Source organism: Delftia sp. WY8 (assembly GCF_018437695.1).
GTDB lineage: Bacteria > Pseudomonadota > Gammaproteobacteria > Burkholderiales > Burkholderiaceae_C > Comamonas > Comamonas tsuruhatensis.
Window position 1 is genome coordinate 397,368 of record NZ_CP049795.1, and the last position, 230,686, is coordinate 628,053.

General features: G+C 66.1%; 195 protein-coding genes, 2 tRNA genes and 1 pseudogene (2 of these 198 only partly in view). 107 read left to right on the forward strand and 91 right to left on the reverse strand.

Annotation, left to right across the window (positions count from 1 at the left end; translation table 11 throughout):
* The 5 genes from G4D77_RS01710 to G4D77_RS01730 all read left to right on the forward strand — a co-directional run.
* Nucleotides 1-123, forward strand: the end of a protein-coding gene (locus G4D77_RS01710; protein WP_213757881.1) for an H-NS histone family protein. It extends 168 nt beyond the left edge of the window; the window shows 123 of its 291 coding nt (coding positions 169-291); its start codon lies beyond the left edge, outside the window; the stop codon is at nt 121-123.
* Between the two features lie 512 nt (nt 124-635).
* Nucleotides 636-932: an H-NS histone family protein gene (locus tag G4D77_RS01715; protein WP_213757882.1), complete on the forward strand. Its 297-nt coding sequence runs from the start codon at nt 636-638 to the stop codon at nt 930-932.
* A gap of 241 nt (nt 933-1,173) precedes the next feature.
* Complete coding sequence (locus G4D77_RS01720) at nt 1,174-1,569, forward strand: BLUF domain-containing protein (RefSeq protein ID WP_213757883.1); 396 nt, start codon at nt 1,174-1,176, stop codon at nt 1,567-1,569.
* A gap of 201 nt (nt 1,570-1,770) precedes the next feature.
* A complete protein-coding gene (locus G4D77_RS01725; protein ID WP_049444918.1) occupies nt 1,771-2,970 on the forward strand; it encodes a tyrosine-type recombinase/integrase in 1,200 nt (399 codons plus the stop codon).
* Nucleotides 2,967-4,133: a PDDEXK nuclease domain-containing protein gene (locus G4D77_RS01730; RefSeq protein ID WP_060784662.1), complete on the forward strand. Its 1,167-nt coding sequence runs from the start codon at nt 2,967-2,969 to the stop codon at nt 4,131-4,133. Before G4D77_RS01725 ends, G4D77_RS01730 begins: the two co-directional genes overlap by 4 nt.
* Nucleotides 4,134-4,392: 259 nt before the next feature.
* On the opposite strand, the gene G4D77_RS01735 is transcribed toward G4D77_RS01730, so the two are convergent.
* The 4 genes from G4D77_RS01735 to G4D77_RS01750 are packed head-to-tail and all read right to left on the reverse strand — an operon-like array spanning nt 4,393 to nt 9,025.
* A complete protein-coding gene (locus tag G4D77_RS01735; protein WP_081092630.1) occupies nt 4,393-4,605 on the reverse strand; it encodes a KTSC domain-containing protein in 213 nt (70 codons plus the stop codon).
* Between the two features lie 8 nt (nt 4,606-4,613).
* Nucleotides 4,614-6,389 (reverse strand): ATP-binding protein, encoded by a 1,776-nt coding sequence (locus G4D77_RS01740; RefSeq protein ID WP_081092629.1) that lies wholly within the window; start codon nt 6,387-6,389, stop codon nt 4,614-4,616.
* Nucleotides 6,386-7,570 carry an SIR2 family protein gene (locus G4D77_RS01745; protein ID WP_081092628.1) on the reverse strand — a complete coding sequence of 395 codons (1,185 nt, stop codon included), beginning with the start codon at nt 7,568-7,570 and terminating at the stop codon, nt 6,386-6,388. Before G4D77_RS01745 ends, G4D77_RS01740 begins: the two co-directional genes overlap by 4 nt.
* A 45-nt stretch (nt 7,571-7,615) precedes the next feature.
* On the reverse strand, nt 7,616-9,025 hold the full coding sequence (locus G4D77_RS01750) for a DUF2130 domain-containing protein (RefSeq protein ID WP_060784661.1): 1,410 nt from the start codon (nt 9,023-9,025) through the stop codon (nt 7,616-7,618).
* 627 nt (nt 9,026-9,652) lie between these two features.
* Here G4D77_RS01750 and G4D77_RS01755 point away from each other — a divergent pair.
* The 3 genes from G4D77_RS01755 (at nt 9,653) to G4D77_RS01765 (ending at nt 13,740) form a co-directional block, all read left to right on the forward strand.
* Complete coding sequence (locus tag G4D77_RS01755) at nt 9,653-10,483, forward strand: DUF932 domain-containing protein (RefSeq protein WP_060784660.1); 831 nt, start codon at nt 9,653-9,655, stop codon at nt 10,481-10,483.
* 81 nt (nt 10,484-10,564) lie between these two features.
* Nucleotides 10,565-12,619 carry a ParB/RepB/Spo0J family partition protein gene (locus G4D77_RS01760; RefSeq protein WP_060784659.1) on the forward strand — a complete coding sequence of 685 codons (2,055 nt, stop codon included), beginning with the start codon at nt 10,565-10,567 and terminating at the stop codon, nt 12,617-12,619.
* 806 nt (nt 12,620-13,425) lie between these two features.
* Nucleotides 13,426-13,740, forward strand: coding sequence for a DUF736 domain-containing protein (locus G4D77_RS01765; RefSeq protein WP_060784658.1), 315 nt, complete (start codon nt 13,426-13,428; stop codon nt 13,738-13,740).
* Nucleotides 13,741-13,812: 72 nt separating this feature from the next.
* Here the strand turns inward: G4D77_RS01765 and G4D77_RS01770 are convergent, their stop codons facing one another.
* Nucleotides 13,813-14,703 carry a hypothetical protein gene (locus G4D77_RS01770; protein WP_126675561.1) on the reverse strand — a complete coding sequence of 297 codons (891 nt, stop codon included), beginning with the start codon at nt 14,701-14,703 and terminating at the stop codon, nt 13,813-13,815.
* On the reverse strand, nt 14,700-15,002 hold the full coding sequence (locus tag G4D77_RS01775; protein WP_081092636.1) for a helix-turn-helix domain-containing protein: 303 nt from the start codon (nt 15,000-15,002) through the stop codon (nt 14,700-14,702). Before G4D77_RS01775 ends, G4D77_RS01770 begins: the two co-directional genes overlap by 4 nt.
* 318 nt (nt 15,003-15,320) lie before the next feature.
* Between G4D77_RS01775 and G4D77_RS01780 the strand changes: the two genes are divergently transcribed.
* The 9 genes from G4D77_RS01780 (at nt 15,321) to G4D77_RS01820 (ending at nt 22,835) form a co-directional block, all read left to right on the forward strand.
* Nucleotides 15,321-15,671: a DUF2958 domain-containing protein gene (locus G4D77_RS01780; protein ID WP_060784729.1), complete on the forward strand. Its 351-nt coding sequence runs from the start codon at nt 15,321-15,323 to the stop codon at nt 15,669-15,671.
* A 339-nt stretch (nt 15,672-16,010) separates the two neighbouring features.
* A complete protein-coding gene (locus G4D77_RS01785; protein ID WP_060784656.1) occupies nt 16,011-16,790 on the forward strand; it encodes a DUF2285 domain-containing protein in 780 nt (259 codons plus the stop codon).
* 110 nt (nt 16,791-16,900) lie between these two features.
* Nucleotides 16,901-17,185, forward strand: coding sequence for a helix-turn-helix transcriptional regulator (locus tag G4D77_RS01790; RefSeq protein ID WP_060784655.1), 285 nt, complete (start codon nt 16,901-16,903; stop codon nt 17,183-17,185).
* A 26-nt stretch (nt 17,186-17,211) separates the two neighbouring features.
* On the forward strand, nt 17,212-18,069 hold the full coding sequence (locus G4D77_RS01795) for a replication initiator protein A (protein ID WP_060784728.1): 858 nt from the start codon (nt 17,212-17,214) through the stop codon (nt 18,067-18,069).
* A gap of 253 nt (nt 18,070-18,322) precedes the next feature.
* Nucleotides 18,323-18,961: a ParA family partition ATPase gene (parA, locus tag G4D77_RS01800; RefSeq protein ID WP_060784654.1), complete on the forward strand. Its 639-nt coding sequence runs from the start codon at nt 18,323-18,325 to the stop codon at nt 18,959-18,961.
* Entirely contained in the window at nt 18,958-19,242 is a 285-nt protein-coding gene (locus G4D77_RS01805) for a hypothetical protein (protein WP_060784727.1), read from the forward strand. Before parA ends, G4D77_RS01805 begins: the two co-directional genes overlap by 4 nt.
* The gene (locus G4D77_RS01810; RefSeq protein ID WP_060784653.1) at nt 19,239-19,784 is read left to right on the forward strand and encodes a DUF2840 domain-containing protein; all 546 of its coding nucleotides are present in this window, start codon (nt 19,239-19,241) and stop codon (nt 19,782-19,784) included. Before G4D77_RS01805 ends, G4D77_RS01810 begins: the two co-directional genes overlap by 4 nt.
* Complete coding sequence (locus G4D77_RS01815; protein WP_060784652.1) at nt 19,781-20,380, forward strand: S26 family signal peptidase; 600 nt, start codon at nt 19,781-19,783, stop codon at nt 20,378-20,380. The genes G4D77_RS01810 and G4D77_RS01815 overlap by 4 nt, the downstream gene beginning before the upstream one ends.
* A gap of 448 nt (nt 20,381-20,828) precedes the next feature.
* Entirely contained in the window at nt 20,829-22,835 is a 2,007-nt protein-coding gene (locus G4D77_RS01820) for a relaxase/mobilization nuclease and DUF3363 domain-containing protein (protein ID WP_034008079.1), read from the forward strand.
* A gap of 45 nt (nt 22,836-22,880) precedes the next feature.
* Here the strand turns inward: G4D77_RS01820 and G4D77_RS01825 are convergent, their stop codons facing one another.
* Nucleotides 22,881-23,606 (reverse strand): sulfite exporter TauE/SafE family protein, encoded by a 726-nt coding sequence (locus G4D77_RS01825; protein ID WP_034008081.1) that lies wholly within the window; start codon nt 23,604-23,606, stop codon nt 22,881-22,883.
* A gap of 11 nt (nt 23,607-23,617) precedes the next feature.
* A complete protein-coding gene (locus tag G4D77_RS01830) occupies nt 23,618-24,514 on the reverse strand; it encodes an oxidoreductase (protein ID WP_034008082.1) in 897 nt (298 codons plus the stop codon).
* Between the two features lie 75 nt (nt 24,515-24,589).
* Here G4D77_RS01830 and G4D77_RS01835 point away from each other — a divergent pair, with 75 nt between their 5' ends.
* Nucleotides 24,590-25,474, forward strand: coding sequence for a MurR/RpiR family transcriptional regulator (locus G4D77_RS01835; RefSeq protein WP_034008084.1), 885 nt, complete (start codon nt 24,590-24,592; stop codon nt 25,472-25,474).
* Nucleotides 25,474-26,334 (forward strand): EamA family transporter, encoded by an 861-nt coding sequence (locus tag G4D77_RS01840; RefSeq protein WP_034008085.1) that lies wholly within the window; start codon nt 25,474-25,476, stop codon nt 26,332-26,334. The genes G4D77_RS01835 and G4D77_RS01840 overlap by 1 nt, the downstream gene beginning before the upstream one ends.
* Before the next feature lie 168 nt (nt 26,335-26,502).
* Here G4D77_RS01840 and G4D77_RS01845 read toward each other — a convergent pair whose 3' ends face one another.
* Nucleotides 26,503-27,093, reverse strand: coding sequence for a TetR/AcrR family transcriptional regulator (locus tag G4D77_RS01845; protein WP_034008086.1), 591 nt, complete (start codon nt 27,091-27,093; stop codon nt 26,503-26,505).
* Nucleotides 27,094-27,207: 114 nt separating this feature from the next.
* Between G4D77_RS01845 and G4D77_RS01850 the strand changes: the two genes are divergently transcribed.
* From G4D77_RS01850 to G4D77_RS01960, 23 genes are all read left to right on the forward strand, one after another.
* The gene (locus G4D77_RS01850; RefSeq protein WP_034008088.1) at nt 27,208-28,137 is read left to right on the forward strand and encodes a ketopantoate reductase family protein; all 930 of its coding nucleotides are present in this window, start codon (nt 27,208-27,210) and stop codon (nt 28,135-28,137) included.
* Nucleotides 28,130-28,981 (forward strand): alpha/beta fold hydrolase, encoded by an 852-nt coding sequence (locus G4D77_RS01855; RefSeq protein WP_034008089.1) that lies wholly within the window; start codon nt 28,130-28,132, stop codon nt 28,979-28,981. Before G4D77_RS01850 ends, G4D77_RS01855 begins: the two co-directional genes overlap by 8 nt.
* Entirely contained in the window at nt 28,981-29,958 is a 978-nt protein-coding gene (locus G4D77_RS01860) for a DMT family transporter (protein ID WP_034008092.1), read from the forward strand. The genes G4D77_RS01855 and G4D77_RS01860 overlap by 1 nt, the downstream gene beginning before the upstream one ends.
* Nucleotides 29,959-30,007: 49 nt before the next feature.
* Nucleotides 30,008-30,952, forward strand: coding sequence for a LysR family transcriptional regulator (locus tag G4D77_RS01865; protein WP_034008094.1), 945 nt, complete (start codon nt 30,008-30,010; stop codon nt 30,950-30,952).
* Nucleotides 30,949-31,212: an EexN family lipoprotein gene (locus G4D77_RS01870; protein ID WP_034008095.1), complete on the forward strand. Its 264-nt coding sequence runs from the start codon at nt 30,949-30,951 to the stop codon at nt 31,210-31,212. Before G4D77_RS01865 ends, G4D77_RS01870 begins: the two co-directional genes overlap by 4 nt.
* A 234-nt stretch (nt 31,213-31,446) precedes the next feature.
* Nucleotides 31,447-33,465, forward strand: a complete 2,019-nt coding sequence (locus G4D77_RS01875) for a conjugal transfer protein TraG (RefSeq protein WP_034008096.1) — start codon at nt 31,447-31,449, stop codon at nt 33,463-33,465.
* Entirely contained in the window at nt 33,462-33,938 is a 477-nt protein-coding gene (locus G4D77_RS01880) for a ribbon-helix-helix protein, CopG family (protein WP_034008098.1), read from the forward strand. Before G4D77_RS01875 ends, G4D77_RS01880 begins: the two co-directional genes overlap by 4 nt.
* The gene (gene trbB / locus G4D77_RS01885; protein WP_034008101.1) at nt 33,935-35,005 is read left to right on the forward strand and encodes a P-type conjugative transfer ATPase TrbB; all 1,071 of its coding nucleotides are present in this window, start codon (nt 33,935-33,937) and stop codon (nt 35,003-35,005) included. The genes G4D77_RS01880 and trbB overlap by 4 nt, the downstream gene beginning before the upstream one ends.
* On the forward strand, nt 35,002-35,394 hold the full coding sequence (locus G4D77_RS01890) for a TrbC/VirB2 family type IV secretion system protein (protein ID WP_034008102.1): 393 nt from the start codon (nt 35,002-35,004) through the stop codon (nt 35,392-35,394). Before trbB ends, G4D77_RS01890 begins: the two co-directional genes overlap by 4 nt.
* A complete protein-coding gene (locus tag G4D77_RS01895) occupies nt 35,391-35,663 on the forward strand; it encodes a VirB3 family type IV secretion system protein (protein ID WP_034008104.1) in 273 nt (90 codons plus the stop codon). The genes G4D77_RS01890 and G4D77_RS01895 overlap by 4 nt, the downstream gene beginning before the upstream one ends.
* A gap of 10 nt (nt 35,664-35,673) precedes the next feature.
* Nucleotides 35,674-38,124, forward strand: a complete 2,451-nt coding sequence (gene trbE, locus G4D77_RS01900) for a conjugal transfer protein TrbE (protein ID WP_034008106.1) — start codon at nt 35,674-35,676, stop codon at nt 38,122-38,124.
* Nucleotides 38,121-38,858 (forward strand): P-type conjugative transfer protein TrbJ, encoded by a 738-nt coding sequence (gene trbJ, locus G4D77_RS01905; RefSeq protein WP_034008108.1) that lies wholly within the window; start codon nt 38,121-38,123, stop codon nt 38,856-38,858. The genes trbE and trbJ overlap by 4 nt, the downstream gene beginning before the upstream one ends.
* 12 nt (nt 38,859-38,870) lie before the next feature.
* Nucleotides 38,871-39,215: an NlpC/P60 family N-terminal domain-containing protein gene (locus tag G4D77_RS01910; RefSeq protein ID WP_034008110.1), complete on the forward strand. Its 345-nt coding sequence runs from the start codon at nt 38,871-38,873 to the stop codon at nt 39,213-39,215.
* Nucleotides 39,212-40,594, forward strand: a complete 1,383-nt coding sequence (gene trbL, locus G4D77_RS01915) for a P-type conjugative transfer protein TrbL (protein WP_034008112.1) — start codon at nt 39,212-39,214, stop codon at nt 40,592-40,594. Before G4D77_RS01910 ends, trbL begins: the two co-directional genes overlap by 4 nt.
* A 17-nt stretch (nt 40,595-40,611) precedes the next feature.
* Entirely contained in the window at nt 40,612-41,316 is a 705-nt protein-coding gene (gene trbF, locus G4D77_RS01920) for a conjugal transfer protein TrbF (protein ID WP_042858581.1), read from the forward strand.
* Nucleotides 41,313-42,317 (forward strand): P-type conjugative transfer protein TrbG, encoded by a 1,005-nt coding sequence (trbG, locus tag G4D77_RS01925; RefSeq protein WP_034008115.1) that lies wholly within the window; start codon nt 41,313-41,315, stop codon nt 42,315-42,317. The genes trbF and trbG overlap by 4 nt, the downstream gene beginning before the upstream one ends.
* A 2-nt stretch (nt 42,318-42,319) precedes the next feature.
* Nucleotides 42,320-43,600 carry a TraB/TrbI/VirB10 family type IV secretion system protein gene (locus tag G4D77_RS01930; protein ID WP_034008116.1) on the forward strand — a complete coding sequence of 427 codons (1,281 nt, stop codon included), beginning with the start codon at nt 42,320-42,322 and terminating at the stop codon, nt 43,598-43,600.
* The gene (locus G4D77_RS01935; RefSeq protein ID WP_023082476.1) at nt 43,597-43,842 is read left to right on the forward strand and encodes a DUF2274 domain-containing protein; all 246 of its coding nucleotides are present in this window, start codon (nt 43,597-43,599) and stop codon (nt 43,840-43,842) included. The genes G4D77_RS01930 and G4D77_RS01935 overlap by 4 nt, the downstream gene beginning before the upstream one ends.
* 390 nt (nt 43,843-44,232) lie before the next feature.
* Nucleotides 44,233-44,931: an HNH endonuclease signature motif containing protein gene (locus G4D77_RS01940; protein ID WP_074924403.1), complete on the forward strand. Its 699-nt coding sequence runs from the start codon at nt 44,233-44,235 to the stop codon at nt 44,929-44,931.
* A complete protein-coding gene (locus G4D77_RS01945) occupies nt 44,928-45,218 on the forward strand; it encodes a hypothetical protein (protein WP_034393229.1) in 291 nt (96 codons plus the stop codon). Before G4D77_RS01940 ends, G4D77_RS01945 begins: the two co-directional genes overlap by 4 nt.
* A 61-nt stretch (nt 45,219-45,279) precedes the next feature.
* The gene (locus G4D77_RS01950; RefSeq protein ID WP_213757884.1) at nt 45,280-45,462 is read left to right on the forward strand and encodes a hypothetical protein; all 183 of its coding nucleotides are present in this window, start codon (nt 45,280-45,282) and stop codon (nt 45,460-45,462) included.
* A gap of 14 nt (nt 45,463-45,476) precedes the next feature.
* On the forward strand, nt 45,477-45,686 hold the full coding sequence (locus G4D77_RS01955; RefSeq protein WP_016452857.1) for a hypothetical protein: 210 nt from the start codon (nt 45,477-45,479) through the stop codon (nt 45,684-45,686).
* 192 nt (nt 45,687-45,878) lie between these two features.
* Nucleotides 45,879-46,937, forward strand: a complete 1,059-nt coding sequence (locus G4D77_RS01960) for a tyrosine-type recombinase/integrase (RefSeq protein WP_213757885.1) — start codon at nt 45,879-45,881, stop codon at nt 46,935-46,937.
* A gap of 25 nt (nt 46,938-46,962) precedes the next feature.
* On the opposite strand, the gene G4D77_RS01965 is transcribed toward G4D77_RS01960, so the two are convergent.
* From G4D77_RS01965 to tolB, 5 genes are all read right to left on the reverse strand, one after another.
* Nucleotides 46,963-47,038 (reverse strand) — tRNA-Lys (locus G4D77_RS01965).
* Between the two features lie 68 nt (nt 47,039-47,106).
* Nucleotides 47,107-47,934 carry a tRNA threonylcarbamoyladenosine dehydratase gene (locus G4D77_RS01970; protein WP_154834475.1) on the reverse strand — a complete coding sequence of 276 codons (828 nt, stop codon included), beginning with the start codon at nt 47,932-47,934 and terminating at the stop codon, nt 47,107-47,109.
* Nucleotides 47,934-48,716 carry a tol-pal system protein YbgF gene (gene ybgF / locus G4D77_RS01975; protein WP_213757886.1) on the reverse strand — a complete coding sequence of 261 codons (783 nt, stop codon included), beginning with the start codon at nt 48,714-48,716 and terminating at the stop codon, nt 47,934-47,936. Before ybgF ends, G4D77_RS01970 begins: the two co-directional genes overlap by 1 nt.
* On the reverse strand, nt 48,716-49,258 hold the full coding sequence (gene pal / locus G4D77_RS01980; RefSeq protein ID WP_016446824.1) for a peptidoglycan-associated lipoprotein Pal: 543 nt from the start codon (nt 49,256-49,258) through the stop codon (nt 48,716-48,718). The genes ybgF and pal overlap by 1 nt, the downstream gene beginning before the upstream one ends.
* 78 nt (nt 49,259-49,336) lie before the next feature.
* Nucleotides 49,337-50,656 (reverse strand): Tol-Pal system beta propeller repeat protein TolB, encoded by a 1,320-nt coding sequence (gene tolB / locus G4D77_RS01985; protein WP_016446823.1) that lies wholly within the window; start codon nt 50,654-50,656, stop codon nt 49,337-49,339.
* A gap of 189 nt (nt 50,657-50,845) precedes the next feature.
* On the opposite strand from tolB, the gene msbA reads away from it, so the two are divergent.
* Entirely contained in the window at nt 50,846-52,663 is a 1,818-nt protein-coding gene (gene msbA, locus G4D77_RS01990) for a lipid A export permease/ATP-binding protein MsbA (RefSeq protein ID WP_154834477.1), read from the forward strand.
* 55 nt (nt 52,664-52,718) lie between these two features.
* On the opposite strand, the gene G4D77_RS01995 is transcribed toward msbA, so the two are convergent.
* The 6 genes from G4D77_RS01995 to mltG all read right to left on the reverse strand — a co-directional run bounded on the left by G4D77_RS01995 (nt 52,719) and on the right by mltG (nt 57,635).
* Complete coding sequence (locus G4D77_RS01995; RefSeq protein WP_016446821.1) at nt 52,719-53,444, reverse strand: ankyrin repeat domain-containing protein; 726 nt, start codon at nt 53,442-53,444, stop codon at nt 52,719-52,721.
* Complete coding sequence (locus G4D77_RS02000) at nt 53,441-54,247, reverse strand: TatD family hydrolase (protein ID WP_016446820.1); 807 nt, start codon at nt 54,245-54,247, stop codon at nt 53,441-53,443. Before G4D77_RS02000 ends, G4D77_RS01995 begins: the two co-directional genes overlap by 4 nt.
* Before the next feature lie 96 nt (nt 54,248-54,343).
* Nucleotides 54,344-54,703, reverse strand: coding sequence for a PilZ domain-containing protein (locus tag G4D77_RS02005; protein ID WP_016446819.1), 360 nt, complete (start codon nt 54,701-54,703; stop codon nt 54,344-54,346).
* A gap of 128 nt (nt 54,704-54,831) precedes the next feature.
* On the reverse strand, nt 54,832-55,881 hold the full coding sequence (locus G4D77_RS02010) for a DNA polymerase III delta subunit-related protein (RefSeq protein ID WP_046238573.1): 1,050 nt from the start codon (nt 55,879-55,881) through the stop codon (nt 54,832-54,834).
* Nucleotides 55,878-56,564 carry a dTMP kinase gene (tmk, locus tag G4D77_RS02015; RefSeq protein WP_016446817.1) on the reverse strand — a complete coding sequence of 229 codons (687 nt, stop codon included), beginning with the start codon at nt 56,562-56,564 and terminating at the stop codon, nt 55,878-55,880. Before tmk ends, G4D77_RS02010 begins: the two co-directional genes overlap by 4 nt.
* A 69-nt stretch (nt 56,565-56,633) precedes the next feature.
* Nucleotides 56,634-57,635, reverse strand: a complete 1,002-nt coding sequence (gene mltG / locus G4D77_RS02020; RefSeq protein WP_016446816.1) for an endolytic transglycosylase MltG — start codon at nt 57,633-57,635, stop codon at nt 56,634-56,636.
* 46 nt (nt 57,636-57,681) lie between these two features.
* Between mltG and ygfZ the strand changes: the two genes are divergently transcribed.
* Nucleotides 57,682-58,629, forward strand: a complete 948-nt coding sequence (gene ygfZ, locus G4D77_RS02025; protein WP_047474069.1) for a CAF17-like 4Fe-4S cluster assembly/insertion protein YgfZ — start codon at nt 57,682-57,684, stop codon at nt 58,627-58,629.
* Between the two features lie 35 nt (nt 58,630-58,664).
* Here the strand turns inward: ygfZ and G4D77_RS02030 are convergent, their stop codons facing one another.
* Nucleotides 58,665-59,528, reverse strand: coding sequence for a YbgC/FadM family acyl-CoA thioesterase (locus G4D77_RS02030; protein WP_013802704.1), 864 nt, complete (start codon nt 59,526-59,528; stop codon nt 58,665-58,667).
* A gap of 46 nt (nt 59,529-59,574) precedes the next feature.
* A complete protein-coding gene (locus G4D77_RS02035) occupies nt 59,575-60,579 on the reverse strand; it encodes an alpha/beta hydrolase (RefSeq protein WP_250134255.1) in 1,005 nt (334 codons plus the stop codon).
* Between the two features lie 250 nt (nt 60,580-60,829).
* On the opposite strand from G4D77_RS02035, the gene gbd reads away from it, so the two are divergent.
* A complete protein-coding gene (gene gbd, locus G4D77_RS02040) occupies nt 60,830-61,966 on the forward strand; it encodes a 4-hydroxybutyrate dehydrogenase (protein WP_016446813.1) in 1,137 nt (378 codons plus the stop codon).
* 25 nt (nt 61,967-61,991) lie between these two features.
* On the opposite strand, the gene G4D77_RS02045 is transcribed toward gbd, so the two are convergent.
* The 3 genes from G4D77_RS02045 to G4D77_RS02055 form a co-directional block, all read right to left on the reverse strand.
* Nucleotides 61,992-64,559, reverse strand: a complete 2,568-nt coding sequence (locus G4D77_RS02045; RefSeq protein ID WP_154834479.1) for an AI-2E family transporter — start codon at nt 64,557-64,559, stop codon at nt 61,992-61,994.
* 158 nt (nt 64,560-64,717) lie between these two features.
* Nucleotides 64,718-65,587, reverse strand: a complete 870-nt coding sequence (locus G4D77_RS02050; protein WP_227740768.1) for a sensor histidine kinase — start codon at nt 65,585-65,587, stop codon at nt 64,718-64,720.
* A gap of 60 nt (nt 65,588-65,647) precedes the next feature.
* A complete protein-coding gene (locus tag G4D77_RS02055) occupies nt 65,648-66,427 on the reverse strand; it encodes a LuxR C-terminal-related transcriptional regulator (protein ID WP_016446810.1) in 780 nt (259 codons plus the stop codon).
* 672 nt (nt 66,428-67,099) lie between these two features.
* Here G4D77_RS02055 and G4D77_RS02060 point away from each other — a divergent pair.
* From G4D77_RS02060 to G4D77_RS02075, 4 genes are all read left to right on the forward strand, one after another.
* A complete protein-coding gene (locus G4D77_RS02060; RefSeq protein WP_016446809.1) occupies nt 67,100-67,561 on the forward strand; it encodes a hypothetical protein in 462 nt (153 codons plus the stop codon).
* Nucleotides 67,562-67,659: 98 nt separating this feature from the next.
* Nucleotides 67,660-68,085 (forward strand): hypothetical protein, encoded by a 426-nt coding sequence (locus G4D77_RS02065; RefSeq protein WP_016446808.1) that lies wholly within the window; start codon nt 67,660-67,662, stop codon nt 68,083-68,085.
* Nucleotides 68,086-68,327: 242 nt separating this feature from the next.
* Nucleotides 68,328-69,965: a DUF4384 domain-containing protein gene (locus tag G4D77_RS02070; RefSeq protein ID WP_016446807.1), complete on the forward strand. Its 1,638-nt coding sequence runs from the start codon at nt 68,328-68,330 to the stop codon at nt 69,963-69,965.
* Between the two features lie 47 nt (nt 69,966-70,012).
* On the forward strand, nt 70,013-71,257 hold the full coding sequence (locus G4D77_RS02075; RefSeq protein WP_154834480.1) for an SEL1-like repeat protein: 1,245 nt from the start codon (nt 70,013-70,015) through the stop codon (nt 71,255-71,257).
* 15 nt (nt 71,258-71,272) lie between these two features.
* Here G4D77_RS02075 and G4D77_RS02080 read toward each other — a convergent pair whose 3' ends face one another.
* Nucleotides 71,273-72,112 carry an HDOD domain-containing protein gene (locus G4D77_RS02080; RefSeq protein ID WP_016446805.1) on the reverse strand — a complete coding sequence of 280 codons (840 nt, stop codon included), beginning with the start codon at nt 72,110-72,112 and terminating at the stop codon, nt 71,273-71,275.
* A 28-nt stretch (nt 72,113-72,140) separates the two neighbouring features.
* Nucleotides 72,141-74,492 (reverse strand): Tex family protein, encoded by a 2,352-nt coding sequence (locus tag G4D77_RS02085; RefSeq protein ID WP_133073648.1) that lies wholly within the window; start codon nt 74,490-74,492, stop codon nt 72,141-72,143.
* Nucleotides 74,493-74,697: 205 nt separating this feature from the next.
* Between G4D77_RS02085 and G4D77_RS02090 the strand changes: the two genes are divergently transcribed.
* The gene (locus G4D77_RS02090; RefSeq protein ID WP_016452869.1) at nt 74,698-75,780 is read left to right on the forward strand and encodes a DUF72 domain-containing protein; all 1,083 of its coding nucleotides are present in this window, start codon (nt 74,698-74,700) and stop codon (nt 75,778-75,780) included.
* Here the strand turns inward: G4D77_RS02090 and G4D77_RS02095 are convergent.
* The 6 genes from G4D77_RS02095 to G4D77_RS02120 form a co-directional block, all read right to left on the reverse strand.
* Nucleotides 75,765-76,094, reverse strand: coding sequence for an antibiotic biosynthesis monooxygenase family protein (locus tag G4D77_RS02095; protein WP_016446802.1), 330 nt, complete (start codon nt 76,092-76,094; stop codon nt 75,765-75,767). The genes G4D77_RS02090 and G4D77_RS02095 overlap by 16 nt on opposite strands.
* A gap of 49 nt (nt 76,095-76,143) precedes the next feature.
* Nucleotides 76,144-77,601: an efflux transporter outer membrane subunit gene (locus G4D77_RS02100; protein ID WP_017407319.1), complete on the reverse strand. Its 1,458-nt coding sequence runs from the start codon at nt 77,599-77,601 to the stop codon at nt 76,144-76,146.
* A gap of 8 nt (nt 77,602-77,609) precedes the next feature.
* Complete coding sequence (locus G4D77_RS02105; protein WP_017407320.1) at nt 77,610-80,798, reverse strand: efflux RND transporter permease subunit; 3,189 nt, start codon at nt 80,796-80,798, stop codon at nt 77,610-77,612.
* Between the two features lie 18 nt (nt 80,799-80,816).
* The gene (locus tag G4D77_RS02110) at nt 80,817-82,196 is read right to left on the reverse strand and encodes an efflux RND transporter periplasmic adaptor subunit (protein ID WP_047327662.1); all 1,380 of its coding nucleotides are present in this window, start codon (nt 82,194-82,196) and stop codon (nt 80,817-80,819) included.
* Between the two features lie 166 nt (nt 82,197-82,362).
* Nucleotides 82,363-83,790 carry an MFS transporter gene (locus G4D77_RS02115; RefSeq protein ID WP_154834481.1) on the reverse strand — a complete coding sequence of 476 codons (1,428 nt, stop codon included), beginning with the start codon at nt 83,788-83,790 and terminating at the stop codon, nt 82,363-82,365.
* Complete coding sequence (locus G4D77_RS02120) at nt 83,787-85,028, reverse strand: multidrug effflux MFS transporter (protein WP_016446797.1); 1,242 nt, start codon at nt 85,026-85,028, stop codon at nt 83,787-83,789. Before G4D77_RS02120 ends, G4D77_RS02115 begins: the two co-directional genes overlap by 4 nt.
* Nucleotides 85,029-85,211: 183 nt before the next feature.
* Between G4D77_RS02120 and G4D77_RS02125 the strand changes: the two genes are divergently transcribed.
* Entirely contained in the window at nt 85,212-85,910 is a 699-nt protein-coding gene (locus G4D77_RS02125; protein WP_154834482.1) for an Lcl C-terminal domain-containing protein, read from the forward strand.
* 3 nt (nt 85,911-85,913) lie between these two features.
* On the opposite strand, the gene G4D77_RS02130 is transcribed toward G4D77_RS02125, so the two are convergent.
* The 5 genes from G4D77_RS02130 to G4D77_RS02150 form a co-directional block, all read right to left on the reverse strand.
* Nucleotides 85,914-86,819, reverse strand: a complete 906-nt coding sequence (locus G4D77_RS02130) for an SDR family oxidoreductase (protein ID WP_016446795.1) — start codon at nt 86,817-86,819, stop codon at nt 85,914-85,916.
* Nucleotides 86,820-86,848: 29 nt separating this feature from the next.
* Nucleotides 86,849-87,865, reverse strand: coding sequence for an NADP-dependent oxidoreductase (locus tag G4D77_RS02135; protein ID WP_047327659.1), 1,017 nt, complete (start codon nt 87,863-87,865; stop codon nt 86,849-86,851).
* Nucleotides 87,866-87,963: 98 nt separating this feature from the next.
* Nucleotides 87,964-88,386 carry a PaaI family thioesterase gene (locus G4D77_RS02140; RefSeq protein ID WP_016446794.1) on the reverse strand — a complete coding sequence of 141 codons (423 nt, stop codon included), beginning with the start codon at nt 88,384-88,386 and terminating at the stop codon, nt 87,964-87,966.
* A 117-nt stretch (nt 88,387-88,503) separates the two neighbouring features.
* A complete protein-coding gene (locus G4D77_RS02145; protein ID WP_047327658.1) occupies nt 88,504-89,295 on the reverse strand; it encodes an SDR family oxidoreductase in 792 nt (263 codons plus the stop codon).
* 137 nt (nt 89,296-89,432) lie between these two features.
* On the reverse strand, nt 89,433-90,152 hold the full coding sequence (locus G4D77_RS02150) for a methylated-DNA--[protein]-cysteine S-methyltransferase (RefSeq protein WP_154834483.1): 720 nt from the start codon (nt 90,150-90,152) through the stop codon (nt 89,433-89,435).
* On the opposite strand from G4D77_RS02150, the gene G4D77_RS02155 reads away from it, so the two are divergent.
* The 3 genes from G4D77_RS02155 to G4D77_RS02165 all read left to right on the forward strand — a co-directional run bounded on the left by G4D77_RS02155 (nt 90,151) and on the right by G4D77_RS02165 (nt 91,755).
* Nucleotides 90,151-90,312 carry a hypothetical protein gene (locus tag G4D77_RS02155; protein ID WP_213757887.1) on the forward strand — a complete coding sequence of 54 codons (162 nt, stop codon included), beginning with the start codon at nt 90,151-90,153 and terminating at the stop codon, nt 90,310-90,312. The genes G4D77_RS02150 and G4D77_RS02155 overlap by 2 nt on opposite strands.
* A gap of 3 nt (nt 90,313-90,315) precedes the next feature.
* Nucleotides 90,316-90,630 carry a hypothetical protein gene (locus tag G4D77_RS02160; protein WP_016446792.1) on the forward strand — a complete coding sequence of 105 codons (315 nt, stop codon included), beginning with the start codon at nt 90,316-90,318 and terminating at the stop codon, nt 90,628-90,630.
* Nucleotides 90,631-90,786: 156 nt separating this feature from the next.
* Entirely contained in the window at nt 90,787-91,755 is a 969-nt protein-coding gene (locus tag G4D77_RS02165) for a class I SAM-dependent methyltransferase (RefSeq protein WP_016446791.1), read from the forward strand.
* Here G4D77_RS02165 and eno read toward each other — a convergent pair.
* Nucleotides 91,701-93,035 carry a phosphopyruvate hydratase gene (eno, locus tag G4D77_RS02170; RefSeq protein WP_154834485.1) on the reverse strand — a complete coding sequence of 445 codons (1,335 nt, stop codon included), beginning with the start codon at nt 93,033-93,035 and terminating at the stop codon, nt 91,701-91,703. The two genes, G4D77_RS02165 and eno, sit on opposite strands and share 55 nt — an antisense overlap.
* A gap of 105 nt (nt 93,036-93,140) precedes the next feature.
* On the opposite strand from eno, the gene G4D77_RS02175 reads away from it, so the two are divergent.
* Entirely contained in the window at nt 93,141-94,058 is a 918-nt protein-coding gene (locus G4D77_RS02175) for a LysR substrate-binding domain-containing protein (RefSeq protein WP_154834486.1), read from the forward strand.
* A 10-nt stretch (nt 94,059-94,068) separates the two neighbouring features.
* Here the strand turns inward: G4D77_RS02175 and G4D77_RS02180 are convergent, their stop codons facing one another.
* On the reverse strand, nt 94,069-95,244 hold the full coding sequence (locus tag G4D77_RS02180) for a helix-turn-helix domain-containing protein (protein ID WP_154834487.1): 1,176 nt from the start codon (nt 95,242-95,244) through the stop codon (nt 94,069-94,071).
* Nucleotides 95,245-95,360: 116 nt separating this feature from the next.
* On the opposite strand from G4D77_RS02180, the gene G4D77_RS02185 reads away from it, so the two are divergent.
* The 4 genes from G4D77_RS02185 to G4D77_RS02200 all read left to right on the forward strand — a co-directional run bounded on the left by G4D77_RS02185 (nt 95,361) and on the right by G4D77_RS02200 (nt 102,401).
* Nucleotides 95,361-97,571, forward strand: a complete 2,211-nt coding sequence (locus tag G4D77_RS02185; RefSeq protein WP_154834488.1) for a TonB-dependent receptor domain-containing protein — start codon at nt 95,361-95,363, stop codon at nt 97,569-97,571.
* Between the two features lie 142 nt (nt 97,572-97,713).
* Nucleotides 97,714-99,837 (forward strand): PQQ-dependent dehydrogenase, methanol/ethanol family, encoded by a 2,124-nt coding sequence (locus tag G4D77_RS02190; protein WP_154834489.1) that lies wholly within the window; start codon nt 97,714-97,716, stop codon nt 99,835-99,837.
* Between the two features lie 132 nt (nt 99,838-99,969).
* Complete coding sequence (locus G4D77_RS02195; protein ID WP_154834490.1) at nt 99,970-100,851, forward strand: transporter; 882 nt, start codon at nt 99,970-99,972, stop codon at nt 100,849-100,851.
* 41 nt (nt 100,852-100,892) lie between these two features.
* The gene (locus G4D77_RS02200) at nt 100,893-102,401 is read left to right on the forward strand and encodes an aldehyde dehydrogenase family protein (protein WP_154834491.1); all 1,509 of its coding nucleotides are present in this window, start codon (nt 100,893-100,895) and stop codon (nt 102,399-102,401) included.
* Nucleotides 102,402-102,442: 41 nt separating this feature from the next.
* On the opposite strand, the gene dld is transcribed toward G4D77_RS02200, so the two are convergent.
* The 4 genes from dld to lldP form a co-directional block, all read right to left on the reverse strand.
* On the reverse strand, nt 102,443-104,212 hold the full coding sequence (dld, locus tag G4D77_RS02205) for a D-lactate dehydrogenase (RefSeq protein ID WP_213757888.1): 1,770 nt from the start codon (nt 104,210-104,212) through the stop codon (nt 102,443-102,445).
* Nucleotides 104,209-105,348: an FMN-dependent L-lactate dehydrogenase LldD gene (gene lldD / locus G4D77_RS02210; protein ID WP_016446782.1), complete on the reverse strand. Its 1,140-nt coding sequence runs from the start codon at nt 105,346-105,348 to the stop codon at nt 104,209-104,211. Before lldD ends, dld begins: the two co-directional genes overlap by 4 nt.
* A gap of 10 nt (nt 105,349-105,358) precedes the next feature.
* On the reverse strand, nt 105,359-106,165 hold the full coding sequence (lldR, locus tag G4D77_RS02215) for a transcriptional regulator LldR (RefSeq protein ID WP_126312187.1): 807 nt from the start codon (nt 106,163-106,165) through the stop codon (nt 105,359-105,361).
* Nucleotides 106,166-106,350: 185 nt separating this feature from the next.
* Complete coding sequence (lldP, locus tag G4D77_RS02220; RefSeq protein WP_154834492.1) at nt 106,351-108,054, reverse strand: L-lactate permease; 1,704 nt, start codon at nt 108,052-108,054, stop codon at nt 106,351-106,353.
* 585 nt (nt 108,055-108,639) lie between these two features.
* Between lldP and G4D77_RS02225 the strand changes: the two genes are divergently transcribed.
* The 3 genes from G4D77_RS02225 to G4D77_RS02235 are packed head-to-tail and all read left to right on the forward strand — an operon-like array spanning nt 108,640 to nt 111,924.
* Nucleotides 108,640-109,524: a putative selenate ABC transporter substrate-binding protein gene (locus G4D77_RS02225; RefSeq protein ID WP_016452887.1), complete on the forward strand. Its 885-nt coding sequence runs from the start codon at nt 108,640-108,642 to the stop codon at nt 109,522-109,524.
* A gap of 19 nt (nt 109,525-109,543) precedes the next feature.
* On the forward strand, nt 109,544-110,368 hold the full coding sequence (locus tag G4D77_RS02230; protein WP_154834493.1) for a phosphonate ABC transporter ATP-binding protein: 825 nt from the start codon (nt 109,544-109,546) through the stop codon (nt 110,366-110,368).
* The gene (locus tag G4D77_RS02235; protein WP_154834494.1) at nt 110,359-111,924 is read left to right on the forward strand and encodes a PhnE/PtxC family ABC transporter permease; all 1,566 of its coding nucleotides are present in this window, start codon (nt 110,359-110,361) and stop codon (nt 111,922-111,924) included. The genes G4D77_RS02230 and G4D77_RS02235 overlap by 10 nt, the downstream gene beginning before the upstream one ends.
* Here the strand turns inward: G4D77_RS02235 and G4D77_RS02240 are convergent.
* Nucleotides 111,921-112,862: a LysR family transcriptional regulator gene (locus G4D77_RS02240; RefSeq protein ID WP_154836377.1), complete on the reverse strand. Its 942-nt coding sequence runs from the start codon at nt 112,860-112,862 to the stop codon at nt 111,921-111,923. The genes G4D77_RS02235 and G4D77_RS02240 overlap by 4 nt on opposite strands.
* A 145-nt stretch (nt 112,863-113,007) precedes the next feature.
* Between G4D77_RS02240 and G4D77_RS02245 the strand changes: the two genes are divergently transcribed.
* From G4D77_RS02245 to G4D77_RS02265, 5 genes are all read left to right on the forward strand, one after another.
* On the forward strand, nt 113,008-113,946 hold the full coding sequence (locus G4D77_RS02245) for a DMT family transporter (RefSeq protein ID WP_154834495.1): 939 nt from the start codon (nt 113,008-113,010) through the stop codon (nt 113,944-113,946).
* 96 nt (nt 113,947-114,042) lie between these two features.
* The gene (locus G4D77_RS02250; RefSeq protein WP_154834496.1) at nt 114,043-114,510 is read left to right on the forward strand and encodes a hypothetical protein; all 468 of its coding nucleotides are present in this window, start codon (nt 114,043-114,045) and stop codon (nt 114,508-114,510) included.
* A gap of 245 nt (nt 114,511-114,755) precedes the next feature.
* On the forward strand, nt 114,756-115,364 hold the full coding sequence (locus G4D77_RS02255; protein WP_154834497.1) for a peptidoglycan recognition protein family protein: 609 nt from the start codon (nt 114,756-114,758) through the stop codon (nt 115,362-115,364).
* 3 nt (nt 115,365-115,367) lie between these two features.
* Nucleotides 115,368-115,835 (forward strand): hypothetical protein, encoded by a 468-nt coding sequence (locus tag G4D77_RS02260; protein WP_154834498.1) that lies wholly within the window; start codon nt 115,368-115,370, stop codon nt 115,833-115,835.
* A 116-nt stretch (nt 115,836-115,951) separates the two neighbouring features.
* Nucleotides 115,952-117,184 carry a tetratricopeptide repeat protein gene (locus G4D77_RS02265; protein ID WP_046984847.1) on the forward strand — a complete coding sequence of 411 codons (1,233 nt, stop codon included), beginning with the start codon at nt 115,952-115,954 and terminating at the stop codon, nt 117,182-117,184.
* Between the two features lie 58 nt (nt 117,185-117,242).
* Here the strand turns inward: G4D77_RS02265 and G4D77_RS02270 are convergent, their stop codons facing one another.
* The 5 genes from G4D77_RS02270 to G4D77_RS02290 all read right to left on the reverse strand — a co-directional run bounded on the left by G4D77_RS02270 (nt 117,243) and on the right by G4D77_RS02290 (nt 123,696).
* Complete coding sequence (locus G4D77_RS02270) at nt 117,243-117,746, reverse strand: flavodoxin family protein (protein ID WP_047327637.1); 504 nt, start codon at nt 117,744-117,746, stop codon at nt 117,243-117,245.
* Nucleotides 117,747-117,789: 43 nt separating this feature from the next.
* Nucleotides 117,790-120,123: a TonB-dependent receptor gene (locus G4D77_RS02275; RefSeq protein ID WP_227740770.1), complete on the reverse strand. Its 2,334-nt coding sequence runs from the start codon at nt 120,121-120,123 to the stop codon at nt 117,790-117,792.
* 192 nt (nt 120,124-120,315) lie between these two features.
* Complete coding sequence (locus G4D77_RS02280; RefSeq protein ID WP_213757889.1) at nt 120,316-121,647, reverse strand: sigma-70 family RNA polymerase sigma factor; 1,332 nt, start codon at nt 121,645-121,647, stop codon at nt 120,316-120,318.
* A 44-nt stretch (nt 121,648-121,691) separates the two neighbouring features.
* A complete protein-coding gene (locus G4D77_RS02285; RefSeq protein WP_047327635.1) occupies nt 121,692-123,050 on the reverse strand; it encodes a sensor histidine kinase in 1,359 nt (452 codons plus the stop codon).
* Entirely contained in the window at nt 123,031-123,696 is a 666-nt protein-coding gene (locus tag G4D77_RS02290) for a response regulator transcription factor (RefSeq protein WP_236884593.1), read from the reverse strand. Before G4D77_RS02290 ends, G4D77_RS02285 begins: the two co-directional genes overlap by 20 nt.
* 313 nt (nt 123,697-124,009) lie before the next feature.
* Between G4D77_RS02290 and G4D77_RS02295 the strand changes: the two genes are divergently transcribed.
* The gene (locus G4D77_RS02295; RefSeq protein ID WP_154834501.1) at nt 124,010-126,022 is read left to right on the forward strand and encodes a TonB-dependent receptor domain-containing protein; all 2,013 of its coding nucleotides are present in this window, start codon (nt 124,010-124,012) and stop codon (nt 126,020-126,022) included.
* 69 nt (nt 126,023-126,091) lie between these two features.
* Here the strand turns inward: G4D77_RS02295 and G4D77_RS02300 are convergent, their stop codons facing one another.
* A complete protein-coding gene (locus G4D77_RS02300; protein WP_154834502.1) occupies nt 126,092-126,481 on the reverse strand; it encodes a hypothetical protein in 390 nt (129 codons plus the stop codon).
* A gap of 161 nt (nt 126,482-126,642) precedes the next feature.
* Complete coding sequence (locus G4D77_RS02305) at nt 126,643-127,542, reverse strand: LysR family transcriptional regulator (RefSeq protein ID WP_154834503.1); 900 nt, start codon at nt 127,540-127,542, stop codon at nt 126,643-126,645.
* Between the two features lie 201 nt (nt 127,543-127,743).
* Here G4D77_RS02305 and G4D77_RS02310 point away from each other — a divergent pair, with 201 nt between their 5' ends.
* The 5 genes from G4D77_RS02310 to G4D77_RS02330 all read left to right on the forward strand — a co-directional run bounded on the left by G4D77_RS02310 (nt 127,744) and on the right by G4D77_RS02330 (nt 133,139).
* Entirely contained in the window at nt 127,744-128,355 is a 612-nt protein-coding gene (locus G4D77_RS02310) for a glutathione S-transferase family protein (RefSeq protein ID WP_154834504.1), read from the forward strand.
* Between the two features lie 46 nt (nt 128,356-128,401).
* Nucleotides 128,402-130,477, forward strand: a complete 2,076-nt coding sequence (locus G4D77_RS02315; protein WP_154834505.1) for a 2Fe-2S iron-sulfur cluster-binding protein — start codon at nt 128,402-128,404, stop codon at nt 130,475-130,477.
* A 194-nt stretch (nt 130,478-130,671) separates the two neighbouring features.
* Nucleotides 130,672-131,136 (forward strand): GNAT family N-acetyltransferase, encoded by a 465-nt coding sequence (locus G4D77_RS02320; RefSeq protein WP_154834506.1) that lies wholly within the window; start codon nt 130,672-130,674, stop codon nt 131,134-131,136.
* Nucleotides 131,137-131,692: 556 nt separating this feature from the next.
* Nucleotides 131,693-132,520, forward strand: a complete 828-nt coding sequence (locus tag G4D77_RS02325; protein ID WP_034363979.1) for a hypothetical protein — start codon at nt 131,693-131,695, stop codon at nt 132,518-132,520.
* A gap of 223 nt (nt 132,521-132,743) precedes the next feature.
* Nucleotides 132,744-133,139: a hypothetical protein gene (locus G4D77_RS02330; RefSeq protein ID WP_223275197.1), complete on the forward strand. Its 396-nt coding sequence runs from the start codon at nt 132,744-132,746 to the stop codon at nt 133,137-133,139.
* Nucleotides 133,140-133,207: 68 nt separating this feature from the next.
* Here the strand turns inward: G4D77_RS02330 and G4D77_RS02335 are convergent, their stop codons facing one another.
* The 12 genes from G4D77_RS02335 to G4D77_RS02390 form a co-directional block, all read right to left on the reverse strand.
* On the reverse strand, nt 133,208-135,052 hold the full coding sequence (locus G4D77_RS02335; RefSeq protein ID WP_016452906.1) for an acyl-CoA dehydrogenase: 1,845 nt from the start codon (nt 135,050-135,052) through the stop codon (nt 133,208-133,210).
* A 108-nt stretch (nt 135,053-135,160) separates the two neighbouring features.
* Complete coding sequence (locus G4D77_RS02340; RefSeq protein WP_016446755.1) at nt 135,161-136,336, reverse strand: acetyl-CoA C-acyltransferase; 1,176 nt, start codon at nt 136,334-136,336, stop codon at nt 135,161-135,163.
* 59 nt (nt 136,337-136,395) lie between these two features.
* A complete protein-coding gene (locus G4D77_RS02345) occupies nt 136,396-138,507 on the reverse strand; it encodes a 3-hydroxyacyl-CoA dehydrogenase NAD-binding domain-containing protein (RefSeq protein WP_154834508.1) in 2,112 nt (703 codons plus the stop codon).
* Nucleotides 138,508-138,657: 150 nt separating this feature from the next.
* Entirely contained in the window at nt 138,658-139,353 is a 696-nt protein-coding gene (locus G4D77_RS02350; protein ID WP_016446753.1) for an ABC transporter ATP-binding protein, read from the reverse strand.
* A gap of 10 nt (nt 139,354-139,363) precedes the next feature.
* Complete coding sequence (locus tag G4D77_RS02355) at nt 139,364-140,191, reverse strand: ABC transporter ATP-binding protein (protein ID WP_013802770.1); 828 nt, start codon at nt 140,189-140,191, stop codon at nt 139,364-139,366.
* Between the two features lie 3 nt (nt 140,192-140,194).
* The gene (locus G4D77_RS02360; protein WP_017405243.1) at nt 140,195-141,559 is read right to left on the reverse strand and encodes a branched-chain amino acid ABC transporter permease; all 1,365 of its coding nucleotides are present in this window, start codon (nt 141,557-141,559) and stop codon (nt 140,195-140,197) included.
* Nucleotides 141,560-141,563: 4 nt separating this feature from the next.
* Nucleotides 141,564-142,517 carry a branched-chain amino acid ABC transporter permease gene (locus G4D77_RS02365; protein ID WP_016452908.1) on the reverse strand — a complete coding sequence of 318 codons (954 nt, stop codon included), beginning with the start codon at nt 142,515-142,517 and terminating at the stop codon, nt 141,564-141,566.
* A 52-nt stretch (nt 142,518-142,569) separates the two neighbouring features.
* Nucleotides 142,570-143,805: a branched-chain amino acid ABC transporter substrate-binding protein gene (locus G4D77_RS02370; protein ID WP_154834509.1), complete on the reverse strand. Its 1,236-nt coding sequence runs from the start codon at nt 143,803-143,805 to the stop codon at nt 142,570-142,572.
* Nucleotides 143,806-144,046: 241 nt separating this feature from the next.
* Nucleotides 144,047-145,282: a branched-chain amino acid ABC transporter substrate-binding protein gene (locus G4D77_RS02375; protein WP_016452910.1), complete on the reverse strand. Its 1,236-nt coding sequence runs from the start codon at nt 145,280-145,282 to the stop codon at nt 144,047-144,049.
* 170 nt (nt 145,283-145,452) lie between these two features.
* Nucleotides 145,453-147,090, reverse strand: a complete 1,638-nt coding sequence (locus G4D77_RS02380; RefSeq protein WP_154834510.1) for a 3-(methylthio)propionyl-CoA ligase — start codon at nt 147,088-147,090, stop codon at nt 145,453-145,455.
* Between the two features lie 111 nt (nt 147,091-147,201).
* Nucleotides 147,202-149,037, reverse strand: coding sequence for a CocE/NonD family hydrolase (locus G4D77_RS02385; RefSeq protein WP_154834511.1), 1,836 nt, complete (start codon nt 149,035-149,037; stop codon nt 147,202-147,204).
* A 90-nt stretch (nt 149,038-149,127) separates the two neighbouring features.
* The gene (locus tag G4D77_RS02390; RefSeq protein WP_154834512.1) at nt 149,128-150,840 is read right to left on the reverse strand and encodes a carboxylesterase/lipase family protein; all 1,713 of its coding nucleotides are present in this window, start codon (nt 150,838-150,840) and stop codon (nt 149,128-149,130) included.
* Nucleotides 150,841-151,027: 187 nt separating this feature from the next.
* On the opposite strand from G4D77_RS02390, the gene G4D77_RS02395 reads away from it, so the two are divergent.
* From G4D77_RS02395 to G4D77_RS02420, 6 genes are all read left to right on the forward strand, one after another.
* Complete coding sequence (locus G4D77_RS02395; RefSeq protein ID WP_047327614.1) at nt 151,028-152,044, forward strand: AraC family transcriptional regulator; 1,017 nt, start codon at nt 151,028-151,030, stop codon at nt 152,042-152,044.
* A 69-nt stretch (nt 152,045-152,113) separates the two neighbouring features.
* On the forward strand, nt 152,114-153,646 hold the full coding sequence (locus G4D77_RS02400; RefSeq protein ID WP_154834513.1) for a protein adenylyltransferase SelO: 1,533 nt from the start codon (nt 152,114-152,116) through the stop codon (nt 153,644-153,646).
* Complete coding sequence (gene msrB / locus G4D77_RS02405; protein ID WP_016446744.1) at nt 153,643-154,056, forward strand: peptide-methionine (R)-S-oxide reductase MsrB; 414 nt, start codon at nt 153,643-153,645, stop codon at nt 154,054-154,056. The genes G4D77_RS02400 and msrB overlap by 4 nt, the downstream gene beginning before the upstream one ends.
* Nucleotides 154,057-154,184: 128 nt before the next feature.
* Nucleotides 154,185-154,784 carry a septation protein A gene (locus tag G4D77_RS02410; RefSeq protein WP_017406454.1) on the forward strand — a complete coding sequence of 200 codons (600 nt, stop codon included), beginning with the start codon at nt 154,185-154,187 and terminating at the stop codon, nt 154,782-154,784.
* Nucleotides 154,781-155,062, forward strand: a complete 282-nt coding sequence (locus tag G4D77_RS02415; RefSeq protein WP_013802780.1) for a BolA family protein — start codon at nt 154,781-154,783, stop codon at nt 155,060-155,062. The genes G4D77_RS02410 and G4D77_RS02415 overlap by 4 nt, the downstream gene beginning before the upstream one ends.
* Nucleotides 155,063-155,143: 81 nt before the next feature.
* Complete coding sequence (locus G4D77_RS02420; protein WP_154834514.1) at nt 155,144-155,929, forward strand: foldase protein PrsA; 786 nt, start codon at nt 155,144-155,146, stop codon at nt 155,927-155,929.
* 194 nt (nt 155,930-156,123) lie between these two features.
* Here the strand turns inward: G4D77_RS02420 and G4D77_RS02425 are convergent, their stop codons facing one another.
* Entirely contained in the window at nt 156,124-158,325 is a 2,202-nt protein-coding gene (locus tag G4D77_RS02425; RefSeq protein WP_213757890.1) for a TonB-dependent receptor, read from the reverse strand.
* Nucleotides 158,326-158,440: 115 nt separating this feature from the next.
* Nucleotides 158,441-159,220 (reverse strand): ankyrin repeat domain-containing protein, encoded by a 780-nt coding sequence (locus G4D77_RS02430; RefSeq protein ID WP_154834516.1) that lies wholly within the window; start codon nt 159,218-159,220, stop codon nt 158,441-158,443.
* 196 nt (nt 159,221-159,416) lie between these two features.
* On the opposite strand from G4D77_RS02430, the gene G4D77_RS02435 reads away from it, so the two are divergent.
* Nucleotides 159,417-159,893: an SH3 domain-containing protein gene (locus tag G4D77_RS02435; protein ID WP_154834517.1), complete on the forward strand. Its 477-nt coding sequence runs from the start codon at nt 159,417-159,419 to the stop codon at nt 159,891-159,893.
* Nucleotides 159,894-159,914: 21 nt separating this feature from the next.
* Here G4D77_RS02435 and thiD read toward each other — a convergent pair whose 3' ends face one another.
* Nucleotides 159,915-160,796, reverse strand: a complete 882-nt coding sequence (gene thiD, locus G4D77_RS02440) for a bifunctional hydroxymethylpyrimidine kinase/phosphomethylpyrimidine kinase (protein WP_126312205.1) — start codon at nt 160,794-160,796, stop codon at nt 159,915-159,917.
* A gap of 405 nt (nt 160,797-161,201) precedes the next feature.
* On the opposite strand from thiD, the gene G4D77_RS02445 reads away from it, so the two are divergent.
* The 4 genes from G4D77_RS02445 (at nt 161,202) to thiE (ending at nt 164,363) form a co-directional block, all read left to right on the forward strand.
* Entirely contained in the window at nt 161,202-162,269 is a 1,068-nt protein-coding gene (locus G4D77_RS02445; protein WP_250134275.1) for an FAD-dependent oxidoreductase, read from the forward strand.
* Between the two features lie 119 nt (nt 162,270-162,388).
* Nucleotides 162,389-162,586 carry a sulfur carrier protein ThiS gene (thiS, locus tag G4D77_RS02450; protein ID WP_012205130.1) on the forward strand — a complete coding sequence of 66 codons (198 nt, stop codon included), beginning with the start codon at nt 162,389-162,391 and terminating at the stop codon, nt 162,584-162,586.
* Nucleotides 162,587-162,618: 32 nt separating this feature from the next.
* On the forward strand, nt 162,619-163,428 hold the full coding sequence (locus G4D77_RS02455; RefSeq protein ID WP_016452920.1) for a thiazole synthase: 810 nt from the start codon (nt 162,619-162,621) through the stop codon (nt 163,426-163,428).
* 11 nt (nt 163,429-163,439) lie between these two features.
* Entirely contained in the window at nt 163,440-164,363 is a 924-nt protein-coding gene (thiE, locus tag G4D77_RS02460) for a thiamine phosphate synthase (RefSeq protein ID WP_154834519.1), read from the forward strand.
* A 64-nt stretch (nt 164,364-164,427) separates the two neighbouring features.
* Here the strand turns inward: thiE and G4D77_RS02465 are convergent, their stop codons facing one another.
* Nucleotides 164,428-167,100: a type IV pilus assembly protein FimV gene (locus tag G4D77_RS02465; RefSeq protein WP_227740771.1), complete on the reverse strand. Its 2,673-nt coding sequence runs from the start codon at nt 167,098-167,100 to the stop codon at nt 164,428-164,430.
* 121 nt (nt 167,101-167,221) lie between these two features.
* On the opposite strand from G4D77_RS02465, the gene G4D77_RS02470 reads away from it, so the two are divergent.
* The 4 genes from G4D77_RS02470 (at nt 167,222) to G4D77_RS02485 (ending at nt 172,240) form a co-directional block, all read left to right on the forward strand.
* A complete protein-coding gene (locus G4D77_RS02470; RefSeq protein WP_154834520.1) occupies nt 167,222-168,760 on the forward strand; it encodes a 3-hydroxyacyl-CoA dehydrogenase in 1,539 nt (512 codons plus the stop codon).
* 170 nt (nt 168,761-168,930) lie between these two features.
* Nucleotides 168,931-169,650: a Crp/Fnr family transcriptional regulator gene (locus G4D77_RS02475; protein WP_012205125.1), complete on the forward strand. Its 720-nt coding sequence runs from the start codon at nt 168,931-168,933 to the stop codon at nt 169,648-169,650.
* A gap of 151 nt (nt 169,651-169,801) precedes the next feature.
* Entirely contained in the window at nt 169,802-170,887 is a 1,086-nt protein-coding gene (locus tag G4D77_RS02480; protein WP_013802790.1) for a phosphotransferase, read from the forward strand.
* Between the two features lie 78 nt (nt 170,888-170,965).
* Nucleotides 170,966-172,240, forward strand: a complete 1,275-nt coding sequence (locus tag G4D77_RS02485) for an acyl-CoA dehydrogenase family protein (protein ID WP_154834522.1) — start codon at nt 170,966-170,968, stop codon at nt 172,238-172,240.
* Nucleotides 172,241-172,310: 70 nt separating this feature from the next.
* Here G4D77_RS02485 and G4D77_RS02490 read toward each other — a convergent pair whose 3' ends face one another.
* The 8 genes from G4D77_RS02490 to G4D77_RS02525 all read right to left on the reverse strand — a co-directional run bounded on the left by G4D77_RS02490 (nt 172,311) and on the right by G4D77_RS02525 (nt 183,652).
* Nucleotides 172,311-173,768, reverse strand: a complete 1,458-nt coding sequence (locus tag G4D77_RS02490; RefSeq protein WP_154834523.1) for an efflux transporter outer membrane subunit — start codon at nt 173,766-173,768, stop codon at nt 172,311-172,313.
* Between the two features lies 1 nt (nt 173,769).
* Nucleotides 173,770-175,794, reverse strand: coding sequence for an ABC transporter permease (locus tag G4D77_RS02495; RefSeq protein WP_154834524.1), 2,025 nt, complete (start codon nt 175,792-175,794; stop codon nt 173,770-173,772).
* Nucleotides 175,794-176,981, reverse strand: a complete 1,188-nt coding sequence (locus tag G4D77_RS02500) for an efflux RND transporter periplasmic adaptor subunit (protein ID WP_154834525.1) — start codon at nt 176,979-176,981, stop codon at nt 175,794-175,796. Before G4D77_RS02500 ends, G4D77_RS02495 begins: the two co-directional genes overlap by 1 nt.
* Nucleotides 176,982-177,030: 49 nt before the next feature.
* Nucleotides 177,031-177,408, reverse strand: a complete 378-nt coding sequence (locus G4D77_RS02505; protein ID WP_154834526.1) for a DUF3325 domain-containing protein — start codon at nt 177,406-177,408, stop codon at nt 177,031-177,033.
* On the reverse strand, nt 177,405-179,126 hold the full coding sequence (locus G4D77_RS02510) for a PepSY-associated TM helix domain-containing protein (RefSeq protein ID WP_154834527.1): 1,722 nt from the start codon (nt 179,124-179,126) through the stop codon (nt 177,405-177,407). The genes G4D77_RS02505 and G4D77_RS02510 overlap by 4 nt, the downstream gene beginning before the upstream one ends.
* 1 nt (nt 179,127) lies before the next feature.
* Nucleotides 179,128-179,463 carry a DUF3649 domain-containing protein gene (locus tag G4D77_RS02515; RefSeq protein ID WP_193726147.1) on the reverse strand — a complete coding sequence of 112 codons (336 nt, stop codon included), beginning with the start codon at nt 179,461-179,463 and terminating at the stop codon, nt 179,128-179,130.
* A 205-nt stretch (nt 179,464-179,668) separates the two neighbouring features.
* The gene (locus tag G4D77_RS02520) at nt 179,669-182,164 is read right to left on the reverse strand and encodes a TonB-dependent siderophore receptor (RefSeq protein ID WP_154834528.1); all 2,496 of its coding nucleotides are present in this window, start codon (nt 182,162-182,164) and stop codon (nt 179,669-179,671) included.
* 132 nt (nt 182,165-182,296) lie between these two features.
* Nucleotides 182,297-183,652: a sigma-70 family RNA polymerase sigma factor gene (locus G4D77_RS02525; protein WP_154834529.1), complete on the reverse strand. Its 1,356-nt coding sequence runs from the start codon at nt 183,650-183,652 to the stop codon at nt 182,297-182,299.
* 493 nt (nt 183,653-184,145) lie between these two features.
* On the opposite strand from G4D77_RS02525, the gene G4D77_RS02530 reads away from it, so the two are divergent.
* Together G4D77_RS02530 and G4D77_RS02535 are read left to right on the forward strand one after the other, a co-directional pair.
* Nucleotides 184,146-184,517, forward strand: a complete 372-nt coding sequence (locus G4D77_RS02530) for a hypothetical protein (RefSeq protein ID WP_154834530.1) — start codon at nt 184,146-184,148, stop codon at nt 184,515-184,517.
* A gap of 3 nt (nt 184,518-184,520) precedes the next feature.
* Nucleotides 184,521-184,790, forward strand: coding sequence for a hypothetical protein (locus G4D77_RS02535; protein WP_154834531.1), 270 nt, complete (start codon nt 184,521-184,523; stop codon nt 184,788-184,790).
* Between the two features lie 56 nt (nt 184,791-184,846).
* Here G4D77_RS02535 and G4D77_RS02540 read toward each other — a convergent pair whose 3' ends face one another.
* The 13 genes and pseudogenes from G4D77_RS02540 to G4D77_RS02600 all read right to left on the reverse strand — a co-directional run bounded on the left by G4D77_RS02540 (nt 184,847) and on the right by G4D77_RS02600 (nt 205,847).
* Nucleotides 184,847-187,393: a TonB-dependent siderophore receptor gene (locus G4D77_RS02540; RefSeq protein ID WP_154834532.1), complete on the reverse strand. Its 2,547-nt coding sequence runs from the start codon at nt 187,391-187,393 to the stop codon at nt 184,847-184,849.
* Nucleotides 187,394-187,555: 162 nt separating this feature from the next.
* Nucleotides 187,556-188,566, reverse strand: a complete 1,011-nt coding sequence (locus G4D77_RS02545) for a FecR domain-containing protein (protein WP_154834533.1) — start codon at nt 188,564-188,566, stop codon at nt 187,556-187,558.
* Nucleotides 188,563-189,072, reverse strand: coding sequence for a sigma-70 family RNA polymerase sigma factor (locus tag G4D77_RS02550; RefSeq protein WP_154834534.1), 510 nt, complete (start codon nt 189,070-189,072; stop codon nt 188,563-188,565). The genes G4D77_RS02545 and G4D77_RS02550 overlap by 4 nt, the downstream gene beginning before the upstream one ends.
* A 245-nt stretch (nt 189,073-189,317) precedes the next feature.
* Nucleotides 189,318-190,235 (reverse strand): annotated as a pseudogene (locus tag G4D77_RS30775) (hypothetical protein); the annotation flags it as partial.
* Nucleotides 190,220-191,047: a DUF3939 domain-containing protein gene (locus G4D77_RS02560; RefSeq protein WP_227740774.1), complete on the reverse strand. Its 828-nt coding sequence runs from the start codon at nt 191,045-191,047 to the stop codon at nt 190,220-190,222. The pseudogene G4D77_RS30775 and the gene G4D77_RS02560, both read right to left, overlap by 16 nt.
* A 165-nt stretch (nt 191,048-191,212) precedes the next feature.
* A complete protein-coding gene (locus tag G4D77_RS30780; RefSeq protein WP_227740775.1) occupies nt 191,213-192,259 on the reverse strand; it encodes a right-handed parallel beta-helix repeat-containing protein in 1,047 nt (348 codons plus the stop codon).
* Nucleotides 192,244-197,283: a DUF6765 family protein gene (locus tag G4D77_RS02570; protein ID WP_213757891.1), complete on the reverse strand. Its 5,040-nt coding sequence runs from the start codon at nt 197,281-197,283 to the stop codon at nt 192,244-192,246. Before G4D77_RS02570 ends, G4D77_RS30780 begins: the two co-directional genes overlap by 16 nt.
* A gap of 232 nt (nt 197,284-197,515) precedes the next feature.
* On the reverse strand, nt 197,516-200,059 hold the full coding sequence (gene fhuE, locus G4D77_RS02575; protein WP_154834535.1) for a ferric-rhodotorulic acid/ferric-coprogen receptor FhuE: 2,544 nt from the start codon (nt 200,057-200,059) through the stop codon (nt 197,516-197,518).
* Nucleotides 200,060-200,183: 124 nt separating this feature from the next.
* The gene (locus tag G4D77_RS02580; RefSeq protein ID WP_154834536.1) at nt 200,184-201,167 is read right to left on the reverse strand and encodes a FecR domain-containing protein; all 984 of its coding nucleotides are present in this window, start codon (nt 201,165-201,167) and stop codon (nt 200,184-200,186) included.
* A gap of 5 nt (nt 201,168-201,172) precedes the next feature.
* The gene (locus G4D77_RS02585) at nt 201,173-201,676 is read right to left on the reverse strand and encodes a sigma-70 family RNA polymerase sigma factor (RefSeq protein WP_502687279.1); all 504 of its coding nucleotides are present in this window, start codon (nt 201,674-201,676) and stop codon (nt 201,173-201,175) included.
* Between the two features lie 105 nt (nt 201,677-201,781).
* A complete protein-coding gene (locus tag G4D77_RS02590) occupies nt 201,782-204,262 on the reverse strand; it encodes a TonB-dependent siderophore receptor (protein ID WP_213757892.1) in 2,481 nt (826 codons plus the stop codon).
* A gap of 89 nt (nt 204,263-204,351) precedes the next feature.
* A complete protein-coding gene (locus G4D77_RS02595) occupies nt 204,352-205,356 on the reverse strand; it encodes a FecR domain-containing protein (protein WP_154834538.1) in 1,005 nt (334 codons plus the stop codon).
* On the reverse strand, nt 205,335-205,847 hold the full coding sequence (locus G4D77_RS02600) for a sigma-70 family RNA polymerase sigma factor (protein WP_154834539.1): 513 nt from the start codon (nt 205,845-205,847) through the stop codon (nt 205,335-205,337). The genes G4D77_RS02595 and G4D77_RS02600 overlap by 22 nt, the downstream gene beginning before the upstream one ends.
* A 227-nt stretch (nt 205,848-206,074) precedes the next feature.
* Here G4D77_RS02600 and G4D77_RS02605 point away from each other — a divergent pair, with 227 nt between their 5' ends.
* From G4D77_RS02605 to G4D77_RS02675, 15 genes are all read left to right on the forward strand, one after another.
* A complete protein-coding gene (locus tag G4D77_RS02605; protein ID WP_074923610.1) occupies nt 206,075-208,663 on the forward strand; it encodes a sensor domain-containing protein in 2,589 nt (862 codons plus the stop codon).
* A 269-nt stretch (nt 208,664-208,932) separates the two neighbouring features.
* Nucleotides 208,933-210,783 (forward strand): methyl-accepting chemotaxis protein, encoded by a 1,851-nt coding sequence (locus G4D77_RS02610; RefSeq protein ID WP_154834540.1) that lies wholly within the window; start codon nt 208,933-208,935, stop codon nt 210,781-210,783.
* 291 nt (nt 210,784-211,074) lie between these two features.
* Nucleotides 211,075-212,179 (forward strand): peptide chain release factor 2 gene (gene prfB, locus G4D77_RS02615; protein WP_126312227.1). Its coding sequence is split into 2 segments (ribosomal slippage): nt 211,075-211,155 and nt 211,157-212,179, totalling 1,104 coding nucleotides; the frame shifts between segments, so codons are not numbered across the junction.
* 78 nt (nt 212,180-212,257) lie between these two features.
* Nucleotides 212,258-214,984, forward strand: a complete 2,727-nt coding sequence (gene pepN / locus G4D77_RS02620; protein ID WP_016450620.1) for an aminopeptidase N — start codon at nt 212,258-212,260, stop codon at nt 214,982-214,984.
* A 198-nt stretch (nt 214,985-215,182) separates the two neighbouring features.
* Entirely contained in the window at nt 215,183-216,190 is a 1,008-nt protein-coding gene (locus tag G4D77_RS02625) for a class 1 fructose-bisphosphatase (protein WP_012205101.1), read from the forward strand.
* Between the two features lie 26 nt (nt 216,191-216,216).
* Nucleotides 216,217-216,292, forward strand: a tRNA-Thr gene (locus tag G4D77_RS02630).
* Between the two features lie 750 nt (nt 216,293-217,042).
* Nucleotides 217,043-217,729 (forward strand): adenylyl-sulfate kinase, encoded by a 687-nt coding sequence (gene cysC, locus G4D77_RS02635; protein ID WP_043791449.1) that lies wholly within the window; start codon nt 217,043-217,045, stop codon nt 217,727-217,729.
* A complete protein-coding gene (locus tag G4D77_RS02640; protein ID WP_154834541.1) occupies nt 217,726-218,361 on the forward strand; it encodes an aspartyl/asparaginyl beta-hydroxylase domain-containing protein in 636 nt (211 codons plus the stop codon). Before cysC ends, G4D77_RS02640 begins: the two co-directional genes overlap by 4 nt.
* The gene (locus G4D77_RS02645; protein WP_154834542.1) at nt 218,354-219,544 is read left to right on the forward strand and encodes a sulfotransferase family protein; all 1,191 of its coding nucleotides are present in this window, start codon (nt 218,354-218,356) and stop codon (nt 219,542-219,544) included. The genes G4D77_RS02640 and G4D77_RS02645 overlap by 8 nt, the downstream gene beginning before the upstream one ends.
* Nucleotides 219,534-220,031 carry a GNAT family N-acetyltransferase gene (locus G4D77_RS02650; RefSeq protein ID WP_052013988.1) on the forward strand — a complete coding sequence of 166 codons (498 nt, stop codon included), beginning with the start codon at nt 219,534-219,536 and terminating at the stop codon, nt 220,029-220,031. Before G4D77_RS02645 ends, G4D77_RS02650 begins: the two co-directional genes overlap by 11 nt.
* Nucleotides 220,032-220,115: 84 nt before the next feature.
* The gene (locus tag G4D77_RS02655) at nt 220,116-220,610 is read left to right on the forward strand and encodes a phage tail protein (protein ID WP_373791914.1); all 495 of its coding nucleotides are present in this window, start codon (nt 220,116-220,118) and stop codon (nt 220,608-220,610) included.
* A gap of 22 nt (nt 220,611-220,632) precedes the next feature.
* Nucleotides 220,633-221,160, forward strand: a complete 528-nt coding sequence (locus G4D77_RS02660; protein ID WP_047219765.1) for a phage tail protein — start codon at nt 220,633-220,635, stop codon at nt 221,158-221,160.
* A 9-nt stretch (nt 221,161-221,169) separates the two neighbouring features.
* Nucleotides 221,170-221,697 (forward strand): phage tail protein, encoded by a 528-nt coding sequence (locus tag G4D77_RS02665; RefSeq protein WP_034364007.1) that lies wholly within the window; start codon nt 221,170-221,172, stop codon nt 221,695-221,697.
* 13 nt (nt 221,698-221,710) lie between these two features.
* A complete protein-coding gene (locus tag G4D77_RS02670) occupies nt 221,711-222,568 on the forward strand; it encodes a sulfotransferase family protein (protein ID WP_034364027.1) in 858 nt (285 codons plus the stop codon).
* Complete coding sequence (locus G4D77_RS02675; protein WP_154834543.1) at nt 222,565-227,187, forward strand: DUF4347 domain-containing protein; 4,623 nt, start codon at nt 222,565-222,567, stop codon at nt 227,185-227,187. The genes G4D77_RS02670 and G4D77_RS02675 overlap by 4 nt, the downstream gene beginning before the upstream one ends.
* A gap of 187 nt (nt 227,188-227,374) precedes the next feature.
* Here the strand turns inward: G4D77_RS02675 and G4D77_RS02680 are convergent, their stop codons facing one another.
* Nucleotides 227,375-228,595, reverse strand: a complete 1,221-nt coding sequence (locus tag G4D77_RS02680) for an MFS transporter (protein WP_154834544.1) — start codon at nt 228,593-228,595, stop codon at nt 227,375-227,377.
* A gap of 301 nt (nt 228,596-228,896) precedes the next feature.
* Between G4D77_RS02680 and G4D77_RS02685 the strand changes: the two genes are divergently transcribed.
* Entirely contained in the window at nt 228,897-229,472 is a 576-nt protein-coding gene (locus G4D77_RS02685; protein ID WP_227740777.1) for a hypothetical protein, read from the forward strand.
* A 45-nt stretch (nt 229,473-229,517) separates the two neighbouring features.
* On the opposite strand, the gene G4D77_RS02690 is transcribed toward G4D77_RS02685, so the two are convergent.
* Nucleotides 229,518-230,087: a helix-turn-helix domain-containing protein gene (locus G4D77_RS02690; RefSeq protein ID WP_026062195.1), complete on the reverse strand. Its 570-nt coding sequence runs from the start codon at nt 230,085-230,087 to the stop codon at nt 229,518-229,520.
* Between the two features lie 14 nt (nt 230,088-230,101).
* Between G4D77_RS02690 and G4D77_RS02695 the strand changes: the two genes are divergently transcribed.
* On the forward strand, nt 230,102-230,686 hold the 5' portion of the coding sequence (locus G4D77_RS02695; protein WP_017404677.1) for a DMT family transporter. It continues 327 nt past the right edge of the window; only the first 585 of its 912 coding nucleotides appear in the window; it begins with the start codon at nt 230,102-230,104; its stop codon lies off the right edge, out of view.

The following is a 230,686-nucleotide window of genomic DNA, read 5'->3' on the forward strand; positions in this document are numbered from 1 at the left end:
GGCTCTGTGGGCGAGCCCAAGTACCGTGATCCTGCCACCGGCGCAACATGGACCGGCCGGGGCAAGCCGCCGAACTGGATTCTGGGGAAGGAACGTGAGCAGTTCCGTATTAGCTTAGGCTAGAAAAAACAAGTGGGCATTTGCATTAATGCTCTGCCCCATTTTGCTGAGCCGAATCTATCCGCTCACTCTGCAGAGGCGCTCCGGCAGCTGATGACACATGCCAAAGAGTAGCGCCGACCTGCAGCAAAACAGCGAGTCGAGCGTCATAGTTCCTACCTGCTGGACACATTTCACTTATCACCTGGGCAACCGCATGAACAGCCTCAGTTGGGGATATTTGCGCCCCAAGGTTAGCTAGTTCAATGATTGCATTGATGCTTTCTTTGCGATCCATCTTGGCTCCATTGGTAGCGAGCTAACTGCAACCTCAGGCGTTCATTTCATCAGCGCCAGGCAGCCAACAACCACGATTGCAGTCAGAAACATATAGGCAAACTATATCAAAACGACCACATGATATTTGAAAATTTGTTAGCTTGACACCTTTGACAATCTTAATGATTATTAATTGATAATTAAATATCAATAGATTACCCAGAACCTTCACATCCAGAAGAATTGAACAAAACAAGATGACCGACTACAAGACCCTTTTGCAGCAAAAAGCCGAGCTGGATGCACGCATCGCCGAAGTGATGAAAACGGAGAAGGCCGGAGCGGTGGCCGAGGTCCGAACCCTGGTTCAGCAGTACCAGCTCACTGAGCTGGATGTATTTCCTGCCAGTGGTTCCAAGGTGAAGGGCCCGGCGGGAGCGCCCAAGTTCCGAGACCCGGAGACTGGCGCCACTTGGACCGGCCGGGGCAAGCCCCCGAACTGGATCAACGGCAAGGAGCGCGAGCAGTTCATGATCGAAACAGCCAAAAGTTAGGCGAGGAGCTGCCGATACACCAAGCAAGGAGGTGCGCGCCAAGTCTAGGCGGTGCCTCAAGCCCCTGGGTGCGCGCGCCAGGGGCTTTTTCTTTGGAGACGGACGCCTCCGAACCGGCCAAGGGCAAAGACCGTGCCCAACCCGTGCCCAAAAAATTTAAATTTGCAATTCCACAAAACACCCACAAAGGGAGATAGTTTGCAACTACTATTTCTTTCCACTTTATGAAAGAAAGAGAAGCATGGGCAACAATCTGCTCGAATGCTTTCTGTACCAGAGCAAGCTCGCCCCTGGGGTCGATGCCACCTGTGTCGCGCAGATCGTCAAAACCGCCCGAGCCTTCAACGAAAAAGCTCAGATCACAGGCATCCTGGTGTTCGATGGCGAGGTCTTCTGCCAGTACATCGAAGGCCCGAGCTATCAGGTTCAGAACTTGATCACGTTGCTGACCCGGGATCCCCGACACGTCAACTTCACGCCTCTGTTGCACCTGCATCGGCAGCCCTACCGCAGGTTCAGCAAGTGGACCATGGCTTATCACTTGGTAGATGACGCCGAGGTGCTGGAGGGGATAGGCACCGGCGAGTTCGCGCTGGAGAAGCTTCAGCAGTTGATACCGCAACTCGACACTGACTAAGAACCGGCCCCGAGCCGGTTTTTTTGTTTCACGATGACTCCAGTACCGCAATTCGCTGGACTACGCCAAGGCTCGATACAGCAGGTTTATCAATCACTTAGGCGAGTTCAACATATGCCGGTGCTTTCCGAAACTTGACCCGGCTTCCCCTCGCGTGGCTCCCATGCGGCTCTTGGAAACCGGGCTTTCCGAGGAGTCATCATGGCGAAGATCAAGCTCACCAAGTCCGCAGTAGATGCGGCACAACCCCAAGACAAGGCCATCGAACTGCGGGACACCGTGGTGCCCGGCTTCCTGTGCAAGATCACCCCGGCAGGCCGCAAGGTGTTCATGCTCCAGTACCGCACGAACGCGGGCGAGCGCCGTAAGCCCGCCTTGGGCCAGTACGGGGAACTGACCGTCGATCAGGCACGCACGATGGCGCAGGAGTGGCTGGCCGAGGTGCGCAAGGGCGGCGACCCCAGTGCGGCCAAGAACGCCGCCCGCAAGGCACCAACTATGAAGGAGTTTTGCCACACCTTCATGGAGGACTACTCCAAGCAGCGTAACAAGCCCAGCACGCAGCGTGGCTATCAGGGCGTCATTGACCGCTGCATCATCCCGATCATGGGCCGGATGAAGGTGCAGGACGTGAAGCGCCCGGACGTGGCGGCGCTGATGAAGAAGCTGGCCTACAAGCAGGCCGAGGCGAACCGTACCTTTGGCGTGCTGCGCAAGATGTTCAACCTGGCCGAAGTGTGGGGGTTGCGCCCTGATGGGACGAATCCATGCCGCCATGTCCCGATGTACCCACCCGGCAAGGAAACCCGGCTTATCGTGGACGATGAACTGGTGCGGATCTTCCGCCAGTTGGAGACGCTGGAAGCCGAAGGACTGGAAAACTACGTCATCCCGCTGGCAATCCGACTGCAATTCGAGTTTGCCGCCCGCCGCTCCGAAATCTGCCCGCTGGAGTGGGGCTGGATTGATCTGGAAAAGCGCCGCGTCGTCTGGCCGGACAGCAAGACGGGCGGCATCTCCAAGCCCATGAGCGAGGAAGCCTATCGGCTGTTGTCCACAGCGCCGCGCCGGGAAGGCTGCCCCTATGTCCTGCCGTCGCCGAACGATCCGGCCCGGCACATGACCCACGGTGAGCACTACGGCGGCTGGACGCGCGTGCTCAAGGCCGCTGGCGTGCCGCACGTTGGTACGCACGGTATCCGTCACCGGGCGACGACCGATATTGCCAACTCGGGCGTGCCGACCAAGGTGGGCATGAAGCTCACAGGCCACAAGACCGTGGCGATGTTTATGCACTATGTTCATACCGAGGACAAGCCGGTGCGGGATGCGGCCGAACTGGTGGCGAATCGGCGACTGGCGATTACCGGGGCATCCCGTTCTATGGAGGTGACAGCATGACAAGGAAGACGCCCGTGGCAACACGGAAACCCGCTGCCTTACCGGCTGGATATGCCGGCATCCACGGCGGCATCGTGGAGCTGCTGGACGCGGCGCGTCAGGCGGCGGCGCGCAGTGTCAACGCGCTGATGACGGCCAGCTATTGGGAGATTGGCCGCCGGATCGTCGAAGCCGAGCAGAAAGGCAGACGGCGGGCCGGTTATGGCGAGCAGTTGATGGCGCGGTTGTCCGCCGATCTCACGGCACGCTTTGGGCGCGGGTTCAGCCCGGATAACCTGGAGAACATGCGGCGCTTCTTCGTCGCTTATCCCCTTGAGGCAATTTCCGAGACACTGTCTCGGAAATCTGGAGACGGACTGCCCATCGAGAATTCCGAGACAGTGTCTCGGAAATTCGACCTCTCCGAACTGGCCCAGGTCTTCACCCTGCCATGGTCGGCCTATGTCCGGCTGCTGTCGGTTAAGGACGACCATGCCCGTCGTTTCTACGAGGCGGAGGCGCTGCGCGGTGGCTGGAGTGTGCGCCAGCTCGACCGGCAGATCGGAAGCCAGTTCTACGAGCGCACGGCCTTGTCCAAGGACAAGGCGGCGATGCTGGTCAAGGGATCGGTGGCCAAGCCCGAGGATGCCGTCACGCCCAATGACGCGATCAAAGATCCGTATGTGCTGGAATTCCTCGACCTCAAGGACGAATATTCGGAATCCGATCTGGAAGCGGCCTTGATCCAGCGGCTAGAAGACTTCCTGCTGGAACTCGGGGAAGGCTTCACCTTCGTCGGGCGGCAACGTCGGTTGCGCATCGACCAGACTTGGTATCGGGTTGATCTGCTGTTCTTCCATCGCAAGCTGCGCTGCCTGGTCATCATCGACCTGAAGCTGGGCAGCCTGACCCATGCCGACGTGGGGCAGATGCATATGTACTGCAACTATGCCAAGGAGCATTGGGCCTACCCGGATGAGAACCCGCCGGTGGGCCTGATCCTGTGTGCCGACAAGGGCCATGCTTTGGCGCGGTATGCGCTGGATGGCTTGCCGACCAAGGTGATGGCGGCCAACTATCGCACCGTGCTGCCGGATGCAGAGTTGCTGCAAAAAGAGCTGGAGAACACGCGGCGTCTGCTTGAATCTCGCGCAACGCTGTCCCTCAAGGACGACAAGCCATAGTCGTTCGTCCCGGCGTACCGCCGTCGGGCTTGCGGGCTGCGCCCTGTGCTTCGTGCCGAATCACAGCCATGCGGCGCTGATCCCTGATGCCTCCGGCCTGGATCGTTGATCTGGGACTGCGCGTGCTGTGCATTTGCCAACGCTACATTTGTGGGATTACCGAACCACTCCTAAACGAGGGGCACCTTACGATGCCCCCTATGAGCAAAGAGTGCTCAATTCACCATCCAACTCAAAATTCCAACCCTCTGAAAATTTATTATCCAATACGGGAAAATCCATAAACATTCTTTACCCGTTGGGCGAAATACCCTCCCACTGAGGATGCAGATATCAACTCTTGGTAGACATGTTCAGGCACGTCGTAATACTCGTAGATAGATCCGTTTAAGAACTCCACTTCGAGCGTTTGTGATGACGTATCATGCCCTACAGAGGCAATATTTGACGAACTAACTGATACCCGTTCCATAATATCTCCTATTGTTGCGTGCTGTCTTGGTTTCTCCACGCTCTAACGAGTTTGGAGTAGTCTTCTTCACTTCGTGCTGCGCTCCATTTTTCTCCAATCTTGGGATCTCCGCTATTGGGATATTTGTCATCAGGCAAAACATTGAATCTGCAACGAGTAGGAAGCTGCGCCGCTTCACCGACTATGATGGCCTCCCCGGTTCTAAGTATAGGCAATGAGTCAACAATCCCGGCCAAGCCGTCTGACATTGCAGCTTTAACTATTCCGCGATCTGTAGAATTGTTAATGCGCAGCGATATGATAGTCCCGCACTGGGATAGAATCGTCTCGTCGATTTCAGAGGGGCGCTGACTAACAATCATGGCACCGACGCCAAATTTTCGACCTTCCTTGGCAATCCTCTGCACCATTTCCTTTGAATGCCCACTCTCCGATTTTCCAAGATAACGATGAGCTTCTTCTAGCACAATAAGTAGAGGACGTTCACGCATGCCCTCTGCGACGTTGCGCCCCCAAATGGCTGATTCAAAAATTATATCGAGAACAGCCCCCAGAAGGAGTGTCAATCGCGCTGATGGCATGCCAGATAAATCAAGTATTGTTATCGGTTTGTCATGGCCAAGCCATTCCTCTAACAGTCCATCTAGATCCTTCTTGATCTTTCCATCTTTATCGGGATTCCAGTCGCCTGGCTCTAACAAAAATGAATATTGGGTGTCGAGGAGCCTTGACTTCATCAGGTCGAGCTGCCTCTTCATCGCACCGGTTCCGCCTTTCTTAGGAGGCGCTGTTCCAGCACCAGGCGGCAAAAATTTAGGGGCAATCAAATCGTCAAAGGAGCCCTCACCATTAGGTGCATAGGCCGGGGTGGTCATGGTATTGTCAGTGTAGTTAATGCTATCTTCGTGGCATAGGTCATACCATAGCTTTTTTAATCTATAAGGGAGCGGTGTGTTGCTCGTGATCTTTTCCGGATCAATATTTTTAATGTTATTCCATGTGATACCAAGCCTCTTCTCATCAACAGTTTTGTCCATGAAAAGAGAGCGCTGAGAATCGTTTGGATTATTGCAAAGAAATTCAATTAGCTTGTCTGGAGATATGCACCAAAATGGTATGTAGAGTTGATTCTCTCCCGAGGGAAGAATCGAAAATGTTTTGGCAACATCACTAAGTGCCGGGCCATATTCACCGTGAATGTCTATCAATAGAACTCTAGCTGATGGCAATGGAGAACCATCTGGTTTAATAACCATTGAGCGTAGAATGCTTGCTGTGCTCGTTGATTTTCCTGAGCCGGTTGAGCCCAGGATCGCCGAATGCCGAGCAATAAGCTTATCCAAATCGAGACTTACCTCAATTCCTTCGGAGCTAGACAGACGACCAACCTGAAAGTGACTGCTTAAGTTGTTTTTAAAGATGGATTTAAGATCGCTATCAACGACAAAATGTACATGATCACCGATACTTGGGTACTCGCTTATTCCTCGATCAAAATTTCCGCCTATGGACTCTCCTACTAGCTCCACCTTTATCCACTTTCTGTCAGATGAAATCTTTGAATCTGCATCTAGAGTTGACGTTTCACTCGATTCAGAAATGACACCATACAAATGGTTGTAGCCCAATGGGATTTTAACGAAACTGCCCACTTGGCCGATTCTATAATTTCGTCCCTCCAAGACAACAATTCCCGACTCCACTGATGCTGCCAGGTCAACGGCCACCGAAGAGCTCGAGACGGAGCTGATAAGTCCCAAAAAAGTTGGTTGAATATTCGTCATAGCTCTTCCTCCTTTATATCTTGAGGAATGGGTGGGGCTGCGTCTTGGGATATATCGCTACCTGCGGTTGCTAAGAAACGAGCCAAGCGTAAGAAATCGCCTAACAGGAATTTGTTGTCCTTGTAATATTCAGAGCGAATCTCATGCCAGTTCTTCGTTGGAGGTGTGCCGATTTTCCATTTTGCCTCAACGCCATTGACTACTGCGCCGTCACTGCAAAAAGCACTAATCCCCGAGCACTTTAGAGCTAAATCTTTAGCGGCTTTTTCGTCGGCAAGACTGTTAAATTGAAAGGCGAATAATGCTGCTGTTGGGTTTGCCATTAGGCACTCAAGCAGCCGAGACGAGATATGAGCATCAGCAAAAGAAAATCCTGTACTCAGAATAAGCGAATCAGGTTCAAGGATAAAGTTCTTTAAGCGATCAAAGAGAGAGGAAAAAGGAGCCGCCTGGGTTTGGTCGTATTTAATATGTGATGGGTAGACCATGTTGGCATTTTTTGAATCCGGAACGCGAACAACTTCACCGTTTTCATTCGATTCCCAGCCAATAGAACCATGGAGTTTCCAGAGTCTCACCCATCTTGGAGGCAGATCATTTTTCGAAATGCTTGATGGATCAAAGAAGGCACTCTTTGAACCACTGAACCCATCAAAATAAGGGGTTTTGGCTCTTTCTAAAGCGTTTTCAATTAAAAGATCGTAGTTGGTTGTAAAAATCTCAACCGCATATTTTCTATTGATTCCGTTAATCCAAGAGACAAGCTCAGAGTATGGGTTCGCCCCTGATGGAAGATCTTGAGAAACTACATCTCGAATAGAATTGCATATCGCTTCTGATAAATCTTTAAATTCCTCTGCCGTGAAATCAAAAATCTTACCATCGCCTATGACTTCAGCCAGCATCCTGACTCTTGATAAAACTTTTTCAAGATTCGAGTCAGGAAATGAAGATTTTATCTGATTGTATACATTCTTTTGCTCGTCAGATAAGGTGTCCAAAACAATCTTTTCAAGACCAGCAATGTTCGGTATCAACGGCTTCCAACCATTCGGGCCTCCTATGTTGATACTGACAGGCGCTCCTGCACCAATCAGTATTCCTATCCGCTTTCGTCCGTTTGTCGCTAACTGACGAAACCCAAACATGTGTTGATCTGGGTTATGTGATGTATTTTCCATGATTCACCATCAATTGAAGAGTTAATATTGGATTTTCTCAAAAATCTATTCTTCTTTCTCTTCAGCGCTCTGCTCAAGGCGTGAAAACTTTTCAGCCATTGTCGGGTTGCCACGAGTAAGCTTCTTTATCGTGACATCCTGTGCCTTGTCATTCGCCAGGCGAAGATTGCGATCTGTTCCGAGCAATGCTTCTTTAGTTTTTTGAAGGTGATCAATCGACTTGTCTATTTCAGAGATTGCAGTTTGAAATCGTCTTGAAGCCAATTCATAGTTTTTTGAGAAAGCCGATTTAAATGACTCGAGCTCATTTTCAAAATTTGTAATGTCGATGTTTTGCGCCTTCATAAGCGCAAGCTCAGACTTGTATTTCAGAGAATTCATCGCTGCATTTCTTAGCAACGTTATGATTGGGATGAAGAACTGCGGCCGAACGACATACATCTTTGGGAATCTGTGAAAAACATCAACGATTCCAGTGTTGTATAACTCGCTCTCAGGCTCCAGAAGCGATATTAATACAGCATACTCGCATCCTTTCTCAATGCGATCCTTATCTAGCTCCTTAAGGAAATCTTCGTTTTTGTTTTTTGTCGCAGTACGATCATTTTCATTCTTCATTTCGAACATGATGGAAACTATCTCAGTTCCCGCGTCGTCCGAGTCGCGAAAAATATAGTCTCCTTTGCTCCCCGTTCGGGCATCATTGTCTTTCTCAAAGTATGCTCTCGGAAAGGCCGTAGCTCGAATGCGGTTAAATTCAGTTTCGCAGTGTTGTTCGAGTGTTTCGCCAACCATTTTTGTCGATAGACGTGCCTTCATATCTCTAAGACGCTCGATGGCATCATCGCGATCTTTGATTTGCGTCTCGTATTTATCCTTGAGCGACTTCTCCGCAAGAAGCTTTTCTAGCTTGGATTTTTCGAGACTGTTTCGCAGCTCATCTCTCTCTTTCTCTACAGAGTTAATGGCCTCTGTAATTGCAAGTCTTTTTGCTACTTCTATAGACTCAATTTTGGATTTCAAATCCTGAATTTCGGAATCTTTGGTGGCAGCAGTCTTCTGCAATTCGTTCAGAAGCTTTGCCTCAGCCAGCCTTGAGGTGGATTCTGTTTCACGGCGTGCTTGCTCAAGCGCGTTGGCAAGCGCATCACGCTCTTTTTCTATAGCAATGAGCGCCTCACTAACTGCAAGTTTCCGTGCCACCTCTTCAGCATCAAGTCGCGATCGTAGTTCTTGGATTTCTGCATCCTTGGCTGCGGCCGCCTTCTGTCGCTCGCTAGCCGCCTTGGCAATCGCCAGTTCAACGGCGTTTCGCTTTTCCTGATCAGCCAGTTCAAGTCGCTCATGCAACTGTTTATCGAAATCAGCGTCTCGAACTTGCTTCAGGATGTCTGCGTAACCAGCCTCGTCAATTTTGAATGCTTTCGCACAGTGTGGACAGATTATCTCGTGCATGTTTTTAGCCTCCGTGCAGCTTCTTGAGTTTATTTTCCATCTGAGAGCGTATCTTTAGTTATCGTAATCCGTATCTGCGGATTTGACAGATTGCTGCAGACGTAAAATTCATCTCGTGTAACCAAATAATAAGCGAAGAACATGCTTGCGTCTCCGCTTCGCGGATCACGCTGCTCCAGGTTCGCTATTCGCTCATCCCTGACGGGACTGGCATTCGCCAGCCTTCCACATCCCTGACGCCTACGGCCCGGCTTCCAGCTTCGGGCCTGCGCGCTTGCGCTTGCCGTGCGATTCAGCACATCACGGCGGCCGTTGCCATGTCCAACCGTCTCTCCTGACTCCATCACCTTGCTCGCGACTGTAGCCCGTGGCCGCGTGCCGTCAAGGCGCGCCAGGCCGTGTCCTCGGCTGCGCCTGCGGGCCGCACCTACCTGCCGCTTTTCTCCTTGACGGCCCACGTCCGTGGGCTCCTGACCGTCGCGGGCGATGAACTCAGGAAAGACGGTGGCAACAGGGCCAACCGGGTTCCTCGTGCCAACCGCACCGAACAGCCAAAAGGCTGGGCTCCGAATCTAGGAATCCGGTGTGCGGTTTGAACAGCAACCCCTTTTCGTCAGGAGAAAGATCATGCAACTCGCATCCCGTTTCGCATCACGTTCCCCGGTACTGCGCAGCGATACCCCGCTGTCGGACGGCCAGATTCACCGCGTGGCCCCGTCCATCTTTGCAGACGCCCCCCACGAGAGCCGTTCCCAGCGTTACGCCTATATCCCCACCGCCACGGTGCTGACAGAACTGCGCAAAGAAGGGTTTCAGCCCTTCATGGTGACGCAGACCCGCACCCGCCACGAAGATCGGCGCGACTACACCAAGCACATGATCCGGCTGCGCCATGCCAGCCAGATCAATGCCCGAGGCGAAGCCAACGAAATCATCCTGCTGAACTCGCACGATGGCACCAGCAGCTACCAGATGCTGGCCGGAATGTTCCGCTTCGTGTGCAGCAATGGGCTGGTGTGCGGCGACACCGTGGCCGATGTGCGCGTACCGCATAAGGGCGACGTAGCAGGGCAAGTGATCGAAGGTGCCTATCAGGTGCTGCACGGTTTTGATCGTGCGCTCGAATCCCGCGAATCCATGCAGGCCATCACGCTGGATGAAGGCGAGGCTGAAGTATTCGCCCGCGCCGCGCTGTCGCTCAAGTACGACGACCCCGACAAGCCCGCACCCATCACCGAATCGCAAATCCTGATGCCGCGCCGTTTCGACGACCGTCGCCCGGACTTGTGGAGCGTGTTCAACCGTACCCAAGAGAACTTGACCAAGGGCGGTTTGCATGGGCGCAGCGCCAACGGACGCCGCCAGCAGACCCGCCCGGTGCAAGGCATTGATTCTGATATTCGCCTCAATCGCGCCCTGTGGCTGCTGGCCGACGGCCTGCGCCAGTTGAAAGCCTGATTCTCCTGCGCGGCAGGGGCAGGCAGCAACCCTTGCCGCGTCATTCGCTGCTGCATTCCACCATCGCAAGGAGTTATCACCATGAACGCTATCACCCACACCGAAACGCAAGCCATCGCCACTGCACTGGAAAGCGCCGCCCAGGCGCAGAACCTGCTGCTGGTGCCGCTGTCGCAGCTTCGCCCCTCGCGCCGCAACGTGCGCAAGACCGCAGGCCAGTCCATCGACGCGCTGGCGGCCAGCATTGCCCGCGTGGGGCTGCTGCAAAACCTGACCGTCATTCTTGCCAGCGATGGCGAGCATTACGAAGTCGTGGCCGGTGGCCGCAGGCTGGCTGCTTTGAAGCTGCTGGCGAAGAAGCGCCATATTCCGAAGGACTGGGAGGTGCCTTGCCTGCTGGTGCAGGATGCCAGCGCCCGCACCGTCAGCCTGACCGAGAACGTGCAACGCGAAGCGATGCACCCGGCAGACCAGTTTGAAGCCTTCGCCGCACTGGTGGCCGAAGGCCGACCCATCGAAGACATTGCCGCTGATTTTGCGGTCACGCCGCTGGTAGTGCAGCGCCGTCTGAAACTCGCCAACGTATCGCCGCGCCTGATGGCCGACTATCGCGCCGATGCCGTGAGCCTTGACCAGTTGATGGCCCTCGCCATCACCGACGACCACGCCGCGCAGGAAGCCGCGTTTTACGACGCACCGGAATGGCAGCGTAGTCCGCATGCCTTGCGCGACCGCTTGACCGAACGTGAGATAGACGGCCAGCACCCGCTGGTGCGCTTCGTCGGGATGGACGCCTACCAAGCCGCAGGCGGTGGCATTCGCCGCGACCTGTTTGCCGAAGGCGATGCCGGGGTGTATCTGACCGATGCCACGCTGCTGGAAACGCTGGTGCGCAGCAAGCTGGATGAACATGCCGCCACCATCCGCGCCGAGGGTTGGGCATGGGTGGATGCCACGCCCAGCGTCACTTATGCCGACCTGCAAGCCTTCCATCGTGCGCAGCGAGAACGCCGCACCCTCAACAAGCGGGAAGCGCAGCGCATGGAGAAGCTGCAAGAAAAGATGCAGGCCATTGGCGAAGCGGTGGATGCCGCGATGGAAGCAGACGACGAGGAGAAGGCAGAAGCCTTGCAGGAGGAAGGCGACCGCCTGGGCGAACAGTTGCAGGCGCTGGAAGATACCTTGCTGGACTACAGCCCCAACGTCAAAGCCGCAGCCGGTGCCATCGTCACGCTCGACCGGCAAGGCCAGATCGTGGTGCATCGCGGCCTGCTGCGCGAAGCCGAAGCCAAGGCGCTGCGCACCTTGGAACGGTTGCGGCAGGGTTTCGGTAGCGACGGCGAAGCCGGGAACGATGACACAGGCGAGGACGGAGACAACGAAGGACAACCCAAAATCGCCGCCATATCCGACAAGCTGGCGCAGCGGTTGAGCGCCCACCGTACCGCCGCGCTGCAAATCGAGGTGGCACGGCATCCGCAGGTGGCGCTGGCCGCGCTGGTGCATGGCATGGTGCAGACCGTGTTGCAAGGAAGCTACTACAGTCACGACTTGCCGCTGGGCGTGAGCCTGAAAGTGCAAGACCGGCTGGAAGGCATTGCCCCGGACATACCGGATTTGCCCGCCGCCGTGGCGTTGCGCGAATTACAGCAGGTAGCAGGCGAAGGCTTGCCGGAGGACAGCGCCGAACTGTTCGCCGTGCTGCTGGCGAAGTCGCAGGATGAACTGGTGCGGCTGCTGGCGGTGTGCGTGGCGGCCACGGTGGATGTGGTGACGCCTCGCGCCACGGCGCAGCAACCGGGCGAAGAAATGGCGCAGGCCGTGGGGCTGGATATGGCGGCATGGTGGAAGCCCACCAGCGAAGGCTATTTCCAGCACATCCCGAAGGCTGTGATTCTGGATGCCGTGGAAGATTACGCGCCCGAGCATGTTTCCCGGTTGGCGAAGTTGAAGAAGGCCGACATTGTCAGCGAAGCCGAGCGGCTGGCGGACGGCACCGGGTGGATGCCTGCTATCTTCAAGGCCGAAGGCACCGACGACACTACGGCGCAGGATGCGCCGCAGGCCGTGACGGACGATGAGCCGGACGCCATCGACAACGCCGACGAGCAGCAGGGCCACACACTCGCTGCCTGACCTTCACCGCCACCGAGCGCCACGGCTTTGGCCGGGGCGCTTCGCTGTTCCATCAGCATCGGCCCCAGGCGGATCCGCCCTGGGGCTGGTGGTCAAAAATCCGGGCGCGGCGGTGGCCGCGCCCGGTTTCAATGCCCAAAGCCAGAACGCCCCTTCGCCGCCTTCGGGCAGGCGGCGAAGGGGCGGCGCACAAGTGGCCTTGTGCGCGGGAAACCCTCGAAGCCCATCAGTGCGTCGGCGCATGACGCCGACGACATTCCGAACGCAACCCGCCGCAATGGGCGGGACTTGTGGGCCTACGCCCCGGCTTGCTGCCGCAGGTTGCACGGAAGCGTGCCGTCCTCGACGCTGGCGGTTCGTCGCCTGTACGTCACGAAGGACGGTTCACCGACACGCCGCCCGGCTGCAATGGAGCTTCCACGCCACGCCTCAAGCACCAGGCCGCAAGCTACGGCAGGGGCGCTTTCACCTTGTCGCCGGGTGTTGTCCTTGCCCGTGTCAGGGCGCAGGCCGGTGAAGCCGTCATGCGGGGAGCCGAGTCGGCCATGTTCCTTTCGGAGCGGGCCGGACCAAGGCGTCCTATCTGTTTGTGAATCCTGGCGGTGGCCGGGCTTCTATGGCTGCAACCTTCCAGCGAAAACAATTTCCCCTGCGCTGCGCGCATTCCTCGCGGGACAAATTCTTTTCGCTTCCAGGCGCTCCACTGCGTTGCGCCCGCAAGCGGTGCAGCCAGCCCGTCCCCCGCCGGTTGGATCACAACAGGACGCGATGGGCGCGAACCCTGTTCAAGCGAAAGGAAATTCATCATGGCAAACATCGGCACCTTCACCGCAGAGAAAGACGGCTTCACCGGCACGCTTCGCACCCTGACCCTCAACGTCAAGGTCAAGCTGGTTCCCAACGACAAGGGCGACACCGAAAACGCCCCCGACTTCCACCTTCAGGCGGCCGGCCATGAGATCGGCGCGGCGTGGAAGAAGACCAGCGAGGCCGGGCGGGAGTACCTGTCCGTGTCCATCGACGACCCTTCGTTCCCGGCGACGGTCTATGCCCGCCTGATCGAAGGCGAAAACGGCACGCACGACCTGATCTGGTCGCGTAGCAAGTCCAAGGCGGCCTGACGGCCGCCCACCGCGCCCTGCCCATTGCGGCGGGGCGCATTAACCGTAGCAAGCGATATCGCTTTCCTGATATCAGGAAAGCTCAACGCCAAATGCCAGTTGCAATAGCCAATCCCGAAAGTTGTTCGGAGTCAGGTGGTAGCCTCTTAGCACGATGTCTCGTTTTCCAATGAACGATTCCGGGTTCTCCTCTAGCTCTTTCGCGCTCGGAGCACCTTCAAATGTAATTCCAACATACGCATAGAGATCTTCGTCGATATGCGCAACCAATACGGGGCCGCCACTGAGGCCGCTGAGCCCCCAACCATGTTCGACTGCCAAGGTCGAGCAGAGTGTATAAGTTGGTCTTTCCGATGATGGGGTCGAGGAAGCCAGTTCAACCGCCACACGTGGCATTGGCGCGGCAACCTTATCGCTTGTCCGATATTTGTGACCATCGGGAAAGCCATAGGCCAGCCACACCGGTTGAATGGATGACCAGTCCGCTTCTGTCCAGTCATCCAGATTGATCGCCTCTGCACCTCGACTATTTTGCATTACCGGCCAAACGCTTGTTATTTCAGCTATTGCAATATCGGGGCGCTCCATGTTCCGGCGCTCCATGTCTGAGAGTGCTTGTTGATCGTTAATGTTGGCATTAGATGGGAAATCACGGCAACTCAGGAATGACCATCGGTATTGTCCTTGTGGGCCGTACCAATGGAATTGATGAATAGATTGGCCCGAATGGATGGACGGCACGATTCGGCGTCCAGTTCTTAGTGCTTCGGTCAAAAACGCTGAAAGAACATGATGACAAGTCACTGCATATATACGGGACTCAAACTGTATGAAAGTCACTGTTGCGTTGATAGTGGTCTCGCTGTGACCGCCGTGCAAGAATTGCCCAGTAGCGAATAAAGGGGCGCAAACAGATTTGACTCGTTTATCAAGCGCATCGTCCGTTGAGTCGATATAGATCATTTGGACTTGGCATCCTCATTCTTGGGAAGTAGAGACGCTAGCTCTTGTTGCACGTTCGCCAACAGATGGGAAACCTTGCGCTCATCGCCATCAGTGTAAGCCAGTGTCAACAGTGTCAGCGGATGCACTTCCATGACCTCGCACAGCTCGATCAGCTTGTGGATGGTCGGGCTCTTCAAGTCGCGCTCCAGCGTACTCATATAGGTACGGCTGGACACGTCGGAGAACGCTTCCTGGCTCAAGCCTCGCGCCTTCCTGACTGTCCGTATTGCCGTTGCCAATGAGTGTTTCGCTGTCACCAACTTGGTTTCCCCACAAAAACCAAGATGACAGCCCATTGCGCCCTATAGAGCTACAACCTATAGTGTTCATTTATGGATAAAAGGCACGCTTTCGTGCTTTGCGGAAATCCGCATGTGCGGGTCCCGACGGAACCGGGGAATCGCATCCGTGTCTTTCCGGCTTCCTACAATTCCGCTTCCGCGCTTGCGTTCTTCTACGGATGCGATGGCTTGTGCATCCGTGCTTGGGCACGAAAGCACGGAGACGGTTTGGCGGTTCCGTGCTTCGACGCAGAAGCGCATCCGCGCATCCTCGGTTTCGTGGAGGTTCCGGCCATGACCCTGCCGCTTGTCACCACCGACGAACGCGCCCGGCTGCTGGCCCACGGCGCGGCGCTCGCCGCTGGCCAACACCTCGACCCGCTGCCTGTGGTGCGCCTGTTCACCCCCGACGCGCATGTGACCTGGCTGTTGGTGTCGCTCGATCCTGCGGATAGCGACACGGCCTACGGGCTGATCGACCTCGGTATCGGGATGCCCTCGCTGGGCACGGTCAAGCTCTCCGACCTGGCGGGCATCGTCGGGCCGCGCAAGCTGCCGGTGAGGCGGGATCGCTATTTCCAGGCGGTGCGCCCGCTGTCGGAGTACGTCCGCCTGGCGCAGAAGAACGGTGCGATCCCGGACTGATGAAAGTCAGCGCAGTCCGGCCGGCCGGGGCGCATTGTGACTATTTCAGTCTTACCCGAGACCTGTACAGTCTGAATCAGCACTCTTGCACCGAAGCGGTGCGACCCTGCTGCAAACAGTCATGATGGTTGGCGCGGGCTGCGGCACGGTATCCGATGCCGCGTACCATTTTCGGGTTGCGCGGTCGTCGCATTCGGACGAACCACGCAACGCTTCGGAGCCAATCGGTCTTGACACTGCCAGTTTACCCAGCCATCCATGACGGTTTGCCGATGACGCCGTAGTTTGCCTTCTTCACGCCCGTGGCGACGTTCCTGCTGTCCGACAGGAGGTTGCGTCATGGCAGACCCGAGCGCCGAACACCACGAGCACTGGTATCCGACCGCCGCGTATCTTTACACGCTGCATCTCGATGGCCCAGCCCTGGCTTGGGAGTACCTGCGCCGCAATCCTGATTACCGGCTCGACTGGCTGCGCCGTCGTCGCAGGCCAGATGCTGCCGAGCGCTGGGGGCTACGCCTGCTGGAAGACCCGGCTCTGGATGCGCGGGACGCGCATCCGGCCTGGTTCCCCGATCACGATGCCGTGGTGCAGCTCTACCCAGACGCCGACCCGCCACCCGATGCGGTGGTGTTCGAGTTCTGGCGCATTCCAGGCACCAAACACCTGATTCACGACGGCAAACGCCTAGTGCTGGTGGCGCGATGGCCTGGATGCTGCCTGCGCTTCGCGCTCGCACCCAGTCTGGCAGACGGTGTGGCTTACGCCTATGCCATCCGCGCCTGCGCACTGCCATGCGCCCGCTACCACGCACTGGTTGCTCAGTTGAACAAGCTGACTAGATTACCGGAGGCCCCGCCTGAGGTGACGACCCGAGAGCGTCCAACAACGGCTGCGCTATTGGAGCTGCACACCTTGCAAGCGCTCGACGCGACCCTGGCGGGCGCGTCCTTGCGCGAAGTGGCCGAAGGGCTGTTCGGTGCCGATGCCGTCGCCGCCGACTGGCACAAGGACAGCGCCTTGCGTGCCCGCGTGCGGCGGCTGGTGCGCCGTGGCGAGGCGCTGATGCGCGGCGGCTATCGCAGCCTGGCGCAGCTTCCGCCAGTTGCATCGCAGTAAGGGGGACGTTTTGCAGTCCTGCAATTCGTCCCTTAGCAAGAAGCCCCGCTTTCTTGAAAGTGCCTCTATCCGGCCGCGTGGTGTGGCCGGGCTTGATGGAGGTACTTCCCATGCGACCCGCTCCCTTGCGGCCTGCCGCCGCTGCTGTCGCTGCGCCCGCGCAGCCCCAACGCTATCTCACCAACGACGAAGCCGCCGACTACCTGCGCCTGTCGCCGCGCACGCTGGAGAAACAGCGCGTGACCGGCGGTGGCCCGAAATTCCGCAAGTTCGGCCGCCGCGTCATGTACGCCGTGAGCGACCTCGATGCCTGGGCCGATGCGCGCAGCTACGCGGCGACTTCCGACCCGGAATATGCCGAGCGGCATGCGGGCGACTACCGTGACGGCCGCTGATTTCTGGCTCGCCGGTGGCCATCGCCATGTCCAGCCCATCGCTGCCCCTGCGGCAGCGACCAGTGCAGCAGCGCGAACAGCTCGACCTGTTCCGCGCGCTGCCGGGCGACATGGCGCCGCGCGACAGCCAGGATTTGATGGCCTTTCCGTTCTTCTCGCTGGCGAAGTCGCGGCGTACCGCGCCGATCGACTTCCGAGCGGGCGGCATCACCATCCGCGTGGAGGGCACGCAGGAGCACGGCATCGCCACGATCTGGGATGCCGACATCCTGATCTGGGCCGCCAGCCAGATCGTGGAAGCCCGCGATGCGGGCATCCCGACCTCGCGGCTGATGCAGGTGCGCCCCTACGAGATCCTGCGCTTCATCGGGCGCGGCACGTCGCTGCGCGACTACCAGCGCCTCAAAGCGGCACTGGATCGCCTGCAATCGACCACGGTGGCCACGTCCATCCGCGAAACCACGGGAAGGCGGCTGCACCGCTTCTCGTGGATCAACGAGTGGAAGGAGCTGGCCGACGCCAGCGGCACGCCGCTGGGCATCGAATTGATCCTGCCGGACTGGTTCTATGCGGGCGTGGTGGACGCCGCCCTGGTGCTGACCATCGACCCGACGTACTTCCGGCTCACGGGCGGCATCGAGCGGTGGCTGTACCGGCTGGTGCGCAAGCATGGCGGCCGGCAGGAGCACGGCTGGCAATTCGATTTCCAGCACCTGTACCGCAAGTCGGGCAGCGTGGCGCGCTTCTACGACTTCGCCGCCGACCTGCGTGCGCTGGTGGCGCGGCAGTCGTTGCCCGGCTACTTCCTGGGCATCGAGCGGATGCCCGGCGAGAAAACCGAGCTGCTGACCTTCCGGCCCGTGCCGCCCACGGCACGGGGATAAGTCTGGGAAAACCTGTTAATTCACTCGTGCTATCAAGCAACAGGAGGCTCGTGCTATCAGGCAACAAATCCTCGTGCTATCAGGCAACAAAATCGGCCGCAAACCCGCGCCAGCATTGGGTTTTCGCGTCCCTTAACTTCCCTAACAGTAAATACATAACTTTTAGTAGAAGCGCTCCGTTTCGGTGGACAACCACCCAACGGCACCAAACGCAGGAGCGAAAGACCGGCTTTCCAGCAGGGAGGGCCGCGCCATGATCCTCGCTCTGCTCAACCAGAAAGGCGGTGTCGGTAAGACTACGCTCGCCACGCACATCGCGGGCGAACTGGCACTGCGCAGCCAGCATGTCGTCCTGCTCGATGCCGACCCGCAGGGTTCCTCACTGGACTGGACGCTGCGCCGCAGCCAGCAAGGCTTGCCACGGCTGTTCAGCGCCGTGGGCCTGGCCCGCGAAACGCTGCATCAGGAAGCGCCAGAACTCGCCAGGCGGGCCGATCACGTCGTCATTGATGGGTCACCCAGGATTGCCGCCTTGGCGCGCTCCGCGCTGCTGGCGGCCGAGCGTGTGCTGATCCCGGTGCAGCCCAGCCCCTATGACGTGTGGGCCAGCGCAGAGATGGTGGCGCTGATCCGCGAAGCGCAGGTGTTTCGTCCGCTGCTCCGCGCAGCCTTCGTCATCAACCGGCGCGTCAGTACCACCATCATCGGCCGTGAGGCGCGGCAATCCCTGGCAGAACAGCCGCTGCCCGCGCTGCACTCGGAAGTGCATCAGCGCATCGTGTTCGCCGACAGCGTGGCCGCTGGCCGGCTCGCACGCGAGACAGCGCCCGACAGCGCCGCCGCCCGCGAAATCACGGCCCTGGTGGACGAACTGCTGCGGTGGCCGACATGACAGCGCAGCAGCCACCCAGCAGCAAACGCACGGGCAAGCGCGTCGGCATCGGCGCACGTCCGCCCGCGAATCCACACGCCGAGGCGTGGATTCGCCAGGGCGACGCCGATGCGCTGAGCAAAGGCGACCTCTACACCGCGCGCCTGACCCTCGACATCACACCCGCCATGCGGGCGCGCATCAAGGTATCAGCCTTCACGCAAGGCGTGACCGTGGCCGATCTGCTGCGCGGCCTGCTGGAGCGGGAGTTTCCCGAGAACCACAGGGAGAACACACCATGACGGCATCCGCTTCGCCTGCCGCTAGCGCGGCCACGGCTGCGCTGCCGCCACATCCCGCAGCACTCGCCGGACAGGCCGACAACGTGCCGCTGACGCGCGTTTCGCTGGCCTACATCGAGGCCCGTTTCAAGCTCTACCTGCGCTTCGGAGAACCGGCGCGCACGCTCCAGCTCGACCGCTGGCGGCGCTGCGCGGTGTTCCTGCCGGGCGCGATGCTCTGCCGCATCCGCTGGCAGGCCAACGACTACGGCACGATCCGCTGGCAGCTCATGGTGATGCAGGCGTGCACGCCACTGGACGCCATGCAGCGCATTGCCGGCGTGCAGCCGGGGGCGCGCCTGCTGCTGCATGCCGAAGGCGATGCCAACGTGCGCGCCGTGCTGGAACGCATCGACGCCATCGAGGCGCTGGGCATCGCCGCCATCGACGTGTCGCCCGCGTACTGGCGCACGCTGGGCAACCGTCTGGCGGCGCGCCTTGCGCTGCCAGACTACACCGCTGAGCGGCACGCGGCCTGGCAGACCGGGAAGGTGTTGCCATGACCGTCCCAACCAGCACGGCCCGCACCGCAGGCACCGCGCCGCGTCCTCGCTCGCGCCTGCGCGCTCGCATCGTCGTGGCGACACTGGCCGCCATCGGCTTCGCTGCGCTGGCCTGGGCGGCTTTCGTGTCGCCGCTGCCGCGTCTGACCTACAACCCATCCGACAGCGTGGCGGTCGGCTGGTATCGCGTCGAACCGTTCAACCCGCGCACCGTCTCGCTGCCACGTCCGTTGTCCGTGGACAGCATCGTTCTGGTGCCGCTTCCGGCTACGGCCGCCGCGCTCGCCGAGCAGCGCGGCTACCTGCCGACGCGCGTTCCGCTGCTCAAACGTGTGGGCGCGGTCGCGCCGCAACACGTCTGCATTGTCGCCGGGCAGGTACGCATCGACGGCGTGCCTTCGGCCGCCGTGCTGCCCGTCGACCGGCTGGGCCGGGCGCTGCCGTCCTTGCAGCTTTGCCGCCGCCTTGAACCGGACGAACTGTTCCTGCTCAGTGTGACCAATCCGGCGTCCTTCGACAGTCGGTATTTCGGCCCGGTCAGCGCATCCGCCGTGATCGGCGTTGCGCACCCGATCTGGCTGGAGACACGCCAATGATGGCCGCCGATTCGCTGCGCTCCGGCGTGCCATCGGGCATGTCGTTCCGCTGGCTGCTGCCGTGTCGCCGCGCCTGCCGTGCCGGTGCATTCGCACCGCACGTCGCGCCGCATCCGGCGCAGCCGTCCAACGTGCAGGCGTCTTGCCTTGAACGCGCTCGGCCTGTGGCCTTCATCGCGTCGGTTCGCGTGTTCGTCGGCGCGCTGGCTGCTCACGCAGCAGCGTCGCCGGGCCTCCGGTGCCTGGAGCGACAGCGGAAGGCAAAGGCGGAAGGCAAGACAAAAGGACGCGGCACCGGGCCGCGTCGAAAGCCTGTCTGCACATGGGGGTGGCGCGGCACGGAGCGGATGGGCCCCCGTGCCGCGTGGGGCGCGAAGGTCGCGCCAATGCAGGCGTGTCCGCGTGCTTCGCACGACCGGATACAGCAGAGCTTGCAGGGAGCGCAGCCATGAGCGACCGCCGCGATGACGATTTCCGCGCGCGCCCCAGCGCCCCGAAGAACCGGGGCCAAGGCCAGGGCCAGAGCTTCTTTTCCAAGGTGCTCAAGCAGGCTAGCAAGGCCAGCGGCGGCAAGCCCTCGATGCGCCATTCCTCAGCCGGTGGCAACGCCGCACGCGCCGGCCAGCGTCCGGGCTCGCGCCTAGGGCGCGGCCACACGGCAGCGCGCTTCGCCGGGGGGAAGCTGACGCCCATGTCGCGGCGCGTGACGATCAAGACCCTGCTCGTCAATCAACGCAACGCCAGCCCGCAATCGCTCGCCAAGCATCTGCGCTACATCGAGCGCGACGGCGCCGGGCGCGATGGCGAACCGGGCCGGGCCTATGGGCCGCAGACCGACGAAGCCGACCTGGATGCCTTCAAGGAGCGAGCTGCCGACAACCGGCACCATTTCCGCTTCATCGTCTCCCCGGAGGACGGCGCCGAGCTGGACGATCTGCGCACCTATACCCGGCATCTGGTGAACCGGATGGAAGCCGACCTGGGCACGCGCCTGGATTGGGTGGCGGTCGATCACTGGAACACCGACAACCCGCACACCCACCTGATCGTGCGCGGGCGCGACGACGCCGGCAAAGACCTCATCATCGCCGGCGACTACATCGCCCACGGCTTCCGCCATCGGGCCGCCGAGTTGGCGACGGAATGGCTGGGGCCGCGCACCGAACTGGAGATCCAGCAGATCTTGGGGCGCGAGGTGGAACAGGAGCGGTGGACGAGCCTCGACCGCACGCTGCAACGTGAGGCCGGCGAGGATGGCCGGATGCAGATCGAACGCTTCAACGAGCCCCGACTGCAACGCCAGCGCCTGCTGCTGATCGGCCGTCTGCAACGCTTGCAGCGCCTGGGCCTTGCCGACGAGACCCAGCCCGGCACCTGGGCCGTCCATACGGACGCCGAGAAGACCTTGCGCGCCTTGGGCGAGCGCGGCGACATCATCCGCACCATGCAGCGCGCCATGCGCGGCGAGCCGCGCGAGCTGGCGGTGTTCGAGCCGGGCCAGAATGACGATGGAAGTGGCCGCAGCATCCTCGGCCGCGTGGCTGCGAAGGGCCTGGCCGACGAGTTGCGCGACCGGGGCTATCTGGTCATCGACGGCGTGGACGGCAAGGCCCACTATGTCGGGCTCAATGCCCGCGACGAGCTGGCGAACTACCCCACGGGTGCGGTGGTGGAAGTGAAGGGTTCAGCCGACGTGCGCGCCGCCGACAAGAACATTGCCGCGCTGGCGAGCGATGGCCTGTACCGCGCCGATCATCACCTGGCCATCGAACAGGGCCGGGCCAAGCCCGGACGCGACCCGCAGGAAGTCGTCGCAGCCCACGTCCGGCGGCTGGAAGCCCTGCGCCGGGCCGGCATCGTCGAGCGCGTGGCCGAAGGGCTATGGAAGGTGCCGGACGACCTGGCCGAGCGTGGCCGCCAGTACGACGCGCAGCGCCTGGGTGGCGTGGCGGTGGAGCTGAAATCGCACCTGCCCATCGAGCGGCAGGCCCGCGTCATCGGTGCGACCTGGCTTGACCAGCAATTGATCGGCGGCAGCCGAGGGCTGGGCGACCTGGGATTTGGTGGCGAGGTCAAGAACACCCTGCAACAGCGCGCAGACTTTCTGGCCGAACAGGGGCTGGCCGAGCGGCGCGGGCAGCGTGTGATCCTCGCCCGGAACCTGCTGGGCACGCTGCGCAATCGGGAACTGGCACAAGCCGCCAAGGACATTGCCACCGAAACCGGCCTGGAGCATCGCCCGTCGGCGGACGGGCAGCGCGTGGCTGGCATCTACCGGCGCTCGGTCATGCTGGCGAGCGGGCGCTATGCGATGCTCGATGAGGGCAAGAGTTTCAGCCTGGTGCCGTGGCGGCCGGTGATTGAGCAGCGGCTAGGGCAGCAGCTTGCCGCAACAGTACGCAGCGGTGGCGTGTCGTGGGAGATCGGGCGGCAACGTGGGCCAACTGTTGGTTGAAACGGCGTGAATTTAAGCGAGCGATTACACCTTTTCCGCTTCCGCTCATCCGTTGAGGGAGAGGATCATTCCTGCCGCCCCAGCGACGAGAACCGCATCGATGAGAAGCTCGAATGTATGCGTCTGGAGTCGCTGGACGAGACGTTTCGCAATCATTGAACCGACGAGCAATGCGATGCCGATGGCAAGTCCACGTGCGATGACGGGCCGCGTAAGTACGCCTGACGCACCAAACGTACCAAGCTTGCCGGCATAGAGCAGGATAGCGCTTGCCGCCTCCGATCCCAGAAATGCACCGCCACTCATTCCGTACCCGGTGAATACCGGCACGCTGAGCGGCCCGGTGGACAGCACGAATCCGGTCAGGAACCCGACAATTGCCCCGGCAAAACTCATGTGCCAGAGGTTCAGATGGAGGTTCGATCGTCTGATGAGGCGACGCAGCGGGATCATCGCAAGGAAGAAAGCTGCCAGAACCACGTCCACAGTGGCAGGAGAAATCGTCAGCAGCGTATGCGCCCCGAGCACAGCCGCAGGAACTCCCGCCAACGAATAGGCGAACACCGGCCGCCAACGGATCTCGTGCCACCAGGCAATCACCCGCCCGATGTTGCCGAACAAGGACGCAATCGCCATAACAGGTACAGCGATCCGTGGCCCGTACAGCGTGACGAGGACGGGCAGCATGATGAGCGACGAGCCGGTGCCGACGACGCCGCTGAGCACGCCAGCACCGAGGGCGAGAAAGAAGAGAAATAACAGCGCGATCATCGACTCTAGGGTCAACCTGGGCCGTCGCTCGCAGCCGCAAGAAGTGGCACCAGGATGTCGCTGATCGGGGTCGGAATGCCGTGAACCTGGCCGCGACGCGCAATGACGCCGTTGCGGATATCCCATTCGAGCGGTCGGCCAGCTTCTCGATCCGTGAGGATGGAGGTGCTCATGTCTGTGGGCGCCGCCCGGAACTTGCCGAGGATCTCTTGCGGCACTTCGTCGCCGAGTTCAGCGCCCTCGGCACGTGCCACGGTCAGGCATTCCTGCAAATAAGCCAGCGTAAGTCTGGCGATATCAGCGCGACCGAACATGCCTGAACGACGGTGCGTGAGTGCCATGAGGCCAGCCACCGCGTTTTGCATCAGCTTGCGCCAAGCCAGCGAGCTGAAGTTCGCGGCCAAATCTACGGCGCACCGTGTGCCTTGCAGCGCTGCGGCCACTACGCGGGAAGCTGACGTGTCTGGCAGGCTGAGGCGCGCTTCGCCACGCAAGCGGACCGAGCCGTCGGATTGCGCCTGCGCAGGGAACCACACGACGGCAGGAACGATTTGCCCGTGTGGCGAGTATGGGCGAACTCTATCCAACTGTTCGATCCCGTTCTGCAAAACGCACACCACTGTTTCCGGCCCGACCAACACCGCGAGCCATGCTGCTGCCGCCTCGATTTGTGTTGCCTTGACTGCCAAAAAGACAAGATCAGCCGTGCGAGCGATTTGTGTCGGATTCGTCCGAACCGGGCCAGGTACGGTGATAAAGCGGTCGCCATCTTGCAGGGTCAGGTGATCGCGGGGGCTACGTCCACACAGCAACGGCGTGCGGCCGACCTCGTGTAGCGCCGCTGCGATCGTGGTGCCAATGGCACCGGGACCGACGACAGCGACGCCAGGGTTGATTTCGGGATTCATGAAAGCGGACTCCTTTAACAGCATCTGCCCACGTGGTGGTTGTGCCCTCCACGTGGCGAATGTAATATATTACACATGAAAAATGAATTTGGTAATAGCGTTTCAGAGAGCGAGCACCGGTTGCGGCAATGGATCGGCAGCATTCAAGCCCGAAGCGGCGACCTAGCCGCAAGCGAGGCGAAAGTTGTCGATCTCCTGCTCACCGATCCTTTGTTTTTTGGAGCAAGCACGACCGCCGAGGTTGCCGCCCGTGCCGGCGTTTCTCCGCCGACAGTGATCCGCGCTGCGCGTGCGCTCGGGTTCAGCGGGTTTACCGAGCTGAAGATCGAGATCGCGCGTGCTCGCGGCACAGCCCGGTTCTTCGCGCCTCCTGAAGCACTCGCCGAGGATGCGACGTCAGCCTCAGTGCTCGAAACATCCATTCGTGCTGGTACCGATGCACTGACCGCGCTCAGTGGGGCCATCGAACTCTCTGCGCTTGATAAAGCCGTCGGCTTGATCCAGCGCGCGCGCCAGGTGTTTGCCTTCGGTGCTGGACCTTCCTCGACGGTTGCCGCCGATGCGGTCTTCCGTCTGCGTACGATCGGCGTGATGACCGTGGGCATCACGGATCATTTGTCGGCCATGATCGCGGCACGGCTCCTGGGCGCAGAAGACGTCGTCATCGCGGTCAGCTCGACCGGCCGCACGTCTTCAACGCTAGCCGTCGCCGATGCGGCATCCTCGGCTGGCGCCTCGCTGATCGCCGTCACCAATCAGTACGACACGCCCCTGGCGACCCTCGCCGACGTCGCGCTTGTCGTCGGCGGCGTACCACTACCGGCACAGATGGCCGCTGCGGGCAGTCGATTGGCTCAGCTCGTCGTTATCGATGCGTTGGTCGCATCCCTGGCGCTGCGCGATCAAGAGCGGACCCGCTTGGCGGAGCGGGCGGGCATCGATCTTCCCGACATTTCCTGATGCAGCCCGGCACCATCGCAATGGTTCTCGCCGCAGCGGTAGCCCATGCGGTGTGGAACCTGGCATCGAAGTACAAGCGGGGAGACACTTTACTGTTCGTCTGGGCTTATAGCTGTGCTTCGACGCTGCTGTGGGTCCCGGTCGGTCTCGTTCTTATGGTTCAGGACCAAGGGGCGATCGATTGGCGGCTCGGGGTGGGAGCGGCCGTTTCGGCGGCATTGCACATTGCGTATTCCCTGACCTTGCAGGCTGGCTACGATCGTGCCGAACTCGGGGTGGTTTACCCGATCGCCCGTGGCACAGGGCCGGTACTGACGATGCTGTTTGCGATTTTTCTTTTGGGGGAGCGGCTCTCCTTCGTCGCGCTTTTCGGCGCGCTCCTCGTCGTCTCAGGCATCCTCGTCGTTACCGGCAACCCTTTTGGAAGCGGAAGCCGCCGCCCGCTCCAGGGGATGTTTTGGGGAGGTGCTACGGGGGCCACCATCGCAAGCTATACCGTCTGGGACAGCTACGCGGTCACGTCGCTGCATTTGGCGCCCGTGAGCTACTACGCTGGCACACTGCTTCTGCAAACCCTGATCCTGACTCCAAGCGCACTGCGCCGGTGGCATCACATTCACACAGTTATCCGTGCTGATGCCGTGCCTATTTTTATAGTGGCCGTATTCTCTCCTCTGGCCTACATCCTCGTGCTAACCGCCATGCTGACGGCACCGCTCGCGCTGGTCGCCCCTCTGCGTGAGTCGTCCATCATCATCGGCTCTCTCTTCGCGTACAGGCTCTTTCGTGAGGGTCATCTCGCACGCCGCATAGTCGGAGCGGTGATCGTACTAACAGGGATCGCGGCGATTAGTTTTTGATGTTTTCGACGGCAGCATGAGCAAGGCGTTCTGGGGAGGATTGCGCGTGGGCTGGGATTCGGGTTCCCCGTCACCGCATTGAGCGCCCTACCGGGACATGCCTATCCCTCGATCTCGGTGTGCCGAACTCGCGGCAGCGCACCTACTGCGACTTGGGCCGATGGCTATTCAGGCCTTGAATCCAACCGCCGCGAACGCATGCCGCGTGATCGCCTCCAGCGTGCGCCGGTCGGGCCGGGTCTTGGCCAGGACATTGAGTCCTTGCGTCGTGCATACGAGAAATACGGCCGCTTCGGCCGCATCGACGTCCCGCGATAGTTCTCCCGCTTGCTTTGCCCGCTCGATCGCACCAGATAAGGCCGTTTCTAGCCTGGCCAGGTGGAGTTGGAAGGCTTCGCTGATCTGCGGATCGTTCATGGCGAACTCGACGATCGAGTTCGTCACAAGGCATCCCCAGCGCCGTTTGCCGCCCAGCATCGCCTCGATGAGCGCCGCGTAGTAGTCGGCAATCCCGGCCCGGCCGGACGGATTGCTGTTCAGGCGCGCGATCGTCTCTCGCGACATGGACGTCATGTAGCTCTTCAAAGCCTCGATGAAGAGGCCGTGCTTGTCACCGAAGGCGGCGTAGACGCTGCCCGGGTTGAGCCCGGTGACCCGGCAGATCTCCTGCATGCCTGCCCCGTCATAGCCCCGCTCCCAGAAGACATCCACCGCGCTCTCAAGCACCGCATCGCGGTCAAAGTTTCGTATTCGGCCCATGGCTTATTGATGATTCATCAATCAAGAATTCTCACAAGACTCAAGCATACATTGCCATGGATGGTTATTAAAGCTAGAATTTTCTTGAATTCATATTCAACAATGGAGCCGTGGATGAAGATCGCGATCATGGGCACCGGAGGCGTAGGTGGCTATTTCGGGGCCAAACTGGCCCTCGGAGGCAACGACGTCAGCTTCATTGCCAGAGGGGCTCACCTAGCTGCCTTCAAGTCCCAAGGCCTCACTGTGCATAGTCCGCTTGGGAACATGCATGTCCCCACGCCCAGAGCAACCGACACGCCGTCGGACGTCGGGCTAGTCGATGTCGTTCTGTTCGGTGTCAAGCTTTGGGATACCGAGACGGCCGCCAAAGCGATCAAGCCGCTGATCGGCCCCGAAACGATGGTGATCTCGTTCCAGAACGGGGTGATCAAGGACGAATTGCTGAGAGCCACGCTCGGAGAAAGGCCGGTAGCAGGTGGCGTCTGCTACATCGCGGCAACCATCGAGGCCCCGGGCGTCATCGGTCATGCCAACAACTTGCAGAAGCTGGTCTTTGGCGAGTACGGCGGCCATCGCAGCGCGCGTATCGAGCGCTTCCATCGGGCCTGCATCCAGTCGGGGATTGATGCCGAAATCAGCGACGACATCGCCAGAGTGATCTGGGAGAAGTTCGTCTTCCTGGTTGGGCTGTCGGCGACCACCGCGTCCACGCGGTGCCCGATAGGCGTGGTGCGCAGTAATTTGGCCTCCCGCAAGTTGCTCGAAGGCGTCATGCAGGAGGTGGTGGACGTCGGCCGGGCCGAAGGCGTCAACCTCGCCGCCGACTTTGCCCTGGACCGACTTCGCTTCTGCGACCAGCTACCCGCCGACATGACCGCTTCCATGCTGCGCGACCTGGAACGCGGAAACCGGCTGGAAGTGCAGTGGCTCAGCGGCGACGTCAGCAGCAGAGGCCGACGGCTCGGCGTGCCCACTCCGCGAAATTCAGTGGTTTGCGAAATCCTTGCGGTTCATGCGGATGGGGCGCAGCGCCATGAATAACGAAAATCTTGAAAATGGCTTTCTTGACGTGGCCGGTTACCGCATCGCCTACACGCGCCAGGGCCACGGGAGTGCCATCGCCCTTGTTCACGGCATTCCCACGAGCCGCCATCTTTGGCGCAACGTCATGCCGCTTCTCGCCGCATCAGGCCATGAAGTGCTTGCGATCGACCTTCTCGGCTATGGCGATTCCGACAAGCCTTCGGACGCGGACCTTGGAATCCAGGCGCAGTCCGAAATCATCTTTCAGGCGCTTTCGGCCCTGGGGTGGAAGCGCGCGACCATAGTGGGCCACGACATCGGAGGTGGGATTGCCCAGCTCGTGGCCATCAACCATCCCGAAATTCTGAATCGCCTCGTTTTGATCGACTCCATCCTCTATGACTCGTTTCCAGAGCCAGGGATTGCCCGCTTGAAGGAGCCGGCTTGGGACGAAATCCTTCGCGCAGCAGATTTCGATCTGAAGAAAGGCCTGGCGAAAGGCTTTTCACGAGGCATGTTCCATACCGATCGAGTTACCGCTGAACTGGTTGATGCCTATGAGCGTCCGTTCCATGGCATCGACGGGAGGCACGCATACCTGCGTGCAGCCCGGGCGTTGAGGACAGAAGAGCTTTCCTCGCGCATGGAAGACGTCGAGAAGTTGGCCGTGCCCACGCTCCTTGTCTGGGGCAGGCTCGACTCATTCCAGCCGTTGCACTTTGCAGAGCGATTGAGCGGAAAGATGCCCAATGCCCAAATCAAAGTATTCGATGAGGCTGGGCATTTCCTGCCAGAGGATGTGCCGGAAGCATTGGCTTCCCGTATCTCGGAATTTACAAGCTCCCAACAGGGGACACGCTGATGGCACGAAATTCACACGCTCCTGCATCCAGCCAGGCTGGCTTTCTTGTCACGCTTTTCGCATCGACCTTCTTGATGGGGTCCAGCTTCGTCGCAGGAAAAATTCTGCTACAGCAGGGCTTCACGCCGATGATCCTGGTCGGGTGGCGCTTCCTTGTCGCAGCCTTGGCGACCTTGCCGCTGGTGCTGGCGGGCGAGCGAAATATTGTGGCCGCGCTCCTGCCAGCCAAAGCAGGGCTGCGTGATGTTGCACTGGTGATCCTGATTGGCTTGCTTCAGACAGCCGCCGTCATGGGGCTGCTGTTCTGGGCCATGCAGTTCATCTCCGCATCGACCGCGGCCATCCTGCTTTTCACCAATCCCATCTGGGTTGCTGTCCTGGGTCGCATCTTTCTTGGCGAAAGCCTGCACCGAGCGAGGCTCGTCGGGTTGCTTCTTGGCGTTGTCGGTGTTGCGCTTGCCATTGGTGTCAGCCCATCCATGTTTTCTGGCGGGATGACGCTGGCTGGCGAGATCATCGGCATCGTCTCTGCGCTTTGCTGGGCAAGCGCGACGCTCATCAATAAGCGGGCAGCGTTGCCGCTCTCATCCTGGGCCTTGAGTTTCTGGCAAATGCTGGTGGGCGCGATCGCCATCTTGGCCATCGCCTATCTCGATGGCGAACAATGGCCGAGCGGTGTGACGCGAGAGCAATGGGCTTGGTTTCTCTGGCTTTCCATCCCCGCGTCAACAGGCTCATTTGGCCTCTGGTTCGTGGCTCTGAAAAGAGGTGGAGCAACGAGGACTAGCGGATTTCTGTTCCTGGCCCCGCTCTTCACGGTCATCCTTGCGTATTTCATCTTGGGCACGGCAATTTCCTGGATGCAGGCTGCGGGAGGAGTACTGATCGGCCTCGCGCTTTGGCTCGTCAACCGGGAACTTCCAGCAAGAAATGATCGCGAAAAAATCGATGAGGTGATCGCGGAAGGCGAACCGTGATGAACAGTTGATTCATCATCGAGTGCATGAATTATCAAGGCGGTCAGCTATGGAATTACGTCATTTGCGCTGTTTTCTGGCGGTGGCGGAAGAACTCCACTTCGCCCGCGCTGCCGAGCGACTGCACATTGAGCAATCTCCGCTATCGCGCACCATTAAGGAGTTGGAAGATGACCTCGGTGAAAAATTGTTCGTCCGCACCAGCCGAAGCACACGACTGACACCGGCGGGGAAGCTTTTTCTTGAGCATGTGCCTCGCGTTTTCACGGCCTTGCAGCAAGCCCGCGACAGCGTGAAAGCAGCGGCCAATGGCTTCCATGGGCAGTTGCGCATTGCATTGTCCGACGGCATCACGCCGTCGCGCCTGCCGGCCTTATTGGCAATGTGCCGGCAGGAGGAACCCGAGGTAGATATTCGGCTGTTCCAGGTGCCGCTATCGCAGCAGATAAAGGGGCTGCAAGACGATCTGTACGACGTAGGCTTCGCGCAGTCGGATGAAGTGGGTGAAGGCGTGGCTGCAGAAGCTGTATGGAGTGATCCGTTGATGGTGGCAGTTCCCGCCCGGCACCATCTGCTCAAGCACAAGCGCATCCCACTGGACGAAGTTCTGCAATTCCCATTGGTGTTATGCGATCCATTGACATGCGAAGGTCACGCGCGGCAGGTCGAACGTGTGCTACGTCGCTCTGACAGAGAACCACTGGTGGTTGAGCGCGTCGCTTCGTTCGAGCTGATGATGATCGTAGTGTCGGCCGGCTTCGCCTTGGGGCTGGCCGGCGGCCCGCACATCACGGCAAGTCGGGAGTCTGGCGTGGTAGCCCGTCCCTTGGTCGGACGTTCGCCTATGCTGACGACCTACCTGCTGCGGCGCGAAGGCGAAGTTTCGGAAGTGCTGTCCCGGTTCATCGAGCGGGTGCAGGCCATCGACTTGCCCGAAGGCACTAGGCCCGCTTTGCCGCCCGAACCTGATCCCCAGGAGGAAATCGAGCTATGAAGAAATCTTTCTGGCTCCTGCTGGTTCTGCTGTTGACTGCTTGCGGCCCGTCGGACACACCCAAGCAGGCCAGCGTGCCCACCGTGGATGAACTGGCTGCCGATCCGGTATGGTTGAAGGAACTGAGACAGCAATGCAAGACCGACCGCGTGACGCTTGGTGACGTGCTTTGCAATCGAGTCGCTGAAGCCACGCGCCGGCGGTTCTATGGCGATGGAAAGACGCCCTACACGCCATCGGAAACATCGCCGAAATTCTGATCGGTAGTCCTTCGGCAAAAAGTCCTGTCCTTCTTTGTCAACACGCCGCAGCCCGCTCGCGCCTGCGGCGTTTTTACTGGGTTCTTCGTAGCCCGAAACATTGCTTTTTTCATCACCTTGCTTCCGATAACAGGCTTTGACCGGCACTGACCCGGCACTGATCCTCGCGCTATGCGGCACGTCCTTGTGCCGTTTCTGAAAGAGGAATAGCGCAGGAACATCGGAGGCCAGTCAATGCAAGCTCAGGGCGTGCTGTTTGGGCAGATCACCGCCGTCTTCGGCATCGTGATCGCCGGCGTATGGAGTGCAACGCAATGGACAGCCGCCGCCCTGGGCTATCAAGTACGCCTTGGCTCGCCGTGGTTTGACCTCTTTGGAACGCCGGTCTATCACCCCTGGCGGCTGTTCGAGTGGTGGTTCTTCTTCGATGCCTATGCGCCGCATGTCTTCGACATCGGTGGGGCCATCGCTGGCGGCAGTGGTTTGGTGGCCGTGGCCGTCGCCATCGCCATGTCGGTGTGGCGCTCGCGGCAATCGCGCCTGGTCACGACCTACGGTTCGGCACGCTGGGCGACTGACGAGGAAATCAAGCACGCCGGTTTGACGCAGACCGCAGGCGTCTTCCTGGGCCGGATGCTGGGCAGGCTTCGCTACTACCTGCGGCACCTCGGCCCCGAACACATCATCGCGTTTGCCCCTACGCGCACCGGCAAGGGGGTCAGCATGGTGATCCCGACGCTGCTGTCCTGGCTTTCGTCGGTAGTCATTCACGACATCAAGGGCGAGAACTGGAAGCTGACCGCCGGCTGGCGCTCGCTGTTCTCCCATTGCCTGCTGTTCAACCCCACTGACCCGGCATCCGCCGCCTACAACCCGCTGCTGGAAGTGCGACGCGGCGTGCATGAAGTCCGCGACGTGCAAAACATTGCGGATATCTTGGTCGATCCCGAAGGTGCGTTGGAGAAACGCAACCATTGGGAGAAGACCAGCCATGCACTGCTGGTCGGCGCGATCCTGCATGTGCTCTATGCAGGCGAAGACAAGACGCTGCGCGGTGTCGCCAACTTCCTGTCCGACCCGGCTTGCCCATTCGAGCTGACGTTGCACCGGATGATGACGACGAAACACCAAGGGGATGCGCCGCATCCCGTCGTCGCCTCAGCCGCGCGCGAAGTGCTCAACAAGTCGGACAACGAGCGGTCGGGCGTGTTGTCCACCGCCATGTCGTTCTTGGGCCTCTACCGCGACCCCACGGTAGCCGCGGTCACGTCGCGCTGCGACTGGCGCATCGCCGATCTGATTTCCGCTGAACGGCCGGTGTCGTTGTACCTGGTGGTGCCGCCTTCGGACATAAGCCGGACCAAGCCACTCGTGCGCCTGATCCTCAACCAGATCGGCCGCCGGCTCACCGAGTCCCTTGATGGTTCCGATGGCATCGAGCGCAAGCGCGAATTGCTGCTGATGCTCGATGAGTTCCCTGCACTCGGCCGGCTGGATTTCTTTGAGACGGCGCTCGCCTTTATGGCTGGCTACGGCATCCGCAGCTTCCTCATCGCGCAATCGCTCAACCAGATCGAGAAGGCTTACGGCCCGAACAATTCCATTTTGGACAACTGCCATGTGCGGGTGGCGTATGCCACCAATGATGAGCGCACGGCCAAGCGCATTTCCGAAATGCTCGGCACCGCCACCGAGTTGCGCGCGCAGCGCAACTATGCCGGGCACAGATTGGCCCCTTGGCTCGGGCATCTCATGGTGTCGCGTCAAGAGATGGCTCGACCACTGTTGACACCGGGCGAAGTCATGCAGCTTCCACCCGACGAGGCGGTGGTAATGATCTCCGGCCATCCGCCGATCAAGGCGCGGAAGCTGCGCTACTACGAGGACGAGAACTTCACCCGGCGCGTACTGCCGCCGCCTGCGCTTTCGGCCGGACGCTATGCCGATGTGCCGCCGGCCCGCCCCGACGATTGGAGCGACCTGGCGATTCCCGCTGTACTCGCAGCACCGGCCCCGGCATCCGCCGACGACCTGGGCGGTTCCGATGACGGCGGCCCACGCCGCCAGCCCGAGCTATCCGAAATCACCGAGTACAGCCCCGAACCGCTGTCCGCAGGCAACGACCTGGGGCTGCTCGATGACGACGACCTGCCGCTGCCTTATGCGGCCGCTCTCCCCGGTCTGTTCGATCAGGCCATGCAGCGCACGGCCCGGCTGGCTTCCCTCGACCCCAACGACGGAATCGACTTATGAGCCAATACCGCCTCAATCTGTTCATCCAGCACGAGCACGCCAAGCGTCTCGACGAGCTGGCCGCCAAGAAAGGCGTGTCCAAGTCGTCCATCGTCGCAGCGGCTCTCGCATCGTGGCTGTCGCCCGATGCCGGCGACCAGCGCGAGGCTGCTATCGCCAAGCGGCTGGATCGCCTGTCGCGGCAGGCCGAGCGCCTGGAGCGCGACCAGAACATCCAGATCGAAACGCTGGCGCTGTTCATCCGCTACTTCCTGACCGTCAGTACGCCGGTTCCAGAGGCCCATCAGGAGGCGGCCCGCGCCCAGGGCAAGGCACGCTTCGAGCAGTTCGTTGAACAGTTGGGCCGCCACCTGCTACGCGGTCGGAGCCTGGTGCGCGACGTGGTGGAGGAACTGCACGCAGACCCGATGCGGATGGATGACGCGGCGGCGCTGGGCGAAGCGCATGAACGTGCTGCGGAGCGTGCCTCATGAGCGCCGTTCCACAGATCCCGCCCGAACCGCGTTCGTCGGCCGCGGCTTCGCTGGATCGCCGGATCCAGATGCTGCGCACGGCTATGGGGCCAGTCATCGCTGCCGCGCTGGCCGACCCGGACGTGGTGGAAATCATGCTCAACCCCGACCGCACCCTATGGGTGGATCGGTTGTCGTCGGGCCGCACGCCGTTGGGCGTGGAGCTGCCCGAAGCCGATGGCGAACGCATCATCCGGCTGGTCGCGGCCCACGTCGGCGCGGAAGTGCATCGCGGCCGACCATTGCTGACCGCCGAGCTGCCCGAAACCGGCGAGCGGTTCGAGGGCATCCTGCCCCCGGCCGCACCCGGCCCGGCCTTCGCGCTGCGCAAGCGCGCCGTGAGCATCATCGGCCTGGATCGCTACGTCGCCGACGGCATCATGACCACAGGCCAGGCGGACTTCCTGCGCCGCGCGGTGCGCGAGCGCCAGAACATCCTGATCGCCGGAGCGACGAGCAGCGGCAAGACCACACTCGCCAATGCCTTGCTTGCGGAAATCGCCGCCACCGGCGACCGCGTGCTGGTGCTCGAAGACACCATCGAGCTGCAATGCGCAGCCCGCGACCATGTGCCGCTGCGCACCCGCGCCGGCGTGGTGTCGATGCAGGAACTGGTACGCGCCACGATGCGCCTTCGACCCGACCGCGTGATCGTGGGCGAAGTGCGCGGCGGCGAAGCCCTCGACCTCATCAAAGTGTGGGGCACGGGACACCCCGGCGGCATCGCCACCATCCATGCCGGTTCCGCGCTGGGCGCGCTGCTGCGCCTGGAGCAACTGATTCTCGAAGTGGCGGTGAACCCGCCGCGTGCGCTGATCGCCGAGGCGGTCAACGTCGTCATCTACATCGCCGGACGAGGCCGCAAGCGCCGCGTCGAAAGCATCGCCCGTGTCGTCGGCTTCGACGGCACCGGCTATCGCCTGGCGGACGCAATGGAAACGCCGTTTCCCGAGCTGCCGCCGGTTCCTCTCGCAGCCGATGCCGCTGCGCCTTTCCCGTCCCCTGACCAACCTGGAGAACTGCCATGACGCAGATGCACGTTCCTGCTTTCCGCTTTTCCGTAAATCCGCTTCCCCGCCTGTCCAGCCTTGCGCGGCTGCGCAGCCTGGCCCGCCCGGCGGGGCGTGGTCTGCTGCTGGCCGCGCTGCTGCTGTTCATCGCCGGAACTGCGCAGGCCGCCGGTTCCTCGATGCCGTGGGAAGGCCCGCTGCAATCCATCCTGGAGTCGATCCAGGGGCCGGTGGCGCGCATCGTCGCGGTCATCATCATCATCGCCACGGGCCTCGCGCTGGCCTTCGGCGACACGTCGGGCGGCTTTCGCAAGCTGATCCAGATCGTCTTCGGCCTGTCCATCGCGTTTGCGGCTTCGAGCTTCTTCCTGTCGTTCTTCAGCTTCTCCGGCGGGGCCGTCGTATGAGCGGGTGGGACAGCTTCGCGGCCGGCTTCGAGGTGCCGCTGCATCGTTCGCTGACCGAACCGCTCTTGATGGGCGGCGCACCGCGCACCGTGGCGATCGCCAACGGCACGCTGGCAGCCGCCGTCGGGCTGGGCCTGCAACTCTGGATTCCCGGTGTCGTGCTCTGGATCGTCGGTCACTCGCTGGCGGTGTGGGGCGCGCGCGTCGATCCGCAGTTCATGCAGGTCTTTGCCCGGCACATCAAGCACAAGCCGCTGCTGGACGTGTGAGAGGGATGCCATGCTGAACCTTGCCGAATACCGCCAGCGGCCCGCACTGCTGGCCGACTGGTTGCCTTGGGCCGGGCTGATCGCGCCAGGCGTGGTGCTGAACAAGGATGGTTCGTTTCAGCGCACGGCGCGCTTTCGTGGGCCGGATCTGGACAGTGCCACGCAGGGCGAGCTGATCGCCACCACGGCGCGGCTGAACAACGCGCTGCGCCGGCTGGGATCGGGCTGGGCGCTGTTCATCGAGGCCGAGCGCCGGCCGGCCGCAGACTATCCGCACTCGGAGTTTCCCGAACCACTGTCCTGGCTGGTGGACGAGGAACGCCGCGCCGCCTTCGAGGAATCGGGCAACCACTTCGAGAGCGCCTATCACCTGACGCTGGCCTACCTGCCGCCGGAGGAATCCCGCGCTCGTGCGGCCAAGCTGCTCTACGAGCACGCGCCCGGCGACGGTGTGGACTGGCGCGGTCGGCTGGATGCCTTCGTCGCGGAAACGGATCGGGTGTTCGACCTGCTCGATGGCGTGATGCCGGAAATCGCCTGGCTCGATGACGCGCAGACGCTGACCTACCTGCACGCCACGGTTTCGACGCGGCGCTACCGTGTGGGCGTGCCCGAGGTGCCTTTCCACCTCGACGCGCTGCTGGCCGATTCCGCCTTGGTAGGCGGCCTCGCGCCGATGCTGGGCGACCAGCATCTGCGCGTGGTGTCGGTGCGGGGCTTCCCGACTTCGACCTGGCCGGGCCTGCTGGATGACCTCAACCGCCTCGGCTTTGCCTATCGCTGGTCAACCCGGTTCCTCTGCCTCGACAAAGCCGAGGCGGAAAAGGAGCTGGGCCGCCTGCGCCGCCAGTGGTTCGCCAAGCGCAAGAACGTCATCGCGCTGCTGCGCGAAACGATCTTCCAGCAGGAATCGCCCTTGGTGGACACGGATGCCAGCAACAAGGCGGCCGACGCGGACGCAGCCTTGCAGGAGCTTGGCAGCGATCAAGTCGCCTTCGGCTACCTCACCGCCACGGTGACGGTGCTCGATGCCGACCCGGCCGTGGCCGACGAAAAGCTGCGCATGGTGGAGCGGGTCATCCAAGGGCGAGGCTTCGTCACCATCCCCGAAACGCTCAACGCCGTAGATGCGTGGCTGTCGTCCATTCCGGGCAATGCCTATGCGAATGTGCGCCAGCCCATCATCTCCACGCTGAACCTGGCGCACATGATGCCGGTATCTGCCGTGTGGGCCGGCCCCGAGCGCAACAAGCATCTGGATGGCCCGCCGCTGATCGTCACGCGCACCGATGGCGCGACGCCGTTCCGGCTGGTGACGCACATCGGCGACGTGGGGCACACGATGATCGTCGGCCCGACCGGCATGGGCAAGTCGGTCTTGGTCGCCATGATGGCCATGCAGTTCCGCCGCTATCGCGGTTCGCGCGTCTTTGTCTTTGACGTGGGGCGATCCATACGCGCCGCTACTTTGGGCCTGGGTGGCGAGCACTACGACCTCAGTGCGGATGGCGAGATTGCCTTTCAGCCGCTCGCCCGCATCGACCGCGAGGGCTACCGCACCTGGGCCGCCGAATGGATCGAAGGGCGCTTGCTGCACGAAGGCGTGACCGTCGGCCCCGACGAGAAGGCTGCCATCTGGTCGGCGCTCGGCAGCCTGGCCGGTGCGCCCGTGGAGCAGCGCACGCTGACCGGCCTGTCCGTCCTGCTGCAATCGAACGTGCTGCGCCAGGCGCTCGCGCCCTATGTCCTCGGTGGCGCGCACGGCAAGTTGCTGGATGCAGACCACGACCGGCTGGGTAGCGCGGATGTGCAGTGCTTCGAGATGGAAGAACTCATGCACAGCAAGGCCGCCGTGCTGGCCGTTCTGAACTACCTCTTTGCCCGCCTGGAAGAACGATTCGATGGCTCGCCAACGATGCTTTTTCTTGGGGAGGCATGGGTCTTTCTGGACGATCCCATATTCGCAGCCCGGCTTCGGCAGTGGCTCAAGACCTTGCGAAAAAAGCAGGTTTCCGTCGTCTTCGATACGCAGTCGCTCGCCGACGTCAAAGAGTCATCCATCGCACCGGCAGTCATCGAAAGCTGCGCGAGCAGGATCTTTCTCCCTAACCCGCAGGCCACCGAGCCACAGATTCGCACGATTTACGAGGGCTTCGGCCTCAACAGTCGGCAAATCGAGATCGTCGCCACCGCGCAGCCCAAGCGCGACTACTACTACCAATCGCGCCTGGGCAATCGCCTGTTCGACCTCGACCTGGGGCCGGCCGCGCTCGCGTTCGCGGGCGCATCCACACCGCAAGACCAACGCGACATCGACCGCGTGCTGACGCAAGCCGGCGCACCCGGCTTCGCCGGTGCGTGGCTGCGCCATCGCGGCCTCGATTGGGCCGCCGACCTGCTGCCGTCCTCGCCGGCGGCGGCTTCTTTCCTTTCCCAACCACGACAGGAGAACCTGCCATGAAGACCCGTGTGCTTTCCGTTTCGCTCGCCGTCGCGCTGGCCGGCTCGCTGATGCTCGCCCAGCCGGCGGCGGCACTCACCTTCGTTGATCCCGTCAACTTGGTGCAGAACACGCTGACCGCCATCCGCACATTGGAGCAGATCAACAACCAGATCAACCAGCTCCAGAACGAAGCCCAGATGCTGATGAACCAGGCGCGCAACCTGGCGAATCTGGACTTCAACATCGTCAACCGGCTGCGCTCGACGCTCGCCACCACCGAGCGCCTGATCGCCGAAGCGCAGGGGCTGGCCTACGACGTGACGAACATGGATCGGGAGTTCGCACGCCTGTACCCCGAGCAATACGCCGCAACCGTCAGTGGCGATCAGATGTTCCGCGATGCGCAGGAGCGTTGGAAAAACACGCTTAACGGCCTGCACACCGCGATGCGGATGCAGGCGCAGGTGTCGCAGAACCTGACCCAAGACGAAAGCGCGCTGGCCGATCTGGTCAGCCAGAGCCAGTCCGCCACCGGCGCGCTGCAAGCGATGCAGGCGACGAACCAGCTTCTCGCCTTGCAGGCCAAGCAGTCCATCCAGGCGCAGCAGCTCCAGATCACACAAGACCGGGCGGCATCGCTGGAACTGGCACGGCAGGCGGCGGCCACGGAGCGCGCCCGCGAAGTGCGGCGGCGCTTCCTGGGCACCGGCACGCCGTACACGCCGCAGTCCGTCAACTTCTACAACAACTGACGGGAGGCGGCCATGCGATGCGTTCCCGTTCTGTCGGTTTCGCTGCTGGCCATGCTGCTGACCGCTTGCGGCCAGTCGTCCGCCCAACAAAGGGCCGAAGACGTGGCCGCCACCTTGGCCGCCGATCCCGTGCGACTTAAGGCGCTGCGCGCCCAATGCGCAACCGACCGGCAAGCCGCAGGCGAAGACGACTGCCGCGCCGCCGCCGAAGCCTTCCGGCGGCGCTTCTTCGCCGGCCAGACCGGCCCGGACGAATACGGCTCGCTGGCCGACCTGCCACCGATCCCGGCGAGTTTCGACACGCCCACCGATGAGGCCGGCGATGCACCGCTCTCGGCTACGGAGGACACGCCATGAACGACGTGACCATCATCGACAAATTCCTCGATACGTTCTCGCGCTACATCGACTCCGGTTTCGGGCTGCTGCAAGGCGAAGTGGCGTTCCTGACGGCCACGCTGATCGTCATTGACATGACCATCGCCGGCCTGTATTGGGCCATGAGCCATGCCACAGGCCAGGGCGAGGACGTGATCGCCAAGCTGCTGCGCAAGGTGCTCTACGTCGGCGCCTTCGCCTACATCATCAACAACTTCAACTGGCTGGCCGGCATCGTCTTCCGGTCGTTCGCCGGCCTGGGCCTGACGGCCACCGGCTCGACGTTGAGCATGGATAACTTCCTGAAACCGGGCCGGCTGGCAAAGACCGGCATCGACGCGGGCGCGCCGATCTTGGAGCAGATCGGCGACATGGCCGGCTTCCCCGAGGTCTTCACCAACCTTGATCCCATCGTGGTGCTGTTCCTCGCCTGGCTGGTGGTGATCCTCTGCTTCTTCGTGCTGGCGGTGCAGCTTTTCATCACGTTGATCGAGTTCAAGCTGACGACGCTGGCCGGTTTCGTCTTGATCCCATTCGCCCTTTGGAACAAGACGAGTTTCCTGGCGGAAAAGGTGCTCGGCAACGTGGTGTCGTCGGGCATCAAGGTCTTGGTGCTGGCGGTCATCGTCGGCATCGGCTCGGGCCTGTTCGCGGAGTTCCAGGTGCACCCCGACGAGCCTTCCATCGACCACGCGCTGGTCGTGATGCTGGCCTCGCTCGCCTTGCTGGCGCTGGGCATCTTCGGCCCCGGCATCGCCACGGGCCTCGTGTCCGGTGCGCCGCAGCTTGGCGCGGGCGCGATGGCCGGCGCTGCCGTTGGTGCGGTTGGCACGGGTGTTGCCATTGGTGCCGCCGCGACCGGCGTGGGCGGCGCGGTCATGGCGGGCGCACGCATGGCCCCGGCCGCCGCCAAGCTGGCCGGCAGTGGCGCACGCGCCGCCACGTCGGCGGCCAGCAGCGCCAAGTCCGCTTTCCAGACCGGTTCCGCCGCTGCGGGCGGCGGGGCCAAGGGCGCGGCGGCTGGCCTCGGCAATGTCGCCAAGACCGGCGCGCAGGCAGCAGGCCGCCGCGCCTCGTCCGGCGCTTCCGCTGCCGAGCAGAAGATGGCCGATTCCTTCCGGGCTGGCTGGAACGGCACCGATGCTGGCGCCGGCGCTGCCGGTTCCGGCCAGGCCGCCGCAGGCGAAGGCGCGGACGGCGCCGCCAGCGCACCTAAGCAAGAGCAACCCGCCTGGGCCAAGCGGATGCACCGCCGCCAGCAGATCACCCATGCCGCGACCACCGCCGCCCACACGCTGCGCGGTGGCGACGGCGGCGGCTCGGGGCAAGGCCCGAGCCTGCGCGATTCCGATACCTGACCACCAAGGAGAACCCTATGCGATTCAAGCGACCGCAGGTGCGCTACGCCGATACGCCGCAGCCTGCCACCCCATATCAATCTGCCGCGCAGGTGTGGGACGACCGCATCGGCTCGGCTCGCGTCCAGGCCAAGAACTGGCGATTCATGGCCTTCGGTTGCCTCACCCTCGCGCTGTTGATGGCCGGCGGCCTGGTGTGGCGTTCCGCGCAGTCCATCGTCACGCCTTATGTCATCGAGGTCGATCAGTCGGGGCAGGTGCGCGCCGTGGGCGAGGCGGCGACGCCGTACCGGCCCGCCGATGCGCAGATCGCGCACCACCTGGCGCGCTTCGTGACGCTGGTGCGCTCGCTGTCCATCGACCCCATCGTGGTGCGGCAGAACTGGCTGGATGCCTACGACTACACCACCGACAAGGGCGCGGCCGCGCTCAACGCCTATGCCAGCACCAATGATCCATTCGCCCGAATCGGCAAGGAATCGGTCACGGTGCAGATCACCAGCGTTGTCCGCGCCAGCGACACGTCGTTCAACGTGCGCTGGACGGAACAGCGGTTCGTCAATGGTGCGCCTGCTGGCACCGAACGCTGGAATGCCGTGCTTTCCAGCGTCCTGCAAACACCGCGTACCGAACAGCGCCTGCGTAAGAACCCACTGGGTATCTACGTCAATGGCCTGGCGTGGAGCCGCGAACTGGATTCTTCCGAAGGAGCCAAGCCATGAATGCACTTTTCCGTAAATCCGTTTTGCCGTTGATCCTGCTGGCCTCGACTGTCCTGTTCTCGGGCTGCGCCTCGCAGGGCAAGCCGCCGCCGACCATTTCGCTCGATGAGCCGGTGCAGGCGCAACCGCTGCCCGCGCCGCCCAAGCCGGTCGAAGTCGTGGCCGTGCCCGAGCCACTGGCGCTGCCAGCACAGTTGAAGCCGCTGCCCGAGGTGGACACGGCCCCGGCCGCGCCGGAGCCGGCCGACGAGAAGGTGCGCGTTTCGCGCGCCAATGCCGAGGCGCGCATCGCGCCGACCCGCGAAGGCTACGTCAATGCGATTCAGGTATGGCCCTTCACGGACGGCGCGCTCTATCAGGTCTATGCCGCGCCGGGGCGCGTGACGGTGGTTTCGCTCCAGCCGGGCGAAGAACTGGTGACGGTGGCCGCAGGCGATACCGTCCGGTGGATTGTGGGCGACACGTCCAGCGGCAGCGGTGAGGCGCTGCGCGTCAATGTGCTGGTCAAACCCATCCGCTCGGGCCTCAAAACGAATTTGGTCATCACTACCAGCCGCAGGACGTACCTGCTGGAGCTGACTTCGACGGATAAAGCGTGGATGGCCTCGGTGTCCTGGGACTACCCGAAAGACCGGATGCTGGCTTTGCAGCGCCAGGCGCAGGCGGCCAGCGCCGCCGCGCCGGTCGATACCGGCCTGTCGCTGGAGAAGATCCGCTTTCGCTACACGGTCAGCGGCAGCAATCCGCCGTGGAAGCCGCTGCGCGCCTTTGATGACGGCGAGAAGGTCTATATCCAGTTCCCGCCGGGCATCGCGCAAGGCGAGCTGCCACCGCTGTTCGTGATCGGCGCGCAGGGCGACGGGCAACTGGTGAACTACCGCTTCCGATCGCCGTACTACATCGTGGATCGGCTGTTCGGCGCGGCCGAACTGCGCCTGGGCGGCGATGGCGGTGACGTGGTGCGGATCGAGCGTACCGATGGCGTGGCGCGGAGGAACTGACCATGAGCCAGGACGACACTCCCGACCTCGCCACGCCACAGGCGGACAAGTTAGCGCCCGAGGCGGTGGCGCTGCGCGCACAGCCGCGCCCGGTCACGCGCCTGAATCGGCGCATGCTGGCCATCCTCGTAGGCTCCCTGTCGGTCGCCGTGCTTGGCGCGCTGATGTGGTCGCTGCAACCGCAGCGGCGCGGCGCTGGCGAGCAGACCGAGCTTTACAACGTCGATCGTGTGTCGAAGACGGAAGGGCTGGACGCGCTGCCAGCGGACTACTCGAAGTTGCCGCCCCCTTTGCCGGCATCCGTGCCGGAGTTGGGGCCGCCGCTGCCGGGCGATCTTGGCCCGGTCATCGTGAAGTCGCAGCAGCCGGTGACGGCCGCCTACGCGGCCCCCGGCCACGACCCGAACGACGCGCTACGCAAGGAAGCCGAATCGGCGGCGGCATCGTCGGTGTTCTTCCGCACGGGTTCGCAGAAGGCCGCGCCGGTGGCGCAGACGCAGGCCGCCGCCGCGCCGGGCTTCGCCGCCAATGCGGCGTTCGACCCGCTGGCGGCCGGGCCTGCCTCGACGGCGGCCCAGCCTGCCGACCCGACCGCCGTGCAGAACCGGCAAGACCAGAAAGAGGCGTTCCAGAAGGCCGGAACCACGGAAACCCGCAATTCCGGCAACCTGACGCTGCCGGATTCGCCGTATCAGGTCATGGCCGGAACGGTGGTCGCCGGGGCGCTGGTGACGGGCATCAAGTCGGACTTGCCGGGCGACGTGATCGCCACGGTGACGGAACCGGTCTATGACACCGCCACGGGCAAGTTCCTGCTGATCCCGCAGGGTTCGCGCATCCTGGGCAAATACAACAACCAGGTCAGTTACGGACAGAGCCGCGTGCAGGTGGTGTGGAACCGGGTCATCCTGCCGGATACGTCTTCGCTCACGCTCGACAACCTGGCCGGCACCGACCCTGCCGGCTATGCCGGGCTGGAAGACGACGTGGATTACCACTGGGGCCGCATCTTCGCCGGAGCGGCGCTGACAACGCTGCTGGGTGTCGGTGCCGAGCTGGCCGCGCCAGAGAACCGGCAGGACGGCGACCGCATCATCATCGCCGGGCGCGACAGCGCTCAGGACAGCATCAATCAGGTCGGCCAGGAGATGACCCGGCGCAACCTCAACATCCAGCCCACCTTGACCCAGCGCCCCGGCTTGCCGGTACGCATCATCGTCAACCGCGATCTGGTGCTGCGGCCATACCAGCCGCTTTTCTTCAACAGGGGGACTTCACGATGAGCACGACCAAGAAACTACGGCTTGGCCCTTTGCCGCGCCATGACATGACGAAGCTGACCTTTTCCTGCCCGACCAGCCTGAAAGCCGACCTCGACTGCTACGCGGCGCTGCACGCGCAGACCTATGGCGAGATGGTCGATGCGGCCACGCTGATCCCGCATATGTTGGCGGCATTCATGGCCGGGGATCGGGGATTCAGGAAGGGAGGTGCGGGCAAGGCCGCACCTCCAACGCCGAGCTGATGATGCCGGTTTCCGCTGGCGGCCATCTCTGGAACGCGCAGCCCGAAGCTGCGCGTTCTTCGTTCTGGAGGACGGTAGCCGGTCGGGCTATGATGATGAAATGTGGCCGCCGTCTGCTGGCAATCGTCTCTGATGCAGCACGCTCCGGCTTTCTATCGCGACGCTCCTATGTGGCTCCCAGCCCACGATGCCGCCATCCTGCAAAGCGGCCCAAAGTAGAGCTAAACCCGCGCCACATTTAGACTTTCGGCCATCAGGCTGTTTTCACAACACGCTTGACACCGGAACTTTTTTGCGCCCGCGCTCAAGAGTCATGAGCCCAGTGCGCTTTCCTGATCCCTCTCCTTGCCCAAGCCAGCCCAGAGCTGGCTTTTTTACGACCCGAGGAACATGACTGATAGAAAGCCGGAACCTACAAACTGGACGTCACAGCAGATCTCCCAGTTGCGCGCCCTCTACCCTGACACGCCCACAGACCAAGTTGCCCAAGTACTGGGTTACAGCACGTCAACGATCTACCGCCAAGCCGCAGCCCTGGGGATCAAGAAATCCCACGCCTTCAATGAAAGCGAGCACAGCGGCCGGATCAAGCGCGGCAGGGATGACCCCCGCATGGTGGCCACACAGTTTCAGCCTGGCCTCACGCCTTGGAACAAAGGCGTGCCGGGATCGACTGGGCACCACGAAAACTCCCGGGCAACGCAGTTCAAGACGCGCCGGCCCGAAGAGTCCCGGAACTACCTGCCCATCGGCAGCCTGCGCGTCACGCGCGACGGGCTTCTGGAACGCAAGATGACCGATGACCGGAGCATCGTCCCCGCCCGGCGCTGGACAGCGGTGCACCGGCTCGTCTGGGAGGCCGCGAACGGCCCCGTGCGAGAGGGTCACATCATCGTGTTCCGGCCTGGCCAACGCACCACGCAGGAGGCTGAAATCACAGCTGATCGCCTCGAATGCATCAGCCGCGCCGAGAACGCGCGCCGCAACCATCCCGCCCGCAAGTCTCCCGAGTTGGCCAAGCTGGTCCAGCTCAAGGGCGCCATCACCCGCCAGGTCAACCGCATTGCAAAAGAGAGCCAACCAAAATGAGCACCCCGCACATCACCCTCGTTCGCCAGCAGTTGCTGGACACGCTGACAGACCTTCGCAACCGCGAGCAGCCCATGGACGTAGACCGCGCCCGAGCAGTGGCTCAGGTGGCCTCTGTTCTCGTTGACACGGCCAAGGTTGAAGTGGAGTACTTGAAGGTCACGCACTCGGACCGGAGCGACTTCCTCGAAGCACCGCCCACGGCGCCGCAGTTGCCTGCGCCCAGCAGCACGCCCACCCCACACAACCCCTTTCCTACGTCGGTTCGGCACACCCTGGCCGGCTGATCAACCGCCTCAACCATGCTCCGGCCCGCCTTGCGCGGGCCGCTTCGTTTCTGCACCCCACATGCCCAAGACCACACCCCAGAAGCCCTACACCCCTCCCAGCAACTGCTACCAGGGCACGGAGCTGAAACCGCATCCAGGCCTGCCGGCCTCGCGCTTATATGCCTTCACGCTGCCCAGCCGCGTCGGCGGGCATCTGTACTACCCCGCTCCCGCGCGCCGCATCGAACCTTTCCCAGCCTGACCAGGAGCCACACCATGACGATGATCAACACCCCTCTCGTACTTCTGGCACAGCAGTGCGGCGGCACCTTCCACACGCCCGGGCCGACGCGCGCCATTCGCGGCATGTGCTTCACCTTCGAGCAGTTGGAAACACTGGCGGAGCAGCTGCGCTCGAAAGCAGCTGCGTCGCCCAATACCCACCAAGCCCAGGCACCGGAACTGGCCGCGATGCCGAATGAGTGAAACCGCGCTCACCCTAAAACAGGCAGCCGAACGACTGCAGGTTTCCTACGGAACCATCTTCGAAAGGCGGCATGAGATCGCCTTTCGCCTACCCGGATCGCGCATATGGCGCATCTGGCCATCCGCCCTTGCTGCTCTCAACAAACCTCGCAACAATGTCACCCGGCTATCGTTGCGGAACCAGGATAGTGAATGCCCATCCGCAAAGATCAAACTTCCGGAATCTGGTGGATCGATCTACGCACGCCAAGCGGCGAAAGAGTTAGACGATCTTCTAAAACGACCGAGCGCAAGGCAGCTCAGGAGTACCACGACCGCCTGAAAGCGGAGATGTGGCGGCAGGACAAGCTGGGGGAGCAGCCGCAGCGGCTTTTCGAGGAAGCTGCCGTTCAATTCCTCCGCGCCTCTGCTGGACAGAGCGACTACGACACCAAGGTTCGGCACGTCGCGTATTGGCGCACCGTCTTCGGCGGCAGGCCAATCAGCTCTTTAACAAGCGACGTCATCCTTGACAACCTGCCCACGCACTTCGTGCGCCACGGCTCAACGGTGCAGCGGCCCACGTCGCAGAGCACCAAAAATCGGTACATCGCCACCCTGCGAACCCTTCTCAACATGTGCGAGAAGATGCAGTGGCTTGGCCGCGCGCCCATTCTCAGCAACTACCGGGAACCGGCGGTTCGCATTCGGTTCCTGACCCGCCAGCAGGCCCGCGCCTTCATCATGGCCTTGTCTCAGGACTGGATGCGGGACATCTGCCGCTTTGCCCTTGCCACGGGCATGCGAAGCGCAGAGATCCTCACGCTGACCTGGGACAAGGTAGACCTCAAGCGCTCGACGGCCTGGGTCAGCGCCGACGCCTCCAAATCGGGTTCCGCGCGAGTGGTCCCGCTCAACAGCGAAGCGTTGGACGTGCTGAACGCGCGCCCGAAAGGCGTCAACGTCTTCACGCGGCCTACCGGGGCACCTGTGAAGCAGGTCGATGCACGAATTCTTGCCCGGGCCTTCGCCGCTGCCGGTGTCGAAAATTTCCGCTTCCATGACTTGCGGCACACCTGGGCGAGCTGGCATGTCCAATCCGGCACACCCTTGTTCGTGCTGAAGGAGCTGGGAGGCTGGAAGACGCTGGAGATGGTGAAGAAATATGCCCACCTGGCGCCGGAGCATCTGGCCCAGTACGCAAACGCGGTCATGTTTTGGTCAGAGCAGACCCCCGACGACAAGAAAAAAGCCCCTACGCTTGTGGCGTAAGGGCTTGATTTCATTGGTGTTTAATTGGTGGGTCCTGCGAGATTCGAACTCGCGACCAACGGATTAAAAGTCCGCTGCTCTACCGACTGAGCTAAAGACCCGAACCACGCTTTGCATGCATCAGATGCTGCTCAGCGAAGACATAGATTCTAGCACCAAATTTTACGCCTCAATTCTTGATGCGGCTCAGTTGATCGATGACCCAGCCTGCGGCGCACTGGCCGAAGGTGGCGGTGACGGCTACCACCGAGCCGTAGCCGTGGCAGTTGAGCGTGCCGTCGCCTTCGATGGCGCAAGAGGCATCGGGCGGGGCGACGGCCTCGCGGCTGAAGACGCAGGCGATGCCGATGCGCTTGCCTTCCTTGGGTGCGCCATGCTCGCGGCGCAGGCGGTAGCGCAGTTGGGCCAGCAAAGGGTCGTGCGTGGTGGCGCTGAGGTCTTCGATGTCCACCTTGTGCGCCAAGCGCTTGCCGCCGGCCGCTCCGACCGAAATGAAGCACTGGCGCGTGGCGCGCGCATGGGCGGCCATGGCAGTCTTAGCCTTGACCTGGTCACAGGCGTCGATGACGGCGTCCGCGTTCTGGGGCAGCAGGCGCAGCCAGTTGTCTGGATCCACGAAGTCGTCGATGCAGTGCACGCGGCAGGCCGGGTTGATCTGGGCAATGCGATCGCGCATGGCTTCGATCTTGGCATGGCCCACGGTGGTGGAGAGCGCGTGAATCTGGCGGTTGATGTTGGACTCGGCGACATGGTCCATGTCGATGAGTGTGAGCTCGCCCACACCGCTGCGCGCCAGCGCCTCGGCGGTCCACGAACCTACGCCGCCGATGCCCACCACGACGACGTGCGCGGCGCGGATGCGCGCGGCGCCCGGCACGCCATACAGGCGCTCCAGGCCGCCGAAGCGGCGCTGCAGGTCGGCATCAGAAAAAACAGCGCCTGCTTCAGGCGCTGTCTTGTCTTCTCCCGGAAGGGATGAAGAGACCGTATCGCTCATCACTTGAGGCTGGCGAGACGGTTCTTGGCCGCGGCTGCGGCTTCGGCGTTGGGATAGGCCTTAATCAGGTCTTCCAGCGTCTTGCGCGCGCCCTTGGTGTCCTTCATCTCGATCTGGCAGTTGGCGATGGACAGCGCCGCATCCGGCGCCCGGCCATGCATGGGGGCTGCCGCCAGCAGCGCGCGGAAGTTGGAGATCGCGTCCTTGTAGTTGCGATTGGCGTACTGCGCATTGCCCAGCCAGAAGCGTGCCGAGGGCACGTAGCCGCTCTTGGGCCACTGGTTCAGGAAGGACGAGAATGCCGTGCCGGCTTCGGCAAAGCTGCCTGCGCGGAACTGCGCCAGCGCGGCTTCGAAGTCGCGCTTCTCTGCCGGGTCGGCCGCGAATTCCTGGCCGTCCACCGTCACCGTGACCGGCTCGAACTGGCGCAGGCGCTCGTCCACGCCCTTGGCGATGTCGCGCTGGCCGCGCTGCAGCTCGGCCACATCGCGCAGCAGCTGCTCGTTCTGGCCGCGCAGCTTGGCTTGCTCGGACTTGAGCTGCTCGATCTGCGACTGCAGTTCGAGCAGGCCACGGCGCGTTTGCGCGCTTTCCTCGGTCATGCGCTGCTGCGACTGCTGCATGCTGTCGACACGCTGGCGCATTTCGAGGATGGCGCGGCGCGCCTCGTCATCGCCGAACAGCGCGGCATGGCCGCTGGCGGCGTAGCCGGCCATCAGGCCGGCAGCCAGCAGCGTGCGCAGCGCGGTGCGATGCAGGATCGGGGAGCGCTTCATGTTCATCAACGGTAGGACAGTTCAGCGCGGCGGTTTTGCGCGTAGGCGTCTTCGGAATGGCCTTCGGAGGCAGGCTTTTCCTTGCCGTAGCTCACGGCTTCCATCTGCGCGTCGCTCACGCCCAGCAGGCCCAGCGAGCGGCGCACGGCTTCAGCGCGCTTTTGGCCCAGGGCCAGGTTGTATTCGCGGCCGCCGCGCTCGTCGGTGTGGCCTTCGATCTGGACCTTGCGTGCAGAAGACGCCTTCAGGAAGCGTGCATGGGCTTCTATCTGGGGCTGGGCGTCGGCCTTGACGACGTAGCTGTCGAAGTCGAAGTAGACGATGCGGCTGACGCCCTGGGGACCTGCCTTGTCGGCAGCCGAGCCGGTCAGGTCCACGCCCGAGATGCCGCTTTGCGAGGTGCTGCCGGTGCCGGCACCGCTGCCCTGGCCCGTGCTGGAGGCGCCCGCGTCGGTGACCGGGGTTTCGTCGAGCTTGACGCCCGAGCTGCAACCTGCCATGAGTGCGGTGACTGCAAGTGCCAGGGAAAGTCGTTTGATGGTGATCATGAAAAATCTCCGTATGTCCGGATGGACTTCGTGCTGAGTTGACTTGTTGACTGAAAAGAAATCGAGGAAGCCGGGCTATCACTGGCGCTGGAACGGACCCCAGTCGGGCTCGCGGATGTCTCCGCCCTGCCCTGCCAGCCGCGCCTTGATCTTGCCGTCCAGCGTGGTGGTCATCAGGGACTCGCGGCCCTGCTGCAGCGTGGCGTAGACGATCAGGCGGCTGTTGGGAGCGAAGCTGGGGCTTTCGTCCGCCGTGGTGTCGGTGATGGCATTCACGGTGCCGGTGCCCAGGTCCATGACGTGGAGCTTGAAGCCGCCGCCCACGCGCGAGATGTACGCAAGCCACTTTCCATCGGGGCTGACACTGGGCGAGATGTTGTAGTTGCCGGTGAAGGTGACGCGCTCCGCGCTGCCGCCGGAAGCCGGCACCTTGTAGATCTGCGGGGCGCCGCCACGGTCGCTGACGAAGTAGATGGAGCGGCCGTCGCTGGAGAAGTTCGGCTCGGTGTCGATGCCGCTGCTTTGCATCAGGCGGCGGGGCTCGCCGCCCTGGGCGCTGATCAGGTACAGCTGCGAACCACCATCACGGCTGAGCGTGACGGCCAGCGAGTTGCCATCGGGCGCCCAGGCCGGCGCGCTGTTGGAGCCGCGGAAGTTGGCGACCAGACGACGGCGGCCGCTGGCCACATCGTGCACATAGACCACGGGCTTGCGCGACTCGAAGGACACGTAGGCCAGCTGGGTGCCGGTGGGCGACCAGGCGGGCGAGATGATGGGTTCCGGGCTGGACAGGGCGGACTGCGCGTTCTCGCCATCGGCATCGGCCACCCACAGGCGGTAGTTGCTTCCTGCCTTGGTCACGTAGGCGATGCGTGTGGAGAACACGCCTTTCTCGCCCGTGAGTTTCTCGTAGATGTAGTCGGAGATGCGGTGGGCCACCAGGCGCAGGTCGCCGGTGGTGACGGCAAAGCCCTGGCCGCCCAGGTCCTGGCCTTTGACCACGTCCCAGAGGCGAAAGCGCACGTCGTAGCGGCCATCGGCCAGGCGCGTGATGCTGCCCACGGCCAGGGAATCTGCGCTTTTCTGGCGCCACATGGCGACATCGGGGCGCGAGGTTTCATCGAGTTGCACGCCGGCCGTGTCCACGGCGCGGAACTGACCGCTGCGCTCCAGGTCGGCCTGGATGATGGCCGAGATCTTCTGTGGCGCCTGCCCTTCTCCCTTGAATGCTGCAATGGCGATGGGCAACTGGGTCAGGCCCACGCCCGTCACTTCGACGCGGAACTGGGCCAGCGCGGGAATTGCAGGAGTGGAGGCAAGAGCGGCCAGCAGGGTTCGGCGCGAAGGGCGCGGCACGGCCGCCAGGGAGGAAGGAGAAAGGAGTCGGTCAATAGTCATTGGCATTCATCAATATCTACGGGAAGACCCCGGTACTTGCACAGGTGCGAATGTTACACACACTGGATGCGTCACGATGTAAGAACGTGCACTGTAGGGTCTGTCGGCCCAGGCTTTGTCGATCCCCGCCAGCCGCATCGGTTCCCCATGGGGCAGCCCCAGGCAAGCCCGCCGTAAAATCCGCGCTTCATGCACGCACCATCCTCACCGCCGCCGGCCCCTGCGCCGTCCGCCGCACCGGCGGCCCATGATCTCGCCAGCACCCTGACCCTGTCGCAGCGCCTGAAGCGCCTGTCCCCCTATTTTGGTGGTCAGCGCCTGGCCTGGACGATGGCCGTGGCCGCCACGCTGGTGGGTGCGGTCACCGAGCCGTTGATACCGGCATTGCTGCAGCCGCTGCTGGACAGCGGCTTCACCGACGGCACGCTGCCCCTGTGGTCGGTGCCGCTGGCTATCATCGGCGTGTTCCTGGTGCGGGGCCTGTCGCAGTTCGTGGGCCAGTACGCGCTGGCGCGCATTGCCAACGAGGGCATGCTGGCGCTGCGCAGGCGCCTGTTCGAGCGGCTGCTGGCGGCCGACATGGCCTTGTTCTCGCGCCAGTCGGCCTCATCGCTGTCCAACACCGTGGTCTATGAGGTGCAGACCGGCTCCACCCTGCTGGTGCAGGCCATGCTGGGCATCTCGCGCGATGGCTTCACCCTGGTGGCGCTGCTGGGCTACCTGCTGTATCTGAACTGGCAGCTGACGCTGGTGGTGGCCGCCGTGGTGCCGGGCGTGGCCTGGATCATGAAGACGCTGTCGCGCCGCCTGTACCGCATCACCAAGATCAGCCAGGAAGCCACGGACTCCCTGGCCTATGTGGTGGAGGAGAACGTGCTGGCCCACCGCATGGTGCGCCTGCATGGCGCGCAGCAGGGCCAGCAAAAGCGCTTTGGCGGCCTGAGCGGGCAACTGCGCAAGCTGGCCATCAAGGCCACCATCGCCTCTGCCGCGATGACGCCGCTGACCCAACTGCTGGCCGCTGCTGCCCTGTCGGCCGTGATCTGCATCGCGCTGTGGCAAAGCCGGGGCACGGGCGCCACCGCGGCCAATGTGCAGGATGTGACGGTGGGCAGTTTCGCGGCCTTCATCACGGCCATGCTGATGCTGATTGCCCCCATCCGCCGCCTGGCCGATGTGGCCAACCCCATCACGCGCGGCGTGGCGGCGCTGGAGCGGGGCCTGCATCTGCTGGAGGGCTCGGGCGACGAGACCGGCGGCACCCAGGTGCCCGGCAAGGCGCGTGGCGAGATCGAGCTGCGCGACGTGTCCGTGCAGTTTGGCGAGGACAAGGCGCCCGCCCTGAGCCATGTGGACCTGCGCGTGCGCCCGGGCGAGGTAGTGGCCCTGGTCGGCCCCTCCGGCGCGGGCAAGACCACGCTGGTGAACCTGCTGCCGCGCTTTCTGCAGCCCACGGATGGGCAGTTGCTGCTGGACGGCACCCCCCTGCCCGAATGGGATCTGGCCGCCCTGCGCCAGCAGTTCGCCATGGTCAGCCAGGATGTGGTGATGTTCAACGACACCATTGCCGCCAATGTGGCGCTGGGTGGCGTGGAAGACGAGGCACTGCTGTGGGCGGCGCTGGACGCCGCCAACCTGGGCTCGCACGTGCGCGGCCTGCCCCAGGGCCTGCAGACGGTGGTGGGCCACAACGCCAGCCAGCTGTCCGGCGGCCAGCGCCAGCGGCTGGCGATTGCGCGGGCGCTGTACAAGGATGCGCCGGTCCTGATTCTGGACGAGGCCACCTCGGCACTGGACAACGAATCCGAGCGCCTGGTGCAGGAGGCGCTGACACGGCTGATGCAGGGCCGCACGACCCTGGTCATCGCCCACCGGCTGTCCACCATCGAGCATGCCGACCGTGTGGTGGTGATGGAGCGCGGCCGCATCGCCGAGCAAGGCACGCATGCCGAACTGCTGGCGCGCGACGGGCTGTATGCCAGGTTGAGCAGGAACCACGCCACCTGAGCGGACAGGATTGGGGGCGGCCATGCCGCTTTCGCTTGCGGCTTGCAGCTGGCGGCTACCAGCTCCCGCGCGAGGGCTGGGTCTTGCGTTCGGCCTTGATGGCCTTGGTGAGTTTGTCGACCATGTATTGGCGGTCCACCTGCCTGGCGAAGTCGGCGGCGGTGAAGCCGCGCTGGTTGCGCAGGATGACGTCGGCGCCTTCGGCGATGAGCAGGTCCACCACGGCTTCGCTGCTGTACTGGGCAGCCAGCATCAGCGGCGTGGTGCCGTTGGGCGATTCGGCGTCGATGTAGGCGCTTTTGTCCAGCAGCAGCTTGATGATGTCCAGCGTTTGGGGCAGGTCGGCCGAGGTGGCGTAGTGCAGCGGTGTCCAGCCGGGGCGGTTGACATCGGCGCCCCGGCGGATGAGTTCCTTGGCCAGGTCCAGGTGACCCTTGATGCAGGCCATCATCAGCGGCGTTTCGCCCTGCTGCGAGGCTTCGTTGACCTTGATGCCGGGGGACTTGAGCAGCACGTCGAAGACGCCCAGGGAGCCCTGGTGCAGGGCCGCAACCAGGCCCGGGCGGCCGCGCGTGTCGCGCGTGTTGGGATCGAAGCCGCGAAAGATCAGGTTGACCATGGCGCGCTCGTTGTCGCTGACGATGGCACGCACGTAGTCGTCGTACTGGCTGGCGTGCGCCAGCCCGGCACCGGCTGCAGCCACGGCCGTCAGGGCGCGGCCGGCCCGGGCCAGCCAGCGGCGACGGTCCACGCGGCCGACGGCCGCAGCATTCAGTCTCATGCGACAACCCCCTTGAAAAGCTGATCGAAGTTGGCACTGGTCAGGGCGGCCACCTCCTCGACCGGAATGCCGCGCACCTGTGCAATCTGCTGGGCCACGTACGGCACATACGACGGATTGTTGGTCTTGCCGCGATAGGGAACGGGCGCCAGATAAGGGCTGTCGGTCTCGATCAGCAGGCGGTCGGCCGGCACGAAGGCGGCCACGTCGCGCAGGTGCTGGGCGTTCTTGAAGGTGACGATGCCCGACATCGAGATGTAGTAGCCCAGGTCCAGCGCCGCGCGCGCGACCTCCATGGTCTCGGTGAAGCAGTGGAAGACACCGCCGGCCTGGCCTGCCGAGCCGTCCTCGCCTTCTTCGCGCAGGATGGCCAGCGTGTCGTCCGAGGCACTGCGGGTATGGATGACCAGGGGCTTTTGCGTCTGGCGCGCCGCGCGGATGTGCACGCGAAAGCGCTCGCGCTGCCATTCCAGGTCGGCAATGGTGCGGCCGCCCTTGCGGTCTTCCATGCCGTAGTAGTCCAGGCCCGTCTCGCCGATGGCGACCACGCGCGCCAGCGCGGCGCGCTCCACCAGGTCGCCCACGCTGGGCTCGGTCATGTGTTCGGTATCGGGGTGCACGCCCACGGTGGCCCAGAAGTTGTCGTGGTCCAGCGCCAGTTGGTGCACATCGCCGAACTCCTCCATCGTGGTGCAGATGCACAGCGCGCGGGTGACACGCGCGGCCGCCATGGCCTCGCGGATCTCGGGCAGGCGGCTTTGCAGCTCGGGGAAGTTCAGATGGCAGTGGGAATCGGTAAACATGGAATCTCGTGGTTCAGAAACAGCCATGCCGACCCGGGAGCTGTCCTCCCTGTCGGCATGCATGGCAGGCAGGTGCACCTGAAACAGGTGCAGCCATCAGACCGTCTGCGTGGCCTTGTCCGAGCTCAGCGCCGCGCCCAGGATGTTCTCGATCTTGGCCTTGAGCTCGGCGGATTTCTCGTCCTTGGGAAACTGTATGCCTATGCCCTGCGTGCGGTTGCCCGAGGCGCGTGCGGGCGTGATCCACGCCACGCGACCGGCCACGGGATAGCGCTGGGGCTCGTCGGGCAGGGTCAGCAGCACGTAGACATCATCGCCAAGACGGTACTCGCGCTGCGTGGGCACGAAGACGCCCCCTTCTGCGAACATGGGAATGTAGGCGGCGTACAGCGCGGCCTTTTCCTTGATCGCCAGTTGCATCACGCTGGGACGGGGTGTGGAGGGTGCGGTGCTCATGGATGGTTTGCAGACATTGGTTCGGTGAGCGGCCGGCGCAATCGGCACCGGGCCCAGGGCCGTAGGTTAACAGGCCGGGCTTTCATGTGGCGAAAAGCGCCTGGCCATGTCCTCCCGTGCCCCGCCCTTCATGCCCGGCGCTGGCGGGCAGTCTGGCCGGACATGAGCACGCGCCGCGCCTCTGCGGCCAGGGCTTCTGCCATGAGGCCTGCGTTGAAGGGATGGTCGGCCGTGCGCGCGGCCTGGGCCAGGGTTCGCGACCATTCGGCCAGCAGGCCCATGTCCAGCGGCCGCGAAGGCAGGTCGGCCGGTGTGAAGTAGCGCGGCGCGGCGCCTGCGGCCAGCGCCATCAGGTCGTGGCAGATCTTTTGCAAGGCCTCCACGGCATGGGGCGGCGCGTAGGCGGCCAGGGCCGCCACATCGCCCTTGGCCAGCGCACGCGGCAGCTGTGACCACGACGCCATGTCGCTGCCGCCACCGCTTTGCGCCAATGCCAGTGCATCGCCGGGCCGCCCGCCTGCTGCGCGCAGCGCCACGGCGGCCGCTTCAGGGGGCACGCCCTGCGTGTCCAGCCAGGAAAGGGCCTCTTGCTGATCCGGCCAGGCCATGGTGTGGATCAGGCAGCGGCTGCGAATGGTGGGCAGCAGCTGGTGCGATGCCTCGCTGGCGAGCACGAAACGCGCATCGCCGGGCGGCTCCTCCAGCGTCTTGAGCAGCGCATTGGCCGTGATGGCATTCATCTGCTCGGCCGGATAGACCAGCACGGCCTTGCCGCGCCCGCGCGCGCTGGTGCGCTGGCAGAACTCCACGGCGTCGCGCATGGCCTCGACACGGATTTCCTTGCTGGGCTTGCGCTTCTTGTCGTCGATGTCGGCCTGGGCCTTCTCGGGCAGGGGCCAGCCCAGCGCCATCATCTGCACCTCGGGCATGAGCACGCACAGGTCGGCATGGGCGCGCACGTCGATGGCATGGCAGCTGCCGCAGTGGCCGCAGGCGCCCTGCGGCGACGGCGACTCGCACAGCCAGGCACGCACCAGTGACAGCGACAGCGCGTACTGCCCCAGGCCCGAAGGCCCCTGCAGCAGCCAGGCATGGCCGCGCTGTGCGAGCAGGCGTGTGCGCTGTTCGGCAATCCAGGAGGTGTCGGTCTCGGCCGGCTGTGGCAGGGCTTCGTTCATGCCGCACCTCCCTGGCCGCCGACCATGATGGCCAGCCAGCCCCGGCGCACCATGACCTGCGTGATCTGCTGCCAGACCGCATGCCGGCTGGCGTTGGAGTCGATGCGGGCAAAGCGCTGGGGCGCTGCTGCAGCGCGCGACGCATAGCCCTGGGCCACGCGGGCGAAGAAGCTGCCGGGTTCGGACTCGAAGCGGTCCGGCACGCGGGCCGAGGCCAGGCGCTCGGCGGCCACCTCGGCGGGCAGGTCGAACCAGAGCGTCAGGTGGGGCTCGCGCAGCAGATCGGGCTGGGGGGCGGTGCCCGTCTGCACCATGCGCTCCAGCGTGGCCAGCGGCTGCAGGTCGAAGCCACGGCCTGCGCCCTGGTAGGCAAAGGTGGCATCAGTGAAGCGGTCGCAGAGCACGACCTCGCCGCGCGCCAACGCGGGCTCGATCACCTGCACCAGGTGGTCGCGTCGCGCGGCAAAGGCGATCAGCGCCTCGGTCAGCGGGTCCATGGCGTCGTGCAGCATCAGCGCGCGCAGCTTTTCGGCCAGCGGCGTGCCGCCGGGCTCGCGCGTGAGCGTCACCGTGCGGCCCTGGTCACGGAAAGCCTGGGCCAGCGACGCGATGTGCGAGGACTTGCCGGCGCCATCGATGCCTTCGAAGCTGATGAACAGGCCGGCGGGGGTTGCATTGGTCATATGGAAAGAGAGGATACGCAAGCGCCGCGGGAACCGCAGCAGCCCTGGGGAATATCTCAGGGCTTTTGCTCAGGGCTTTTGCTGGCCGCGCTGGTAGCGGTTGACGGCGCGGTTGTGCTCGTCCAGCGAGGCACTGAAATGGCTGGTGCCGTCTCCGCGCGCCACGAAATACAGCGCCTTGGTCTGGCTGGGCTGCACGGCGGCCATGAGGGCGGCCTTGCCGGGCATGGCGATGGGCGTGGGCGGCAGGCCCGCGCGGGTGTAGGTGTTCCAGGGCGTGTCGGTCTGCAGGTCGCGGCGGCGCAGGTTGCCGTCGAATTTCTCGCCCAGGCCGTAGATCACGGTGGGATCGGTCTGCAGCAGCATGCCGATGCGCAGGCGGTTGGTGAACACGCCTGCGATCTGGGCACGGTCGGCCGCGCGGCCGGTTTCCTTCTCGACGATGCTGGCCAGGGTCAGGGCCTCGTCGGGGCTCTTGAGTGGCGTGTCGGCCGAGCGCAGCGCCCAGACATCGGCCAGGCGCCGGTCCATGGCATGCAGGGCCCGGCGCAGCACGGCCAGGTCGGAGCTGCCCTTGGCATAGGTATAGGTATCGGGGAAGAAGCGGCCCTCCGGCGCCACCCCGGGACGGCCCAGGGCCTGCATCAGGGCCGCATCGTCCATGCCCGCGCTTTCCTGGCGCAGGAATTCCTCGCGGGCCAGGGCGGCGCGCACCTGGCGCCAGTTCCAGCCCTCGACCAGGGTCAGCGCCTTGAGCGATTCCTCGCCACGCGCGAGCTTTTGCAGCAGCACATAGGGGGTCAGGCCCGTGGTCAGTTCATAGTTGCCGGCCTTGATCTGCCGGTCCTGGCCCGAGACGCGGAACCAGGCGTACAGCAGCCGCGCATCGGTCTGCACCCCGGCCTTGACCACTTCGCGGGCGACGCCGCGCGGCGTGGTGCCGGGTTCGACCTCCAGCTCCAGCGTGGGCTGGGACAGCGGCAGGGGCTGATTCAGCCACCACCAGCCGGCACCGGCCAGCACGGCTGCCAGCACCAGCAGCATCATCAAAGCGCGAAAGATAAAGCGCACAACCTCGGTCCAAGCAAGCAATAGAGCGGCTGATCATAATTCAGCCATGACCCAGCCTTTACTGAACGGCATCGCCCCCGTTTCCCATCTCGGCGTGATACGCGCCCTCGGCGAAGACGCCGCCCCATTCCTGCATGGCCAGCTGACCAACGACTTCGCGCTGCTCGATCTGCAGCATGCGCGTCTGGCGGCGTTCTGCACGGCCAAGGGCCGCATGCTGGCCAGCTTCATCGGCTTCAAGCGCAGCAAGGACGAGATCCTGCTGCTGTGCGACCGCAGCCTGCTGGCACCCACGCTCAAGCGCCTGTCCATGTTCGTGCTGCGCGCCAAGTGCAAGCTCAGCGATGCCACGGCCGACTTCACCCTGCTTGGCCTGGCTGGCGATGCCGCCGTGCAGGCCCTGGGCGCGGCCGCCGCACCCTGGACCAAGACGGACGACGGGGCAGCCAGCCTGATCGCCCTGCACCCGGCCGCCGGCCAGCCGCGCGCCCTGCGCGTGGCCCCTGTCGGTGCGCCCCTGCCCGAAGGCCCCGCACTCAGTGAGGCCGATTGGCTCTGGAGCGAAGTCGCCAGCGGCATCGCCACGCTGTCGGCACCCGTGGTCGATGCCTTCGTGCCGCAGATGCTCAACTACGAATCGGTGGAAGGCGTGAACTTCAAGAAGGGCTGCTACCCGGGCCAGGAGGTGGTGGCCCGCAGCCAGTTCCGGGGCACGCTCAAGCGCCGCGCCTACATCGCCCATGCCCAGCAGCCGCTGGCAGCCGGCATGGAAGTCTTCACGCCCGAGGATCTGGAGCAGGCCACCGGCACCGTGGTCCAGGCCGCCCCGGCGCCCGGCGGGGGCTGGGACGCCATTGTCTCCATGCAGATCAGCTCGGCTGAGCAGCGCCTGCTGGCCCACGCCGCCCTGGGCGAGGGCCAGCGCGCCGATGCCGCGCAGGCCGTGGCGCTGCAGCTCAAGCCCCTGCCCTACGCGCTGCGCGAGGACATTTGAGATTTGGGCCTTGCACCGCCTGAGCTGCCTGCAGCTCAGGCGGTGAGCACTTTCCTCATGGTGATGTGAGGAATGCCGGCCTCTTCATAGGGCTCGCCCTCGGGCGTGAAGCCCGCGCGCAGGTAGAACGACTCGGCATGGCGCTGCGCGTGCAGCACGACTTCGCGGTCGCCGCGCTGGCGGGAGGCCTCCACCAGGCTGTCCAGCACGATGCGGCCCCAGCGGCCGCCGCGCACGCTGCGGTCCACGGCCATGCGGCCGATCCTGCCCGCGCCGGGGCTGTCGCTGACCAGGCGGCCGGTGGCAATGGGCTGGCCCAGGCCGTTGTAGACCACGGCGTGGCGGGCCACGGGGTCGAACTCGTCGATCTCGATCTCGCGCGGCACGCCCTGCTCGTGCACGAACACGGCCAGGCGCAGGCGCTCGGCGTCGCGGCCCAGGTCGTTCCAGCTGCCCGATGCCACGCGCACCACGCTCTGGCCTGCCTCATAGGCGGTGAGCACGTCGCGCAGCTGCTGCGGCACGGGCAGCGGCTGGCGCGTGGTGGCATCGGCGAACACATAGACCAGTTCCACGGTGTTGAGCAGTTCCATGCCCCGGAAGATGCCGGCCTCGAACAACAGCGAGGTATTGCCCTGCCTGGCACAGCGTATGCCCACATGCAGCACGTCGCCCAGCGTGGCCGATGCGTGGTAGGTGGTGGTGGCCTTCTTGACGAACAGCTCGCCGCCCAGGGCCGCGAAGGATGACTCATAGGGCATGCCCAGCTGGCGCCAGTAGTCGGTGACGGCCACGTCGGCGTACATCAGGTAGTGGGCGTTGAAGACGATCTTCTGGGCGTCCACTTCGGACCAGCGCACTTCGATGCGTTGCAGCGTGCGGAAATCTTGGCGTTGCATGGGTTTTTCTCTCCTGTTGTCTTGGGTGTCTTGGGTGCCCTGGCTCTCAGGCCGCGAAGGCGTCGGCCAAGGCGCGCGCCATGTCGGCATGTGCACGGCGCGCTTCGGCAATGGCGCGGCCCATCTTGACGAATTCATGGGTCACGCCCCGGTAGATCTCCAGATCCACGGGCACGCCCGACATGCGCAGCTTGTCGGCGTATTCCACGCCCTCGTCCACCAGCGGGTCGCATTCGGCCAGGCCTATCCAGGCCGGGGCCACGCCGTCCACGTCAGGCGCCAGCAGCGGGGCGAAGCGCCAGTCCTCGCGGTCGGCAGGGCTGTTGAGGTACTGGGCAAAGAACCAGGTGATGGCCGGCTCGTCAATGACCAGCCCGTGGGCGAAACGGCGGTGCGAGTCAGTGTCCTGGTGGGCCGTCGTGCCCGGGTAGATCAGCAGTTGCAGGGCCAGCTTCAGGCCTGCATCGCGCGCATGGATGGCGCAGGCTGCGGCCAACGTGCCGCCCGCGCTGTCGCCGCCCACGGCCAGGCGTGCAGGGTCGGCGCCCAGCAAGGCGCCCTGCGAAGCCAGCCATTGCAGCGCATCCCAGGCGTCGTTGTGGGCCGTGGGGAATTTGTGCTCGGGCGCACGCCGGTAGTCCAGCGAGACCACCATGGCGCCCGAGAGGTGGGCCAACTGGCGGCACAGCACGTCGTGCGTGGCCACGCTGCCCACGGTGAAGCCGCCGCCATGCAGGTACAGCAGCATGGGCAGGCCAGAGGCCGGTGCCTGGGCACGCTCCTCAGGCGAATAGAGCCGAGCGGGCAGCAAGGCGCCATCGCGCGCGGGAATCTGCAGGTCCTCGACACGCGGCAGGACAGGCTTGGGAATTTCGAGCACGCCGGCGCCCGCCTCATAGGCGGCGCGCGCACCCTCGGCGCCCAGCTGGTGCATGGGCGTGCGTGCGGCGCGCTCCATGCGGCGCAGCACATCGCGCATCTGGTGGGTCAGGGACGCCGGCAGCGGCGTGGCGTGGGGGCGGGATTCGGGCTGGGGCACGTTCAGGAGCAAGTTCAGGGACAGGTTCGATCGGAGCCATCTGGCAAGGCAAGGCAGGCGCCGCGCAGCAGGCATTGTGCCGCGAGCACAAGGCCCTGGCAGCCATGCGATGGCAGTGCACGCCCGTGCTGTCGCCCCCGTGACCGCGCAGGCGCCCTCTCAGGGTTTGCTTTGTTTGCAGTGCAGCACGCGCGGTCTAGATTCGGCGCACTCCCCCTGATCCACACCACGGGCCGCAGCGGCCCGCAACGAGTCACCGACCATGGCTTTCATCAACTACGTCACCCAGATCCAGTTTGACTTCGGCGCCGTGCGCCTGTTGCGCCAGGAGTGCGAGCGCGTGGGCATCACGCGGCCGCTGATCGTCACCGACCAGGGCGTCAAGGCGGCCGGCGTGCTGCAAAAGGCGCTGGATGGGCTGGGCGACATGCCGCACGCAGTGTTCGACCAGACGCCCTCCAACCCCACCGAGGCCGCCGTGCGTGCGGCCGCTGCGATCTACCAGGAGCAGCGCTGCGACGGCCTGATCGCCGTGGGCGGCGGCAGCGCCATCGACTGCGCCAAGGGCGTGGCGATTGCGGCCACGCACGAAGGGCCGCTGTCGCACTACGCCACCATCGAGGGCGGCTCGCCGCGCATCACCGAGCGCGTGGCACCGCTGATTGCCGTGCCCACCACCAGCGGCACGGGCAGCGAGGTGGCGCGCGGCGCCATCATCATCGTGGACGACCACCGCAAGCTGGGCTTTCACAGCTGGCACCTGGTGCCGCGCGCCGCCATCTGCGATCCGGAACTGACCTACGGCCTGCCCGCCATGCTGACGGCCGCCACGGGCATGGACGCCATCGCCCACTGCATGGAAACCTTCATGGCAGCCGCCTTCAATCCGCCTGCCGACGGCATTGCGCTGGACGGCCTCACGCGCGGCTGGGCGCACATAGAACGCGCCACCCGCAATGGCCAGGACGCCGAGGCACGCCGCCAGCTGATGAGCGCCAGCATGCAGGGCGCCATGGCCTTCCAGAAGGGTCTGGGCTGCGTGCACAGCCTCAGCCACAGCCTGGGCGGCGTGAACCCGCGCCTGCACCACGGCACGCTCAACGCCATGTTCCTGCCCGCCGTGGTGCGCTTCAATGCCGAGGCCGAGAGCGTGCGCGCCGAACAGCGCCTGCAGCGAATGGCCCACGCCATGGGTCTGGCCTCGGGCAGCGACATTCCCGAAGCCATACGCGACATGAACGCCCGCCTGGGCCTGCCCACGGGCCTGGCCGCCATGGGCGTGGAGCGCGCCCAGTTCGCGGCCGTGATCGGCGGGGCGCTCAAGGACCATTGCCACGGCACCAACCCGCGCCTGGCCAGCGCCGACGACTACGAGCAGATGCTGGCCACCTCGCTGTGAGCCGCCGTAGCCGCTGTGAGCGGGCTCAGTGGCCGGGCGGTGACTGCTCCGGTGACTGGGCCGGTGGCGGCGCCGGTACAGACGCGGGAGCCGGCGCCGGCGCTGCGCCGCTTTCCATCATGCGGCGCACTTCCACGGTCTGCATCAGCTGCTCGGCCATGACGGCCAGCAGCTCCAGATCTGCCGGCGAGACCTCGCGCGGTGCGTCGTCCATGATGCAGAAGCTGCCCAGCACCGCACCGTGGCGGTTCCTGAGCGGCACGCCTGCGTAAAAGCGCAGCCGCATGGCCTGCAGTGCGGGGTTGCCGGCAAACCGGGGGTCGCGCGCTGCGTCGTGCACCACCAGGGGCTCGCCGCCGTGCACCACATACGAGCAGATGGACTGACCGCGCGGCATCCCGGCCGATGCGGGGTCGCCCTGGTCCGCCACCAGCAGGCTGCCGGGCGTGTGCACGCGGTCGGCATCGACCCATGAGACCTGGGCCCATTTCACGTCGAAGGCATTGGCGGCCTGCTGGGCTGCCTCGTGGTACAGCGGCGGCAGGCCGGGCCCGAGCACGCCGCTGTCGCGCAGCTGGCGCACGCGCTGCTCATCGTCATCGGGAATGGGCGCGGCCAGGCCCTGGCCTGCCGCGTCGGGCAGGCGCAAGGCGTCCACCCACAACTGCAGCTCGCGCAGGCTGGACACGCAGGCGGCGGCGCCGCAGCGGCGCGCGAACTCGGGGTCGGACACCACGGCCGGCGCATTCCACAGCGCCAGCACCACGCGCAGATGCGGCCAGTGGCGGCGCACCCGCCGCATGATCTGGCGCGCCACGGTCTGGGGCTGGGCGCTGAAGACCGAGAGCACCAGCAATTGCGCCTCGGCAAGGGCCTGTGCGCCTGCATGGCCCTGCGGCAGGCCGCCGCCCTCGCCCTGCCCCAGCTGGCGCCATTGCGGATCGGCCGCCAGCGCCCAGTCCGAGCAGCTGACCACGTGGCCGCGCAGCGCCTCGCTGTGCGCCACCATGGCCGCTGCCAGGGCATCGACCTCCCAGCGCGCGCCCACGCAATGGATGCGCAGGGCCCGCGAGGACAGGTCTGCGGGCGCGGGATGGCTTTCCCGCAGCTCCTCGACCAAGGCATCCATGCCGCTGGACAGGCGCAGCCGGTGCTCGGCCGTGGCCGACTCCAGGTGCTGCTGGGTGGCCAGGCGCAGCGCGGGGATCGCCACCTCGTCATAGAAGCCGGCCACTGCGGCCGAGCGTTCGTCCGCCGAGGCCCGCGCCGGCAGCCTTGCGTCCACCAGTTCATGCGCCAGCGTGACCGCATCTTCCACATCGTCGGCCAGCAGGCGCTGGTACAGCCGCTGGGCCGGACCCAGCACGGGGGAGCTGCCCAGCAGCACCTCCATGAACTGCAGCGCCGGTATGTAGCGGCCCAGCACCAGCAGGCAGACCGTGAGCGGCGTGGACAGGATCAGCCCTATCGGCCCCCACAGCGCCGTCCAGAAGGTCGCGGCCGCAATGATGGACAGCGTGGACAGGCCCGTGCTGCTGCCATACAGCCAGGGCTCGATGAGGTTGTTGCTGATCAGCTCCAGCGCCATGATCAGCCCCAGCGTCATCAGCAGCATCTGCCAGCCCGGATCCACCGCAAAGGCCAGCGCCAGCGGGAAGGCGGCAGAGATCATGGCGCCCACATAGGGAACGAACCGCATGATGGCCGCCAGCACCCCCCAGAGAATGGCGCCCGGCACGCCGATGAACCACAGCCCCGCCGCCATGGGCAGTCCATAGGTGATGTTGACCACGAACTGCATGCGCAGGTACTTGCCTATGCGCTGCGAGGCCTCGTCCAGCGCGTCGGTGGCCACATGCAGGTTGCCGCCCATCAGGCGCAGCAGCCGGTCGCGCAGGTCATCGCGGTCCAGCAGGATGAGGATCACGAACAGCAGCACGATGCCGGCCGTGGTCACGGGCTCGGCCACTCGGCCCAGCCACTGCAGCATGCGCGCCGTGGGCTTTTGCTCGGGCGACTGGATCTCCACCTTCTGCACGCGGGGCGTGGTGGCGCCGCGGGAGATCTCACGCTCCACCGTGTCATAGGTGCGCAGGGCGCCGTCCCAGGCGCTGGGCATGTTGGCATTCCTGCGCAGGCTGCGCAGCTTGTCGCGGATGGTGCTCTGGTAGGTGGGCAGGTCGGCGCTGAGCTGCTGCACCTGGCTGCCCAGATAGGTACCCATTCCGGCCAGCGTTGCCAGTGCCATGACCACCACCAGCAGCGTCGCCGCCATGCGCGGCAGGCCCCAGCGCCTGAGCCGGGAGACCGCAGGATCGAGCAAAAAGCCGAACAGCAGCGCCAGGGCCAGCGGAATCAGCAGTCCCTGCCCGAAATACAGACCCGCGATGATGATGCTGGCCACCAGCAGGCCGGTGAGCAGGCGCAGCGCAGGCACCATGTCGGCCAGCTGTGCCAGGCCCGGCAGGGCCGAACGCACGCTGCGTGCGAAAGCCGCGTCGGCAGCGGCCGCGTTGCCGGCCGCATCGGCTGCGGCGTTCTCAGCGCCTGGTTTTCTGGAAGGCGCTGGTGTGAGGTCGGGATGTGGATTCATGGGGGGACAGGCATCAGGGCTTGGATACGTGCGTGGATGCTGCCGCACTTGCGCCCATCGTGGGATTGCACAGCGCGCTGCGGGCCGGCCCTGTCAGCGGGCACCGCAATCGCTGGAACTCCGCCGCCGCCGCTGCCACAGCGCGCCAGCTCACCAGCTCACCAGCGCACACGCACCACCGTGCCGCCGCCAGCACGCGGCGCCAGGTCCAGCGTAGCCCCTATGGCGTGGGCACGGCGGTGCATGCCTGCCAGGCCCATGCCCTGCGCCTCATCGGGTGTACGGGGCGGCAGGCCGCGGCCGTCGTCTTCCACGCGCAACTCCCAGCGCAGCTCGCGGCGCGCGCCGGGATGGGCGCCGTTCGCCCGCGCAATACCCGGCTCCAGGGGCTGCAGCACCAGCCACAGCGTGCTGGCCTGTGCGTGCTGCAGCACATTGCTCACGGCCTCCTGGGTGATGGCAAGCAGGTGCTGGGACGACTGGCCTCGAGGAAGATCGGGCAGATCGGGCAGGCCCGGCTCGGACTGCGGATCGGCCACGCTCCAGCGGATCTGCATGCCACGGCGGTCCAGCACGGGCTGCAGCCGGTGGCGCAGGCGCGCCAGGCGCACGGGCAATGCGTCCTCCACGGCGTCCATGGCGTCCACCAGCAGGCGCAGGTCCAGCAAGGCCTGCTCCAGCAACTCCTGCGCCTGGCGCTGCCGGGTTTCGCTCGGCTCCAGCAAGGCCATGGCATTCACCAGAAGGCCGCCCACGCCGTCGTGCAGATCGGCGGCAATGCGCCGGCGCTCGGCCTGCACCTCACGCGAGGGCCGGGGGCTGCGCCTGCGCCGCCACAGCAGCAGCCTGCGCAGGCGCGAGGCACCCATCGCACACAGCAAGGCCGTCAAGACCAGCAGGGACAGGCTGCACAGGCGAAGCCACAGCGGAGCCTGGTCGCCCTGCTGCCAAAGCCAGGCGCAAAGCGCCAGCATCTGCAGCAGGCCCAGTGCCAGGCAGACTGCCAATGCGCGAAGGGAGTCCTTCATGGCCATGCGGTGGGAAGCGGCGGCGGGGCGGTCCGCACGGGCCCCTGCGCCGCCAGCCAATCAGAACAGGCCGCGCAGCGATGCAAAGCGCACCGCCTGGGCGCGTGTGCGCACCTGCAGCTTGCGGTAGATGTTCTTGATGTGCGTGTTGACCGTCATGGCGCTGATCATCAGGCGCGAGCCGATCTCGGCGCTGGTGTAGCCGCTGGCGACCATGCGCAGCACCTCGCGCTCGCGGGTGGACAGGCGGTCCGCCTCGTCGGGCGAGCGGCGCTTGGGCTCGGCGCCCTGGGTCTTGTCGAAGCGCTGCAGCAACCTGCGCGCCAGGCTGGGAGTGACGGATGCGCCGCCATTGGCCACCTGCAGCACGGCCTGCGGGTAGTTGCCGAACCAGGAGTTCTTGACGAGGTAGCCCGTGGCACCCAGCTCGAAGGCGCGCAGCACCTGCTCGTCGTTTTCCATCACGGAGATGATGACGGCCTCGGCCGTGGGCCGCACGGTCTTCATCATGTCCAGCAGCTCGAAGCCCTCGCCGTCGCCCAGGTTCAGGTCGACCAGCATCACGTCGAACTCGTGCTGGCGAATGGCCTTGCGCCCCTCTCGAACACTTCCGGCCTGGGCCACGACCAGGGTGCGCGGGTCGTTCATGATTTCCTGGGCAATGACCATGCGGATGTGGGCATCGTCATCGACCAGCAGCACGCGCACGGGCTTGTCGGGCTGGCCGGCCAGATAGTCTGGCCACATGGCGGAACTCAGGCCCGTGCCCAGCATGGCCTGGGCGCGCGAGGAATCGGCGATCAGGGGACGGGCATCGGCGGGAACGTCGGATGGATTCATGCTGTTCTCCTCAAATGTCACGTCATGTATATGACGCAACCGATCACATACGCGCCTTTCACATTAAGAGAAATCGCCACCGATATCCACAATCTTTGACGAAGTTTGTGAAAGATTGCGTAGCTTGCAAATTAACACATTTGTGTGAGAAGCCGGGTCCGTACTTTCTTGATCACCTGACCGGCAGGCCTGTCGGGCCTGGCAGGCCATGCCCTTGCGGATGCCCGCCATCCTCCCCTGGATCCGGGCCCATGACAGCCGCCGGTCCAACGCCTTCCTCCTGCGCCTGCACCGAGCGTATGCAATTCGATACACCAGGTTGTCTGGATGGCCCCATGCCCGCCGGATCAACGGCCTGAAGCGAAGCTGCAACTGCAAATTTTCTGTCGTTACACCTTGAAACTACCCAACTCCATTCACCTCCCCATGCCGCTGCTTTAACGCGATGCAGCCCGCCAGCCAAAGGTTTGGACGGGTAAGTACCCGCCAGGTGGCTCAGCGCTCACGGCTACCCCGTACAAGAGATGGAACGGCAGGGGCACCCCAAGCACATTGGAGTCCAGACAACGAGCTGGGGTCCAGGGAGACAAGGCCGGAAACCTCCGCAAAGTGTCTGAAAAACGGGTGCTTACACACCTCTTCCTGATAGTCCGATCCTTCCAAGGAGCCATCATGAAATCGCTTGCAATTCTTTCCCTGTGCCTGATCGCAACCGCCGCCATGGCAGATCAAGACAACCGCTACAGCAGCAGCTCCAAGATCGAAATCGACGGACCCAGCGTCCAGGTCACGGTGCTGAACAGAAGCGGGGTGCTGAACATGGCAACGGGTGGCGGCAAGGCCTCCCAGAATCTGGCCAGCAATGCGGGCAATGTGTCCATCGACAACGGCGGCAGCTCTCTGCAGATCGTGGCAGCCTCGGGAACCGGCATCATGAACGTCGCCAATGGCTGGGGCGCCGTGGCCGTCAACAACCTCGCCTCCAACTACGGCGAAGTCGACGTGAATGACCTGTCGATTCAGGTCGTGGCGGCCAAGAACTCTGGCATCGTCAACTATGCCGGCAACGGCTCCACCGCAGTGCAGAACATCTCCAGCAACAACGGCTGCGTGACCTGCTACAACAATCGCTGAGCCTGGCTGCCGGGTGAAGGCAACTGCCGGACGGCCCCCAGCCAACCGGCATAGCCTTCCCGGCACCGACCCAGCCCTCCGCACCAGGAGAGCCCACCATGCATAACGCCGCCATTCTCTGCTCGGCTGCCCTGTTGGCCTGGCTCGCCCTCGGAGCGTCCTCCATCCACGCAGCCGCTCCGGGCGAAGACCCGGTGGTACTGAACAAGCCCGTGGACTATCTGAGGCTGCCGACGGCCAAGCCCACGACATCGACGGGGCTGGAAACCGTGACCGACATACCCATCAACATCAAGGCCAAGATAGCGCGCTATGAAGCCATGTCGATGAACAATGCTCCGGGCGTCGCCACAGATGCCGACGTGGTGACCACCACCACGATGAGCAGTGCCGGCATGAAGCGCACCTGCACGCAGGACATTGCCAGCAATACCAACGCAAGCGCATTCAATCGCTACGGGCCACAGACCACCAAGGACCAGATCGTGGTTCTCAAGGGTGATCTGGTCAACGTCTGCCGATAGCGCGGCCGGCGGCCAGCCATCGGGCTGTGGGCCGCCCCGCCACTCTCGTCCCATATTTCCGGCGCCGGCGCCTGTGCGCGCCTGTGCCCTGGCTCGCCGTTTTCCAGCAGAGGTCCATCATGCGCAACAGCCTCCCATCGCCAGGACTTCCCCGCCACGATGCCGCGCCCCGGCCGGCAGACAGCGGCCACGCGGACTACCGAGGGGCTTGGCGCCAGCGATGGTCTGGCAGACAGGGCTGCATGCGTGTTGTCGCCAGCGCCGTTTCAGCCTCCATCGTGCTGCTGTCGGGTTGCGCGCCGCTGGATGCGCGCAAGGATTCCAAATACCTGGAAAAAGTCTATGCAGCCGACCGCCCGGTGGTGCGGCCGGTGCGCTCCATATCGAGCTTCTCCGATTCGCTGATGTGCATGGACAGGATGTTCCGCAACAGTCACATGCCCACGGTGCTGATCACCAGCAAGCAGTTGCCCGACTACACGGGCCGCGTGGCCGTGGCCGCCAAGGAGATGGTGGTCACCGCCCTGTCCCAGATGTCGCGCGTCAGCAGCGCCTTCCGCTACGTGGACTATGAGGTGGACATCGCCCGCCAGGACACGGTGCAGAACCTCACCACCATCTTGCTCAACAACAACCAGATCCAGCTGCAGCGCCCGGCCCTGTATGTGTCGGGCGCCGTGTCCTTCATGGACCAGAACGTGCTGCGCAACAACGTGGACATAGGCACCAGCGCCTCGCGCCTGGAAACCGGCTACAGCGCCAACCGCAGCGGCGCCGTGCTGGGCATGGAGCTGCACCTGGGCGACTTCCGCACGCGCACCATCATTCCAGGCCTGGATTCGGCCAACGAAGTCGTCATCGGCAACGGCAGCCAGGGTCTGGATCTGGCCGGCCGCATCGGCTCCTACGGCGTGCAGTTCAGCGTGGGCCGCGACTATGCCCAGGGCTCGGGCCCGGCCGTGCGCACGCTGGTCGAGCTGGGCATGATCGAACTGCTGGGCAAATGGTCACGCCTGCCCTACTGGCAGTGCCTGACGCTGGACCAGACCCATCCCGACTTCCAGCGCCAGCTGCGCGATTGGTATGAGGAGGGCGGGGCCGGCATCCACCAGGAGCTGGTGCGCCAGTCGCTGATCAGCAAGGGCTATCTGCCTCCCGACGCACCGGCCTTCACCGCAGGCAACCCGCAGTGGCGCGAGGCCATAGGGCGCTTCCAGGCCGACAGCGGCATGGTGGTCAATGGCGTGGTGGACTTCAGCACCTACGAGCGCGCACTGCGAGACTTCGTGGCCGTCAGCGCCGATGGACACATGACGCGCATCGGCTGGAACACCAAGAGCGCGGCACCGGTCACCACCGCCGCCGAGAACGTGGCCGTGGCCACGGGCGACTACCGCTACGGCGCCCCCGCGCCCGACCGCAAGCTGGACCTGTGGCTGGAGAACATCACGCCCACGCGCACCTCCTTCGAGACGGGTGAGCAACTGTTCCTGTCCGCCACCGTGTCGCGCGCCTCTTATCTGTCGTGCTTCATGGCGGGTGCCGACGGCGAGGTGGTAAGGCTCTTGCCCAACGATGTGAACCGCTCGGGCTGGATCACGGCCGCCCAGTCCGTGCGCCTGCCCGACTGGATGAGCCCCAACCCCGGCTATGTGATCAATGCCGGCCCGGCAGGCAAGGAAGGCGTGGCCTGCTTTGCCACCGAGCAGAACATGAGCGACAAGCTGCCCCAACTGCTGCAGAACAAGGCCTTCATCGCCATCCCGGGCATGCGCACACTGGAGGATGTCAACCAGGCCATGGCTAGCGGACTGGGCGCCGACCAGTACACAGGCATGGCCCGCTTCTGGCAAGTGGTTCCGGCCCAGGCCAAGCGCTGATGCGCCTGACAACCGCCCCGTCCACGAACCCACCGGAGGCACACGCCATGCCGTCCCACGCCCACGAACCGCTGTGCGCCGCCCGTGCGCAGCGGCTCGCAACTGCGCTGCGGTTGTCCGTCAGGCTCGTGCTGGCGGGCCTGCTGGTCCTGCCGCCCGGCGTGACGCCCGCCATGCCGGCGCATGTGCAGGCTGCCGCACGCTTCACGCCGGTGGCCCCCATCCGGGTGGCAACCACCGGCCTGTTCAGCGCACAGCCCGGCACCAGCAATATCTCATCCACCTCCGACACCGCCCAGCAACGGGCCCTGTCCCAGCTGCGCAGCCGCGCCGAAGGCAAGGGCGTGAGCCTGGCCACGCAGCGCGAGGCGCAATGGGTGATGGGCCTGCTGGCACTGCATGGCATTGCCATGGCGCAGGACGGGCCGCAGGCCAGGCAATGGTTCGAGCGCGCGCAGCGCGCCGGCCATCCGCTGGCCAGCGCAGGACTGGCCTGGTGCGCCATGGACGGCTGCGGCCAGCCGCCCGACCCACCGGCCGCAAGACCCTGGATCGCCCAGCTGGCCAAGACCGACCCGGCCCGCGCCCAGTACCTGGAATGGCTGCTGGCCCGGCGCCTGGCGCCGCTGTCCACGGCCGAGCCCGTGGGCGAGGCCTTGGCCGTGGCAGGCACGCCCGACCAGGAACTGCTGCAGCGCGCAGCACGTTCGGGCAGCCCTGGCGCCCAAATGGAATGGGGCCTGGCCCTGCTCGCGCAGGACGAGCCCGAGGCAGCGCTGCGCCAGTTCCGCGCGGCAGCGGCGCGCTCATCCAGCGCCGCGACCAATGCACAGATGCTGGGCGAGCGCCTGCGGCCCGCAGGCCAGCTGGTGTCGGCGCAGGGCAGCTCCACGCCTGCAGCGCAGGGACCGCAGGCCATGCAGCGCACGCCGCAGCTGAGTGGAGCGCCCAGCGAGCAGGACATCCAGGTGCGCCAGCCCGTCACGGCCCAGCAGCAATGGGAGCAGGCGCAGCGCTACCACCGCGGCGACGGCGTGCCGGCCAACTACACCGAGGCGCTGCGCCTGTACCAGCAGGCCGCATCCCACGGCCATGTGGCATCGCGTCGCATGCTGGAGCTGATCTACTCGCGCCCCGCACCGGGCGGCGGCGTGGACATCGGATGGATGCAGCAGCTGGCGCGCATAGACCCCATGACCATGCAGCCCATGGCGCCCGTCAGCCCCGCGCCCTACCGGCGCGATCCCACGCCGCTGTTCGACATGGTGCCGGCGCCCTGGCACAGGCACTGAGGCAGGAGCGAGGCGCTACAGCACCACGTCCAGGCCGGTGTCGGCCATCCAGTCCACCGGGTCCTGGCGCAGGACCATGTCGATGTCCAGGCCCAGGGCCACGCCCACTTCGCCGGGAAAGCTCACGGCCAGGGCACGCTCGTCCCACTGCGCCTCGCGCGAGCGAGCGCGCCAGGCAGCGATGTGCAGCACGCAGGCCAGCGGATCGAAGCCCGGCTGGGCCAGCGGCGCGTACAGGTGCTGCAGCGCATCGGCCAGCAGCGGCGGAAGGTTCCAGCGGCGGGCCAGGCCCGCACTGACATGGCTGTATGTGTAGCCGCACAGCCGCATTTCCAGCTCGGCGCGACGCGGGTCCAGCGGGCCGACCAGTTCGGTGATGGTGGCGGCGCGGCCGGGGTCGATCATGTGCATGGCCAGCTCCCCCAGGCCATGCATCAGCCCTGCGGCATAGGCCGCCGTGGGGCTGGCCTGCACGGTGCCGGCCAGCGCGCGCGCCACGCGGGCGGCTTCCACGCTGTAGCGCCAGAAGGCCGGCATGGCCATGCCCGGCACGGCATGGGCGCCCACGCCCAGCGGTATGCCCCGCACGATCTGGCGCAGCTGCGCGGGCGCCAGCAGGGCCAGCGCCTCGGGAATGCCGGTGACACGTCCCGCCATACCGAACACCGGGCCGTTGGCCTGGGCCAGCAGCCCGGCGGCCAGCGCAGGATCGGCTGCGAAGAGCTGGCTCAGCCGGCGCAGGCTGGGCTGCTCGGGCACCAGCTCGCGCAGCAGCAAGGCCACGATGCGCGGCTGCGCCGGCAGGGCCAGGGCCTGTGCCAACAGCGTCTGCAGGTCCAGTGCATGCGCAGCCATCGCGTTTCCTGCCTTGCCGTGCGCGGGACTACTTGCGGGTCTGCAGCTTGGCGAAGGCCGAGGCCATGGCCGATTGCTGCACCGGCTCGGGCGCACGGCGCTGCCCGCCCTGGCTGCTGCGGCCTGCGCTCTCGAAGCGGTTGTCACGGGGGCCGTCGCGGCGCGCCGGTGCCGCATCCAGCTTCATGGTCAGGCTGATGCGCTTGCGCGCCACATCGACCTCCAGCACCTTGACCTTGACGATCTGGCCGGTCTTGACCACCTCGCGCGCGTCCTCGACGAACTTGTGGCTCATCTGGCTGACGTGGACCAGGCCGTCCTGGTGCACGCCCAGGTCCACGAAGGCGCCGAACTGGGCCACGTTGCTGACCGTGCCCTCCAGCGTCATGCCTTCCTTGAGGTCCTTGATGTCCTCCACGCCGTCATTGAAACGGGCCACGACGAAGTCCGGACGCGGATCGCGGCCGGGCTTTTCCAGCTCGCCCAGGATGTCCTTGACGGTGATGGCACCGAACTGCTCGCTCACGAACTGCTCGGCCTTCAGGCCCTTGAGCACTTCGGAGCGGCCCATGAGCTGGTCCACGCTCTTGCCCGTGGTGGCAATGATGCGTTCGACCACCGGGTAGGTTTCCGGGTGCACGCCCGTCATGTCCAGCGGATTGTCGCCGCCGCGGATGCGCAGAAAGCCCGCCGCCTGCTCGAAGGTCTTGGCGCCCAGGCCGGCCACGTCCATCAGCTGCTTGCGGCTCCTGAAGGAGCCGTTGGCATCGCGCCAGCGCACCACCGACTTGGCCACGCTGCCCGACAGGCCCGAGACGCGCGACAGCAGCGGCGCCGAGGCCGTGTTCAGGTCCACGCCCACGGAGTTCACGCAGTCCTCGACCACGGCGTCGAGCTGGCGCGCCAGCTCGCTCTGGTTCACGTCGTGCTGGTACTGGCCCACGCCAATGCTCTTGGGGTCGATCTTGACCAGCTCGGCCAGCGGGTCCTGCAGGCGGCGCGCAATGCTGGCGGCACCGCGCAGGCTCACGTCCACGTCGGGCATTTCCTGCGAGGCGAACTCGCTGGCGGAATACACAGAAGCGCCAGCCTCGCTGACCACGACCTTCTCGATCTGGCGGTCGGCCTTGCTGGCGATCTTGATCAGGTCGGCGGCCAGCTTGTCGGTCTCGCGGCTGGCCGTGCCGTTGCCGATGGCGATCAGGTTGATCTGGTGCTTTTCGACCAGGCGGGCCAGCACGGCCAGGGAGCCGTCCCAGTCGCGGCGCGGCTCGTGCGGGTAGATGGTGGTGGTGTCCACCAGCTTGCCCGTGCTGTCCACCACGGCCACCTTGACGCCCGTGCGGATGCCCGGGTCCAGGCCGATGACGGCGCGCTGCCCCGCAGGGGCGGCCAGCAGCAGGTCGCGCAGGTTGTCGCCAAAGACCTTGATGGCCACCTTCTCGGCGTCTTCGCGCAGGCGCGAGAACAGGTCGCGCTCGGTGGACAGGCTGAGCTTGACGCGCCAGGTCCAGGCCACGCACTTGCGGATCAGGTCGTCGCTGGCGCGCTTGGCGTGGCTCCAGCCCAGGTGCAGGGCGATCTTGCCTTCGGCCAGGCTGGGCTGGCCGGGCTCTGGCTCCACGGGCTGGACCAGCTTGGCCTCGAGGATTTCCAGCGCGCGGCCGCGGAACACCGCCAGCGCGCGGTGCGAAGGCACGCGGCCAATGGGCTCGTCGTATTCGAAATAGTCGCGGAACTTGGCGACCTCGGGGTCGTTCTCGTTCTTGGATTCGACCTTCTTGGAGCGCAGCAGGCCGTCTTCCCACAGCCATTCGCGCAGCTTCTGCACCAGGGCCGGGTCTTCGGCCCAGCGCTCGGACAGGATGTCGCGCACACCATCGAGCACGGCCAACGTGGTCGAGAAATCGGGGCCCGGCTTGCCGTCGTCCAGGGTGGTGGCCGGCTTGCAGAAGGCCTCGGCCTCCTTGTGCGGGTCCAGCGTGGGGTCTGCAAACAGCTTGTCGGCCAGCGGCTCGATGCCGAATTCCTTGGCGATCTGTCCCTTGGTGCGGCGCTTTTGCTTGAAGGGCAGGTAGATGTCCTCCAGCTCCTGCTTGGTGGGCGCATTGGCAATGGCCAGGCGCAGCGCGTCGGTCAGCTTGCCCTGCTCGTCGATGGCCTTGAGCACCGCGCCCCGGCGGTCCTCCAGCTCGCGCAGGTAGCCCAGGCGTTCGTCGAGCTGGCGCAGCTGCGCGTCGTCCAGTCCGCCCGTGACTTCCTTGCGGTAGCGCGCGACGAACGGAACCGTGGCTCCGCCATCAAGCAATTCGACCGCGGCACCCACCTGCTGCGGCTTGACATTCAGTTCTGCGGCGATTTGGGCAATGATTTTTTGCATTCGAGAGGCGCCCCGTGGCGTGGAATCCGGAAAAGCGGCCAAGTGTGCCACACGCGATTCGGGCCGGGCCGCTCACGGCCGACCCGCAAATGCAAGCATTTCTTGCAGGCCAATGAATTCAAGGGCTTGCAAAATCAATCCACTGCCTGCTTTTGCCGGGGCCCTGCGGCAGGCAGGCACCCTCTGCCACAATCACCAGCTTCGAATGCAAGACGATCTGTTCGGTTCTCCCCCACCATCGGCCCCTGCCCCGCCGCCCGCGCCTGCCGGCCGCACACCGGCACCGCGCAAGGCCGCCGGCGCCGTGCAGCTGGCGCCCCAGGCCCTGCAATGGCAGGCGCTGGCGGACCAGCTTGCGCAGGGCCTGCGCATGGGGGTCTCCACCTGGTCCTACCCGGGCTGGGAAGGTTTGATCTGGGATGGCGCCTATGACAAAAGCGTGCTGGCCAAGAAGGGACTGGAGGCCTATGGCCGGCATCCGTTGATGCGAACGGTCTGCGTGGACCGCAGCTTCTGGAGGCCGTTGACGGCCAGCCAGTACCTGGCCTTCGCGGGCCAGGTGCCGGCCGATTTCCGCTTCGTGGTCAAGTGCCCATCCGTGGTTACCGACGCGCAGGTGCGTGACGAGGACGGCAAGGGCATGTCGCTGAACCCGGTGTTCCTTCAACCCGATCTGGCCGTCACCAGCTTCGTCGAGCCCACGCTCGAAGGGCTGGGCGAGCGGCTGGGCGTGCTGGTGTTCCAGCTCAGCCCGATGACCTGGGGCCTGCTCAGCCGCCCCACCGAACTGCTGGCGCGGCTGCAGGCCATGCTGGAGGCGGTGCGCGCGGCGCTGGCCGCCCATCCGCTGGGCGCGCAGATCATCGTGGCGGTGGAGGTGCGCGACCCGGAGCTGCTGACGCCGCAGTTGGCAGATACCCTGCGCGCCAGTGGCGCCACCTTCTGCCTGGGACTGCACGGCAAGATGCCCCCCATCGAGGAGCAACTGGTTTTTCTGCGCGGGCTGTGGCCCACCCCGCTGGTCTGCCGCTGGAACCTGAACCGCGAGTTCGGTGCCTACGGCTATCCCGATGCGCAAAAGAAGCACGACCCCTTCGACGAGATCCGCACGCCCGATGCGCACACGCGCGCCATCCTCGCCAAGACCATCGATGGCATCACCAGCCGCGGGCTGCCCGCCTTCGTGACGGTGAGCAACGATGCAGAGGGCTGCGCGCCGCGCTCCATCGCGCTGCTGGCCGAGGCCGTGGTCCAGGCGGAGGCGGCCCGGGTTCAGCGCTTGCCGTAGGCGCGCTCCACGCGGGCCACGCGCAATTCATAGTGCTCGTACCAGGCGTCCTTGCCCAGTTGCTGGGCGACCAGGTGCTCGGCATCCTGCTTCCAGCGCGCGATGGATTCGGCCGTGGACCAGTAGGACACGGTGATGCCGAAACCGTCCTCGCCGCGCGTGCTTTCCGCACCCAGGAAACCCTGCTGCTGCGCGGCCAGGTCCACCATGCGCTGGGCCATGAGGCCGTAGCCATCATCGTCGTCCGGCGTTCTGCGCGACGAGAAGATGACGGCGTAGTAAGGCGGCTCGGGGGTGTTGGCAAAGGGGCTCATCGTGGTCGGGCGGCAAGTTCTGCGGGCCCGCAGAATACACCGCCCGCGCTCAGGAATTCGCCGGCTCAGAGGCGGACGGCGCCTGCACCTGCTCGCCGCCCAGCACCTTCCACAGCGTGACGCGGTTGAGCTGCTCGGACAGGCGCAGGCCGATCAGGGTCTGCTGGGCCGTGTAGAGGCTGCGCTGCGCATCCAGCACGGTGAGGTAGTTGTCCACGCCGGCCTTGAAGCGTGCCTCGGACAGGTCGAAGGCCTTCTGCGTGGCCGCGACCATGCTGGTCTGGGCGGCCAGGCGCTCGTCCCACTGCGCGCGGTCGGCCAGCACGTCGGCGGTCTCGCGGAAGGCCGTCTGCACGGCCTTCTCGTACTGGGCGATGGCGATGCGCTGGTTGGCCTCGGCCACCTGCACGCCCGCACGGTTGCGGCCACCGTCGAAGATGGGCAGGCGCACCAGGGGGATGAAGCTCCAGGTGCTGCTGCTGCCGCCAAAGAGGCCATCGAGCTCGCGGCTGCCCGATCCCACGCTGGCCGTGAGGCTGATGGTGGGGAACATGGCTGCGCGGGCGGCGCCGATGTTGGCCTCCATGGCGCGCAGGTTGTTCTCGGCGGCCTGGATATCGGGGCGCACCAGCAGCACGCTGGAGGGCAGCGGTGCAGGCACGGGCTGCAGCGCCGCCGCAGGCTGGGCGCCGGCGCGCAGCGTGGCGGCGCCGGGCAGCAGGCTGTCGGGCAGCGGACCGCCCACCAGCAACTGCAGGGCGTTGCGGTCACGCTCCACCTGGGAGGTGAAGCTGGCCACGTCGCCGCGCGCCGTGTCCACCGTGGTCTGGTTCTGGGCCAGCACCAGGCCCGAGGTCGAACCTATCTCATGCATGCGCCGCGTCAGTTCGTAGGCCTTCTCGCGGCTGGCCAGGGTGTCGCGTGCCAGCTGCAGGCGGGCCTGGTCGGCGGCCAGCGTGAGCCAGGCGTTGGCCACGTCGGCCACCAGGCCGATCTGCACATTGCGCCGGTTCTGCTCGCTTTGCAGGAACTGCTGCAGCGCGGCCTCGCTGAGGTTGCGCACGCGGCCCCAGAGGTCGATCTCGTAGCTGGCAAAGCCCAGCTGGGCCGTGTACTGGGTGCTGACCGATGCCGCCTGCGTGGCGCTGGTCATGCCGGCGGCCGTGCGCGCACGGCTGGCCTGGGCCTGGGCGTTGACGCTGGGCAGCAGGTCGGCGCGCGTGATGCCGTACTGGGCACGCGCGCGCTCGATGTTCTCCACGGCCACGCGCAGGTCGCGGTTGTTGGCCAGGGCCAGCGCAATGACCTCGCGCAGCTGCCGGGACTGCACCCAGTCCAGCGCGGCGGCCGCCTGCAGGCTGGCCTCGTCGGCCTGTGCCGGATTGGCTGCGGTGCTGCCCACCGTGTCGGGCACGGGCATGTCCGGCGTGCGGTGCTGCGGCGCAAGATTGCAGCCGGACAGCAGGGCCGCCAGCGCGGCCGCAGCGGCGAGGGTGGAACGGTGCATTCGGCGCCTCATGCTGCGCTCTCCTTGGTGGTATGGGGTGAGTCGGTTGCCTGCTGCGGGCTTTCTTCATCCGTGCGCGAGTGGCTCTTGAACCAGCTGCGGATCAGCAGGAAGAACACCGGCACCAGGAAGATGCCCAGCACCGTGGAGGCCAGCATGCCGCCGAGCACGGCCGTGCCGATGGCATTGCGCCCGCCCGCGCCGGCACCCGTGCCGATGGCCAGCGGAATGACGCCGAAGCCGAAGGCCAGCGAGGTCATCAAAATGGGCCGCAGGCGCAGGCGCACGGCCGAGACCACGGCGTCGAAGATGCTCTTGCCCTGCTCCTGCAGCTGCACGGCAAATTCCACGATCAGGATGGCGTTCTTGGATGCCAGGCCCACCGTGGTCAGCAGGCCCACCTGGAAGTACACGTCATTGGTCAGCCCGCGCGTATAGGTGGCGGCCAGCGCGCCCACCACGCCCAGCGGCACGGCCAGCATCACGGACAGCGGCACGGTCCAGCTCTCGTACAGCGCCGCCAGGCACAGGAACACGAAGAGGATGGAGATGGCGTACAGCAGCGGCGCCTGCGCGCCCGACTGGCGCTCCTGCAGCGAGGCCCCCGTCCACTCGTAGCCTATGCCGGCCGGCAGCGTGCGCAGGATGTCCTCGACGATCTGCATGGCCGTGCCCGAGCTGACGCCCGGCGCGGCGCGGCCTTCCATTTCGTAGGCCGGGTTGCCGTTGTAGCGCATGAGCTGGGGCGAACCGTAGGCCCAATAGCTGCTGGAGAAGGCGCTGAACGGCACCATCTCGCCCTTGCCGTTGCGCACCGTCCATTTGGCGATGTCCTGGGGCAGCATGCGGTGCGGCGCATCGCCCTGGATGTAGACGCGCTTGACGCGCTCGTTGTTCAGGAAGTCGTTGACATAGGTGCCGCCCATGGCGCTGGACAGCACGCTGTTGATGTCGGTGTACGACAGGCCGAGCGCGGCGGCCTTGCGGTCGTCGATGTCCAGGCGCAGCTCGCTGGCGTCCTCCAGGTTGGTCATGCGCAGATTGGTGAGCTCGGGGCGCTTGCGGGCCTCGGTCAGGAATTTTTCCTTGGCCTGCAGCAGCGCCTGGTGGCCCAGGCCGTTCATGTCCTTGATCATGAAGTTGAAGCCCGAGCTGGAGCCCAGGCCGCGCACGGCCGGCGGCAGCATGACCAGCACGCGCGCATCGCGGATGGAGGCCAGCTCCCGGGTCGCCCGGTGCGCGATCTCGGAGGCCGACTGGCCCGGCAGCGGGCGCTCCTCCCAGGTCTTCAGCCGCACGAAGGCGCGTGCCGAGGCCTGGTCGCCGTTCAGGCCAGAGACCTGGTAGAAGCTCAGCACGTCGGGCTGCCTGGCAAAGTAGTCGCGCACCTCGTCGAGCACGCCCTGCAGCCGCGTGTCGGCCGCGCCCGAGGGCAGGTTGATGTTGACGAAGACAAAGCCCTGGTCCTCGTCGGGCAGGAAGGACGTGGGCAGGCGCGCCATCAGCAGCCAGACCACGCCGCAGACGGCCAGGAAGATCAGCATCATGCGCTTGGCGCGGCGCAGCGAGTACGCCACCGTGCCCTGGTAGCGCGCGGCCGTGGCGTCGAAATGGTGGTTGAACCAGCGGAAGAACCGGTCGTTCACCCCCAGGATGCCGCTGCGGATCGGGCGGTCATGCCCTGCCCCGCCCGCTGCGGGCGGCTTGAGCAGCGTGGCGCACAGCGCCGGCGTGAGCGTCAGCGCCACGAACACCGACAGCGCCATGGCCGCGACGATGGTGATGGAGAACTGCCGGTAGATCACGCCCGTGGAGCCGCCGAAGAAGGCCATGGGCACGAACACGGCCGACAGCGTCACGCCGATGCCCACCAGGGCTGGCGTGATCTCGCGCATGGACTGGCGCGTGGCCTGCTTGGGCGACATGCCCGTCTCGTGCATCACGCGCTCGACGTTCTCCACCACGACGATGGCATCGTCCACCAGCAGGCCGATGGCCAGCACCATGGCGAACATGGTCAGCGTATTGATCGAGTACCCGGCCAGCGACAGCACGCCGAAGGTGCCCAGCAGCACCACGGGCACGGCGATGGCGGGGATCATCGTGGCGCGGAAGTTCTGCAGGAAGATGAACATCACGATGACCACGAGGATCATGGCCTCCCCCAGCGCGCTGACCACTTCCTTGATGGAGGCGCGCACGAAGGGCGTGGAGTCCGAGCTGACGAAGTAGTCGATCTCGTTGGGAAAGAAGGGCTTGAGCTCGGCCAGCTTGGCGGCGATGGTGTCGGCCACGTTCATGGCGTTGGCACCATCGGCCAGCACGATGCCCATGCCCGCGCCCGGCAGGCCGTTGAGCTTGGCCTTGATGGTCAGGTTGTCGGCGCCCAGCTCCACGCGGGCCACGTCCTTCATGAGCACCACCGAGCCGTCCACGGACGACTTCAGGACGATGTCCTCGAACTGCTCCACCGTCTTGAGCTTGGTGCGCGCCGTGATGGTGGCGTTCAGCTGCTGGTCCGCGACGGCGGGCAGCGCGCCCAGCTGGCCGGCCGAGACCTGGGCGTTCTGCGAGTTCAGCGCATTGACCAGGTCCGACGGCATCAGCGCGTACTTCTCCATCTTGGCCGGGTCCATCCAGATGCGCATCGCATAGTTGGTGCCGAAGACGTTGACATCGCCCACGCCGTCCAGCCGGCCGATCACGTCGACCAGGTTGCTGGTGAGGTAGTCGCCGATATCGACCGCGGTCATGGCCGGGTCCTTGGAGAAGAAGCTGTAGGTGACCAGGAAGTCCTGGCCGCCCTTGTTCACGAACACGCCCCGGCTCTTGACGGCGTCGGGCAGGCGGTTCACGGCGGACTGCAGCTTGTTTTGCACCTGCACCTGGGCCACGTCGATGTTGGTGCCCGGCGCAAAGGTCAGCGTGGTGCGCGCGCGGCCCGAGGCGTCGGACGTGGAGCTCATGTAGAGCATGTTGTCGATGCCCTTGAGCTGCTGCTCGATGATCTGGGTCACCGAGTTCTCGACCGTCTCGGCCGAGGCGCCCGTGTACTGCGCGCCGATGGTCACGCGCGGCGGCGCGATGTCGGGGTATTGCTCCAGCGGCAGCGTGAAGATGGACAGCGCGCCGCCCAGCATGATGACGATGGCGATGACCCACGCGAAGATGGGCCGGTTGATGAAGAACTGAGCCATGTGACGGGTTCCTGCGGCTTACCGGGCCGCAGGGGCCGGAGCCGCTGCGGGTGCAGGAGCAGGTTCAGCGGCCGCGGAAGCCTTGTCGGCAGCGCCAGGCGCGGCCGCCGCTGCCGGGCCATCAGCGGGCTTGCCCTTGCGGGCCTGGGCCTTGGCGCGCAGGTCCACCTCCACGGCACGCACCTTGTCGCCGGGCTTGATGCGCTGGAAGCCATCGACCACCACGCGCTCGCCGGCCGACAGGCCGTCCTGCAGCAGCCACATATTGCCCACGGCGCGGTCGATGTTCACGGGCCTGCGCTCGATCACGTCGTCGGCCTTGGCCACCAGCACGCTGGCCTTGCCGGTCAGGTCGCGCGTCACCGACTGCTGGGGCACCAGCAGCGCCTCGGGCGCCAGGCCCGTGGGCAGCAGCGCCTGCACATACATGCCGGGCATGAGCAGGCCCTGCGGGTTGGGCACCACGGCGCGCAGCGTGACGCTGCCCGTGGTGGCATTGACGATCACGCCTGCAAACTGCAGCTTGCCCTGGTGGCCGTATTCCGTGCCATCGTCCAGGCGGATACGCACGGCGACCTTGTCGCCCTCCACCTTCTGGAAGCGCCCGGCATCCCAGTCGCGCTTGAGCTGCAGCAGCTCGCTGGTGGACTGGGTGAAGTCCACATACATGGGGTCCAGCTGCACGATGGAGGTCAGCGCCTCCGTCTGGTTGGCCGTCACCAGCGCGCCCGGCGTCACCGTGGACAGGCTGATGCGCCCGCTGATGGGCGCCTCGATGCGGCTGTACTTGAGGTTGATGCGCGCGGTCTCCAGATTGGCCTTGGCCACGGCCACGTCCGAGCGCGACTGGGCTGCGGCGGCCTGGCTTTCTTCAAACGCCTGCTGGCTGATGGCATCGATCTTGACCAGCTCGGCATTGCGCCGCGACGTGGCCTCCAGCGTGCGGGCGCTGGCCTCGGCCTTGGCCAGGGCCGCCTGGGCGCTGGCCTCGGTGGCGCGCAGCGAGGCCGCGTCGATCTGGTAGAGCTGCTGGCCCTGGCGCACCAGGGCGCCTTCGGTGAACAAGCGCTTTTGCACGATGCCCGAGACCTGGGGCCTCACCTCGGCGGTCAGCGAGGCGCGTGTGCGGCCCGGCAGCGTGGCCTCCAGCTGCTGGCTCTGCTTTTGCAGCGTGACCACGCCCACCTCGGGCGCAGCCTTGGCTGCGGCGGCGGGCGCTGCATCCTGCCTGGAGCAGGCGGCCAGGCTGGCGGCCAGTGCCAGCGCGCACAGCACGGCAGCACCGGGGCGCTTGCTGCGTGCAAGCGAGGCAGAAGGTTGTGCGTGCCCTGCGCCGGGCTGGGAATCGGAAGGCGCCGCAAGGCGCGTACTCGGCGAAAGAGGCACGTCAAAATTCATAGGAACAGCGAAGTCGTTGGGGGCATCGCACGATTGTGCAGTGCCCATATTTCTTGTTTGTAAAGTGGATGGCATGCCACCGCAGTCTCGTGGCAAGACCATCCAGGATGATGCAGGTGTCGGAGCGCGCCGACACATGCAAGTTCAATGCCATTTGCCGGTCTGTTCAGTGCCTTGCGGCGGGCGCCGTGCGCACGCGCAGCATGCTGAACACGCCCGCCATGGCCGCAAAGCAGCCCGCCACGGCCAGGGCCACGATTTCGGCATGGCCGCCATGCCCGCCCGAGACGGTGAAGATGGTGGCCAGCACCACGGCCCCCAGCGTCTGCCCCGTGAGCCGCGCCGAGCTCAGCATGCCGCCGGCCGCGCCGCTGCGCGCCAGCGGCGCCGAGGTCACGATGGTGTGGTTGTTGGGCGACTGGTACAGCGCAAAGCCGCTGCCCGCCAGCAGCATGCGCCAGACCATGTCCAGGGTCGAGGGCGCATCGGGCATGGCCGCCAGCGCCCACAGGCCGCAGGCGAACATGGCCATGCCGATGCCGCCCAGCAGCCCGTCCGCATAGCGGCCGATGAGCCGGCCCGCAATGGGCGCCGTCATCACCGTGGCCAGCGGCCAGGCCGTGATCAGCAGCCCGGCCTCGATGGGCGACATGCCGTGCGACTCCAGCAGCAGGAAAGGCAGGGCCAGGTAGGCCAGCATCTGCGCGCAAAAGGCGCTCACCGATCCGCACATGGACAGCGCGAACACCGGAATGCGCAGCAGGTCCACCGGCAGCAGCGGCGCAGGCAGGCGCCACTGGCGGCGCACATACCACAGCCCCACCAGCAGGCCCGCGCCCAGCAGCCACCAACCCGAAGGCAGGGACGACTGGGCACCGCCGGCGCGCATGCCCAGCTGCTCGCCGCCCAGGAAGATCAGGCTGAACATGAGGATGTTGAGCAGCACATCCAGCGGCGACAGCCGCGCGCCCGCGTGTGCCGGCACCGCATTGGCCGGCAGCGCCCGGCGTCCCAGCCACAGCGTGAACAGGCCCAGCGGCAGGTTGGCCGCAAACAGCCAGGGCCAGCTGGCCACCGACAAAATGGCCGCCGCCACCGAAGGCCCGGCCATGGATGCCGTGGCCACCACCAGCGAATTGACGGCCATGCCCCGGCCCAGCAAGGCACGCGGATAGATCAGCCGCACCAGGGCGGCATTGACGCTCATCACGCCCGCAGCGCCCAGGCCCTGCAGCGTCCGCGCAGCCACCAGCGTGGGCAGCGATGTGGCCAGCATGGCTGCCAGCGAGGCCAGGGAGAACACCAGCATGCCCACCAGATACACGCGGCGGTAGCCCAGGCGTTCGCCCAGGGCCGCCAGCGGCAGCAGCAGCACCAGGCTGGCAAGCTGGTAGGAATTGACCACCCACAGCGTATGGGCCGAGCTGGACTGCAGCTCGCGCGCCATGGCTGGCAGTGCCAGATTGACCAGGGTGCTGTCCAGCACCGACAGCGTCAGCCCCAGGATGATGACCAGCATGGCCTGGCCACGGGGGCCGGACGCAAGTCCGTCGGGTACAGGCCCACCAGCCTCTGCTGCGGGAGCCACGCTCATGAATGGCCCTTTGCACCCACGCGGTGGGCACGTGCGCCGCCCAGCGTGATCCAGGCCAGCGCCACGCCGATCAGCGCGCCCGTGGCCATGCCCACCACCATGGGCAGGGGCTTGCCCGTGGAGAACAGGCCCACGATCTGCATGGCCGCCGCACCCGACAGCATCTGCAGCGTGCCCAGCAGCGCCGAGGCCGTGCCGGCGATGGCGCCGTGCTCCTCCAGCGCCAGCACCGAGGTCGTCGGAATCACCAGCCCCATCAGCGCGCTGGCCACGAAGTACAGGCCGATCAGCACGGCCAGCCGCTCACCGCCCAGCAGGTAGTACGACAGCAGCGACAGCATCACCAGGCCCGAGCCGGTGGCCGCCACCTTGACCACGCGCACCAGGCCGAAACGCTGGCCCAGCCAGCCCGTGAACTGCGCCGCGCCGATGAAGGCGATGGCGTTGAGCCCGAAGGCCAGGCTGTACTGGGTGGAGCTGAGCCCGTAGTAGTTGATCAGCACAAAGGGAGAGCCAGCCAGGTAGACGAAAAAGCCCGCCATGGCGCAGCCGCCGATGAAGACCAGGCCCAGGTAATGCCAGTCGCGCAGCAGCACGCCGTAGGCGCGCAGTGCGCCGGCCACGCTGCTGTCCAGCCGCGCGGCGGCCCCGCGCGTTTCCTTCAGGCCCATGAACACGGCCGCCAGGCCGATCACGGCCGCCACGGCCACGGCCCAGAACACGCCGCGCCAGCTGCTGACGGCGATCACACCGCTGCCGGCCAGCGGCGCCAGGATGGGAGAGACGCTGAACACCAGCATCAGCAGCGACATCATGCGGGCCGCCGCATGGCCGGTGTGCAGGTCGCGCACCACGGCGCGCGGCACGGCCATGCCGGCGGCCGCGCCCAGGCCCTGGATGAAGCGCAGCACCACCAGCGTCTCGATGCTGGTGGCCATGGCGCAGCCCACGCTGGCCAGCGCGAACACGGTCAGGCCGAAGTACAGCGGCGGCTTGCGCCCCACCATGTCCGAGACCGGCCCGTACAGCAGCTGGCCCACGCCCAGCGAGAGGAAGAAGGCCGTCAGGCTGGCCTGCACCGCGCCCACCTGGGCGCCCAGGCTGCTGCCGATCTGGGGCAGCGCGGGCAGGTACATGTCGATGGCAAACGGGCCGATGGCCGAGAGCAGGCCCAGGATCAGCACCAGGCGCAGCGTGTGGGAATCAGGGGAAGCGGGAGAAGAAGAGGGAGAAGGCATAGACGCAGACATAGACGCGCCATTGTGGCGGCAAGCGCTGCGGGCTGCAGGGCGGTGCTCACATTTCCTGGGCAGGCAGGCCGGCGCGTGCGGCGCTGGCGGCTTGCCGTGGCACAAGTTTGCGGGGCCGCAACCCTGTTACGCTCGGATACGAGATTGCCACCACAGCAGCATAGGCACCCCATGCACTCATCCACGCCCCTCTTCCTGCCGACCCTCAACGCATTGCCAAGGCCCCTGCTCGCCGCCCTGCTGCTGGGCACGTGCATGCAGGGCCCGGCCCATGCGGCGCCGCCGCAGGCCCGCGGTGACGCCAAGGCCGGCGCCACTGCCATGCTGGAAGTGTCCGAAGACGGCCGCGACGTGATCGACCGCCGCGCCCGCCTGCTGTGGCCGCGCTGCGTGGAAGGCATGCACTGGAATGGCAAGACCTGCGCGGGCCTGCCGGAGCTGTTCACGCACAAGCAGGCGCAGGCCCTGGCCGCCGAGCGGGCCAAGCAGGACGGCGTGCGCTGGCGCCTGCCGCGCGTCAACGAGATGCGCCGGCTGATCTCGCGCGATATACGGCCGCAAGGCCTGTCGCCCGAGCTGTTCCCGGGCGCGCCGCGCGGCTGGCACTGGACGGCCACGGCAGCGGTGAACGCACGGCCCGTCAATCCCTACAACTACAGCAACATCTCGGGCAGCGCCGGTACGCAGCTGTCGGCCCAGCAGGCCTGGGCGATTGACCTCGACAGCCTGGAGACGCGGCCCGACATGGGGCGCGGCAACCAGCTCATGGTGCGGCTGGTGCGGCCCCTGCCCTCCGCGCCGCCCGATGAAAAGGCCGAGGCTCCCGCCAGGCCAGCCCCCCACAGGCCGGACCCGGACGAAGAGGACTGACGCTCAGGCCGCGCGCAGCGAGGCCTTGAGGCTGGCGCCCAGTTCGGGCTTGTGCGCGAACGGGTCGGTGGGGTTGCGGCCCTGCACCACATCCTCCATGCGGGTCTGGACCGAACCCAGGGCTTGCGGATGGCTGTAGATGTAGAACTGGTTGGCCGCAATGGCGTCGAAGACCTTCTGCGCCACATCGGTGGCCGTGACCTTGCCCGAGCCCACGGCCTTCTCGCTCATGGCCTGGCCTATCTTCTGGCTGGCCGTCAGCGGCTGCGCGGCCAGATGGCTGGGCCGGTTGCGCTCGCTGTGGCTGATGCCCGTAGGCACGAAGAAGGGGCACAGCACGCTGGCGCTGATCTGGTCGGAGACCAGGGCCAGGTCCTGGTACAGCGTCTCGGTCAGGCTGACCACGGCATGCTTGCTGACGTTGTAGATGCCCATGTTGGGAGGCGCCAGCAGCCCGGCCATGCTGGCCGTGTTGACGATGTGGCCCTCGAAGGACGGATCGGCCTTGGCGGCCTCCAGCATCATGGGCGTGAACAGCCGCACGCCGTGGATCACGCCCCAGAGGTTGACGCCCAGCACCCACTGCCAATCTTCCAGCGTGTTCTCCCAGACCAGCCCGCCCGCGCCCACGCCTGCGTTGTTGAACACGAAGTGCGGCGCGCCGAACTGCTGGCGCACCTCGTCGGCCAGGGCCTGCATCTGGGCAGCGTCGGACACATCCACGCGGCGTGCCAGCACGCGCACGCCCTGCCCTTCGAACTCGGCGGCAGCCTTGTCCAGCGCCTCCTGCTGCACATCGACCAGCACCAGGTTCATGCCCAGCTTCGCGCCGATGCGCGCGCACTCCAGGCCGAAGCCCGAGCCCGCGCCCGTCAGCACGGCCGTCTTGCCCTTGAAGTTCTTGATCATTCCCTTGTCTCCTGGTTTTTTGTGGTGGTTCAGATCAATTTGACGAGTTGCTTTCCGAAGTTCTTGCCCTTGAGCAGACCCAGGAAAGCGGAAGGTGCGGAGGCAATGCCTTCGGCAATGCTCTCGCGCGGGCGCAGCTTGCCGGTGCCCACCAGGCGGCCCAGTTCCTGCAGCGCCTCGGGCCAGACTTCCATGTGCTCGCTGACGATGAAGCCTTCGATGCGGATGCGGTTGACGAGGATGAGCGCGGGATTGGTCATGGGCAGCGGCTTGCCGTCGTAGCCCGCGATCATTCCGCACAGCGCGATCCGCGCAAAGGCGTTGGTGCGCAGCAGCACGGCGTCGAGGATGTAGCCGCCCACGTTCTCGAAGTAGCCGTCGATGCCCTGCGGGCAGGCGTCCTTGAGCGCCTTGGCCATGGTCTTGGTGTCGGGGTGCTCGCGGTAGTCGATGCAGGCATCGAAGCCCAGCTCCTCGGTGGCGTAGCGGCACTTCTCGGGGCCGCCCGCAATGCCTACCACGCGGCAGCCGCGCGCCTTGGCCAGGGCCGCAAACGCGCTGCCCACGGCGCCCGTGGCGGCGCTGACCACCACGGTCTCGCCGGCCTTGGGGGCGATGATCTTGACCAGGCCGTACCAGGCCGTCACGCCGGGCATGCCCACGGCGCCCAGGTAGTGCGACAGCGGCACATGGGTGGTGTCCACCTTGCGCAGCATGCCGGGCGCATCGCCATCGACCACGCTGTATTCCTGCCAGCCGCCCATGCCCACGACCTTGTCGCCAACGGCAAACTTGGGATGGCGGCTTTCCACCACCTCGCCCACGGTGCCGCCGATCATGACCTCGCCCAGCGGCTGGGGCTGGGCATAGCTCTTGCTGTCATTCATGCGGCCGCGCATGTAGGGGTCCAGGCTCAGGTAGTGGTGGCGCACCAGCACCTGGCCTTCGGCCAGCGCCGGGGTCTCGGTACTGACAAGGCGGAAATTGCTTTCCACGGCTTCGCCCTCGGGGCGGTTGTCGAGCAGGATCTGCTGGTTCACGGGCATGGGAAAACCTCCGGTGGCATCACAAACAATGGAACCAGTTCCCGGTGCTGCCGGGGCTGGCGTGTGGCATTGGGTATCTGGCAAATTCGCCGTGCGGATCAGTCCGTGGCGAGGGTTGTCTCGGCGGCGGCCGGCTTGGCCACGCGCGGCATGTACTTGAACGTTCCGGTCGCATGGCTGCACAGCCGGCCCGAGGCATCGAACACGCGCGCCTCGGTATAGGCCATGGAACGCGTGCGGTGCAGCACCACGCCCTTGGCCACCAGGGGGCCGCGCGCCGGCTGCATGAAGCTGGTCTTCATCTCTATGGTCACGCAGCCCATGTCGCGCTGCAGGCTGCGCGCGGCCACGGCCATGGTCACGTCCAGCAGGGTCATGGTGGCGCCGCCGTGGGTCACGTCAAAGGTGTTCAGGTGCTCGGGACGCGCCTCGAAGCGCAGTTCGGACTCCCCGTCCTCCATGCGGTGCAGGGTGAAACCCAGGTGGTCGACGAAGGGGATGGGGTGGCCAAAATCCAGCACGAAATTCTCCAGTTCAGATCGCAATGCAGGTGAGCATAAGGGCGCCCGAAGGCACCATGGCGCGCGGCGGCACGATCTGCGGGAAAAACTGTCACCTCGGCAGCAGCGCCACCGCGTTCAGCCGCCCACCAGGGCGCTGACGCCGCCGTCCACGGCCATCCACTGGCCCGTGATGTGCTTGCCCGCGTCGCTGGCGTACAGCAGGGTCAGGCCCTTGAGGTCCTCGTCGTCGCCCAGGCGGCGCAGCGGGGCATGGGATTTCATCTCGTCCTCGCCCAGGGTCTCGATCAGCACGCTGGCCATCTTGGTCTTGAAAAAGCCCGGGCAGATGGCGTTGACGGTGATGCCATGCACGCCCCACTCGCCGGCCAGCGCGCGCGTGAAGTTGATGACGGCTCCCTTGGAGGTGTTGTAGGCAATGGTCTTCATGCCCAGCGGGTTGCCGCCCAGGCCTGCGATGGAGGCCAGGTTGATGATGCGCCCGGTCTTGCGCGGGATCATGCTGCGCCGCGCGATCTGCTGGCTCAGCAGGAAGTAGCCGCGCACGTTGAGGTTCATCACCTTGTCCCAGGCGGCCACGGGGTGCTCCTCGGCCGGCGCGCCCCAGCTGGCGCCCGCGTTGTTGATGAGGATGTCCACCTGGCCCAGGCGCTCCAGCGTCTCGGCGGCCAGGCGCTCGATGTCGGCCTCGTTGGCGCAGTCGGCGGCAATCCAGCGGGCGTCGATGCCTGCGGCCTGCAGCTCGCCAGCGGCTTCCTCCAGGTCGGCAGCCTTGCGCGAACTCAGCATGATCCTGGCGCCCGCCTCGCCCAACGCATGGGCCATCTGCAGGCCCAGGCCGCGCGAGCCGCCGGTCACCAGGGCCGTCTTGCCGGTGAGGTCGAAAAGTTGCTGCACATTGCGAGTCATTCGTCTGTCTCCTGGTCCGGGTCTTGTGTGCCGGTCATGGGTGGAATGGAGGGCGGCCCTCCCCTGCCGGGACGGCCTGCAGCGGCGATTGTGCAAGCCGCCCCGCCGTGCCGCATGTCACATGCGTGTCCGGCCCGTCAATCCCCGAACAGCGAGCGCGTGCCGCCCCAGGCCGCACCCTCGATCTCCAGCATGCGCAGCTTGGTCAGCGCACCTGCGCCGCCCGAAAAACCGCCCGGCTGGGCGCCGGCGGCCAGCACGCGGTGGCAGGGAATCACGGGCGCGAAGGGGTTGAGGCCCAGCGCCTGTCCCACGGCGCGCGACAGGCCCACCTCGCCCAACTCGCGCGCGATCTCGCCGTAGGTGCGCGTATGGCCGGGAGCAATGGCACGCGTCAGCTCATAGACGCGGCGGTGAAATTCCGACACACCGTGCCAGTCCAGCGCCAGCCCGGCCAGATCCGGCAGTGCCTCGCCTGCGGGCAGCATGCGCCGTGATCGCAGATCGGGCAGCACCGGGCCGTCACGCAACTGCTGTGCGCTGGGCGCGGAAGGCTCCAAGGTCCATTCGCCATGGCCCGCCATGAGCACCTGCACGCCGGCGATGGCCTGTGCCACGCTGGCTGGCAGGTCCTCGGCCCGCGCCGCTGCGGCGTAGCTGCCCGGTCTGCGCAATTGCACGCCGCGCAGCATGCGCGTGCGCGTGGCGGCCGGGCCGTCCACCTCGGGCAACTGAAAGGCCACCAGGCCGCAGGCGCCCCAGGCCACGCCGCAGGGCCCCAAGCGCGTGGCAAACAGCGCATGGCCCGTGGCTTCGGGGTCCCAGGCCGGGCTGCCCGTGGTCGATTCGTTCGTCATGGCGGTGGTTTTCTCCTTGCAGGCGATTGTGGCCGCATGGCTGCCGCCGCTGCCCGCAGCGACCCCACCGGCACGACACTGTAAAAAAACACTGGATAAATACTGGATGCGCAGCCAGTTATTACTGTATATTTCGCCAGTCATCATCCTCATCTCATGAACCATGGACATGCAAGAAGCCGCCTTCACCGTCACCTTGTGTGACTACCCCAACCTGCCCGAGCAGGAACGCAACAAGGCCGAGGCACGCTATGCCCGCGTGCTGGAACGCCAGCTCGGCAGTGCCGAGCAGGTCAGCGAAACCCTGTCGCTCGTACAGGGGCTGGAGGACATGCCTCCAGAGGAAATCAGCGAAGACGCCAAGCTCGCCTTCACCCGCTGGATGAAAGCCGCCCGCGCCGCCACCGAGGCCGGCATGCAGGGCCTGGGCGATGGCGAGTGCAGCTTCTTCGAGGTGCGCCGCGGCTGGCGGCATTGAGCCTGCCCGCGGCACCGCTGAATGGGGCCTGAGCCCGGGTTTGCCTGGGCTGGGCCCCAAACTGCATACACTGGCAGACCTTTTCGTCGGCCCCTGCCTGGTTCCAAGCGGTTCCACCGGGCATGCCCGGCGCCCCTGCCAGATCCAGCCTTTCCCATGCAAGCCCTGCTCGACGCCATCGCCCGGATGGCCCTGCCCTCCGACGCCCAACGCATCTTCCACGGCCGTGGCGGCCTGTACCCGGGCTGCGAGCATCTGGTGCTCGACGCCTTCCCGCCCGTGCTGGTGCTCACCAGCTTCCAGCCGCTGGACGAAGACGCCCTGGCCGCCATCGGCACGGCGCTGTCACTGCGCTGGAGCGAACTGGCACCGGGCCAGCCCCTGAACTGGGTCTACCAGTTGCGCCAGCCCGCCGCGCCCGCCGAAACCCGGCTCATGGCCGGCGAAGTGCCAGACCCGCACATCGTCACCGAGGCCGGCACGCGCTACCGCGTACAGGTGCTGCGCGGCCAGAACCACGGCCTGTTCCTGGACATGGCCGAAGGCCGGCGCTGGGTGCACGCGCATGTGGCCAACCATCCCGAGCACCGCCATGGCATCAAGGTGCTCAACCTGTTCGCCTATACCTGCGCCTTTTCGGTAGTGGCCCTGCAGGCCGGGGCGCGCCATGTGATGAACATGGACATGGCCCAGGGCGCGCTGGCCACGGGCCAGCAGAACCACCGGCTCAACGATCTGTCGGGCGCCAGCTTCCTGGCCCACGACATCTTCAGCAGCTGGGGCAAGATCACGCGCGGCGGGCCGTACCACCTGATCGTGGTGGACCCGCCCAGCTACCAGAAGGGCAGCTTCGTCGCCACCAAGGACTATGCCCGCCTGATGCGCCGCCTGCCCGACCTGCTGCGCCCCGGCGGCCATGTGCTGCTGTGCCTGAACGCGCCCGAGATGGGCACGCAGTTCCTGACATCGCAGATGCAGGAAGTGGCGCCCGAGCTGGAGTTCGTCGAGCGCCTGGCCAATCCGGCCACCTTCGCCGACATCGACGCCGAGCGCAGCCTCAAGGTGCTGGTCTACAGGGCGCCCGCAACCCCCGCAACTCCCGCAGCGGCCGACACGGCTTCCTGACCCGCCCGGCCCTTGAGCGCACGGCGCCCCGCATAGACGGCAGCCGGGCCCAGTTCGCGCTCGATGCGCAGCAGCCGGTTGTACTTGGCCGTGCGGTCGGCGCGCGACAGCGAGCCGGTCTTGATCATGGCGCACTGGGCCGCCACGGCCAGGTCGGCAATGCTGGTGTCCTCGGTCTCGCCCGAGCGGTGCGACATCACCACGCCATAGCCCGCGCCATGCGCCAGGCGCAGCACGTCCCAGGTTTCGGTCAGCGTGCCGATCTGGTTGATCTTGACCAGGATGGCATTGCCCACGCCCCGGCCAATGCCGCCCTCGAACAGGCCGGGGTTCGTGCAGAACACATCGTCGCCCACCAGCTGGCAGCGTCCGCCCAGGCGCCGGCCCAGGGCCTGCCAGCCCTCGATATCGTCCTCGGCCATGCCGTCCTCGATGGAGACGATGGGGTAGTGCTCCACCAGTTGCGCCAGGTAGTCCACCTGCTGCTGGCGGCTGCGCACCAGGCCCTCGCCCGCGTAGCGGTAGCCGTCCTCGCCATGGAATTCACTGGCCGCAGGGTCCAGGGCCAGGGCGATGTCCCTGCCGGGGCGCAGGCCGGCGCGCTCGATGGCGGCCATCAGGTAGTCCAGCGCCTCGGGCGCGCTGCGCAGGGCGGGCGCAAAGCCGCCCTCGTCGCCCACGTTGACGCTGTGGCCTGCGGCCTTGAGGGCATGGCGCAGCGTGTGGAAGACCTCGGCGCCCATGCGCAGCGCCTCACCGAAGCTGTCCGCCCCCACCGGCAGCAGCATGAACTCCTGGAAGTCCAGCGGATTGTCGGCATGGGCGCCACCGTTGATGACATTGATCATGGGCACGGGCAGCACGCGCGCCTGGGCACCGCCCATGTGCCGCCACAGCGGCATGCGCTGGCTGGCCGCCGCCGCGCGGGCCACGGCCAGCGACACGCCCAGCAGCGCGTTGGCGCCCAGCCGGCTTTTGCCGGGCGTGCCGTCCAGCGCCATCATGGCCGTGTCGATGCGGCCCTGGGCGTCGGCCTGCATGCCGCGCAGCAGATCGCGCAGCTCGGTGTTGACGGCCTGCACCGCCCCCAGCACGCCCTTGCCCAGGTGGCGCGAGGCATCGCCGTCGCGCCGCTCCAGCGCCTCATGCCGCCCCGTGGAGGCGCCCGAGGGCACCAGGGCCAGGCCGCGTGCGCCGTCCTCCAGCTCGACCTCGACCTCCACGGTGGGATGGCCCCGGCTGTCCAGCGCCTCATGGGCCGCGATATCGGTGATCTGCATGGAAACTCCTTTTCGTCAAGAAATTGAACTGTGCAAAGGAGCTGGCAAGCCTGCAAAACTCCAATGCACAGGCACCCATACTAGAAATCACGACGATGCGGGACAATGCAGTTTTTCTGCCCATGCGTCAGTTTTTCTGACGAATTGATTGCCATGAGACAACTGCCACCGCTGGCCGCCCTGCGCGCCTTCGAGGCCATTGCCCGCACCGGCTCGGTGACCCGCGCGGCCGAGGAACTGTGCCGCAGCCACGGCGCCATCAGCCGCCACCTGCGCCTGCTGCAGGAGCACGCGGGCGCGGCGCTGTTCGAGAAAGAAGGCACGGGCCTGCGCCTGACCGAGGCCGGCGCCGCCTTCCATGCCTCGGTGCGCACGGCCTTCGACCATCTGGAGGCCGCCTATGCCCAGCTGGCGCGCGACGCCCAGGCACCGGGGCTGCATGTAGCCTGCAGCGCCACCTTTGCCATGCGCTGGCTGGTGCCGCAGCTGGCGGTGTTCTACCGCAGCCACCCGCATATCCGCATCCGCCTGTCCATGACCTCGGCGCGCGAGATGCGCCACGAGGGCGCCGACCTGATCATTGCCTGGGACCTGTCCACCTACGGCGAGGCCGACCGCCACCGCGCCATCGAACTGGCGCCCGTGCACTTCGGCGCCGTGTGCACGCCGGCCTATGCCCGGCGCCGGCCCGCCAACCGCGCGCGCATTGCACATGAGTACACGGCCAGTGCCTGGAACCAATGGGAAGCCCTCACGGGCCAGCCCGTGGCCCTGGGCGAGACGCTGGCGTTCCCGCACACCCACCTGTGCATAGAGGCAGCACTGTCGGGCCTGGGCGTTGCCCTCGTGGAGCAGCGGCTGATCGCACGCGAGCTCCAGGAGGGGCTGCTGGTGGCGCCCCATGGCTTCGTGCCCTTCGAGGGTGGCCTGCGCGCCGTGCCCGCTGCAGGGCGTGCGCTGCCGGCCCAGGCGGGGGTCTTCATCGAATGGATGCGCGGCGCGCTGGCCGCCGTGCCGGCATAGGCCGGACGGCCTAAGCCCTGCCCCATTCGCGCAGGCGCCGGTACAGCAGCCCGCGCGAGACGCCCAGCATGCGGGCGGCCTGCGAGATATTGCCCTGGCAGCGGGCCAGGGCCTGCTCGATCAGCTCGCGGCTGGCCTCGCCCAGGGAGGACGGTGCCTCGGACGGCGCCTCGGCGGGCGGCGGCAGGGCCTCGATGGCCGGCAGCCCCTCTTCGACCTGGGAAGATGCCTCATCCAGCCTCGCCTCCATCCACAGCGTCAGCCCCGTGGGCAGCATCTGCGGGCGCGCCTGGCCGTGGTGGGCCAGCTCCAGCAACTGGTTCAGGCCCAGGCCGAAGACTTCCTCTGCCGCCATCCCCTCGGCGGGCCGGCGCGGGCAGTCGAACAACTGGGCGCCCACGCCGTTGAACCACCGCACCATGCCTTCGCCATCCACGGCGGCCAGCCCTTCCAGCGGCGTGCCGAACATGCTGCGGCTGGACTGGAAGCGCAGCAACAGGTGCATGCGGGCGGCGCCCACCAGCAGCCGGTTCTCGATGCAGGTGGCGTACATGTGGGCCATGGCGCCTGCGTCGAAGCGAAAGGGGCCCGCCTCGCTGCTCAGGTCCAGCATGGCCACGGTGCGCCCGCTGGCATCGCGCACGGGCGCGGCCGCGCAGTGCAGCGAGGCCAGGCAGCGAAAGAAATGCTCGCCGCCACGCACATGGCAGACCTCGCCCGTGCGCACGGCCACGCCGGGTGCGCCCGTGCCCACGGCATCCTCGGCAATGTTCACGCCCACGCGCGCGGCCGTCAGCAGCAGCGGGCCGTCGCCCGGCGTGGGGCGCGAGGCGATCAGCACCACGCCCTCGCTGCAGGTGAGCATGGCGCGCGCCTGGCTGCCCGCGATCACGGTTTCGAGTTCGGCGATGGGGTCGCGCGCCGCCTCGATCAGCGCGCGGTTGTGGGTCAGCAAGGTGGCCGTGCGGATCTTGCTGACCGGGTCGAAGCTGATCTTCTCGTCGGGGCTGCGGCTGGCGCCCAGGCAGCGCGTCCAGGACTGCAGCACGGGCTCGGACACCAGGCCCGATGGGCGCTCGCCGCGCTCGAAATAGCGCTCGCGCGCCAGCGCCACCCGGTCCTGGCGCGAGGCATAGAAGGGGTTGGAGGGCAGTGGGGCGGGAGGCGGCTGTTGCATGACGGACATCAAAACTGCCGCGATTGTTGTTCCGCCACGGCACAGGACAGCACTAGGGAAATCACCCGTGTTGGAACGGATTGCCGGGCTCGGTAACCTCGGGCATCGCCACAGGCCCGCCCGCAATGACACGCTCCCCCCACAGCACAAGACACCCCCGGCCCGCCCTGCCCACCCTGGGCGCCGCACTGGCCTGCACGCTGCACGCCCTGCCCGCCCAGGCGGCAAACGCAGCGCAGGACTCCAGCGAGGCCCTGCTCGCCCCCGTGGTCATCACGGCCAGCCAGCCCGGCGCCGGCCCCGACCTGTGGCGCGCAACGGCCGCCATCGATAGCGTGGACGGCACGGTGCTGCGCGAGGGGCAGATGCAGGTCAACCTGTCCGAAAGCCTGGCGCGCGTGCCGGGCCTGGTGGTGCTGAACCGCCAGAACTTCGCCCAGGACCTGCAGATCTCGGTGCGCGGCTTCGGTGCGCGCTCCACCTTTGGCGTGCGCGGCCTGCGCCTGTACGTGGACGGCATTCCGGCAGGCGCGCCCGACGGCCAGGGCCAGGCCGCCAACTTCACGCTGGGCAACGCCGCGCGCCTGGACGTGGTGCGCGGCCCGGCCGCCGTGCTCTACGGCAACAGCGCAGGCGGTGCACTGCTGCTGTACACCGAAGACGGCGAGGAACCGGGCCTGTGGCGCAGCGGCATGGCCGTGGGGCCGGACGGGCTGTGGCGCCTGTCCACCCAGCTGCGCGGCACAATCGGTGGCGGAAAGCCGGACCAGGCGGATGGTGGCTCCGCCCCCTGGCGCTATGCCATCCACATCGAGCGCTTCGCCACCGACGGCATGCGCCCCCAGTCGGCCGCCGACCGCAGCACGGCCCACATGAAGCTGTCACGCAAACAGGGCGACGACCAGTGGCTGCTGCAGTACCAGGAGCAGCGCGCCAGCGCCCAGGACCCGCTGGGTCTGACACGCGCCGAGTTCGAGGCCGACCCCGGCCAGACCACGGCCAGCGCGCTGCGCTTCAACACGCGCAAAAGCGTGCGCCAGCGCCAGTTGGGTGCCGCCTGGCAGCACCAGTTCGGCGCGGGCCAGCGCCTGGAACTCATGGCCTATGCGGGTACGCGCTCCGTGCTGCAGTACCAGTCCATTCCCGTGGCCACGCAGGCACCGCCCTCGCATTCAGGCGGCGTGATCGACCTGGACCGCGACTACGCGGGCATGAACCTGCGCTGGCGCAGCACCCATGAGGACGTGGCCGGCGGCCGGCTGGACTGGTCGGCAGGCCTGGCCTACGACTGGCAGGGCGAAACCCGGCGCGGCTACGAGAACTTCATCGGCAGCCGGCTCGGCGTGCAGGGCCGGCTGCGCCGCGACGAACGCAACCAGGCGCGCTCCGCCGACCCCTATCTGCAGGCTGAATGGAGCACGCAGAGCCTGGCCCTGAGCGCCGGCCTGCGCCAGGCGCGCGTGCGCTACCGCTCCGAGGACCACTACATCACAGCCGGCAATGGCGACGACAGCGGCAGCATGGCCTGGCGCGGCTGGCTGCCCTCGCTGGGCCTGCGCGTGAACCTGCTGCCGGAGCTGGTGGCCCACGCATCGGTGGGCCGGGGCATGGAAACGCCCACGCTCAACGAAGTGGCCTACCGGCCCGGTGGCCAAAATGGCATGAACAGCGGCCTGAACACCGGCCTGGCCGCCAGCGCCCACAACACCGTCGAGGTCGGCCTGCGCGGGCGCCACGGCAACGCGGGCTGGAACCTCACGCTGTTCGAGACCCATACCCAGCGCGAACTCACCGTGCTGTCCAACACGGGCGGGCGCGCCACCTACCAGAACGCGAGCCGCACGCTGCGCCGGGGGCTGGAATTCTCGGGCAATGCCCAATGGGGGCCGCTCACGGCCAGCACCGCCCTGACCCTGCTGCAGGCCCGCTACCGCGACAGCTTCCTGACCTGCGAGGCCACGCCCTGCACCACGCCCACCGCCCCGGTGGATGCCGGCGCGCGCCTGGCCGGCACCGCGCCGCGCCGCCTGTGGAGCGAACTGGCCTGGCAGCTGTCGCCGCAATGGACCTGGACCGTGGACATGCTGCACAGCGGCCCCGTGGCCGTGAACGACCGCAACACCGACCGCGCGGCCGGCTACACCGTCTGGGGTTCCAGCCTGCGCTGGTCACGGCAATGGCAGCAGTGGAGCGCCCAGACCTTTGTGCGGCTGGACAACCTGTTCGACCGGCGCTATGCGGGGTCGGTCATCGTCAACGAGGGCAACCAGCGGTTCTTCGAACCGGGTGCAGGACGCGGGCTGTCGGCCGGGGTGACGGTCAGCCGGACGTTCTGAGCTGTTCCATGGCGGTACACATCCGCCCCCGGGAAAGTCCGAATGTTGTGACCCGAGGCCGCTTTTTTTATCGTCTCCCACATGGTGCCCTTGCCCCCAGCGCCATGCACGCAAAAACAAACCACACAGGAGACGAGACAACATGAAGACCCACGTGCTTTCCTCCACGCTGCTGGCCGCCGGCCTGGTGCTGGCCCTTCCCGGCGCCACGCTGGCACAGGCCGGCCTGCCAAGCAAAGGCTCGCCCGAGCACATACGCGCCGTCACCTCGCGCATCGACTCGCAGAGCATCCGCGACAACGCACGCAGCTCCAAGGACTGGCCCAGCTACGGCATGGACTACAGCGAGACGCGCTTTTCCAAACTCAGGCAGCTGGACACGGCCAATGTGAAGCGGCTGGGCCTGGTCTGGTCGTATGACCTGGAATCCACGCGCGGCGTGGAGTCCACGCCCGTGGTGGTCGATGGAATCATGTACGTCACGGCCAGCTGGAGCGTGGTGCATGCGGTGGACGTGCGCACCGGCAAGCGCCTGTGGAGCTACGACCCCGGCGTGGACCGTGCCAACGGCTTCAAGGGCTGCTGCGACGTGGTCAACCGCGGCGTGGCGGTCTACAAGGGCAAGGTGTATGTGGGCGCCTTCGATGGCCGCCTGGTGGCGCTGGACGCGGCCACGGGCCAGAAGGTCTGGGAGCAGGACACCATCATCGACCGCGCCTACTCGTACACCATCACGGGCGCGCCGCGCGTCATCAAGGGCAAGGTGCTGATCGGCAACGGCGGCGCCGAGTACGGCGTGCGCGGCTATGTCACGGCCTATGACGCCGAGACCGGTGCCCAGCAGTGGCGCTGGTTCACCGTGCCCGGCGATCCATCCAAGCCCTTCGAGAACGAGGCCATGGCCCGCGCCGCCAAGACCTGGGACCCGGCCGGCAAGTGGTGGGAGGCCGGTGGCGGCGGCACGGCCTGGGACACCATGGCCTATGACCCCGAGCTCAACCTCATGTACATCGGCACGGGCAACGGCTCGCCCTGGGCGCAAGCCAAGCGCAGCCCGGCCGGTGGCGACAACCTGTACCTGGCCAGCATCGTGGCGCTGAACCCCGATACGGGCGAGTACGTCTGGCATTACCAGGAGACGCCGGGCGACAGCTGGGACTTCACCTCCACCCAGCCCATGGTGCTGGCCGACATCAAGATCGGCGGCAAGCCGCGCAAGGTCATCCTGCATGCGCCCAAGAACGGCTTCTTCTTCGTGATCGACCGCACCAGCGGCCAGTTCATCTCGGCCAAGAACTTCGTCGATGTGAACTGGGCCAGCGGCTACGACGCCAAGGGCCGGCCCATCGAGACGCCGATTGCGCGCAGCGGCGACCGCGCGCGCGACGTGATCCCCAGCCCCTTCGGCGCGCACAACTGGCATTCCATGTCCTACAGCCCCGACACGGGCCTGGCCTACCTGCCGGCCCAGCATGTGCCGCTGACCCTGCAGGACAACAAGAACTGGAAGTTCAACGGCGGCTCCCTGCCCGAGCCGCACAGCAATATCGGCTGGAATACGGCCACGCTGGTCAACATGGAGCCGCCCAAGAGCACGCCCTTCGGCCGCCTAATCGCCTGGGACCCGGTGGCACAGAAGGAGCGCTGGCGCGTGGAGCATGCCTCGCCCTGGAACGGCGGCACGCTGGCCACAGCGGGCAACCTGGTGTTCCAGGGCACGGCCGACGGCCGCTTCGTGGCCTATGACGCGCGCAACGGCAAGAAGCTCTGGGAAAAGCCCACGGGCACGGGCGTGGTGGCCGCACCCATCACCTATGAGGTCGATGGCCGGCAGTACGTCTCCATCGCCGTGGGCTGGGGCGGCGTCTACGGCCTGGCCGCGCGCCACACCGAGCGCAAGGGCCCGGGCACGGTCTACACCTTCGCGCTGGACGGCAAGGCCGAGGCGCCTGCCTTCGTCGCCTACCAGCAGGGCAAGCTGCTGCAGGGCGTGCCCTACGACAAGAGCCTGGTGGCCGAAGGCACGGCCCTGTATGTCAGCAACTGCGCCTTCTGCCACGGCGTGCCCGGCGTGGACCGGGGCGGCAACCTGCCCAACCTGGGCTACCTGGACCCGGCCTATATCGAGCACCTGGACAAGTTCATCTTCAAGGGCCCGGCCATGTCGCGCGGCATGCCCGACTTCACGGGCAAGCTGAGCATGGACGACGTGGAAAAGATCAAGGCCTTCATCCAGGGCACGGCTGACGCGGTGCGGCCCAAGTAGCCAACGCGAGCCGCCCTCCCCCTCCCCCTCCCCCTCCCCCTCCCCCAACCTCCCATCCCCTCCCCGGCCCTGCTGTCCTGCAGCAGGCCTGGGCAGGGCTTTGCCTGAAAACACCGGACCGGACTCTTCGCCATGCCATCCAAGCCCTTCACCCGCGCATCCCTGGCCCTGGCAGCCATGGCCGCATGCGCCACCTTCAATGCCCACGCCGTCGATATCGACGCGGGCGACTACACCGCCCTGCCGCCCGGCACCACGCTGGGCATGGTCTATTACCAGCACGCCACGCGGGACAGCCTCTATGCCAATGGCGACCAGGCGCCCATACGGCCGAGGCTGACCTCGGACATCGGCATAGCGCGCGGCGTGCACTTCATGAAGCTGGGCGACTACGTGATCGACCCGCAGTTCCTGCTGCCCTTCGGGCGCCTGTCGGCCTCGCGCGATATCGCGGCCATGGGCAGCAACACCGGCGTGGGCGACCTGATGCTGGCCGCCACCCTGTGGCTGACCAAGCCCGGCGACAAGGAGCACTTCGGCATCACCCCCTTTGTCTGGCTGCCCACGGGCCAGTACAACCGCAACGACCCGCTGAGCCTGGGCGAGAACCGCTGGAAGGCGGCCCTGCAGGCCGGCTGGATCAAGCCGCTGGGCAAGCGCGTGACCATGGACCTGGCGGCCGATGTCACCGTCTTCGGCAAGAACGACGACTTCGGCGCCCAAAGCGCCACGCTCAAGCAAAAGGCGCAGTTCCAGTTCCAGGGCCTGCTGCGCTACCACCTGTCGGAGACCTCGGACCTGCGCCTGGGCCTGTCGCACCTGACGGGCGGCGAGACCCAGGTCAACGGCGTGTCGCAAGGCGACCGCCAGTCCACCACCAAGGTCTCTTTCGGCGGCGCGGTCTTTGTCGCGCCGAAGACGCAGTTGCTGGCCACCGTGGGCCGCGACCTGCATGTGCGCCAGGGCTTCAAGGAGAACGCCCGCATCAACCTGCGCCTGCTGCAGGTTTTCTGATCCCACACCCCTTTCCCCCGTTCACCCCCAAGGAGCACACCATGAACCTCAGCGACATCCAGCACCAGATCACCGAGCGCGCCAGCGCCTTCCTCAACCGGGGCATGCATGACCTCTTCATCGACGGCCAATGGGTGGCGGCCCGGACCGGCCAGCGCCTGTCCACCGTCAACCCGGCCACCGAGGCCGTGATCGCCGAAGTCGCCAGCGCCGGCCCGGCCGACGTGGACCTTGCAGTGCGCGCCGCCCACCGCGCGCTGCACCTGGGCCCCTGGGGCCGCATGCGCCCCGTGGAGCGCGAGCGCCTGATGCTGCGCCTGGCCGACCTCATGGAGACCCATACCCAGGCCCTGGCCGAGGTCGAATCGCTGGACAACGGCAAGTCCGCCGCCATTGCGCGCGCCGTGGACATCGCCATGGCCATAGACTCCATCCGCTACATGGCCGGCTGGGCCACCAAGATCGAGGGCATGACGCACGAGCACTCCGTGCCCTTCGCGCCCGAGGCCCAGATGTTCACCTACACCCGGCGCGAGCCCGTGGGCGTGGTCGCCGCCGTCGTGCCCTGGAACTTCCCCCTGCTCATGGCCACCTGGAAGCTGGCGCCAGCGCTGGCCGCAGGCTGCACCCTGGTGCTCAAGCCCGCCGAGCAGACGCCGCTGACCGCGCTGATGCTGGCCGAGCTGATCCAGGAAGCGGGCTTTCCGCCCGGCGTGTTCAACGTGGTCACGGGCGACGGCCCCGGCACGGGTGCGCCCCTGGTCTCGCACCCGCTGGTCAACAAGGTCAGTTTCACGGGCTCTACCGAGGTGGGCAAGCTCATCGGCCATGCCTGCATGGACAACATGACGCGCATCACGCTGGAGCTGGGCGGCAAGTCCCCCGTCATCGTGCTCGACGACTGCGACCCCGCCACGGCTGCGGCGGGCGCGGCCAATGCCATCTTTTTCAACCACGGCCAGGTCTGCTGCGCGGGCTCGCGCCTGTACGTGCACAAAAGCATGTTCGACCGCGTGGTGGCCGACGTGGCCGACCAGGCCGCCCGGCTCACCCTGGGCCATGGCCTGGACCCCCGCGCACAGATGGGCCCGCTGGTCTCGCAGGAGCAGATGGAGCGTGTCTGCAGCTACATCGACATAGGCCGCAGCCAGGGCGCCGAGGTGGTGACGGGCGGCGCCCGCTCAGGCCAGCGCGGCTACTTCGTGCAGCCCACGGTGATGACCGGCGTGCAGCACGACCACCGCGTGGCCCGCGAGGAAATCTTCGGCCCCGTGCTCGTGGCCATGCCCTATGACGACCTCGACGAAGTCGCCGCCTGGGCCAACGACACGCCCTACGGCCTGGGCGCCAGCATCTGGTCCAACAACCTGTCCAAGGTCCACCGGCTGATCCCCAAGATCCAGTCCGGCACGGTCTGGGTCAACTGCCACAGCACCCTGGACCCGGGCATGCCCTTCGGCGGCTACAAGCAGTCCGGCATGGGCCGCGACATGGGCCGCACCGCGCTGGATGCCTACCTGGAGACCAAGTCGGTGTTCATCAATCTGTGAGGGGGTGCGGCGGGCTGCCCCCGGGCCCGCCTGCTCCTGCTCTACGGCGTTTCCGAATACCCCTTGGGCCATCCCCCCGGCCGGTCACAACACTCCTCCCAGCCCAGCTTGCGCGAGGTGTGGCCTATTCCGGGGTTGAAGGTGTTGGTGGGGTCCAGCTCACGGTAGAAGCCTGCCAGCGCGGGCTTGGCCACGTACAAGTGGCCCACGTTGTGTTCGGCCGGGTACTCGGCGCGGCGCGCGTCCAGCAGTTCCCACATGCGGTGCTCCATGGCCAGCGGGTCCACGCCCTTCTTGACGATGTAGTCCTGGTGGAAGACATGGCAGAAGAAGTGGCCGTAGTAGAGCTTGTGGACCATGTCGCGCTCGACCTCGGCGGGCAGCTGCTCCACCCATTCGCGGTCGTTGCGGCGCAGGGCCACGTCCAGGGCCACGATGTCCCCGACCTGGGCGCGGTGCACCTCGCGGTAGCGGATGGCCGCACCCGCGATGGCGAAGCGGTGCAGGAAGGCCTTGCGCCCCTCGTCGGCATCGCACTCGAACCAGCCGCCCGTGGTACTGCCGCTGAAGTGCCGCGTGAGGAATTCACGCGTGGCCTCGGCCGTGTCGTTGGACACGCGCACCAGCAGGTGGTGCTCGTAGCGGTCGCGCCACTGGCGCATGCGCGCGGGCAGGTGGCTGGGCAGCAGGTTGGTCAGCGCCTGGATCACGCGGTCGGTGACGCCGCGCAGGCCGAAGCGCTCGAAGAAGCCGTCCATGCGGCTCTTGAGGGCGAAGGCGGCCGGCACCCTGGCCGTGCCGAAGCGGTCGATCAGCAGGAAGGTGTCCTTGCCGTATTTCTCGCCGATGTCGTAGGCCGTGCGGTGGATGTACTCGCCGGCGATCGGCAGGCGCGGCAGCGCGGTCAGCAGCTCGCGGCGTACGGCCGTGAGGTCGTCGGGCGCATTGCTGCCTATATAGAAGACGGTGCTGGGCTCTTTGGGGAAGGTGTCCAGCCGCACGGCGAACAGGCACAGCTTGCCGGCCGAGCCCGAGGCCTCGAACAGGCGCGAGGGGTCGGCATTGAAGCGCGCGGGCGTGTCCTCGTCCACGGCGCGCACGGCCTCGGCATAGCGCGGGTCGGAGGCGGCGCGCTGCGCATCGTGAGCGATGTCGGACTCGGTGTAGTCGCCGTTTTGCAGCCGCATGAGGATTTCCTCGGGCGTGCGGCCCAGGGCGATGCCCAGGTGGTTGACGAGTTCCAGCGAGCCGTCGCCGCACACGCGCGCGTACAGCGCCAGTTCGGTATAGGCCGGGCCGCGCCGCACCAGGGCGCCGCCCGAGTTGTTGCAGATGCCGCCCAGCACCGAGGCGCCGATGCACGACGAGCCGATCACCGAATGCGGCTCGCGCCCCAGCGGCGCCAGCGCCTGCTCCAGCCGGTCCAGCGTGGCGCCGGGCAGGCACACCACCTGGGCGCCGCCGCCAATGACCTGCACGCCGGTGATGCGCAAGGTGTTGATGAGCACGATCTCGCGGTCGTAGTCCGCGCCGTCGGGCGTGGAGCCGCCCGTCAGGCCCGTGTTGGCGGCCTGCATGATGACGATGCGCCCGGCCGCCACGGCGGCCTGCACCACCTTCCACTGCTCCAGCAGCGTCGCGGGCCGCACCACGGCCAGCACCGGGCCCTCGCCCGTGCGGTGGCCCTTGCGGAAGCGGCGCGTGGCCTGGTCGTCGGTGAGCACATGGGCCGCGCCCACGGCCTGGCGCAGCTGCTGCAGCAGGGTTTCGCGGGACACCTGGGGCATGGCGGAGATGGCCGGCGCGCTCATGCTTCGCGCACCAGCAGGTCACCGGTGATGTCTGCCACCTTGCTGACGCTGGTCAGCGTCATGGCCACGCGCATCTCCTTTTCCAGCAGCTCCAGCAGGTGCTTGACGCCGGCCTCGCCGGCAGCGGCCAGCGCGTAGATGAAAGCGCGGCCGATCATGGCGCAGTCGGCGCCCAGGGCGATGGCGCGCACCACGTCCAGGCCGTTGCGGATGCCGGAGTCGGCCAGGATCTTGATCTGGCCCTTGACCGCATCGGCAATGGCCGGCAGCGCGCGGGCCGAGGACAGCACGCCGTCGAGCTGGCGGCCGCCATGGTTGGAGACGATGATGCCGTCGGCGCCAAAGCGCACGGCGTCCTTGGCGTCCTCGGGGTCCAGGATGCCCTTGATGACCATGGGCCCCTTCCAGAAGGCGCGTATCCATTCGAGGTCCTTCCAGGAAATGGAGGGATCGAAGTTGGCGCCCAGCCAGCCGATGTAGTCGGCCAGGCCCGTGGGGCTGCCCCGGTAGGCCGAGATGTTGCCCAGGTCATGCGGGCGGCCCAGCAGGCCCACGTCCATGGACCAGGCCGGATGCGTGACCGACTGCCAGTAGCGGCGCATGGCGGCATTCGGGCCGCTCATGCCCGAATGCGCATCGCGGTAGCGCGCGCCGGGCACGGGCATGTCCACGGTGAAGACCAGGGTGGAGCAGCCGGCCGCCTGGGCACGCTCCAGCGCGTTCTGCATGAAGCCCCGGTCCTTGAGCACATAGAGCTGGAACCACATGGGGCGCTTGATCCTGGGCGCCACCTCTTCGATGGGGCAGACCGAGACCGTGGACATGGTGAACGGAATGCCATGGGCGTCGGCCGCGCGCGCGGCCTGCACTTCGCCGCGGCGGCGGTACATGCCCGTCAGGCCCACGGGCGACAGCGCCACGGGGATGGACAGTTTCTCGCCGAACAGCTCGATGCTGGTGTCCAGCCGGCTCATGTCCTTGAGCACGCGCTGGCGCAGCGCCACGGCGGCCATGTCCTCGACATTGCGGCGCAGCGTCTGCTCGGCATAGGCGCCGCCGTCGATGTAATGGAACAGGAAAGGCGGCAGGCGCTTTTGCGCCGCCGCACGGTAGTCGGAGGTAGAGGAGATGATCATGATGGGTGTCTCATGTCTTTCGTATCAGGTCTGAAGTGGGCAGCAGCGCAGGCGCGGCGTCCAGCGGCAGCCGCATGGAGCGCTCGCGCCGCGCGCGGTCCTCGTCCAGGCGCTGGATGGTGGTGCGCACATGCTCCAGGTGCTCGCCGATGCATTCGCGGGCGCGCTGCGGGTCGCCGTCCAGGATGGACTGCATGAGGCTCTGGTGCTGCACGGTCAGCTCCTGCAGGGTCTGGGGCGCGCTCAGGCGGAACATGTCGTGGCGGTTGCGTTCCACCGTGGACAGCACCACGGTGAACAGGCTGTGCATGACCTGCACCAGCACCAGATTGTGCGAAGCCTCGGCAATGGCCAGGTGGAACTGCGCGTCGGCGCGCGCCGCCAGCTCGGCGTGGCCGCTTTGCTGGTGCTGGATCATCACCTCGAAGCAGCGCTGGATATGGTCCTTGTCCTGCGGCGTGGCGCGCTGGGCGGCCAGCCAGGCCGTGCTGGTCTCCAGCGCGTGGCGGGTTTCCAGCACGTCGTAGCGGTAGTGGGAGTCGGACTCCATCAGGCCGGCCAGCGGCCGCATGGCGTCCTTGAGCCAGTCCGCAGGCTCGGCAGCCGGCGCCGGCTCCTGCAGGTAGGTGCCATCGCCGCGCCGCGCCACCAGCACGCCCTGGCTGGTGAGTTTCTGTATCGCCTCGCGCACCGAGGTGCGCGAGACGCCCAGCTCGGCCGCCAGTTGCCGCTCCGCGGGCAGCCGCTGTCCGGGCTGCACTCCGCTGGCCTGCACCAGGGCAAGCAATTTCTCGACAACTTGATCGGCAACGCGCATGGGGATTCTCAGAATTGGTTTTCAGTGATTCACGGCGCTATGCGCCAGCCTCATCGCATGAAACCCGCACTGCCCAAGCCAGGGACACCGAGCAAGGGCCGCCCCGCCGCGAGGGTGTCGTCCCCCTCCCCCGCGAAGCGGGTAGAGAGGGGGAAGGCGCGCAGCGACTCAGGGGGTGTTTCATGTCAATACCCCGGAATCATCCACGTAAACACATAGGCTTGCAGCGTCGTGATCACCCCGATGATCACGGCGAACATCAGGCTGTGCTTGACCGTGAAGCGGAACAGGTCCGACTCACGCCCTGCCAGGCCCACGGCTGCGCAGGCAATGGCGATGGACTGGGGCGAGATCATCTTGCCCGTCACGCCGCCCGTGGTGTTGGCCGCCACCGTGAGCACCTGGGGCAGGCCCAGCTGCTGCGCCGTGGTGGCCTGCAGCGCGGCGAACAGCGCGTTGGCCGAAGTGTCCGAGCCCGTGAGGAACACGCCGATCCAGCCCAGGAAGGGCGAGAAGAACGTGAACGCCTGGCCCGTGTGTGCCAGCGCCAGGGCCAGCGTGGCCGACAGGCCCGAGTAGTTGGCCACGAAGGCGAAGGCCAGCACCATGCCGATGGAGTAGATCGGCACGGCCAGTTCCCTGAAGGTCTCGCCCAGCGTGGCCACGGCCTTGGCCGGCGACAGGCGCGTGAAGGTGATGGTGATCAGCGCCGCGATCAGGATGGCCGTGCCGGTGGCCAGCAGCCAGTTGAAAGTGTAGACCGCGCCGTAGGGCGCAGCGGCGGCCACGACGGGCGGCGTCTTCTCCACCAGGTTGTGCAGGAAGGGCACGGGGATGTTGATGACGGTGGAGGCCATCGGGCCACCTGCGGCGAACAGCGCCTTGAAGGGCTTGATGCTCCAGATCGTCACCATGGCCGTGAGGATGATGAAGGGCGACCAGGCCTTGATGACGGCGCCGGCCGTCAGCGGTGCACCGGAAGCGGCGGCGGGAGCCTTGACCGCCGTGGCTGTCTTCGCAATGGCAGCAGCCTTGCCGCCCTCGCCTTCCGTGTCGAAACGGAAGATGCGCTTGGGCTGCCAGACCTTGAGGAACAGCGTCAGCGCCACCAGCGAGACGATGGCCGAAGTGATGTCCGGCAGCTCCGGGCCGATGTAGTTGGCCGTGAGGAACTGCACCAGGGCAAACGAGCCGCCGCCCACCAGCACCGCAGGCCAGGTTTCCTTGACGCCGCGCCAGCCGTCCATGATGGCCATCAGCCAGAACAGCACGAGCACGGTCATGAAGGGCAGCTGGCGGCCGGCCATCTGGCCGATGGCGAAGGCATCCACGCCCGAGACCTGCCCTGCCACGATGATGGGAATGCCCATGGCGCCGAAGGCCACGGGCGCCGTGTTGGCGATCAGGCACAGGCCCGCCGCATACAGCGGCTTGAAGCCCAGGCCCACCAGCAGCGCGGCCGTGATGGCCACGGGCGCGCCGAAGCCGGCCGCGCCCTCCAGGAAGGCGCCGAAGCAAAAGCCCACCAGGATGAGCTGCAGCCGCTGGTCGGGCGTGACCGACAGGATGGACGAGCGGATCACGTCGAACTGCCCCGTCTTGACCGAGATCTTGTAGAGAAACACGGCCGCCACGATGATCCAGGCGATGGGCCACAGGCCGTAGAAAAAGCCGTACACGGCCGAGGCCAGTGCCGCGCTCACGGGCATCTTGTAGAACAGCAGCGCCACGCCCAGCGCCAGCGCCACGGTGACGGTGCCAGCCTGGTAGCCCTTGAGACGGAACCTGGTCAGCGCCAGGAAGAAAAAGATGATGGGAATCAGCGCGATCAGCGCCGAGATCCAGATGTTCCCGGCGGGATCGTAGTTCTGCTGCCAGATGGTTTGCATGACCGTGTCTCTAGATGATGGGGAGGGCGCGGTAAGCGCCCCTTGTCGGCCACTCCCTCTCGTTGCAGCGTTGGCATGCGGTGCGATCCGCACAGGATGTCTGCTGGCTGGCCGCAACGGTGACCGGGAGTGTTCCCCGCGCTGGCGCCTTGTGGGCCATTGGCAAATTGGTCCAACCAATTAAACCAAAATTCAGACCATTGCGCGAAGTGGTGCGATTCTCAGAGCTTTCAAGTGAGCAGATGAACAGGGTAAACACCTAAAAAAGTGCAGATAATGCACCACAATGTTTATTGGTCAGACCAATCATGGATGTTTTGGTGCAACGCATGTTCAAGTCCCCGCCAGGCAAGGCCCCAGGCGGTGCACAAACGCAGCGCACGCGGGAGAAAGATCGGCGGCAGCGCTGTGCCCGCAGGTCCGGCGCTCATGCCTGACGTCCCCAACGGAAAAGCCCGCTCCCTACAATGCAGCCTCAGCGGTCGGTGTACCGCCCTTGTACCTTCGGCGCCCGTGTCAACCCCGGGCGCCTTATTAAACCGCCGTGTATCCGGACGGCGGTGGCTGATTGAACGGAGCCCATCCATGAACCACATTCCTGCGCGCCGCTCGGCGCTGCGCCAGGCGGCTGCCTGCGTGCTGGCCGCCTCCACCCTGTCCAGCCTGCCTGCGCTGGCCGCCGAACCCGCCGTGCTGCGCGTCTCGGCCATCCCGGATGAAGCTCCCACCGAGCTGCAGCGCAAGTTCGAGCCGCTGGGCAAGTACCTCTCGGCACAGACCGGCATGAAGGTGGTGTTCACGCCCGTGACCGACTACGCCGCCGTGGTCGAGTCGCTGGCCACACGCAAGCTGGACCTGGCCTGGCTGGGCGGCTTCACCTTCGTGCAGGCCAAGATCCGCACCAACGGCACGGCCATTCCCATCGTGCAGCGCGAGGAAGACGCCAGGTTCACCTCCAAGTTCATCACGGCCAACCCCGCCATCAAGACCCTGGCCGACCTCAAGGGCAAGAGCTTTGCCTTTGGCGCGCCCTCGTCCACCTCGGGCAGCCTGATGCCGCGCTTTTTCCTGCAGCAGGACGGCATCAACCCCGAGAAGGACTTCAAGACCGTGGCCTTCTCCGGCGCGCATGACGCCACCGTGGCCTTTGTGGCCGCAGGCAAGGCCGAGGCCGGCGTGCTCAACGCATCGGTCTGGGACAAGCTGGTGGAGACCAAGAAGGTCGATACCAGCAAGGTGCGCGTGTTCGCCACCACGCCGCCCTACTTCGACTACAACTGGACCGTGCGCGGCGACCTGGACCCGGCCCTGGTCAAGAAGCTGACCGACGCCTTCCTGGCGCTGGACCCGGCCAAGCCAGAGCACAAGGCCATCCTGGAGCTGCAGCGTGCCGCGCGCTTCATTCCCACCCAGGCCTCGAACTACGAAGGCATCGAGGCCGCCGCCAAGTCGGCCGGCCTGCTCAAGTAAGCCGCGGCAGGCGTAATCCATGAGCTTTGAACTGCAAGGCGTGGGCCTGACCCACGCCGGCGGCGGCATTGCGCTGCGCGGCGTGACGCTGGCCGCACGCCAGGGCGAAGCCATTGCGCTGATCGGCCCCTCGGGCGCGGGCAAGACCACGTTGCTGGCCGTCATCGGCACGGCGCTGGCGCCCAGCCAGGGCCGGCGCAGCGTGCTGGGCAACGAGGTGCCTGCGTCCAGCGCGGGCGCACCCCGGCTGCTGCGCGCGCGCATCGGCACGGTGCACCAGGCACCGCCCATACCGCCGCGCCAGCGCGTGGTCACGGCCGTGCTGGCCGGGCGGCTGGGCCGGTGGCCGGCCTGGAAGGCGTTGGCTTCGCTGCTTTACCCACAGGACACCGCCGGCGCGCGCGAGGCCCTGGCCCGCGTGCAGCTCGCAGACAAGCTGTTCGCGCGCTGCGACCAGCTCTCGGGCGGGCAACTGCAGCGCGTGGGCATCGCCCGCGTGCTCTACCAGCAGGCCGAGCTGATCCTGGCCGACGAGCCCGTGGCCGCGCTGGACCCGGCCCTGGCCCTGTCCACCGTGCAACTGCTGGTGCACGAAGCGGCCGCGCGCGGCGCCACCCTGGTCGCCAGCCTGCATGCCGTGGACCTGGCGCTGGCCTGCTTTGCGCGCATCGTGGGCATCCGCGATGGCGCCATCGCCTTCGACCTGCCGGCGGCAGAAGTCACGCAGGAACACCTGCGTGCGCTGTATGGGTCCGAGCATGCTGGCGATGATCCCTCCCGCCCTGCGTGGACACCCGCGCCCGCCGCCTTTGCCGCACCGCTGTCCGCATCCGCATGCCGTTGAGTTCCGATCTGCACGCGCTGCGTGACCCCGCCGCGCCCCGCCGCCTCGGCGCCCTGGTGCTGGCCGCCGTCGTGCTGTGGCCGCTGTTCCAGGGCGCGGGCTTCAGCCTGGGCGCGCTGTTCGATCCCGGCAACCTGCAGGTCATCGGCCGCTTTCTGGCCACGTTTCTGCCGCCCGAGACCGGGCGCGACTTCCTGGGCTACCTGGGCCGCGCCACGCTGGAGACCCTGGCCATTGCCACGGCCGGCATGGCCCTGGCCTTTGTGCTGGCCGTGCCGCTGGCCTACCTGGTCACGGGCGCCGCGCGCGAGCGGCGGGCGCTCAATCCCGTCACGCGCGGCCTGCTCACCATCCTGCGCGGCGTGCCCGAGCTGGTCTGGGCCCTGGTCTTCGTGCGCGTCTTCGGCCTGGGGCCGGCCGCTGGCGTGCTGGCCCTGGGCCTGACCTATGGCGGCATGCTGGCCAAGGTCTATGCGGAAATCCTGGAATCGGCCGACCCCGCACCCGCGCGTGCCCTGGCGCAGGCCGGCGCGCGCCGGCCGCTGGCCATGCTCTACGGCCTGCTGCCCCAGGCCGCGCGCGAACTGACCTCGTACACCGTCTACCGCTGGGAGTGCGCCATACGCGCCTCGGTGGTCATGGGCTTTGTGGGCGCGGGCGGCCTGGGCCAGCTCATGGACCAGGCCATGAAGATGCTCAACGGCGGCGAGGCCTCCACCATCTTGCTGACCTTCATGCTGCTGGTCTGGGGTGCCGACCTGCTCTCGCGCGGCCTGCGCCGCGCGCTGGACACGCCACCCGCCGCGCGTGCCAGCGCCTGGGGCTGGCGCAGCGCCCTCACCTGCGCCGCCCTGGCGCTCGGCGTGGCCGCCAGCTTTGCCATGCTGGAGATGGACCTGCCCTCGCTGTTCACCGGCGCGGCGGGCCGGTCCATGCTGGAATTCGTCATCAGCTTCTTCCCGCCCGACACCAGCGCCGAATGGCTGCGCAAGGTGGCCGTGGGCGTGTGGGAGACGCTGGCCATCTCCGTGGTCGGCACCCTGCTGGCGGCCGTGCTGGGCCTGCTGCTGGCGCTGCCGCGCTGGCGCGCTCCCTGGAGCCTGGTGCTCAACGTGCTGCGCTCCGTGCCCGAGCTGGTCTGGGCCACCATCACCGCCCTGGCCGTGGGCCTGGGCCCGTTCGCAGGCGCGCTGGCGCTGGCGCTGCACACGGCCGGCGTGCTGGGGCGCCTGTATGCCGAGGCCCTGCAGAACCAGCCCGCCGCCCCCACCCAAGCGCTGCGCCTGTCCGGCAGCGGCCGCACCATGGCATTCCTCTACGCGACGCTGCCCGGCGCCGCGCCGCAGTTGCTGGCCTACACGCTGTACCGCTGGGAGATGAACATCCGCATGGCCGCCATCCTGGGCTTCGTGGGCGCGGGCGGGCTGGGGCAGCTGCTGTACTTCGAGCTGTCGCTGTTCCACTACGCCCAGGCCAGCACCGTCATCATCGCCATGCTGGCGCTGTCCGTGGCTGTGGACTGGGCCAGCGCGGCGCTGCGCAGGCGCATGGGTTAGGTGGTGGAGGCCGCGGCGCCCTCGCCTTCCACCTCGACCAGGTAGTCGATCAGCGCCCGCAGCTTCAGCGGCACATGGCGCGTGGGCGCATAGACCGCATGCACCACGCGCGGCGCGTACTTGCCGCACAGCGCCCAGCCCGGCAGCACGGGCGCCAGCTGCCCGGCCTGCAGCGCCGCCTGCGCCGCAAAGTCCGCTACCACGCCGATGCCTGGCCCCTGCTGCAGCGCCTGGATGATGCCCAGGCTGCTGGCAATGGTGATGGGCGTATTCACCAGCAGACGCGTAGCGGGCGCGGCCGGCTGATGCCCAGCGCGCTGCGGACGCAATTCGACCTCGTTCTGGAACTGGCCGTAGCCCAGGCTGATGAAGGGATGCGCCAGCAACTGCTCGGGCGCACCGATGGCCTCATGCCGCGCCAGGTAGCCGGGCGTGGAGACCAGCACATAGCGGATGGTCTTGAGCGGCCGCGCCACCAGCCCCGGCGCGATCTGGCCCGGCATGCTGATGCGCAGGCCCAGGTCCAGCCCCTCGGCCACCAGGTCCACCATGCGGTCCGTCATGTCCACCTGCACCTGTACCTCGGGCCAGCGCGCGCAAAAGCCCGGCAGCAGTGGTGACAGCCAGAGATCGCCCAGCACGGCCGGCGCGCTGATCTTCAGCAGTCCGCGCGGCTGCTGGCGCAGCTGGCCGGCCAGCGCCTGCACGGCCTGGGCATCCTCCACCAGCCGCAGGCAGGCCTGATGGATCTCTGCCCCCGCCTCGGTCAGCGACAGCGAGCGCGTGGTGCGCTGCAGCAGCCGCAGCCCGAAATGCGCCTCCAGCCGCCCCACGCTGCGGCTCACGGCCGAGGTCGTCAGCCCCAGCTGCCGGGCCGCGCCCGCAAAGCTCTGGTGCTCCACCACACGGGCGAAGACCAGCATTTCATCCAGGGGCATGGCGGTATCGGGCAAGGCGCTACTCCGGTCTTTGTTGCATGGCAGGCAATATTAATTTGAATGACTCATGGATTGTTGATTGATTGCAAGGTCCGCAAGATACGGCCATGCGCTCCATACCGAAGCGCGCCCAGGAATCGACACCATGTCCCACAGCCCCAGCCTCACCTCTGCAACCTCAACCACACGGCCCCGAACCAGCCAGGGCGGCACCTGGCGCATGCTGCTGGCCATGGCGCTGTCGGGCACCATCGGCCTGCTCGTCGTGGAAAGCGCGCTGCCGCCGCTGCTGGTCGTATTCGCCCGCTGCGTGCTGGGCGCACTGGGCCTGGGCCTGTGGCTGGCCTGGCGGCGCGAATGGGTCGCCCCTCAAGGCCGGGAATGGCTGTGGCTGGCCGGCGGCGGCATCGCCCTGGTGCTCAACTGGGTCGCCCTCTTCAGCGCCTACCACTACAGCTCCATCGCCGTGGCCACCGTGGTCTACCACGTGCAGCCCTTCATGCTGCTGGCTCTGTCGGCGCTGCAGGGCGAGCCCGTTGAACGCCGCAAGCTGCCCTGGCTGCTGCTGGCCCTGTTGGGCGTGGCACTGAGCAGCGGCCTGGTCGGACTGGATGGCATGGATGCATCGCATGCTGGAACAGGCGCGTGGATAGGCGTGGCCCTGGCCCTGCTGGCCGCCGCACTCTACGCAGGCACCACGGTCGCCACGCGCCGCCTGGGCCACATGCCCTCGGCCCAGATCGCCATGCTGCAGATGCTGGCGGGCGGACTGGTGCTGAGCCTGTGGGCCCTGCCGCTGCTCACCCATATCGCCGCAGCCAGCCCTCAATTGCTGTCAGCGCGCGCCGCCTCCATGGTGCTGACCCTGGGACTGGTCCATACGGCCTTCATGTACACGGTGATGTATGCCGCATTCCAGCGGCTGCCGGCGCCCGCCATTGCGGCACTGTCCTTCGTCTACCCCGCCATGGCCTTGCTGGTGGACTTGGCCTGGTTTGGCGCCGTGCCGTCGGCGGCGCAGTGGGTGGGAATGGGCTGCATTGTGGTGGCGGTGCTGGGGCACCGGCTCACGGGCCAGTCGTGAATTGCCGGTCCAAGCCACTTCTCACTGACTTCACAGAGGGCAAATACGATGGCCACTCCTTTCAGCCATTCCCCACTGTGAATCCACCGTTACATCATGGAAAAAATGATTCCGCAACGGATCAATTCCGTCAGGCCAGACGCCCATGAGCTGCAGACTCAATCATTTATCTGCATTACGCCCAGAATGCTTGCCGCATGCTTGGCTGCGCCATTTTTCCCCGCGGTGATATTGGCAGTTCTTGCCACAGCAAGAATCAGCGGGGACAGCTGGATCGGCTTGCTGATCTTCCCGATTTGGGCCTGCAGCTACACAGGCTTCGTCATTCTGGGTCTGCCTGGCATATTCATGCTGAATAAACACAACCGTTTGACACTATTGAATCTTTCGATTTATGGAGCCATCGCAGGCTCCATTCCATATCTTGGCATTTCTCTGATTTTTTCCATGAATGGTCCGTTTTCTAAGGATCTTGAATATATTTTCCTGAATTCTCTTGGCACTCTTTTTGGGTTGGGGATTGCGCTGATCTTCGGAATGATCATCGAAATCAAAACCCATTAGACAGGTGTACAAGGCCATGAGGGACTTCATGGCCGATGCAAAGACATGAACACATGCGCTCACCATTCATCAAGACTTCATAAATCCCCTTAATTGTTTCAAGATATTTCCAATCAGGCATGAATTGTACATTTTGAATCATTCATATCCCTATGCCACGTATGCTCTCCCGGCTTTCCGCCATTCGCATTCATTCAGCCGGGATAAAGAGGGAGAAATAATTGGCCACTATCGAAAAAGGATTGATGGTAGACAAAAGCGTCGAAGTCAAGACCTATCCGTCCATAGAGCATGGCGCCTTGCTGTCCGTCACCTCCATCGTCCTGCACCGCACTGACTCGTCCACGGCCGCCAGCGTGCTCAATGCCTACAAGAGCGGCCAGAAGACGGGGGCGCACTTCCTGATCGAGAAGGACGGGAAGATCTACCAGATGGCCAGCCTTGAGCGCATCTGCTGGCATGTGGGAATTCTTCAGCCGCGCTGCGTCAACGAGAGCACCTGCGATCCCACGGAACTCAAGAACATCAATGCCCTGCTGCACCAAAAGGGCCTGAGCTTCAGCAAGCGGGCCAAGAATGTGTCATCGCACGAGAACACAAAGGCCTATCCGTTGCGTTATCCGGCCAACAGCGACTCCGTGGGCATCGAGGTGGTGGGCCGCTTCCTGCCATCGACCAAGGATTACGAGGCGCCCACCCAATCGCAGCTGTTCCAGACCAAATGGCTGACCCAGCAATTGGTGGACCACTACAAGCTCAAGCTGCTGTCCGATGTCTACTCCCACGGCGCCATTGCCCGCAAGGAGGCGACCGAAGGCGCCCAATTGCTGCGCTACATCTTCACGGGAGCCTGAGCCATGCCATCCAGCCAGCTTTTCAACAATCCCTCTCGCAGCCTGCGCATTGCCGCCTGGGCTGCCGTGATGCTGTGCCTGCATGCGCCGTTGCAGGCCTCATCTACATCCACAGCCACGCCCACGCACAAACACGCGGCCAAGGCGGCACCCATTTCCGTCATCGGCCCGGTCACCCGTTCCGTAGGCACGGGCGAGACCATGGGATGCGAGAAAGTCAGCCTGGACGCCGCCGACGTGGCCCGCTATTTCGCGACGGCAAAGCAAGTCTCGGCTGGCAGCTTCCACGAGGAATCCATCATCCTGCCCTGCAGTTTCAGCGGACGGCTGCTGCGCTCGGGCAAGGTCTATGAATGGAACATCAACGCCGCCGGCGCCGGCTACCTGCGCAGTGAAGATGGTGAACAGGACCTGCGCTACCTGTGCCGCAAGGCCTGCGAGAAGGCATTGCCGCAGTTGACGGGGCTTTGACCTGTTGTTCAGACATTGTCTGCACGGGCGTCTTATCGCTCCCATTGAGTGGTGCCCCATCCTCCTGTCAAACACAGCGGATACGATGGCGCCTCCCACAATATTCCCAACAGACCATGGAACGACTGATTTCCCAAGGAATGCATGCCTTCAGCCAGGGCGACCACGCGCGAATGCATGCGCTATGGTCCGGCACCACGGTTTTCAGCCATCTGGACAATGAAGCGATTGCCAGCCTCTTGGCCAGCATTCAGGCCACTGCCGAATCAGGCCAGGGTAGCGAATGGTCATGGCTGATGCTGTGCCTGGTGTATCTCGATTCCAGTGACCAATTCACCGAGGACCGCAGTGCGGCATTGCGCCAGGTCGGCGAATGGGCGCAGCGCGCACTGGCAATGTCACCAGGCAATGCCTATGGACACCGCTATTTGGGCAGTGCCCACTATTGGCTGGACGAACCCGAGCCCGCGCTGGCCGCCTACCGCAAGTCTCATGCCTTGCAGCCCCAGGCGGACTTGCAAGCCCGCATTTTCGAGATGGAGCATGCCGTGCCCTGGCGCAGCATCTTTTCCTATCCCGAGTTGGCTGATAGCCCGGCGGCACCCGACTACTACACGGCCGGCGTGACCGTGGGCAAGTGGAAGCGCCCCGACACGGATGCAGCGGCCCTGCAGGAAATCGAACGCCTGCAGACCACACTCTACGAACGCTGTCTGGAGCGCTTCGCCAGCGCCGGCACGCCGGCAAACGGCCGGGAGGCCGCGCCCGCCGCGCTGGACATCCACACCTATGCCATGTGCTGCAACAACCTGGGCGTGCTGTACAACGCGCAGGAACAGTACGAGCAGGCGGCCGCCGTCCTCGAAGCCGGGCTGCAGCAGACCTGTTTCCAGGCCCTGCTGGAAAACCTGCGCCATGCCTATCGGCAACTGGGGAACCGCAAGCAAGCCACCGACCTGTCCCTGCTGCTGATGGAGGACTACGCGCTTGATACCGGCCTGTATCTGGACTGCGCGCAGACCGCGTGCGCCTATCTCAACGAGACCAGCCACCACCAGGACGTCCTCGACATCGTGGCCGAAGCCGAGCGCCGCTATGCGCAGCTTTCGCCTCAGCAACAGCAAGCGCCATGGGAAGTTCGCAGCATGAGCTTCGTTCATGCGCACAAGGTCACCGCCCTCAGGGCCCTGGGCCAGCTCAAGGCCTCGCACCTTCAGCCTGAACTGGTCGAGATCGCCCTGCGCCACGATCCGGACGATGCCCAATTGCTCGGCATACGCGCCCACATGCAGGGAGCCCGGCAGCAGGTGGGTGGAAAAGGCGGATTCTGGTCGCGCCTGTTCGGCTGAGCCACACCGGGCGACCGGGCCACCAAGAAATGTAGGGCACCCAAGATGCCGGCAACCCTCAAAACACCCCCAGCGCCAGCCCGGCCCCCATTGCCTCCCCCAGCGCCCGGCACTGTTCCAGCTCAGTTGCGGCAATCTGCTTGGGCGCCAGGATGGCTTCGGTGGTCTGGGCGTGGGTGCAGATGATCAGGGGCTCGGCCACGGGCTTGAGGCGCCAGCCGGTGGCGATGCGGGCGATCTGGCGGGCCGCATTCTGGCCGTCGCTGCCGGCGCAGATGAGGCTGGCATAGGGCCGGCCGTTGATGCGGTCCAGCGCCGCGTAGTAGCTGCGGTCGAAGAAGTCCTTGAGCTGTCCGCTGATGGCGGCCAGGTTTTCCGGGGTGGCGAAGAGGTAGCCGTCGGCGGACAGCACATCGTCCGGGCCGGCCTCGCAGGCGTGCAGCAGGCGCACCTGCACGCCCTGGCCTTCGGCCGCTGCGCCGTCGCGCGCGGCCTCGGCCATCTGGCGGGTGCCGCCGGTCATGGAGTGGTAGATGATCAGCAGGGTCTTGCTTGCGTTCATGCCTCAAGCATAGAGCGCGGCCCGCCCAGCCACCGCGCCGACCTCAGAAATCCATCGATGCCGACACCACGAAGGTGCGCGGAATCATCGGCGAGACAGCGCCCCAGGACGTGACGCCGGCCCAGGCCTTGCGGTCGGCCACGTTCTGCACTGTGGCGCGCAGCGTGGTCTTGCGGCCCGCGATGCGGGTGGCATAGCGCAGGCCCAGGTCGGTGCGTGTCCAACCCGGGATGCGCAGGCGGTTGGCCTGGTCCACGAACTGGGCGCCGGTGTAGGCCAGGTCGCCGACCAGGGTCAAGCCTTCCGCGGCGGGCACATCCCATTCCACGCCCAGGTTGGCCAGCAGGCGCGAAGTGCCGATGGGCCGGTTGCCCACCAGCGCAGGCGTGGCCGAGCGCGTGATCTCGGGCTTGAGCCACGTCACGCCACCGAGCAGGCGCAGGCCGCGTGCGGCCTCGCCGTAGGCATACAGCTCCATGCCCAGGTTGCGCTGCTCGCCGTTGGTCTTGTAGACGCCCTGGTCCAGGCCACCGCTGGGTTTTTCAATGCTGAACAGGGCGGCCGTGGCCATGAAGCTGCCGAAGTCGTACTTGCTGCCCACTTCGTACTGGCGGCTCTTGTAGGGGCGCAGCACCTCGCCGTAGTTGCTGGCGGCGGGCGGGGCGATGTCGCCCTTGCTCAGGCCTTCGATGTAGTTGGCGTAGAGGCTCCAGTTGGGCGCCTGGCGCCAGACCACGCCCACGGCGGGCGTGGTCACGCTCTCGTCGTAGACATTGGCGGCGCCGCCCGTGAGCACGTTGTAGTTGGTGGACTTGATGGCCTGGTGGCGCAGGCCCAGCGACAGTTGCAGCCTGTCCTGCAGCAGCGAAAGCGTGTCCACCAGGGCCAGGCTGGTGTTGCGGTTGTCATGGATGCGCGGAATGGCCGAAGGCCGCGCAATGCTTTGCGGCGCATGGGCAACAGGCGCATAGATGTTGGACGCCACCGCCGAGCCCGCCTGCAGCGCACGGTGGAAATCCTCGCGGTAGCTGGCCAGCTGCAGCGTGACCGAATGCTTGACACCGGCCAGCGCAAAGCGCGAGCGCAGGCCCGCGTCGATGGTGCTGCGGTCCACGTCGAACACCGCATAGGTGGGCGTGATGCTGGTGGCACCCGCCGCACTGGTCAGGCGCGGGGCGGAGTCATAGATGCGGTCCACATTGGCGCGCGACTGGCCGATGTTGGCGAACAGCGTGAGCTGCTGCGTGAGGTCCAGCTCGGTGCGCAGCAGCACGGCGCGCTCGCGATTCCTGGACCATTCCCAGGGCTGGGTCACGTTGAGTGTGCCGTCGGGCGCAGCAGGCATGGAGGAGAGCCCCGTGGGCATGATGGGCCGGCCCACGCCGTCGATGCGCTCGTCCTGCGAGAGCAGGTCCAACGTGGCGCGGAAGCGCTCCACCTCGTAGTCCAGCGCCACGGCCAGCACATGGCCGTCGGTGCTTTGATGGTCCATGGACGTATCGCCGCCGTACTTGCTGGCGTTCACACGGATGCCGTACTGGGCCTCGTCGCCAAAGCGCCGGCCCACGTCGGCATGGGCACGCCATAGGCTGTCCGAAGTCCAGCCCGTGGCCAGCCGCGCCACATCTTCATTGGCGCGCTTGGGAGCGATGTTGATCACGCCGCCCACCGAGCCGTTGGGCGACATGCCGAACAGCAGCGCGCCCGGCCCCTTGACCACCTCGATACGGTCCACGTACTCGGTGCGCACGCGGTAGTTGGGGGCAATGCCGTAGATGCCGTCAAAGGCGATCTCGCCCGAGTTGCCCTCCCAGATCGGAAAGCCCCGGATATAGAGGTTGTCCACGTTGCCGCCCGGCAGCACGGTGTAGCGCACGGAAGGGTCGCGGTTCACCGCCTCGGCAATGGTGCCGGCCTGCTGGTTGCGCACGGCCTCGGACGTGTAGCTGGTGGTGCTGAACGGCGCCTGCATGTTGCCGGTATTGCCCAGCACGCCCAGGCGCACGCCCTTGGCCACCTGCCCGCCGGCGTAGGGTGCGGGCAGCAGGCTCACATACTGGTCGCCGGCCGTCACGGTGATCTCAGACAGGCGGTGTGCATTCTCAGGCGCGTTGGCCGCAGCGGGAAGCAGCGTCAGCGTGCCGCCCTCGATGCGCCCCTGCAGGCCGCTGCCCTGCAGCAATGCCGCCAGGCCCTGGCGCACATCGTGGCTGCCGTTGAGCGCCGGGGCCTGCCGGCCCTGCACCAGTTCGGAGGAGTAGGTGAGCTGCAGCCCCGCCTGGCGCGCAAACAGGCTCAGCGCCTGGGCCAGCGGCTGGGCCGGCACGTCGAAGGACACCGATTGCGCGGCGGCCAACTGCAGTTGCAGGCCCAGCACCAGGCCTGCACATGCATGAAAAACCGCTGTGCGGCGGAGACGGAGGCGGAATCGGAATCGGAATCGGGAGGACTTGGGAGCGGACATAAGGACTTTCTGGAAGACAGGCTCATTGCGAATCGCCGGCACAGGCAGGGCGCCCGGCCTTTCATATGCAAATACGAGTCACTCCCAAAAACCCTGAAAAAAACTTCACGGCTCCGCGCGCCCGCCGCGCCGCGCAATCCGCAGCCCGCCGTCGTCCAGCACGCTGACCTGCACCGGGGCGAACTGCGGCAGCCCGCGCAACCAGCGCTCGGCCTGGGCAATGCGCACATGGCCGCTGATGGCCAGTTGCGCCGCGCCCTCCTCCACCACCAGGCGGCGCCGCGTGTAGCGGCCCAGACGGTGCACGACGCGGCCCAGCGGCTCCTGCTCGAAGACCAGTTCGCCCTCGCGCCAGGCCGCGGGCCGTTGCTGGAGCTGCGGCTGCCAGGCAGCGCCGTCGGCATCTCCTGCCCCGCCGTCCAGGGGAATGCGCAGCGACTGGCTGTCCTGCAGCAACTGGCTGCGTCCGGTGGCCGCATGCTCCACCCGCACCTGGCCCGACTCCACCTGCACGCGCACCGCATCGGGCTCCAGTTCCACGCCAAAGCGCGTGCCCAGCACGGTCACGCGCAAGGGGCCGGCCTCCACCACAAAGGGCCGTGCCGCATCGCGCGCCACGGCAAAGAAGGCGGCGCCTTCCAGCAGCTGTGCCTGTCGCAGGTCGGCACGGTAGGTCAGTGCCACGCGGCTGGCGGCATCCACGCGCAGCACGCTGCCATCGGGCAGTTCCAGGCTGCGCTGCACGCCCGTGGCGCTGGCCAGTTCACCTTGCCACAGCACGCGGCGGCTCCACATCTGCCAGGCAGGCCAGGCCGCGCAGGCCATGCCGGCCACGCCCAGCAGTGCGCCAAGGGCACGCCGCCGCTTTCTGGAAGAGGCCTGCAAGCCCGCCTCCACCCCGCCGCGCCAGCGCAGCAAGGCGGCTTCCAGGCAGGCATCGGCCTGCATCAGGTCACGCTCCACGGTGTTCAGGGAGACCTGCAGACGCCGGGCGATGTCGGCCTGCCGCTCGCCATGCAGGCGGTGGGCCAGCAAGGCGGCCTGCATGCGCTCGGGCAGGTCTGCAATCGTGCGCTCCACCACGGCCAGTGCCTGCCGGTACATGGCGCGGTCGGCCACATCGCCTTCGGCCTCGGGCTGCAATTGCGCCCAGTCGTCCATGCAGCGCTGCTGCGCACCGCGCTGGCGCAGCCTGTCTATCGCCAGGTGCTTGGCCGTGGCAAACAGGTAGGCCCGCGCGGCTTCGAGCGTGGGCGAGCTGCCATCGGGCAGCTGCGGCGGCGCATCGGCCAGGCGCAGCCAGGTTTCCTGGGCCAGCTCCTGCGCCTCATCACGGCTGCCGGTCTTGCCGGCCAGATAGGACACCAGTTGCTGCTGGCAGGCACAGAAAAGCTGGTGCCAGCGCGCAGCGGTCCAAGAAGCGGAAGGGGTGGGCATGGCCGGGGAGAGGTGATGAATCGATAACGATAATGACTATCATTCTAGTTTTGTTTGCCAATGGCCCCTGGCGCAACAGCCCCATGCGATGCACTCCTGAAGCACAGTTCCAGCTCGCAATGGGGACTGCCCAGAAAGCGGATCTCCCCGCCTGCATTGCGCAATATCTTGCGGGTGATGGCCAGTCCCAGGCCAGCGCCCCTGCTGCCGGGCCGCGCCTTGCTGAAGCGGGTGAACATGGCTTCCTGCCGGTCGGGCGGAACGCCAGGCCCCTGGTCGGCCACCGTCAGGCGGATCACGTCACCTTCAACCGCCGTCATGGCCACCAAGACATCTCCCTGGCCATGTTGAAAGGCGTTCTCGAGCACGTTGTAGATGGCGGTGTGCAGCAGGCTTGCGTCGCCCTGGCAGTGCACGCCATCGATGAGGTCCACCTGCATGCTGCGCGAGCCGGCCTCGAACAACGGCAGGATTGCGGCGATGGCCTCCCTCACCAGCCGCGTGAGATGCGTGGATGCTGCTGCGGGAGCAGCCTCGCCTGCGCCCAGGTCCTGCTCCTGGCGTGCCAGCAGCAACAGCTGCTCGGCCACGCGGCGCAGGTAGCGCACGTCGCCGTCCACGGCCTGCCAATCGGGGCTGGGGTCCGTGCGCGCCTTCTGCAGGCGCAGGTCCAGCACGGTCAGGGGCGTGCGCAGTTCATGCGCCGCGTCGGCGACCAGGCGCTTTTCGTTGGCCAGCGACTGCGCCAGATTCTCCAGTGCGCGGTTGACGGCTTCGGCCAGCGGCAGCAGTTCGCGCGGCAGCCGGGCGGTCGGAATGGGCTGGACCTGACCTGGCTTCATGCCCTGCACAAAACGTGCGGCCTGCTGCACGGGCCTGAGCGTCCAGCGCATCATCCAGTAGATGAGCAGCAGTGCCAGCAGGCCTACAGGCACCAGCATGACCAGGCTTTGCAGCAGCTTGGCGTGCAGCAGATCACCAATGGCCTGGCGCTCCAGCACATCGCGCTTGGCCACCATCAGGGTGGCTCCATCGGCCAGCGGTGCGGCCACGTTGACAACCTGGCCGCTGTAGATGGGCAGCCGCAACAGCGGCGCCCGCGCACCGTCGGGCGGCAGGCGCAGGCGGCGCGGGGATTGGAGGTTGTCGGAGAACCAGAGCACCCTCCCCTCGGGCGAATACAGCGTGTACGACAGCTCGCCGCCCGCATGGCTTTTGGGCAGCCGGGCCGGATCGCTTTGCATGGTGAAGCCTTCGGCGATCTCCCGCGCCTGGATCACCATCGCCACGCGGCGCAGCTGGTCGCGCGTGTCGTACAGCGACAGCGACAGTGCTCCGGCGCCAGCCGCAAAGGCCAGCGCCAGCCCCAACAGCACGCGCCGCTCAAGACTGGTGCTCTTCATGCGCGGCAGCGGGCAAGACCATGCGATAGCCCACGCCACGCACGGTATCTATCAGCACATTGGCGCCGCCGTCGCGCAGCTTGCGGCGCAGGCGCGAGATCAGCGCCTCCACGGCATTCAGGGTCACGCTCTCGCGCGAGGCGTACAGGTGCTCTTCCATGCGTTCCTTGACCACGATGCGGGGCCACACGCGCAGCATCTCCTCCAGCAGCATGGCCTCGCGCCGGAGCAGATCGATGTGCCTGCCATCCACGGTCGCATGGCGGGAATCGGTTTCAAAGGCCAGATTGCCCAGGCTCAGCCGAGGCTCGCGGCCGCCCTGGGCACGGCGCAGCACGGCGCGTACGCGCGCTTGCAGCTCGGAGATGTCAAAGGGCTTGAGCACATAGTCATCGGCGCCGCAATTGAGCCCGGCCAGACGGCTTTCCAGCGCGTCGCGTGCCGTGAGGATGATGCAGGGGGTTCTGCGGCGGCGGTCATCACAGCGGGCCAGCACCTGCATGCCATCCATGTCAGGCAGCCCCAGGTCCAGGATCAGGGCCTCATAGTCGGTGACGGCAAGCGCGTCCAGCGCCTGCCGTCCGGTGGCGGCCACATCCACCGCGAATCCCATGCGCTCCAGATGGGCCTGCAACAGCGCTCGCAAATCTTGGTGGTCTTCAACAACGAGCAGCTTCATCGGTCAGACGTTGATCAGGAATGTTAGATACAAATACGAATCAGACGTATTTTAAATTTGAAAGCTGCAAGGCCAGCGCCATGACACCGCAAGATCCAGAACCTGCGCCCCCCGCAAGCCCTGAGCCGGCTTAGCCAGCCGCCTGCAGCGCAGCCCCCGCTTGACCGTTGCCCGGGCGAGCGCCCCACCCCACCCCAACCCATCACCCGCACCGCCTGCCCGGCGGCGCGTGCCGTCGTGTACGGACAACCCCATTTTCAATAGCGACCGGAGCCAACCAGTGATCGACTCTTTCCTGCAGCCGGCCAGGGCCTGCACCCCTGCACACCCGCTCACCCTCATCGGCAAAGGCCTAGCCTGTCTGCTGACCGGCAGCACCGTGCTGCTGGCCCATGCACAGCAGGCGGCCGGCGAAGGCAAGCTGTCCGAAGTGGTGGTGACCGCCACAGGCTTCGAGCAATCGCTGGCCGACGCGCCTGCCTCCATCACCGTGGTGACAGCCAAGGAGCTGGAAGGCAAGCGCTACCGCGACGTGACCGATGCCCTGCTCGACATTCCAGGCGTCACCATCGAGGGAGGTGCGGGCGGCAAGATCGAATCCACGCAGATCTATATCCGCGGCCTGGGCGAGGACTACACCCTGTTCCTGGTGGACGGCAGGCCCCTGGGCAGCTCCTCCCAGGCCTACTACAACGGCTTTGGCGGCGCGCAGCAGACAAGTTGGCTGCCACCCATGTCGGCCATCGAACGCATCGAGGTCATTCGCGGCCCCATGTCGTCGCTGTACGGATCCAGCGCGCTGGGCGGGGTGATCAACATCATCACCAAGAAGGTGTCCACGCAATGGACCGGCAGCGTCACCGTGGACGGAACGATGCAGGAAAACCCACAGGCCGGCAGCGAGGGCCAGCAGCGCTTCTACCTCAGCGGCCCGCTGGTACAGGACCGGCTGGGCCTGACACTGTACGGCTCGCGCTTCAAGCGTCATGAGGACCGGTTCACCGGCGGCTACGCCGCCCGCGAGAACCGCGACATCACCGCCAAGCTGGCCTGGAAACTCACCGGCAACCAGACCCTGGGCCTGCAGGCCACGCGCGGCACCGGGGACAACGAGCGCACGGCCCGCACGGGCGCCGCAGGCTCGGTGCAGAACGAACGCAACTACTACGCGCTGACGCATGACATCGAATGGGGCTCGCGCATCCGCACCAGCTCCTTCATCACGCGGGAGAACGTGCAGATCACCAATGGCGCCTACCAGTCCGAATACCGGGCCACCTACCTGCAGTCCAAGACCGTCGTGCCGCTGGACCGGCACATGGTCTCGTTCGGTGCCGAGTACAAGAACGAAGAGACTGCGCATGACGGCAGCCGCTTTCCGGGATCGCGCAACATCAACCTCGAACGCTGGCAGATGGCCCTGTTTGCCGAGGACGAATACTTCCTGACCGACCGCTTCTCCGTCGTGGGCGGCATACGCTACGACCGCAACCAGCACTACGGCAGCGAATGGATTCCGCGCCTGTACGGCATCTACCGAATGAGCAATGCACTGACCCTCAAGGGCGGCATCAGCGGCGGCTACAAGGCACCCACCCTCAAGCAGGCCGACGACAACATCGTGGAAATCGCAGCGCGTGGAGCGGCCTGGGACATGGGCAACAAAAACCTCAAGCCCGAGAAAAGCACCAACTACGAAATCGGCCTGAACTGGACGCCCGCGCAGGACGTGAACGCCAGCATCACCGCCTACCAAACCGACTTCAAGGACAAGATCAGCACGCAGACCATCTGCACCAGCCCCACCTCCGCCCCCGCCTGCGAATACAACGGCGAAGTGCGCTCGCGCATCAACCAGTACGTCAATGTCAGCTCGGCCACCATCAAGGGACTGGAGCTGGCCTACGGCATGCCCATCGCCCTGCCGCTGGGCCGAGGTCGGTTCAACACCTCGTACACCTTCACCTCCAGCGACGTGGCCAGCGGACCGGATGCCGGCAGGCCTCTCAACAACCTGCCCCGCCACATGCTCAATCTGGGCGCGGACTGGAACATCACAGGCCAGATCAAGCTCTGGGGCAAGGCCCGTTACAAAAGCAGGAGCATCGACGGTGGCACGGCCCAGCTACCCGCCTACACCCTGGTGGACATAGGCGCCAGCTACCAGGCAACGGCCAACATCCAGCTGTTCACAGGCCTGTACAACCTGCTGGACAAGACGGTGAACCTCGCCGACTACGGCAAGACGCTGGATGGACGGCGCTTGTATTTGGGCGTGACGGCGCAGTTTTGAGGGTACCGGCATAGAAGACCGAGCGATTTCACCGCATCAGGTGGAGAAAGCTACGGGCACGAGTATTAATCAGTCCCAGACACTGGGAACGTGCAGGGTCTCGGCCTTTCGCGCCCTGGGAACCGGAATATGTTTAGACAAGGCATCTTTTTCGCGCCGGACTTCATTGCAGGTGATTTCAGCGCTGCGGAAGATGCGCTTTCCCTGCGGACCACCGCTGGAGAAGGGCCTCACTTCAATGCGCACGCTTACGGTTTCAGGCAGAGGAGACCCGTTTGCCGCTTCATCGCCGCATAGCAGGTTCAGTTTTCTCTGAGCATTACTGTGAGATGAGTGACGAGAATTCTTGGTGGGATTGCCCTGGGCATCGAATCCGAGAACATTCCAGTCCAAAACCGGTTCAGCACGAACAAGGCATGCGCTGCCCGCCACTAAAACAAAAGCAACAAGGGATTTCATGGATCTATCAAAAAATTGCACCGGCTCTTACCGCCCACTCATCAATACTCATTGAATGAAAGTGCCTGCCTGTAGAAAGATGACTAGCCGTCCGGATTATGCAGTGACTTCAATAGGCAGACTTGCCGGCAGTGTGCCGAGGACAACCCAGCCTGGCCCCGCTACCACTTCAACGCCGCCACCCGCAGCGCATCCACCGCCATGTCGATGAACGCCCTCACGCGGTGCGCGGCATGGCGCCCTTCCCGGTGCACCACATGAATCGGTAGCGGCGGCCGCTCGAAGGGCTCCAGCACCAGGCGCAGTGCGCCGTCCTGCACGGGCTTGGCGATCTGGTAGAGCGGCAGGCGCGTGATGCCTTGCCCGGCCAGGGCGCAGTCTGCCGCAGCCTCGTTGGTCATGGACATGAGGCGCGGCTGAAGGCGCACGGCCAGGGCCTTGTCGCCTTCAAGAAACCGCCATTCGGGCGTGGAGGTGAGGCCGGATGCGGTGATGGTGGTGTGCTGCGCAAGCTCCTGGGGCCGCTGGGGCAAGCCGTGGCTGGCCAGGTATGCGGGCGAAGCGCACAGCACCTGCCGCACGCTGCCCACGCGGATGGCCTGCAGCGAGGAATCGGGCAGATCGCCGATGCGCACGGCCACGTCCACGCCCTCGTCCACCAGGCTGACCACGCGGTCCACAAACCAGCAGTTGACGTCCACCTCGGGAAACCGGCCCAGGTAGTCGTGCACCACGGGCAGCACGTGCATGCGCCCGAAGTTCACGGGCGCCGTGAGCGTGAGCCGGCCACGCGGTGCGGCGTGGGCGCTGGCGGCATGCTCGTCGGCCTCTTCCAGCTCGGCCAGGATGCGGCGGCAGCTGTCGGCGTAGGCCGTGCCGGCCTCGGTCACGCGCACGAAGCGTGTGGTGCGCGTGAGCAAGCGCACGCCCAGGCGCTCCTCCAGGTCGGAAACCGCGCGCGTCACCACCGAAGGCGAGACCTTGAGCCGACGTGCGGCCGAGGCGAAGCCGCCCGTGTCCACCACTGCGAGAAATGCCGTCATGGACTGGAAGCGATCCATCTGTGCCTGCCTTGTCTGTGTCGTATGTCTGCCCGGCTGCGAGCGGCCCGCGCAGGACTGCCCAGGTTTGCGCCGGCGCTTTGTTCGCGTTCCCGCAAGAGTGACTTGCCGCCGCCAGGGATTCTAAAGATGCGGGCGGAGAAGGAGGATACGTCCCGTGGCGCCGACAACCGGCGCCTTCACCAACCCCAAGGAACCGCAATGAAGCTCTACCACTTTCCCCTGTCCGGCCACGCCCACCGCGCCCGCCTCTTCCTCGGCCTGCTGGGCGTGGAGCATGAGTTGGTCCACGTGGATCTGGCCAACGGCGCGCAGAAGAAGCCCGAGTTCCTGGCGCTGAACCCGCTGGGCCAGGTGCCGGTGCTGGATGACAACGGTACGGTGATTGCCGACTCCAACGCCATCCTGGTCTACCTGGCGCGCAAGCTGGACCGCCAGGACTGGATGCCCCTGGGCGCCCGGGCCGAGGCCGAGATCCAGAAATGGCTGAGCATCGCCGCCGGCCCCATTGCCTTCGGCCCGGCGGCGGCCCGGCTGGTCACGGTGTTCAAGGCCTCCTTCCAGGCCGCGGAAGTGATAGCCCGCGCCCACGCCATCCTCGGCAAGATCGAGGCGCAATTGACCACTCGCCCCTTTCTCACCGGCAGCGCGCCCACGATTGCCGACGTGGCCCTGTACAGCTACATCGCCAGCGCGCCCGAGGGCAATGTGGACCTGCAACCCTACCGCGAAGTGCGCGCCTGGCTCGGCCGCATCGAGGCGCTGCCGGGCTTCGTGGCATTCGCCCAGACACCGGCCGGCCTGCGGGCCTGAGTGCCTGAGCCACACCTCCCCTGAACCCCCGGCAAAGGAGCGCACCATGCACCCGCAACCCCTGCAAAACCCCGCCTCGCCATGGCATGCGGGCGAACTGGCGATCCAGCAAAGCGTTGGCGTCGTGGGCCGCATGGACATGCCGGGCCGCAAGTTCCTGCGCCCCTTCCTGCTGGACCAGCACCGCGAGTTCTATCCTCTGCTGCATTTCGTGGTGCTGGGCAGCGTGGATGCGCAAGGCGATGCCTGGGCCACGGTACGGGCCGGCGAGCCGGGCTTCCTGCACTCTCCCGATCCATCGACCCTGCATGTGGCGGCGGGCCGTGATGCGGCCGACCCGGCCGAGCCGGGCCTGGGCGACGGCCATGCCGTGGGCCTGCTGGGCATGGACCCCATGACGCGCCGGCGCAACCGACTCAACGGCACGGTGCGGCGCAAGGCGGGCGTTGATGGGGCGGGCGCCTTCGACATCGGCGTGGTCCAGAGCTTCGGCAACTGCCCGCGCTATATCCAGAACCGCAGCGTCCGGTTTGTCCGGCCTGCCGGGGAGCCTACGCAGGTGCCGGCGGTCGAACTGGCATCGCTGGACCCGCGCGCACAGGCCCTGATTACGCAGGCGGATACGTTCTACGTGGCGTCCTACGTTGTTGGGGATGATGGCCTGCGCCAGGTCGATGTCTCCCACCGTGGCGGCAAGCCGGGCTTTGTGCGGATCAACGCCGATGGAACGCTGACCATCCCCGACTTCTCGGGCAACCTGTTCTTCATGACCCTGGGCAACTTCCTGGTCAATCCCAAGGCGGGCCTGCTGTTCATCGACTCCGAAACCGGGGAAATGCTGCAGATGACGGGCGAGGCCAGCGTCATCCTTGACTCCCCGGAAATCGCCGCCTTCGAGGGCGCCGAGCGCCTGTGGACCTTCAAGCCCCGCCGCATCGTGCGCCGGCCCGACGCCCTGCCGCTGCGCTGGAGCATGGCGGCCGACGGCTGGTCGCCCCACCTGCAGATGACCGGAAGCTGGGCCGATGCCAGCCAGCGCCTGGCCGCCGCCCGGCTGGGGCGGCAGTGGCGGCCGTTCCGGGTGGCGCAGGCCGTGGATGAGAGTTCCACCATCCGCTCGCTCTACCTGGAGCCGGCCGATGGCATGGCCACGGTGGCTCCCCTGGCCGGCCAGCACCTGCCGCTGCGCCTCACGCTGGCGGACGGCAGCCATCTGCAGCGCACCTATACGCTGTCGCTGGCGCCTTCGGACGGGCGCTTGCGCATCAGCGTCAAGAGGCAAGGCCGCGCATCCAGCCATCTGCATGGCCTGAAGCCCGGCGATCTGGTCGAGGCCCGCCCGCCCGCTGGCAGCTTCACCGCCGATGCGGCCCTGCGCCGCCCCGCCGTGCTGCTGGCCGCGGGCATAGGCATCACGCCCTTGCTGGCCATGCTGCGCCACATCGTCCACGAAGGCCGGCGCACCCGCAGCCTGCGGCCCACCTGGCTGTTCCAGGCGGCTCGCACGCGCAGCGAACGGGCCTTTGACACGGAGATTGCCGAACTGGTGAAGGCCGGCAATGCCGAGGTGCACTGGGTGCGAACGCTCAGCCAGCCCGGCACGGCAAAGGCCGGCCGCGACTACGACCATGAGGGCCACATCGACATGACCCTGCTGAAAGCCACCCTGCCCTGGGACGACTACGACTTCTACCTCTGCGGCCCGGACGCCTTCATGCAGGCCACCTATGACGGCCTGCGCGAACGCAATGTGCCCGACGAGCGCATCCACGCAGAAGCCTTCGGTCCCTCGGCCCTGAAGCGATCCATGGCCGGTGCAGCCCCCGCCGCCGAACTGCCGGCACCCGCCACACAGCCTGTCCGCATCATCTTTGCCGGCTCGGCCAAGGAAGCGCGCTGGAAGCCCGGCGACGGCAGCCTGCTCGAAGTGGCCGAGGCGCGAGGCCTGGAGCCCGCCTTCGGTTGCCGAGGGGGCAGCTGCGGCGACTGCCGCACGCGTGTGCTGCAGGGCTGGGTGACCTATGCCTCGCCACCCTCCTTCGCCGTGCCAGCGGGCGAGGCCCTGATCTGCTGCGCCGTGCCTGCGCAGGGGATGGGGGAGGCTTTGCATCTGGGGTTGTGAGGAGCCGTCCTTGTCGGGCTCGTAGGCGTGTGGGCAGGAAGGTCAAAGGCGCTGCCCTGACCCGCAGCGACGCCTTCTGTTTAGGAGTGGGCTGTGCCGGATAGGGCTTGGTCCGGATGTCTTGCCCTATCCTCATGCGTTTTCATTCCACCTGAACGGCGCCCTGCGCCAGGGCCCAGACCCGATTGCCACCCATGACCGATATCCGCCCCGCCCGCTTCCCCGAAGACCTCGACGCCGTGGCCCGCATCTTCCGGGAATACGTGGCCAGCCCCACCGTGAGCCTGGACTTCCAGGACTTCAAGACCGAGTTCGCCGCCCTGCCCGGCAAGTACGCCGCACCCGAGGGCTGCGTGCTGCTGGCCTGGAAAGACGGCCAGCCCGTGGGCTGCGCCGCCCTGCGCCAGGTGGATGCGCAGACAGGCGAAATGAAGCGTGTCTACGTGCGCCCCACGGTACGCGGCGAGAACCTGGGGCGCCGCCTGGTGGAAGGCATCCTGGACGCCGCACGGCATGCGGGCTACACCCGCATCTGCCTGGACGTGCTGCCCGAGTTCCAGGCTGCGCAGCGGCTGTATGAGTCCCTGGGTTTTGTGGATGCGGAACCGGTGAGCTTCAATCCCGTGCCGGGCACGCGTTATCTCGGACTGGATCTTTGAGGCAGGCGCCCTCCGGCAGGCGGCCTTCAGCGCCTGCAAGGCTTCCGATGCGCTGACACCCGGTCCCTGAGTCCTCGTCTGCAAGCATTCGGCACGATAAGACCTTAGCCCAGACCCCGGTCCAACAGCCTGCCCGCAAGCGCAGCGGCGGCGGTACGGACCACCTCTCCCGCATCCTTCACCGCAAATGCCCGTGGCCGAGCCGGGCAGCCTGCGCTTGTGCCCCGTGAATACCGCCCATGGCGAATGGCGCTGCCTGAGACCCAACGCTCATTGGCAGCATCTCTATTCACCTGGCATTTCAAACCTGATTTTAGGAATTGTCCTAAGGAAAATTCTGAAAATGATCTGCGGGCGACTTCTTTGATTGACCTCGTGCAGGCCATGAAATCAAATGAGGACTCTTGGCACAGCAAACATCAGAAACCCGCTTGGACACTGACAGCGGATTATTCGCCTGCTTGCAACCACTCATTTCCGTCAAATTGCCTTTATTGATCAAGGCGCATTGGCTGGAATCATCGATTCCGCTTCTGATCCAGCGTCTCCATACACCATGCCAGCCTCCATTGCCGCCACCTTCTATCAGATCGGCTATGCCGACATGCTTGCTCGCCAAATGGAGCAGAAACAGATCGATGCCATTGTGCTCACGCCACAGGAATACGCAGACATACTGAGCGACAAGGCGCGCAACAATCCTCGCCTGGCGGCCACGCTGCATGCCATGCTGGCCCACAGTGCGCTTGGGCGATACTGGACACACACCGCCAGCCCCAATGCAGGCAAACCCTGGGTCGCTCCCGCCTCCCTGATGGTCAGCGACGCGTACCTGATCACCAAAACACTGATTGCATTGGGCCTGGCCGGTGCCCGCTCCTATATCAAGACAACCGCCACAGGCACCTATATCATCATCACGGGCTACGCGGGACTTCGCCGCCAGTTGCTGCAAGGCACGCGATTCCTTGCCGCCAATCCACGCATGGTCCAGATGGGCCTGGGTATTCGCGGTCTGCAGAATGTGGCCAAGGGCGGGTTCCTTCTGAGCCTGGTGGTGGGCACCGGAATAGAGACACTGGACTTCATCTTCAATGACGAGAAGACCATGCATGATCTTGTGGGTGGGATTGGAGTGGAGGCGGTCAAGGCGGGATTGGCGACGATGATTGCAATAAGCGCGGGAGCCTTAACTGCAAGCGTTACTACTTTGGTCATTTTTCCGCTAGGAGCGATGGCGTTAGCCATATTTGCCACTGGAGCACTTCTCAACTACACAGATCAGCGATGGAAAATAAAACAAAACGTTATTACAGCCCTAAAGTCTGTAAACAATGAAAAAGCACCAGGCATATATAAGCTAGATCAAAACCCAATTCAATAAAGGCAGCTACCATCTATCAGCACGCAAGCATCACCCAAGGATCACGATCCAACCAAAAAATCAACTTCACAAGATACTTCGCGACAAATCAAAAGAAAATCAGTTCCTTAAAATAAATATGAGAGATGTAAAAAATATTCGGAAATCTGCAATATTTGGAATACCCATCAGCATTCTACTATCCGTCGGATGTTTATGGTTTTCCTTTGCGGAAACAATCCCGATGCTGAAAGACATAAATGCTCTCGCGCCAACCATAAGAATCATGCCGGGCGCACCAACAATCTTCATGACTCCTTTCATTTTTATTACGTTAGCACTGGTATCGGTGCTGAATTCCATCCCCTGCAACGACAGTATTCTACGAAAATTCGATAAAGCACTATCAATAATTTTCACCCTTGGAATTTCTTCAGCACTGGTTTCTTTGATATTTATTACTCCGCTGCAGTACTATGCGATGCCTAAGCTGGGCTATACACGTTGCAATATTCTGGAAGGGCATCCCACCATATATTTCACAGACTGGGTCAAAAAGCCCGAATGGTGCGTTCGCGGAAAATCCAGGGAGTGGGTCATGGAGCAAGCCAGGCTCGCCAGCGGTCCTGAAAATCCCTGAAATAAAAAAACGCAGACCACATGGTCCGCGCTTTTTTGCATCCTCCGGCAGCCGTGCTGCCAACTCCCTCAGAACGCCTCTTCACTCATCTGCGCGCAAGTCATGTCGCGCTCACGCACGACTTTGAGCCAGGCGCCGATCTTCGGCAGTTCGTAGCCGAAGAAGTAGCGCATGGCGGCCATGCGGCCAGCGTTGGCGGGGGCGGTCAGGCCCGGGTCTTTGTCCAGCACGGCCAGGGACACGTCCAGCCAGGTCCAGGCCAGCACCGTGTGGCCAAAAGCCTGCATATACGGCACGGCATTGGCCAGGGCCTGCTGCGGGTCATCGGTCGCCCATGCGGCCTTGGTGGTGGCGCCGACTTCCTGCAGCGCCTTGGCCAGTTCATTGGCATGCCCGGCCAGTTCGGGCCGGGCCATGGCGCGCTGGATGGTGTCGTTGATGCGCGTGGCCAGCAGCTGCAGGCCCTTGCCGCCTTCCATGAGCACCTTGCGGCCCAGCAGGTCCATGGCCTGGATGCCGTGCGTGCCTTCGTGGATCATGTTCAGGCGGTTGTCGCGCCAGTATTGCTCCACGGGGAAGTCGCGCGTATAGCCGTAGCCGCCGTGGATCTGGATGGCCAGGGAGTTGGCCTCCAGGCAGAACTCGCTGGGCCAGCTCTTGGAGATGGGGGTCAGCACTTCCAGCAGCAGCCGGGCCTCGGCCACGGATTCGGGCGTGCCGGTGTGCTGCTCATCGACCAGGCGCGCGCAGAACAGGTTCAGCGCCAGCGCGCCTTCGCAATAGGACTTCTGCGCCAGCAGCATGCGCTTGACGTCGGCGTGCTCGATGATGCGCGACTGGGGCCGCGTGGCATCCTTGCCGGCTGCACCCGGCGCCCCCTTGATCGGCCGGCCCTGCGGGCGGTTCTGCGCGTAGTCCAGGCTGGCGTGGTAGCCCGCCATGCCCAGCATGGTGGCGGCCATGCCGATGGAGATGCGGGCCTCGTTCATCATGTGGAACATGCATTTGAGGCCCTCGCCGGGCTTGCCGACCAGGTAGCCCACGGCCCCGGCGCCGCCGCGCACGGGAAAGCGCCCTTCCCCGAAGTTCAGCAGCGTGTTGGTGGTGCCGCGCCAGCCCAGCTTGTGGTTGAGGCCGGCCAGGGCCACGTCGTTGCGCTCGCCGGTCAGCTGGCCTTCGGTGTCCACGAGCTTCTTGGGCACGATGAACAGCGAGATGCCCTTGACGCCGGGCACGGGCTTGCCGTCCGGCCCCGGGATCTTGGCCAGCACGAGGTGGACGATGTTCTCGGTCAGCTCATGATCGCCCGCGCTGATCCACATCTTGTTGCCCTTGAGGCGGTAGCGCGGGCCCAGCGCATCGCTCTCGAAGTCGGCGCCATCGGGCTCGGCGCGGGTGGCGATATCGCTCAGCGAGGAACCGGCCTGGGGCTCGGACAGGCACATGGTGCCGGCCCAGCGGCCGTTGAATTCGTTGGCGGCGAAGACCTGTTTTTGCATGTCCGTGCCGTGGGCCATGATGGCGTTGGCATTGCCCGAGGTCAGCATGTTGGAGCCGATGCTGATGGAGGCCGCCGCGAAGAAGCTGTTGGCGGCCGCCTCCACGGTATAGGGCAGCTGCATGCCGCCGATGTCGTAGTCCTGGGAGGCGCTGAGCATGCCCGAGTCGGCATAGGCCTGGCGCGCATCGTGGGTGCACCGGGGCAGGATGACTTTCTCGCCATCGAACTGCGGCTCCTGCGTGTCCACGGTGCGGTTGAAGGGGGCGTATTTCTCGCGGGCGATGCGCTCGCAGGTGTCGAGCACGGCATCGAAGGTGTCGCGCGAATGGTCGGCAAAGCGCTCGCGCTCGCCCAGCGCATCGGCGCGCAGCCATTCATAGAGCAGGAAATCGATGGTGGAACGCAGGCGCATGGTGGGGTCCGGAATCAAAAAAGAAGCCGCAGGCGCCGCCAGAGGGAGCGCGTGCGGCCAACAGGAGTAACGGGAACAGGCGGTGGCGGCCGCAGCCGCCACCTGTACTTACAGCACTTCGAACACGCCGGCGGCACCCATGCCGCCGCCGATGCACATGGTCACGCAGACACGCTTGGCACCGCGGCGCTTGCCTTCGATCAGGGCATGGCCCGTCAGGCGCTGACCCGACACGCCATAGGGATGGCCCAGGGCAATGGCGCCGCCGTTGACATTGAGGCGATCGTTGGGGATGCCCAGCTTGTCCCGGCAGTACAGCACCTGCACGGCAAAGGCTTCATTGAGCTCCCACAGGTCGATGTCCTGCACCGTCAGGCCCAGCTTCTTGAGCACCTTGGGCACGGCGAAGACGGGGCCGATGCCCATTTCGTCAGGCTCGCAGCCGGCGACGGCAAAGCCCAGGAAGCGGCCGATGGGCTTGAGGTTGTTGCGCGATGCATAGTCCTCGCTCACCACCACGCAGGCGCCTGCGCCGTCGGAGAACTGGCTGGCATTGCCGGCCGAGATCACACCGCCCGGCAGCGCGGGACGGATGCCCGAGATGCCTTCCTTGGTCGTGCCCTCGCGCACGCCCTCGTCCTTGCTGCAGGTCACTTCCTTGGTGATCAGGCCGCGCACCTTGTCGGCCACGCCCATGGTCACGGTGATGGGGGCGATCTCGGCATCCAGCAGGCCGGCGGCCTGGGCCGCGCAGGCCTTTTGCTGGCTGGCGGCGCCGTATTCGTCCATGGCGTCACGGCCGATGCCGTAGCGCTTGGCGACCTGTTCGGCGGTCTGCAGCATGCTCCAGTAGATCTCGGGCTTTTGCTTGGCCAGGGCCAGGTCCTGGATCATGTGCAGGTTCATTTCCTGCTGCACGCAGGAGATGGACTCCACGCCGCCGGCCACGTAAACATCGCCCTCGCCCGCGATGATGCGCTGCGATGCGGTGGCAATGGTCTGCAGGCCCGAGGAGCAGAAGCGGTTGATGGTCATGCCCGACGCGGTGATGGGCAGGCCGGCCTTGAGCGCGATCTGGCGCGCGATGTTCATGCCGGTGGCGCCTTCGGGGTTGGCGCAGCCCATGATCACGTCATCAACGGCGGCGGGGTCAACGCCTGCGCGCTGCACGGCGTGCTGCACGGCATGGCCGCCCAGCGTGGCGCCATGGGTCATGTTGAAGGCACCCTTCCAGCTCTTGGCCAGGGGGGTGCGGGCGGTGGAAACGATCACGGCGGATGTCATGGATATTCCTTGTATGGCGGGTTTGCGGTGGTTCGCAAGGAGTTCGTGCGCCGCACGTCTCAGCTGAATTGCTTGCCTTCGGCCGCCAGCTTCGCCAGCAGCGGGGCCGGCTGCCAGAAATCGGCGTCGTCGTTGGGGTTCCTGGCGAAGCGGTTCATGGCCTGGACCACGTTGAACAGCCCGACCTCGCCCGCGTAGTGCATGGGGCCGCCGCGCCAGATGGGGAAGCCATAGCCGGTCAGGTAGACCATGTCGATATCGCCCGACTTGCCGGCGATGCCGTCTTCCAGGATGTGGGCGCCTTCGTTGACCAGGGCGAAGACCAGGCGCTGGACGATTTCCTCATCGGAGATCTTGCGCGGGGTGATGCCCAGCTCCTTGCGATGCGACTCGATCATCTGGTTGACCAGCTCGGACGGGATGGCGTCGCGCTTGCCCGCCTGGTAGTCGTACCAGCCCGCACCGGTCTTCTGGCCGAAGCGGCCCAGCTCGCACAGCTTGTCGGCCGTGCGGCTGTACTTCATGTCGGCACGCTCGACGGCGCGGCGCTTGCGGATGGCCCAGCCGATGTCGTTGCCGGCCAGATCGCCCATGCGGAACGGGCCCATGGCGAAGCCGAACTTCTCGATGGCCTTGTCCACCTGGGCGGGCGTGGCGCCTTCGTCCAGCAGGAATCCGGCCTGGCGCGAGTATTGCTCGATCATGCGGTTGCCGATGAAGCCGTCGCACACGCCCGAGACCACGGCGGTCTTCTTGATCTTCTTGGCCAGCTTCATCACGGTGGCCAGCACGTCCTTGGCGGTGTGCTTGCCGCGCACCACTTCCAGCAGCTTCATCACGTTGGCGGGGCTGAAGAAGTGCATGCCCACCACGTCCTGCGGGCGCTTGGTGAAGGCGGCGATCTTGTCCACGTCCAGCGTGGAGGTGTTGGAGGCCAGGATGGCGCCGGGCTTGGCAACCTCGTCCAGCTGCTTGAACACGGTTTCCTTGACGCCCAGTTCCTCGAACACCGCCTCGATGATGAGGTCGGCGTTCTTGAGCGCGTCATACGACAGCGTGGTGCTCAGCAGGGCCATGCGCTGGTCGTACTTTTCCTGGGTGAGCTTGCCCTTCTTGACCTGGGCTTCGTAGTTCTTGCGGATGGTGGCCACGCCATGGTCCAGCGCTTCCTGCTTGGTCTCCAGGATGGTCACGGGGATGCCCGCGTTCAGGAAGTTCATGGAGATGCCGCCGCCCATGGTGCCGGCACCGATGACGCCCACGGTCTTGATCTCGCGCACTGGCGTGTCCGAGGGCACGTCGGCGATCTTGGAGGCCGCGCGCTCGGCCATGAACAGGTGGCGCAGTGCGCGCGACTCGGGCGACCACATCAGTTGCATGAAGGCTTCGCGCTCCAGGGCCATGCCCTCGTCGAACTTCTTGCGCGCGGCGTTCTCCACCGTGTCCACGCAGCGGGCCGGGGCCGGGTAGTTCTTGGCCATGCCCTTGACCATGTTGCGTGCGAACTGGAAGTAGGCATCGCCCTGGGGATGCTTGCAGGGCAGGTCGCGCACGCGCGGCAGCTGGGCACCCGCCGCGTGCTTGTCGGCCACTTCCAACGCAAAGGCCTTGGCCTCGTCCAGCAGGGACTCGGGCGAGGCGGCCATCTTGTCGAACAGCTTCTGGCCGGGGATGGAGGCCAGCAGCTCGCTCTTGACGGGTTCGCCGCTGACGATCATGTTCAGCGCGGTCTCCACGCCCAGCACGCGCGGCAGGCGCTGCGTGCCGCCTGCACCGGGCAGCAGGCCCAGCTTGACTTCAGGCAGGGCCACCAGGGTGCCGGGAGCGGCCACGCGGTAGTTGCAGCCCAGCGCCAGCTCCAGCCCGCCGCCCATGCAGACGGTATGGATGGCGGCCACCACGGGCTTGCTGCCCTGGTCCAGGGAGTTGATCAGCGAGACCAGGTGCGGCTCGCGATACGCCTCTTCCTTGCCGAACTCGTTGATATCGGCACCGCCCGAAAAAGCCTTGCCGGCACCCGTGATGACGATGGCCTTGACGGCCGGGTCGGAATAGGCCTTGTCCAGCCCCTCGACGATGCCCCGCCGCGTGGATAGTCCCAGGCCGTTGACCGGCGGATTGTTCAAGGTGATGACGGCGATGGCACCGTCCACTTTGTATTCAGCAGTCATGCTGTTGTCCCCTATGCGATAGAAAAAGAACGATCGTGCGATTTTGATTGTAAAAAAAACGCGGGCCGGCGCCACTGCGGTTTGTCCCAAGCGGGACAAGCGCCGTGGCCCGGGCCGCCTGCCGGGCAGCAGGCCCAGCCTTGTACGGCATCAGACCTCCAGCCACTCCTTGCGCACCTTCTGATCGGCGCGCAGCCCGTCGGGCGTGCCGTCGAAGACGATGCGCCCATGACCCATGACCAGGGCTCGGTCCGAGATGCTCATGGCAATGGTGAGCTTTTGCTCGATCAGCAGAACGGACACGCCGCGCTGCTTGATCTTTTGCAGGTACTCGCCCACCAGCTCGACGATCTTGGGAGCCAGGCCCTCGGTGGGCTCGTCGATGATGATCAGGTCCGGGTCGCCCATCAGCGTGCGACACAGGGTCAGCATCTGCTGCTCGCCGCCCGACATCACGCCGGCCTCGGTGTGCTGGCGCTCCTTCAGGCGCGGGAACATGGCGTACATGTCGTCGAAGCCCCAGCGGCTGTCCCGGCCCTTTCCCTTCTGTCCCAGCAGCAGGTTCTGGTGCACGGTGAGATTGGGGAACACGTCGCGGCTCTCGGGCACGTAGCCCAGGCCCAGGTGAGCGATCTCGTAGGCCTTTCTGCCAGTCAGGCTCTGGCCCTTCCACTCCAGCGCGCCCTCCCAGTGCACCAGTCCCATGATGGCCTTGGCCGTGGTGGAGCGGCCCGAGCCATTGCGCCCCAGCAGCGCGACGATCTCGCCGGGCTGTACGGAAAATTCCACGCCATGCAGCACATGGCTTTTGCCGTAGTAGGCATGCAGGTTGTTGATGTTCAGCATCCGCGCTTCCTCAATGTGCACCAGCTTGTTGATCCGCCACGGACGAGCCCAGATAGGCCTCCTGCACGCGCGGATTGGCACGCACGGCCTCGGGCGTGTCGTAGGCGATGACTTCGCCGTAGACCACGACGGCGATCTTGTCGGCCAGGCCGAAGACCACGCCCATGTCGTGCTCCACGGTCAGCAGCGTCTTGCCTTCGGTGACCTTCTTGATCAGCTGGATGAAGTGGGCCGTCTCGCTGTTGCTCATGCCGGCCGTGGGCTCGTCCAGCAGGATGACGCCGGCGCCGCCGCCGATGGTGATGCCGATTTCCAGCGCACGCTGCTCGGCATAGGTGAGGTTCACCGCCAGCGTGTCGCGCTTTCTGTGCAGGCCGATCATCTCCATCAGCTCATCGGCGCGGGCGTTGGCATCGCGCAGCTTGGACAGGAAGCGCCAGCAGCTGTAGCGGTAGCCCAGGCTCCACAGCACGCTGCAGCGCAGGTTCTCGAACACGCTGAGCTTGGGAAAGATGTTGGTGATCTGGAAACTGCGCGACAGCCCCATGCGGTTGATTTCATAGGGTTTCTTGCCGTCGATGCGCTGGCCGTTGAGCAGCACCTGGCCGCTGGTGGGCTCGAAGCGGCCGCTGATCAGGTTGAACAGCGTGCTCTTGCCCGCGCCGTTGGGGCCGATGATGGCCACGCGCTCGCCGGGCTTCACGGCCAGTTGGGCGCCGCGGATGATCTCGGCCTTGCCGAAGCGCTTGTACAGGTCGCGCAGCTCCAGCGCGTAGGTGGCCTCGCCGGTCGCGGCAGCGGCGGCAGTGCCTGGTCGTTCGATTGCAATGCTGGACATGGTTCAGCCCTCCCCGCGCTTGATGGCTTCTTCGATCTCTTCCTGGATACGCTCCCAGCGCCGCAGGCACCAGCGCCGGGCCACTTCCAGCAGGCCCAGGCCCACGACGAAGACGGCAACGGCCACGGTCCAGGTGGAGGCCGAGCTGGTATCGAGCTGCACGCCCATGAACGAGACCTGGGAACCCAGGGCCGCATTGAGCTGCAGGTGGTAGATCATCTCGACGATGGCGGCGCCGCCCACGATCATGACCAGGGCGCTGGCGGCGATAGCCAGGTAGGGCTGAGCCAGCCGGCGCCATTTGCCGAACCGCGCCACGCGCAGGTTCATCATGATCAGGCTGGCAACGCCACCGGGCGCATACATGACCATCAGCAGGAACACCAGGCCCAGGTACAGCAGCCAGGCCTTGGTCAGCTCCGACAGCAGCACCGAGGCCAGCACCAGCAGCACGGCGCCGATGATGGGCCCGAAGAAGAAGGTGGCGCCGCCCAGGAATGTGAACAGCAGGTACGAGCCCGAGCGCATGACGCTCACGCTGTCCATGGCCGTGATGATCTCGAAGTTGATGGCCGCAAGCCCCCCGCCCACGCCCGCGAAGAAGCCCGCGATGATGAAGGCGAAGTAGCGCACGCGCTGCGTGTTGTAGCCCACGAACTCCACGCGCTCGGGGTTGTCGCGCACGGCGTTGAGCATGCGCCCCAGCGGCGTGCCCGTGAAGGCGAACATGGCGGCCGTGCAGACGAAGCAGTAGGCGGCGATCAGGTAGTACACCTCCATGCCCGAGCCGAAGGTCAGCCCGAAGAAGGGCTTGCCGTAGACGCGGTCGGTGGTGATGCCGCCCTCGCCCCCGAAGAACTCGGGGAACATCAGCGCCATGGACGCCACCAGCTCGCCGATGCCCATGGTGATCATGGCGAAGGTGGTGCCCGACTTCTTGGTGGTCACATAGCCCAGCAGGGCCGCGAAGAACATGCCGCCCAGGCCGCCGATGACGGGAATCAGCACCAGCGGAATGCCCCAGTCGCCGGAGCTGGCCCGGTTCATCGCATGGATGGCGATGAACGAGCCCAGCCCCGTGTAGACCGCATGGCCGAAGCTCAGCATGCCGCCCTGCCCCAGCAGGATGTTGTAGGACAGGCAGATGATGATGAGATAGCCGATCTGGCTGAGCATGGTCAGCGCCAGGCTGCTGGTGAACACCAGCGGCGCGACGATCAGCGCCAGGGCGAAGGCGCCCCAGATCAGGATGCGGCCGATGTTGAGCGGCTGGAAGCTGTAGTGGCGCCCCGCGCCCGCAGCCCCTGAAGCGCCCGAAGCGCCTTTTGCGGCAGTGGATGTCATGGTCGTTTTGGTGATCGAGGACATGGTGTCAATCTCCCCGCGTGCCCAGGAGGCCCTTGGGCCGGAAGATGAGGATCAGCACCAGGAACAGGTAGGGCAGGATGGGCGCGACCTGGGAAATGGTGAGCTTGAGCAGCGGCCAGCCGAAGGTCTGCTCGCCGACCGGGCTGCCCAGCGAGGTCAGCAGGCTGGCCAGCGACCAGTCGATGGCCACGGCAAAGGTCTGCACGACGCCGATCAGCAGCGAGGCCACGAAGGCCCCCGCCAGCGAGCCCATGCCGCCGACCACCACCACCACGAAGATGATGGAGCCGACCGACATGGCCATGGCCGGCTCGGTCACATACGTGTTGCCGCCGATGACGCCGGCCAGCCCCGCCAGCGCGCAGCCGCCGCCGAACACCATCATGAACACGCGCGGCACGTTGTGGCCCAGCGCCTCCACCATCTCGGGGTTCTTGAGCGCGGCCTGGATGACCAGGCCGATGCGCGTGCGCGTCAGCAGCAGCCAGACGGCCACCAGCATCAGCATTGCCACCAGCATCACGAAGGAGCGCGAGCGCGGGAACTGCGTGCCGTACAGCGTGAACAGCGGGCCCTGCAGCGCGGGCGGCAGGCCGTAGGGCACGGTGCCCCGGCCCCAGACCAGCTGCACCACCTCGAGGATGAGGTAGGACAGGCCGAAGGTCACGAGCAGTTCTGGCACATGGCCGTACTTGTGCACGCGGCGCAGGCTGTAGCGCTCGAACATGGCGCCCAGCACGCCCACCAGCAGGGGCGCGACGAACAGCGCGCCCCAGAAGCCGATGATGCCGCTGAGCGTGTATCCGAAGTACGCGCCCAGCATGTAGAAGCTGGTGTGGGCGAAGTTGAGCACGCCCATCATGCTGAAGATCAGCGTCAGCCCCGAGCTGAGCATGAACAGCAGCAGTCCATAGCTCACGCCGTTGAGCAGCGATATGGTGAAGAACTCAAGCGTCATCGAAAGGCCTTGGTTTCGGTGCGTTGGGGACAGGAAGCGGTGCGTGCCGGTCTCAGGACGGGCGCTTCATCTGGCAGGACGTGGGCGTGCTGGCCACGTAGGGCTCGTAGTACTTCACCGGGGCGAAGGTGTAGCCCGTGTTCTCGGCGTCATAGGGGTTCTTGCCGCCGGCCTTTTCCCAGCGCGTGATGTACAGGCCCTGCTGCAGCTGGTGGTCGGTCTTGCGCATCTCCACTTCGCCGTTGAAGCTCTTGAGCTTCATGCCCTCCAGCGCGGCCGCCACCTTGACGGGGTCGGTGCCGCCGGTCTTGGCAAAGGCCGCATCCAGCAGCGCGAACACGTGGTAGATCGAGCTTTGCGTGAGGTCGTCGTTCATCTTCTTCTTGAACTCGGCCATCAGCGGCTGGATGGCCCCCCCCATGTTGTAGTGGCCGTAGCCCACGGTGTAGACCTTGCCGTCGGACGCCGCGCCCATGGCCGTGGGCGAGCCCGAGCCGAAGGCGTAGTAGGTGTAGAACTTGACGTTGTTCAGGCCCGCGTCATTGGCCGCCTTGAGCAGCAGCGACAGGTCAGAGCCCCAGTTGCCCGTGATCACCGTGTCGGCGCCCGATTGCTTGATCTTGGCGATGTAGGGTGCGAAGTCGCGCACCTGGGCCAGCGGCGCGAAGTCATCGCCCACCACCTGCACGTCGGGCCGCTTGGCCTTGAGCATTTCCTTGGCGTACTTGGAGACCTGCTGGCCGTGCGAGTAGTTCTGGTTGATCAGGTAGACCTTCTTGACCTCGGGCACGTCCTTCATATAGGTCGTCAGCGCTTCCATCTTCATGGAGGTGTCCGCATCCAGGCGGAAGTGCCAGTAGCTGCACTTGCTGTTGGTCAGGTCCGGGTCCACGGCCGCATAGTTCAGGTAGACGACTTCCTTGCCCTTGTTGCGCGTGTTGTGCTTTTCCAGCGCATCCATGATGGCCAGGGCCGGGCCCGAGCCGTTGCCCTGCACCACGTAGCGTGCGCCCTGGTCCATGGCCGAGCGCAGCACGGCCGTGGTCTCCTGCGGGCTGAGCTTGTTGTCCAGCGGGATGATCTCGAACTTCACGCCCGAGGCATTTTTCTTGTTGAACTCCTCGGCCATCAGCTGGAAGGTCTTGAGCTGGTTCGTGCCCACGGCGGCCATCAGGCCCGACAGCGGGTCGATCCAGCCGATCTTCACCGTCTCGCCCTTTTGCGCCCAGGCGCCCGAGGCACAGGCCAGCATGGCCGAGGCGGCCACCGAATGCACGATCCACTTCATTTTTCTGTCTCCTTTTTCCGGTTGATTCGGATATCTGTATTGGCGCCAGACTAACGCCTGAATGACAATTTCCCTTCGGGGAATGCCTTAGAAACTATCGCGCATGCGACTTCGCCGCAGTCCGGGACACATTGGCGACAGATCGTCATCGATCAGCCCATGAACCCGTGTTTTGACCGATTTCAGACAAAAGAAAGGGGCGCCTCGCGCCCCTTGCGAAGTCAGCCTGCCTGCCTGGGCGTCATGAAGGACGCTTCATCTGGCATGAGGTGGGGGTACTGGCCACATAGGGCTCGTAATATTTCACGGGCACAAAGGTGTAGCCGGTGTTCTCCGAGTCCATCGGGTACTTGCCGCCGGCCTTTTCCCAGCGCGAGATGAACAGGCCCTGCTGCAGCTGGTGGTCGGTCTTGCGCATCTCCACTTCGCCGTTGAGGCTGTTGAACTTCATGCCCTCCATGGTGGCCGCCACCTTGGCCGGGTCCGTGGTCTTGGCGCGCAGGAAGGCCTGGTCCAGCATGGTCAGGCCCGAGTACAGCGAGCCCGTGTACATGTCGTCGTTGAACTTGGCCTTGTAGCCCTTGGTGATGCGGTCCAGCGGGCCGGGCAGGTTCAGGTGGCCGTAGCCCACCATGTAGACCTTGTCGGCGGCGGCCGCGCCCATGGCCGTGGGCGCGCCCGTGGCAATGGCGTAGTAGGTATAGAACTTGACGTTGTTCAGGCCCGCGTCGCTGGCGGCCTTGATCAGCAGCGCCAGGTCCGAGCCCCAGTTGCCCGTGATCACCGAGTCGGCGCCCGATTGCTTGATCTTGGCGATGTAGGGGGCGAAGTCGCGCACCTGGGCCAGCGGCGAGAAGTCGTCGCCCACGATCTCCACATCGGGGCGCTTGCGCTTGAGCATCTCCTTGGCGTATTTGGAGACCTGCTGGCCATGCGAGTAGTTCTGGTTGATCAGGTAGACCTTCTTGACCTCGGGCACGTCCTTCATGTACGTGGTCAGGGCCTCCATCTTCATGGAGGTGTCCGCATCCAGGCGGAAGTGCCAGTAGCTGCACTTGCTGTTGGTCAGGTCCGGGTCCACCGCCGCATAGTTCAGGTAGACGACTTCCTTGCCCTTGTTGCGCGCGTTGTGCTTTTCCAGTGCGTCCATGATGGCCAGGGCCGGGCCCGAGCCATTGCCCTGGAAGACGTAGCGCACGCCCTGGTCCATGGCCGAGCGCAGGGCCGCCGTGGTTTCCTGCGGGCTGAGCTTGTTGTCGATGCCGATGATCTCGAACTTCACGCCCGAGGCCGTGCCCTTGTTGAGCTCCTCGGCGATGTACTGCAGGCTCTTGAGCTGGTTGGAACCCAGCGCGGCCATGAGGCCGGACAGCGGGTCGATCCACGCAACCTTCACCGTCTCGCCCTTCTGGGCCATGGCGCCCGTGGCGCAAGCCAGGGCCAGGGATGCCGTCAATGCCTTGATCGCAAACTTCATGAAGCGTCTCCTCTTGTGGTGGTTTCTGGGCGAGGCTCAGAGTAATGGTCCCCTTGCCCCGCACCGATCGGTGATTGCCCCTAGCGGCTATCGCCGACGAGACTCGGACCGGCCGCCCCTATCAGCACATGCCCCCGCATGCCCTGGCACGGCGGCTGGCCCGCAGCGGCTCACAGCCCCGGCAGCCGGTAGCCGGCCAGTTGCTCGCGCAGCCGGGTCTTGAGCATTTTTCCGGTGGCGCCCAGCGGAATGGCATCGACGAAGACCACGTCGTCGGGGATCTGCCACTTGGCGGTCTTGCCCTCGTAGAACTTGAGCAGTTCCTCGCGCGTGACCTCGGCACCGGGCCTCTTCGCCACGGCGACGATGGGGCGCTCGTCCCACTTGGGATGTGGCATGCCGATGCAGGCGGCCATGGCCACGGCCGGATGGGCCATGGCGATGTTCTCGATGTCGATGGAGCTGATCCATTCGCCGCCGGACTTGATCACGTCCTTGCTGCGGTCGGTGATCTGCATGAAGCCGTCCGGGTCGATGGTGGCCACGTCACCCGTGGGGAACCAGCCACGGCCCTGCGCGTCCTTGATGAGCGGGCTTTCGCCCTTGAAGTAGCTGTCCACGATCCAGGGGCCGCGCACCAGCAGGTCGCCGTAGCTCTTGCCGTCCCAGGGCTGGTCCGTTCCATCGCTGCCCACGATGCGCATGTCCACGCCGTAGATGGCGCGGCCCTGCTTTTGCAGGATCTTCATCTGCTCGTCCTTGGGCAGCTGCAGCTGCTTGTTCTTGAGCGTGCACAGCGTGCCCAGCGGGCTCATCTCGGTCATGCCCCAGGCATGCAGCACCTCCACGCCAAACTCGTCCTGGAAGGCCGTGATCATGGCCGGCGGGCAGGCCGAGCCGCCGATGACCGTGCGCTTGAGCGTGGAAAACCGCAGGCCGCCCGGCCTGATGTGGCCCAGCAGCATCTGCCAGACCGTGGGCACGCCGGCCGCGTAGGTGACGCCCTCGGCCTCGATCAGCTCGTACAGCGACTTGCCGTCCAGCGCCGGGCCGGGGAACACCAGCTTGCAGCCCGTGAGCGCGGCCGAGTAGGGAATGCCCCAGGCGTTGACGTGGAACATGGGCACGACGGGCAGCACCGAGTCGCGCGCCGATATGCACATCACATCGGGCAGCGCGGCCGCGTAGGCGTGTAGCGTGGTGGAGCGGTGGCTGTAGAGCACCGCCTTCGGGTTACCCGTGGTGCCGCTGGTGTAGCACATGCTGGAGGCCGTGTTCTCGTCGAATTCGGGCCACTGGTACTGGTCGGACTGGCCGGCAATCCAGGCCTCGTAGCTGACCAGGCCCGGAACGCCGCTGTCGGCAGGCAGGCGGTCCGCATCGCACAGCGCCACCCACTGGAGCACCGTGGGGCACTTGGCATGCACGGCCTGGATGATGGGCAGGAAGGTCAGGTCAAAGCACATGACGCGGTCTTCCGCGTGGTTGATGATCCACGCCACCTGGTCGGGGTGCAGGCGAGGATTGACCGTGTGCAGCACGCGGCCCGAGCCGCTGACGCCGAAGTACATCTCCATGTGGCGGTAGCCGTTCCAGGCCAGCGACGCCACGCGGTCGCCAGGCTGCAGGCCCAGGCCGTCCAGCGTGTTCGCCAGCTGGCGCGAGCGCCGTGCCAGGTCGCGGTACGTGTAGCGATGGATATCGCCCTCCACCCTGCGCGAGACGATCTGCGCATCGCCATGGTGGCGGTCGGCGAAATCGATCAGCGACGAGATCAACAGTGGTTGGCTTTGCATCAGACCCAGCATCTATAGGCTCCTAAGGTGATTGAACTTCGTGAACGTCGTGAACTGCGGACCGCGGATTCGCGCAAGGCCAAGGCCCTGGTGCGCGATGCCGCTGCCCGCATGGAGGGTGGCTCAGGCCGGCGCCCTGGGTCCGATCCCCGCAGGGACAGGCGCATCGTTTTTCCGGCATGGTTGACGCATTGTCTTGTCGCAACTCGGCAGCGTCTTCGCATGCTCGTATGGGATATACCCTAGGACGATGCTGGAGGCATGCGCCGCGTCATGCCACAGCGTGTTCGTGGACGGCGTCTTGTCGTTGCCGAAGATCCAGTATCCGGTCTGCGATGGCGAATCCACTGTCACGCGAATGCTTGAGCCGGCGCGGAACACATGCGCGAATTTCTGGATCTCTACGCGCAGCAGTTCGGGCTTGCCCGACACCATGGGCACGTCCTTGTCCCGCGTGAACGCGCCCCACGGCCTCAGCGTCGTGGAGCGCGCCGTGTCCAGGGCACGCTTGGACGCACGCAGCCAGCCACGCTGCACGAACATCTCCTGCCCGTCCGGCCGCACCTCGGACACGGTGACCTGGATGTCGGTGTTGGCTGCCGTGGCGCTGAGCCACAGGTCGGCCGAGCCTTCGCCATAAAAACTCAGGTCCTGCGGCAGGGCCGCCGTGGTGAAGACCAGCTGGCCATCCTTTTCCGACGCGGGCACGGCGGGCCAGCCTTCGGCCGCCGGGTTGTTCACCTGCGGACTCAGGGCCGGATAGCGGTAGCTGGACGAAGCCGTGCCTGAGGTGGGTGCACTGTCGCCCAGCGCCTGGCCCGGCTGCATCCACAGGCGCAGGGGCTTGACCTGGACAGGCAGCCGGTCAAACCGTGCCTCGCCCGTGGGCATGAGCTTGGCGCCGCCATTGGGGGCCTTGGCGTCCGTGGTCTGCATCTCCTGCAGCAGGCGCACGCGCGGCTCCTTGTCGAAGCCGTTGTCCTCGCCCTTGACGAAGCGCGCCAGGAAGTGCTTCAGCGTCTGGTCGATATGGTCCGAGGTGATGTTCGTGTGGTGGTCGCCGTTGGAGCTGACCAGCCACATCCTGTCGGGCGCAATGGTGTCCTCGTAGTAGCCCGAGCGCGGGCCGATCTGCTCGTCCTGCCAGGACTGCGTGCCCAGCGTGGGGATATTGATCTTGCCGCTTTGCAGCATGGCGCTGCGCTCCAGGTACAGGCCATCGGCATAGGGGTTGTCCAGCCACTTGATCAGATCCAGCTCGGGCCGCTTGATCTTCTCGATGTTGTCGGCCACCGTCTTGGCGCATTCCGTGTCGCCGCCGTTCTTCACCGCCAGGTCGGCGGCCGTGCGCCAGATGCGCGGGAAGCCGTTCCACCACTGCGCCGGAAAACCGATGTTGGCAATGCCGCCCGGATAGCCCACGTCGCGGTAGGGATCGCCCACATTCTTGCTGGGCGTGATCGCCAGCAGCCCCTTGGGCCGGTGCGCCGCCACCCACAGCTGGTTGTAGCCCGAGTACGAGTAGCCGATCATGCCGATGCGGCCGTTGGACCAGGCCTGCCGCCCGGCCCACTCGATGGCGAAGGCCCCGGCCGCACCTACGCTGGCGTCAAACACCCGGTCTTCCCCCGTGGAGCAGCCCGTGCCCGGCACGTTCAGCCCCATGACCGCATAGCCTTCCTTGGTCCAGGGACTGCTGATGTTGGGGTACGAGCCCGAGATATAGCCGTCGTACTCGACCAGCAGCGGGAACGGACCCTGTCCCTCGGGCAGCAGCAGCGAGTAGCGCATCCTGCTGCCGTCCGGCAGGGTGATGTAGCCCGATTGCTGGCCCGGCCCCATGGGCGCGGGCATGCCCGACGATCCCCCTCCGCAGGCGGCCAGGCCCAAGGCTGCGGCCGCAATGGCCCCCGCCAGCGGCCAGCGCCAGGCCTGTGTGAAAACGGTCTTGGCTGTCATGGGTACCTGTCTCCTTCGTTGTTGTTGGCTATCTCTCGGGGCTTGCCGCGGCAAGCCCCTGCTCGCTCATCTACTCGCTCATCTGCTCGCTCACTGCAGCCGGATGCTGGTCGCGCCCAGCTCGGCGTCGAAGACCAGGCTGGACGGCCAGGGCTTCCATGTCTGGCCCAGGGCCGCGTTCTGCGGGTCGCCCGTCTGCATGAAGGCCTTGAGGCTGGCCATCATGGCGTTCGACAGCGCCAGCCGCCCCGGTGCATTGGCCGTGCTGTTGGTCACGCGGGAGAACACGGATGGCCCGAAGTTGCCGAAGAGAAACGGCAGATCGAACGCATGGGCCGCACCGTAGACCGTGTTCCAGGGCGCGGGCTGGCGCGCCCAGTCGAAGCGGTAGCTCCAGACCTCGGCCTGCCGGGTGCGCAGCGTATTGAGCAACTGGTCGCGGCTGGGATCGGCGAACAGATGGGTCAGCTGCGCCATGCGGGCGTTGTAGCCGGTGACCGGCGTATCGACGGGCAGGTAGGCAGCATCGATGATGTCGGCCAGGCCCGGCGCATTGGGCGACTGCGCATCGAAGGACTGCATCATGCGAAAGCGCGCCGCATCATCGATCCTGAAGCCCGGCTTGCCGCCCAGCGCAGCCAGCAGGGGCGCGAACAGCTTGCCCTCCTCGGCCGTGTAGCCGGCCATCACGGGCATGCGGTTGTATTGGCCCGCAGCCAGCGCGGCCATGGGATCGGTGGGCAGCAGCAGGCCGTCGGGAATCGGCCCCGCGCCCGTCAGGCCCTTGGCCACCAGGGTCTGCAGCAGCACGCGGGCGTCCTTGCCGCGCAGGTAGGCCGCGATCTGCGCCGGTGTCCAGCCGGCAGCCACCGTGGCCGCAGCCGCCACATCGGCAGCCAGCCCATCGGCCACCATCAGATGGGCCAGCAGCAGCGCGGACTGGGTGGCGTAGGCCGAAGCCGGCTTGAGCGTGGCCAGCACGCCGGCCGGCAGGTTGGACGGCAGCGACAGCCCGCCGCTGATGGGCATCAGCCTGTGGAACAGGCCGCGCGCCGAATCGGCCGCCAGCAGCGCCAGCACATTGGTGGCCCCCGCCGACTGGCCCATGAGCGTGACATTGCCCGGATCGCCGCCAAAGCCCGCGATATTGCGCTGCACAAAGCGCAGGGCCTGCAGGTTGTCCAGCAGCGCGAAGTTGCCCGTGGCCGGCGCGCCGGCCTGCATCTGCGGCATGTGCATGTAGCCCAGGATGTCCAGCCGGTAGTTGGCCGTCACCACCACGGCATTGGCAGCGCGTGCCAGGGCGGCGCCGTCATACAGCGGATCGGCCGTATAGCCCGAGATGGCGCTGCCGCCGTGGATGAACACCAGCACCGGCAGCTTCTCGGCACCGCTGGCCGGGCGCCAGATGTTGAGCGTCAGGCAGTCCTCGCTGCCCACGGGCTGGCCCAGGGTGGAGGCAATGGTGTCGTCGAAGCGGTTGTTGGCGCCCGGGCCGTACATGCGCCCGATCTGCAGGCAGGCGTTGCCGAACTGGCGCGCCTCGCGCACGCCCTCCCAGGCCTTGGGCTCGGCCGGCGGCTGCCAGCGCAGCGCGCCCACGGGCGCCTGGGCAAAGGGCACGCCCTTCCAGTAATAGGTGCCCGTGGCGGCGCCGTCGTCCACGCCACGCAAGGGGCCGTAGGCCGTCTCGCGCAACTCGGGGCCGCCGCCGCCCGAGCCGCCGCAGGCCGCGAGCCACAAAGCCATTGAAGCCACGGCCAGGCGTATGCCGCCAGCCATCCACCGCTGTCCTGTGCACATGCTTGTCTCCTATGATTTTGGGGTTTCCCGTATGGGCCGTGCCCGGCCCTTGGGCCACACTGCGCAGTCGTTCGCCGCGCTGCAAAAATTCTAGGAACAGCGCGCCCGCACGCCGCTATCGCAACCAAGCCAAAAAAGTGACTTCAGAACGCAAAAGGCGCCCCGGACGGCCCAGGAAAACCCGGCCATGACAACGCAGCGCAGCAGCTCCGCCGCATGGGTGCGGGGCATCCTGGACATGATGGCCGCCGAGGGGCTGGCCGTGGAAAGGCTGAGTGAGGAGGCCAACATCGACCTTGCCGCACTGCAGCATTCGCAGACCCGCATCGATGTGGACCGCGTGAGCCGGCTGTGGGAGCTGGCAGTGGCGCAGTCGGCCAATCCCACGCTGGGCCTGGACCGGCAGCTGGCCGCGCGCCACGGCAACATCGACCTGGTGGGCTACTCGCTGGCTTCGAGCCCGCACCTGCTGGCGGGCTTTCGTGACCTGGAGCGCCACATGGCCGTGATCTCGGACGCCACCGCCTTCACGCTGGAGCGCGATGCGCGCGGCCACTGGCTGTCCATACACCACATCGGCGCCACGCGCGCCGTGCCGCGCCAGCGCGTGGAGTTCGCCGTGCTCACGCTGCTGGTGCTGTGCAGCTGGCTGACGCGGCGCGAAGTCCAGCCGCTGGCCGTGGAATTCATGGCCCAGGCGCCCTCGCCTCTGCACGAGGCCCGCTACCGACAGGCCTTCGGCCTGCTGCCGCGCTTTGGCGAGCGCGCCAACCGCTTCCTGCTGTCGCAAGACGACCTGCTCGCGCCCATCCCGACGCACAACCCCGAACTGCTGGCCCTGCACGAAAAACTGGTCGAGTCCGAGCTGGACCAGCTGGGCCAGGCCGGCGTGGGCGCCCGCGTGCGCCATGAGATTGCGCGCCTGCTGCCCCAGGGCGAGCCGCGCCGCGAGGAAGTGGCCGCAGTGCTGGGCCTGACCGACCGTACCTTGCAGCGCCGCCTGCAGGCCGAGAGCACCAGCTACCAGCAATTGCTGGATGACACCCGCCGCGAGCTGGCCCGGCAGTACCTGGGCGAGCCGCGCCACAGCCTGGCCGAGGTGGCCGACCTGCTGGGCTTCGTGGACCAGAGCAACCTCTTTCGCGCCTGCCGCCGATGGTTCGGCATGCCGCCGGGCCAGTACCGGCAGCAACTGCGTGCGTGAATGCATGCGGTGAATGCGCGCATGAACCTTGCGTCCCACGGGGCATAGGCGCTGGGGGACAATTCCCGCATGAACCTGCACGCTGCCGCCGAAGGCCGGGCTCCGGCGACCTCCCCGCGCCTTCCCATCTCCTGGCAGGATGGCTTTGCCGCCCTGGGCCCCGACTTCTTCACCCATCTGCGCCCCACGCCGCTACCCGAGCCGCACTGGATCGCCACCAGCACCGGCACTGCCAAGCTGCTGGGCCTGGACCCGCAGTGGCTGGCCTCCGATGAGGCCCTGCAGGCGCTCACCGGCAATGCCGTGCTGCCCGGCAGCCATCCGCTGGCCAGCGTCTACAGCGGCCACCAGTTCGGTGTCTGGGCCGGCCAGCTTGGCGACGGCCGTGCCATCTTGCTGGGCGAAACTGCCTCGGGCCACGAGATTCAGCTCAAGGGCGCGGGCCGCACGCCCTACTCGCGCATGGGCGACGGGCGCGCCGTGCTGCGCTCTTCCATCCGCGAGTTCCTGTGCAGCGAGGCCATGCACGCCCTGGGCATTCCCACCACGCGCGCGCTGAGCGTGACCGGATCGCCCGCCCCCATTCGCCGCGAAGAGATCGAGACCGCCGCCGTGGTGGCGCGCGTGGCGCCCAGCTTCATACGCTTTGGCCACTTCGAGCACTTTGCGGCGCGCGACCAGATGGCGCCGCTGCGCCAGCTGGCCGACTACGTGATCGACCGCTACTACCCCGAATGCCGCACGGCCGAGGCACTGGCCGGCAACGCCTACGCCAACTTCCTGCAGGCCGTGAGCGAGCGCACGGCGCGGCTGCTGGCGCACTGGCAGGCCGTGGGCTTTTGCCATGGCGTGATGAACACGGACAACATGAGCATCCTGGGACTGACCATCGACTACGGTCCCTTCCAGTTCCTCGACGCCTTCGACCCCGGCCATATCTGCAACCACAGCGACACCCAGGGCCGCTACGCCTTCAACCGCCAGCCCCAGGTCGCGTACTGGAACCTGTACTGCCTGGGCCAGGCCCTGCTGCCGCTGATCGGCGAAGAGGAGCTGACCATTGCGGCGCTGGAGTCGTACAAGCAGGTGTTTCCGCAGGCCTATGGCTCTCTCATGCTGCGCAAGCTGGGCCTGCCCGAAGATGCTCCCGGCACGCCGCCTGCCGAGGCGCGCTTTGCCGCCCTGGTGAACCCGCTGCTGCAGCTCATGGCCGACAACGCCGTGGACTACACCATCTTCTTCAGCCGCCTGACCGATGCCGTGGCCACAGCCGGCGGCACCGAGCCCGACCTGGCGCCCGTGCGCGACCTGGTGCTGGACCGGCCCGCCTTCGACGCCTGGGCGGCAGGCTACGTACGGCAGCTTGCGACCGTGGATGGCACGGCAGCGGCCGCGCTGATGCAAGAATCGAATCCGCGCTTCGTGCTGCGCAACCACCTGGGAGAAATCACCATCCGCGCAGCCAAGGCGGGCGACTTCACCGCGGTGCGCCAGCTGCTGGCCGTGCTGCAGACCCCGTTCGCACCCCACGCCGAGCATGCCGAATGGGCAGGCTTCCCGCCCGACTGGGCTTCCTCCATCGAGATCAGCTGTTCATCATGAGCTTTCCCATCCACAAGACCGAGCAGGAATGGCAGGCCGAGCTGCAGGCCAAGGGCGCCGAGCCCGCCGCCTTCCAGGTGACGCGCCACGCGGCCACCGAGCGCCCCTTCACAGGCCGCTATGAGCAGTTCTGGGCCGATGGCAGCTACCACTGCATCTGCTGCGGTGCCAAGCTGTTCGACTCCGATACCAAGTTCGACGCCGGCTGCGGCTGGCCCAGCTTCGACCGCGCCATCCCAGGCGCCATCACCGAAATCGTGGACCGCAGCCATGGCATGGTGCGCACCGAGACTGTCTGCAGCCAGTGCGGCGCCCACCTCGGCCATGTGTTCCCCGATGGTCCCTCCGACACAGGGCTGCGCTACTGCATGAATTCCGCGTCGCTGGAATTCGAGCCACCCAAGGCCTAGGCCCCAGGCCCGCAAAAACCCCAGCCGGCGCGGCCCTGCACCGATGCCGGGCCGCGCCGGCTGCGCCACAATGCGCCTGCCAAGCGCTCAGGCACCATGCCTGACTCCAAGCCCATCGAAATCTTCCAATGAAGTTACTGATCGACTTTTTCCCCATCATCCTGTTCTTCGTCGCCTTCAAGGTCTGGGGCATCTACACGGCCACGGCCGTGGCCATCGTCGCCACCATCGCGCAGATCGCCTACCTGCGCGTGCGCCATGGCAAGGTCGAGCCCATGCAATGGGTCAGCCTGGGCGTGATCGTGCTGTTCGGCGGCGCCACCTTGCTCGCCCACAACGACACCTTCATCAAGTGGAAGCCCACGGTGCTGTACTGGCTCATGGGCGGCGCCCTGGTGATTGGCCAGCTGGTATTTCGCAAGAACCTGCTGCGCTCCGTCATGGGCGCGCAACTGCAACTGCCGGACAACGCCTGGCGCACCATGAACTGGAGCTGGGCAGCCTTCTTCGCGGTGATGGGCGCGCTCAACCTGGTCATCGCCTACCGCTTCGACACCGACACCTGGGTCAACTTCAAGCTGTTCGGCGGCATGGGGCTGATGCTGGTCTTCGTGATCGGACAGGCCATCTACATGAGCCGCTTCATGCAGGAAGACAAGGGCGAGGCAGCCGCCGCCACGCCCGACGCCCTGCCCCCGTCCGGCGTGCAACAGGACAAGCAGCCATGAGCGCACCCGCCCATCCACTGCCCATCACCGCCGAAGCCATGCAGGCCGTGCTGCGCGAGCGCCTCGCCCCCGATCACCTGGAAGTGATCGACGAAAGCCACCAGCACGCCGGCCATGTGGGAGCCAACGGCACCGGCTTCGGCACGCATTTCCGCGTGCGCATTGCGTCACCTTTGTTTCAAGGCAAGCCGCGCGTGGCACGCCACCGCCTTGTGTATGATGCGCTGCAAGAATTCATTGACCAGGGCGCTCACGCCATCGCCATCGAGGTTCTTTGAACTTTTACAGGCTCCGAAGATTCGGAGCCTGTTGCGTATCCACGCTATAGAATCAATTTTTCCTTCATCTCTGGAATTCGCATGAAAAAACAGCTTCTGACCAGCCTGGTGACTGCCGCCGTGCTGAGCACCGCAGCCCTGTCCGCCTCGGCCCAGAACATCGCCGTCGTCAACGGCAAGGCTGTGCCCAAGGCACGCGCCGAAGTGCTCAAGCAGCAGATCGAGCAAAGCGGCCGCCCCGTCACGCCCGAGATGGAAGGGCAGATCAAGGAAGAAGTCATCGCCCGCGAGATCTTCATGCAGGAAGCCAACAAGCGCGGCCTGGCCAACAGCGAAGCCTACAAGCAGCAGTTGGAACTGGCCCGCCAGACCATCCTGATCCGCTCGCTGTTCGAAGACTTCCAGAAGAAGAACCCCGTGACCGACGCCGAAGCCAAGGCCGAGTACGACAAGGCCGTCGCTGCCAACAGCGGCAAGGAATACAAGGCCAGCCACATCCTGGTCGAGTCGGAAGACCGCGCCAAGGCCATCATTGCCGAGATCAAGGCCGGCAAGAAGTTCGAAGACATCGCCAAGAAGGAGTCCAAGGACCCCGGATCCGGTGCCCGTGGCGGTGACCTCGACTGGGCCAACCCCGGCAACTACGTGCCCGAGTTCTCCGAAGCCCTGATCAAGCTCGAAAAGGGCGGCATGACCCAGGAGCCGGTCAAGAGCCAGTTCGGCTACCACATCATCCGCCAGGACGACGTGCGCCAGGCCGAACTGCCCAAGTTCGAGGAAGTCAAGCCCCAGATCGTGCAGCAGCTGCAACAGCAAAAGCTGGCGCAATTCCAGGAATCGCTGCGCGAAAAGGCCAAGATCCAGTAAGATGCTTGCGTGTCGGCGGTTTTTGCCGTCGGCCTGACCATCACCAGCCCGCCTTGTGCGGGCTCTTTTTTTGCCCCAGGCAAGGTGGCCGCCAAAGAAAAGAGCTGCCCCTGGGGGCAGCCCGATTCAAGCCTGATTCATCCTGTCCCGGCGTCCCGGCGCCCACGGCACCGGAGACCAGGCCATCGTGCTTCTCAGAACTGGTAGAGCGCGGTCAATCTGACCGTGCGACCCTCTCCGTACTCCACGGCCGAAGAACGCGACTGCTCGCCCAGGCGCTGGCGCACGCCGGCCACATAGGCCTTGTTGCCGATGTTGTCGAGATTGAGCCGGAGCGTCCATTGGCGGTTGAGTTCATAGCCGACCATGGCGCTGTGCACCCAGTAAGCGGACAGCTTGCCGTCGCCGGCCGAGGTGACATTGCGCGTGCCCACGAAGCGCGCACCATAGCCCACCGTCCAGCCCTGCGGCAGCGCATAGGTAGTCCACAGGTTCAGCGAATGGCGCGGCGTATTGCCCAGCGCCTGGCCCACACGCGCAGGCTCGTTCAATGACTTGAGGGTCTTGCTGGCCATGAAGGTGTAGTTGGCGAAGAGGTCCCATTGCGGAGTCACCTTGCCTGCAGCCCCGAGTTCCAGCCCCCGCACGCGCTGCTCACCGGCCAGCAGATAGCTGCCATCGGCCATCTGCTCTCGGGCATTGGTCTTGTCCACCTGGAACAGCGCGGCTGTCAGCGCCAGCTGGCGGTCTCGCACATCCCACTTGGTTCCCAGCTCCAGGCTGGTGTTCTTCTCGGGCGCCAGCGAGGCCGTGGCCGCATCCAGGCCGAAACCATTGGAGACCAGGAATTCCGCGGAGGGGTTGAAAGCCGTGCCATAGGCCAGGTAGATGCGGCCGTTGTCGGCGGGCTTGAAGCTCAGGGCGGTGCGGCCGCTGAGCCGGCCGTCGGAACTGTCCACCGAGGTGCGCACGCCAGCGGCCGTTGTGGCGTTGGAGCGCCCGTCGATCCAGTCATAGCGCAGGCCCAGGTTCAGATCCCAGCGCGGACCCAGCGCAATGGAGTCGGTGGCATACAGCGCGCGGGTGTCCAGGCTGGTCTCGTTCCTTCCGCTGTTTTGCAAGTCCGTGGTGCCCGTCCAGTATCCGGGCGGGCGGGCCAGCGGATAGCCGCCGGCCGGGAACTGCCGGTTGATGTTGTAGGAAGAGGTGGTGCGGTCATAGGTCTCGCGTGCGATCTCGAAGCCCGTGACCAGCGTATGCCCCAGCACGCCTGTGTCGAAGCGCTGGGTCAGGTTGGTCTGGTTGATCCACAGGGTGGTGGCCGCATCGCGGCCATAGGCCTGGGGCCCTGCGGGCCGGTAGTAGCCAGGCTGCATACCCCGGAGATCGACATGCGAGGCCGAGATCACGGTATCGCGGCTCAGCCGCGAGTAGCGCGAGAGGTTCTGCAGCTTGGCGCCCGAGGCGAAGTCATGCTCGATCTTCGCGGTCAGGGCATCCTGGCCGATCTTTTCGCGGTCAAGGTTGCGCCAGCCGAAATAGGCATTGCGCGAGACGCCTTCGAGCATCTTGCCGCGAAAGGCCGGCACGCCATAGTCGGGAAGATTGTCATCGCTCTGATGGAAGAAGCCGAGGGTCAGGCGCGTGGGCGAATTCAGCCCCAGGGCCAGCGAGGGCGCCACGCCCCAGCGCCGCTTGAAGATGGCATTGCGCCCCGCCACGTTGCTGTCATGGCCCATGAGGTTCAGGCGCATGGCAGCCTTGCCGCCAGCCAGCACCCTGTTGGCGTCGAGCGTGACGCGCCGGTAGCTGGCCGTGCCCAGGCCTGCGTCGGCCTCGGTGAAGTCATGGGCCTTGGGCTGCTTGCTGATCATGTTGATGCTGCCGCCCGAGGTGCCCGCGCCGCCGAAGACCGAGTTGGGTCCCTTGATGACCTCGACGGATTGCGTGTTGAAGAGATCGCTTCGGCTCTTCTGCCCGCTGTCGCGCAGCCCGTCGATCTGCAGGTTGGCATTGGCGCTGAAGCCGCGGATGTTGATGCTGTCGCCCGAGCCTGCACCGCCCTCGCCCGCATTGAAGGTGATGCCGGATACATTGGACAGCGCCTGCTGCAGGCTCAGGGCGTTTTGCTCCTGCAGCACCTGCCCGGGCACCACGGTGATGGTCTGCGGCACATCCAGCAGCGGCTTGGCGTACTTGACCGAGTCGGATGCCTCGGTGCGCGAGCCGGTGGAGCGCTGCCCGGAGACGGTCAAGGGCGCCAACTGCACCTGACGCTCATCGGCAGTGGCGTCCTGCGCATAAGCGGGCGTGACCAGCGCCGCAGCGAACACCGAAAAAAGGCACGACTGGGGGCCGGAGACGAAGGGTCGAGATAGCAAATGTGCTGTGCGCATGGCAAAGATCCACGTTGAAAATGGGAATCATTTGCAACGCAGCCTTTCCAAAGCAATCAGACCCGTCTGAAACTGGCGCATCACCCCTGGTTTCAGGCGTTTTCACTTGCGCCGATCAGCGCGCTCCAGCCTCCTGCAACAGGCGCTCCACCTCATGCTGGCTGCGCTGGCGGGCGTGGACGACGGCGGTCACGCCATCCTTGTCGGGCAGATTGAGATCGGCCCTGGCCGCGATCAGCTGGCGGACGATGTCCTGGTAGCGCGGGCCTCCGTCGCCCAGCAAAACGGCTTCGAGCAGGCAGGTCCAGCCCAGCCGGTTCACATGGTCGGCCCGTACACCGGCGGCCAGCAGGGCCTGCACGGTATCGACATGGCCGCGCTCGCAGGCCGGGATCAGCGCCGTGCCGCCGTAGCGGTTGGTGCTTTGCAGATCGGCGCCGTACGACAGCGTCATGCGCAGTATCTCCAGGCGGCCCAGGGCACCGGCCAGCAGATAGGCACTGTCCTGCAGGTCATTCTTGAGATTGGGGTTGGCCCCATGGACCAGCAGCGAGCGCGCGACTTCCACATGGTTGCCGCGCACGGCCAGCAGCAGCGGCGTATTGCCCTGCCGGTCACGCACATCGACAGGTGCGCCGCGCTTGAGCCAGTCGCGTACCTGCAGCGCTTCGCCGGCCTGGGCGGCCGCCAGCAGCGCGGGACCGAATTCCGGGCGATTCACCGCACCCTCCTGCGCCCTGGCCGCATTGCGGCCCTCGGCGGCTGTGGCCACAGCCTGCGCCTCCTGCGCCTGCGTCTCTGGTCCCTGCGCATCCGCCAGTCCCGCGGCAAGACAGGCCGTCAGGATTGCAGCGTGCCGGACATGGGCGCCGGATCGGGAAACAGCATGGTGCATACAAGCCCTCCTGGAAAACACGGTTGTGCGGCAAGCGTAAGGCAAGCTTGCCCGGTTGCGCATGAAGCCGGGGCGTCGCACGTCAGTTTCATTCAGGAACTATAGCTACATCGCCTGATCCCACGCGCTTTCCCCGGGCTCGCGCCGGAAAGTCTCCGCGCGCCAGCCTTTCTCAAACGAAAGGAGACCTGTTCCCGTGTCTTGCAACAAAAGCCGTGCCGCCCGCTGGCTGGCCACAGCCGCCACCGCCCTCGCCGTCCTCACCACCACCCTGGCCCCGGCCGCCGCCCATGCGCGCGAGTTCGTCAGCGTCAAGGGCGCCAGCGTCAATGTGCGGCAGCAGCCCACCACGCGCTCGGCCACGCTGTGGGAACTGGGCAAGGGCTATCCGCTGCAGGTGGTGCAGCGCAAGGGCCAGTGGCTGCGCGTCAGGGACAACGAGAGCACGCTGGGCTGGGTGCATGCGCCGCTGACCGGCAAGACCCCGCACATGGTGGTGACCGGGCGCACCGCCAATCTGCGCGCAGGCCCGGGCCAGAAACACCGCGTGGTGGGCAAGCTGGCTGAGCTGGAGGTGGTGCGCACGCTCAAGAAGCAGGGCTCCTGGGCCCATGTCCAGCGCGACAACGGCCAAAAGGGCTGGGTGGCGCGCAGCCTGACCTGGGGCTGGTGAACCAGGCGCTGCGTCGAACGTTCAGCCGTTGACCACGACCTGCGCGCGCGGCGCATAGCCGTGGTTCAGCGGACCGTGGCCGGCGCCCGTGAACACATCGGCACCGGCCGCAATCGCGCCCAGGATGTACTCGCGCGCCTGGGCCACGGCCGTCTCCAGCGGCAGGCCCAGCGCCAGGTGCGAGGCAATCGCCGAAGACAGCGTGCAGCCCGTGCCGTGCCCGTTGTGCGTGGCAATGCGCTGCGACTGCAGGCGCAGCCGCTGGCCGTTGCCATGGCCCAGCAGGTCTACCACCAGATCGCCGGACAGATGCCCGCCCTTGAGCAATGCGGCCGGCGCGCCCAGCGCCAGGAGTTCCTGCACGGCGCCGTCCAGTGCGTCTATGCCATCAATGGAGTGGCCCAGCAGCAGCGCCGCCTCGTCCAGATTGGGCGTGACCACGGTGGCCAGGGGGAACAGTTCGCGCACCAGCACGGAGGCGGTTTCCGGCGCGATCAGCCGGTCGCCGCTGGTGGCCACCATCACGGGGTCGAGCACCACGTTGCGCAGCTGGTGGCGGCGGATGGCATCGGCCACCACCTGCACCACCTCGGGCGTGGCCAGCATGCCGATCTTGACGGCGTCGGCGCCGATGTCCTCGACCACCGCATCGATCTGACCGCGCAGTATGTCCACGGGAATGCCGTGGATGCCGCTGACGCCCAGCGTGTTCTGCACGGTGATGGCCGTGATGGCCGTCATGCCGTAGCAGCCCAGGGCGCTGCAGGTCTTGAGGTCGGCCTGTATGCCGGCGCCGCCGCCGCTGTCGGAGCCCGCGATGATGAGCACGCGTGCATAGCGCTTGCGCGCGGCGGGAGCCGGTTCGGGGGATGCGGCGGTCGAAGGGGAGTGGTCGGCAGTCATGGGCGAAAATTATCACCCATGCGCATGGTCAATACCGGCAGCTGCGGGATGTGCTGTAATGCCTGCTGACGGACGAAACAGGGGTGTCCCGTCGGTGATACAGGGCCTGGCCCGCCTCGCCGATGCGTGACTGAGAAACACCCTGGGGCCCCGGGGCGACCAGCCCCCTGCCGCACAAGCCTGCACCACAGGCACCTTGCCGCGCAGCGCCCCTGCACCCGATCCAGGTCATGCTGGCGTGGGGAGTTTCAATCAATCGGGGTGGTACGCCGCGTTTTGTCCAGCACATGCCCTGTGCGCGGACAGCCGGCCGGCAGTCCCACGGGCATGGGCGCACTTGACCACCAGATGCACATGTCCGTTCTACAAGCTTCTTCCCGCATCGCCATTCTGGGCGGCGGCCTCATGGGCCGGCTGCTGGCATTGGCACTGGCCCGTCGCGGCCACGGCATCGCCGTGTACGACGCCCACGGCCTCGAAGGCGATGGCGCAGCGGCCCGCGTGGCCGCCGCCATGCTCGCGCCCCTGGCCGAATCGGCCATCACCGAGCCCGGCGTGGTGCGCATGGGCCAGCACGGCCTGACGCGCTGGCCCGAACTGCTGGCCCAGCTCGATGCGCCCGTGTTCTTCCAGCAAAACGGCACCCTCATCCTCTGGCACCGCCAGGACGCGGGCGATGCCCAGCGCTTTTTCGGCCTGCTGGAGAAAAACCGCCGCATCAACCCCAGCCTTCCCGCGCTGCAGCCGCTGGCCGACCAGGCCCTGCACGACTGCGAGCCCGCGCTTGAGCGGCGATTTGCCCAGGCCATGTACCTGCAGGGCGAAGGCCAGCTCGACAACCGCCAGCTGCTGGCCGCGCTCCACGCCACGCTGACCCGCCTGGGCGTGGAGCAGCACTGGAACCAGCCGCGCGAGCTGGCCGACTTCCGTCCCGGCACGCCGGGCCAGCCCGACTGGGTGCTGGACTGCCGGGGCCTGGGCGCACGCGGCCAGTGGCCCGCGCTGCGCGGCGTGCGCGGCGAGGTGGTGCGCATCCACGCGCCCGAGGTCACGCTGCAGCGGCCCACGCGCCTGATCCATCCGCGCTACCCGATCTACATTGCGCCCAAGGAGGACCACCTCTTCGTCATCGGCGCTACCGAGATCGAGTCCGACGACATGTCGCCGGCCAGCGTGCGCTCCACGCTGGAGCTGCTGAGTGCCGCCTACACCGTGCATCCGGGTTTTGCCGAGGGCCGCATCGTCGAGATCGCCACCCAGTGCCGCCCCACCCTGCCCGACAATCTGCCGGCCGTGCGCTGGAGCGCGCCGCGCGTGATGGAGGTCAACGGCCTGTACCGCCATGGCTTCATGATCGCGCCGGCCATGCTGGACGTGGTGCTGGAGCTGCTCGACAGCGGTGATTCCGAACTGGCCCGCCGCTTCGATGTTGCCGTCGAGCATGCGCCATCGCAGCACAAGGCAGCCGCCTGAACGGCACGCACGGCACTTTCACGCACAACAGACCGGACATGCATGCAGGGCCGACAAGACCGGCCCTGCCTAAGATCGAACAAGCCCCCGTACCCGCCTTTCGTTTCCCCTCAGCCGCCATGAACATCACCATCAACCAGCAAGCGACCGAACTGAGCGACGGAGCCACCGTGGCCGACGCGCTGGCCCAGCTTGCGCCGCGCCCGCCCTTTGCCGTGGCCATCAACACCGTCTTCGTGCCCAAGGCCCGCTATGCCGAACAGGCGCTGAACGACGGCGACCGCCTCGAAGTGATCTCGCCGGTGACCGGCGGCTGATGCCCCATCCGACTCTCCCATTGCCTCACGCCATGACGACTTCCGCCCCTTCCTCCGACGACAGCCTGGTCCTGTACGGCCAGCGCTTTGACAGCCGCCTGCTGCTGGGCACCTCCCGCTACCCCTCGCCCGCCGTGCTGGAAGCTGCCGTGCAGCGTGCCCGCCCCGCCATGGTCACGGCCTCGCTGCGCCGCCAGGGCAGCAATGCCGCCGAGACCGGTGCCAGCTTCTGGGAATTGCTCAAGAAGCTGGCCGTGCCCGTGCTGCCCAACACGGCCGGCTGCATGACCGTGCAGGAAGCCGTGACCACGGCCCAGATGGCACGCGAAGTCTTCGAGACCCCCTGGATCAAGCTGGAGCTGATCGGCGACGACTACACCCTGCAACCCGACACGCTGAACCTGGTCGAGGCCGCCTCCATCCTCATCAAGGACGGCTTCCAGGTCCTGCCCTACACCACCGAGGACCTGGTGCTGTGCCAGCGCCTGGTGGATGTGGGCTGCCAGGCCGTCATGCCCTGGGCAGCGCCCATCGGCACGGGCCGCGGCCCCGTCAACCCCTATGCCATGCAGACACTGCGCGAGCGCCTGAAGGTGCCGCTGATCGTGGATGCGGGCCTGGGCCGCCCCTCGCACGCCTGCCAGGTCATGGAATGGGGCTATGACGCCGTGCTGCTGAACACGGCCGTGGCCTTGTCCGAAGATCCCGTCGCCATGGCCGGCGCATTTGCCGATGCCGTGAATGCCGGCCACGCCGCCCACCGCGCCGGCGCCATGGCCGAGCAATCTGCCGCCCAGCCCAGCACGCCCGTGCTGGGCACGCCGTTCTGGCACCACGGCTGAGGAGACCGGCCATGAGCAACGACTCCATCCAATCCTGGGCAGATGCCATCGTGCGCCTGCACGGCGCCACCTTCGCCCCTGAAGGCTCCGCCCTGCCCTCGCAGCCCGTGCCGCAGGCAAAGCGCCAGGAGCCGGCCTATCTTGCGGCGCTGCAGGCCTGCAGCGCGCTGGGCTTCATCGCCATCGACGCCGAGACGCTGGCCTGCGCCTGGCAAGCGCAGACGCTGCGCAGGGGCCGCTTCGAGGCCACGCTATGGCCCGACGATCCGCGCGACTTCGGCCTGGAGGGCGCCGATCCCGCACTGGCCTTCCCGGAGTGCCCAAGGTCCCTGGGCCTGTACGGCGTGCTGCCCGACGCGCAATGGGTGGGCCGCATGGCCCGCGCCGGTGTGCCCACCGTGCAGCTGCGCTTCAAGTCCGAGGACCGCGACGCCATCGCGCGCGAAGTGCGCGCCGCCGTGGCCGCCGTGGAAGGCACGGGCGCCCTGCTCTTCATCAACGACCACTGGCGCGAGGCCATCGATGCCGGCGCCTATGGCGTGCATGTGGGCCAGGAGGACCTGGACGCGCTGGCCGGCGCCGACCTGCAGGCCATCCACGCCTCGGGCCTGCGCCTGGGCGTGAGCACGCATGGCTACGCCGAAATGGTGCGCGCCCATGCCGTGCAGCCCAGCTACATCGCGCTGGGCGCCGTCTTTCCCACCACGCTCAAGAAAATGGCCACGGCTCCGCAGGGCCTGGCGCGCCTGGGCGCCTATGTGCGCCTGATGCAGCGCTATGCGCTGGTGGCCATCGGCGGCATCTCGGCCGACCAGTTCCCGGCCGTGCGCGCCACGGGCGTGGGCTCGGTGGCCGTGGTGCGGGCACTGGTCAATGCCGAGGACCCGGAAGCGGCGGCGCAGCAGTTGCTTGCCAGCATGCAGGCTGCGAACTGAGCCTTTGCGGGACCACACATCAAAAAAGGGAGCATCTGCTCCCTTTTTTGCATGTGCACCTGGCTCAGTCCTTGGACGGCTCCTTGCCTTCACCCTGCGGCGACGGAGCCTGTGGCGTGGTCCGAAAGGCCGGGTCGGTCTCGCGCGACAGCAGCATGTCCACCGAGCGGCTCAAGGGCTCGTCCAGGCCGCGGTGATCGCGAAGGGTTTCGGGCGGTTGCAGTTCCCAGTTCTCCAGCGCCAGATCCATGCTCAGCGGCGCCTTGAGATTGTGCTCGCTGAAGCCCACGGGGCCTGAGCCGGGCGCCGACAGCACCACGGGCGGAAAGCGCGAAGGCACGTCCACCGTGGGCAGTTCATCCTCGCCCAGCGCGGTGAGGTCTATGTCCAGCAGCGGTGCCGCCGCATCGTGGATGAAGGACGGCGTCTCGCTCAGCGGAACGGCACGCACCTGGCCGGCAGGCAGCTGGCCTGCCTGATCCAGGTCGAAGTCCAGCGGCTGCATTTCAAACTGCAGCGGCGCGGACAGGGAGTCCGGCGCGCGGCTGTCGGCAGCCTTCTCACCGGCTGTACCGGAGACCGTGGACAGCGCCTGCGTGTCCATGGGCGTGAACTCCAGGCCCGGATCCTGCGGCGACAGGGAAGAGGCAGCCTGCTGCGGTGCGGCCTCTACCGGAGACGGTTGCAGCTCGGCCATCCAATCCACATCCATGAAGGCGGCAGCGGCGGCCGGTGCGGGAGCGGGTTCCGCGGCCGATGCGAGGACGGCTGCGCCGGCCGTGGCTGCGCCGGCTGCGGCCGTGCCCGCCACCATGCGCGGCGTGGTGCGCTCGCGCGGGCCGGGCTCGCCGCGCGTTCCGGCGGGCGAGGTGCGCGCGATGGACAGCAGCAGCAGCAGGTCATCGAAAGCGGCCAGGTCGAAGGGGGCTGGCGCATCGGGGTCGGGTGCACCGTCCTGCTTGAACAGGTAGTGCGCCAGGCAGTCCTCGACCTCGTCCACAGGCCACAGCGCCTCAATGCGTGCCAGTTGCTCGGGATAGCCCTGCAGCAGGCTGCTGCCCTTGTCGGTGAAGCCCGGCATGGCCGGCACGCGGGCGTTGAAATGCTTGGCAAAGCGGGCGCGCAGCTGGTCGAAGTCGTCTCGGCGGCTCAGCGTGTAGTACAGGTGCAGCAGCTCCAGATAGGCCAGCGGCGAGGAATCCTCATGCGTGGCGATGTGCGAGCGCAGCAGCTCGATGGCCTGCTGGTGCTCGCCCACCGAGATGAAGAATTCCGCCTGCTGCTGCACGTCGAACATTTCGCCGGGCTGCACCATGCGCCGGGCCTTGATGGCCTCGGGCGCAGGCGAGCGCGCTGCGGTCTTATCGCCCTCCGGCTCGGGCAGCTCGGCCTGCACGGACACAGGCACGGGAATGGTGGCCGGGCCGAAGTCGCCGGGGTCCACGTCCTCATGCAGCTCGTACGTCACGCCAGGGCGCATCTGCGCGCCGCGCTGCACATAAGGCGAGGCCAGGGTATCCGGGCCACGGCGATCATCGGGCGACGGCGCAGGCCGGTGTTCACGCAGGCTGGGTGCCATGGGCCGCGTGGGCCGATGGGGGTCCAGGGAATGCGGCAGAGTGTTGATCCCGTCATCGTGCGAATGCGGCGGGCTCGACGGCACGGGGTCCTGCGACGAACGCTCCACCGATTCCCGCCAGGCATCCGGCTCGCGCGAGAACAGCGAGGCGCCCGAGCGCATTTTCCAGGCCATCCATGCGATCACGGCCACGGCGGCGATCAGCGCCAGCAGCAGCGCATTGAACAGCCACGACGAGCCGCCCGACTCCTGGCGCATGGCCTCCAGTTCGGCCCGTAGCTGGGCCAGTTGCCCACGGTCGGCGGTGTCGCGCTTCTTGAAGGCCGCCATTTCGGCCTCCAGCGCCTGCACGCGCTTGTTGGCCTCGGCCAGCTGCTCGCTGCCCGCATCGAACATGGGAGCCGCAGATGCGGCGGCGCCCTCGGGTGTCCCGGGTGTTCCGGCTGCGCCAGCGGCGCCCGGGGTGCCGCCCGTGCCCAGCCATTCCTCCACCGGCTCCATGCGCAGGCGCGGTTCTATGCGCAGGCCCGCCTGCAACTGCCCGGCCTGGGCCTGGGCGGTCACGCCCACGGGCGGCCTGGATTTCTCGGCCGCCGCCTTGGGTTTGGCCTGGGGCCTTGGCTGTGTCTTTGGCTTGGACTGGGGTTTCGGTTCCTTGGCAACGGGCACCGCTGCGGACCTGGAATCGGCCCGGGCGCTGCGGCCAGCGGCCGGGCGGGAGGAAGTCGAAGATGGGTCGGAAGCAGCACCCGCTGCCCCCGCTGCACCTGCAGCACCGGAGCCCGCGGCCGCCAGCGCCGGCTGGGCTGCCGCCAGCTCCCGCACATTGATGGGCTGATTGCCCGTGGCATCCACCGACTCGGGCAGCTGCGCCAACAGCGTGTAGCTGCGGCTGATGCCGCCGCCTTCGCAGCCGGCCCAGAGCTTGAGCGTCACCACGGGCTCGTCCACCGTGTAGCTGGCCTGCACACGAACGGCCTTGCCCGATGTGGTCGGGCTGACGCGCACACGGGAGGATTCGATGGGCCTGTCACCGGCCAGCAGCTCGGCGCGCACGCAGGAGCTGCCGGCGTCATTTCCGCTATCGGGCTGCAAGCCCACCACCAGGTCGAACGGAGCGCCCAGCACCACGTTGCCCCGGGGACTGCCCAACGACAATGCGGACGCGTTCCAGGCCATGGAGGACAGGGCGACGCCGAGAATGGTGCTACAAATTCTCACATCAGCCTTTCTTTGAACGCTTGCATTTTTGCATAGACACCTGTAGGACACCTCCTCTATGTACATGATCCAAAACAACATTTCTCCTATCAGGAACGTCGGATTGATAGGCGCAGGCATCATGGGGCAAGGCATTGCCCAGCTGGCCGCCCAGGCAGGCGCCGGCGTGCTGCTGCAGGACGCTCGCCCGGGCGCTGCCGCGCAAGCGCAGCAACAGCTGTTTGCGCTGTGGGACCTGCTTGAGAAGAAACAAAAAATAACAAGTGAGCAGGCCGCAGATTGCAAGGCCCGGGTGACGGTGGCGGACGGTCTCGATGCGTTCAGGAACTGCGACCTGGTGATCGAGGCCATCGTCGAGCGCATGGATGCCAAGCAGGCGCTGCTGCGCGAGCTGGAGGCCATCGTTGCGCCCGGGACCCTCATCGCCAGCAATACCTCGGCCCTGTCCATCACCACGCTGGCCACGGCGCTCGAGCACCCGCAGCGCTTTGCCGGCTTTCACTTCTTCAACCCGGCGCCGCTGATGACGGTGGTGGAGATCGTGCGCGGCCTGGCCACGGACGAGGCCACCTGCGCCACGCTGGCGCAGTTCGCGCGCAGCTTCGGCCACACGCCCGTGCGTGCGCAGGACACGCCGGGCTTCCTGGTCAACCACCTGGGCCGCGGCTATGTGACCGAGGCGCTGCGCATCGTGCAGGAAGGCGTTGCCGACTTCGCCACCATCGACCGCATCCTGCGCGAGCAGGTGGGCTTCAAGCTCGGCCCGTTCGAGCTGATGGATCTCACCGGCCTGGATGTCACCCATGCCGTGATGGAGCACATCTACCACCAGTACTACCAGGAGCCGCGCTACCGCCCCAGCCCCATTGCCGCGCAGCGCGTGGCGGCCGGCCTGCTGGGCCGCAAGACCGGCCAGGGCTTTTACCGCTATGCCGAAGGCCGCGCCGAGCAGCCTGCCGAGCCTGCCGTGCCGCAGGTGCAGACGCTGCCACCGGTCTGGGTGTCGGCACGCGCGGCCCGGCGCAACGAGATCTACCAGTTGCTCAAGAGCCTGGGCGCGCGCATTGAAACCGCGCAGGCACCGACCGAGCAGGCCTTGATCCTGGTGGCGCCGCTGGGCCTGGACGTGACCACGGTGGCTGCCGTGGAGCGGCTGGACTGCACGCGCACCATGGGCATCGACATGCTGATCGCCGACGCCGACACGCGCCGCCGCGTGCTGGCCACCACGCCGGCCACGCGCACCGACATGCGCGACGCCGCCCATGCGCTTTTTGCCAGCGACGGCAAGGCCGTGAGCGTGATCCGCGACAGCGGCGGCTTCGTCACGCAGCGCGTGGTGGGCTCCATCGTCAACATCGCCAGCGACATCTGCCAGCAGGGCATCGGCAGCCCGGCCGACCTGGAAAAGGCCGTGACCCTGGGCCTGGGCTATCCCATGGGCCCGCTGGCCATGGGCGACCGCTGGGGCCCCACCAACATGCTGGAGGTCCTGTTCAACCTGCAGACCGTCTACGGCGACCCGCGCTACCGCCCCAGCCCCTGGCTGCGCCGCCGTGGCGCGCTGGGGCTGAGCCTCACGCACGAGGAGCCATAAGCCCTGCAAAGCCGGCGACCCGACGCACGACGGGTCGCCTTTTTTTCGCCGCCCTGCCCCGTTTTCGGCAGGCCCAGACACCGAAGTGACAGGCTCGCCGGCGGCATGCTGCGCCGCGGCGGTCCCACACGCGACAATGTGACCGTCATCAGTCACGCAAAAGACAGGCCATGGACGACCCGATTCTTACCATCGAAGAACGTGAAGCGATCAATTCCGGTCGCTGGTTTTCATCACTTTCTCCATCGCTTCGGCACGACATTCTTCGATGCGCTTACGTCAAACGGTTCAAAGATGGCACGCTCATCTGCGCACGCGGAGAACCGCCCGAGGAATGGATCGCCTGCGCCCGGGGTGCGGTGCGCGTGAGCTCCACCTCGATCACGGGCAAGCAGATCACGCTGGACTACGTGGAGCCGGGCATCTGGTTCGGCGACGTGGCCATCCTGGACGGGGACAAGCGCACGCACGATGCCTATGCGCACGGCGAGACCACGCTGCTGTGCGTGTCCAAGACCGACTTCAAGAAAATCCTGTCCATGCATGTGGAGTTCTCGGAAGCCATGCTGCGCCTGCATGCGCGGCGCATCCGCCAGCTCTACGGCCTGGTCGAGGACCTCAACACCCTGCCGCTGCGCGCGCGCCTGGCCAAGCAGCTGCTGCACCTGGTGCGCAGCTACGGCGTGACCAGCCTGTCGGATGGCAGCGAGATCCGCATCGGCCTGCACCTGGCGCAGGAGGAACTGGCCCAGTTGCTGGGCGCCTCGCGCCAGCGCGTGAACCAGGAACTCAAGGCCATGGAGCGCGAGAACGCCATCCGCATCGAGCCGGGCGGCCTGGTGGTCTGCGACCGCGACACGCTGCTGCGCATCGCCGCGCCCGACGCCTGAACCTGCGCGGCCCGCGCCGCGCCCTTTTCCCTGCCACATCCCTTCCACCGACCGGACGTTCGCGCCGGCCGGTGCCTTGCCGCGCCCGTGCCGCGCGGCCGCACCCCTTTCTAGAACCGGTTTCCGAACCGATCACAGGACTGACTGCCCCATGAGCACTTTCGACCATTTCGTAGGCACGCGCCCCGTCTCCGACCAGCACGCATTCGACGTGCCCGCGCTCACCGCCTGGATGCAGGGCCATGTGCAGGGCTTTGCCGGCCCGCTGCAGGTGGAGATGTTCAAGGGCGGCCAGTCCAACCCCACCTACAAGCTGATCACCCCGGGCCGCAGCTACGTGATGCGCTCCAAGCCCGGCCCCGTGGCCAAGCTGCTGCCCTCGGCCCATGCCATCGAGCGCGAGTTCCGCGTGATGAAGGGCCTGGCCGGCACCGACGTGCCCGTGCCCCACATGTATGCGCTGTGCGAGGACGAGTCCATCATCGGCCGCGCCTTCTACATCATGGAGTGCATGGAAGGCCGCGTGCTCTGGGACCAGTCCTTGCCCGGCATGGAGCCGGCCCAGCGCGCCGCCATCTACGACGAGATGAACCGCGTGATCTCGGCCCTGCACACCGTGGACTTCGCGGCCCAGGGCCTGGCCGACTACGGCAAGAGCGGCAACTACTTCGAGCGCCAGATCGGCCGCTGGAGCAAGCAGTACGTGGCCTCGGTCACCCAGCCCATCCCCGAGATGGACCAGCTCATGCAGTGGCTGCCCGCCCACATGCCGGCCAGCGCGCTGGATGCCTCGCGCGTGTCCATCGTGCACGGCGACTTCCGCCTGGACAACCTGATGTTCCACCCCACCGAGCCGCGCGTCATCGCCGTGCTGGACTGGGAGCTGTCCACCCTGGGCCACCCGCTGGCCGACTTCAGCTACCACTGCATGAGCTGGCACATCCCGGCCACGCTGGGCCGGGGCATCGCAGGCAAGGACCTGGCGGCCCTGGGCATTCCCGGCGAAGAGGAATACATCCGCCGCTACTGCGAGCGCACGGGCCTCAAGGACGTGGACACGCTGCGCGCCGACTGGAACTTCTACATGGCCTACAACATGTTCCGCATCGCGGCCATCCTGCAGGGCATTGCCAAGCGCGTGGAGGCCGGCACGGCCTCCAGCGCCCAGGCCAAGGCCTCGGGCGACACGGCCCGGCCCATGGCCGAACTGGCCTGGTCCTTTGCCCAGCGCAGCTGAGCCATCCAGGCCGCCCCCATCACTCACCGATCACCCCGTTTCCACCACAAGCGACAAGCCAAGAGAAGGAGCGCATCCATGGACTTTGAATATTCGCCCAAGACCAAGGACCTGCAGGAACGCCTGCTGAAGTTCATGGACGAGCACATCTATCCCGGCGAAAAGGACTATGCCGCCGAGATGGAAGCCAACACCGCCGCAGGCAAGCGCTGGACGCCGCTGCAGACCATCGAAAAGCTCAAGGTCAAGGCCCGGGAGCAAGGCCTGTGGAACCTGTTCCTGCCCGTGGACAGCGCCGAGGCCGCAGGCTACAAGGGCGGTGGCCTGACCAACCAGGAATACGCGCCGCTGGCCGAGATCATGGGCCGCGTGCCATGGTCCAGCGAGGTGTTCAACTGCTCTGCGCCCGACACCGGCAACATGGAGACCATTGCGCGCTACGGCAGCACCGAACTCAAGGAGCGCTGGCTCAAGCCGCTGCTGTACGGCAAGATCCGCTCGGCCTTCGCCATGACCGAGCCCGAGGTGGCCTCCTCCGACGCCACCAACATCTGCACCCGCATCGAGCGCCAGGGCGACGAGTACGTGATCAACGGCCACAAGTGGTGGATCTCGGGTGCCGGCGATCCGCGCTGCCAGGTCTTCATCACCATGGGCAAGACCGACCCCGATGCGCCCAAGCACTCGCAGCAAAGCATGATCATCGTGCCCGGCGACGCGCCCGGCATCCGCATCGTGCGTCCGCTCAACGTCATGGGCTATGACGATGCGCCGCACGGCCACATGGAGATGTACTTCGAGAACGTGCGCGTGCCCGTGGGCAACATCCTGCTGGGCGAGGGCCGTGGCTTCGAGATCGCCCAGGGCCGCCTTGGCCCCGGCCGCATCCACCACTGCATGCGCCTGATCGGCCTGGCCGAGCGCGCGCTGGAGCTGATGTGCAAGCGCGCCAGCTCGCGCATCGCCTTCGGCAAGAGCGTGGCCCAGCAGACCGTGACGCAGGAACGCATCGCCGAGGCGCGCTGCCGCATCGACATGGCGCGCCTGCTCACGCTCAAGGCCGCCTGGCTGATGGACATCGCCGGCAACAAGGTGGCGCGCAGCGAGATCGCCATGATCAAGGTCGTGGCCCCCAGCATGGCCTGCCAGGTCATCGACTGGGCCATGCAGGTGCACGGCGGCGGCGGCATGAGCGACGACTTCCCGCTGGCCAGCGCCTACGCCCACGCGCGCACGCTGCGCTTTGCCGACGGCCCGGACGAAGTGCACCGCAACGCCATCGCCAAGTGGGAGCTGGGCAAGTACGGCGCCTACGGCAAGGATGCCGGCGTGCCCATCACGCGCGGCAGCTGAGCAGGCTTCAAGCCTGAGGCCTCAGGCCGCACACCCGGCAGGACCGGGTGGCGGCCTTGCCCCTCCCCTCTCAGCCAGGTGGCAATGCCTCCTGGCTTTTTTGCGCCTGCCTTTCCGGCATTTCAGCGCCCATGGCAGGCGCCTCCCATCCCCCGCCCAGCGCCCGGTACAGCGCCACGCGCGCCTGCAGCTGCAGCAGGCGCTGCAGCACGGCATCGTCCTGCGCCGCGTACAGCGTGGTCTGGGCCTGCAGCAGGGACAGCAGGCTTTCCGCCCCGGCCTTGTAGCGCAGCTCGGCCAGCGACACGGCCTGGCGGGCCTGGGCCAGCACCTCGGCCTGGGCCTCGGCCTGGGCCTTCAGGCCGTACACGGCGTTGAGCGCCAGGTCCACATCGCCATAGGCCGCGACGATGGACTTGTAATAGCCGGCCAGCAGCTCCTCGCGCCGGGCCTGGGCGCCATCGCGCTCGGCCGCCAGACGGCCGCCGTCGAAGATGGGGCCGGCCAGTCCGGCCAGCAGCGAATACACGGGCTCGCGCAGCCAGTCGCTGGCGCGGCCCGCGCTGGTGCCCGCGCTGCCCGTGAGGGTCAGCCGGGGCCACAGCGCTGCGCGGGCGGCCTGCAGGTTGGCGCTGGCGGCGGTCAGTTGCGCCTCAGCACTGGCAATGTCAGGCCGGCGCTGCAGCAGCTGCGTGGGCAGGCCTGCGCCGATCTCGGGCAGCTGCAGGGCCTGCAGCGAGTCCGTGGCCAGCCCGGGGCGGCGGGCCTGGCCCAGCAGCACGGCCAGCGTGGCATCGGCATCCTCGCCCTGGCGACGCAGCGTGGCCAGGGCCTGGCGCTGGCTGGCCACCAGGCCGCGCTGCTGGGCCAGCTCCAGCTGGGTGGCGGCGCCTGCGCGCGCGCGGGACTCCACCAGGCCCAGCAGCCGCTCGGCATTGGCCACGTTGCGCGCCGCAATGGCCTGGCGCTCGCGCAGCGCCACGGCCTGCAGCCAGCCATGGGCCACCTGGGCGGTGACCGTGAGGCGCACCGTGTCCTGGTCAAACCGGCTGGCCTGCCAGGCCGCCGCCGCCGCATCGCGCGTGGCGCGGTTGCGGCCCCAGAAGTCCACCTCATACGAGGCCGTCAGCGCAGCGCCGTAGACGCTGGCCTGCCCGCCCGCCACCTGTGCATGGTTCATGCGTTGGGCGCGCAGCTCGCCATTGAGCGACGGCAGCAGCGCCGCGCCTGCCTGGCGCGTGGCCGCCTCGGCCTGGCGCACGCGGGCCATGGCGGCAGCCATGTCCAGGCTCTGGTCCTGGGCGGCCTGCACCATGCCGCCCAGCTCCGCACTGCCAAAGGCCTGCCACCACTGGGGTGAGACGGAGGCAGGGACGGCTTCGCCCTGCTGCTTCCACGAAGCGGCCAGCGCAGGCGCTGTCCTGTCCGGCACCGTCTGCTGCGCGGCGCAGCCGCCCAGGGCAAGCAGCGCGAGAGCGATGCAGCCCAGGCTCGCATTTCCCAGCGTCTTGTCGTTCATGTCTTTCATCTCACTCTCCCGCCAGCGCACGCACCGGGTCCAGCCGCGCCGCCGTCTTGGCAGGCATGTAGCCGAACACCAGGCCCGTCACCACGGCGCAGGCAAAGGCGCCCAGCATGGCGCGCACCGAAAACACCACGGGCACGCCCGCCACGATGAGCACCACGCCCACGGCCAGCCCGGCCAGCAGGCCCACCGTGCCGCCCACGAAGGTGACCAGGCTGGCCTCGGTCAGGAACTGGCGCAGGATGTCGCGCTGGCGCGCGCCCGTGGCCATGCGGATGCCGATCTCGCGCGTGCGCTCGCGCACCGTCATCAGCATCACGTTCATCACGCCGATGCCGCCCACCACCAGGGAGACGGCGGCAATCAGGCCCAGCATCACCGCCATGCTCTGGCGCGTGGCCGCCTCGGCCTGGATGCGCGCGGCCGCGTTGCCGATGCCGAAGTCCTCGCGCCCGCCGTGGCGCGCCAGCAGCAGCTTGCGCATGGCCTCCTCCGCCTCGTGCACCACGTCGGAGGACATGGCCTCGATCACCACATAGTCGGGCTGGGTCTGCGACTGGTAGACGCGCGCCCGGCCCGAGCGGTAGGGAATGAAGACCATGTCGTCATAGTTCTGCGCGCCCGAGTCCGCGCCGCGCTCGCTCATCACGCCGATGACCTCGAAGGCCGACGTGCCGATGATCAGCTGGCGGCCCAGCGGGTTGGGCGTGTCGGGGAAGAAGTGCTGGTGCGCCTTGTGGCCCAGGACCACCAGGGGCGCCAGGTCGCGGTCCTCGGCCTCGGTGTAGTAGCGGCCCTGGGCCACCTTCCAGTGGTGCACCAGGGGCATCTCCTCGCTGGCCGCGAACACGTAGATCTGCTTGTCGGCCTTGCCGTAGCGCACGGTGATGGGGTCGCCGATCACGGGCATGACGCGCCGTATCTCGGGCAGTTCGCGCACGGCGGCCAGGTCTTCCTCGGTCATCTGCCCGGCCGGCCCGCCCGTGGCCGGCGGCTTGCTGCCCATGTAGAGGATGGCCGTGCCCATGGTCCCCATCTGCTCGACCACCTTGCGCCGCGCGCCCTCGCCAATGGCCAGCATCACAATCACCGAGGCCACGCCGATGACGATGCCCAGCAAGGTCAGGCTGGTGCGCACGCGGTTCATGCGCATGCCGCGCCAGGCGCTGCGCGCGGCCTCGAACAGCTCGGCCAGCCAGGGCGCGCCGGCGCTGCCGCGCTGCGGCGTGAGCGGCAGGGCAGCGGCGCCCGCATTCGCCGCATTTGCCGCATTCACCGCGTTGGCGGCATCGTCGCGCCGGCTGTCGCTGGTGATGCGGCCGTCGCTGATCTCGATCACGCGGCGCGCCTGGGCGGCCACAGTGCGGTCGTGGGTGATGAGGATGATGGTGTGGCCCGCATCGGCCAGCTCGCGCAGCAGGGCCATGACCTCGGCGCCGCTGTGCGAGTCCAGCGCGCCCGTGGGTTCGTCGGCCAGGATGATCTGGCCGCCGTTCATCAGCGCGCGCGCAATCGACACGCGCTGCTGCTGCCCGCCCGACAGCTGGTTGGGCCGGTTGCCCAGGCGCGAGCCCAGGCCCAGGCGCTCGAGCAGCGCACGGGCGCGCCGCACGCGCTCTTCCTTGGGCAGGCCGGCGTAGATGGCGGGCATTTCCACGTTCTCGCTGGCGCTTTCGCTCGCTATCAGGTGGTAGCCCTGGAAGACGAAGCCGAAGGCCTCGCGCCGCAGCCAGGCCAGCGCATCCGAGTCCAGCGTGGCCACGTCCTGGCCCTGGAAGTGGTAGCTGCCCTCGCTGGGCCGGTCCAGGCAGCCCAGGATGTTCATCAGCGTGGACTTGCCCGAGCCCGAGCTGCCCACCACGGCCACGAACTCGCCCGCGCGTATCTCCAGGTCGATGCCGTGCAGCACGGTGACGGCGGGCTGGCCGCTGTCGCCGCCGCCGTAGTGCTTGGTGATGCCGCGCAGCTGGATCAGCGGTGCGATCAGCGGTGCGGTCAGCGGCGCGCCGGCCTGCATGCCCTGCGCCATCACCATTGCAGCCACCGCGGGCCACGGTCCAGAGGCGTCTCGCCGACGATGACGCGCTCGCCTTCCTGCAGGCCCTCCAGCACCTCGGCCTGGTGGCGGCTGCGCACGCCCAGGAGCACGGTGCGCTGCTCGGGCTGGCCCTTGGCGTCCAGCACGCGGGCCGTGTGCGCGCTGCCGCCCTTGTCAGTCACGGCCATCAACGGCACGGTGAGTGCCTGCGCGGCCTGGCCGGTGACGAAGACCACCTGGGCCGTCATCTGGGGCATCAGCTCGGCGTCCTCGTTGTCCACATCGAACAGCACGGTATAGGCCACGGCCTTGGTGGCGGGCGCAGGCGCCTGGCCCGCATTGCCGCCGGCCGGCGTCTGGCTGGTAGAGGGCGAGGGCAGCACCTGGCGCACCTTGCTGGACCAGCGCCGGGGCCTGGCCTGGTCGGCGCCGCCCAGCGTGGTGAAGTACACCGGCATGTCGTCGCGCACGCGGCGCACGTCGGCCTCGGACACTTCGGTCCACACCGTCATGGCCGACAGGTCGGCAATGCGCAGGATGTTGGGCGTCTGGTAGGTGGCGTTCAGCGTCTGGCCCTCGCGCGCCTCCACCGACACCACGGTGCCCGCCATGGGCGCGTAGATGCGCGTATAGCCCAGGCGCGCCTCGTCGGCCTTGAGCGTGGCCTGGGTCTGGTCGATCTGGGCCTTCAGATGCTCCATGCGGGCACCGGCGGCGGCCAGGTTGGCTTCTGCGGTCTGCAGGTCTTCCTCGCGCGTGGCCCCGTCGCGGGCCAGCTGGCGCTGGCGCGTGAGCTGCTGCTCGGCCAGCTTGCGCAGCGCCTGCTGCTCGGCCAGCTGGGCTCGCAGGCCCGCCAGCGAGGCACGCCCCGCATCCACCGTGGCGCGCTGCACGCTGGGGTCGATCTCCACCAGCAGTGCGCCCTTCTCCACCTGGGCGCCGGGCTCCACGCGCAGCCGGGTGACCTGGCCCGACACCTGGGCGCCCACGTCCACATAGCGGCGCGGCTGCAGCGTGCCGATGGCCGTGACGGTGGACTCGATATCGGTGCGCGCCACGGTCTCGGTCTGGTAGGCCACTGCAGGCCGGCTGGACCACCAGGCGGCCGCGCCCCCGGCCGCCGCCAACAGGACCACCGCCACGGCGATGGCTTTCCAGCGTTGCTGCGTGCGCGTCATGCTTGCCTCCCGACCACACACACCCCGAACTGGAACGAAAGCAGGAAACTCATCTGAAAAACCCCGTAGTACCGAAACTGAAAACAATCCACGCCAAATCCGCCACGGCAAGCACGCCAGCCAACCAGGCCAGCCGCGCCGCCCAGCGCGCATGGGCGCTGATCAGGGCCACGGCCATCAGCGCGCCGGCGGACACAAAGCCCAGCCAGGCCACCGAGCCCACCGTGGCGCCCCAGCCCGAAAGAACGGGCACAAGGGCCAGCGCCAGCAGCGCCGTGCCCAGGCCGCGCAACTGCGGGCCACGGCGGGCCGGCAGCTCGCGCGCGCCGGTCAATTGTTCGTAGTGGCGGTCCATGGCAAAGGCCAGGGCCGCCATGCCTGCAAAGGCCAGGGCCAGTGCGGCCAGGGATGCGTGCAACGTGCTCATGCCTGCACCTCCGAGGGGCCGGCCACGGCGGCCTGCCCCTTGGCCGTCCTTGCCTTGGCGGCGGCACCCGCGCCGCGCCGCGCCAGCCAGCGCCAGGCCCAGGCGGCCGTCAGCCCCGTGGCCAGGCAGAACAGCTCCACCCCGGCGCTTTCCCAGTCGCCCTCCAGCATGTGGGCCGACAGCGGCTCGCCCACGGTGATCCAGTTGAGCAGCGGCAGCAGCAGGCACAGCATGGCCAGCAGGCCCATCTGCTGGCGCCAGGCCGTGGCTGGCGCGCAGGCCAGCGCATGCACCAGCGCCAGGCCCCACAGCCCGAAGAACACGGCCAGCTCCCAGTCAGCGCGGTGCGCCAGGCCCACGGGCACCAGGCGGTTGGCCCACAGGTAGCCGATGCAGCCCAGGCCCAGCCCGGCGATGGCCGCCACGTTCAGGCCCTCGATCAGCCGGTACACGCGCGCCGTGGCGCTGCCGAACTCGCCCTGGTGGCGGCTGCGGCGCTTGACCATGAAGAGGATGGCGCCCGTGGCCATCATGGCCGCGCCCGCCAGGCCGCACAGAAAGTACAGCCACTTCATGGCCAGCCCGCCGAACTTGACCATGTGCAGGCCGCCCATGACCGCCTGGGCCAGCGAGGGGGTGCCGCCGTCGGCGCCGCCGGGCAGGCGTACCTGCAGCACCTCGCCCGTGGCGGCCGAGAACATGGCCATGCCCGAATTGGGGCTCAGGCGCTGATGCGCACGGTCATCGCTGTTCCAGCCGTAGACGCCGATGCGTGCCGAGGCATCGCCGGGATGGTCGATGACCACCGCGCGCACCGCCTGGCCCATCAGCTCCTGGCCACGCCGTGCAAAGGGCTCCAGATCGGGCACCGCCAGGGGCTTGCCGGACAGCGCGGGCGGCCCGGCCTCGTTCATGTCGGCGATGAAGGCCGTGCGGGCGGCCTGGTCCGTGCCATAGACCGTCCAGACGCCAACGGGCATGAAGCTCAGGCTGGAGATGGCGATGCCGGTATAGGCAATCATGAACTGGAAGGGCAGCGTCAGCACCGCCACGGCGTTGTGCGCGTCCAGCCAGCTGCGCTGGCCCTTGCGTGCGCGAAAGGTGAAGAAGTCCTTGAAGATGCGCTTGTGCGTGATCACGCCGCTGACCAGGGCCACCAGCATGGCCATGGCGGCAATGCCGATCACCCACAGTCCCACCTGCCCTGCATGCAGTTCATAGTGGAAGTCCACGAAATGGTTGCCGCCCATGGTGGCGCGCGTGGCACCGTGGCCATGGCCGTGGCCGGCCCCCATTTCCTCGCCCGTGGCGGTGTCCAGCTCGGCATCGGCGTACTGGCGGTTGGCGTCGAACCAGTAGACACGCAGGTCACCGCCGCCCTTGTCGTCGGACGGCCAGATCTCCCACATCTGCGCGCCCTGGTGGTGCTTTTGCATGTAGGCCGCGCCCCAGGCCAGGCGCTGGCCCAGGTCCGCACCCTGCCCGGCCGGCGCGGCGGCGCGCGCTGCCGCCTCGGCCGCCTCCTCGGCATGGTGCTCGGGCGTCATCCAGTGCGTGATGGCTTCCTGGAAAACGGCCAGCGAACCGGTGAGGAACACCGCGAACAGCAGCCACGAAAACCACAGCCCGCACCAGGTATGCAGCCAGGCCTGGGCCTGGCGGAAACCGCCCGTGGCAGCGCCGCTGCCGGGGACCTTGCTGATCTGCTCCTTGGCCATCTCAGCCTCCCGCGCCATTGCGCGCCAGCAGCAGCGCGGCGCCGCCCATCAGGGCCGCAGGCACCAGCAACCCCAGCCAGACCCGGCCCGCCGAAACCGGCGAGAACGCCCAGATCACCGCCAGCGCGTGCAGCGCAAAGCTCCACTGCATGCCGGCGATCACGGCATCGACACGCGCGCCGGGCAACGCAGCGGCCAGGAAGGCCGCCAGCGCACTGGCCAGCGCATAGCCGCCGAAGACGGCGGCCAGCAGGCGGGACAGGACAAGCAGGCCCGGATGGACGGGCCTGTCGGCCTGGGTGATATCTGCACGATCAGCGGGTTGGGATTGGGGCATGTAATGGGTATTCGGATAAGCACAGGAACGCACGAATGCGTGCAAACAAGGGGCCAAAACGGATGCCGTGATGCGGCGGCCTTCAAGGCCCTCCTCATACATGACAAACGAGATCGAAAAAAAGGCCAGCCGCAATGGTTTTCGCCATTGCGGCCAGTGGCCTGGGTCGGACTGGGGCGGGCCCTCCTGGACCCCGCCCCGGCCCTCAGAAGGTGCCGCGCAGCGTCAGCACCGCATTGCGCGGCTTTCCATAGAAATTGCCGCCGCTCGCATAGCCCACGGTCTGGTAGTACGTCTTGTCAAAGATATTGTTGAGATTCAGGGAAACCGTCCAGCGCGGATCGATCCGGTACTGCACCATCGCATTGATGACCGAATAGCCGCCCTGGGTGAAGTTGTAGCGGCCGACTTCATTCCAGTCGGCGTCATACAGCGTATCGCGCACATGGTGCTTGCTCTGGATATGGGCGCTGCCGCCAATCTTCCAGCGCGACAGCTCGCCCGGCAGCACATAGGCCGTGGACAGCTTGAGCAGATGGCGCGGCGTGATGCTGCTGTAGGGCGCATCCTCGGTCTTGTCGCGCGTGGTGGTGTAGGTGTAGCCGGCCGCGATCTGCCAGCCGGGGCGCAGCTCGCCGCCGATCTCGGCGTCAAAGCCGCGGCTGGTCACCTTGCCCTGCGGCAGAAAGCAGCAATTGCCCGACCATTCCTCGTGATTGCTCGGATAGCGCGTATCCGTCACCGCCGCGCCCGTGCGCACCACGTTGAAAAGGCTGAATGTGGCATTGAGCCGGCCATCGGCCAATTCGCCCTTGAAACCGGCCTCATAGCTCTTGCCCTTGACCGGGTCCAGCGAATTGCCCGGAGGAGGCCCCGACTTGGACAGCGCCTGCGGCTTGAGAATCGAGGAATAGCTCAGATACGCCGACCATTGGTTGTTCAGGTCATAGATCACCCCGCCATACGGCGTGAACTTGGCCGGCTCGGAAAAGCGGCTGCCCGATGCCAATTCCCACTGGCCCGCCGCATTCAGCGACTCATAGACCTGGTTGAAGCGGTACTTGGCATAGCGCGCGCCCACGATCACATGCAGGCGGTCCGTCGGATGCAGGCGCAGCACGCCATAGCCGCCCGACTGGTCCTGGCCCCAGGGGTTGTAGCGGCGCGAGATCTCGCCGGCCGGCGCCGGGCGCCAGGCGCCGGGGTTGTGGACATCGATGGGCTCCACGCCCGTGGCATCGGTGGAATAGCCCACGTTCCAGAAGCTCTCCACCTTCTGCCGGTCCATGCCCAGCAGGATCTCGTGCGTGCGCCCGCCCAGGTCGAAGCTGCCGGCCAGGCTGGCGTCCAGCACGGTCTGCCGGTTCTCGTACAGGTAGTGGCCGCCGCCGTTCCAGTTCACGCCCAGGCCGGTTGCGGGGTCCAGCGCGCCGTAGCCGAACACCGTGGAGCCGTCATAGCTGGACTTGCTGCGGGTCAGGTTGAGCTTGCCCTTCCAGCGCGCGGAAAAACGGTGTTCCAGCGCGCCGAACAGCTCGCTGTTGTCCTTGCGGCCCGTGGCCCAGGGCTGGGTGAAGCTGGTGTGGCGCGGCAGGCCGATATCGCTGCCGTCGCTGTAGCGCGGCACGTCGCCGCCGCCATCGCCGCGCGTGCGGATCTTGCTGCGGCTCATGCCCACGGTCAGCAGGGTGTCTGGCGTCAGGTCCGCCTCGACCACGCCGTAGAACTGGGGAGCGCGCGTGTGCTTGATGTCCACGAACTGGTCCGTGTCCTGGTAGGACAGCACGGCCCGGCCGCGCACCCGGCCATCGAGGGCCAGCGGCCCCGTGGCATCCACCATGGTCTGGTAGTTGTTCCAGCTGCCGATGGACTGCTGCACCACGAAGCGCGGCTCGGCCAGCGGCTTCTTGCGCACGATGTTGATGATGCCGCCCGGATCGCCCACGCCGCCCAGCAGGCCCGAGGCGCCGCGCATCACCTCCACGCGGTCGTAGAAGTCCATGCTCTGGTTGACGCTGTAGGTGTACTGGGCGATGTTCAGCGGCGCGCCGCCGTCGATCTGCATGCTGTCGATCTGGAAGCCGCGCGAATAGAAATAGGTGGAGTCGAAATTGATCTGGCTGGTGGTGATGCCGGGCGTGGCGGCCAGCGCGTCGCGGATGTCGGTCATGCGGCGGTCGTCGAGCTGCTGGCGCGTGATCACCGACACCGATTGCGGGATCTCGCGGAACGACTGGTCCGTCTTGGAGGCGATGCTGGTCACGCGGCTGGTGTACGAGCCCGTGCCCTCGGTCGTGCCGTCGATGGCCCGGCGCGCGCTCACCCGCACTTCGGCCAGCGTCTTTTCGATGGCGGCGACGGGCTGCACGGTCAGCGTGCCCTCTTGCACATGGCCCTGCAGGCCGCTGCCGGCCAGCAAATCATCCAGCGCCTGGCGCAGCGGCAGCTCGCCCCGTACCGCCGGCGCCTGCCGCTGGGCGGCCAGCGAGGGCGTGAACACCAGCTGCAGTCCGGCCTGCCGCGCGAACTGGTCCAGCGCGCTGGCCAGCGGCTGCGCCGCTATGTCGAAGCGCAGCGTCTGTGCGGCCGGCTGGGCCAGCGCCGCCTGCAGCGGCATGGCCAGGCCCAGGCAGAGCACGGCATGGGCCAGCGGATGGAGGGCGGCGCGGCAGGCGCCCGAAGAAGGGAAAAGCGGATGCATGGAAATCGTCCTTGGCAGTGATGGAAGGGACCCACAGGGATCACTGCCATGACGACTGGCCAGGAAAACTCCTGAAAAATAATGTGCGCCCCGCTGCCGTGCGCATGCAGTTGCTCTTGCCACCATCACGCCTCAGCCCGCCGTGGCCACCAGCAGGCCGCCATCGGCCTGCCTGCGCACCTGCACCGGCAGCGCATGGGGCAGCGCCCGCACCCAGGCATGGGCCGTGGCGATGCGCACGCGCCCGCTCAGCGGCAGGCGCGCGGCCTCGGGCGTGGCCTGCAGGTCGAACGGCGCATAGCGTGACAGCCGCGCCAGGGCCTCGCCCAGCGTGGCGTCGGCAAACACCAGCTCGCCATGCCGCCAGGAGGCCGCCTGCCCGGCATCACCCCGGGTCTGCGTGGCCACCGTGCCTTCCATGCGCAGGCCCTGCCCTGCAGACAATTCATAGAAGCGCCCGCCATCCGCATCGGATTGCACGCGCACACGCCCCGACTCCACCTGCACCGTGACCCGCTCCTGCCCCTGGGCGCCCGTGGCCAGTTCAACGCCGAAGCGCGTGCCCAGCACGGTGACGCGCACGCCGCCGGCCTGCACGGTGAAGGGCCGGTCCTCGTCCCGCTCCACCTCGAAGAAAGCTGCGCCCTGCGTCAGCTGCACCACGCGCCGCGTGGCGAAATACTCCACCTGCGCGCTGCTGAGCGCGTCCAGCAGCAGGCTGGAGCCATCGGGCAGGCCATGGCGCACCTGCTGGCCGCGCAGGCTGGACCAGCCGGCCTGCCACTGCACATGCGTGTCGCGGTAGTGCCGCCATTGCTGCCAGCCCAGGCTGCCGCCCAGGCCGAAACCGGCCACGCCCAGCAGCGCGGCCAGGCTGCGCCGCCGACCCGCATGTCGCGCAACGGCGCTGCCAGGCCGCGTACCGCGCCAGCGGTGCAGCGCATCCTCTATGCAGGCACTGGCCTGGATCAGGTCGCGCTCCACGGTGTTGAGGCTGACGCCCAGGCGCTCGGCAATCTCGGGCTGGCCCTCGCCCTGCACGCGGTGGGCGATGAAGACGGCCCGGCAGCGCTCGGGCAGGCTGTGCAAGGCGGACTCCAGCACGGCCAGCGCCTGGCGGTACATGACGGAGTCGGCCACATCGGGCGCATGGCTGGGCGCCAGTTGTTCATGGACTGCCGCCTCGCCCAGGTAGCGGGCATGGCGCTTGCGGCGGCGGTGCGCATCCAGCGCCATGTGCTGGGCCATCACGGCCAGATAGGCCGTGGCGTCGCGCGGCATCTGGGCCGGATTCGCGGCCCCGGCCAGGTCTGCGGCCTCGGCCGGGGCGCTGCGCGCGTGTTCCGCCAGCCGCAGCCAGGTGTCGTGCACCAGGTCGCCCGCCTCCTCGCGGCTGCCTGTGCTGCGCGTGGCGGCACGCACCAGGTCGGCATAGGCCCGGTCAAAGCCGGAAAGCAGAGCGCGGGTGAAGGAGGCGGACAAATCCATGGGGCTGGATCATAACCGCGCAAAGAAGAATCATTCTCAATAAAAGCAATGCATGCCGGGCTCTTTCAGCGGTTCCTGGGCCATCCCTGAAAGGGCGCGATGGCAAGGTGCAACGGGCCGCGAAGCGACTTAGCGCACGCCGCACGCGCTATCATCCGCACCGGCCCCCTGTCACGGGGCCGGTGCTTCAAAACACCTTCACCACACAGCGGCTGAGCCTTCCCGAAAGAAGGCCTCGTCACGTCTGAACACCTGGCAAGTGGGCTCCCACCCGCTCGTCCCAACGGTTACGGGCGGGATGGGGCTGTCCGCAAGGCTGCCCGCACGTCTGTGTGCGTGTTTTGAACATCCCGTCCACCTTTTCCGTGCTTCAAAACGCGGAATTGGCGGTTTCAAATCTCACACAGGAGTACGGAACCATGAACGCCGTTTCTCTCGCACTCGCCTGCACGCCCTCTTTTGGCGTCGCCCTTTCCACACGGAGGGCCCAGGCATGACCCCCGCCCAGCCCAAATCCGCCACGGACAGCCACAGCACCCGGCAGCTGTCCAATGCCCTCACCCAGGTGGACCATCTCGTGCAGCAAGGCTGTGCAGAGATCTCCTCCATCGCCCAGCTGGCCCTTGCATGGCTGGAGACGCCCAAGGGCCATCGCCACATGGACGTGGTGGCCCGCGCCCTGCAATGCATCCGCGACAGCGCCGAGACGCTGGCCGACTACGCCGGCACCGAGGCCCAGGCCATGGGCTGCGGATTCGAAGACGCGGCCGAGATGCGCCGCGCCGAAGCGGCCGAGGCAGCTGCCAAAGCCATGGCGCAACTGCTCGACTGCCGCACCCATGAGCCGGTGCGCCCGCAGGGCTGAGGCATGGCCATGGACAAGGAGAAGGACAAGGGCACCACCAGGACACAGCCCCCCAGCCTGCACCAGTTGACCAGCGCCATCACCGAGATCCACGGCAGCGTGCAGGAAAACTGCACCGAGATCTCGGCCCTGGCGCAACTGGCCCTGGCGGCAGTGCATGCACCGCAGGAGCACCACAGCCAGCAGGCCCTGGCCCATGCGCTGCGCGCCATCCGCGACAGCGCCGACCTGCTGGCCGGCCATGTGAAGGTGGAGGCCCGGCGCGTGGTGTGATCCCCCGCAAGGCCGCTGGCTGCACAACGGCGGCCCGAACGCCTGCGCCGCCGTCCTCAGAAGCTGCCGCGCAGCGTGAGCATGGCGTGGCGCGGTGCGCCATACAGGTTGTTGCTGAACGTTGTGCCCAGGGTCTGGTAGTAGGTCTTGTCGAGCAGGTTGTTGATGTTCAGCGTGACCGTCCAGCGCGGGTCGATGCGGTACTGCACCATGGCATTCCACAGCGCGTAGCCGCCCTGCGTGAAGTCAAAGGGCACGGACGTGCCCGCCGCCGACAGTGCCGTGCCGCTGACGTAGTGCGTGCTCTGGATCTGGGCGCTGCCGCCCACTTTCCAGCGCGACAGCTCGCCCGGCAGCGTATAGGCCGTGGACAGCTTGAACAGGTGGCGCGGCGTGATGCTGCTGTAGGTCTTTTCGGTGCTGCGGTCGCGGGTGTTGTTGAAGGTGTAGCCCGCTGCCAGTTGCCAGCCGGGCTGCAGCTCGCCGCCCAGTTCCATGTCGAAGCCCCGGCTGGTGACCTTGCCCTGTGCCAGGTAGCAGCAGTTGCCGCTCCAGCGGCTGTTGCTGGTCTCGTAGCGCGGGTCCACCACGGCCGTGCCCGTGCGCTCCACATTGAAGAGGCTGAAGGTGGCGTTCAGCCGCCCGTCCATCAGCTCGCCCTTGAGGCCGGCCTCGTAGCTGGCGCCCTTGACCGGCGGCAGCGAGGTGCCCGGCGCCGGGCCGGCCATGCTCAGCGCCTGCGGCTTGAAGATGGACGAATAGCTGGCATAGGCCGACCACTGGCTGTTCAGGTCATAGATCACCCCGCCATAGGGCGTGATCTTGGTGGGTTCCTTGAACGGCGTGTTCGACCAGGGCGTGCGGTTGCCCTGCGCATCCAGGTTCCAGATCGACTGCTGGAAGTCGTAGCGGCTGGCGCGCGCACCCAGGATGAGGTGCAGCCTGTCCGTGGGATGCAGGCGCAGCACGCCATAGCCGCCCATCTGCTTTTGGCCCCAGGGGCCGTAGCGGGTGTTGAAGTAGGTTTCCGTGGGAGGCGTCCAGATGCTGGGAGCAAACGGATTGCTGGCCACGGTGCCGCTGCCCGTGAAATTGGCGCTTTGCCAGAAGCTTTCCACGCGCTGCCAGTCAGCGCCCAGCAGCAATTCATGCGTGCGGCCCATGAGCTGGAAGGGACCGCCCAGGCTCAGGTCCACCACCTCCTGCGTATTGCCGGACTGGATGTGGCCGCCGCGCCAGACCGCCCCCGCCAGGGTCTGCGGGTTGATGGCGCCGCCCATGTAGACCCAGAAGCGGTCCAGCTCGGTCTCCACGCGCGAGACGTTGAGCTTGGCCTTCCAGCGGTTGTCGAACTTGTGCTCGAGCTGGGCGAACAGCTCCTTGGTCTCGTAGTCGTAATAGGCCCAGGGCTGGGTGAAGTTGGTGTGGCGCGGCAGGCCCAGGCTGCTGCCATCGGCAAAGCGCGGCAGGCCGGCATAGTCGCCGTTCTCATGGGTCTTTCCGTAGCTGCCGCCCACGGTCAGCAGGGTGTCTGGCGTGAGGTCGGCCTCCAGCACGCCATAGAGCGAGGGCTTTTCGCTGCTGCGCAGGTCCATGTAGGAGTCGCCCTTGTGGTAGGACAGCACGGCGCGGCCGCGCACGCGGCCGTCGTCGGCCAGCGGCGCGCTGGCATCGAGCTCCACGCCGCGCCGGCTCCAGGAGCCGGCCGACAGCGCGGCCTTGAACTGCCGCTGGGCCAGCGGCTTCTTGCGCACCAGGTTGATGATGCCGCCCGGATCGCCCACGCCGCCCAGCAGGCCCGAGGCGCCGCGCATGACTTCGACGCGGTCGTAGAAGGCCATGTCCTGCTGCGGCGAATAGGTGTAGGCGCCCAAAGCCAGCGGCGCGCCGCCGTCGATCTGCATGCTGGTGATCTGAAAGCCCCGCGAATAGAAGTCGCCCACGGTATTGGCCACGACCACGCCGGGCGTGAGCTTGAGGGCCTCGGTCACATCGGTCACGCGCTGGTCGTCGAGCTGTTCGCGTGTGACCACCGATACCGACTGCGCAATCTCGCGGAACGACTGGTCCGTCTTGGAGGCAATGCTGGTCACGCGGCTGGTGTAGGAGCCCGTGCCTTCGGTCGTGCCGTCACCGGCGCGGCGCGCGGCCACGCGCACCTCGGCCAGCGACACCGCGCGCGGGGCAACGTCTGGCGCCCGGGCATCGGGCACGGCGCGCTGGCGCAGCACATAGCCGCCTTGCGGCTGCACCGCCGCCTCCAGCCCCGTGCCCTGCAGCAGCGCGGCCAGGCCGGCCTGCGCGGTGTGGCTGCCCTGCAGCCCCGGGCTGCGCAGGCCCTGGACCTGGTCCTGGGTGAAGGACAGCAGCAAACCCGAGTCGCGCCCGAAGCGGTTGAGCGCGTCCTCCAGCGTGCCCGCCGGAATCTGGTAGCTGCGTGTAGGTGCTGTGGCGGCCGTGGTGTTGACGGACGGCGAAGGCGCCTGCGCCCACAGGTTGCTGCCCAGCCCCGCGCAGGCCAAAGCCAGCAACAGGCCACGGGACGGGACGACAGAGGGGCGCAAGGCGCAGGGAAAGCGCCGGGGCGCTGCGGGATATGCCATGGTGTGCGAAGGACTGGGCCTGGAAGGAAAAGACAAACGGATGAATGGACGAATCGATGGGCGGGCCCGGCATGGCAAGCCACCCTCTTCCTCCATGTCCCGCGAGTTCTCGAAACAGACCACCCCGGGCGCAGATTTCTTCAAAAAACTGCGCAGACCCCTTCAAGCCCCTGCCGCCTTCTTGCCCACCACCACCTCGCGCCGGCCCCACCAGCGCGTCATGGAGCGCAGCTCCAGTCCCGGCAGCGCACCGATCACGGCCAGCACGCGCGGCACCTCGGCCAGCGGATAGGTGCCTGAGATGCGCAGGTCGGCCACTTCGGGCTCGCAGGCCAGGGCCGCATCGCTGTACGGCTGCAGCGCCTCCAGCATCCGGGCCAGCGGCATGCCGCGCGCCACCAGCATGCCCTCGGTCCAGGCGGTGCTGTCCTCATGCACGGCGGTGGCTGGCGAGACGCCATCGGCCCGCAGCGTGGCCTGCTCGCCCGCACTGACCACCAGCACACCCTGGCCGGCCAGCCGGGGGGTCAGGCGCACGGCACCCTCGAACACACCCACCTGGAAATCACCATCCGCGAGCGCACGCACGGAAAACCGTGTCCCCAGGGCCAGCGCCTCGCCCGCAGTGGTCTGCACGGCAAAGGGCCGGGCGGGCTGCTCGGTGTCCTTGGCCGTGGTGACCAGCACCTCGCCCTGCAGCAGGCGCAGACGGCGGTGCCGGGGACCGTATTCGATGTCCAGCGCGCTGGCGCCGTTGAGCACGATCTGCGTGCCGTCCGGCAACGCCATCTGCCGACGCTCGCCCCGCGCCGTGCGTGCATCGGCCACCCAGCCCTGCCAGGGCAGGCGCTGCTCCATCTGCCAGGCAATGCCGGCACCAAAGGCCGCAACGGCCAGGGACCGGATCACGCGCCGGCGAGCGGAACCACGCGGAGCCAGCGCAGCCCGGGCTATCGGTGATTGCGGCGGCGCCACCAGCCCAGCCAGCCGCTGGTTGACTGCAGTGATGCGCTGCCAAGCCTGCTCGTGCAGCGGATCGGCCGCGCGCCAGGCCTGCCAGGCTTGCCATTCGCGGGCCAACTCATCGGACAGGCCGCCCTCCTGGTGCTTCAGCCACCACTCGATGGCGCTGCGCGCTACCTCGGGCGGCAGGCCGGCTCCCGGCGCCGTCATGCACCCACCGCGAAATAGCAGTGCATGCCGGCCTGCACCAGGTAGCGCTTGATGGTGGTCAGCGACAGGCCCAGCTCGCGCGCAATGTCGGCCTGCTTCATGCCGTCCAGCTGGGCCATCAGAAAGGCCCGCCGCACGGGAGCGGGCAGGCCGTCGAGCATGCGGTCGATCTCGTCCAGCGCCTCCAGCAGCAGCGCGCGCTCCTCGGGCGAGATGGCAAAGGACTGCGGCGCCTGGGCCAGCGCCTCCAGATACGCGCGCTCCAGTTGCTGGCGCCGGTAGTGGTTGGCCAGCACGCGCTGCGCCACCGTGGTCAGGAAGGCGCGCGGCTCACGCGCCTGCACAGGCTCGTCGCGCGCCAGCAGGCGCACAAAGGTGTCGTGCGCCAGATCGGCCGCCTGGTGCACATCGCCCAGCTTCTTGCGCAGCCAGCCCTGCAGCCAGCCGTGGTGGTCGGTGTAGAGCGTGGCGACTTCGCGGTGAAGGGAGGTTTCGGCGGCAGGCATGGCGCGGAGGAGGAATGCGTGGGCGGCTGGCCCGAAATATGAGATCAATTCTCATTTGCATTCTAACGGTTGGCCTGCGCTGCGTTGCCACGGTGATGCCGACCCAGCACCCATCACCTGCCGCCCTGCGAGGTGTTGCCGCTCTCAGCCGTGGTACTGGCCGCATCCTTGCGCACCGGCAATGCGACCTGCTCGAACACATTGCCCTCGATCACAACGCCTTTGGACTCCAGCAGGTTGATGCCGGCCTGGGGTTCCTCTTTCTTCTTCCTGAACAGCCCGCTGCGCTTCACGATGAAGCGGTTGTTGCGGATGATGGAACCATCGGCATCGCGCAGCTTGAGGATGGCGGGCAGCGGCGCCTTGTCGCGCGGGTCCATGTGCACGATGAAGGTATTGCCCTCCACCAGCGAGCGCGGGCCGTACAGGTAGACAGCGGTGCGGCCATCGACCTCGATGGTGTTGTTGCGCACCACGTTGTCGGAGCCCGCCATGATGATGGCGCGGCCGCCGGATTTGATTTGGAGGTTTTCTGCTGTGTAGAAGGTGGGTGGGAAATAATCCCAAGGGATTTTGTTAAAAGCCTCGGTTTCCGGGTTCCAGTTGGATTCTTTTGTAACAGCAGTGTCTTCTGTCAGCATTTTCATTCTTTTATTTATCATAATATTTGGCGCCATCTCAACACCTATGCCAAAACCCCCAGGAGTCTCTATTTTTCCGTTATGAACTTTTAAAAAAACTTGATCATTACCCAATATTCCTATTCCATTTACATTCTTAAATGGTCTACCGGAGATTAGATGTTCTCTCAAATCTAATTCAGATAGACTGTTTTTGTAAAAAGTCAGTACGCTACCATCACCTTGACTATCCGTGGGTGAACCATGCTCTATTCCACCCTCTATCCAATCAATGGCCTTTCGCTGTATAAAATCATGAATTACACAATAACGGCCATTGCCTCCAATAGCCGCTGCTATGGGATAATAGCCTCCGAGATATTTAATCGCTTTGCACCCTTCCGGTAGGGGGGAAGTATCGCTAGGTGGGTGACGACGCTCCGCCCATTCTTCTGTTGTTAGCTGTTTTTTTTGATTTGAATGACATTCAATCAATAGTACGGAATTAAGCATCAAGAATAGAGTGATCATACCTCTTTGCATACGCTGCTCCCCGGAAGGCAAACCCCTGGGTATTTTTCTTCCTGTCCGATAAGATCTCCTAGAAAAATCTCTCTATTGATTTGCGCCTGATCTTTATCATATTTTTCGCTCATCTTATCAAGAAAATTTATTTCTTTATTTTCTTTGTCATTCTTTCCTTTCGGATTTAATTTACCATTGGCAATGAATCTATTAACGGATTTTTGCAGGAAATCGATCTTCTCTGGAAATTCTTTCCCTTCCTCTCTAATTGCATTGAATCTCTCGAGCACATTCCTGATCTCCTCAAACCCCAGCGCAGGCCTAGTTCCATACGCCGTCAAAAACTCATAAACCGCCTTCTCTCCTTGCAGCGATCGATACTCACGCTTGTCCCAATAAGGCAACTCTGGATCAGGCATATTCCCCAGTATTGGCATGTTCTCGTCATAGGTGTAATCCGGCTCGGACCCCGCAAGCCCATGCCCTATGCCCAGCTTCACGCTGATGGCATCGAACGGCCGGTTGTCCTTGTCCCGGTGGCTGAAGGTGTCCAGGTAGGAGTGCAGGAATTCGCCCAGGAACTGGTATTCGGCACAGGGCTGGGCCAGGTTGCCCAGCCGGCTGGCGTTGAGCAGGTTGTTCAGTTGCGGGCTCAGGTTGCCCACCACGCTGTTGACGTTGTCGTTGGTGTACTGGGGCAGCATGGTGCCCTTGTCGTCGGACAGCGTGAAGTGGTACCACAGCAGTTGCCGGTGGTTCTTGAAGATCGAGCCCACCGTGGTGAGGGTGTTGGCATCGTCCAGCGGCTTGGTGATGGGTTTGTCATCCACGTACTGCGAAGCCAGCGCCGTGATGCGCGCCCCCGCTCGTAGTCCAAGCCGGCGCCAGGGCCAGGAAGAAGACCATTTAGTAGTGCATGTCCTCCTAGTACAGCCCGGTGGGATCGATCCGGTTGAGTGGGTTGCCGCATATGGCCGTCGAATACCTCCATTCCATCAGGGGCTGCCTTTTGAAATGTTTCCACTCTCCGTTGTGGTACTGGCTGCATCCTTGCGCACCGGCAATGTGATCTCTTCAAACACATTGCCTTCGATCACAACGCCTTTGGACTCCAGCAGGTTGATGCCGGCCTGGGGTTCCTCTTCCTTCTTCCTGAACAGCCCGCTGCGCTTCACGATGAAGCGGTTGTTGCGGATGATGGAACCATCGGCATCGCGCAGCTTGAGGATGGCGGGCAGCGGCGCCTTGTCGCGCGGGTCCATGTGCACGATGAAGGTATTGCCCTCCACCAGCGAGCGCGGGCCGTACAGATAGACGGCGGTGCGGCCATCGACCTCGATGGTGTTGTTGCGCACCACGTTGTCGGAGCCCGCCATGATGATGGCGCGGCCGCCGGCTTTGATTTGGAGGTTTTCTGCTGTGTAGAAGGTGGGTGGGGTGTAGTTCCAGGGGATTTCGTTGAACTCCTTGATTTTGATATTCCAGTCGGTTGTTTGCGTGACTGGAAAATCCTCAGTCAATTCTTTTATTCTTTTCCACGCAGAAATATTGGGTGCCATATCCACACCCAAACCCCTTGGTCCAGGGGTTTCTATTTTTCCATGATGCACACGTAGGAATGCTAGATTTTTCCCAAGGAGACCAACTCCGCGAGTATTCTCAAAAGGTGCTCCTGAAATTTCATGGCCTTGCAAATCCAAGTCGGCATTTGTGTTTTTGTAAAAAGTTAAAACACTTCCTCTGCCAATTTCATCGGTGGGAGATCCTCGAATACTCCAATCTATTAAATCTCTAACTTTTCTTTGAGTAAAATTATGCACTACGCAATGGCGACCCGAGCCTTCAAATGCCTCCTTGATTGATATATATCCACCTGTGTATCTCACTGCTTTGCAGCCTGAAGGCAAGGGTGTTTCTCTGATATTTTTTGCATTTTGGATTTTCGTTCCATTACCTGATTCGTGAGTGCCCAAAGTGTCTACTGCATATGCATGAGGTTGCAGTACCAATAAAAAAGAGACCATGGTTAAACGGACTTGCATATAGGACTTCTTGGCAAACATACTCCAGGATAATTTTTCTCTTGACCAGCGAGTCCGCCAAGATATTTCTCCCTGTTCTTCTTGGCGGTTTCTTCGTTATATTGATCTAGGTACTTTTCAGAGAAATTTATCTTGGCATCAGTAGAAACGCTTTTGTCTTTTTCAGGTTTTATTTTTCCATCTTGGATATATTTATTAATCGTCTCTTGAAGCATGCCAATTTTAGCTGGTGAGTTGCCACCACTTTCGCGAATTGCATTGAATCTCTCCAGCACTTTTTCTATCTCTTTAAAACTGACCGACGGCTTGCTCCCATACCGCGTCAGAAACTCATAAACCGCCTTCTCTCCTTGCAGCGATCGATACTCCCGCTTGTCCCAATAAGGCACCTCTGGGTCAGGCATATTCCCCAGTATTGGCATGTCCTCGTCATAGGTGTAATCCGGCTCGGACCCCGCAAACCCATGCCCTATGCCCAGCTTCACGCTGATGGCATCGAACGGCCGGTTGTCCTTGTCCCGGTGGCTGAAGGTGTCCAGGTAGGAGTGCAGGAATTCGCCCAGGAACTGGTATTCGGCGCAAGGCTGGGCCGGGTTGCCCAGGCGGCTGGCGTTGAGCAGGTTGTTCAGTTGCGGGCTCAGGTTGCCCACCACGCTGTTGACGTTGTCGTTGGCGTACTGGGGCAGCGTGGTGCCCTTGTCGTCGGACAGCGTGAAGTGGTACCACAGCAGTTGCCGGTGGTTCTTGAAGATCGAGCCCACCGTGGTGAGGGTGTTGGCATCGTCCAGCGGCTTGGTGATGGGGTTGTCATCCACGTACTGCGAAGCCAGCGCCGTGATGCGCGCAGGTTCGTAGTCCAGGCCGGCTGCCAGGGCCAGGAAGAAGACCATGTAGTAGTGCATGTCCTCCTGGTACAGCCCGGTGGGATCGATGCGGTTGAGCGGGTCGCCGCCGGCATACAGGTAGGCATCGGGCCCGTCCGGGTAGCCCAGCGGGTCCGGCTGCAGGTAGCGGCCGCTGGCCGGGTCGTAGCTGCGGTGCCAGTTGTCGTGCAGTCCGCTTTCCTCGTCGAAGTACTGGCCCGGCAGGCGCAGGTTGAGCACGGCCTGCTGCCGGGGCAGGCTTGTGTGGCCGGCCTGATGCATGGCCGGCGCTCCCCAGGGCGTCTGGCGGGCACGCCAGACCACGCGCTGGCCTGCGTCCGTCATGGCCTGCGGACTGCCCCGGTGGTCGTTGTGGATGTGCAGCATGCGCGCCTTGCCGCTGGCGTTGTCCCGGTTGTGCGCGGATTCCAGCTTGGCGATGGGCAGGGTGCGAGTCCCCTCGTTCAGGTACAGGTACTGGCTGGTGATGCGGCCTTCGCCATCCATTTCCGCGACGAGCCGGTTGTCCTGCCACAGGTAGTGGCTGTGCGTTTGCCCATCGCCCTGGTGCACGGTCTTGCCCACGCGCTGGCCCAGGCTGTTGTAGCGGTAGCTGGCGATGGGCCGGTCCTGGTGGTCGCTGATGCCCTGGAGCTGTCCTGCCTCGGTGTAGGTGTAGCGGTGCAATGCGTCCTGGACGGTGCGGCCCTGGCTGTCGCGCTGCACGGGCGCTGGTGCTGACGGTGCGTTGTCCTGCACCAGTCTGCCGAAGCCCTGGTAGCGGTAGTCGGTCTTGTGCAGGCCCGCTGGTGGCCCCTCCTGCTCGATGGCGCGTATGCGCGGGCCCACGCCGTAGCGGTAGCGCTGGCTGAGGATGGGTGCGCTGCCTTGTGATGTGCCTTGTGATGTGCCTTGCGATGTGCCTTGCCCGGTGGTCTGCTGCGTGAGGCGCCCGGCAATGTCGTATTGGCGCGAGGTGGCCAGGCCATTGCCTGCCGTGTAGTGCTGCAGGCCGTTGAAGGCGTCCGTTTGGATGTCGCCGACCACCGTCTGCGCGGGCAGCAGGCGTTCAAGCAAGCCTGTGGCGCCGGCGCCCAGCCAGTGGTCGCTGGCCTGCAGCAGGCCGGCCACCCAAGCGCTTTGCAGTTGCAGCCCTTGCAAGCTGGCGCCTTCGCTGGCGGGGCCGCGCCGGGTGACGAGCACGCGGCCATCGGCCAGGGTGCGGCTGTGGACCCGGCCGTCCGGGCCATAGCGCGTGGCGGTGCGATAGGCATGCTCGGCCTGGCCGTCGGGCGTGGCCAGCCCAATGGTGCGTGCCACGGGGCGGCCCAGGGCGTCGTATTCGATGGACTCGCGCTGCCAGTTGCTGTCGATGGTCTGCAGCAGCCGGCCCTGGTAGTGCAGCAGGGTTTGCGAGGAAGAGCGACGATCTGCCCCGGGCGCCGCTTCGTAGCGCTTGGCCAGCAGACGCCCGCTGGGGGCGTATTGGTAGTGGGTGCTGCTGCCGTCGGCGCGGGTGTGCACCAGCAATTGATCGGCTTCGTTGTAGCGTGCGCTTTGGCGGCCATGATCGGCAAGCTGGAGCCAGACGGTGCGGCCGAAGTCGTCGTGCAGGGCCTGGCGGCGTTCGGCGGGTTGGGTGCTCCGGGATTTGCTGGTGATCTGCTCCATCGCCGCGCTGGCCGGGCCTTGCAATGCCAGCCGTACCGCCCCATCGGGCGTTTGCGACAGGCTGGCATGGAGACTGCCGTTGTCCAGCCAGCGCGTGCGGGTGTCGTCGCCATCGGTGTGCTGGAGCAGCTCGCCCGCGTCGCCGTAGGTGTAGCTGTCCAGGCGCCCATCGGGCAGGAGGCGGTGGCTCAGGCGCCCTTGCGCATTCCAGCCGTAGTAGGCCGCACGTTCGGGGAGGTCCTGGCCTTCGCGGTACAGGCCCAGCCGCTTGATGCGGCCTTCGCTGTCGCGCTCGATCTGGCCCCGGTTGCCCAGGCCATCGAGCCTAGCCTGGGTGCTGCCCTGGTAGGCCCAGGTGATGCTGCGGCCTGCCGTGTCGATGGCCTGGCTGGGGCGGCCCAGGGCGTCGTGGCGGATGCGGTATGGATTCAGGCTCAGCCGGCTGCTGGCGCGGGGCTGGCCGTCGGCGTCCAGCAGCCAGCCGCTGGTGGTGATTTCTTCGGCCTGCAGGGCGTTGGCGGACAGGGCGCTGTAGCGCATCTGGCGCTGAAGGCGCCGCACGCCGTCGTCTTCGGTGCGGGTCGTGATGCGCCCGGCCTGGTCATGCTCCAGCGCCACGGCGGTGCCATCGGGCTGCAGCACGCGCGTGACGTGGCTGCCGCTGCGGTCCCAGCGCAGCCGCGTGAGGTCGTTCTGCGCCGGGCTTCCGTCGTCATAGCCTGCCAGCGAGGTGGGCAGCGGCCCGTCGATGTCCACCAGCACGCTGCGGCCGTTGATCTCGGTGTAGCGGTAGCGCGTGCTGCGTTCGATGGGCATGGCGCCGTCCGCATTGCCTGCGGGCTGGCCCTGGGCATCCAATGGGCTGAAGCCCGCCTCGGTGATCTGCAGCGGCTGGCGGCTGCTGTTGTAGCGGATGCGGATCTGGTGTTCGCGCCCGGGCACGACGCTGGGCCGGGCGATGAGTTCGGGCGCGTATTGCTTCCAGGGGTCCTTGCCGTAGCCGTAGCGCACCTGCAACTGCGGGGCCCGGGCTTGGCCTTGTGTGTAGGGAATGCGGTACACGGCCAGCGGGCGGCCGAAGGGGTCCAGCTCGGTGCGCGTGCCTTCCAGCGGGCGGCCTGCGGGATCGAGCCGCGTGGCGTCGGTCAGGCGCCCTTGCGCGTCGTACCGGTAGCGCATGTCGCCGGGGCCGCAGCTGGCGCAGCCCGGGCCGCGCACTTCAAGCAATCGCCATTGCCCGCCGATGGTGTCGTAGTGGTAGGTGGTTGTTTGCCCGAGGCTGTTGGTGAGGGTGTTCTTCCAGGGCTGGCTGAGGTCCAGGGTGACTTTTTCCTGGTGGCTGTCCGGCGGGCCGCGCACGCTCAAGATAGCGCGGCCGGTGTCGCCGTAGGCGTAGCTGGCGATGCGCTCGTCCATGGGCTTGCCGTCGCTGCCCTGGCCCTGGACGCTGATGCCCGTGAGCAAGGTGGGGTGGCGCGGGTCCTCATAGTGGTAGTGGCGCTGGACCGGGGCTTGGCCATCGGCCGACGGGAGGCTGACCTGCACGAGGCTGGCGTTCAGCTTGGCCTGGGGCTGGGTGCTGCCGGGCAACGGTGCGCTGCCGTGGCGGTAGCCGATGCGGCCCAGCGGGGTGTCAATGGCCTGCACGCCGGTGAAGCTGTCCTCGCCCGAAGATTGGGCGTAGTGCAGGCGCAGGCTGCGCCCCTGCGGGTCGGTGACCTTGAGCAGGCGGTTGCCCTTGGCGTTGTAGTCCAGGCGGACCTGTTCGCCCGAGGGCAGGCTGATGCGGGTCAGGCGCCCCCGGTGGTTGAAGCGCAGCTCGCGCCCGTCCATCCACTGCCAGGTGTAGTGCCGTTCCTGGCCGGGCGTGGTTTCCTTGGTGCCCTTTGTATCCGTGCCTTCGATGCGCACGATGCCGTTGCCCGGCTGCTCGCTGGCGCACAGGCTGGGGTGCTCGCGCAGCTTGCTGAAGATGATGCGGGTGCCGTCGGCCTGCACGATCTGCAGGTTGGTGGGGTGGTCGTACAGGCGGGCCTCGTAGCTGAGCAGCCAGCCGCGGCCGAGCAGGCCTGGCGGCACGTAGGCCCGGCTGTAGCTGCTGTTGTAGTGGCGCACGACCTCCAGGCCGAGCACGCCGGGCAAGGCGGGCATGTCCACTTCGCGCTGGTATTTGTTGCCGTTGATGAGGTGGATGGGGTTGCCTGCGCCCTGGTGGGTGCTGCTGGAGTTGCCCTGGGTGGCGGGGCCGGCGCCGCCGCAGGGGCTGCCGCCGGGCGTGGGGGTGCAGGTGCCGCCGCCCGAGCCGCCACCGCCACCGCCGAGGTCGATGCCGCCGCCCGTGCCGGGGGCGCAGCTTTGCACGGTGGGGTCGCATTTGCCGGAGCCGCCGCCCAGGTTGGGGGCGGCAGCCGCCAGGGTGGGCGTGGCCTGGGCCAGCAGTGCGGCAATGCATAGCAAGGCGCTGCGCAGCAGCGTGTGCCGTGGGTGCATGTGAGTTTCTCCCTCGGGATTTTTAGGAATCTCGGGCAGGAGGCGGCCATGCGTCTGGCGGGGAGCTGGTGGAGGCAAGCCTGTGTCCGGGTTGCCGGTCAATCTAGGCAGCTGCGGCGTGCTTGTCTCTAGGAATAGTCTGTTTCTGCGGCCCAAAGGGAGGAATGGGGCGGAAAAGGGGCCGGCGTGGGGCTGTGGCGCAACGGAATGCGCCCCGCCCCAACGCAACCACTCAGAACTTGTAGTTCAACACCGCCATGGCCTGGCGCGGCGTGCCGAACTGGCCCTGGCCGTCGATGTTGACGTAGTACTTTTTGTTGAAGAGGTTGTTCAGGTTCAGCTGCAGCGAGAGCCTGGGGCTGAAGGCATAGCGCGCCATGAGGCTGGCGGTGGCGAAGGATTTCTGCTCGAAGACCAGGTCATTGCCCGCCACGAAGACGCTGGCGCGGGTGCGGCTTTGCCATTGCAGGCCGCCGCCCACGGTGAGCTGATTCCATCCACCGGGCAGGCGGTAGGAAGTGAACAGCTGGGCCTGGGTCTTGGGCGCCCAGGCGTTGATGGCCAGGCCCTGGGCGTCACGCGCGACGGTGTGGGCAATGCCGGCCGACAGGTTCCAGCCCGTGGCCAGTTCGCCCGAGACCTGGGCCTCGAAGCCCTTGCTGGTCACGCCCTTGGCGCCGTAGTAGGCGAAGTCGGTGGTGCCGGGCACGACCTGGCCTTCGTCCAGCTGGGCCACGTTGTCCTGCTGGATGCGGAAGACGGACAGCGAGCTGTTGAGCCTGCCGTTGAGGTGCTCGCCCTTGATGCCGATCTCGAAGCTCTTGCCCGCCACGGGGTCCAGGTAGCTGCCGCCGCGGTCGCGGTAGTTCTGGGGCTGGAAGATGTCGGTGTAGCTGGCATAGGCCGAGAAGCCTTCGCTCAGGTCCAGGACGACGCCGGCATAGGGGATGAAGACATCGTGCGAGCGGTTCTCGCTCAGGCTGCGCACCTTCCAGCTGCTCTGGCGCCCGCCCACGATGAGCTTGACCGGATCGGCCAGCGACAGGCGCAGCGCGCCGTACAGCGCGTCCTGGCGCGTGTGGTCCAGGCTGCTGGTGGTCAGCGGCCCCCAGGTGGGCTCGGCATAGGAGCCGTCCCATTGGTAGTAGTTGCCCACGTCCTGCAGGGGGCTGGTGCGCGCATGGCCGGCCTTGTGTTCGCGGGCACGGCTGCTGGTCAGGCCGACCACGGCCTCATGGCGGCGCCCGCCCAGTTCCCAGCCGCCCGTCACCTGCAGGTCGGCGCTGTTTTGCTGGAAGCTGTATTCGGAGTAGTTGGGCAGGGCCGCCATGCCCAGGCCGGTGGTGATGTCGGGCTGGCGCATGAGGTACAGCAGCTTGGCGTCGTAGGCGCTGTCGCGGTGCACGAAGTTGGCCTTGAGCTTCCAGTCGTTGCCGAAGCGGTGCTGCAGATTGGCGAAGATGCTTTTGTTGGTGCTGTTCCAGCGCGTCCAGTTCGCGGCCGTGGTCTTGGAGGTGCTCCAGTCGGCCGGCATGCCGTTCGTGAAGACCAGCGGCAGACCGCCCCAGGTCGAGCCGGTGGGCCGGTTGGCCTGGTAGTCGGCGCCCACGCTGAGTGTGGTGTCGGGCGTGAGGTCGGCGTCGATCACGCCGTAGAAGACCTGCTTGCGCGCGTGGTAGAGATCCAAATGGGAGTCGCGCTCTTCGGCCATGCCTGCGACGCGTGCGCGGATGCGGCCGTCCTGCGTCAGCGGCATGGACAGGTCCACCGTGCCGCGATGGTGGTTCCACGAGCCCACGCTGGCCGAGGCCGAGCCCGTGAACACCTTGCTGTTGGCGTGCTTGCGCACCATGTTGATGGAGGCCGACGGATTGCCCGCGCCCGTGAGCAGGCCCGTGGCGCCGCGCACCACTTCGACGCGGTCATAGATGGTGGTGTCGTTGCCCGATTCGCCGTAGAACGACAGGCCGATGGAGGTGGGCACGCCGTCGTACTGCAGGTTGTCCACGTAGAAGCCGCGCGAGTAGAAGTCCGAGCGGTCGCTGTCCGAGCTAACGACATGGATGCCGGTGACGCTGCGCATGGCGTCGTTGAGCGATAGCAGGCCCTGGTCCTCGATCTGCTGGCGCGTGAGCACGCTGACGGACTGCGGCGTGTCGCGCAGCGACAGGCTCAGGCCCGTGGCCGCCGCCGTGGCCGGCGTGGTGTAGGAGCCCGAGCCTTCGGTGGTGGGGCTGGCCTGGGCAGAGGCCGTGACCAGCACGGTCCGGAGTGTCTGGGAGGACGGCGCACCTGCCGCACCCGCAGCACCCGCAGCACCCGCCGCGCCGGAGGTGGCAGGCACCACGGGCATCTCGCGCAGGGTGTAGCCCCCACCGGCCGAGCGCACGGCCGCCAGCGGCGTGCCCAGCAAGGCGCGGTCCAGTGCCTGCTCCACGGTGAAGCGCCCGCTCACGCCGCCGCTGCGCAAGCCTTCGGTGACGGCCGAGCCGAAGGTGACCAGCACGCCGGCCTCGCGCCCGAGCTGGTTGAGCACGCTTTCCAGCGGGCCGGCGGCAATGTCGTACTGGCGTTGCTGCGAAGCACCGGCAGCCGGCTGCGCCCAGGCCTGTGCCGGAGCCAGGGCGCCTGCGGCAGCCAGCCCCGCCAGCGTGCCAGCGCACAGCACCTGCAGCGCCAGCGCCACCGGACGTAATGCCGGGGCCGCCGGGGATGGGCGGACGGTGGAGGCGGCAGTCTGCCGCATGGAGTTCTGGCGCATGGTCTGAGGGCGCATGGAAAGGCCTTGTTGCAATGGTTGTAGAGAAGCGTTGGCGCACGCTGCGGTGCGCTCCTGTCTCTGTTGACAGCCATCGCCGGCAAATCAGCTCAAATTTTTTTCAAAAGAGAGGCGAAGGCCTTCATGCCTTGTGCGGCGCCGCAGGCCGCACCATCACCCAGTAGCGCGAGAAGGAATGGATTTCCACGGGCAGCGAGGAAGTCAGCGCGGCCAGCACGCGGTCGGTGTCGGCCAGCGGATAGGCGCCGGAGACGTGCAGGCCGGCCACGGCCGGGTCGCAGCCCAGGCGCCCGCGCCGGTAGCGGCCCAGCTCGGCCAGGAAATCCTCCAGCCGCATGCGCGAGGCCACCAGCATGCCTTCGGCCCAGGCGCTGGCCGCCGTGTCCAGCGCGCCGGAGTGCACGGCCTGCTGGGCCGTGAACGTGCCCTGCTCTCCCGCAGCTATGCGCTGCGCGGCATGCGGGGCATGCGCGGGCCGCAGTTGCACGGCGCCTTGCAGCACGCCCACTTCGATGCCGGACGCGCGCTCGCGCACCGTGAAGCGCGTGCCCAGGGCCTGGACGGCGCCCATGGCGGTCTGCACGATGAAGGGACGGTGCAGGCTGTCCGGCGCGGTCTGCACGAGGATTTCGCCACGCACCAGCTCCAGCACGCGCTCGGCCGCGCCGTAGCGCAGGTTGAGGGCGCTGCCGCTGTTGAGCACCACGCTGCCGCCATCGGGCAGCGGCAGCCGGCGCTGCTCGCCTACGGCCGCGACCTGGTCGGCCGTCCAGCCGCGCCAGGCCTGCGAGCGCACGACGGCCGCGGAGCCTGCGCCCGAGACCAGCAGCACGGCCAGCGCCTGCACCGCACGACGCCTGCCGGCCGAGCCGGGTGCGGCCAATGCGGCCCGCGCCAGCGGCATGGGGATGCCGGCCATCTGGCTGCCCATGGATTCGATGCGCTGCCAGGCGGCCTCATGCTCGGGGCTGGCCGCACGCCAGCGCTGCAGGCCATCGTGCTGCCGGGCCTGGGCCTGGCCGGAGTTCAGCTGCAGCCACCATTGCACGGCCTGGCGGGCCACTTCGGCAGAAATGGGGGAAGAAGCGGAAGGGAACGCCTGCATGCCGCCTACTCCGGGAAGAAGCAGCGCATGGCCGCCTTGGCCAGATGCCGCTTGACGGTGGAGATGGAGATGCCCAGCTCGGCAGCGATCTCGCCATGGCCGAGACCTTCGAGCTGGGCCAGCAGGAAGGCCTGCTTGGCCAGCGCGGGCAGGCGGCCCAGGCGCCGATCTATCTCCACCAGGGTCTCCAGCACCATGAGCCGGACCTCGGGCGGCGGCGCCACGGGCTCGGGCATGGCGGCCAGGGCATCGAGATAGGCCTGCTCGATGGCGCGGCGCCGCACCTGGTTGATCAGCAGGTTGCGCGCAATGGTGGTCAGGTAGGCGCGCGGCTCCTGGAGCTGGTCCAGCCCCTTGGCGCCCAGCACCTTGAGGAAGGTGCTCTGCGCCAGATCGGCCGCGTCGAAGGCATTGCCCACCTTCTTGCGCAGCCAGCCCTGCAGCCAGCCGTGGTGGGCCAGGTACAGGGATTCGACATGGGCGGACAAGGAAGGCGATGGGCTGGACACGCGGCGACCCGAGATTGAGAATAATTCTCAATTATAGGCAACTGCAACCCTCTTGCGGCCCTGCTCTGCCGCCTGCTGCTGCAGTCCGTTCCTCCTGGCAGTGTTTCAGAACCTGCCGCGCAGGGTGAGCGTCGCGCTGCGCGGCGCGCCGTAGACATTGCCCCAGGCCGGCGCGCCTATGGTCTGGTAGTAGGTCTTGTCGAACAGGTTGGCCACGCTCAGTGCCACGGACCAGTTGCGGTCGATCCGGTAGCCCAGGCGGGCAGACCACACGGCATAGGCTGGCTGCACATCGGTGATGGCGCCCACCGCGCGCGAGCTGGCGGTCTGGAAGTTGACGCCTCCGCCCACGTTCCAGGCGCTCCATTCGCCCGGCAGGCGGTAGTCGCTCCAGACCCGCAGCATGTGCTTGGGCGTGTAGGTGCTGGCGAACTCCACGCCGGCATTGGAGGTGTTGTCCAGGTACTTGAAATGGCTGAAGGTGTAGCCGGCAAACAGCTGCCAGCCGCGCGCCACCTCGCCGCTGATCTCGGCATCCAGCCCCTGGCTTCGGACCTTGCCCACGGAGACATAGCAGTAGGTGCTGGCCGAGCAGGGGTTGACCAGGTCCTCTTCGGCGCGGTTCTTCTGGTCGATGCGGAACAGGGCCACGGCCGCGTTCACCCTGCCGTCCAGCAATTCACCCTTCATGCCCACTTCCAGATTGCGCCCCTTGATGGGAGCCAGCAGGTCGCCGGCCGCCGTCACGGCGTTCTGGGCCTGGAAGATGTCGGAGTAGCTGGCATAGGCCGACCACTGGTCATTGAGCGCATAGACCAGGCCGCCATAGGGCGTGATGACGCCGCTTTCCTTGTACGGGTCGTTGTAGGCCTCGCCCGTGTTGCGGTAGTTGCTGCTGCCCGTGAAGCGGGTGACGCGGGCGCCGCCGATCAGGGTCAGCGCATCGGTGAGGCCCAGCCGCGCCACGCCATAGGCGCCGGACTGGGTCATGCGGGTGCGGCTTTCATCGCCTCGATAGCGGTTGGCCAGGAATTCCGCGCGGGACGGCTCGCGGATGGCGGCGCTCGGGTCGAACACGTTGTTGGGCAGGCCCATGCGGATCAGCGAATAGTCGCTGTCGTTGACCATGCGGCCCGTGTTGGCGCCAAAGCTCAGCGAATGCCGGCGGCCGAAGGCGTCGAATTTGCCGTCCACCGCCACGTCCAGGGTCTTGTTGTCGGTGGTGACATCGAACAGGCCGGCATACATCTCGTTGCCCGCCAGCGTGGCGGAATTGATGGCCCCCAGGGCGAAGGCGTACTTCATGTCGTGCTTTTCCCGGGTGTAGCCTGCCGTGGCCTTGACGGTCCAGTCCGCGTTGAAGCGATGCTGCAGCTCGGCAAACAGCGATGTCTGCTCGCTGTCCCAGCGGTTCCAGTCCGCGCCCAGGAAGGTGGAGCGCGGCAGCCGCAGGTCCGCCCCGTCGGCATAGCGCGGCAGGCCCTGGAAGAACGGCGTGGAGCGCAGCCGCTCGTGGGTGGCGCCCACCGTCAGCCGGGTCTGGGAGCTGAGGTCGTACTCCAGCACGCCGTAGAGCACGCCGGTGCGGCTGCTGGCCACGTCGTAGAAATAGTCACGGCTGTTGAGGCTGGCGACCACGCGCCCGCGCAGCGTGCCGGTCTCGTTGAGCGGGCCCGTGGCATCGATCTCGCTGCGCAGGTTGTTCCAGGAACCCACACTGGCCGATACCTCCAGCTGGCGCTCTGCCAGGGGGCGCTTGCGCACCATGTTGATGGCCGCGCTGGGAGAGCCCGCCCCCTGCAGCAGCCCCGTGGCACCGCGCACCACTTCCACGCGGTCCAGCGTGGCGGCGTTGCTGGTGAAGTTGTCGGCCTGCGGGTAGTAGAAGGCGCGGTTCACACCATCGAACTGGTAGGTATCCACGCGGAAGCCGCGCGAGTAGACATAGCGCCCGCCCATGGGGCTGTCGTACATGGTGATGCCCGTGGTGCTGGCCAGCACGTCGTCCACGGTGTGGAGGTTCTGGTCGTCCATGCGCTGGCGCGTGATCACGCTGATGGACTGGGGGATGTCCTTGATCGCCTGCTCGCCCTTGCCCACCGTGACCGCGCGGGCCACGTAGCTGCCCGTGCCTTCGCTGGTGGCGCTGCGCTCGGCGCGGGCCGTCACCTGCACTTCGTTCAGGACCGTGGTGGAACCGGCACCAGCGCCGGCCGGTGCGGCCTGCCTGCGCAGCGTGTAGCTGCCATCGCTGCGCGCCACCATGTCCAGCCCGCTGCCGGCCAGCAGGCGCTGCAGCGCCTGCTGCGGCGCGTAGTGGCCGGACAGGGCCGGGCTGGTGAGCCCTTCGGTCAGCGCAGGATCGAAGGACAGCGAAATGCCCGCCGCCGTGGCCACGCCAGCCAGCGTGCGGCCCAGCGGCCCGGGCGCGATCTGGTAGGTCTGGGCTGCGGGAGCGGGTGTGGGAGCAGGTGCCGGTTCGGCCGCCTGCCCGGCGCCTGCGGCCAATGCCATGCCCAGCAGGGCCAGGCGGGCGGCATGCGCCAGGGGATGGAAGACGGGATGCGGCATGGGTACGGCAGGCATGGAAATCGGTCCTTGGAGGCGGTGAAGAAAGAAGCTCTTTCCCCGTTGCCAGCCGAGATCCGAAAAAGTGTCACCCTGCCTCGATTTTTTTAGTTCCTGGCGACCACGGTGATCCAGTAGCCGCGCATGCGCGTCTGCACGTCGACGGGATAGGTGGAGGCCAGCATGGTCAGCGTCCGGTCCGTATCGCCCAGCGGGAAGGAGCCGGACACGCGCAGGGCGCGCACCTCGGGCGCGCACTGCAGCAGGCCGGGCCGGTAGCGCGACAGTTCGGCGCAGAACGCGGCCAGCGGCATGGCGTCGGCCATCAGCATGCCGTGGGTCCAGGCCGTGGCCTCGGGCTGCAGGGGCTGGGGCGAGGTCACATCCCCCGCTCGCAATACCGTTTGCTGACCGGCTTGAACGACCAGCGCCGGGCTGGCGGCGCCGCGCAGCGTGACCTCCACGGCGCCCTCGGTCACGGCCAGGCGCACGGGGCCGCCGTCCGCCCAGCCCCCCTCTTGCCGCACGGTGAAGCGGGTGCCCAGGGCGCGCAGCCGGCCATGGGCGGTGTCCACGACAAAGGGGCGGTGCGGCGTGGCGGTATCGGCCGCCGTTTCTATGGAAATCGCGCCCTGGCGCAGGGTGAGCAGGCGCAGTGCGCCATCAAACCGGATGTCCACCGCGCTGGCCGTGTCCAGCAGGAGGCGGCTGCCATCGGCCAGATGCTCGGTGCGGCGCTCGCCGGTGGCGGTGCGCAGGTCGGCGCCCCAGCCGCGCTGGTCCGCCGCACTCCATACCAGCCAGCCTGCAGGCGCCACGGCCAGCAGCGCGGCCAGCCGGGCCACGGCGGCGCGGCGCTGGGCGCGGTGGCTTCGTGGCCGGTCCAGCGCCGGCATGGCCAGCGCTGCAGGCAGGCCGCCCAACTTGCCCAGCAGCCGCTCGGCGCGCTCCCAGGCCAGGGCATGCTGGGGGTCGGCCTGGCGCCAGCGCTCGCAGGCGGCGCGGTCGGCGTCGGTGGCGCCGCTGTCGTGCAGGCGCATCAGCCATTCGGCGGCCTCGTCGAGCACGCGCGCTTGCAGGGGCGTCTCCATCACGCCATTGCCACCAGGCATTGGCGAAACGCCTGGGCCATGTAGCGCTTGACGCTGGTGAGCGAGACCTCCAGCTGCTGCGCGATGTCCTCGTACTTCATGCCGTCCAGCTGGGACAGCAAAAACGTGCGCCGCACGATGGGCGGCAGCGCGTCCAGCATGGCGTCTATCTCGTGCAGGGTCTCCAGTACCAGGGCGCGCTGCTCGGGCGAAGGCGCCACGGGCTCGGGCAAGGCGGCCAGGGCTTCGAGGTAGGCGCGCTCCAGCGCCTGGCGCTTGTACCAGTTGACGAGCACGCCCTTGGCCACCGTGGTCAGGTAGGCACGCGGCTCCTGCACACCGGCCAGGTCGCGCACGCCCAGGATGCGCACGAAGGTGTCCTGCGCCAGGTCCGCCGCATCCGCCCCGTTGCCCAGCCTGCGGCGCAGCCAGCCCTGCAGCCAGCCATGGTGGGCGGCGTACAGGGAGGCGGCTTCTCGGTGCTGGGGGGTGGAGGCTGGGGCGGATGGCATGGTAGGACCCGATGGCTTGAAGGCGGGAGTCACCATCAAACAAGAATCATTCTCAAATCATTGTAACCAGCGGAATCACTTGCCTAAGAGTGCCATCAGGCGGACCATCCAAAGGCGAACAGTGGGAGCAAGTGCGACCAGAGTGGCTGACATCCAGCTGCCGCGCCGGATCGGTATCATTTAGAAACAATCAATCATCAGCTCAGCATCCATCAGGAGAGCGAACCATGTTCGAAACGCGGGTAGCAGGCACGGCAGGACAACAGGCGCTGTGGAGCACGCTGGACAAGGCCATGGCGCTGGCGGAATTCACGCCCGAAGGCCGGCTGATGCGCGCCAATGCCAACTACGAGGCCATCCTCGGCTATCCGGCCACGGGCGCTGAAGGTCTGCTTCACAGCGATCTGTGCACGCAGGCCCAGGCCGACCCGGCCGCCTACGGTCAGTGGCGCCAGCGCTGGGGCGCGGGCGAGACGGTTTCGCGCGTGGGAGAGCACCGGCGCCGCGACGGAAGCACCTGCTGGCTGGAGGCCACCTATGCGCCCGTGCTCGATGCGGCCGGCGCCCTCAGCCATGTGCTGTGCATTGCCACCGATGTCTCGGCCCGCATGCTGGCCGACCGCCGGCGGCAGGAGCACATGCGGCGCCTGTCCCTGGTGGCAGACGCCACCGACGCGGCCGTGGTGATCGCCGATGGCAACTGGACCATCAGCTATGTGAATGCGGGCTTCAGCCGCATGTTCGGCTGGACCAGCGAGGAAGTGGTGGGCCGTGCGCCCATCGCCCTGCTGGTGCCCCATGCCTCGCCCGAGTTCACGGCCGCCTACCGTGCCGAGCTGGACGCGGGCAAGCCCGTGTACCGCGAGGAGATCCTGGTGGGCAAGGATGGCGAGCGCTACTGGGTCAGCGCCCAGGCCAATCCCGTGATGGGGCCGGACGGGCGGCTGCAGACCACGGTGACGGTGATCACCGACATTACCGAAGCCAAGATGCATGAGGTGCTGCAGCGGCGCGCCCTGGAGGCCATGGCCCGCGACCAGCCGCTGACCGAGGTGCTGGACCTGGTGTGCCGCGAGGTCGAGCGCATTGCGCCCGATATCGCGGTCTCGGTGCTGGAAGTCGATGACCAGAACCGCCTGCATCCGCTGGCCGCGCCCAGCCTGCCGGCCTCCTATTCGGCGGCGCTGGACGGCGTGCCCATCGGCCCCAATGTCGGCTCCTGCGGCGCGGCGGCCTTTCACAACCGGCCCGTGCTGGTAGGCGACATCGCCACCGACCCGCTGTGGGCCGACTACAAGCACCTCATCCTGCCGCTGGGGTATACGGCCTGCTGGTCCACGCCCATCTGCGGGCTGCAGGGCGGCGTGGCCGGCACCTTTGCCTTCTACTACCGCCATTTCAACCGGCCCGGCCCCGATCCCTTCCACCAGCGGCTGGTGGAGGCCTGCACCGACCTGTGCGCGCTGGCGCTGGAGCGCGAGCAGGCACGCCGCCGCATCCGGCAGCTGGCCTTCTACGACGGGCTGACCACCCTGCCCAACCGCAGCCTGCTGCTGGCCCAGGCCGAGCAGGCGCTGTCCGTGGCTTCGCACGAGGGCCACGAGCTGGCCGTGGTCTTCATCGATCTGGACCGTTTCAAGCAGGTCAACGACTCGCTGGGCCACCCGGCCGGCGACCGGCTGCTGTGCAGCGTGGCCCAGCGCATCCAGGCGGAGCTGCGCACGGGCGACATTGCCGGGCGGCTGTCGGGCGATGAATTCGTCATCGTGCTGCCACACTGCGGCGGTGCACAGGCGGCCGAGGTGATAGAGCGGCTGCAGTCGGCACTTGGCGAGCCCTGCATGATCGACGACGTGTCCCTGGCCAGCACGGCCAGTTGCGGCATTGCCGTGTTTCCTGCCGACGGGCGCGACATGGAGACCCTGCTGCACCGCGCCGACATGGCCATGTACCAGGCCAAATCCGGCGGGCGCGGGCTCTACAGCTTCTTCAGCCCCGAGATGAACCGGCTGGCCCAGGAGCGCCTGGTGCTGGAGACGGCGCTGCGCGACGCCCTGCGCAGCGGCGGCCTGCGACTGCACTACCAGCCCCAGCTCGACCTGAAGGACGGGCGCCTCTACGGCGTGGAGGCCCTGGCGCGCTGGAGCCATGCGGAATTCGGCGAGATCTCGCCCGCACGCTTCATTCCGCTGGCCGAGGAATGCGGCCTGATCGGCGAGCTGGGCACCTGGGCACTGCGCGAGGCCTGCCGCCAGTTGGGCGAGTGGCGCAGCCGGGGCATCGACGTGCCGGCCATGTCGGTCAACCTCTCGCCCACGAGCTTTCACAACCTGGACCTGCCGCGCATGATTGCCGACACCCTGGAGCACAACGCGCTCAAGCCGCAGGACCTCACGCTGGAGATCACCGAAAGCCTGCTGCTGGACACCAACCCGGGCACCATGCGCACGCTGCAGGCCGTGCATTCCCAGGGCGTGCGCCTGTCCATGGACGACTTCGGCACGGGCTACTCCAGCCTCAGCTACCTGCGGCGCCTGCCGGTCAGCGAACTCAAGCTGGACCGCAGCTTCGTCGCCGACCTGGAGCACGACGAGGCCGCGCAGGCGCTGAGCAACGCCATCCTGGGCATAGGCCGCAGCCTGCACCTGACCGTGGTGGCCGAGGGAGTGGAGACGGCGGCGCAGAACACCATCCTGCGCGAACAGGGCTATCCGGTGGCACAGGGCTATCTGTTCTCGCGCCCGCTGCCGGCCGCTGATCTGGAGCGGTGGCTGCAGGCCTCGAGCGCGCCGGCCGGCCTGGCGACGGACGTGTGAGCGGACGTGTGAGCGGACATGTGAACGGGCATGTGAGCGGACCAGGCCATGCGCGCGGAGACCTTGGCCGGCAAAAGTAACAATCCGCAATAAATATTCGGACTGGACCTATTTTTCCCTAAGCCTCGCCGGCAAGTGACCGATATCTGCGGCATGGCGGCGGCTGAGTGTCGGCCCCGCTGATCGCCACAGATCGCCACCGTTTCCGCCGACTCCCAGCCCCAGCCGCTCATCCGCTTTCGCTCTTCGCCATACGGCACTCCCCCACCATGATGTTTTTCCGCAATCTGAAGCTGGCCCCCAAGCTGCTGGCCTCCTTCATCGCCCTGCTGCTGCTGACCGCAGGCCTGGGCCTGTTCTCCGTGGTCCAGCTGGACCGCGTCAACCAGACCGCCACCGACCTGGCCCACCACTGGATGCCCGCCGAGCGCGTGATCATGGAGATGCGCTACCAGCTGCAGCGCTACCGCTCGCAGACCATGCAGCATGTGCTGGCCACCTCCATGGAAGAGATGGCCGTCTACGACAAGAACATGCCCGCGCTGTGGTCCGAGCTGCTGAAGAACCAGCAGGCCTTCGAGCGCTATGCCAATACGGCACGCGAGCGCGAGCTGATGGCCGGCATCAAGGACGATCTGGGCCAGTACGCGCAGCACACGGCAAAGATCGTGGACCTGTCCCACGCCCTGCGCACCGACGAGGCCTCCGAGCTGCTGCGCGGCGATTCGGTCAAGACCAGCCGCGCCATCAACAGCAAGCTCGATGAACTGATCAAGCTCAATGCCCAGGGCATCGAAGATGCCAACCAGGCCGGTGACGACATCTTCACGGCTGCGCGCTGGTGGGTGATCGCCCTGCTGGTGGGCGCCGTGGTCTTCGGCCTGGCCATGGCCCTGCTGATCGCCCGCAGCGTGGCGCGCCCCCTGCAGCAGGCCGTGAGCCTGGCGCAGGCCGTGGCCGCAGGCGACCTGGGCAGCCGCATCGAGGTGCATGGCAAGGACGAGACCGGCCAGCTGCTGCTGGCCCTGCAGCACATGAACGAAAGCCTGCAACGCATCGTGGGCCAGGTGCGCCAGGGCACGGACTCCATCGCCACGGCCAGCGGCCAGATCGCATCGGGCAACCAGGACCTGTCGGCCCGCACCGAGGAGCAGGCCAGCTCGCTGGAGCAGACCGCCGCCTCCATGGAGGAGCTGACCTCCACCGTCAAGCAAAACGGCTCCAACGCCCAGCAGGCCAACCAGCTGGCCGCCGCCGCGTCCAAGGTCGCCGTGCGCGGCGGAACGGCCGTGGCCCAGGTGGTGCAGACCATGTCCGCCATCAACGATGCCTCGCGCAAGATCGTGGACATCATCGGCGTCATCGACTCCATCGCCTTCCAGACCAACATCCTGGCGCTGAATGCCGCCGTGGAAGCGGCCCGCGCCGGCGACCAGGGCCGGGGCTTTGCCGTCGTCGCCTCGGAAGTGCGCACCCTGGCCCAGCGCTCGGCCGCCGCCGCCAAGGAGATCAAGCAGCTGATCGACGACTCGGTGGGCAAGGTCGAGGAAGGCAGCGCCCAGGTCGATTCGGCCGGCAAGACCATGGAGGAGATCGTGGCCAGCGTGCGCCGCGTGACCGACATCATGGGCGAGATCTCGGCCGCCAGCCATGAGCAGACGGCCGGTATCGAGCAGGTCAACCAGGCCGTCACGCAGATGGACCAGATGACCCAGCAGAACGCGGCCCTGGTCGAGGAATCGGCGGCGGCCACCGGCGCCCTGCAGGCCCAGGCCAAGGCGCTGGCCGAGGTGGTGAGCGTGTTCAAGCTCTCGCCGTCCACCGGCATGCTGGGCAGCAGCCGCGGTGTCAGCCACGCCGCCGCCGTGGCAGCGCCCCGCCAAACACCGGCGGCGCCCCGTCCGCATCTGGCGCCTGCCGCGCCCAAAGGCGCTGTGCCCGCACGCGCATCGGCCGCCCTGCCTTCTGCAACTGGTGCGGCCGGCGCACCCCCTGCTCCGGCAGGCGCCGCGCGCCCGGCCCAGCCGGCGCAGCCGGCCCGGCCTGCCGTGACCGCACCTGCCAGGGCCAAGGCCAAGGCGGCCAGCACGGCCTCCGACGACGATTGGGAAACCTTCTGAACCAGGTTTTCGCCCGCCCCGCCGGGGGCGGACACACCGGCCAAGGCCCGACCAGCTCCTGCTGGCCGGGCCTTTTTTCCGGGCGCCTCGCAGGCGGATCACGCCCCTGCCATGGCCAAGCCCTTCAAATCTGCCATGATCGACCGCTGCAAGCCCTTGTTTTGAAAGCCCTCGCCAGTCTGCGGCCCTCCCGCAGCCCCGCGCGACAGGCGCTTGGCCCGGCACGGTGCCCCAGCATGAGAAAATCGGCGATTCAGCCAAGAACACATTCATCAGAAGACGGAACACATCATGGAAGCAGAACGCATCAACCTCATCGGCAACACCCTCGAAGATCTGTCGCAGCGGACGGCAGATCTACGGAGGTATCTTTGACTACGATGCAAAGTACGAACGACTGCGCACGGTAAATGCCTCGCTGGAAGATCCCAGCGTCTGGAACGACCCCAAGAAGGCCCAGGAACTGGGCAAGGAAAAGAAGCTGCTCGACGGCGTCGTGCTGACGCTGCAAAAGCTCACCACCGAGCTGGCCGACAACGCCGAGCTGTTCGAGATGAGCAAGGAAGAAGGCGATGAGACCGGCCTGCTCACCATCGAGGGCGAGACCGCCAAGCTGCAGCCCCTGATCGAGGAACTGGAGTTCCGCCGCATGTTCGGCAAGGAAGCCGATCCGCTGAACTGCTTCGTGGACATCCAGGCCGGCGCCGGCGGCACCGAAGCCTGCGACTGGGCCGGCATGCTGCTGCGCCAGTACCTGAAGTACGCCGAACGCAAGGGCTTCAAGGCCACGGTCGAGGAAGAGACGCCGGGCGACATCGCCGGCATCAAGAGCGCGACCATCCACATCGAGGGCGAGTACGCCTACGGCCTGCTGCGCACCGAAACCGGCGTGCACCGCCTGGTGCGCAAGTCGCCCTTCGACAGCTCGGGCGGCCGCCACACCAGCTTTGCCTCGCTGTTCGTCTATCCCGAGATCGACGACTCGATCCAGATCGAGATCAACCCCTCGGACGTGCGCACCGACACCTACCGCGCATCGGGCGCCGGCGGCCAGCACATCAACAAGACCGACTCGGCCGTGCGCCTGACGCACATCCCGACCGGCATCGTCGTGCAATGCCAGGATGGCCGCAGCCAGCACAGCAACCGCGACGTCGCATGGCAGCGCCTGCGCTCCAAGCTCTACGAGCACGAGATGCAAAAGCGCATGGTGGAGCAGCAAAAGCTGGAGGACACCAAGACCGATGTGGGCTGGGGCCACCAGATCCGCTCGTACGTGCTGGACAACAGCCGCATCAAGGATTTGCGCACCAACGTCGAAATCTCGGCCACCCAGAAGGTGCTGGACGGCGACCTCGACGCTTTCATCGAAGCCTCGCTCAAGCAAGGCCTCTGAGTTTCAAGCCCCTGGGCGGCACCGGCCGCACAGGGGCTTGAACTCTGTCCCCTGATATTGGCATAGGAAGGAATCTGTATGCTGCAACTGCGTGACGGGCAGGCCCCTGCCACCGCCATCCACCGCGCCGACTACCAGGCTCCTGCCTGGTGGATCGACACCGTGGACCTGACCTTCGATCTCGATCCGGCCAAGACCCGCGTGCTCAACAAGATGCGCGTGCGCCGCAACACCGAGGTGCCGGCGCAGCCGCTGCGCCTGGACGGCGATGAACTGAACCTTGCGCGCGTGCTGGTCAACGGCGGCGGTACCTCGTTCAAGATGGACGGCGACCAGCTCGTGCTGGAGAACCTGCCCGAGGGCGGCGACCCCGTCGATCTGGAAATCTTCACCACCTGCGCGCCCGCCAAGAACACCAAGCTCATGGGCCTGTATGTGAGCCAGGGCACGTTCTTCACCCAGTGCGAGGCCGAGGGTTTCCGCCGCATCACCTATTTCCTGGACCGTCCCGACGTGATGGCCATGTACACCGTGACGCTGCGCGCCGACAAGACCGCGTACCCGGTGCTGCTGTCCAACGGCAACCTGGTCGAGCAAGGCGCGCTGGAAGACGGCCGCCACTTCGCCAAGTGGGCCGATCCGCACCGCAAGCCCAGCTACCTGTTCGCCCTGGTGGCCGGCAACCTGGTTGCGCGCGAGCAAAAGATCAAGAGCCGCGCGGGCCGCGACCACCTGCTGCAGGTCTTCGTGCGCCCCGGCGACCTGGAGAAGACCGAGCACGCCATGAACTCCCTCATGGCCAGCGTGGCCTGGGACGAGGCCCGCTTCGGCCTGTCGCTGGACCTGGACCGCTTCATGATCGTCGCCACCAGCGACTTCAACATGGGCGCCATGGAGAACAAGGGCCTGAACGTCTTCAATACCAAGTACGTCCTGGCCAGCCAGTCCACGGCCACCGACACCGACTACGCCAACATCGAGTCCGTCGTCGGCCACGAGTACTTCCACAACTGGACCGGCAACCGCGTCACCTGCCGCGACTGGTTCCAGCTATCGCTCAAGGAAGGCCTGACCGTCTTCCGCGACCAGGAATTCAGCATGGACATGGCGGGCAGCCCCTCGGCGCGCGCCGTCAAGCGCATCGAGGACGTGCGCGTGCTGCGTACCGCCCAGTTCCCCGAGGATGCAGGCCCCATGGCCCACCCGGTGCGGCCCGACAGCTACATCGAGATCAACAACTTCTACACCGTCACCATCTACGAAAAAGGTGCCGAGGTCGTGCGCATGCAGCACAACCTGGTGGGCCGCGAAGGCTTCGCCAAGGGCATGAAGCTGTATTTCGAGCGCCATGACGGCCACGCAGTGACCTGCGACGACTTCGCCCAGGCCATGGCCGACGCCAACCCCGACAGCGAGCTGGCCCGGCGCCTGGACCAGTTCAAGCGCTGGTACAGCCAGGCCGGCACGCCACAGCTGCGCGCCGAAGGCAGCTATGACGCGGCCGCCCGCACCTACACGCTGACGCTGAGCCAAAGCTGCGCGCCCACGCCCGGCCAGGCCGAGAAGCTGCCCTTCGTCATCCCCGTGCAGATGGGCCTGCTGGGCCAGGACGGCCGCGCGCTGACCCTGCGCCTGCAGGGCGAAGATGCGCAGGCAGCCGGCGACAGCCGCCTGCTGGTGCTGTCCGAACCCAGCCACAGCTTCGTCTTCACCGACGTGGACCAGGAGCCCGTGCCCTCGCTGCTGCGCGGCTTCAGCGCCCCCGTGGTGCTGCAGCACAGCGACAGCGATGCCGCCTTGCTGACCCTGCTGGCCCATGACAGCGATGCCTTCAACCGCTGGGAAGCCGGCCAGCGCCTGGGCCTGCGCATCGCGCTGCAGGCCATTGGCGACACCTCCATCACGGCAGACGCCAGCGGCCAGATCGCCGCTGCCCTGCTGCCGGCCTCCTTCGTCGAGGCCATGCGCGGCGTGCTGCGCCATCCGCAGCTGGATGCGGCCTTCAAGGAACTGATGCTGACCCTGCCCGGCGAAAGCTACATTGCCGAGCAGCTGGCCGTGGTCGATCCTCAGCGCGTGCACGCCGTGCGCGAAGCCATGCGCCAGCAACTGGCCACCGAACTGCAGGCCGACTGGCAGCAGGCATGGCAGGAGCACAGCGACACCGGCGCCTACCGCCCCGACCCCGTCAGCTCCGGCCGCCGCGCCCTGTCCGGCATGGCACTGTCCATGCTGTGCCTGGCCGCGCGCGCCTCGGGCGACACGGTCTGGCCCGGCAAGGCGCTGCAGCGCTTCAAGGACGCAGGCAACATGACCGACCGCATGAGCGCCCTGACGGCACTGGTGCAAAGCGGCCACCCGCTGGCCGCCCAGGCCCTGGCACGTTTCCACAAGCTGTTCCAGCACGATGCACTGGTCCTGGACAAGTGGTTCGCGCTGCAGGGCGGCGCCTGCGACCGTGGCGGCAACGTGCTGCCGGCCGTCAAGCAGCTGATGAAGCACCCCGACTTCCAGATCAAAAACCCCAACCGCGCGCGCAGCCTGATCTTCAGCTACTGCAGCGCCAATCCCGGCGCCTTCCACCGCGCCGACGCGGCGGGCTACGTGTTCTGGAGCGAGCGCGTCATCGAGCTGGACGCCATCAACCCCCAGGTCGCCGCCCGCTTGGCGCGTGCCCTGGACCGCTGGAGCAAGCTGGCCGAGCCCTACCGCACGGCTGCACGTGAAGCCATCGCCCGCGTGGCGGCTCGCGCCGAACTCAGCAACGACGTGCGTGAAGTCGTCACCCGCGCCCTCGCGGATTGACGAGCCACCCCCTGAGTCGCTTCGCGCCTTCCCCCTTGCAGGGGGACGACACCCTCGGTGCGAGGCGGCTCTTCCTCGGTGTCCCTGGCTTGAGCAGCGTCGGTTTTATGCTGCAAGCCAGGAATCACTGAAATGCTGTTCATCAGCAGATGCATACGCCATGCCGCATCTGCTCCCGGATTTTTAGGAGTTGAACCCATGAAGAAAAACGTCAGCCTGACCCGCTACCTGGTCGAGCAGCAACGCGTGGACGGCCTCATCCCCGGCCAGCTGCGCCTGCTGCTGGAAGTCGTGGCACGCGCCTGCAAGCGCATCAGCCAATCCGTCAACAAGGGCGCCATCGGCGACGTGCTGGGCACGGCCGGCAGCGAGAACGTGCAGGGCGAAGTCCAGAAGAAGCTGGACATCATCGCCAACGAGGTGCTGATCGAGGCCAACGAATGGGGCGGCCACCTGGCGGCCATGGCCTCCGAGGAAATGGAAGGCATCTACCTGGTGCCCAACCGCTACCCGCACGGCGAGTACCTGCTGATGTTCGATCCGCTGGACGGCTCGTCCAACATCGACGTCAACGTCTCCATCGGCACCATCTTCAGCGTGCTCAAGAAGCCCGAAGGCCACCCCGGCGTGACCGAGCAGGACTTCATGCAGCCCGGCACCCAGCAGGTAGCGGCCGGCTACTGCATCTACGGCCCGCAGACCACCCTGGTGCTGACCGTGGGCGACGGCGTCTCCATGTTCACGCTGGACCGCGAGCAAGGCTCCTTCGTGCTGGTGCAGGAAAACATCCGCATCCCCGAGGACACCAAGGAATTCGCCATCAACATGTCCAACATGCGCCACTGGGACACCCCCGTCAAGCGCTACGTGGACGAATGCCTGGCCGGCGTGGAAGGCCCGCGCGGCAAGGACTTCAACATGCGCTGGATCGCCTCCATGGTGGCCGACGTGCACCGCATCATGACCCGCGGCGGCATCTTCATGTACCCCTGGGACCGCCGCGAGCCCAACAAGCCCGGCAAGCTGCGCCTGATGTATGAAGCCAACCCCATGGCCTGGCTGGTCGAGCAGGCCGGCGGCGCCGCCACCAACGGCAAGCAGCGCATCCTCGACATCCAGCCCACGCAGCTGCACGAACGTGTGAGCGTCATCCTCGGCTCGAAGAACGAAGTCGAAAAAGTGACGCAATACCATTCCGAGGCATAAATTTGCCGTTATAATTTTTGTCTGTCGCCGGTGTAGCTCAGTTGGTAGAGCAGCTCATTCGTAATGAGAAGGTCGAGGGTTCGATTCCTTTCTCCGGCACCAAACAAGAAGCCCCTGGTTCGCAAGAGCCAGGGGCTTTTTTCATGCTGCCGCGGGCATACCCCCCTGCGTCCTGCCGGTAGGAGCGCTGCCAGCCCTCTGTCGCGCAACGGCTCGCAGGCAGGGCCGGCCTATGCCATTGCCTCGGGTCGCAGCCGGGACCCGTCATTTGCCGCCTGCGCCGCCTGCAGCCCGTTCGGGCGACATACACGCAGCGGTCCTGCTTCCAACCTCCATCACACGTGACCTGCCGGCGCCGGACGGAAAAAGGGCTGCGGGCCCGTGCACGCGCAGGAACGCTCGGCAGCCGATATGAACTTGATGCCGGCAACGGAGCGTCCCATACAAATACCTATTTCCAGTGATATACCACTTTCCGTGCGTCTCCTATGATCGCGGCTTCCTCTCATTTCAGCGATATTCATTGGAGCAAATGGTATTAATGAAAATGAAAAATCATTTCGACCAAAATCTCACCTGCTTGCATGGTCGATAAACGTTTTCAAAAAACTATTGAAAATGCCTTCTTGAAATAAATAGATAGCCAACAACCATCGCCGTTGGTTATTGACATCCCACCCAATCCCCTGACAGGACGCTCCGGCACGTTTTCCCCGGGGAGACGGGTGCGCCTGCACTGCGGAGAAGCGAATGTTGTCGTCAGTAATTTTTCTTGAAATTTCTTAACAATTCGTAGATATTCGCCCTGTCCGATTGACCCGTCTTTCGTTTTCCCGCTTTCCCACCCAAGCCATGCCATTTTCCGGCCATACCCCACCGCCCGACGTACATGCACAACCGTTTTGCATTACCAGGCAAGACAGGGAAAATCTGCATGGCCACAGGGCATGCGCCATATGGCTCACCGGTCTTTCCGGATCTGGCAAATCGACAATCGCGAATGCGCTGCAGGCTCGGCTGCATGCCGCCGGCAGACGCACCTATGTGCTTGATGGCGACAACATCCGCCAGGGCCTGAACCGCGACCTGGGTTTCTCCAACGAAGACCGTGCAGAGAACATCCGCAGGGTTTCAGAGGTCGCACGGCTGTTCGTGGATGCGGGAACCATCGTGATCGCCGCCTTCATCTCCCCTTTCCGGGCCGAGCGCGATGCTGCGCGGGCCTTGTTCGACAAGGGCGACTTCTTCGAGATCTTCGTGGATGTTCCCCTGTCCGTCGCCGAGCAGCGCGACCCCAAGGGCCTGTACATGAAAGCCCGCCGCGGCGAGCTGCGCCAGTTCACCGGCATCGACTCTCCTTACGAGGTGCCCTCTGCTCCGGACCTGGCCTTGGCCACGCACCAGCTCAGCATCGCTGCCTGCGTCTCGCGCATACAGGCGCTGCTGCAGATGGAGCAGGCGGCCGAACCAGGCCCGGCAGCATGTGGCGTGGTGCCGCTGGTGGACTCACCCCTGCCGCTGGCCAAGGCACTTCAATGAATGCCAGGGCCATCCCGTCTTGCACACCTGCCGACGCATGCGCCGGCGCACCCCTGTTTGCCCGGCTGGAGGCCGAGGTACGGCTGCAGGGGCTGCGGGACGAGGTCGATGCGCTGCTGTCCTCACACTGGTGTGACCATGTGAACCACCGCGGCTACGAAGGGGCATGGCGCGTGGTGCCGCTGCGCTGCCAGCGCCAGCATGTGACGGCCCACCCTCTTCTTCAGAGTTTCTCCATCGAGGCGCCTGACGAAGAATGGGCCGACCTGCCCTCGCTGCAGCACAGCCCGGCGATGCGTGAGGTGCTGGACCAGTTGCAATGCCCGCTGCGCTCCGTGCGCCTGATGCAGCTGAAGGCCGGCTCATCCATCAAGCCGCATCGCGACCATGGCTTGAGCCTGGAGCATGGCCAGGCGCGACTGCACGTGCCCGTCTACACACACCCCGATGTGCGGTTCATCGTGGAAGGCCTGGAGATCCCCATGGCCCCAGGAGAGCTCTGGTACTTCAACGCCGACGCCACGCATGAAGTGCTGAACCAGAGCACGCAGGACCGCACCCATCTGGTCATCGACTGCATTGCCAACGCCTGGCTGGCCGACCGCATCGGCAAGGGGCAGGCCCATGCATGAGCTGCAGGCAGCCTTTGCAGAACTGATTGCAAGCCCCCAGCAACAGGCCTTGCTCCAGCAGGCCAGGAGCGTGGAGTCGCTGTTGACCCAGTTGCGCCGGCTGTGGTGTCTTCCCGCCTGGAACGATACCCAGCTCATGCAGGCGCTGGAGCAGGTGAACCAGGCGGCCGCCGTGCCAGCCGCCGCATTGGTGGCCGGCGGCTGGCTGCCCCACAGGTACGAGGCACGCACGCGCAGCATCCAGTGGTGCCTGCCGGACGGGCCCGCCACCGAACCCTTCCATGACGAATACATCGGCCGCTGCCTCCAGCGCCAGCCGCTGAACCAGTTTCTGCGACCGCGCACGCCGCTGGCCACCCTGGCACGGTTGGGCACAGACCTGGGACCGAAACGCCCGGTGCGCCGGCCCGCTGGTTTCATCTTCCATCTCTCGCGCTGTGGCTCTACCCTGGTCTCGGGCTGCCTGTCGGAACTGGACAGCACGATGGTGCTGTCGGAGCCACCGGTGCTCACCGAGTTGCTGCTGGACACCTCGCTGGACCGTGCGCAAAAGCGCGAGGGCATTGCCGGTCTGGTGTCGGCAATCACCGTCGCCGTGCCTGGGCGCCATGACCTTGTGGTCAAGTGGAATGCCTGGGACATCTTCCAGTGGGAGCTACTGCAGGACCTCTACCCCGAGGTGCCCAGCCTGATGCTGGTGCGCGATCCTGTGGAGATCCTGGCCTCGCACCACAGGCAGGCCGGCCGGCACATGTCAGGCGACCCGTCGCTGGCTGGCGCCAGTCCGGTGTTCTGTTGCGGCAGGAGCAGCCAACCCTTTGTCTCCATGCTCGACCATCGCATGCGCGTGCTGCAGGCACTGATGGAGCGGATGCGGGGCCTGCACGAAAGCCAGGGCGTTCCTGTGCTGCACTACAGCCAGCTGGGTGCCGGGGCCATGGAGCAGATAGCCCGGCGCTTCGGCCTTCATGCGAGCGAGGCCGCACGCCAGCGCATCGCCGTGCGCCTCAGCCAGCATGCCAAGGCGCTGGACCAACGCTTCTCGCCTGATGGGCAGGACAAGGCAGCCGTCTTTGGCGCAGGCGATCGCCAGGATATCGAAGCGCGCCTGGGCCCGCTGCACGCACAGCTGCTGCAGTGCGCACAACCCCTGATGGATGCGGAGGCCCTGCATGCTGCTTGAAGCGCTGCGCCCCCCCGGCCTGTTCACCCGTCCCGCTGAACCCGAAGACCGCGACTTCCAGCGCGCACTGTTTCTCTCCGCGCGCCCGCACCTGCAATCCCTGCCACTGCCCGGGGCCGCCCTCGCCCAGCTGCTGGACCAGCAGTACGACTTCCAGCAGGCCGACTACCAGCGCCGCTTTGCCGGCGCACCCCGCCTCATCGTGCAGGAAAGGGGCGTGCCCATAGGCGCACTGACGGTGCATGACAACGGAGCGGACCTGCACATCGTGGACATCGTGATCACGCCTGCCGTACGCGGACAAGGATACGGCGCGGCTCTGCTGCGCTGGGTGCAAGGCAGTGCCGCCGTGCTGGGCCGCCGGGTCACGCTGAGCGTCGATGCAGCCAACCACGGCGCGCAAAGGCTGTACGCCCGGCTGGGCTTCGCGTCATCGGGCATCGATGCCGTTCAACTGGGCATGGCCTGGCATCCGCCTGCCGCCTGAACACCTTCATACCCCTCCTGCACCCCCACAAAGCGATAACAGAAAGGCAACGCTTCCATGGAAAACTTCATTGGAGAAATCCGCTTGTATCCCTATGGCTGGCCTCCCAAGGGATGGGCGATGTGCGCCGGACAGATTCTGGCCATCAACCAGAACCAGGCACTGTTCTCGCTGCTGGGTACGCAATTCGGCGGAAACGGCAGCACTACCTTCGCGCTTCCCGATCTTCGTGGCCGGGTCGCACGGCACACGGGCGGCGGCTTGCAGCAAGGCTTGCCGGGTGGCGTGGAAAGCGTCACCTTGGTCGCCAACAATCTTCCCCAGCACACCCACTTCGTCATGGCAAGCACGGACAGCGGGGATGCGCCCGCGTTCAGCAACAACAGCATGGCCACGGCCACGCTCGTGGCCACCAGCGCCCCCACCAATTTCTATGCACCAGGCACCGCTGGCCAGCAGCCGATCGCGCCGGCCAGCGTCTCCAACACCGGCGGCAATCAGCCGCACGAGAACTGCCAACCCTCGCTGGTGCTGACACCGTGCATCGCGCTGACCGGCATCTACCCTTCGCGCAACTGACACGCGCCCACAGGAATACGCAATGGACTATTACCTTGGAGAGATCCGCCTGTTCGCAGGCAGTTTTGCACCCGCAGGCTGGCACCTGTGCGATGGCGCGACGCTCAACATCTCTGAATACGACGCCCTGTACTCGCTGCTGGGAACGATCTACGGAGGAGACGGGCAAACCACCTTCAAGCTGCCGGACCTTCGATCCCGCGTGCCCGTGGGGCAGGGAGCAGGCCCGGGGCTGACCAGTCGCGCCGTGGGTCAGCAGTTCGGAGTGGCACAGGTCTCGCTCACGACAAACCAGATCCCCACCCATTCCCACGGTCTTGTCGCCAGCACCTCCCTGGCTACCGCAGCACAGGCCACAGGGCTGGTGCCTGCACAAAACGGGTCCGATCTCTTCTATGCGCCACAGCCGGTGGCAGGGGCCAACCCACAGACCATGGCACCCGCATCGGTCACGGTCGCAGGCAACAGCCAACCGCACGACAACATCATGCCCAGCATGGCGATGAATTACATCATTGCGCTCTACGGCATCTACCCCTCCAGGAACTAGGACAGCACCATGGACGCTTTCATCGGCGAAATTCGCCAATTTCCGTTCAACTTCGCCCCCAAGAACTGGGCGCTGTGCAATGGCCAGTTGCTGGCCATCCAGTCCAACCCCGCATTGTTTTCCATCATCGGAACCTTCTATGGCGGCAACGGAACCACAACCTTCGGCCTGCCCAATCTGATAGGCCATGTCGTCACCGGAGCCGACCCGCAGCAGTCCTGGAACATCGGCTCCACGGAAGGCACTGATTCCGTCACGCTGCTGACCACTGAAATGCCCCAGCACAACCATTTGCTGACCGGGCTGAACAATCCAGGCACCCAGGCAGCGCCTGACAGCACGTCCTACCTGACGTTCGACGGTCGGGGGGGTACTGGGGTCGTGCGGTACATGCGAACCAACGGCACGCCCAGCGCCGCCATGGCTCCCAACATGCTGACTCCGGCCGGAGGCAACACCGCGCATGAGAATCGCCAGCCCTTTCTCGTGCTGAACTTCTGCATTGCGTTGCAAGGCGTCTTCCCCTCACGTAACTGACGTGCCGCAGCCCATGCCACGCACACTGCATTTCATCTCTGGCCTGCCGCGCTCGGGCTCCACGCTGCTCGCGGGCATCCTGCGGCAGAACCCGCGCTTTCACGCCGCGATGAGCAGTCCCGTGGCGGGGCTGGTCAACGGCGCCCTCGAGCAGATGGGCGCCGGCAGCGAATCCCACGCCTTCTTCGACGAGGCCCGGCGCAAGGCCATCTGCCGGGCCATCGTCGATGCCTACTATGCCGGCCAGCAGCAGCCCGTCCTCTTCGACACCAACCGCCAGTGGACGGCACGCATGCACCAGCTCGTGGAACTGGTGCCCGACTTCAGGATGGTGTGCTGCGTGCGCAATCCGGCATGGGTCATGGACAGCTTCGAGACCATCTACCGCAGGAACCCCTTCGACTACAGCCGCATGTTCAACGCGGCCTCGCGCCAGACGGTGTACAGCCGCTGCGAGTCGCTCATCCATGTGGCCGGTGCCGTGGGCAGCGCATGGACCGCGCTCAAGGAAGCCTACTACGGCGAGTTTTCCGAGCGCCTGCTGATCGTGGACTACGACCTGCTCACCCAGCACCCCCGGCGCACGGTGGAACTCATCTACCAATTTCTCGGCGAAGAGGCCTTCGCCCACGACTTCAATGCCGTCGAGTACTCCGAAAGCGAGTTCGACCTGCAACTGGGCGTCAAGGGCCTGCACGACGTGCGCCGGAAGGTGGCCTTCAAGCCGCGCCGCAGCATCCTGCCGCCCGACCTGTTTGCCAGGTACCAGGCCATGGACTTCTGGCAGGACACCACCGGCACCTCGGCCCACATCATCGCCAGCAAGAGAGCGTCCGCGACGGACACCGAAACACAGAGAGGAACACCATGATAGGCACCACATTCCTTGGCGGCTTCTCCGCCGCACTGCTTCCGCTGGGCCTGCTGGGTTCCGCAGGCCCGGCAGCGGGCTCGTACCTGCGCTCGTACCTGAGATCGCCCCAGGACTCTGGCGAGCAGACCGCCCTGCCCCTGTCCCGCAGTGCCGCGCCGGCGCGCGACCTGCGGCCTCGCCCCCCGGGAGAGCTGGAGATCGTCGTGGCGTCGCCCGTCAGCGAACTGGTGATCGTGGACTCTGCCGTGCAGGACCGGGCCGTGCTGCAGCGTGCGCTCAAGCCCGGCGTGCAGATGGTGGAGATCGATGCCTCGCGCCCCGGCCTGCCCCAGTTGGTCCAGGCCCTGGCTTCGTTCAAAAATCTGTCAGCCATCCACGTGGTCTCGCATGCCGAGGCCGGCGTGCTGCTGCTGGGCAGCAGCCGCATCACGGCCGAAAGCGTCAAGGGCGAGATCGAATCGCTGGCCGCACTGCGCAATGCCGTGCGTCCCGGCGGTGACCTGCTGTTCTACGGCTGCGATCTCGCAGCCACGCCCGAAGGCGAGCAACTGCTGGACATCGTGCAGCATGCAACGCAGCTGGACGTGGCGGCGTCCAGCAATGCCACAGGCAACCTGGCCCAGGGTGGAGATTGGCAGCTGGAGGTGCGGCGCGGCCACGTCGATACGCAGCTGGCGTTTTCGGACAAGGCTCTGGCTGATTTCTCGGGCGTGCTGCTGGCCAGTGACGGACCAAAGTCTTTCTCCAGCTTCAGCGTCAACAGCCTCGATCTAGTCCAGACGGATTTTCGCGTCTCCGCCTGGGACAGCACACATACACAACTGGGACTGCAAATATATTCAGCTGCGCCCTTCGCCGCCTACATCCAGAACGGAGGGACTGCGACCGGCACCTACTTCTATCTCAGAGCGGACGATATCAACACCACAAAGTTCGAGCTGACGGGCCTGTCAGCCGGTGAATATGGTGCCGTCAGCCAGTTCACCAACGTGCGTATCGTGGGGATGCTGGCATCCGGTGGCACGGTCACGTCCAGCACCATCAACGGCAGCGCCACGCCAGGAGAAGCGTTCACCTTCACGGCAACCCAGCTTGCCGATTTCAGTGGCAAGAAACTCAAAGGCTTCAAGCTCTATGTGGATTGCGGCGGGGACGGTGGCGCCTGCCCGGCAAACAAGTTCGCCGACTTCGAATTCCGCGGCTTCACGATCGCAGGGGCGCAGAACTCGCCACGCATCTCCATTGACCACATAAGCCTGACAGGAGCCACGGGAACAGGCGGAGCGTTCAAGATAGGTGACACCGTCACGGCACGCTGGAACAACACTGCCAGCGGAGACTACAACGCCACACCGATCACAGGCGTCAACTTCGATTTGTCCCAGTTCGGTGGCGGCGCTTCGGTGGCAGCTCTCAATTCTGCAGGCATCTGGACAGCGACCCATTTGCTGTCGGCTGGCGCCATCGATGCCACGAATCGCAACGTATCCGTCACGGCAAGCAACAGCAATGGTCCCGCAACAACGGCAGGCACGAACAATGCCACGGTAGACACCATTGCGCCTGTCGTCACCCCTGGCAACATCGCCCTGTCGGGAGCGTCCGGCGTGGGCGGCGCCTTCAAGGCCGGTGACACCGTGACCGCCCAGTGGAACAACACTGCTGCGGGCGACAACAACACTGACACCATCAGTGCTGTGACCATCAACCTGTCCGCCTTCAACGGCCCGGTGGCCGTACCGGCCACCAACGCCGCCGGGATCTGGACAGCCACCCACCCGCTGCCGGCTGGCGTTGCAGGAAACAACCTCAATGCGAGCATCAGCGCCGCGGATAACGCCGGCAACATCACCACCACGGCAAGCACCGCCAACGCCACCGTGGACACCCTGATCCCCACCGTCAGCAGCATCGCCGTCAGCGGCTCGCCAGCCCCGGGCGATGCCAGCGTGGCGTTCACGGCAACCTTCAATAAGCCAGTCATCAACATCTCCACCGACGACTTCACCCTGATCGGTACGGGCACGGCTTCAGGCACCATATCCAGTGTCTCGGCCAGCACGGGCAGCTCCGTCAACGTCAACGTTTCGGGCATCACGGGCACCGGCACCATCAAGATCAACCTGAACGGCAGCACCAACATCGCCGACAGCGTGGGCAACGGGCCGCCTGCGTCCTTCAACAGCGGCGGGACTCACACGGTCGCCGTTCCGGTGGCCCCCGGTGCTCCCACGGGTGCCACGGCCACGGCCGGCAATGCCCAGGCCTCCATCACATTCGCTGCCCCGGCCAGCAACGGCGGTTCGGCCATCTCCACCTATAACGCAGTGGCCAGCGGGGGCGGAGGCCAGACCGGATACTGCACGGGGCCGACAGCCTGCACCATCACCGTGCCCGGTCTGACCAATGGCATCAGCTACAGCTTCAACGTCACGGCCACCAACTCGGCAGGACTGACCGGCCCTGCGGCCACGTCCAACAACGTTACTCCCCAGGGCACGCAGACCATCAGCTTTGCCCCTGCGGCCAGCTACAACTTCGGCACCACACCCACGCTGACAGCCACCTCCAGCGCAGGCGCCAGCTATCCGGTGAGCTTCACATCGACCACCACGGGCGTGTGCACCATCACGCCAACGGGCTCGCTGACCTTCGTGACGGCTGGCAGCTGCTCCATCAACGCCGACCAGGCCGGCGATGCGGCCACCAGCGCCGCACCCCAGGTCTCGCAGACCTTCAACGTCAACGCCGTCGCACCGGGAGCGCCCACCATCGGCACGGCAACAGCCGGCAATGCCCAGGCCACGGTGAGCTTCACCGCACCCGCCTCCACCGGGGGAGCCGCCGTCACCTACACCGCCACATCCACCCCGGGCAACTTCACGGCGACGGGTAGCAGCCCGATCACCGTGGCTGGCCTGACCAATGGCACGGCCTACACCTTCTCGGTGACGGCCGCCAACTCTGCGGGGCCAGGCTCTCCCTCGGCTGCATCCAACGCCGTGACGCCCAGGGCCTCGCAGACCATCAGCTTCACGCCCGCTGCCAGCTACAACTTCGGCACCACACCCACGCTGACGGCCACCTCCAGCGCAGGCGCCAGCTATCCGGTGAGCTTCACGTCGACCACCACGGGCGTGTGCACCATCACGCCAACGGGCTCGCTGACCTTCGTGACGGCTGGCAGCTGCTCCATCAACGCCGACCAGGCCGGCGACGCGGCCACCAGCGCCGCACCCCAGGTCTCGCAGACCTTCAACGTCAACGCCGTCGCACCGGGAGCGCCCACCATCGGCACGGCAACAGCCGGCAATGCCCAGGCCTCGGTGAGCTTCACCGCACCCGCCTCCACCGGGGGAGCCGCCGTCACCTACACCGCCACATCCAGCCCGGGCAGCTTCACGGCGACGGGCAGCAGCCCGATCACCGTGCCTGGCCTGATCAATGGCACGGCCTACACCTTCTCGGTGACGGCCGCCAACTCTGCGGGGCCAGGCTCTCCCTCGGCTGCATCCAACGCCGTGACGCCCAGGGCCTCGCAGACCATCAGCTTCACGCCCGCTGCCAGCTACAACTTCGGCACCACACCCACGCTGACAGCCACCTCCAGCGCAGGCGCCAGCTATCCGGTGAGCTTCACATCGTCCACCCCGGGCGTGTGCACCATCACGCCAACGGGCTCGCTGACCTTCGTGACCGCAGGCACCTGCACCATTGCAGCCGACCAGGCCGGCGATGCCGCCATCAGCGCCGCACCTCAGGTCACGCAGAGCTTTGCCGTGAACGCCATCGCGCCTGATATCCCCGTCATCGGCACCGTCACTGCCGCAGACGCCCAGGCCACGGTGAACTTCACGGCCTCCGTGGGCAGCGGCGGTGCGCCCATTTCCGGCTACACCGTGACCGCCACACCAGTGGCGGTACCCGGTGCCCCCTCCGTTACAACGCAGACGGGCCCCACATCGCCCATCGTCGTGACGGGTCTGACAAATGGATTTGTCTACAACTTCACCGTCAAGGCCACCAACGGCGCACAGACCAGCGCGGACTCCGCAGCGGTACAAGCCACGCCGCGCAAGCTGGAGCTGGTGGGCGCGCCAGGCAGCGTGCCCGGCATGGCCGGCACGCCGACAGCGACGCTGTCCGGCGGCGGTGCCACCTGCACGCTGCAGGCCACCGGCGGCTTCGGACCTGCGGCGTCCACACCGCCAGGCCTGCAGGCGCCCAACGGCCAATTCGCCTTCACGGCCGAGCAATGCACGGGCGCCGTGACGATGACCCTGGTCTACCCCAGCCCGCTGCCCGTGGGCGTGCAGTTCCGCAAGCCCGACGGAGCAGGAGGCTGGTTCGACCCCACAAATGCAGCCACCTCGCTGAACGTGGTCCTGAACGCTGCCCGCACCACGGTCAGCTACACCATCACCGACAACGGTCTGGGCGATACCAACCCGGCCACGGGCTCCGTCAGCGATCCGTTCGTTCCCGTGGTGGCTGCCGTGGCACCCGGAGGCGCGCAGGCCATTCCCTCGCTGGGTGGATGGGCGCTCGCAATGCTGTCCGGGCTGCTGGGAGGCCTGGCTCTGCGCAGCAGGAAGGTGTTCACGGCACGGCGTTGACGCGCAAGCTGCCCTGGCTGTTTGGCAGCTTGGCAGGCCCTGGTTCGCAAGAGCCAGGGCCTTTTGCATGAAGAGCGCAGGCCGCCTTCGGCGCAGGTGCGGCGACGGCCGTTCGCAGAGCCCGTATCGCCTGGGAATGCGGCAAGACGCCATCCCTGTGAGCCATGCCTGCTGCACAAGGCTTTTCTTAACCGCGCCCAGCGCATTCGGCCCGCCACACCGCCAGGGCCGACAGCGCAGCGCTGGCTCCCGCCAGCAGGATGGACGGCGTGTAGCCACCCCAGATATCGAACAGCCAGCCCGCCAGGCTGCCCCCGGCCATGGCCGAGATACCGACCGCCACATACAGCGCACCCAAAATGGCGCCCAGGTTCCGCGTGCCGAACCAAGTGGCGGCCACGGCGGGATACAGCGCGATGCACCCGCCGTTGGCCGCGCCGAACACCAGCGCGAAACCGGCCAGGGCCATGAAGCCCCGCGCCATGGACCACAGCCCGCACAGCACGGCCAGGGACACGGTGAGCACCAGCAGAAAGCGCAGCGCCCCCATCCTGTCGCCCAGCCGGCCCAGCGCAAGGCGCCCCAGCACATTGCCCACGCCGATCAGACCGATCAGCCCATTGGCCTGAGCGACAGACAACCCCTGCTGGCGTGCCAGCGGGTTGATGTGGATCAGCGCCAGGAACAGGCCGATGGAGCCCAGAAAGATGGCCGCGAAACACCACCAGAAACGGGCCTGCCGCGCCGCCTGGGCCAGGTCCATGCCCTGGGCGGACTGCCCGGCGGCAGGGTCACCCGAAGGCGGCACGCCGTCGGGATGCAGCCCCAGCTCCTCAGGCCGGCCGCGCAGGACCGCCGCCGCCGCCAGGCCAGTCAGTGCGATGGCTGCGGCATATACCTGCATGGTCAGTTGCCAGGACAGGTGCTCCATGAGTGCGCCCGCCACCACGGGGCCGAGCAGCGTGCCCAGCCCGGTGCCCGCCAGCGCGATGCCGGAGGCAGAACTGCGCCACAGCACGAACCAGCGCGCAATGGTGGAGACGGCGGGCACATACACCAGGCCCACGCCCAGGCCGACCAGAATGCAGAAGGCGCCCAGGAACAGCACCAGCGATGAGGACAGCAGGCTGCTGGCCACAAAGCCCAGCGCCAGCAGCACGATGCCGGCCGAGGTGACGGTGCGTACCGAGGTCCTGTCGCTCCAGGCCCCCGAGAACACGCCCACGCCGTAGTAGATCAGGGCAGTCAGGGAAAAGATGGAGGCCGTGGAAAAACTGCTGGCGCCAAACTGGGTCTGAATGCTGGCAAAAAACGCCCCGAACGAATAGGCCGCGCCAAAGATCAGCGCCAGCAGCACATGGACGGCGCCCACGATGTACCAGCCCCGGAAAAGTCTGCCTCGCCTCATTTGCATCTCCTTGGTATGGGATGACTTTAGTTGTCTATACATGCTTAGACATTAGGTATCAACCCCAGGAATACAGAGCAAAGAGCGAAATTGCAAGGACGGCGCACCTGCAAGGCCGGCAGCATTCCATAGCCGGTGTATGGGAGACAAGGCGTTGTTCAGAGGGACGGCCGCAAGGGTGCATGGGCTGGGGCCATCGCCTGTGGCAATCCATGCCTCCTTGCGCCCAGCCGCTGAGCATCTATGATCGCCACGAAGAATCGTTTTCTTCCTGCATCCGTTCACGGGCTGCATTCTTTCCATGCGCAGATCTTCTCGCCGACAGCTTCCCTCGCCCGCCCGCACGGTACCGGGCACCGTGCCCGGCGTTTTGCAGCGCTTGGCTTTCTGGAGCCTCATTGCAATCTTGGCGTACGCCCTAGGCACTCTTTCCGTGGCTCATCCGGCTGCCACAGCTCTCACAGTCACTGCATTGGTCAGTTGCGGAGCATGGGCGAACAACCGCGAGAAAACCAGATTGCAGGCGCTTGCCGCCACCCGCAACGGCGAGTCGATCTGCGGCTTCGCCCGTTCCTTCGATTTGCGCAGCACAGATCCTTTGGTAATCCGCGCTGTGTATGAACAGCTTCAGGAAGAACTGCTCAGCTACCAAAAGAGCTTTCCTGTCCGCGGATCCGACCGGCTTGAGGAAGAGCTCGGCCTGGACGGTGATGATCTGGACATGAGCGTTGCGACAGCCATTGCACGTCGCTCGGGCAGGTCACTGGAAGGCACGCAGTCCAACCCCTACTACGGCCGCGTCATGACTGCATCCGATCTTGTGTATTTCTTCAACGGCCAGTCTGAAGTGGCACCGCAGGCCACCGCATTTCACTGACGTCGGTACCTTGCTCAAAGCACGGCACAGACCGCTGCAGCGCCCTCAGGAAATCACATTCCGAATGAACCGCGTCACGCCTTCGTGCAGGTTCACGTAGGCGTAGTCCTGGGCGCTGCCGTAGATGGCGTAGTCGCCGGCCTCGATGGTCATGGGGCCTTCGCTCAGGTCCACCAGCAGGCGGCCTTCGACCACGACGATCATCTCGTGCCAGCCTTCCGGGTCGGGTTCGGCCTGGTAGCGTTCGCCGGGGCCCAGGGACCAGGACCACAGCTGAGCCTCGCGCGTGGCGGGCACGCTGCCCAGCAGCATGGCCTGGCTTTCGGGCCGGGTGCCGCGCCAGGCCATGGCGTCCATGCGCAGGCGCTGCGCGGCCGGGTCGCTGACGATTTCTATGAAGCTGGCGCCCAGCGCGTCGGCCAGCCGATCCAGGCTGGACAGGCTGATATTGGTGTCGCCGCCTTCCAGCTGCACGACCATGCGCCGGCTCAGGCCTGCGGCCTCGGCCAGGGCCGCCTGGCTCAGTCCTGCACGCTGGCGAAGGCGGCGCAGGTTTTCGCTGACGAAAGCCAGGACATCGGAGCGCTCGCCAGCGCTGTGCAATATATTTCTCATATGATCTGCGCAATATGTTGCACACGTCATCTTCTCACAGTTCGCGCACGCCGCTGCTCAGCCGGCAGGAGCTGGCCCTGATCGCCGTCACCATGGTCTGGGGCGGCACCTTTCTCGTGGTCCACCTGGCCATGCAGCACAGCGGGCCGCTGTTCTTTGTGGGCCTGCGCTTCGTCACGGCGGGTCTGATCGGGCTGCTGGTGTTCCGCAAGGTCATGGCCGGGCTCACGCGCACCGAGCTGGTCGCAGGCACGGCCATCGGCGCCAGCATCTTTCTGGGCTATGGTCTGCAGACCTTCGGCCTGCAGACCATCAGCAGCAGCAAGTCGGCGTTTCTGACCGCCTTGTATGTGCCCATCGTGCCCCTGCTGCAATGGCTGGTGATGGGCAAGCCGCCGCGATTGATGAGCTGGATAGGCATCGGCCTGGCCTTCACGGGCCTGATGCTGGTGGCGGGGCCCGAGTCCGGGGGAATGGAGTTGAACGTGGGCGAGATGGCGACCATGCTGAGCACGCTGGCGATTGCGGCCGAGGTGCTCCTGATCGGGCATTTCGCGGGCAAGGTCGATGCGCGGCGCGTGACCACGGTGCAGTTGCTG

Coding starts and splice junctions, on each gene's coding strand:
- lldD (WP_016446782.1), bottom strand. CDS start 105,348: ATGATCATCTCCTCTACCTCCGACTACCGTGCGGCGGCGCAAAAGCGC.
- G4D77_RS01850 (WP_034008088.1), top strand. CDS start 27,208: ATGAAGATCGCGATCATGGGCACCGGAGGCGTAGGTGGCTATTTCGGG.
- G4D77_RS01970 (WP_154834475.1), bottom strand. CDS start 47,934: ATGAGCGATACGGTCTCTTCATCCCTTCCGGGAGAAGACAAGACAGCG.
- trbG (WP_034008115.1), top strand. CDS start 41,313: ATGAATGCACTTTTCCGTAAATCCGTTTTGCCGTTGATCCTGCTGGCC.
- G4D77_RS02055 (WP_016446810.1), bottom strand. CDS start 66,427: ATGAATCCATCCGACGTTCCCGCCGATGCCCGTCCCCTGATCGCCGAT.
- G4D77_RS01795 (WP_060784728.1), top strand. CDS start 17,212: ATGTCCAGCCCATCGCTGCCCCTGCGGCAGCGACCAGTGCAGCAGCGC.
- G4D77_RS01765 (WP_060784658.1), top strand. CDS start 13,426: ATGGCAAACATCGGCACCTTCACCGCAGAGAAAGACGGCTTCACCGGC.
- lldR (WP_126312187.1), bottom strand. CDS start 106,165: ATGCGCGTTGCCGATCAAGTTGTCGAGAAATTGCTTGCCCTGGTGCAG.
- G4D77_RS02250 (WP_154834496.1), top strand. CDS start 114,043: ATGGAAAAAATGATTCCGCAACGGATCAATTCCGTCAGGCCAGACGCC.
- G4D77_RS02385 (WP_154834511.1), bottom strand. CDS start 149,037: ATGACAGCCAAGACCGTTTTCACACAGGCCTGGCGCTGGCCGCTGGCG.
- G4D77_RS02270 (WP_047327637.1), bottom strand. CDS start 117,746: ATGAACGCAAGCAAGACCCTGCTGATCATCTACCACTCCATGACCGGC.
- msbA (WP_154834477.1), top strand. CDS start 50,846: ATGCACGCACCATCCTCACCGCCGCCGGCCCCTGCGCCGTCCGCCGCA.
- G4D77_RS01960 (WP_213757885.1), top strand. CDS start 45,879: ATGCCCATCCGCAAAGATCAAACTTCCGGAATCTGGTGGATCGATCTA.
- G4D77_RS02485 (WP_154834522.1), top strand. CDS start 170,966: ATGGACTTTGAATATTCGCCCAAGACCAAGGACCTGCAGGAACGCCTG.
- G4D77_RS01825 (WP_034008081.1), bottom strand. CDS start 23,606: ATGATCGCGCTGTTATTTCTCTTCTTTCTCGCCCTCGGTGCTGGCGTG.
- G4D77_RS02645 (WP_154834542.1), top strand. CDS start 218,354: ATGCATGAGCTGCAGGCAGCCTTTGCAGAACTGATTGCAAGCCCCCAG.
- G4D77_RS02085 (WP_133073648.1), bottom strand. CDS start 74,492: ATGCAAAAAATCATTGCCCAAATCGCCGCAGAACTGAATGTCAAGCCG.
- G4D77_RS01855 (WP_034008089.1), top strand. CDS start 28,130: ATGAATAACGAAAATCTTGAAAATGGCTTTCTTGACGTGGCCGGTTAC.
- G4D77_RS02525 (WP_154834529.1), bottom strand. CDS start 183,652: ATGGATTTGTCCGCCTCCTTCACCCGCGCTCTGCTTTCCGGCTTTGAC.
- G4D77_RS02045 (WP_154834479.1), bottom strand. CDS start 64,559: ATGAATCCACATCCCGACCTCACACCAGCGCCTTCCAGAAAACCAGGC.
- G4D77_RS02550 (WP_154834534.1), bottom strand. CDS start 189,072: ATGCCTGCCGCCGAAACCTCCCTTCACCGCGAAGTCGCCACGCTCTAC.
- G4D77_RS01820 (WP_034008079.1), top strand. CDS start 20,829: ATGAGCGACCGCCGCGATGACGATTTCCGCGCGCGCCCCAGCGCCCCG.
- G4D77_RS02455 (WP_016452920.1), top strand. CDS start 162,619: ATGACGACTTCCGCCCCTTCCTCCGACGACAGCCTGGTCCTGTACGGC.
- fhuE (WP_154834535.1), bottom strand. CDS start 200,059: ATGCGCCCTCAGACCATGCGCCAGAACTCCATGCGGCAGACTGCCGCC.
- G4D77_RS30780 (WP_227740775.1), bottom strand. CDS start 192,259: ATGCAAGTCCGTTTAACCATGGTCTCTTTTTTATTGGTACTGCAACCT.
- G4D77_RS01755 (WP_060784660.1), top strand. CDS start 9,653: ATGCAACTCGCATCCCGTTTCGCATCACGTTCCCCGGTACTGCGCAGC.
- G4D77_RS02100 (WP_017407319.1), bottom strand. CDS start 77,601: ATGCACCGTTCCACCCTCGCCGCTGCGGCCGCGCTGGCGGCCCTGCTG.
- G4D77_RS02010 (WP_046238573.1), bottom strand. CDS start 55,881: ATGAACGAAGCCCTGCCACAGCCGGCCGAGACCGACACCTCCTGGATT.
- ybgF (WP_213757886.1), bottom strand. CDS start 48,716: ATGAACATGAAGCGCTCCCCGATCCTGCATCGCACCGCGCTGCGCACG.
- G4D77_RS02280 (WP_213757889.1), bottom strand. CDS start 121,647: ATGCCCACCCCTTCCGCTTCTTGGACCGCTGCGCGCTGGCACCAGCTT.
- G4D77_RS01895 (WP_034008104.1), top strand. CDS start 35,391: ATGAGCGGGTGGGACAGCTTCGCGGCCGGCTTCGAGGTGCCGCTGCAT.
- trbJ (WP_034008108.1), top strand. CDS start 38,121: ATGAAGACCCGTGTGCTTTCCGTTTCGCTCGCCGTCGCGCTGGCCGGC.
- G4D77_RS02425 (WP_213757890.1), bottom strand. CDS start 158,325: ATGCGCACAGCACATTTGCTATCTCGACCCTTCGTCTCCGGCCCCCAG.
- G4D77_RS02530 (WP_154834530.1), top strand. CDS start 184,146: ATGACCCCCGCCCAGCCCAAATCCGCCACGGACAGCCACAGCACCCGG.
- G4D77_RS02540 (WP_154834532.1), bottom strand. CDS start 187,393: ATGGCATATCCCGCAGCGCCCCGGCGCTTTCCCTGCGCCTTGCGCCCC.
- G4D77_RS01740 (WP_081092629.1), bottom strand. CDS start 6,389: ATGACGAATATTCAACCAACTTTTTTGGGACTTATCAGCTCCGTCTCG.
- G4D77_RS02090 (WP_016452869.1), top strand. CDS start 74,698: ATGCAAGACGATCTGTTCGGTTCTCCCCCACCATCGGCCCCTGCCCCG.
- G4D77_RS01945 (WP_034393229.1), top strand. CDS start 44,928: ATGAGCACCCCGCACATCACCCTCGTTCGCCAGCAGTTGCTGGACACG.
- G4D77_RS02135 (WP_047327659.1), bottom strand. CDS start 87,865: ATGCCCGTGAACCAGCAGATCCTGCTCGACAACCGCCCCGAGGGCGAA.
- G4D77_RS02235 (WP_154834494.1), top strand. CDS start 110,359: ATGCCGTTGAGTTCCGATCTGCACGCGCTGCGTGACCCCGCCGCGCCC.
- G4D77_RS01875 (WP_034008096.1), top strand. CDS start 31,447: ATGCAAGCTCAGGGCGTGCTGTTTGGGCAGATCACCGCCGTCTTCGGC.
- G4D77_RS01860 (WP_034008092.1), top strand. CDS start 28,981: ATGGCACGAAATTCACACGCTCCTGCATCCAGCCAGGCTGGCTTTCTT.
- G4D77_RS02515 (WP_193726147.1), bottom strand. CDS start 179,463: ATGCCCCAATCCCAACCCGCTGATCGTGCAGATATCACCCAGGCCGAC.
- G4D77_RS02255 (WP_154834497.1), top strand. CDS start 114,756: ATGGTAGACAAAAGCGTCGAAGTCAAGACCTATCCGTCCATAGAGCAT.
- G4D77_RS02690 (WP_026062195.1), bottom strand. CDS start 230,087: ATGAGAAATATATTGCACAGCGCTGGCGAGCGCTCCGATGTCCTGGCT.
- G4D77_RS02345 (WP_154834508.1), bottom strand. CDS start 138,507: ATGACTGCTGAATACAAAGTGGACGGTGCCATCGCCGTCATCACCTTG.
- G4D77_RS02595 (WP_154834538.1), bottom strand. CDS start 205,356: ATGCCTGGTGGCAATGGCGTGATGGAGACGCCCCTGCAAGCGCGCGTG.
- cysC (WP_043791449.1), top strand. CDS start 217,043: ATGCCATTTTCCGGCCATACCCCACCGCCCGACGTACATGCACAACCG.
- G4D77_RS02125 (WP_154834482.1), top strand. CDS start 85,212: ATGCACTCATCCACGCCCCTCTTCCTGCCGACCCTCAACGCATTGCCA.
- G4D77_RS02160 (WP_016446792.1), top strand. CDS start 90,316: ATGGACATGCAAGAAGCCGCCTTCACCGTCACCTTGTGTGACTACCCC.
- G4D77_RS02030 (WP_013802704.1), bottom strand. CDS start 59,528: ATGCAACGCCAAGATTTCCGCACGCTGCAACGCATCGAAGTGCGCTGG.
- G4D77_RS01790 (WP_060784655.1), top strand. CDS start 16,901: ATGCGACCCGCTCCCTTGCGGCCTGCCGCCGCTGCTGTCGCTGCGCCC.
- G4D77_RS02500 (WP_154834525.1), bottom strand. CDS start 176,981: ATGACGCGCACGCAGCAACGCTGGAAAGCCATCGCCGTGGCGGTGGTC.
- G4D77_RS02360 (WP_017405243.1), bottom strand. CDS start 141,559: ATGTCCTCGATCACCAAAACGACCATGACATCCACTGCCGCAAAAGGC.
- trbE (WP_034008106.1), top strand. CDS start 35,674: ATGCTGAACCTTGCCGAATACCGCCAGCGGCCCGCACTGCTGGCCGAC.
- trbL (WP_034008112.1), top strand. CDS start 39,212: ATGAACGACGTGACCATCATCGACAAATTCCTCGATACGTTCTCGCGC.
- G4D77_RS02245 (WP_154834495.1), top strand. CDS start 113,008: ATGTCCCACAGCCCCAGCCTCACCTCTGCAACCTCAACCACACGGCCC.
- G4D77_RS02445 (WP_250134275.1), top strand. CDS start 161,202: ATGGGCCGGCTGCTGGCATTGGCACTGGCCCGTCGCGGCCACGGCATC.
- pal (WP_016446824.1), bottom strand. CDS start 49,258: ATGATCACCATCAAACGACTTTCCCTGGCACTTGCAGTCACCGCACTC.
- G4D77_RS02050 (WP_227740768.1), bottom strand. CDS start 65,587: ATGAAGGACTCCCTTCGCGCATTGGCAGTCTGCCTGGCACTGGGCCTG.
- G4D77_RS01785 (WP_060784656.1), top strand. CDS start 16,011: ATGGCAGACCCGAGCGCCGAACACCACGAGCACTGGTATCCGACCGCC.
- msrB (WP_016446744.1), top strand. CDS start 153,643: ATGAGCTTTCCCATCCACAAGACCGAGCAGGAATGGCAGGCCGAGCTG.
- G4D77_RS01805 (WP_060784727.1), top strand. CDS start 18,958: ATGACAGCGCAGCAGCCACCCAGCAGCAAACGCACGGGCAAGCGCGTC.
- G4D77_RS02380 (WP_154834510.1), bottom strand. CDS start 147,090: ATGCTGGGTCTGATGCAAAGCCAACCACTGTTGATCTCGTCGCTGATC.
- G4D77_RS02185 (WP_154834488.1), top strand. CDS start 95,361: ATGACACGCTCCCCCCACAGCACAAGACACCCCCGGCCCGCCCTGCCC.
- G4D77_RS02640 (WP_154834541.1), top strand. CDS start 217,726: ATGAATGCCAGGGCCATCCCGTCTTGCACACCTGCCGACGCATGCGCC.
- G4D77_RS02545 (WP_154834533.1), bottom strand. CDS start 188,566: ATGACGGCGCCGGGAGCCGGCCTGCCGCCCGAGGTAGCGCGCAGCGCC.
- G4D77_RS02415 (WP_013802780.1), top strand. CDS start 154,781: ATGAGCGCACCCGCCCATCCACTGCCCATCACCGCCGAAGCCATGCAG.
- G4D77_RS01865 (WP_034008094.1), top strand. CDS start 30,008: ATGGAATTACGTCATTTGCGCTGTTTTCTGGCGGTGGCGGAAGAACTC.
- G4D77_RS02370 (WP_154834509.1), bottom strand. CDS start 143,805: ATGAAGTGGATCGTGCATTCGGTGGCCGCCTCGGCCATGCTGGCCTGT.
- G4D77_RS01870 (WP_034008095.1), top strand. CDS start 30,949: ATGAAGAAATCTTTCTGGCTCCTGCTGGTTCTGCTGTTGACTGCTTGC.
- G4D77_RS02535 (WP_154834531.1), top strand. CDS start 184,521: ATGGCCATGGACAAGGAGAAGGACAAGGGCACCACCAGGACACAGCCC.
- G4D77_RS02265 (WP_046984847.1), top strand. CDS start 115,952: ATGGAACGACTGATTTCCCAAGGAATGCATGCCTTCAGCCAGGGCGAC.
- G4D77_RS02145 (WP_047327658.1), bottom strand. CDS start 89,295: ATGACTCGCAATGTGCAGCAACTTTTCGACCTCACCGGCAAGACGGCC.
- G4D77_RS02180 (WP_154834487.1), bottom strand. CDS start 95,244: ATGTCCGTCATGCAACAGCCGCCTCCCGCCCCACTGCCCTCCAACCCC.
- G4D77_RS02330 (WP_223275197.1), top strand. CDS start 132,744: ATGCTGAAAGACATAAATGCTCTCGCGCCAACCATAAGAATCATGCCG.
- G4D77_RS02610 (WP_154834540.1), top strand. CDS start 208,933: ATGATGTTTTTCCGCAATCTGAAGCTGGCCCCCAAGCTGCTGGCCTCC.
- G4D77_RS02105 (WP_017407320.1), bottom strand. CDS start 80,798: ATGGCTCAGTTCTTCATCAACCGGCCCATCTTCGCGTGGGTCATCGCC.
- G4D77_RS02505 (WP_154834526.1), bottom strand. CDS start 177,408: ATGAGCACGTTGCACGCATCCCTGGCCGCACTGGCCCTGGCCTTTGCA.
- eno (WP_154834485.1), bottom strand. CDS start 93,035: ATGCAGATCACCGATATCGCGGCCCATGAGGCGCTGGACAGCCGGGGC.
- G4D77_RS01720 (WP_213757883.1), top strand. CDS start 1,174: ATGGGCAACAATCTGCTCGAATGCTTTCTGTACCAGAGCAAGCTCGCC.
- G4D77_RS02225 (WP_016452887.1), top strand. CDS start 108,640: ATGAACCACATTCCTGCGCGCCGCTCGGCGCTGCGCCAGGCGGCTGCC.
- G4D77_RS02680 (WP_154834544.1), bottom strand. CDS start 228,595: ATGAGGCGAGGCAGACTTTTCCGGGGCTGGTACATCGTGGGCGCCGTC.
- tolB (WP_016446823.1), bottom strand. CDS start 50,656: ATGACTATTGACCGACTCCTTTCTCCTTCCTCCCTGGCGGCCGTGCCG.
- G4D77_RS02375 (WP_016452910.1), bottom strand. CDS start 145,282: ATGAAGTTTGCGATCAAGGCATTGACGGCATCCCTGGCCCTGGCTTGC.
- thiS (WP_012205130.1), top strand. CDS start 162,389: ATGAACATCACCATCAACCAGCAAGCGACCGAACTGAGCGACGGAGCC.
- G4D77_RS02470 (WP_154834520.1), top strand. CDS start 167,222: ATGTACATGATCCAAAACAACATTTCTCCTATCAGGAACGTCGGATTG.
- G4D77_RS01930 (WP_034008116.1), top strand. CDS start 42,320: ATGAGCCAGGACGACACTCCCGACCTCGCCACGCCACAGGCGGACAAG.
- G4D77_RS02230 (WP_154834493.1), top strand. CDS start 109,544: ATGAGCTTTGAACTGCAAGGCGTGGGCCTGACCCACGCCGGCGGCGGC.
- G4D77_RS02000 (WP_016446820.1), bottom strand. CDS start 54,247: ATGTTTACCGATTCCCACTGCCATCTGAACTTCCCCGAGCTGCAAAGC.
- gbd (WP_016446813.1), top strand. CDS start 60,830: ATGGCTTTCATCAACTACGTCACCCAGATCCAGTTTGACTTCGGCGCC.
- G4D77_RS02080 (WP_016446805.1), bottom strand. CDS start 72,112: ATGGCTGCGCATGCACTGGACCTGCAGACGCTGTTGGCACAGGCCCTG.
- parA (WP_060784654.1), top strand. CDS start 18,323: ATGATCCTCGCTCTGCTCAACCAGAAAGGCGGTGTCGGTAAGACTACG.
- G4D77_RS02315 (WP_154834505.1), top strand. CDS start 128,402: ATGCACCCGCAACCCCTGCAAAACCCCGCCTCGCCATGGCATGCGGGC.
- G4D77_RS01715 (WP_213757882.1), top strand. CDS start 636: ATGACCGACTACAAGACCCTTTTGCAGCAAAAAGCCGAGCTGGATGCA.
- G4D77_RS02305 (WP_154834503.1), bottom strand. CDS start 127,542: ATGGATCGCTTCCAGTCCATGACGGCATTTCTCGCAGTGGTGGACACG.
- G4D77_RS01830 (WP_034008082.1), bottom strand. CDS start 24,514: ATGAATCCCGAAATCAACCCTGGCGTCGCTGTCGTCGGTCCCGGTGCC.
- dld (WP_213757888.1), bottom strand. CDS start 104,212: ATGAGCGCGCCGGCCATCTCCGCCATGCCCCAGGTGTCCCGCGAAACC.
- G4D77_RS02600 (WP_154834539.1), bottom strand. CDS start 205,847: ATGCCATCCGCCCCAGCCTCCACCCCCCAGCACCGAGAAGCCGCCTCC.
- G4D77_RS02120 (WP_016446797.1), bottom strand. CDS start 85,028: ATGCCTTCTCCCTCTTCTTCTCCCGCTTCCCCTGATTCCCACACGCTG.
- G4D77_RS02075 (WP_154834480.1), top strand. CDS start 70,013: ATGCCGTCCCACGCCCACGAACCGCTGTGCGCCGCCCGTGCGCAGCGG.
- trbB (WP_034008101.1), top strand. CDS start 33,935: ATGAGCGCCGTTCCACAGATCCCGCCCGAACCGCGTTCGTCGGCCGCG.
- G4D77_RS02065 (WP_016446808.1), top strand. CDS start 67,660: ATGCATAACGCCGCCATTCTCTGCTCGGCTGCCCTGTTGGCCTGGCTC.
- G4D77_RS02410 (WP_017406454.1), top strand. CDS start 154,185: ATGAAGTTACTGATCGACTTTTTCCCCATCATCCTGTTCTTCGTCGCC.
- G4D77_RS02430 (WP_154834516.1), bottom strand. CDS start 159,220: ATGCACCATGCTGTTTCCCGATCCGGCGCCCATGTCCGGCACGCTGCA.
- G4D77_RS01835 (WP_034008084.1), top strand. CDS start 24,590: ATGAAAAATGAATTTGGTAATAGCGTTTCAGAGAGCGAGCACCGGTTG.
- G4D77_RS01880 (WP_034008098.1), top strand. CDS start 33,462: ATGAGCCAATACCGCCTCAATCTGTTCATCCAGCACGAGCACGCCAAG.
- G4D77_RS02300 (WP_154834502.1), bottom strand. CDS start 126,481: ATGAAATCCCTTGTTGCTTTTGTTTTAGTGGCGGGCAGCGCATGCCTT.
- G4D77_RS01745 (WP_081092628.1), bottom strand. CDS start 7,570: ATGGAAAATACATCACATAACCCAGATCAACACATGTTTGGGTTTCGT.
- G4D77_RS02130 (WP_016446795.1), bottom strand. CDS start 86,819: ATGATCAAGAACTTCAAGGGCAAGACGGCCGTGCTGACGGGCGCGGGC.
- G4D77_RS02475 (WP_012205125.1), top strand. CDS start 168,931: ATGGACGACCCGATTCTTACCATCGAAGAACGTGAAGCGATCAATTCC.
- G4D77_RS02175 (WP_154834486.1), top strand. CDS start 93,141: ATGCAGTTTTTCTGCCCATGCGTCAGTTTTTCTGACGAATTGATTGCC.
- G4D77_RS02155 (WP_213757887.1), top strand. CDS start 90,151: ATGGCGGTGGTTTTCTCCTTGCAGGCGATTGTGGCCGCATGGCTGCCG.
- G4D77_RS02260 (WP_154834498.1), top strand. CDS start 115,368: ATGCCATCCAGCCAGCTTTTCAACAATCCCTCTCGCAGCCTGCGCATT.
- G4D77_RS02115 (WP_154834481.1), bottom strand. CDS start 83,790: ATGAGCGTGGCTCCCGCAGCAGAGGCTGGTGGGCCTGTACCCGACGGA.
- G4D77_RS02150 (WP_154834483.1), bottom strand. CDS start 90,152: ATGACGAACGAATCGACCACGGGCAGCCCGGCCTGGGACCCCGAAGCC.
- G4D77_RS01890 (WP_034008102.1), top strand. CDS start 35,002: ATGACGCAGATGCACGTTCCTGCTTTCCGCTTTTCCGTAAATCCGCTT.
- G4D77_RS02195 (WP_154834490.1), top strand. CDS start 99,970: ATGCCATCCAAGCCCTTCACCCGCGCATCCCTGGCCCTGGCAGCCATG.
- trbF (WP_042858581.1), top strand. CDS start 40,612: ATGCGATTCAAGCGACCGCAGGTGCGCTACGCCGATACGCCGCAGCCT.
- G4D77_RS02400 (WP_154834513.1), top strand. CDS start 152,114: ATGAACCTGCACGCTGCCGCCGAAGGCCGGGCTCCGGCGACCTCCCCG.
- G4D77_RS02005 (WP_016446819.1), bottom strand. CDS start 54,703: ATGAGCACCGCACCCTCCACACCCCGTCCCAGCGTGATGCAACTGGCG.
- G4D77_RS02650 (WP_052013988.1), top strand. CDS start 219,534: ATGCTGCTTGAAGCGCTGCGCCCCCCCGGCCTGTTCACCCGTCCCGCT.
- G4D77_RS02490 (WP_154834523.1), bottom strand. CDS start 173,768: ATGAAAGACATGAACGACAAGACGCTGGGAAATGCGAGCCTGGGCTGC.
- G4D77_RS02340 (WP_016446755.1), bottom strand. CDS start 136,336: ATGACATCCGCCGTGATCGTTTCCACCGCCCGCACCCCCCTGGCCAAG.
- G4D77_RS02320 (WP_154834506.1), top strand. CDS start 130,672: ATGACCGATATCCGCCCCGCCCGCTTCCCCGAAGACCTCGACGCCGTG.
- G4D77_RS02660 (WP_047219765.1), top strand. CDS start 220,633: ATGGACTATTACCTTGGAGAGATCCGCCTGTTCGCAGGCAGTTTTGCA.
- G4D77_RS02590 (WP_213757892.1), bottom strand. CDS start 204,262: ATGCCTGCCGTACCCATGCCGCATCCCGTCTTCCATCCCCTGGCGCAT.
- G4D77_RS02110 (WP_047327662.1), bottom strand. CDS start 82,196: ATGAATTTTGACGTGCCTCTTTCGCCGAGTACGCGCCTTGCGGCGCCT.
- G4D77_RS02520 (WP_154834528.1), bottom strand. CDS start 182,164: ATGCATCCGCTTTTCCCTTCTTCGGGCGCCTGCCGCGCCGCCCTCCAT.
- G4D77_RS02335 (WP_016452906.1), bottom strand. CDS start 135,052: ATGCGCCTGCGTTCCACCATCGATTTCCTGCTCTATGAATGGCTGCGC.
- G4D77_RS01935 (WP_023082476.1), top strand. CDS start 43,597: ATGAGCACGACCAAGAAACTACGGCTTGGCCCTTTGCCGCGCCATGAC.
- G4D77_RS02625 (WP_012205101.1), top strand. CDS start 215,183: ATGAAGAAAAACGTCAGCCTGACCCGCTACCTGGTCGAGCAGCAACGC.
- G4D77_RS02350 (WP_016446753.1), bottom strand. CDS start 139,353: ATGCTGAACATCAACAACCTGCATGCCTACTACGGCAAAAGCCATGTG.
- G4D77_RS01780 (WP_060784729.1), top strand. CDS start 15,321: ATGACCCTGCCGCTTGTCACCACCGACGAACGCGCCCGGCTGCTGGCC.
- G4D77_RS01950 (WP_213757884.1), top strand. CDS start 45,280: ATGCCCAAGACCACACCCCAGAAGCCCTACACCCCTCCCAGCAACTGC.
- G4D77_RS02285 (WP_047327635.1), bottom strand. CDS start 123,050: ATGAAGAGCACCAGTCTTGAGCGGCGCGTGCTGTTGGGGCTGGCGCTG.
- G4D77_RS01770 (WP_126675561.1), bottom strand. CDS start 14,703: ATGATCTATATCGACTCAACGGACGATGCGCTTGATAAACGAGTCAAA.
- G4D77_RS01810 (WP_060784653.1), top strand. CDS start 19,239: ATGACGGCATCCGCTTCGCCTGCCGCTAGCGCGGCCACGGCTGCGCTG.
- G4D77_RS01910 (WP_034008110.1), top strand. CDS start 38,871: ATGCGATGCGTTCCCGTTCTGTCGGTTTCGCTGCTGGCCATGCTGCTG.
- G4D77_RS01725 (WP_049444918.1), top strand. CDS start 1,771: ATGGCGAAGATCAAGCTCACCAAGTCCGCAGTAGATGCGGCACAACCC.
- G4D77_RS02165 (WP_016446791.1), top strand. CDS start 90,787: ATGCAAGCCCTGCTCGACGCCATCGCCCGGATGGCCCTGCCCTCCGAC.
- G4D77_RS02395 (WP_047327614.1), top strand. CDS start 151,028: ATGACAACGCAGCGCAGCAGCTCCGCCGCATGGGTGCGGGGCATCCTG.
- G4D77_RS02355 (WP_013802770.1), bottom strand. CDS start 140,191: ATGTCCAGCATTGCAATCGAACGACCAGGCACTGCCGCCGCTGCCGCG.
- thiD (WP_126312205.1), bottom strand. CDS start 160,796: ATGACTGCCGACCACTCCCCTTCGACCGCCGCATCCCCCGAACCGGCT.
- G4D77_RS02060 (WP_016446809.1), top strand. CDS start 67,100: ATGAAATCGCTTGCAATTCTTTCCCTGTGCCTGATCGCAACCGCCGCC.
- G4D77_RS02685 (WP_227740777.1), top strand. CDS start 228,897: ATGCGCAGATCTTCTCGCCGACAGCTTCCCTCGCCCGCCCGCACGGTA.
- G4D77_RS01845 (WP_034008086.1), bottom strand. CDS start 27,093: ATGGGCCGAATACGAAACTTTGACCGCGATGCGGTGCTTGAGAGCGCG.
- G4D77_RS02070 (WP_016446807.1), top strand. CDS start 68,328: ATGCGTGTTGTCGCCAGCGCCGTTTCAGCCTCCATCGTGCTGCTGTCG.
- tmk (WP_016446817.1), bottom strand. CDS start 56,564: ATGACCAATGCAACCCCCGCCGGCCTGTTCATCAGCTTCGAAGGCATC.
- G4D77_RS02390 (WP_154834512.1), bottom strand. CDS start 150,840: ATGTGCACAGGACAGCGGTGGATGGCTGGCGGCATACGCCTGGCCGTG.
- G4D77_RS02480 (WP_013802790.1), top strand. CDS start 169,802: ATGAGCACTTTCGACCATTTCGTAGGCACGCGCCCCGTCTCCGACCAG.
- lldP (WP_154834492.1), bottom strand. CDS start 108,054: ATGCAAACCATCTGGCAGCAGAACTACGATCCCGCCGGGAACATCTGG.
- ygfZ (WP_047474069.1), top strand. CDS start 57,682: ATGACCCAGCCTTTACTGAACGGCATCGCCCCCGTTTCCCATCTCGGC.
- G4D77_RS02570 (WP_213757891.1), bottom strand. CDS start 197,283: ATGCACCCACGGCACACGCTGCTGCGCAGCGCCTTGCTATGCATTGCC.
- pepN (WP_016450620.1), top strand. CDS start 212,258: ATGCTGCAACTGCGTGACGGGCAGGCCCCTGCCACCGCCATCCACCGC.
- G4D77_RS02605 (WP_074923610.1), top strand. CDS start 206,075: ATGTTCGAAACGCGGGTAGCAGGCACGGCAGGACAACAGGCGCTGTGG.
- G4D77_RS02240 (WP_154836377.1), bottom strand. CDS start 112,862: ATGCCCCTGGATGAAATGCTGGTCTTCGCCCGTGTGGTGGAGCACCAG.
- G4D77_RS01940 (WP_074924403.1), top strand. CDS start 44,233: ATGACTGATAGAAAGCCGGAACCTACAAACTGGACGTCACAGCAGATC.
- thiE (WP_154834519.1), top strand. CDS start 163,440: ATGAGCAACGACTCCATCCAATCCTGGGCAGATGCCATCGTGCGCCTG.
- G4D77_RS02365 (WP_016452908.1), bottom strand. CDS start 142,517: ATGACGCTTGAGTTCTTCACCATATCGCTGCTCAACGGCGTGAGCTAT.
- G4D77_RS01995 (WP_016446821.1), bottom strand. CDS start 53,444: ATGAGACTGAATGCTGCGGCCGTCGGCCGCGTGGACCGTCGCCGCTGG.
- G4D77_RS01750 (WP_060784661.1), bottom strand. CDS start 9,025: ATGCACGAGATAATCTGTCCACACTGTGCGAAAGCATTCAAAATTGAC.
- G4D77_RS01955 (WP_016452857.1), top strand. CDS start 45,477: ATGACGATGATCAACACCCCTCTCGTACTTCTGGCACAGCAGTGCGGC.
- G4D77_RS02665 (WP_034364007.1), top strand. CDS start 221,170: ATGGACGCTTTCATCGGCGAAATTCGCCAATTTCCGTTCAACTTCGCC.
- G4D77_RS02325 (WP_034363979.1), top strand. CDS start 131,693: ATGCCAGCCTCCATTGCCGCCACCTTCTATCAGATCGGCTATGCCGAC.
- G4D77_RS02310 (WP_154834504.1), top strand. CDS start 127,744: ATGAAGCTCTACCACTTTCCCCTGTCCGGCCACGCCCACCGCGCCCGC.
- G4D77_RS02510 (WP_154834527.1), bottom strand. CDS start 179,126: ATGGCCAAGGAGCAGATCAGCAAGGTCCCCGGCAGCGGCGCTGCCACG.
- G4D77_RS02495 (WP_154834524.1), bottom strand. CDS start 175,794: ATGGCGCAGGGCATGCAGGCCGGCGCGCCGCTGACCGCACCGCTGATC.
- G4D77_RS02190 (WP_154834489.1), top strand. CDS start 97,714: ATGAAGACCCACGTGCTTTCCTCCACGCTGCTGGCCGCCGGCCTGGTG.
- G4D77_RS01840 (WP_034008085.1), top strand. CDS start 25,474: ATGCAGCCCGGCACCATCGCAATGGTTCTCGCCGCAGCGGTAGCCCAT.
- G4D77_RS02200 (WP_154834491.1), top strand. CDS start 100,893: ATGAACCTCAGCGACATCCAGCACCAGATCACCGAGCGCGCCAGCGCC.
- G4D77_RS02095 (WP_016446802.1), bottom strand. CDS start 76,094: ATGAGCCCCTTTGCCAACACCCCCGAGCCGCCTTACTACGCCGTCATC.
- G4D77_RS01730 (WP_060784662.1), top strand. CDS start 2,967: ATGACAAGGAAGACGCCCGTGGCAACACGGAAACCCGCTGCCTTACCG.
- G4D77_RS02580 (WP_154834536.1), bottom strand. CDS start 201,167: ATGCAGGCGTTCCCTTCCGCTTCTTCCCCCATTTCTGCCGAAGTGGCC.
- G4D77_RS01815 (WP_060784652.1), top strand. CDS start 19,781: ATGACCGTCCCAACCAGCACGGCCCGCACCGCAGGCACCGCGCCGCGT.
- G4D77_RS02675 (WP_154834543.1), top strand. CDS start 222,565: ATGATAGGCACCACATTCCTTGGCGGCTTCTCCGCCGCACTGCTTCCG.
- G4D77_RS02420 (WP_154834514.1), top strand. CDS start 155,144: ATGAAAAAACAGCTTCTGACCAGCCTGGTGACTGCCGCCGTGCTGAGC.
- G4D77_RS02670 (WP_034364027.1), top strand. CDS start 221,711: ATGCCACGCACACTGCATTTCATCTCTGGCCTGCCGCGCTCGGGCTCC.
- G4D77_RS01735 (WP_081092630.1), bottom strand. CDS start 4,605: ATGGAACGGGTATCAGTTAGTTCGTCAAATATTGCCTCTGTAGGGCAT.
- G4D77_RS01760 (WP_060784659.1), top strand. CDS start 10,565: ATGAACGCTATCACCCACACCGAAACGCAAGCCATCGCCACTGCACTG.